This window comes from Lysinibacillus sp. KU-BSD001, from assembly GCF_042920265.1.
GTDB lineage: Bacteria > Bacillota > Bacilli > Bacillales_A > Planococcaceae > Lysinibacillus_B.
Map to the genome: position 1 here is coordinate 1 of NZ_JBDQZI010000006.1, position 210,515 is coordinate 210,515.

184 protein-coding genes, 17 tRNA genes, 1 rRNA gene, 1 other RNA gene, 2 pseudogenes, 1 riboswitch and 1 other annotated feature are annotated in these 210,515 nt (G+C 37.4%); of the genes and pseudogenes, 59 read left to right on the plus strand and 146 right to left on the minus strand.

Going from position 1 to position 210,515, the window contains the following annotated elements; all coding sequences use genetic code 11:
• Nucleotides 1-1,321: 1,321 nt before the first annotated feature.
• Complete coding sequence (locus AAGS61_RS10480; protein ID WP_391371169.1) at nt 1,322-3,298, minus strand: methyl-accepting chemotaxis protein; 1,977 nt, start codon at nt 3,296-3,298, stop codon at nt 1,322-1,324.
• Nucleotides 3,299-3,615: 317 nt separating this feature from the next.
• Here AAGS61_RS10480 and AAGS61_RS10485 point away from each other — a divergent pair, with 317 nt between their 5' ends.
• Nucleotides 3,616-4,359, plus strand: coding sequence for a hypothetical protein (locus AAGS61_RS10485; protein WP_391371172.1), 744 nt, complete (start codon nt 3,616-3,618; stop codon nt 4,357-4,359).
• 292 nt (nt 4,360-4,651) lie between these two features.
• On the opposite strand, the gene AAGS61_RS10490 is transcribed toward AAGS61_RS10485, so the two are convergent.
• Nucleotides 4,652-6,151 (minus strand): MASE3 domain-containing protein, encoded by a 1,500-nt coding sequence (locus AAGS61_RS10490; RefSeq protein WP_391371175.1) that lies wholly within the window; start codon nt 6,149-6,151, stop codon nt 4,652-4,654.
• Nucleotides 6,152-6,165: 14 nt separating this feature from the next.
• Nucleotides 6,166-6,810, minus strand: a complete 645-nt coding sequence (locus AAGS61_RS10495) for a response regulator (RefSeq protein ID WP_391371178.1) — start codon at nt 6,808-6,810, stop codon at nt 6,166-6,168.
• A gap of 731 nt (nt 6,811-7,541) precedes the next feature.
• Here AAGS61_RS10495 and AAGS61_RS10500 point away from each other — a divergent pair.
• Nucleotides 7,542-8,072, plus strand: coding sequence for a GAF domain-containing protein (locus AAGS61_RS10500; RefSeq protein ID WP_391371180.1), 531 nt, complete (start codon nt 7,542-7,544; stop codon nt 8,070-8,072).
• Between the two features lie 174 nt (nt 8,073-8,246).
• Nucleotides 8,247-8,438: pseudogene (locus tag AAGS61_RS10505) on the plus strand (IS4 family transposase); the annotation flags it as partial.
• A 164-nt stretch (nt 8,439-8,602) separates the two neighbouring features.
• Here the strand turns inward: AAGS61_RS10505 and AAGS61_RS10510 are convergent.
• Entirely contained in the window at nt 8,603-9,172 is a 570-nt protein-coding gene (locus tag AAGS61_RS10510; protein ID WP_391371183.1) for a TetR family transcriptional regulator, read from the minus strand.
• A gap of 212 nt (nt 9,173-9,384) precedes the next feature.
• On the opposite strand from AAGS61_RS10510, the gene AAGS61_RS10515 reads away from it, so the two are divergent.
• Together AAGS61_RS10515 and AAGS61_RS10520 are read left to right on the plus strand one after the other, a co-directional pair.
• Nucleotides 9,385-10,503 carry a class II histone deacetylase gene (locus AAGS61_RS10515; protein ID WP_391371186.1) on the plus strand — a complete coding sequence of 373 codons (1,119 nt, stop codon included), beginning with the start codon at nt 9,385-9,387 and terminating at the stop codon, nt 10,501-10,503.
• Nucleotides 10,504-10,607: 104 nt separating this feature from the next.
• Nucleotides 10,608-11,987, plus strand: coding sequence for a purine-cytosine permease family protein (locus AAGS61_RS10520; protein WP_391371188.1), 1,380 nt, complete (start codon nt 10,608-10,610; stop codon nt 11,985-11,987).
• Nucleotides 11,988-12,097: 110 nt separating this feature from the next.
• Here the strand turns inward: AAGS61_RS10520 and AAGS61_RS10525 are convergent, their stop codons facing one another.
• From AAGS61_RS10525 to AAGS61_RS10545, 5 genes are all read right to left on the minus strand, one after another.
• Entirely contained in the window at nt 12,098-12,445 is a 348-nt protein-coding gene (locus AAGS61_RS10525; protein WP_391371191.1) for a hypothetical protein, read from the minus strand.
• A gap of 413 nt (nt 12,446-12,858) precedes the next feature.
• Nucleotides 12,859-15,141, minus strand: coding sequence for an SEC-C metal-binding domain-containing protein (locus AAGS61_RS10530; protein ID WP_391371194.1), 2,283 nt, complete (start codon nt 15,139-15,141; stop codon nt 12,859-12,861).
• A gap of 28 nt (nt 15,142-15,169) precedes the next feature.
• The gene (locus AAGS61_RS10535; RefSeq protein ID WP_391371197.1) at nt 15,170-16,567 is read right to left on the minus strand and encodes a reverse transcriptase domain-containing protein; all 1,398 of its coding nucleotides are present in this window, start codon (nt 16,565-16,567) and stop codon (nt 15,170-15,172) included.
• Nucleotides 16,568-16,901: 334 nt separating this feature from the next.
• Complete coding sequence (locus AAGS61_RS10540) at nt 16,902-19,475, minus strand: helicase-related protein (RefSeq protein ID WP_391371200.1); 2,574 nt, start codon at nt 19,473-19,475, stop codon at nt 16,902-16,904.
• 30 nt (nt 19,476-19,505) lie between these two features.
• The gene (locus AAGS61_RS10545; protein WP_391371203.1) at nt 19,506-21,485 is read right to left on the minus strand and encodes a DEAD/DEAH box helicase; all 1,980 of its coding nucleotides are present in this window, start codon (nt 21,483-21,485) and stop codon (nt 19,506-19,508) included.
• Nucleotides 21,486-21,727: 242 nt separating this feature from the next.
• Between AAGS61_RS10545 and AAGS61_RS10550 the strand changes: the two genes are divergently transcribed.
• The 3 genes from AAGS61_RS10550 (at nt 21,728) to AAGS61_RS10560 (ending at nt 26,842) form a co-directional block, all read left to right on the plus strand.
• The gene (locus tag AAGS61_RS10550) at nt 21,728-23,371 is read left to right on the plus strand and encodes a competence protein CoiA (protein ID WP_391371206.1); all 1,644 of its coding nucleotides are present in this window, start codon (nt 21,728-21,730) and stop codon (nt 23,369-23,371) included.
• Nucleotides 23,372-24,111: 740 nt separating this feature from the next.
• Nucleotides 24,112-26,355, plus strand: coding sequence for a hypothetical protein (locus tag AAGS61_RS10555; protein ID WP_391371209.1), 2,244 nt, complete (start codon nt 24,112-24,114; stop codon nt 26,353-26,355).
• A 301-nt stretch (nt 26,356-26,656) separates the two neighbouring features.
• Nucleotides 26,657-26,842, plus strand: a complete 186-nt coding sequence (locus AAGS61_RS10560; RefSeq protein WP_391371212.1) for a hypothetical protein — start codon at nt 26,657-26,659, stop codon at nt 26,840-26,842.
• Between the two features lie 90 nt (nt 26,843-26,932).
• On the opposite strand, the gene AAGS61_RS10565 is transcribed toward AAGS61_RS10560, so the two are convergent.
• Nucleotides 26,933-27,463, minus strand: a complete 531-nt coding sequence (locus tag AAGS61_RS10565) for a hypothetical protein (RefSeq protein ID WP_391371215.1) — start codon at nt 27,461-27,463, stop codon at nt 26,933-26,935.
• Nucleotides 27,464-27,704: 241 nt separating this feature from the next.
• Entirely contained in the window at nt 27,705-27,980 is a 276-nt protein-coding gene (locus tag AAGS61_RS10570) for a hypothetical protein (RefSeq protein ID WP_391371217.1), read from the minus strand.
• A gap of 518 nt (nt 27,981-28,498) precedes the next feature.
• Between AAGS61_RS10570 and AAGS61_RS10575 the strand changes: the two genes are divergently transcribed.
• The 4 genes from AAGS61_RS10575 (at nt 28,499) to AAGS61_RS10590 (ending at nt 32,916) form a co-directional block, all read left to right on the plus strand.
• Complete coding sequence (locus AAGS61_RS10575; protein ID WP_391371220.1) at nt 28,499-30,142, plus strand: competence protein CoiA; 1,644 nt, start codon at nt 28,499-28,501, stop codon at nt 30,140-30,142.
• A gap of 291 nt (nt 30,143-30,433) precedes the next feature.
• The gene (locus AAGS61_RS10580) at nt 30,434-31,051 is read left to right on the plus strand and encodes a hypothetical protein (protein ID WP_391371223.1); all 618 of its coding nucleotides are present in this window, start codon (nt 30,434-30,436) and stop codon (nt 31,049-31,051) included.
• Nucleotides 31,052-31,066: 15 nt separating this feature from the next.
• A complete protein-coding gene (locus AAGS61_RS10585; RefSeq protein ID WP_391371226.1) occupies nt 31,067-31,996 on the plus strand; it encodes a ParB/RepB/Spo0J family partition protein in 930 nt (309 codons plus the stop codon).
• Nucleotides 31,996-32,916, plus strand: a complete 921-nt coding sequence (locus AAGS61_RS10590; RefSeq protein WP_391371228.1) for a ParB/RepB/Spo0J family partition protein — start codon at nt 31,996-31,998, stop codon at nt 32,914-32,916. The genes AAGS61_RS10585 and AAGS61_RS10590 overlap by 1 nt, the downstream gene beginning before the upstream one ends.
• 268 nt (nt 32,917-33,184) lie before the next feature.
• Here the strand turns inward: AAGS61_RS10590 and AAGS61_RS10595 are convergent, their stop codons facing one another.
• From AAGS61_RS10595 to AAGS61_RS10625, 7 genes are all read right to left on the minus strand, one after another.
• Entirely contained in the window at nt 33,185-33,331 is a 147-nt protein-coding gene (locus AAGS61_RS10595; RefSeq protein WP_391371231.1) for a hypothetical protein, read from the minus strand.
• A gap of 385 nt (nt 33,332-33,716) precedes the next feature.
• Nucleotides 33,717-34,034 carry a hypothetical protein gene (locus AAGS61_RS10600; protein ID WP_391371234.1) on the minus strand — a complete coding sequence of 106 codons (318 nt, stop codon included), beginning with the start codon at nt 34,032-34,034 and terminating at the stop codon, nt 33,717-33,719.
• Nucleotides 34,027-34,473, minus strand: coding sequence for a hypothetical protein (locus AAGS61_RS10605; protein ID WP_391371236.1), 447 nt, complete (start codon nt 34,471-34,473; stop codon nt 34,027-34,029). The genes AAGS61_RS10600 and AAGS61_RS10605 overlap by 8 nt, the downstream gene beginning before the upstream one ends.
• The gene (locus AAGS61_RS10610; RefSeq protein ID WP_391371239.1) at nt 34,470-36,275 is read right to left on the minus strand and encodes a dynamin family protein; all 1,806 of its coding nucleotides are present in this window, start codon (nt 36,273-36,275) and stop codon (nt 34,470-34,472) included. Before AAGS61_RS10610 ends, AAGS61_RS10605 begins: the two co-directional genes overlap by 4 nt.
• Entirely contained in the window at nt 36,262-38,040 is a 1,779-nt protein-coding gene (locus AAGS61_RS10615) for a dynamin family protein (protein ID WP_391371241.1), read from the minus strand. Before AAGS61_RS10615 ends, AAGS61_RS10610 begins: the two co-directional genes overlap by 14 nt.
• Nucleotides 38,040-39,107, minus strand: coding sequence for a hypothetical protein (locus tag AAGS61_RS10620; RefSeq protein WP_391371243.1), 1,068 nt, complete (start codon nt 39,105-39,107; stop codon nt 38,040-38,042). The genes AAGS61_RS10615 and AAGS61_RS10620 overlap by 1 nt, the downstream gene beginning before the upstream one ends.
• Before the next feature lies 1 nt (nt 39,108).
• Nucleotides 39,109-41,640 carry a dynamin family protein gene (locus AAGS61_RS10625; RefSeq protein ID WP_391371246.1) on the minus strand — a complete coding sequence of 844 codons (2,532 nt, stop codon included), beginning with the start codon at nt 41,638-41,640 and terminating at the stop codon, nt 39,109-39,111.
• 385 nt (nt 41,641-42,025) lie between these two features.
• Here AAGS61_RS10625 and AAGS61_RS10630 point away from each other — a divergent pair, with 385 nt between their 5' ends.
• Nucleotides 42,026-42,649: a hypothetical protein gene (locus AAGS61_RS10630; protein WP_391371247.1), complete on the plus strand. Its 624-nt coding sequence runs from the start codon at nt 42,026-42,028 to the stop codon at nt 42,647-42,649.
• 183 nt (nt 42,650-42,832) lie between these two features.
• Here the strand turns inward: AAGS61_RS10630 and AAGS61_RS10635 are convergent, their stop codons facing one another.
• A complete protein-coding gene (locus AAGS61_RS10635; protein ID WP_391371250.1) occupies nt 42,833-43,078 on the minus strand; it encodes a hypothetical protein in 246 nt (81 codons plus the stop codon).
• A gap of 340 nt (nt 43,079-43,418) precedes the next feature.
• On the opposite strand from AAGS61_RS10635, the gene AAGS61_RS10640 reads away from it, so the two are divergent.
• Nucleotides 43,419-44,105, plus strand: a complete 687-nt coding sequence (locus AAGS61_RS10640) for a hypothetical protein (protein ID WP_391371252.1) — start codon at nt 43,419-43,421, stop codon at nt 44,103-44,105.
• A 229-nt stretch (nt 44,106-44,334) separates the two neighbouring features.
• Nucleotides 44,335-44,670 carry a hypothetical protein gene (locus tag AAGS61_RS10645; protein WP_391371255.1) on the plus strand — a complete coding sequence of 112 codons (336 nt, stop codon included), beginning with the start codon at nt 44,335-44,337 and terminating at the stop codon, nt 44,668-44,670.
• A gap of 1,059 nt (nt 44,671-45,729) precedes the next feature.
• Here the strand turns inward: AAGS61_RS10645 and AAGS61_RS10650 are convergent.
• The 9 genes from AAGS61_RS10650 to AAGS61_RS10690 all read right to left on the minus strand — a co-directional run bounded on the left by AAGS61_RS10650 (nt 45,730) and on the right by AAGS61_RS10690 (nt 63,218).
• A complete protein-coding gene (locus AAGS61_RS10650) occupies nt 45,730-47,343 on the minus strand; it encodes a hypothetical protein (protein ID WP_391371257.1) in 1,614 nt (537 codons plus the stop codon).
• A 727-nt stretch (nt 47,344-48,070) separates the two neighbouring features.
• Entirely contained in the window at nt 48,071-48,649 is a 579-nt protein-coding gene (locus AAGS61_RS10655; RefSeq protein ID WP_391371260.1) for a hypothetical protein, read from the minus strand.
• 196 nt (nt 48,650-48,845) lie between these two features.
• Nucleotides 48,846-49,061, minus strand: coding sequence for a YdbC family protein (locus AAGS61_RS10660; protein ID WP_391371647.1), 216 nt, complete (start codon nt 49,059-49,061; stop codon nt 48,846-48,848).
• A 2-nt stretch (nt 49,062-49,063) separates the two neighbouring features.
• Complete coding sequence (locus tag AAGS61_RS10665) at nt 49,064-52,237, minus strand: helicase-related protein (protein ID WP_391371262.1); 3,174 nt, start codon at nt 52,235-52,237, stop codon at nt 49,064-49,066.
• A 137-nt stretch (nt 52,238-52,374) separates the two neighbouring features.
• A complete protein-coding gene (gene pglZ / locus AAGS61_RS10670) occupies nt 52,375-54,873 on the minus strand; it encodes a BREX-1 system phosphatase PglZ type A (protein WP_391371265.1) in 2,499 nt (832 codons plus the stop codon).
• A 116-nt stretch (nt 54,874-54,989) separates the two neighbouring features.
• Nucleotides 54,990-58,418 carry a BREX-1 system adenine-specific DNA-methyltransferase PglX gene (pglX, locus tag AAGS61_RS10675; protein ID WP_391371268.1) on the minus strand — a complete coding sequence of 1,143 codons (3,429 nt, stop codon included), beginning with the start codon at nt 58,416-58,418 and terminating at the stop codon, nt 54,990-54,992.
• Between the two features lie 51 nt (nt 58,419-58,469).
• Nucleotides 58,470-62,066: a BREX system P-loop protein BrxC gene (gene brxC, locus AAGS61_RS10680; RefSeq protein WP_391371271.1), complete on the minus strand. Its 3,597-nt coding sequence runs from the start codon at nt 62,064-62,066 to the stop codon at nt 58,470-58,472.
• An 11-nt stretch (nt 62,067-62,077) separates the two neighbouring features.
• On the minus strand, nt 62,078-62,617 hold the full coding sequence (locus tag AAGS61_RS10685) for a BREX protein BrxB domain-containing protein (protein WP_391371273.1): 540 nt from the start codon (nt 62,615-62,617) through the stop codon (nt 62,078-62,080).
• Nucleotides 62,607-63,218: a BrxA family protein gene (locus AAGS61_RS10690; RefSeq protein WP_391371277.1), complete on the minus strand. Its 612-nt coding sequence runs from the start codon at nt 63,216-63,218 to the stop codon at nt 62,607-62,609. The genes AAGS61_RS10685 and AAGS61_RS10690 overlap by 11 nt, the downstream gene beginning before the upstream one ends.
• 265 nt (nt 63,219-63,483) lie before the next feature.
• Here AAGS61_RS10690 and AAGS61_RS10695 point away from each other — a divergent pair, with 265 nt between their 5' ends.
• The 3 genes from AAGS61_RS10695 to AAGS61_RS10705 all read left to right on the plus strand — a co-directional run bounded on the left by AAGS61_RS10695 (nt 63,484) and on the right by AAGS61_RS10705 (nt 66,274).
• Nucleotides 63,484-63,690, plus strand: coding sequence for a hypothetical protein (locus AAGS61_RS10695; protein ID WP_391371280.1), 207 nt, complete (start codon nt 63,484-63,486; stop codon nt 63,688-63,690).
• 48 nt (nt 63,691-63,738) lie between these two features.
• A complete protein-coding gene (locus tag AAGS61_RS10700; RefSeq protein ID WP_391371283.1) occupies nt 63,739-64,920 on the plus strand; it encodes a tyrosine-type recombinase/integrase in 1,182 nt (393 codons plus the stop codon).
• A gap of 169 nt (nt 64,921-65,089) precedes the next feature.
• Entirely contained in the window at nt 65,090-66,274 is a 1,185-nt protein-coding gene (locus tag AAGS61_RS10705; protein WP_391371286.1) for a tyrosine-type recombinase/integrase, read from the plus strand.
• A gap of 127 nt (nt 66,275-66,401) precedes the next feature.
• Here the strand turns inward: AAGS61_RS10705 and ssrA are convergent.
• From ssrA to AAGS61_RS10780, 15 genes are all read right to left on the minus strand, one after another.
• Nucleotides 66,402-66,757: a transfer-messenger RNA gene (ssrA, locus tag AAGS61_RS10710) on the minus strand.
• 915 nt (nt 66,758-67,672) lie between these two features.
• Nucleotides 67,673-69,106 carry a hypothetical protein gene (locus tag AAGS61_RS10715; RefSeq protein WP_391371289.1) on the minus strand — a complete coding sequence of 478 codons (1,434 nt, stop codon included), beginning with the start codon at nt 69,104-69,106 and terminating at the stop codon, nt 67,673-67,675.
• An 87-nt stretch (nt 69,107-69,193) separates the two neighbouring features.
• Nucleotides 69,194-70,246 carry a YkvI family membrane protein gene (locus AAGS61_RS10720; RefSeq protein ID WP_391371292.1) on the minus strand — a complete coding sequence of 351 codons (1,053 nt, stop codon included), beginning with the start codon at nt 70,244-70,246 and terminating at the stop codon, nt 69,194-69,196.
• A gap of 151 nt (nt 70,247-70,397) precedes the next feature.
• Nucleotides 70,398-71,453 carry a YkvI family membrane protein gene (locus AAGS61_RS10725; RefSeq protein WP_391371295.1) on the minus strand — a complete coding sequence of 352 codons (1,056 nt, stop codon included), beginning with the start codon at nt 71,451-71,453 and terminating at the stop codon, nt 70,398-70,400.
• 292 nt (nt 71,454-71,745) lie between these two features.
• The gene (gene menC / locus AAGS61_RS10730) at nt 71,746-72,852 is read right to left on the minus strand and encodes an o-succinylbenzoate synthase (RefSeq protein ID WP_391371297.1); all 1,107 of its coding nucleotides are present in this window, start codon (nt 72,850-72,852) and stop codon (nt 71,746-71,748) included.
• Between the two features lies 1 nt (nt 72,853).
• Complete coding sequence (locus tag AAGS61_RS10735; RefSeq protein ID WP_391371300.1) at nt 72,854-73,666, minus strand: GNAT family N-acetyltransferase; 813 nt, start codon at nt 73,664-73,666, stop codon at nt 72,854-72,856.
• Nucleotides 73,663-74,796, minus strand: a complete 1,134-nt coding sequence (locus AAGS61_RS10740) for an amidohydrolase (RefSeq protein WP_391371303.1) — start codon at nt 74,794-74,796, stop codon at nt 73,663-73,665. The genes AAGS61_RS10735 and AAGS61_RS10740 overlap by 4 nt, the downstream gene beginning before the upstream one ends.
• A 5-nt stretch (nt 74,797-74,801) precedes the next feature.
• Nucleotides 74,802-75,662 carry a MurR/RpiR family transcriptional regulator gene (locus AAGS61_RS10745; protein WP_391371650.1) on the minus strand — a complete coding sequence of 287 codons (861 nt, stop codon included), beginning with the start codon at nt 75,660-75,662 and terminating at the stop codon, nt 74,802-74,804.
• Nucleotides 75,663-76,233: 571 nt separating this feature from the next.
• Nucleotides 76,234-76,698 carry an SsrA-binding protein SmpB gene (gene smpB, locus AAGS61_RS10750; RefSeq protein WP_391371305.1) on the minus strand — a complete coding sequence of 155 codons (465 nt, stop codon included), beginning with the start codon at nt 76,696-76,698 and terminating at the stop codon, nt 76,234-76,236.
• 95 nt (nt 76,699-76,793) lie between these two features.
• On the minus strand, nt 76,794-79,187 hold the full coding sequence (rnr, locus tag AAGS61_RS10755) for a ribonuclease R (protein ID WP_391371308.1): 2,394 nt from the start codon (nt 79,185-79,187) through the stop codon (nt 76,794-76,796).
• 40 nt (nt 79,188-79,227) lie between these two features.
• Nucleotides 79,228-79,974: an alpha/beta hydrolase gene (locus AAGS61_RS10760; protein ID WP_391371311.1), complete on the minus strand. Its 747-nt coding sequence runs from the start codon at nt 79,972-79,974 to the stop codon at nt 79,228-79,230.
• 422 nt (nt 79,975-80,396) lie between these two features.
• Nucleotides 80,397-80,624 (minus strand): preprotein translocase subunit SecG, encoded by a 228-nt coding sequence (gene secG, locus AAGS61_RS10765; protein WP_391371314.1) that lies wholly within the window; start codon nt 80,622-80,624, stop codon nt 80,397-80,399.
• A gap of 115 nt (nt 80,625-80,739) precedes the next feature.
• Nucleotides 80,740-80,904, minus strand: coding sequence for a hypothetical protein (locus tag AAGS61_RS10770; protein ID WP_391371317.1), 165 nt, complete (start codon nt 80,902-80,904; stop codon nt 80,740-80,742).
• A gap of 130 nt (nt 80,905-81,034) precedes the next feature.
• A complete protein-coding gene (locus tag AAGS61_RS10775; RefSeq protein WP_391371320.1) occupies nt 81,035-82,357 on the minus strand; it encodes a hemolysin family protein in 1,323 nt (440 codons plus the stop codon).
• 323 nt (nt 82,358-82,680) lie between these two features.
• Nucleotides 82,681-84,063 carry a DHA2 family efflux MFS transporter permease subunit gene (locus AAGS61_RS10780; RefSeq protein ID WP_391371323.1) on the minus strand — a complete coding sequence of 461 codons (1,383 nt, stop codon included), beginning with the start codon at nt 84,061-84,063 and terminating at the stop codon, nt 82,681-82,683.
• A 137-nt stretch (nt 84,064-84,200) separates the two neighbouring features.
• Between AAGS61_RS10780 and AAGS61_RS10785 the strand changes: the two genes are divergently transcribed.
• The 7 genes from AAGS61_RS10785 (at nt 84,201) to AAGS61_RS10815 (ending at nt 90,416) form a co-directional block, all read left to right on the plus strand.
• The gene (locus AAGS61_RS10785) at nt 84,201-84,881 is read left to right on the plus strand and encodes a response regulator transcription factor (protein WP_391371325.1); all 681 of its coding nucleotides are present in this window, start codon (nt 84,201-84,203) and stop codon (nt 84,879-84,881) included.
• 1 nt (nt 84,882) lies between these two features.
• Nucleotides 84,883-86,238, plus strand: a complete 1,356-nt coding sequence (locus AAGS61_RS10790; protein WP_391371328.1) for a HAMP domain-containing sensor histidine kinase — start codon at nt 84,883-84,885, stop codon at nt 86,236-86,238.
• Nucleotides 86,228-86,830, plus strand: a complete 603-nt coding sequence (locus AAGS61_RS10795) for a PepSY domain-containing protein (RefSeq protein ID WP_391371331.1) — start codon at nt 86,228-86,230, stop codon at nt 86,828-86,830. The genes AAGS61_RS10790 and AAGS61_RS10795 overlap by 11 nt, the downstream gene beginning before the upstream one ends.
• Before the next feature lie 90 nt (nt 86,831-86,920).
• Nucleotides 86,921-87,745 (plus strand): PepSY domain-containing protein, encoded by an 825-nt coding sequence (locus AAGS61_RS10800; RefSeq protein ID WP_391371334.1) that lies wholly within the window; start codon nt 86,921-86,923, stop codon nt 87,743-87,745.
• A 304-nt stretch (nt 87,746-88,049) separates the two neighbouring features.
• Complete coding sequence (locus AAGS61_RS10805; RefSeq protein ID WP_391371337.1) at nt 88,050-88,226, plus strand: hypothetical protein; 177 nt, start codon at nt 88,050-88,052, stop codon at nt 88,224-88,226.
• Between the two features lie 178 nt (nt 88,227-88,404).
• A complete protein-coding gene (locus tag AAGS61_RS10810) occupies nt 88,405-88,707 on the plus strand; it encodes a DUF4212 domain-containing protein (protein ID WP_391371340.1) in 303 nt (100 codons plus the stop codon).
• A gap of 44 nt (nt 88,708-88,751) precedes the next feature.
• Nucleotides 88,752-90,416: a sodium:solute symporter family protein gene (locus AAGS61_RS10815; protein WP_391371342.1), complete on the plus strand. Its 1,665-nt coding sequence runs from the start codon at nt 88,752-88,754 to the stop codon at nt 90,414-90,416.
• A 60-nt stretch (nt 90,417-90,476) separates the two neighbouring features.
• Here AAGS61_RS10815 and AAGS61_RS10820 read toward each other — a convergent pair whose 3' ends face one another.
• Nucleotides 90,477-91,658, minus strand: a complete 1,182-nt coding sequence (locus AAGS61_RS10820) for a GTP-binding protein (RefSeq protein ID WP_391371344.1) — start codon at nt 91,656-91,658, stop codon at nt 90,477-90,479.
• A gap of 142 nt (nt 91,659-91,800) precedes the next feature.
• Between AAGS61_RS10820 and AAGS61_RS10825 the strand changes: the two genes are divergently transcribed.
• Nucleotides 91,801-92,757 (plus strand): nuclease-related domain-containing protein, encoded by a 957-nt coding sequence (locus AAGS61_RS10825; protein ID WP_391371347.1) that lies wholly within the window; start codon nt 91,801-91,803, stop codon nt 92,755-92,757.
• Between the two features lie 133 nt (nt 92,758-92,890).
• On the opposite strand, the gene eno is transcribed toward AAGS61_RS10825, so the two are convergent.
• The 9 genes from eno to AAGS61_RS10870 all read right to left on the minus strand — a co-directional run bounded on the left by eno (nt 92,891) and on the right by AAGS61_RS10870 (nt 102,097).
• Entirely contained in the window at nt 92,891-94,183 is a 1,293-nt protein-coding gene (gene eno, locus AAGS61_RS10830; RefSeq protein WP_391371350.1) for a phosphopyruvate hydratase, read from the minus strand.
• Between the two features lie 76 nt (nt 94,184-94,259).
• Nucleotides 94,260-95,792, minus strand: a complete 1,533-nt coding sequence (gene gpmI / locus AAGS61_RS10835; protein ID WP_391371353.1) for a 2,3-bisphosphoglycerate-independent phosphoglycerate mutase — start codon at nt 95,790-95,792, stop codon at nt 94,260-94,262.
• On the minus strand, nt 95,785-96,546 hold the full coding sequence (gene tpiA / locus AAGS61_RS10840; protein ID WP_391371356.1) for a triose-phosphate isomerase: 762 nt from the start codon (nt 96,544-96,546) through the stop codon (nt 95,785-95,787). The genes gpmI and tpiA overlap by 8 nt, the downstream gene beginning before the upstream one ends.
• Before the next feature lie 12 nt (nt 96,547-96,558).
• Entirely contained in the window at nt 96,559-97,746 is a 1,188-nt protein-coding gene (locus AAGS61_RS10845; RefSeq protein ID WP_391371357.1) for a phosphoglycerate kinase, read from the minus strand.
• Nucleotides 97,747-98,062: 316 nt separating this feature from the next.
• A complete protein-coding gene (gene gap / locus AAGS61_RS10850; RefSeq protein ID WP_391371360.1) occupies nt 98,063-99,073 on the minus strand; it encodes a type I glyceraldehyde-3-phosphate dehydrogenase in 1,011 nt (336 codons plus the stop codon).
• Nucleotides 99,074-99,123: 50 nt separating this feature from the next.
• Nucleotides 99,124-100,143, minus strand: coding sequence for a sugar-binding transcriptional regulator (locus AAGS61_RS10855; protein ID WP_391371363.1), 1,020 nt, complete (start codon nt 100,141-100,143; stop codon nt 99,124-99,126).
• Between the two features lie 170 nt (nt 100,144-100,313).
• Nucleotides 100,314-100,562 (minus strand): glutaredoxin family protein, encoded by a 249-nt coding sequence (locus tag AAGS61_RS10860; RefSeq protein ID WP_391371365.1) that lies wholly within the window; start codon nt 100,560-100,562, stop codon nt 100,314-100,316.
• Between the two features lie 72 nt (nt 100,563-100,634).
• The gene (locus tag AAGS61_RS10865; protein ID WP_391371368.1) at nt 100,635-101,507 is read right to left on the minus strand and encodes a TPM domain-containing protein; all 873 of its coding nucleotides are present in this window, start codon (nt 101,505-101,507) and stop codon (nt 100,635-100,637) included.
• Complete coding sequence (locus AAGS61_RS10870; RefSeq protein WP_391371371.1) at nt 101,504-102,097, minus strand: LemA family protein; 594 nt, start codon at nt 102,095-102,097, stop codon at nt 101,504-101,506. Before AAGS61_RS10870 ends, AAGS61_RS10865 begins: the two co-directional genes overlap by 4 nt.
• A 110-nt stretch (nt 102,098-102,207) precedes the next feature.
• On the opposite strand from AAGS61_RS10870, the gene AAGS61_RS10875 reads away from it, so the two are divergent.
• Nucleotides 102,208-102,819: a spore coat protein gene (locus AAGS61_RS10875; RefSeq protein WP_391371373.1), complete on the plus strand. Its 612-nt coding sequence runs from the start codon at nt 102,208-102,210 to the stop codon at nt 102,817-102,819.
• A 201-nt stretch (nt 102,820-103,020) separates the two neighbouring features.
• Here the strand turns inward: AAGS61_RS10875 and AAGS61_RS10880 are convergent, their stop codons facing one another.
• The 4 genes from AAGS61_RS10880 to AAGS61_RS10895 all read right to left on the minus strand — a co-directional run bounded on the left by AAGS61_RS10880 (nt 103,021) and on the right by AAGS61_RS10895 (nt 106,078).
• Nucleotides 103,021-103,746, minus strand: coding sequence for an amino acid ABC transporter ATP-binding protein (locus AAGS61_RS10880; protein ID WP_391371375.1), 726 nt, complete (start codon nt 103,744-103,746; stop codon nt 103,021-103,023).
• The gene (locus AAGS61_RS10885) at nt 103,743-104,450 is read right to left on the minus strand and encodes an amino acid ABC transporter permease (RefSeq protein WP_391371378.1); all 708 of its coding nucleotides are present in this window, start codon (nt 104,448-104,450) and stop codon (nt 103,743-103,745) included. Before AAGS61_RS10885 ends, AAGS61_RS10880 begins: the two co-directional genes overlap by 4 nt.
• Before the next feature lie 22 nt (nt 104,451-104,472).
• On the minus strand, nt 104,473-105,252 hold the full coding sequence (locus AAGS61_RS10890; protein ID WP_391371380.1) for a basic amino acid ABC transporter substrate-binding protein: 780 nt from the start codon (nt 105,250-105,252) through the stop codon (nt 104,473-104,475).
• A gap of 751 nt (nt 105,253-106,003) precedes the next feature.
• Nucleotides 106,004-106,078, minus strand: a tRNA-Arg gene (locus AAGS61_RS10895).
• 784 nt (nt 106,079-106,862) lie between these two features.
• Between AAGS61_RS10895 and clpP the strand changes: the two genes are divergently transcribed.
• Nucleotides 106,863-107,444, plus strand: coding sequence for an ATP-dependent Clp endopeptidase proteolytic subunit ClpP (clpP, locus tag AAGS61_RS10900; protein WP_391371382.1), 582 nt, complete (start codon nt 106,863-106,865; stop codon nt 107,442-107,444).
• 98 nt (nt 107,445-107,542) lie between these two features.
• Here clpP and AAGS61_RS10905 read toward each other — a convergent pair whose 3' ends face one another.
• The 31 genes from AAGS61_RS10905 to AAGS61_RS11055 all read right to left on the minus strand — a co-directional run bounded on the left by AAGS61_RS10905 (nt 107,543) and on the right by AAGS61_RS11055 (nt 139,661).
• Entirely contained in the window at nt 107,543-107,800 is a 258-nt protein-coding gene (locus AAGS61_RS10905) for an HPr family phosphocarrier protein (RefSeq protein ID WP_391371385.1), read from the minus strand.
• A 398-nt stretch (nt 107,801-108,198) separates the two neighbouring features.
• Nucleotides 108,199-109,146 (minus strand): DNA-binding protein WhiA, encoded by a 948-nt coding sequence (gene whiA / locus AAGS61_RS10910; RefSeq protein WP_391371387.1) that lies wholly within the window; start codon nt 109,144-109,146, stop codon nt 108,199-108,201.
• A gap of 66 nt (nt 109,147-109,212) precedes the next feature.
• On the minus strand, nt 109,213-110,181 hold the full coding sequence (locus AAGS61_RS10915; protein WP_391371390.1) for a gluconeogenesis factor YvcK family protein: 969 nt from the start codon (nt 110,179-110,181) through the stop codon (nt 109,213-109,215).
• A 33-nt stretch (nt 110,182-110,214) separates the two neighbouring features.
• Nucleotides 110,215-111,105 carry an RNase adapter RapZ gene (gene rapZ, locus AAGS61_RS10920; protein WP_391371393.1) on the minus strand — a complete coding sequence of 297 codons (891 nt, stop codon included), beginning with the start codon at nt 111,103-111,105 and terminating at the stop codon, nt 110,215-110,217.
• Between the two features lie 21 nt (nt 111,106-111,126).
• Nucleotides 111,127-111,591 (minus strand): NUDIX domain-containing protein, encoded by a 465-nt coding sequence (locus tag AAGS61_RS10925; protein ID WP_391371396.1) that lies wholly within the window; start codon nt 111,589-111,591, stop codon nt 111,127-111,129.
• A 492-nt stretch (nt 111,592-112,083) separates the two neighbouring features.
• Entirely contained in the window at nt 112,084-113,028 is a 945-nt protein-coding gene (gene trxB, locus AAGS61_RS10930) for a thioredoxin-disulfide reductase (RefSeq protein WP_391371399.1), read from the minus strand.
• Between the two features lie 609 nt (nt 113,029-113,637).
• The gene (locus AAGS61_RS10935; protein ID WP_391371402.1) at nt 113,638-115,155 is read right to left on the minus strand and encodes a tetratricopeptide repeat protein; all 1,518 of its coding nucleotides are present in this window, start codon (nt 115,153-115,155) and stop codon (nt 113,638-113,640) included.
• Nucleotides 115,156-115,435: 280 nt separating this feature from the next.
• Entirely contained in the window at nt 115,436-116,050 is a 615-nt protein-coding gene (gene hisIE / locus AAGS61_RS10940; RefSeq protein ID WP_391371405.1) for a bifunctional phosphoribosyl-AMP cyclohydrolase/phosphoribosyl-ATP diphosphatase HisIE, read from the minus strand.
• Nucleotides 116,047-116,805: an imidazole glycerol phosphate synthase subunit HisF gene (gene hisF, locus AAGS61_RS10945; protein ID WP_391371408.1), complete on the minus strand. Its 759-nt coding sequence runs from the start codon at nt 116,803-116,805 to the stop codon at nt 116,047-116,049. Before hisF ends, hisIE begins: the two co-directional genes overlap by 4 nt.
• A complete protein-coding gene (gene hisH, locus AAGS61_RS10950) occupies nt 116,799-117,419 on the minus strand; it encodes an imidazole glycerol phosphate synthase subunit HisH (RefSeq protein WP_391371411.1) in 621 nt (206 codons plus the stop codon). Before hisH ends, hisF begins: the two co-directional genes overlap by 7 nt.
• 1 nt (nt 117,420) lies before the next feature.
• Nucleotides 117,421-118,017 (minus strand): imidazoleglycerol-phosphate dehydratase HisB, encoded by a 597-nt coding sequence (gene hisB, locus AAGS61_RS10955; protein WP_391371413.1) that lies wholly within the window; start codon nt 118,015-118,017, stop codon nt 117,421-117,423.
• Nucleotides 118,018-118,019: 2 nt separating this feature from the next.
• The gene (gene hisD / locus AAGS61_RS10960) at nt 118,020-119,300 is read right to left on the minus strand and encodes a histidinol dehydrogenase (protein WP_391371416.1); all 1,281 of its coding nucleotides are present in this window, start codon (nt 119,298-119,300) and stop codon (nt 118,020-118,022) included.
• A gap of 14 nt (nt 119,301-119,314) precedes the next feature.
• Complete coding sequence (gene hisG, locus AAGS61_RS10965; RefSeq protein WP_391371419.1) at nt 119,315-119,938, minus strand: ATP phosphoribosyltransferase; 624 nt, start codon at nt 119,936-119,938, stop codon at nt 119,315-119,317.
• Complete coding sequence (locus AAGS61_RS10970; RefSeq protein WP_391371422.1) at nt 119,935-121,101, minus strand: ATP phosphoribosyltransferase regulatory subunit; 1,167 nt, start codon at nt 121,099-121,101, stop codon at nt 119,935-119,937. The genes hisG and AAGS61_RS10970 overlap by 4 nt, the downstream gene beginning before the upstream one ends.
• Nucleotides 121,102-121,382: 281 nt before the next feature.
• Nucleotides 121,383-121,916 (minus strand): acyltransferase, encoded by a 534-nt coding sequence (locus AAGS61_RS10975; RefSeq protein ID WP_391371425.1) that lies wholly within the window; start codon nt 121,914-121,916, stop codon nt 121,383-121,385.
• A gap of 3 nt (nt 121,917-121,919) precedes the next feature.
• The gene (gene ppaX / locus AAGS61_RS10980) at nt 121,920-122,558 is read right to left on the minus strand and encodes a pyrophosphatase PpaX (RefSeq protein WP_391371428.1); all 639 of its coding nucleotides are present in this window, start codon (nt 122,556-122,558) and stop codon (nt 121,920-121,922) included.
• Entirely contained in the window at nt 122,555-123,496 is a 942-nt protein-coding gene (locus AAGS61_RS10985) for a nucleoside recognition domain-containing protein (protein WP_391371430.1), read from the minus strand. The genes ppaX and AAGS61_RS10985 overlap by 4 nt, the downstream gene beginning before the upstream one ends.
• 13 nt (nt 123,497-123,509) lie before the next feature.
• Nucleotides 123,510-124,334, minus strand: coding sequence for a prolipoprotein diacylglyceryl transferase (lgt, locus tag AAGS61_RS10990; protein WP_391371433.1), 825 nt, complete (start codon nt 124,332-124,334; stop codon nt 123,510-123,512).
• An 18-nt stretch (nt 124,335-124,352) separates the two neighbouring features.
• Nucleotides 124,353-125,291 carry an HPr(Ser) kinase/phosphatase gene (gene hprK, locus AAGS61_RS10995; RefSeq protein WP_391371436.1) on the minus strand — a complete coding sequence of 313 codons (939 nt, stop codon included), beginning with the start codon at nt 125,289-125,291 and terminating at the stop codon, nt 124,353-124,355.
• A 220-nt stretch (nt 125,292-125,511) separates the two neighbouring features.
• Nucleotides 125,512-125,868, minus strand: coding sequence for a cytochrome c551 (gene cccB, locus AAGS61_RS11000; RefSeq protein ID WP_391371439.1), 357 nt, complete (start codon nt 125,866-125,868; stop codon nt 125,512-125,514).
• A 54-nt stretch (nt 125,869-125,922) separates the two neighbouring features.
• On the minus strand, nt 125,923-126,738 hold the full coding sequence (locus AAGS61_RS11005) for a YitT family protein (protein WP_391371653.1): 816 nt from the start codon (nt 126,736-126,738) through the stop codon (nt 125,923-125,925).
• Between the two features lie 344 nt (nt 126,739-127,082).
• Complete coding sequence (locus AAGS61_RS11010) at nt 127,083-128,321, minus strand: EAL and HDOD domain-containing protein (RefSeq protein ID WP_391371442.1); 1,239 nt, start codon at nt 128,319-128,321, stop codon at nt 127,083-127,085.
• Between the two features lie 155 nt (nt 128,322-128,476).
• Nucleotides 128,477-130,447, minus strand: a complete 1,971-nt coding sequence (locus AAGS61_RS11015) for a S9 family peptidase (protein ID WP_391371445.1) — start codon at nt 130,445-130,447, stop codon at nt 128,477-128,479.
• Between the two features lie 723 nt (nt 130,448-131,170).
• Nucleotides 131,171-131,431: a (4Fe-4S)-binding protein gene (locus AAGS61_RS11020; protein WP_391371446.1), complete on the minus strand. Its 261-nt coding sequence runs from the start codon at nt 131,429-131,431 to the stop codon at nt 131,171-131,173.
• 264 nt (nt 131,432-131,695) lie between these two features.
• Nucleotides 131,696-133,249, minus strand: coding sequence for a fatty acid--CoA ligase family protein (locus AAGS61_RS11025; RefSeq protein ID WP_391371449.1), 1,554 nt, complete (start codon nt 133,247-133,249; stop codon nt 131,696-131,698).
• 149 nt (nt 133,250-133,398) lie between these two features.
• Nucleotides 133,399-135,327: an FtsX-like permease family protein gene (locus AAGS61_RS11030; RefSeq protein ID WP_391371450.1), complete on the minus strand. Its 1,929-nt coding sequence runs from the start codon at nt 135,325-135,327 to the stop codon at nt 133,399-133,401.
• A complete protein-coding gene (locus AAGS61_RS11035) occupies nt 135,299-136,072 on the minus strand; it encodes an ABC transporter ATP-binding protein (RefSeq protein ID WP_391371453.1) in 774 nt (257 codons plus the stop codon). Before AAGS61_RS11035 ends, AAGS61_RS11030 begins: the two co-directional genes overlap by 29 nt.
• A gap of 9 nt (nt 136,073-136,081) precedes the next feature.
• On the minus strand, nt 136,082-136,510 hold the full coding sequence (locus AAGS61_RS11040; protein WP_391371456.1) for a hypothetical protein: 429 nt from the start codon (nt 136,508-136,510) through the stop codon (nt 136,082-136,084).
• 10 nt (nt 136,511-136,520) lie between these two features.
• Complete coding sequence (locus AAGS61_RS11045; protein WP_391371459.1) at nt 136,521-137,507, minus strand: sensor histidine kinase; 987 nt, start codon at nt 137,505-137,507, stop codon at nt 136,521-136,523.
• Nucleotides 137,507-138,211: a response regulator transcription factor gene (locus tag AAGS61_RS11050; RefSeq protein ID WP_391371462.1), complete on the minus strand. Its 705-nt coding sequence runs from the start codon at nt 138,209-138,211 to the stop codon at nt 137,507-137,509. The genes AAGS61_RS11045 and AAGS61_RS11050 overlap by 1 nt, the downstream gene beginning before the upstream one ends.
• Before the next feature lie 457 nt (nt 138,212-138,668).
• Entirely contained in the window at nt 138,669-139,661 is a 993-nt protein-coding gene (locus tag AAGS61_RS11055; protein WP_391371465.1) for a lipoate--protein ligase, read from the minus strand.
• 141 nt (nt 139,662-139,802) lie between these two features.
• On the opposite strand from AAGS61_RS11055, the gene yhfH reads away from it, so the two are divergent.
• On the plus strand, nt 139,803-139,928 hold the full coding sequence (gene yhfH, locus AAGS61_RS11060; protein ID WP_081978034.1) for a protein YhfH: 126 nt from the start codon (nt 139,803-139,805) through the stop codon (nt 139,926-139,928).
• A gap of 192 nt (nt 139,929-140,120) precedes the next feature.
• Here yhfH and AAGS61_RS11065 read toward each other — a convergent pair whose 3' ends face one another.
• From AAGS61_RS11065 to hemE, 7 genes are all read right to left on the minus strand, one after another.
• Nucleotides 140,121-140,642 carry a FixH family protein gene (locus AAGS61_RS11065; protein ID WP_391371469.1) on the minus strand — a complete coding sequence of 174 codons (522 nt, stop codon included), beginning with the start codon at nt 140,640-140,642 and terminating at the stop codon, nt 140,121-140,123.
• Between the two features lie 3 nt (nt 140,643-140,645).
• Entirely contained in the window at nt 140,646-142,031 is a 1,386-nt protein-coding gene (locus tag AAGS61_RS11070) for a sensor histidine kinase (RefSeq protein WP_391371472.1), read from the minus strand.
• The gene (locus AAGS61_RS11075) at nt 142,028-142,720 is read right to left on the minus strand and encodes a response regulator transcription factor (protein WP_391371475.1); all 693 of its coding nucleotides are present in this window, start codon (nt 142,718-142,720) and stop codon (nt 142,028-142,030) included. Before AAGS61_RS11075 ends, AAGS61_RS11070 begins: the two co-directional genes overlap by 4 nt.
• On the minus strand, nt 142,717-143,673 hold the full coding sequence (locus AAGS61_RS11080) for a YncE family protein (RefSeq protein ID WP_391371478.1): 957 nt from the start codon (nt 143,671-143,673) through the stop codon (nt 142,717-142,719). Before AAGS61_RS11080 ends, AAGS61_RS11075 begins: the two co-directional genes overlap by 4 nt.
• A gap of 864 nt (nt 143,674-144,537) precedes the next feature.
• Nucleotides 144,538-145,974, minus strand: a complete 1,437-nt coding sequence (hemY, locus tag AAGS61_RS11085; protein WP_391371656.1) for a protoporphyrinogen oxidase — start codon at nt 145,972-145,974, stop codon at nt 144,538-144,540.
• Nucleotides 145,975-145,988: 14 nt separating this feature from the next.
• Nucleotides 145,989-146,921, minus strand: a complete 933-nt coding sequence (gene hemH / locus AAGS61_RS11090; protein WP_391371481.1) for a ferrochelatase — start codon at nt 146,919-146,921, stop codon at nt 145,989-145,991.
• Nucleotides 146,922-147,072: 151 nt separating this feature from the next.
• On the minus strand, nt 147,073-148,122 hold the full coding sequence (hemE, locus tag AAGS61_RS11095; protein WP_391371484.1) for a uroporphyrinogen decarboxylase: 1,050 nt from the start codon (nt 148,120-148,122) through the stop codon (nt 147,073-147,075).
• Between the two features lie 205 nt (nt 148,123-148,327).
• Between hemE and AAGS61_RS11100 the strand changes: the two genes are divergently transcribed.
• Entirely contained in the window at nt 148,328-148,837 is a 510-nt protein-coding gene (locus tag AAGS61_RS11100; RefSeq protein ID WP_391371487.1) for an antibiotic biosynthesis monooxygenase family protein, read from the plus strand.
• A 63-nt stretch (nt 148,838-148,900) separates the two neighbouring features.
• On the opposite strand, the gene AAGS61_RS11105 is transcribed toward AAGS61_RS11100, so the two are convergent.
• A complete protein-coding gene (locus AAGS61_RS11105) occupies nt 148,901-150,103 on the minus strand; it encodes an ABC transporter permease (protein ID WP_391371490.1) in 1,203 nt (400 codons plus the stop codon).
• Nucleotides 150,096-150,836 carry an ABC transporter ATP-binding protein gene (locus AAGS61_RS11110; RefSeq protein WP_391371492.1) on the minus strand — a complete coding sequence of 247 codons (741 nt, stop codon included), beginning with the start codon at nt 150,834-150,836 and terminating at the stop codon, nt 150,096-150,098. The genes AAGS61_RS11105 and AAGS61_RS11110 overlap by 8 nt, the downstream gene beginning before the upstream one ends.
• A 659-nt stretch (nt 150,837-151,495) precedes the next feature.
• Here AAGS61_RS11110 and AAGS61_RS11115 point away from each other — a divergent pair.
• The 6 genes from AAGS61_RS11115 (at nt 151,496) to AAGS61_RS11140 (ending at nt 154,956) form a co-directional block, all read left to right on the plus strand.
• Nucleotides 151,496-151,909 carry an HIT family protein gene (locus tag AAGS61_RS11115; RefSeq protein ID WP_391371494.1) on the plus strand — a complete coding sequence of 138 codons (414 nt, stop codon included), beginning with the start codon at nt 151,496-151,498 and terminating at the stop codon, nt 151,907-151,909.
• A 233-nt stretch (nt 151,910-152,142) separates the two neighbouring features.
• Nucleotides 152,143-152,676, plus strand: a complete 534-nt coding sequence (locus tag AAGS61_RS11120; RefSeq protein WP_391371497.1) for a tryptophan transporter — start codon at nt 152,143-152,145, stop codon at nt 152,674-152,676.
• A 304-nt stretch (nt 152,677-152,980) separates the two neighbouring features.
• Nucleotides 152,981-153,343: a YtxH domain-containing protein gene (locus AAGS61_RS11125; RefSeq protein ID WP_391371499.1), complete on the plus strand. Its 363-nt coding sequence runs from the start codon at nt 152,981-152,983 to the stop codon at nt 153,341-153,343.
• A 190-nt stretch (nt 153,344-153,533) separates the two neighbouring features.
• The gene (locus AAGS61_RS11130) at nt 153,534-154,094 is read left to right on the plus strand and encodes an HTH-type transcriptional regulator Hpr (RefSeq protein WP_391371659.1); all 561 of its coding nucleotides are present in this window, start codon (nt 153,534-153,536) and stop codon (nt 154,092-154,094) included.
• Nucleotides 154,095-154,315: 221 nt separating this feature from the next.
• On the plus strand, nt 154,316-154,723 hold the full coding sequence (locus AAGS61_RS11135; protein ID WP_391371662.1) for a DUF3267 domain-containing protein: 408 nt from the start codon (nt 154,316-154,318) through the stop codon (nt 154,721-154,723).
• Between the two features lie 47 nt (nt 154,724-154,770).
• Nucleotides 154,771-154,956, plus strand: coding sequence for a hypothetical protein (locus AAGS61_RS11140; protein ID WP_391371501.1), 186 nt, complete (start codon nt 154,771-154,773; stop codon nt 154,954-154,956).
• Nucleotides 154,957-154,995: 39 nt separating this feature from the next.
• Here AAGS61_RS11140 and AAGS61_RS11145 read toward each other — a convergent pair whose 3' ends face one another.
• A complete protein-coding gene (locus AAGS61_RS11145; RefSeq protein ID WP_391371504.1) occupies nt 154,996-155,103 on the minus strand; it encodes a YjcZ family sporulation protein in 108 nt (35 codons plus the stop codon).
• A gap of 146 nt (nt 155,104-155,249) precedes the next feature.
• On the opposite strand from AAGS61_RS11145, the gene AAGS61_RS11150 reads away from it, so the two are divergent.
• A complete protein-coding gene (locus AAGS61_RS11150) occupies nt 155,250-156,092 on the plus strand; it encodes a peptidylprolyl isomerase (protein WP_391371506.1) in 843 nt (280 codons plus the stop codon).
• Nucleotides 156,093-156,259: 167 nt separating this feature from the next.
• Here AAGS61_RS11150 and AAGS61_RS11155 read toward each other — a convergent pair whose 3' ends face one another.
• From AAGS61_RS11155 to AAGS61_RS11165, 3 genes are all read right to left on the minus strand, one after another.
• On the minus strand, nt 156,260-156,598 hold the full coding sequence (locus AAGS61_RS11155; RefSeq protein WP_391371509.1) for a zinc ribbon domain-containing protein YjdM: 339 nt from the start codon (nt 156,596-156,598) through the stop codon (nt 156,260-156,262).
• A gap of 692 nt (nt 156,599-157,290) precedes the next feature.
• The gene (locus AAGS61_RS11160; RefSeq protein ID WP_391371512.1) at nt 157,291-157,866 is read right to left on the minus strand and encodes a TetR/AcrR family transcriptional regulator; all 576 of its coding nucleotides are present in this window, start codon (nt 157,864-157,866) and stop codon (nt 157,291-157,293) included.
• A gap of 81 nt (nt 157,867-157,947) precedes the next feature.
• Entirely contained in the window at nt 157,948-158,712 is a 765-nt protein-coding gene (locus AAGS61_RS11165) for a formate/nitrite transporter family protein (RefSeq protein ID WP_391371515.1), read from the minus strand.
• Between the two features lie 261 nt (nt 158,713-158,973).
• On the opposite strand from AAGS61_RS11165, the gene serC reads away from it, so the two are divergent.
• Nucleotides 158,974-160,071 (plus strand): 3-phosphoserine/phosphohydroxythreonine transaminase, encoded by a 1,098-nt coding sequence (gene serC, locus AAGS61_RS11170; protein ID WP_391371518.1) that lies wholly within the window; start codon nt 158,974-158,976, stop codon nt 160,069-160,071.
• A gap of 118 nt (nt 160,072-160,189) precedes the next feature.
• On the opposite strand, the gene yhaM is transcribed toward serC, so the two are convergent.
• Entirely contained in the window at nt 160,190-161,125 is a 936-nt protein-coding gene (gene yhaM, locus AAGS61_RS11175) for a 3'-5' exoribonuclease YhaM (protein WP_391371521.1), read from the minus strand.
• A 268-nt stretch (nt 161,126-161,393) separates the two neighbouring features.
• On the opposite strand from yhaM, the gene AAGS61_RS11180 reads away from it, so the two are divergent.
• The gene (locus AAGS61_RS11180) at nt 161,394-161,579 is read left to right on the plus strand and encodes a YhzD family protein (protein ID WP_391371523.1); all 186 of its coding nucleotides are present in this window, start codon (nt 161,394-161,396) and stop codon (nt 161,577-161,579) included.
• A 214-nt stretch (nt 161,580-161,793) separates the two neighbouring features.
• On the opposite strand, the gene AAGS61_RS11185 is transcribed toward AAGS61_RS11180, so the two are convergent.
• Nucleotides 161,794-162,576: an enoyl-CoA hydratase gene (locus tag AAGS61_RS11185; protein WP_391371525.1), complete on the minus strand. Its 783-nt coding sequence runs from the start codon at nt 162,574-162,576 to the stop codon at nt 161,794-161,796.
• Nucleotides 162,577-163,274: 698 nt separating this feature from the next.
• Nucleotides 163,275-163,521 (plus strand) — a binding site (T-box leader).
• Nucleotides 163,522-163,581: 60 nt separating this feature from the next.
• Between AAGS61_RS11185 and serA the strand changes: the two genes are divergently transcribed.
• A complete protein-coding gene (gene serA / locus AAGS61_RS11190; protein WP_391371528.1) occupies nt 163,582-165,204 on the plus strand; it encodes a phosphoglycerate dehydrogenase in 1,623 nt (540 codons plus the stop codon).
• Between the two features lie 128 nt (nt 165,205-165,332).
• Here the strand turns inward: serA and AAGS61_RS11195 are convergent, their stop codons facing one another.
• The 5 genes from AAGS61_RS11195 to AAGS61_RS11215 all read right to left on the minus strand — a co-directional run bounded on the left by AAGS61_RS11195 (nt 165,333) and on the right by AAGS61_RS11215 (nt 170,257).
• A complete protein-coding gene (locus tag AAGS61_RS11195; RefSeq protein WP_391371531.1) occupies nt 165,333-165,665 on the minus strand; it encodes a hypothetical protein in 333 nt (110 codons plus the stop codon).
• A gap of 155 nt (nt 165,666-165,820) precedes the next feature.
• Nucleotides 165,821-166,609: an HAD family hydrolase gene (locus tag AAGS61_RS11200; protein WP_391371533.1), complete on the minus strand. Its 789-nt coding sequence runs from the start codon at nt 166,607-166,609 to the stop codon at nt 165,821-165,823.
• 433 nt (nt 166,610-167,042) lie between these two features.
• Nucleotides 167,043-167,285, minus strand: coding sequence for a DUF3006 domain-containing protein (locus tag AAGS61_RS11205; RefSeq protein WP_391371536.1), 243 nt, complete (start codon nt 167,283-167,285; stop codon nt 167,043-167,045).
• On the minus strand, nt 167,272-168,459 hold the full coding sequence (locus AAGS61_RS11210; protein WP_391371539.1) for an MBL fold metallo-hydrolase: 1,188 nt from the start codon (nt 168,457-168,459) through the stop codon (nt 167,272-167,274). The genes AAGS61_RS11205 and AAGS61_RS11210 overlap by 14 nt, the downstream gene beginning before the upstream one ends.
• 295 nt (nt 168,460-168,754) lie before the next feature.
• Nucleotides 168,755-170,257 carry a coproporphyrinogen III oxidase gene (locus tag AAGS61_RS11215; protein ID WP_391371541.1) on the minus strand — a complete coding sequence of 501 codons (1,503 nt, stop codon included), beginning with the start codon at nt 170,255-170,257 and terminating at the stop codon, nt 168,755-168,757.
• A gap of 559 nt (nt 170,258-170,816) precedes the next feature.
• On the opposite strand from AAGS61_RS11215, the gene AAGS61_RS11220 reads away from it, so the two are divergent.
• Nucleotides 170,817-171,191 (plus strand): hypothetical protein, encoded by a 375-nt coding sequence (locus AAGS61_RS11220; RefSeq protein WP_391371544.1) that lies wholly within the window; start codon nt 170,817-170,819, stop codon nt 171,189-171,191.
• 35 nt (nt 171,192-171,226) lie between these two features.
• Here AAGS61_RS11220 and AAGS61_RS11225 read toward each other — a convergent pair whose 3' ends face one another.
• A complete protein-coding gene (locus AAGS61_RS11225) occupies nt 171,227-171,568 on the minus strand; it encodes a YlbF family regulator (RefSeq protein WP_391371546.1) in 342 nt (113 codons plus the stop codon).
• A 24-nt stretch (nt 171,569-171,592) separates the two neighbouring features.
• The gene (locus AAGS61_RS11230) at nt 171,593-172,738 is read right to left on the minus strand and encodes a DUF445 domain-containing protein (RefSeq protein ID WP_391371549.1); all 1,146 of its coding nucleotides are present in this window, start codon (nt 172,736-172,738) and stop codon (nt 171,593-171,595) included.
• A 127-nt stretch (nt 172,739-172,865) separates the two neighbouring features.
• Between AAGS61_RS11230 and AAGS61_RS11235 the strand changes: the two genes are divergently transcribed.
• The 6 genes from AAGS61_RS11235 to AAGS61_RS11260 all read left to right on the plus strand — a co-directional run bounded on the left by AAGS61_RS11235 (nt 172,866) and on the right by AAGS61_RS11260 (nt 179,182).
• The gene (locus tag AAGS61_RS11235; protein ID WP_391371552.1) at nt 172,866-173,075 is read left to right on the plus strand and encodes a YheE family protein; all 210 of its coding nucleotides are present in this window, start codon (nt 172,866-172,868) and stop codon (nt 173,073-173,075) included.
• Nucleotides 173,076-173,235: 160 nt separating this feature from the next.
• Nucleotides 173,236-173,607, plus strand: coding sequence for a MerR family transcriptional regulator (locus AAGS61_RS11240; protein WP_391371555.1), 372 nt, complete (start codon nt 173,236-173,238; stop codon nt 173,605-173,607).
• 37 nt (nt 173,608-173,644) lie between these two features.
• A complete protein-coding gene (locus tag AAGS61_RS11245) occupies nt 173,645-174,970 on the plus strand; it encodes a hemolysin family protein (RefSeq protein ID WP_391371557.1) in 1,326 nt (441 codons plus the stop codon).
• A 90-nt stretch (nt 174,971-175,060) separates the two neighbouring features.
• On the plus strand, nt 175,061-175,870 hold the full coding sequence (locus tag AAGS61_RS11250; protein WP_391371560.1) for an undecaprenyl-diphosphate phosphatase: 810 nt from the start codon (nt 175,061-175,063) through the stop codon (nt 175,868-175,870).
• Nucleotides 175,871-176,858: 988 nt separating this feature from the next.
• Nucleotides 176,859-178,205 carry a hemolysin family protein gene (locus AAGS61_RS11255; protein WP_391371563.1) on the plus strand — a complete coding sequence of 449 codons (1,347 nt, stop codon included), beginning with the start codon at nt 176,859-176,861 and terminating at the stop codon, nt 178,203-178,205.
• Nucleotides 178,206-178,282: 77 nt separating this feature from the next.
• On the plus strand, nt 178,283-179,182 hold the full coding sequence (locus tag AAGS61_RS11260) for a cation diffusion facilitator family transporter (RefSeq protein ID WP_391371566.1): 900 nt from the start codon (nt 178,283-178,285) through the stop codon (nt 179,180-179,182).
• A gap of 41 nt (nt 179,183-179,223) precedes the next feature.
• Here AAGS61_RS11260 and AAGS61_RS11265 read toward each other — a convergent pair whose 3' ends face one another.
• From AAGS61_RS11265 to AAGS61_RS11305, 9 genes are all read right to left on the minus strand, one after another.
• Complete coding sequence (locus AAGS61_RS11265) at nt 179,224-179,439, minus strand: hypothetical protein (RefSeq protein WP_391371569.1); 216 nt, start codon at nt 179,437-179,439, stop codon at nt 179,224-179,226.
• 40 nt (nt 179,440-179,479) lie between these two features.
• Entirely contained in the window at nt 179,480-180,415 is a 936-nt protein-coding gene (locus tag AAGS61_RS11270; protein WP_391371571.1) for an ABC transporter permease, read from the minus strand.
• Nucleotides 180,402-181,310: an ABC transporter ATP-binding protein gene (locus AAGS61_RS11275; RefSeq protein WP_391371574.1), complete on the minus strand. Its 909-nt coding sequence runs from the start codon at nt 181,308-181,310 to the stop codon at nt 180,402-180,404. The genes AAGS61_RS11270 and AAGS61_RS11275 overlap by 14 nt, the downstream gene beginning before the upstream one ends.
• Nucleotides 181,311-182,009, minus strand: coding sequence for an ATP-binding cassette domain-containing protein (locus tag AAGS61_RS11280; RefSeq protein WP_391371577.1), 699 nt, complete (start codon nt 182,007-182,009; stop codon nt 181,311-181,313).
• Nucleotides 182,010-182,015: 6 nt separating this feature from the next.
• Nucleotides 182,016-182,372 (minus strand): GntR family transcriptional regulator, encoded by a 357-nt coding sequence (locus tag AAGS61_RS11285; RefSeq protein ID WP_391371580.1) that lies wholly within the window; start codon nt 182,370-182,372, stop codon nt 182,016-182,018.
• Nucleotides 182,369-183,139, minus strand: a complete 771-nt coding sequence (locus tag AAGS61_RS11290) for a hypothetical protein (RefSeq protein ID WP_391371583.1) — start codon at nt 183,137-183,139, stop codon at nt 182,369-182,371. The genes AAGS61_RS11285 and AAGS61_RS11290 overlap by 4 nt, the downstream gene beginning before the upstream one ends.
• Before the next feature lie 156 nt (nt 183,140-183,295).
• Complete coding sequence (locus tag AAGS61_RS11295; protein WP_391371585.1) at nt 183,296-183,946, minus strand: response regulator; 651 nt, start codon at nt 183,944-183,946, stop codon at nt 183,296-183,298.
• Nucleotides 183,947-183,959: 13 nt separating this feature from the next.
• On the minus strand, nt 183,960-185,069 hold the full coding sequence (locus AAGS61_RS11300) for a GAF domain-containing sensor histidine kinase (protein WP_391371588.1): 1,110 nt from the start codon (nt 185,067-185,069) through the stop codon (nt 183,960-183,962).
• Between the two features lie 292 nt (nt 185,070-185,361).
• Nucleotides 185,362-186,906 carry a GNAT family N-acetyltransferase gene (locus AAGS61_RS11305; protein WP_391371590.1) on the minus strand — a complete coding sequence of 515 codons (1,545 nt, stop codon included), beginning with the start codon at nt 186,904-186,906 and terminating at the stop codon, nt 185,362-185,364.
• A 167-nt stretch (nt 186,907-187,073) separates the two neighbouring features.
• Between AAGS61_RS11305 and AAGS61_RS11310 the strand changes: the two genes are divergently transcribed.
• From AAGS61_RS11310 to AAGS61_RS11320, 3 genes are read left to right on the plus strand one after another with little or no spacing between them, the layout of a single operon-like run.
• On the plus strand, nt 187,074-187,499 hold the full coding sequence (locus AAGS61_RS11310; RefSeq protein WP_391371593.1) for a disulfide oxidoreductase: 426 nt from the start codon (nt 187,074-187,076) through the stop codon (nt 187,497-187,499).
• A 1-nt stretch (nt 187,500) separates the two neighbouring features.
• Nucleotides 187,501-187,971, plus strand: coding sequence for a thioredoxin family protein (locus tag AAGS61_RS11315; RefSeq protein WP_391371596.1), 471 nt, complete (start codon nt 187,501-187,503; stop codon nt 187,969-187,971).
• A 57-nt stretch (nt 187,972-188,028) separates the two neighbouring features.
• Nucleotides 188,029-188,862 (plus strand): RluA family pseudouridine synthase, encoded by an 834-nt coding sequence (locus tag AAGS61_RS11320; RefSeq protein WP_391371599.1) that lies wholly within the window; start codon nt 188,029-188,031, stop codon nt 188,860-188,862.
• Nucleotides 188,863-188,920: 58 nt separating this feature from the next.
• Here AAGS61_RS11320 and AAGS61_RS11325 read toward each other — a convergent pair whose 3' ends face one another.
• The gene (locus tag AAGS61_RS11325; RefSeq protein WP_391371602.1) at nt 188,921-189,751 is read right to left on the minus strand and encodes an aldo/keto reductase; all 831 of its coding nucleotides are present in this window, start codon (nt 189,749-189,751) and stop codon (nt 188,921-188,923) included.
• 146 nt (nt 189,752-189,897) lie between these two features.
• On the opposite strand from AAGS61_RS11325, the gene AAGS61_RS11330 reads away from it, so the two are divergent.
• Nucleotides 189,898-191,199, plus strand: coding sequence for an NCS2 family permease (locus AAGS61_RS11330; RefSeq protein WP_391371604.1), 1,302 nt, complete (start codon nt 189,898-189,900; stop codon nt 191,197-191,199).
• Nucleotides 191,200-191,343: 144 nt separating this feature from the next.
• Entirely contained in the window at nt 191,344-192,954 is a 1,611-nt protein-coding gene (locus tag AAGS61_RS11335; RefSeq protein WP_391371607.1) for a long-chain fatty acid--CoA ligase, read from the plus strand.
• A 338-nt stretch (nt 192,955-193,292) separates the two neighbouring features.
• Here the strand turns inward: AAGS61_RS11335 and AAGS61_RS11340 are convergent, their stop codons facing one another.
• The gene (locus AAGS61_RS11340; protein WP_391371609.1) at nt 193,293-193,448 is read right to left on the minus strand and encodes a multidrug ABC transporter ATPase; all 156 of its coding nucleotides are present in this window, start codon (nt 193,446-193,448) and stop codon (nt 193,293-193,295) included.
• A 463-nt stretch (nt 193,449-193,911) separates the two neighbouring features.
• Between AAGS61_RS11340 and AAGS61_RS11345 the strand changes: the two genes are divergently transcribed.
• Nucleotides 193,912-194,799 (plus strand): VOC family protein, encoded by an 888-nt coding sequence (locus AAGS61_RS11345; RefSeq protein ID WP_391371612.1) that lies wholly within the window; start codon nt 193,912-193,914, stop codon nt 194,797-194,799.
• 64 nt (nt 194,800-194,863) lie between these two features.
• A complete protein-coding gene (locus AAGS61_RS11350) occupies nt 194,864-195,025 on the plus strand; it encodes a hypothetical protein (protein ID WP_391371615.1) in 162 nt (53 codons plus the stop codon).
• 181 nt (nt 195,026-195,206) lie between these two features.
• Here AAGS61_RS11350 and trmL read toward each other — a convergent pair whose 3' ends face one another.
• Together trmL and queG are read right to left on the minus strand one after the other, a co-directional pair.
• The gene (gene trmL, locus AAGS61_RS11355; RefSeq protein WP_391371617.1) at nt 195,207-195,680 is read right to left on the minus strand and encodes a tRNA (uridine(34)/cytosine(34)/5-carboxymethylaminomethyluridine(34)-2'-O)-methyltransferase TrmL; all 474 of its coding nucleotides are present in this window, start codon (nt 195,678-195,680) and stop codon (nt 195,207-195,209) included.
• Between the two features lie 16 nt (nt 195,681-195,696).
• Nucleotides 195,697-196,824 carry a tRNA epoxyqueuosine(34) reductase QueG gene (gene queG / locus AAGS61_RS11360; RefSeq protein WP_391371619.1) on the minus strand — a complete coding sequence of 376 codons (1,128 nt, stop codon included), beginning with the start codon at nt 196,822-196,824 and terminating at the stop codon, nt 195,697-195,699.
• Nucleotides 196,825-196,874: 50 nt separating this feature from the next.
• Between queG and AAGS61_RS11365 the strand changes: the two genes are divergently transcribed.
• The 4 genes and pseudogenes from AAGS61_RS11365 to AAGS61_RS11380 form a co-directional block, all read left to right on the plus strand.
• Nucleotides 196,875-197,564, plus strand: coding sequence for a B3/B4 domain-containing protein (locus AAGS61_RS11365; RefSeq protein WP_391371622.1), 690 nt, complete (start codon nt 196,875-196,877; stop codon nt 197,562-197,564).
• 11 nt (nt 197,565-197,575) lie between these two features.
• Nucleotides 197,576-198,082 (plus strand): hypothetical protein, encoded by a 507-nt coding sequence (locus AAGS61_RS11370; RefSeq protein ID WP_391371625.1) that lies wholly within the window; start codon nt 197,576-197,578, stop codon nt 198,080-198,082.
• 332 nt (nt 198,083-198,414) lie between these two features.
• The gene (locus AAGS61_RS11375) at nt 198,415-199,254 is read left to right on the plus strand and encodes an MBL fold metallo-hydrolase (RefSeq protein WP_391371628.1); all 840 of its coding nucleotides are present in this window, start codon (nt 198,415-198,417) and stop codon (nt 199,252-199,254) included.
• A gap of 38 nt (nt 199,255-199,292) precedes the next feature.
• Nucleotides 199,293-199,442: pseudogene (locus tag AAGS61_RS11380) on the plus strand (tyrosine-type recombinase/integrase); the annotation flags it as partial.
• Between the two features lie 340 nt (nt 199,443-199,782).
• Here AAGS61_RS11380 and AAGS61_RS11385 read toward each other — a convergent pair.
• Nucleotides 199,783-200,694, minus strand: a complete 912-nt coding sequence (locus tag AAGS61_RS11385; protein ID WP_391371631.1) for a S66 peptidase family protein — start codon at nt 200,692-200,694, stop codon at nt 199,783-199,785.
• A 124-nt stretch (nt 200,695-200,818) separates the two neighbouring features.
• Here AAGS61_RS11385 and AAGS61_RS11390 point away from each other — a divergent pair, with 124 nt between their 5' ends.
• Nucleotides 200,819-201,697 (plus strand): DMT family transporter, encoded by an 879-nt coding sequence (locus AAGS61_RS11390; RefSeq protein ID WP_391371633.1) that lies wholly within the window; start codon nt 200,819-200,821, stop codon nt 201,695-201,697.
• A 35-nt stretch (nt 201,698-201,732) separates the two neighbouring features.
• On the opposite strand, the gene nagB is transcribed toward AAGS61_RS11390, so the two are convergent.
• From nagB to rrf, 22 genes are all read right to left on the minus strand, one after another.
• Nucleotides 201,733-202,446, minus strand: a complete 714-nt coding sequence (gene nagB / locus AAGS61_RS11395; RefSeq protein ID WP_391371665.1) for a glucosamine-6-phosphate deaminase — start codon at nt 202,444-202,446, stop codon at nt 201,733-201,735.
• Nucleotides 202,447-202,682: 236 nt separating this feature from the next.
• Nucleotides 202,683-204,551: a DL-endopeptidase inhibitor IseA family protein gene (locus AAGS61_RS11400; RefSeq protein WP_391371636.1), complete on the minus strand. Its 1,869-nt coding sequence runs from the start codon at nt 204,549-204,551 to the stop codon at nt 202,683-202,685.
• A 393-nt stretch (nt 204,552-204,944) separates the two neighbouring features.
• The gene (locus AAGS61_RS11405) at nt 204,945-206,042 is read right to left on the minus strand and encodes a methyl-accepting chemotaxis protein (RefSeq protein ID WP_391371639.1); all 1,098 of its coding nucleotides are present in this window, start codon (nt 206,040-206,042) and stop codon (nt 204,945-204,947) included.
• A 44-nt stretch (nt 206,043-206,086) separates the two neighbouring features.
• Nucleotides 206,087-206,800: a hypothetical protein gene (locus tag AAGS61_RS11410; protein WP_391371642.1), complete on the minus strand. Its 714-nt coding sequence runs from the start codon at nt 206,798-206,800 to the stop codon at nt 206,087-206,089.
• A gap of 42 nt (nt 206,801-206,842) precedes the next feature.
• Complete coding sequence (locus AAGS61_RS11415; RefSeq protein WP_391371645.1) at nt 206,843-207,217, minus strand: hypothetical protein; 375 nt, start codon at nt 207,215-207,217, stop codon at nt 206,843-206,845.
• Nucleotides 207,218-207,415: 198 nt separating this feature from the next.
• A riboswitch (cyclic di-GMP riboswitch) is annotated at nt 207,416-207,502 on the minus strand.
• A gap of 1,187 nt (nt 207,503-208,689) precedes the next feature.
• Nucleotides 208,690-208,771, minus strand: a tRNA-Leu gene (locus AAGS61_RS11420).
• A gap of 62 nt (nt 208,772-208,833) precedes the next feature.
• A tRNA-Cys gene (locus tag AAGS61_RS11425) sits at nt 208,834-208,907 on the minus strand.
• Nucleotides 208,908-208,916: 9 nt separating this feature from the next.
• Nucleotides 208,917-208,991 (minus strand) — tRNA-Gly (locus AAGS61_RS11430).
• Between the two features lie 3 nt (nt 208,992-208,994).
• Nucleotides 208,995-209,069, minus strand: a tRNA-Gln gene (locus AAGS61_RS11435).
• Nucleotides 209,070-209,099: 30 nt separating this feature from the next.
• Nucleotides 209,100-209,175 (minus strand) — tRNA-His (locus AAGS61_RS11440).
• Between the two features lie 24 nt (nt 209,176-209,199).
• A tRNA-His gene (locus AAGS61_RS11445) sits at nt 209,200-209,275 on the minus strand.
• Between the two features lie 33 nt (nt 209,276-209,308).
• Nucleotides 209,309-209,382, minus strand: a tRNA-Trp gene (locus AAGS61_RS11450).
• A gap of 3 nt (nt 209,383-209,385) precedes the next feature.
• A tRNA-Tyr gene (locus AAGS61_RS11455) sits at nt 209,386-209,469 on the minus strand.
• A gap of 4 nt (nt 209,470-209,473) precedes the next feature.
• A tRNA-Thr gene (locus AAGS61_RS11460) sits at nt 209,474-209,549 on the minus strand.
• Nucleotides 209,550-209,561: 12 nt separating this feature from the next.
• Nucleotides 209,562-209,637, minus strand: a tRNA-Phe gene (locus AAGS61_RS11465).
• Between the two features lie 23 nt (nt 209,638-209,660).
• A tRNA-Asp gene (locus tag AAGS61_RS11470) sits at nt 209,661-209,736 on the minus strand.
• 3 nt (nt 209,737-209,739) lie between these two features.
• Nucleotides 209,740-209,816 (minus strand) — tRNA-Met (locus AAGS61_RS11475).
• 20 nt (nt 209,817-209,836) lie between these two features.
• A tRNA-Val gene (locus AAGS61_RS11480) sits at nt 209,837-209,912 on the minus strand.
• Nucleotides 209,913-209,929: 17 nt separating this feature from the next.
• A tRNA-Glu gene (locus AAGS61_RS11485) sits at nt 209,930-210,004 on the minus strand.
• Between the two features lie 19 nt (nt 210,005-210,023).
• A tRNA-Ser gene (locus AAGS61_RS11490) sits at nt 210,024-210,115 on the minus strand.
• An 8-nt stretch (nt 210,116-210,123) separates the two neighbouring features.
• Nucleotides 210,124-210,198 (minus strand) — tRNA-Asn (locus tag AAGS61_RS11495).
• Between the two features lie 16 nt (nt 210,199-210,214).
• Nucleotides 210,215-210,330: ribosomal RNA gene (rrf, locus tag AAGS61_RS11500) — 5S ribosomal RNA — on the minus strand.
• Nucleotides 210,331-210,515 lie beyond the last annotated feature (185 nt).

A 210,515-nucleotide genomic window follows, 5' to 3' on the forward strand; every position in this document is an offset into this window, starting at 1 on the left:
GTACGATTATGAGTCCGCACTACCAGCTCAGAAATCGTAATCAAAGTAATTTAACTATAGCACATTGACCTTTCGAAAAAAATAAAAATCGTGAGGTCTATTTGGCGTGCGTAATTTTTTTGGAGGGTGGGGGTACCCCCACCCTCCAAAAAAAATCTTTTCAACACATAATTATTTTCTTAAAAGCTATTGACTGAAGGTAAGAAATCGGTTGTCTAAAAATAATGAAAGATTCACATTCATTACAGTAGATACTGGGAAATTATACGTGCAAATGGAAAGAAAATGATTTCTTTTAGAAAAGAAAACTATTTTTCTAGCAGATTGAGAAGTATTCACTTTTGCCGTAGCGCGCCATAGCCACAGGAGCCAAGATTCTCTTTGCGACGAAAGCGTAGCGTCAGGAGCAGGAACAGGAGATCCAAACAGGCCGTGCCTGTTTTAGCTCCTGTGCAGGCTGTGGCAAAGCGCGGAGGCTATGATACATACCTTTCACTATTTGACTGGTGTTTTTAGGATGTATTTTTGCTCATTATGAGATACTAAGTTTTAAATTCGATTGATGTAGACTTTTCCCTCTTTTTACCTTTCTGCTTCCAAATTACATTATATTCCTATCACTTCGCTTTATGCTCATATGCACACGTTTTTGAACATTAGAATATGGTTGTTAGAAAGTTTTTGGGGAATAAACACCGAATGAAACGATACAAAAGCGCGAAAAGTTCACTTTCCATTGGGGGAGGACGTGCATGAAAAAATAATCTTAGTATTAACAGGAATGCTCGGACTGACCTAATAAAATGTGACAAATAAAAACACCTTTCGTTGAAGAATCGGGTATCAGATGATTACCCAATACTTATTAACGAAGGTGTTTTTCATTGAAGACTTAGGATTACGGTCTTTTTTAAATCTGTTGATTCCTATGTCTGGGGACAGCGGATATTGTACCAATAAAAACTATAAAGCTTATAATCTTTCATTAACAACACCCCTTAAACCTCTCAATATCCGCCTTTGAGTTCCTTTCTATAGACCTTTTTTGATAATTGATAACCATTATTCACCTCTTCGCAACCCCCAAACCCGCTTTTGCTCGGATATGGCAAGGGTTTGCTCGCACCGATGTGTTTTGCTCGGATACGGTAAGGTTTTGCTTGCACTGGTTTGTTTTGCCCGAATGCAGCGACTTTTTGCTCGGATACCGTAGCTTTTTGACCGTTTACCGCGCGCTTTTGCTCGGATACGGCAAGGTTTTGCTCGCACGGGTTTGTTTTGACCGTTCAATATCGACAGTTTTAAGATGATTTATATATGACTAATATCTGAATTTGGCAATAGAACAATTTAGATTTTCCGCCATAGAGGAAAGGCCGTTTGCTGATTGAGATATTTCTTCCATAGCGGCTAGCTGTTCTTCTGCAGATGCTGCTACTTCTTCTGATTTTACTGCGTTTCCTTGTGCTGCAATGACTACATCATGTGCAATAGCCATGATTTCCTGGATTGCAGCTGACATTTCTTGAACAGTTGCTGAAACATCCTCCATCTGCGGAGTGATTTCCTTTGTTCCCTGAATAATCTGGTTGAATTTTTCAATTGCTTTATTGGAAACTTCTACTCCAGCATGCACATCATTTGTCACACGAACCATCGTTTGTACCGTACTTTCTGTATCTTTTTGGATTCTACTTACAATGTTATGAATTTCTTGTGCAGAGGTTTGAGATTGTTCGGCAAGTTTCCGTACCTCATCCGCCACAACTGCAAATCCTTTGCCGTGTTCACCAGCTCTAGCTGCCTCGATTGCAGCATTTAATGCAAGCAGATTCGTTTGATCGGCTATACCCGTGATGACATTCAGTATTGAACTCACTTCTTTAGAACTTTCATACAAAGATTGTATTGTTGTGTTTGATTCCATTACAGACTGATTGATGGACTGCATTTGGTTCACTGTGTCCCTAACAGCTGTACCGCCTTCTTCTGCTTGTACTATCGTATGGCGAGATAATTCTGAAACTACCGTTGAATTATTCGCAATTCTCATTGCACCCTCTGAAACTTCTTCTAACGCTTTAGCTGTATTATCTACCCCTGTCTTTTGCTTATCAGCATTACTTGCCACTTCTTGAATGGAAACTGCTACTTGCCCAGTGGCAGCGCTAGTTTCTTCAGCACTTGCTGATAATTCTTCTGCTGAGGATGCTACTTGTTCTGCACTTTCTGCAACCTTGTAAACTAATTCTCGAAGGCTTTCCTGCATATCATTGAATGCATGCCCTAATTGACCGATTTCATCATTTGATCTCACCTGAATCTGCTCGGTTAAATCTCCTTGACTAATGGTAACCGCTTTTTCCTTCAATTCGTTTATAGGTATAATGATGGATCTGATAACAAAGAAAATCACTACCGCTCCTACGATTATTGCAATCCCAATAACTAATAATGCATTTTTAAGAATTGGTGCTGCCGCATCTTTCACCTCATCTGTAATAACGGTACCTGCTATTTTCCACCCTGTTAATTCATTCGTTGCAAAGGCAAGTATTCGATCTTCACCATTAAATACAACATCCATGCTTCCTTTTTCTTTTTCATAGATGATGTCGTGGAAAGCGCCTTGAGCTTTGCTTCCTGCTGCATTGACTGGATGAGAGATGTAATTTCTACTTTCATCTAAAAGAAAGGCATACCCTTTGTCACCTATCTTCACTTGATTCACAAGTTCTTGTATATAACTTAATTTAATATTAACAGCTATTACGCCAGACCCATCTTTCGTTGTTCGAGAAACAGATACAACGAGTTCATCTGTACCTGCAGTTGTAAAAGGTTCTGATACAATTGTTTCTCCTTTGTTTTCCATTGCTGCTTTATACCATTCTCTTTCCCTTGGATCAAAATTCGGATCTGTAACAACTCTCGGTTCTTGAATAAGTATGCCAGTGTTAGTTCCTACAAAAATACTTTGTCCCTCTGGATGTAGTTTTATATATGTATCAAATTGTTTACGGATTTCGGGACTACGGTCTCCTTCATATAATGTTGATGTAATGATTTCAGAAAATACATCTAAATCGTGTATTTTGGGCTGAATCGTTTTATCAATATTTGCGTTTAATAGATGAATCGTTCCCCCAAAGCCATCTAGCATTGCATGTTCTACCGAGTCTTTGGCCGTAAAATATCCTAGCGATCCAATAACGATCGTCGGAATGATTAATATGGCCGAAAAGGTAATAATTAATTTCATTTTTAAGTTTCTGAATTTCCTAAGCACCTTTTCCATAAAACAGACCTCTTTTCAAATGTTTTTGATTTTTCTATATTTTCAAAATGTTATAATCTTACACTTATTATTTCAGATATAATGATTCTTACTATCAGGAAATACCCTTCAATTACTCATAAAAACTCCCTAGTCTTTACTAGTAATTTTTACAAAACAAGATAAATACGAGGGAAAAGATTTTACACCTGAAAGTTCATCTCCCATTTAAATAGAAATTCAAAAATATAGGGAAAAACCCTATAGATTATTGTTATGTAATTGCGAGATAATGTTAACGTGAAATGAAAATAATATGATGGGTGTGAGTGTACATAGTGATGAACCGTATTGGTGACATTCAACCACTTATTCAAGATTATCGATCCAAAATTAGCGACAATGAATCTGAATTAGCGATTAAGATTTTAGATGACTATGAAGAACTCCTCCAGTTATTCAAACAAAAAAACGAGATGATTAATCAAATTTGGGATTTTCATGAAAATGAAAAGTATCAATTAGCTCATGAAACATTGGATCCACTTGAACAAATTTTATATAGCTCTTTATTAGGAATCCGTACGTTAGACGAGGAAGCACAATCAGACTCTGCAAAAGATTATTTAGCTTCACTTAAGAAAGAAATTGAAAGACAATTACATCAGTTGAAAGAAGCTTCCATTAGTGTATATCCAATATGTATGCAGGATTTGGGGCCTTACGGGGCGATTAAATCTTACTATGAGCTACTTAAAGAAGGAAAGAACATAACGATTGACATTGACTTTAAAGGAACACTTAAAAGGCAGCCCCTTAAAATAGAGAATAATATATTTCGATTCATTCAACATTTGATTCAAATTATTGACAACCTTAATACTGTTGACTCATTAAGTGTCACTATGAATGAAAAGGATGGTCGAATCGTTATTACATTTGAGGGAAAGGCATTAGCAGAAAGACTAAACCACTCTTCTAAATATCAACTATTTAAAGAATTAGTAGACAGTATTGAAGATGTTGAGATTGTAGAGAAAAATGAATGTACATTTAATCTCGTTCTACAAACAAACAATTAGACAACTGTAACAAAAAATCGATGGGTACCTATAGAACGCCGTTCCGTCCTATCCACTAAATACAAAAAAACTCCTTTGTAGAAGACTTAGAACGATGTCTTCTACAAAAGAGTAATGTTTTAACTTGCTTCAGCAAATTGTTATTGTACTGAAAGCGAAGTGACAGGTACAGAAATCCTCCACTTCTATAGGGGGATGAATTTCAAATATGCCCTAAATTCAGTGGGGGTTTAAACCCTAGGTGAATCAAGTTAAAGTCCCTAGCGTATGGGAATAGGGAATAATCAATCTTTTAATCTACATTTCTCGGGACAACAATTTCAATCGTCGTTCCCTCATTTACTTTAGAATGAAACTGTGCAGAACCACCTACCCCTTCTGCTCGCTCCTTTATACTATATAAACCAATACCTCTTCGCTGTGCGTTTTTTAAATAATCCTCTACGCAAAATCCTATGCCATTATCTTTAATTGTCAAATTTACTACATCTTCATCCGTATTGAGCGATACATAGACTTCGGTTGCTTTCGCGTATTTCGCTGTATTATTTAGCGCTTCTTGACAGATTCGATAGAGAGCTGTTTCAGCTTCTGGCTTTAACCTCCCTACTCCCCTTTGTATTTCAAAGTGAACTGAGCTATTATGAATTTGTTTGTATGAATCGAGATAGGACCTCATAGCTGGAATAAACCCTAAATCATCTAATGTACTCGGCCTTAATGAACGTGCAATTTCTTTTACTTCCTTCATAGCCTCTTGTGTCATCGTCTTTATCATTTCTAGGCTCTCTTCATTCTTTTCTACGGATTGATCTTTATTGACCGTATTTAAAGTAACTAAAATACTAAATAGGGATTGGCCGATACTATCATGTAACTCTCTAGATACACGTTTTCTTTCCTCTTCATGTGCTTCAAACACTTGTCTGGATAAGTTTTTTTCAGCCTCATATAGCTTCAGCTCTGCTTCTAACTTTTGCTTTTCCGCATTTTCTTTGTCAGTTAAAATCTGCTGAATCTCAGGGAAATAGATCGCACGATAAATATAAATGTAGGCAATAAATTTGAAACAGTGCCCTAATAGATTTTCAATCGCATACACATGCGTATAAAGGGTAAAAAAGAGCTCCCCCACCATCATAATAAATAAGGCAAAAATCATGCGAAGCGAATCGATAGTTGGTCGTGACTCTTTTATATATCTCGTTAATAACGTAATAAATGTAATAAAAATAGTTATACTTATTACATACTCAAGCGAAACTTTAAGACTTGTAACCCCTTGTTCATTAAGTAGTACCGGAAGTCGTTCTGGTATTGTAAGAATAATCGTTGTACAAATGCTCACAAATAGGATGGCTACACTTAGACCCGAACGACGTTTAATAAATAGCAATTGGTTTGGTCTAAAGACAAACAGAGCAACGCCAAAACTTTCTACTAATCGTGCTACAATCCAAAACCATGTGGCACGGGTAGCAGAAAACTCATCGTTCATAAAGGGCATTCCCTTATAAGTGAATGTATGCACTAAATCAAAACAACCTACTGCTAGAAACACTAGTCCAATAAAATATTGCGATTTAAGTCGATGGGTAGAGTAAGTTGTCCACGCCTGTACAAATATAGAAAAAGAAACAAATATACTAAATAACTCAAGTAATGTATGTAGTAATAAAAAATGATCATCTACCTCAGCAGATATGTGTGCCGTTTGAAAGCGAAACAGTAAAAGTAATGCAAAAATTGAAAAAATTATAAATTTAATTTCCTCTTTCTTTAAAGCTGACATCCTCTTGTACTCCCTTAATCAAAATCTAAATAGCCGTTTTTCACTGCAAATTCCACTAAATCTGGACGTGTTTTCAGTTGTAATTTTTCCATAATTTTCGATCTATGGGATTCTATCGTCTTGACTGAAAGAAATAACATCTCTCCTATTTCCCGATTCGTATAACCCTTAGCCAAATAAGATAATATCTCTTGTTCGCGACCCGTTAATTTTTGCAAATTACTCTCATTGGCAACTGACTTTTTCATATATTCTTCTAATAAAAGTTTTGTAGCATTAGGATATAAGTAAGCTTCTCCGCGGTAAACTGTCCGAATAGCTTCTAATAAATCATTTTCATGATAACTTTTTAATAAGTAGCTAGAAGCCCCCGCCTGCAATGCGTGGAATAAATATTCCTTCCCTTCGTGCATCGTTAAAACGATGATCTTCACCTTATTATTTGCTTCATTAATTTGTTTTGTTGCGACAAGACCGCTCTTCTTTGGCATATTTAAATCCATGATGATTACATCTGGTTTTTTTTCTAATGCTTTATGGACGGCTTCTTCTCCGTTCTCCGCTTCATCTATTACCTTCATGTCTGTTTGACTATTAATCATATGTTTAATGCCCGAGCGTACAATGGCATGATCGTCTGCAAGTAATACTGAAATCATACTTGCACCTCCTAAATTAGAATCTCTGAAAATACTATACCATATATATCACAAATTTTGGTTATATGTAGGGATTTTTCATTAAAATGGTTCATTTCCATAAGTCGGGATTGCTATAGATATACTACACTCCGAGCGGTCGCTTTCCGCGGGCGAAGCGCTGAGCCTCCTCGTCGCAAGCTCCTGCGGGGTCTCATCACTCCGCTTTCCCGCAGGAGTCGCCGCTCTCTGTTCCGTGTGCTAAAAATCGCAAAAATAATTCTGGATAAACTATTTTAATAAATTAATCCTCATTAATTACCTATTAAGAACTATTGCTCCTGCGGTGGTCGCATCATCATGTTAGCATCCACGTCGCAAAGGTTGCGTCTCAAAATGTCTTTTCAGACGGTTACTTTGTTGATTGGAGTGGAGCCAGCGTGACTCCTTGGGGATTAGCGTCACAGATGAGACCCCGCAACGTAGTGAGGAGGCTCATCGGACGCCCCCAGGAAAGCACGCTGGCGCAACGGAAATCACCCCAAAATGACCGTGAAGAGTGAGAGTGAGCCATTAAACTTACCGAACAGGGGGGAATAACCCACGTAATATAGAGAATGCACTAGTAAAGTATAGGGATTTTTATAAATAACGCTTAGGGGTTTCCCTTATGGTGATAGTTAATATTAGTTGTAATAATAGTAAATAAGGATACACCTACAATTCATAACTTTTTGAAAAGAGGGAAAATGATGATTACAGTTCAGAAATCCTTATTTGAAAATCAAACTACTATTATCCAGATGATTTCATCCGGTACGCCATTAAAAAAAATACTACATTTTATTGTGAATAGCATTGAAAATTCTTGCGATCCTTTTAGTCTGTATGGGTCCATCATGTTGTACAATCCTAAACTAAATCAATTAGGAGAAACGGTGAGTTCCTCTCTCCCTACAAACTTTATTCAATCTATGGAGCCAGTAGAAGTCAGTCCTTATGGCGGTTCATGTGGAGCTGCTGCCTTTTTAAAACAACCGGTTATCGTTTCAGATATTGAAAATAATCCTATTTTGGAAAAGTATCGGAATGCTGCAATTGTCCATGGATTTCGTGCTTGTTTTTCATTCCCCCTTCTCTCTTCAAAAAATGAATTATTAGGAACAATCGCATTTTATAGTCGAGAGTTAGGCAATCCAGATGAAAAAACGTTAAATGCAGTCGATTATTATAGCGAACTAGCCTCTTTGGCCATAGAGAATTCAAAGAGTACTACGAAGTAATGTGGGGTCTTCTTTTGTTTAATACAGTAGCAACATTCTTTTAGAGCATAGTAATTTATAAAAAGCCTCGATTCATTTGTGAATCGAGGCTTGACTTATTTTTGGAGATAGCGGCACTAGCCCGCACAACTCCCTGAATTACTCTCGAAAAAACCAAAATTCTTCTACTGACTAATGAACATTAAGAAATTTTATGGATATAGTGAACAAGCCGTGCATAATCAAGTGTAGATTACGATGATTGTTTATTGCCTGAATATACTCGCACAGCTGAATACTCAAAGTGAACGAACAGATTTACAAATCAGTCGTTATTTAAAAGCTGCTTTATGGAAATCAGCATATACTTGGATTCGAACAATCTAGAAACTAACGTGCCATACAGCTTTTTGAATCAATATTGTACCCGTCTTAGGCTATAGTTGAAAAATGGACGTTTACTCCCTTTGTTTAAGTGTTTTTATTTTTCTTCTAAAATCGAAAATGAATGAACTTCATTCATTTTAAGTTAAAAAGAAAAGCGAGAAATATTATCTCGCCATTACCTTGTTTATAAAACATAATACATCCTGCTTATCTTGTACAATTAATTCTTCATTTTTTTCATCGAAAAGATATGCTCTTTCTGCTGCCGATTCAATGAGACCGTATAAAATTTTGGATGTTTGCATTGTTTCTATAGGTAAGTCAATTTCATTATTTTGAATGGCCAACTCTAATTGTTTTGTCAGCCAATCGTAGTAAGGTATGTATGCGTTTACCCAATCAGCTAAATAATCAGATGCCGATAACCCCGTATAGATTATTTTAACTAACTGTTTCTGGTCTTTCGTAACAGCAAAAACCGTATCTACTAGTATTTCTAATTTTTTATCGATAGGAGCGGTTTCAGGCACATTTTGAGTAATAGCTTGCATCATATCTTGTATCATGACGTTCGTTATTGCTGGCATTAAGGCAAGTTTGGATGGGAAATATAAATAGTATGTTCCAAGTGCAATGTGTGCTTCTTTTGTAATATCAGATATTTTAGTACCTTCAATCCCCTTATCTTTAAATAATTTTATAGCTGCATTTATAATTCTCTGCTGCTTATCCAACATATCACCCACTTTCAACTTTTACCATAAATACTAGCTCAATTTTAAATATTAAACAATATTCAAGTGAAATTTATAAAAAACAAGTTATTGACAAATGAATCTGATTCATTTACGATTCAATATAACGAATGAACGAGATTCATTTGTGAGGGTTTTTATGTATTTTCGCAGTTATTTTGGAATTTAAAACAAAATCGGAGGGGTTTGGCGTGAAAACGGGGTATGTATTTGATGAAAGTTTTTTCTGGCATGATAATGGGACGGGAACTTTATATTTGCCTTCTGGTGGTTATTTAGAGCCTGATGTTTTTGTAGAACATCCTGCTACTAAGAGAAGAGTAAATAACTTACTTTATAAATCTGGTTTAATGGATCAGCTACAAATCCTAAAACCTGAGAGAGCGACGAAAGAAAGAATTGAAACGGTACACAAACAAAATTATGTAGATTATGTAAAACAATTAAGTGATACAACAGGTGGGGATGCTGGTGATCATGCGATAGTGGGGAAAGGGTCGTATGAAATAGCGTTACTTTCTACAGGAGCAGCTATGAAAGCAGTGGATGCCGTTATGAATAACGAAGTAAAAAATGCGTATTCGTTATCAAGACCACCTGGGCACCATGCAGAACCAGAAATGGGAATAGGCTTTTGCATTTTTAATAATATTGCCATTGCGGCGAAATACGCTCAAGAAAAATACGGATTAAAACGCGTATTTATTTTAGATTGGGATGTTCACCATGGCAATGGGACTGAAAAAATATTTTATGAAGATGATACGGTGACTTTTGTGTCAATTCATCAGCACTTGAGTTTTCCAAATAATACAGGGTATGCAGATCATGTAGGCAGTGGAAAGGGAGAAGGCTATAACATTAATATTCCCCTACCAGCAGGAACAGGCGATGCGGGATATATTGCAGCTTTTGAATCGATTATTGCCCCAATCGTGCGCGATTTTAAACCGGAACTTATTTTAATATCAGCAGGACAAGACCCAGGCATGTTCGATCCTTTAGGAAGAATGAATATGACTGCGAAAGGTTTTGGCGAGATCACAAAAATCATGCTACAACTTGCTGATGAAGTTTGCGATAGTCGAATAGTGTTTGTACATGAAGGCGGATATAGCAATGCCTACGTTCCATTTTGTACATTGCGTATTATTGAGGAAATGTCAGGCATTTACACAGATGTGGAAGATCCATTCACTGGCTCTCAAGCACCAGATGTATTAAATATTGTCCAAAAAGAGGCAATCGATCAAGTAATTAAAATTCAATCTAAGCATTGGTCGTGTTTTAATGAACCATCATTAAAATAAAAGGATGCTGAGGATCACAGTCAATTTTATTTTAAACGATGAAGCTTCTATTCTAGTAATGGTTATAGATGAATGAAACATCATTAAAATTGGGAGGATTAATTATGGCTAAAATTGAAAATGTAAGTCACGAATTTATTCCTATTGAAAGTCGTAACAACAGTGCTAGAGAAATGTTCTTCACATGGTTTTCGGCTAATACAGTTTCAACAACACTAGTAACAGGTGCATTAGCCATTATTATAGGATTAGATTTCTTTTGGTCCTGCATCGCTATCATTGTAGGTCACGGCTTAGGTGCTATTATTATGGCCCTTCATGCTGCACTTGGTCCGAAATCGGGATTGCCTCAAGTAGTACAAAGCCGTGCGCAATTTGGCTATTACGGTGCCATTTTACCAATGATTATTATATTTATCATGTATATTGGATATGGTTCTACTAACATTGTAGTCGTTGGCCAAGGATTAAAGGAAACGTTAAATTGGAATTTACATTTAACCGTTATTTTCAGTCTGATTCCGATGGTTATAATTGCTATTTACGGTCAATCGATCTTGCAAAAATCCATGAAGGTCATTACGTATGTCTATATAGTCACTTTCATTGCATTAACATTTTTATTAGTGACAAATTTAGAAGGTGCTATTTTAAAAACAGGAAATTTTAATTTATCTGCTTTCATTTTAATGACATCGATTTGTGTGACATGGCAAATTACATATGGACCTTATGTGGCAGACCATACACGTTTTATTTCACCGAAAGAAAGTGTAAATACGTTCAAATACACTTATGCAGGAACGTTTTTAAGTTCCGCATGGTTAATGGTTTTAGGTGCTTTAAGTGCGACAATGGTTACAGATGGCAATGTGATGGGCCAAATTAAAAGCATGGGTACAACGGGGTGGATCATTACACTACTTTTAACAGTTGGCGTACTAGTTATCAACTCTTTGAATATATACGGCGCAGGGATCATACTGTTGTCCATTATTAGTAATTTTATTTCCTTTAAAACGACCGCACGCTTACGTATTTTTGCTACGATGTTTATAGGAATGATCATGGCGGTCATTGCAACTTTTGGTGCAGGGAATTTTATGGCTAATTTTCAAATGTATTTAGTTTTTGTCCTTTTCTTCATTATTCCATGGAGTTCGATCACGTTAATCGATTTCTTTGTTTTAAAAAGAAATACCTATCATCATTCCGAGTACGAGAAAAAAGACGGAATTTTCCGACCATTTAATAAAGTGACATTAAGTATATATTTAGTGACAATTGTTATTCAAATTCCATTTTTAAATACGGATTTGTATGTCGGAACGATGGCTACAATGTTGAATGGTGTTGATATTGCATGGGTTGTTGGACTAATTTTTTCAAGTGTTGTTTATTATACAATCACTAAAATGAATGCAATCAACATCCCAAGTGAAAGTAACGCTACAATTAATGAATTGGACACGTCTATTGATTAACTAATTTTCACCATCAAAACTTACTAAAAAAGAGAAGGTTGGCTCAAACTGCCTCCTTCTCTTCACCTTCAAAGTAATGCTCCCTCGATTGTAGCGATTAAACGATCCAATTATTTCGCGGATTCAATCGCTTCAATTAGATTTGTAAAGATAGATGGATCTTCAACATCTTCGTCTGTTACTTCATTGACAATCTCAAAATCATCAGCGTCCACAAGTAAAATACTGATGCCGTCTTTAATGAACTCTTCTGCTTCGACTTCACCTTCATAATATTGATACGTTGCTACTACAACATGAGTCCCAGCCTCTTCATCTAAAAACATATAAAGCGTATCCGAATTTCCGTACACTTCCTCTAAAACGGAACGCAACTGAGGTGTACCCTCGCTCCATTTCACTTCTTTATTTACTGTTGCTGCAACTAATGATTCTACAAATTCTTCTACTGTATTCATTCCAATACCCTCCATTCCACAAAACATTCTGCGGTAATCTAGCTACTGTATCATACAATGACCCATTAGGTAAAATTACCACCTTTCGCAAATACAAATGCAATCTACTTATTTAGGATATGAATGTAGTGGCATCTTATTCATGTGTTTTTACGTTATAAGGTGAAATCGGTGACGTTCAAACAGTCATGGATGTTTATGCTCATGTCATGGAAAAGGATAAAGTAGAGACGGTATACATCAAGGGTTTTCACCTTTTTGAAATCGTTTGATTCCTATTAATGGAGACGGCGGGTATTCAGTCTACAAAACAGACAAACCTTATTATATCAACGTTTGAAGGGCATTTTTGAGGCTCAAAAATAGCTCTTACAAAGGAATTAATAAGGTTTGATGAAATATGCTTACGGAGACTAGTATTTCTTTATTTCACAACATTTCTTATATTTTTTATTTCTTCCACAGGGACAATTATCATTCCTCCCAATTTTACCATTAACTTCTCTATATTTTTCTATTCTTTGCTTTGAAATAAATTCAACCACTTTTTCAACGTCTTGTATTTGATCAAGGTCTTGAAGGTTGCTCAGTTTTAGTGAACAAATCTTTATATCTCTTAATCGATCCTGTCTATCATAGTAAAAGTCATATACTAAGCATTCTCCATTACCAATAATATTTAAATTTGCATAAATATAATTAGCCTTATCATTATCTGTAAGTGTTTTCAAATCAGGAGCATAAACAAATATAGCATATGGCATTTCGCCTGGTGCAAACGTTTGAATCATATAACCAATTTGTTTTTGCCTTAATAAAATTGACTCTAATTGATTTACGAAATTATCTCTGGATTCAAAATCAAAATCTAATAAGAAATTAGAAAACCCAATTTTTTCTACACTCCCTATTTTACTTAACAAATCTAGAATTTCTTTAAACTGAGGTGCCATATTTTGTGTCGGCTTATTAACCTCTATATTATGATGCAACAACGAAAAGTAATTATCTAGTTCCTGTCTGTAACCTATCCCGCTTAGTCTAGTCCCACTCTCTACTTCTTTAGCATCCCAAGTATATAAGTTTCGCTCTAAATACATTCCCAAATGATCTAACTCGTCATTCAAAGCTAAACTCTCACATTCAATAGCATTTCTACGTTCTTTTAAGTAATGTAGAAATTGTAACGGATTATCGAATATATCTCGATATATTCTTAAATCATCTATCGATAATGATATTGAATTACTCTTCAATTTTATAAAATTGATTTTTTCTGCTTTGGCCGTGAAGGTATTAAAATTATCTACCGTCACACAAAGGCAATAAATTTCAGAATAATTTCGCATGTCTAATTCCACTTTCAAATCTTTTTCCTTCGTATAAATTTTTGAAAGTGTATTTTTCTCTATATATTCCTTGGTTCTATCACATTGATGATCTGCCTTTTCAATCAATGCTTTAAAAGAATTTATATGTCCTTTATAATCCGTTAAAGCAGAAGTATAAATAAATGATCCTGCTTTAACTTCTACTATTAACATGACATCATTAAAAGTTATGAGTAAATCATTTTCAGCACAATCTTTCAATGATTTTTTTCTAGGGTAATAATTGTCTCTAAACGTATTACAGCCGGGAAGTATTTTTTTAAATAAATTTTCCACCATTTTTTCAGTCGTTTCTTGCTGGATAATTGCCCATGTTTCTTTATAACTTGGACATGCAATTATTAAATTTTTTTGAATAGCTCTATATAGATTATCGAAAATAGAGTAATAGTCGAAACCGTATGCAATATTATTAATTTTAATAAATGGTCTTTTTTGGATAGGTAAGTCTAAATTCGGCCATCCGGAATAATAAGTTTCATCATTAAAGAAAGCTCGATATTCATTAATTCCATAACTTAATATATCAATAAATTCATCAGACCACCCTGTTATCTCTTTAATCCCATGTAACTTAATTATATCTAATTTTTGAATTTCTTCAGATAAACTTAATAATTCTTTAAATTTTTGATTGATATCAGTAACATTATCAACTTGAATCTCTTGGCTGAAAAATTCATTTAAACCATCAGCCATTTTCTTCATTTCATCCAGTCTTCCTTGAGTAAGAATATATTCTAAATTTTCTAATCCTTTGATAAAATTTTCTACATTAAGTTTAAAAGTTTCTTCAAATATTTGGTTATGTGGAGAAAGTATTTCTCTAAAATGTTCAATTTGATAACACTGATATCTATCTCCACGTACAACTCTTGAAAATTCAGATTCAATTATATACGCAAGATTTTCTCTATTAACGCTTGGATCGTCTTTTAATTTTTTTTCAGTCCAATAGAAATAATAATCATTTAAAGAATAGTACAAATTGATAACATCCATTAAAATATCTTCATAGTCATCAAATTCACTCTCTTGTCCACCATCCATATAAGAATTTTCTTGAGAAACTAAAATTGACTGAATATATTCAATAGCTCTTTGAGAATAAATTTCCTCTAGGCTACTTTCAATCTCTGAAGTTAAATTAATGAAATTTACTATATTCCTTTCAAATAAATAATTTAAAAGTTCAAGCGGATTAGATTTTTTAACTTTTTCTTTTATATTATTTATTAACTTATCTATATCATTTTTATGTTTTTCATAATCATTCTCTAACAATATTAACTTACTATCCGCCATTAATATCCTCCTTAGATTTTCAATTAAGTCATAATTTTTTATGGATTCTTCTCCAATGCCTCTTAACCTGCTTCTTAATAAGACATTTAACAGGCAACTTATTCATTTTGTTATGCGCTTTATAAGCATACGTAACAAAATTTCCACGTTCTTTATAATTAAAGCCTAAATGAGTATATAAGTCATAAAGGGAACGTTTCGGACCTGGCCTTTTTGTGAAACGTTCAATCCCTTTCACAGTCTTAACCTTGCGATAAGCTCTCGTATAATAATTAAACAAGCTCTTTTCTCTCAATTGAATCATTTGTCCATCCGTTACAAATCCCAAATAATCGATTTTTGAGGGATTTAATTGTTCATCAAGTATTTCATTACCATTCCATAACCTTATTTCAGTTTTTTCTGGCTGCACAATTAATCCATCGGGTTCGTATTTTTTTATGATTGAAAATAATTCATTGCGAATTACACTGAACTCATCGGAACCTTCGCCTTCAATTGGTATAACAACAATCAAATCATCGCAGTACCTTCTATACATAGCATTTGCATTCTTTTGTTTACACCATTCACTTATTTCTTTATCAAAATCTATTAAGTGTACATTAGAACATACTGCACTCATACTTGAACCTTGAGGTATACCAAAAGGACCCAGATTAGGGTTTCTCTTTAAATAAAATTTCTTGAATTCCCTAAATTCAGCTGGCTCCATGATTCTACTAATTTGATGCATTTTAATTTTTTTGTCTAATTTCCTTCCATGCTTTTCTTCTAAAAAGTTATAAATATCTTCTCTATTCACGTATGTAAATTTCGTCAAATTTTTAAATACTTGATACCAGTCTTTCTCTAAAGTACTTACTCCTAGAACTCTTTTCATGTTTTCCTTCAATGTATGATGCGAAATATTATCGAAATACTTCGAAAAATCACTAGCTATTACAACCGCCTTCTCAAATTTAAATAAATGCTCGAACACCTGAAACGCAAAATCGATATTATTTTCACCAAACTTGTTATTCCGATATGCAATAACATTTTCATCAATTTCATTATCAGTAGCATAATTGTTATAAGCATTATTTAGTAAATCACCATAATATTTATATATAAAGCTGTCTTTATGAGCAGCATAAAAAATTTGACGAGTCTTTGGTTTCCCAGGTTCTTTTCTTTTAATGACATTGCCTAGTTCATCAATTTCTTTAACCGTCACAAACCTCTTAAAGTTCATTTCAAAATGTAGAAATGGTAAAAAAGCATATGAAGCTACGAAATCCTTATTTAAAAGATCCGCTTTCATATGCCCAATTTGTATTCGTTCATCAAAATGTAGATAACCTTTTGTTCTATACTTCTCCCAATTAATGTTAGAAGAGCTAGAGAGGTTATGTAATTGATGTGGTCCATTACCCTGGTTCATAACCGAAAAACCTCCTAGCCTAATTTGGTGTCATCTATCAAAGATAGATGCTCTGCTGACCACGCGCTCCGTATAAAACGGCTTTGTTACTCTTAAAACACTACACTATACTTACCCTATGGAGGTAATTACAATGTTGCTAAGTTTGTCTAGCTATTCAGAAGTCCAGCTCGTGCTGTTCTTAACAGAAATCACTAGGTTGCTTGTTGAGGTTCTAAATATTTATAACCTTGACAAGCGTGAAACTTAACACTCCTACAACTAATTTCACAGGACAGTTATATTATAACATTTTTACTAAATTATAGTTAAAATAGCAGTAATTTTTAAAAATTCAATTAAAACTTTGATTTCTTACAACTTTTAGAATCGATTTCGTCCAATAATCATTACTCCAAACATAATTAGCATTAGGAACATCATCTATAAATCCTTTTTTAACCCAACTTCTCCAATCACCAGAATTAGTTCTAACTATATAATCAAAAAGACCTTTAACGATTTCTTCATTATTAGGAGTATACTTTACTTTTTCAACATCTACTATTCTTTTCAAACAAGGCTGTCCAGCATAATATAAACGTTTATTAATTATACATAAAATAGATTGTTCCCTAGAAATCGTGTAAATTAGTTTTAACCAATTACTAGCTTCACCTACATATTCTATTTTTCCATTGTTATCATTTTCCGTGAATTCTACTTTAAAGAAAGCTTTGAATTCATCTTTATAAACATAATAATTTTTACCAATTACCTGACCAAAATATTTCTTATAGAAGTCTTCTGATAACCCAAAATCTATTTTTGCTAACCTTCCCATTGCAGTTGCAAAGTAATGAACATCACCACTATATTTTTCCCTAGTATATCCTTGTTCAGTATGACTTAATTTTATCAATTCTTTTTTTAATTGATTACACATTTTAAAAAATGGTAGGGTACGTATTAATTCTTCTAAGTTTTCATATAGCAAAGGACTTGTTGTTTTAAAGCCTTGGAATTGATCGCCATAAGTGCCTCCACTAAAACTAGGAAAAATCTGATTAAACTTATTATTTTTAAATAGATTTTCAAAATATAAATTAAAACCTTCTCTATATTTTTCAAACTCTAATGGTAACTTAATAGACTCGTTAAAATCTTTCAAATAATCACTATAACCATCTAAATTTTTTATAAAAATTGCACATTCTTTAATTGGATCTACTGTGCCGATATCTAAATTTTGCGATGAGATACCTTTAATATAGAAAATTTTATCCCATATACCTTTATCTTTTTTTAATAATTGTGATACTTTTTCTTTGTCTTCACTTGTTTGCACAAACTGTCGTTTTATTAAAGCTAGTTCATTTTTAATATCTTTTATTAAAATTTCAATCGCCGCTTCTTGAGACATTTCTAAATCACTAACCCCTATGATTGAATATTCATCACAGAAATCAAATAATTCCTTCAATTCCTCGTCATCTATCGAAGCTACTTCATTCATATCTTGCTCATCATATTCTGCTTCGACTTCTGAATATAGCAACAATTTTTTGTATAAATCTAGCATTAATTGATTATCTTCCAATAAAGTTCTTATTTTCTCTATATAATCATCAATAAATTTTTTTCGATTAATGAATTCTGTTAAGATTCTTGGGGATAAAATAGTATTACGTGAAGGTAAATAATTTAGTAATGAATATAAACTAGTTTGAATAGCTGTTAAAAAATTAAAAGTATTAGTATCTAAATAAGCATCGTTTATTAAATAGCAATTATAAATTTCTGCACTTACACTGTCTATACGATCAATTCTTCCATATCTTTGTTCAAGAGCTGATGGATATGAAGAAATATGATAATTCACAATATGATTAAATCCTGGCAAATTTACTCCTTGTTCTGCAATTTGATAGGTTAAGATTAATACGTTTGGTAAATTATCTAACTTCGAAAAATAGCCTAGCTCTTGTGGATTACTGCCTGTCACAATATAATAAGTTGGGATATTTTCAATTTGTTCATTCGAATTAATGAAGCCACGACTTTTTAAATATTCTCCTATCTTCTCAGCTTCTTTTTTAACATACCTAGTGAATACAACAAATCTATTTTCTTCTGATTTATTATATAGTTCTATAATCCTATTTGCTAAAACTTCATTTTTAGAATCCAGTGAATTGTAATTCCAAGTTAACGTTTCATATCGTCTAGCAGTATGCTTAAAACTATTTTCTTTATCAAGTGCCTTTATCGTATCTTTAAAATATCTTGAAACAGGTAATTTTAAATCAAACAGGCTACAAATTAACTGATTAGGGGCTTTATTAAATGTATCTAAGTTATCTATCCAATCTCGGCTTACTTTTTTACCTAAAATTTTTGAAGCAATCTTGGTATAGGTAACTAAATCTTCTTTCCCCGTTTTTATAGGTGTTGCTGTTAAAAATACAACTTTATCTGCTTTTATATTCTCAACAAGATTTAAATATCTTTCTGTATCTTCATTTAAAAATAAATGAGCTTCATCAATTATTAATAACCCCACGGAAATAGGGGTTTTAAATTTTGAATAATGATTATTAACAACTGTAATTTTCGAAGAGTAATCCTTATAACCAAACGGCAATTTTTGGAACCAGTCTTTTAAAAATTGTCCATAGGAGTTGGCTTCGTTTTTTCTAGCTAAGCTATTAGTTGTAATTACCATCACGTTTTTATTATTTCTTTCAAGATAGTCTAACGCCATTATTCCACTACTAATAGTTTTACCACTACCTACCTCGTCAAAAATATAAACTACATCATTTCCGTATTTATTAAGTCTATCACTATGCGCAAATTGAATAGGATAAAGATCTATATCATTTGGATTTAATAATTTCAACCATTGTCTTTCTACAATCGTACTCATGTTATGTTAGCCTCCTTTATATACTAGATTTTACAAATCAAAATCTTTGAGATAAAAATTCATTTTTTCAACTACAATTTCCTTCGCAGCACCATAATCATTCGTAGTAAACTCACCAATATTTTTCTTTAATACCTGGTACACTGATTGATGAGTATTCTTCATTAACCATCCAATATTGTCGATATCACTATCTAACTGAAAGTCATAGCGAACAGGCAGCTCTGTTCCTTTTTTCTCTAACTTACTTTGAACAAAGAATTCTTCAATTTTCAAATTCAACCAAGTAATGTACTCTTTACGTAAACTTTGAGCTTTTAAGTAATCTGCCCCTTCTGAAGCATTAGATTTCAATGACTCATTCGCCTGATTTTCTTTTAACTCCCTCAATGCCTGAGCTTCTACTTCAGATACTAATCCGGCTTCCTTCATTTGATTAATACGATCAATTTCTACTTTTAATTGATTAGCTACAGCATCATTCGTTGCTTTTTTAGCTGCTAAATATCTATCAAAGCCATCTGGTGAAAATGAATCTTCGTTACCTATACCTTTAGAAGAATATTTAGTTACACTCCCTAATTGCTGTGGGACTATAACTAATACATCTTCTTCAACTTGAGGTTTAGACTTCTTTTTGCTAGGCCTTGATTCAACAAAGCCTAGTTCTTCAAGCAGGTTAAGTTGTTCACTTATATTTTCTCTTTGTGATTTAATAACTTCTGAAAATGTCTTCTGTTGTTTATAGTACTCCCACAATTTTTCTAGCCCTAGTTCCTTGTGATAAATAACATTACAAAAATTATCAAGTTCTGAATTGGCATTAGGGATTTTTCTTAGCCCTCTTCCAATCCCCTGGGCATATGGTGTTAATGACTTAAATGGTCTAAATATCGAGATAATTGAAATATCAGGGTTATTGTATCCTTCACCTAACATTTGAATACTAACCATTACATCGTATTTACCTTGAGCAAAGTCACTTAATCGAATTTCATTTTCTCTTTCATTATTTGAGTTTGTACTAACATATGTAGCACTCAGTCCTGCATCGTTAAACCATTTACATATAGATTGAGCATGTTCATCATTGCATGTAATCGCCAACACCCGATGATTTGGATAGCTCTTTCTTTTGTCTAATAAAACTTGCTTTGTTTGCTCTATAATTTGCTTTGAACATACTTCAGAAAGAGCAACAGATTTATTTATCCAATCATTATTTAATTTTTGTTTAGCTTCCTCTAAAGTTAGCCTTTGTCCCGTTTCGTTATGGATAAACTCCAATTCGCCCGGTATTTCTACTTCTTTAATAACATCCTTTAACAAACCATCTTTTATCGCTTCACCTAATGTATATTCATAAATTGGATCTAAAGGGTTATTAGTTATTTCAAGCTTATCTGCTCTAAATGGAGTTGCTGTTAATTTAATTACTTTGGAAGCTTTAAAATAATTTAAGGACTCTTGCCACATAGGTGCTGCAACATGATGTGCTTCATCTATAATAATCATGTCAAAAAAATCTTGTCCCACTAGATTCATTAAATTCACTTCTTCACTACTACTATTAATTCGATGAATATTAGTAATAACAATGTCCGCTTCATTCAATTTACTTAGTGCAATAGCTTTTTCTTGCTCACTATCCTTTTTAAATCCTTGATATAACAATGTCTTTGGTAAGTCCCCAGCTTTCAATATCACATTATGCTTATATAAAAACGATTTTTGAGGATTAAACATTGTATCGAATTCTTCAAATACAGTTCTTCTAACAACCTTACCTGGAGTTATTAATAGTACTTTGCCTTTACAATTAGCAAAAGGAAGTATCGACATTAAACCCGTTTTACCAGACCCTGTTGGCATAACGACTAACACTTCTCTTTTTTCGAATTCAGGGAACTGCTCATAATATGTTGTCACCGCGTTGTAAGCATCTACTTGAGCTTGATATAACTTACTATTACCAAATATATTTGCACTTGCTGATTCAAAAATTACCATAATATTCCTCCTCTATAAATCTATAATAACATACCCCTCTATATTAATCGTACTATTTCAAATTTTTAAATTACAAAACAAACATTTTATCTTTAATAAATAATTTAAAGAAAACTAATGAAGTTATTGCTTTTAAAGTACTACTGCTTTTCTTATAATAAATATACAAAATTTAACAAATTTATATTTAATCACTTTTTCTTTTAAAGTTATCTACTTTTCTTAATAATTGAGGTGAGAAAATGTTCGTAGCAATCAATCAAAACGGCGAAAAACAATTTGCCTTTCATGAGGATAAGGAACACTTATATTCTTTAGCCCAAGCAAAAGAACTGTATTGTCCGCACTGTCAAAAGCATGTTTTCTTTCGCGGAGGGCCTAAGCGGATTCATCACTTTTATCATGAACGTCATGTTGAATGTAGTTTTGTTGGAGAACGTGAAACACAGGAACATCTTGGTGGTAAATTAGCGATTTATAATTGGTTAAAGAAGCAATACCCGAATGCTTATGTTGCATTGGAAGAACGTATTACTAAGACCAATCAAATTGCAGATGTGTATGCGGATTTTGGGAATGGTCATAAGTTTGCATTTGAAATACAATGTGCAGAACAAACAGCAGAAAAATGGCTGGAACGTCGTAAGCTTTATTCATTAGCGGGTATAAAAGATATCTGGCTTTTTGGGGCTAATTATTATAAAGAAATACTCGTTGAAGATATTGAGGATGATGAAATTGTGCTACGTTTAAAATTCGCACAGCAAACTGTTAATGAAAAAGACCGTAGTGTTTATTTCATTGACGTGAAAAATAATCTCGTAAAACATATTGGAAAGTTCTTCGGTATTTCCTACCGTACCGAAACAAGAGCTGTTGTAAAGATGCAAGAACTCCCTATTAATGAAATGGAAATTTTTAAAATCCCCTCACCATGTAAATATGTCTTAGGAAATAAACTTTCATATGAAAAGCTTCAACAATATTTTATAGCTAGAAATGTAAAAGCAGCTGAACTATGGCAGAAACGCAAGAAACAAAATGCTATACGCATACAAAGAATTTTGCAAAAGCAAGGGCAACAAAAAAGATTCCAACAGTATAAAAAATATTTGAATAACTTCAATATAGAAAAAGTAGTGCAGCGTATGTCACACAGAGAGCAGGTTTTATTTAGGCGACTAGTAAAGGAATATGGTTTAACCGATATAAATTTCCCTGGCATATTTAATATCCAAATGGAAAATTATAAATGCATTCATACACCATACCCTTTATGGCAATTACTCGTATTTCACAAAGCGATTAAGCATAATTATAGTAAGAAACAATTAATCTTCTCTAAATACTTATTTCAAGATATAAAGGACCAAATTCGATATGATGTTAGGGACAGTAAAGAATTTGCTACTTTAATTCATAGTTATTTAGTTCTCCTAGAGAAGTGTGGTTTCTTGGACAAAAAAACACTTTATCGTAAGTATACACACCCATTCACAATTGAAAATAATATATTGCCCATCGTTAATAATAAAGAACTTAATGCAAATGTCGCCTTGTATTTTTCTGAATTCAATTTACTCCAAATTGGATGGGGTGACTATTATGATACTGAAGTATTTATTGAGGGTGAAGAACAAGAAGTTTTAGAAAAAGCTGTAGACTATTATCAAAATCTCGTAATTAATAGAATGGATTCACCTCTATATATTGAAGAAGGTCTAATTGAATGGTTCCAACAAGCTGTTTTGGAACAATCAGTTGAATTAGAAGCACATGAAAAAGACTTTATAGACCACTTAAAAAATTTAGTGCTTAACGAGGAATTCATATCACAAGGATTACATGACACTTTTATAGCGTTAATTGAGGAAAAATTCAATTAGAATATACAGGTAACTAAACCTAATAAAAATAGTTAGCTAGCTATTTTACATATGTGGTCTATATCTGTGTGGTTCAAAGCGAATGATTATGAAAAAAGTTGCGATTGTTGCTGCAACAGTATATTCGATAGCTTTGTCCTCAACTTCACTATGTACTGATAAAATCAATGTCGTTTGCTTTAACTGTTGGTAAGCCCGTAATCAAACAACGCATATAAAACACCTGGCACCTTTGGTACGATGAACTATTAATGGTGCCTATTAGATATTCAAGCATTTTAACCAACCTTAAAATTGCTCTAAACGTAGTAGTATCAAAAGATTGTAATGGTTACTAATAATAATAGTTCCGAATGGTAGATACTAATACCTTGTACATACACATGAAAAGCTGGACAAATACTCCAATACCAACACTTCGATATGATTTACAATATTAGCAAATATGCTTAATAGCTCAATTTCAGCTCAATAAATACAAAGCTAAAAAAACTCAAATATCGGTTTGGAAATGTTATGATTAACTAAAATGTAATTAATTCCAAACAAATTAATACTTGAAATGGGGAATAATTATGATTTGTACGGTTTGCCAAACTAATTATCATTTTCAGAGTAATAGTTAAAGCTTTGACGGTACTACTCCATACATAAATATCCCTTATTCTTCACATATGTTCCTGCTGAGCATGACGAAGTATCGATATGTCATGCTCAATAATAGAAAGGATGGATGAACAATGGAATTAGCAGTAGTGAAATGGTTTGGAGGTAAACGTCGTGATGGAATAGAAAATAATTTTGGTTTTGTCGTGATTGATAATGTAGATATACATATCCATAAAAGCGTTTTGAATAAAGAGCTGTTGGAAACGATCAAGGAAGATATGCTCATTTGGGTAACACTTAATCAAAAGGGGAAAATTGTAAAGGCACAACCACTTCATCTCGAAAATCAAGAAGAAATTTTAACCGCTTTACGCATGAATATTTCCTCTGCGCAGCAAAAAATATTAATGAAGACACTACAATTACACCAGCTTGATATCGATGCACTAGAGGAACAATTAACATTAGAAAATAGTAAAGAGCTGATGAAACAGCTACTGCTTGCTTATTGGTCAAAAGCAACAGCTAATCAGTGCCTAACTTCTATCATTGACCACTCAATAACTGAGTTGTCATTAGATATGGTACAGGCACTTGCAAATCAGCCACTTGATTATAATGAACAGCTTGCACAGCTATTAGAACAGACATTAAAAACAGCAGTTATTTATAAAAAAAGCCAGGCGCACGCAGTATTTATCAAAAATTACATAAATTTATTCGAATTTTTCGAAATAGAGGATACGCTAATCGAGCAATTATTAGAGGACGAAACTTCTGCGCAAATAATTGCTGAAAAAGTAGCTAACGATATACCAACTGTAAAAAGTGGTGAAGTGCTACGATATCGAGATTTTAATCGCTATAAGTCAATTCCAATCGCTTTTTGGTTTAAATATAAGATACTACATAAGCTTATTATACGTAAAAAAATCTATCCCTACTTTATTCGTAGCTATGTAAATACAAGCGTAGGTACAAAAGATATCCAAACTGCAATGAACTATTTTACTAAATACTTTTTTGGCAAAGTGGCGCGAACAATGCCAAAAAACTATTGGGAAGATTACGACAAGCAGACATTATGCTATTTCCCTAGTCTTTCAATGTTATCACTTGAGCAGCAATTCATTTATTGGAACGAAAGTACAAATACAAATGTTGAAAAAATGTTAGACGTAATTACACAGATTGCAGACGACGAACGTGGACATTTTATCGAACGCTTGTCTCAAACTTATAGACAGCATTCAAGTTTTTTTACGTTTTTACCAGTATTAGAGCGAGTTGAATTAATTTATAAGCGATTACAGAATAATGAGATGCTTTGGTTAGAACAAGAACCTCTCGTAAAAAATTACTTAATTTACAAAATAACAGAACAAATTATACAAGATAAAAAGCCACAATGGTTAACAAATGAATTAATCTCACAATTTGGAGAAAACGAACAACATCCACTCATTAAAGTATGTTTGCGCTTGCTTTATATTGGCTTAAACAAACAAAAGCCTAATGTAGAAGAAGCTGTACTTCAAACAATTGATGAAGTGATTTTACAGCAAGCAAATGCACGGCAAGGTTTTGACTTGCTTGCCTTATTACCTCGTTGTAACATTAATCATTCGCTTGTAAAGCATTGCGAAGGCCGCCATATTATTTATCGTAATACTTTTCCAGATGACACCGCTGAAATTGATGAGGTATATTATTGCCCTCGCTTACGTAAGTCATGTGAGAAAGCCGTATGTACACGAATTAGCGACACGGTCTATATGCATGAAGGTTCACGTATCGGTCCAAATTTTCAATTACCATATAGCTATTGGTCGCTACAGGAAATGCTAACATTCGCTAATTTAGAACCAATGGCTGAAACATTAAAAAGACCTGATTCCACAGATTATTACACAAATAAAATTGCTGGCTGGGTCAATCGCTTAGAAAAATTAATCCAACGTATGAAATGCTCAACATGTTCAGAGCCATTTAGAGTGGATTTTAAGTTCTCTAAACGTTACGATGCAGCATATAACACAACTGTTTTCAGTTGCTGTCAAAATGAAAGAAATGAAAATCCAGAGCATGATTTCCGCATCTATTTAAATCATTGCAACCATTGTAAGCAATTAATTGATAGTAGAGAAAGCAAATACCAAATTTATAACAACAATGGTTATTATATCTGCTATCACTGTGCAGGTGCAGAACCAAATATTTATTACAATCCACCATGGGATTCAACACCGAACCGCAAATATGAGCAAGGAGATATTTGCCCCAAATGTAATTATCGCGACAAGCCGATGATTGTAACAAAGCAAAAATGGAAAAAATGTACATCATGTAATCATGAAATTAAGCTTACAAAATAATCTATATCCATAAGGCGTCCAACGTAAGCCCGAAATATAAAAAATAAGCGCACCTTTTCGGTACGCACGACAAATGGCCAACTATCTTAGGTTTTTTCGGATAGTTGGCTATTTTGCACACTCGTAAAATCATGCTTCATCGACTGTTCAGCTCCTTCATAATGGTTTGGATAATGCGCTCTTCTACGCCATTGAAGAGGGTAATTTCGGCTGTAGCTGTTTTAATCACACAGCTTGCTCCAGAGCGGGATACTTTGGAGAATGATTAGAAGGAGTTTCATTCGTTAGAGGATCTAATTTGATGGGAACAATGGTTAATTTATTTGTTGGCATAAGACAGGCACCTCCTTTAGTTGATACGTTCATCGTATCGAAGGTGCCTGGTGTTTTATATGCGTTGTTTGATTACGGGTTTACAACTGTTGCAACTAAACTTAAAGCGATTGTTAGATTAGGGGCTTACAATGTTCCTATGCAAAGCATATAGAACCTACAACTTATTATTAGCTATCAAAACCCACTTGCACTCTAACGTAATACAATAGAAATCAAATCTGGACTATATATTTTCATACAATCAATCCATCACCTGTTCCAATTCAAAACTAAAATCAACACTATCATACACAGACTTCAAATATTCATCATGTAGTGATTTGTCGAATTCCATGAACTTCTCTAAAACCATACAATTTTCATCAAGATAATATTCTATTTCACGTAATTTTTCTTCACGTGACAATTCATTAAAGTCTTCTAACTCTTCTTCAGTTTCTAATTGAAGTAATTCCGTTGCCTTATTTAACACGCTTTCTTCAAATTTCTTTGCTTGTTCAGGAGTTAAAAAGTTAATTACATCTCCATAGTCAACAATGTATGTTTCACACTCAAAAGTATATAGTACATGTAGCACATCTGTTGTAAAATGATACGACTGAGGATGATAAATCGTTTTCAATTTAAAATTTGTTGTTAAGACAACACTAATAGCTTCCTGCTCACTAATTCCTGATTCGCAAACAGAGAAACTTTCTTCAGCTGCCTCTTGTAATACTTCACGAATTAATTCTACATTTTGATCTAAATAACTTACAATAGTTTTCTCCATCTGTAAGTACCTCTCATTTCTTTTTATTTATAGAACTTATAAAAATTTCAATTTCCATAGGAATACAACACATACTTGAACATAATGTGTAACCACATTAAATTCATATGACGTTCTATAAGTATAGATGCCCTAAATTATTCAATTAAATATAAAGTAAAACGTTTTATGTAAAAGAAACACCAAAAACAAACGTACGTTCCGTATATTTAAAATACTATATTTGTTTTTTTAAGTAAAGTTAAACACCCTTACTTTTTAAAGAATGAACATCTTTTAACCTTTCAGGATTGTCTATCAATTTAGCTAACTTAGGACCGATCCCTCTAGAAGATACAAAGTAATAATTTTTAGGGACCGTAAACTCCCCTATAAATGTGTAATAACAAAGTTTTCCTACTTCTAACAAAGCAACTTGTGGTGTTAAAGCTTTATCATAATGTTTACATTGATAATTATCCCATTCGGCTTCATCATTTTGTGAATACTTCAAGTACCCAATAACATCTCTTCCCATATCGCCAGCGCCACTACTTCGCCTAACCTTTTCATATTTGCGGGATAGGTAATCTGAAGCCCATTCCCTTAATAAGTCTTCAAAATCACTTTCTGATATAATTTCTAATTTTTTTATTGGCTCTATTGCTTTTCAATAGAGTAAATCAAGATTCGTTAACTTCTTATCTATTTTAGGAAGACTAATCTCTATTAAGTCTTCCGTTGATTTTAATTCCATATATATCAACCTTTCTAAGACTTAATTGCATTTAAACATAAAAAAATTTGAATCTTCACCCAATGCCGCTTCACTTACTTCTTTATAAAGCTTTTATCAGACAATCTGCTCATCTTTCTATATTCATAGTCAATAAGCTCTCCTTCAAATGATATTGCTATACATCAATTCCCTTTTAATCTTTTTTTATGAGATAATAAAATCGTCCTATTAAATATAATAAATGTAAATAAATAGAAGTTAATTCGATGTTTTTTATATTCAATCTATACTTTTTCAAACTAATTAGGAGTGAGAAAATGTTCGTAGCAATCCATCAAAACGGTAAAAGACAACTTGCCTTTCATGAGGATAAAGAACGCCTATATTCATTAGCCCAAGCAAAAGAACTATATTGTCCTCATTGTCATAAGCATGTTTTCTTTCGCGGAGGGGCTAAGCGGATTCATCACTTTTATCATGAACGTCATGTTGAAGGTAGTTTTGTTGGGGAACCCGAAACACAGGAACATCTTGGTGGTAAGTTAGCAATCTATAATTGGTTAAAGGAACAATACCCGAATGCTTATGTCGCATTGGAAGAACGGATTACTAAGACAAATCAAATTGCAGATGTGTATGCGGATTTTGGGAATGGTCATAAGTTTGCATTTGAAATACAATGCGCGGAACAAACAGCAGAAAAATGGCTGGAACGCCGGAAGCTGTATGCAATAGCAGGTATAAAAGATATTTGGCTTTTCGGTACAAATTTTTATAAAGAAATACATACAGAAGATACCGAGGATGACGAAGTAGTCCTACGTTTAAAATTCGCGCAACAAATTGTGAATGAAAAAGAGCGTAGTGTTTATTTTATTGACGTAAAAAATAATCTGGTAAAACATATCGGAAAGTTCTTTGGTATTTACTTCCGAAACGAAACAAGAGCTATTGTAAAGCTGCAAGAAATCGTCATTGATGAAATGAAACTAATTAAAATACAATCACCATGCAAATATGCTTTATGTAATAAATCCTCGTATGAAAAGCTTCAACAATACTTTATAGCTACAACTAAAAAAGCAGCTGAATTATGGCATAAACGAAAGAAGGAAAATGCTATACGCATTCAAAGAATTCACCAAAAGCAAACGCAACAAAAAAGATTCCAACAATATAAAAGGTATTTGAGTAATTTCAATATAGATAAAGTATTGCAACGTATGTCGCATCGAGAACAAGTATTATTTAGACGATTAGTAAAAGAATGCGGATTTACGGATACTAACTTCCCTGGCATCTTTAATATTCAAATGGAGAACTATAGATGTATTCATACTCCATATCCTTTATGGCAATTACTCGTATTCCATAAAGCAATTAAACATAATTACAGTAAGAAACAACCGATTTATTCGAAGTATTTATTTAAGGATATAAAGAACCAAATCCGATACGATTTTAAAGACGGTAAAGAAGTTGCTACGTTAATTCATAGTTACTTAGTTCTCTTAGAAAAATGCGGCTTCTTGGACAAAAAAACATGGTATCGCAAATACACACATCCATTTGAGATTGAAAACAATGTATTACCAATCGTAAATAATAAAGAACTTAATGCAAATGTCGCCTTATACTTTTCTGAATTCAATTTACTTGCGATTGGCTGGGGTAATTATTATGATACTGAAGTATTTTTTGATGATGACGAACAAGATGTATTAGAAAAAGCTACAAACTATTATCAAAATGTCGTATTAAACAAAATGGAATCACCTTTACAAATTGAAGAGGGTCTACTTGAATGGTTCCAACAAGTTGTTTTAGAACAATCAGTTGAATTAGAAACACATAAAAAAGATTTTATTGATCGTTTAACCTATTTAGTTTTGGAAAAAGAATTTATATCACAAGGCTTCTATGACACTTTTATTGCATTAATAAAAGAGAAATTCAATTAAAAGTATTTATCAACTCTTGAATACGTAATTAAATACATATTCCCTTTAAAGTAGAAACAGCAATGTTTCTACTTTTTTGATTAAATTCATATCTGATTGGGAAAAGTATAAATATTATGCTAAATTCAAAAATCAACAAAACAATAAAAATTCTACTTTAAACTCATTTTCCCTATATATAATCGTATTTATTAACATTTTTAAATTTCGTACAGTTTCAATATAGAACAGAAAATCCAAAAAGATTATCTTATTAATTGCTACTCATAAATAAAAGGTGGTGTTTCAAAAATGAATAGAGATAGTTATATTTTCCCTTATTTTCTAAAAACAGACTTCAATGATATAGAACAAATAATAGAATTGGTTAATATCATTCCAAGCGCAAACGAACCTTTTTCAGCAGATGTATTATACGAATTACTATATAAAACATTACCGTCAGAAAAACAAAAGGAATATTCCATAACTTCTACGCCTCAAAATTTAAGAAAAATTATGCTAGAACAAAAGAACGTTTTAAAAAAAATTACACATGAAGTTAACGAAATAATTAAGAAATATAATGCTTCCCTCAATAATGTTATAGAACTCGGTAATCTTAATGCTAGGATTGAAAAAGAAATTAAGAATGCTGATATTAAAATTGCTAATAATATTCAACGAGTTAGGCAATATTCGTTTTTCAACTTAAAAGCAAATAATATACGCGAATATTTTTACATTAATCTTGTTTTTTGTATGGATCCAAAAGAAGAATTTTATATATGTACTTATTGTGATAGATGGGTTTATAAACCTAAACAAAAACAGATATCCACCTTTAACAAAACAGGAACAATATTACATCCAGAATGCAGAGAAAATCGTAAAAAGCAAAAGTATTTAGAACGCCGGAATAGAAAATAATAGGAGTGATATATATTGAATTCGTTAAATTTAATTTGGGTTAAAACAAGGTCTGTTATACCAAATCCAAAAAACCCCAGACAAGATGTCACTTATAAATCAAGCGAAATAATAAGGATCTTGGAAACTAAGGGATTCGAGGAAGCTATTGTTGCATATCGAAAAGGAAAGTTCTATGTCATCATTAGTGGTCATCGTCGCTGGAATGCTGCAATCGAAATGAGGTTGGAAGAAATACCCATCTACTTAGTTACTGAACCAAAGAACACTCTTGAAGAACTTGAACGGTTAGGTGCCATTCAAGGCAATCAAAGTGATTGGAATGAATTAGAGTGGCTAATTCATACACTTAATTTATCTGAAATGAATCCTAATTATACACTTGAACAATTAGCTCAAAAATTAAATGCTTCTGTTCCAACAGTAAAAAAGAGAATATTTGTAGGCAAATTCTTTTCTACAGAAGAACTTGAAGCTAAGCTTCTAAACAATAATTTCTCCGTTAATATGTTAGATACCATTCGATTATGGTGTCTAAGAATTAAAAAACTTCAGCCTACAGTTTACGAAGACTTAGGTGAACAATATATTAAGGAAATTATGCTACAAAAATTGGAAAACAGACTTTTAAATAGTGAAATTTTAAAGGGGGATTACCTTAACAAAGCTAGTTCTGATGATGTTATTCGATTTTTAACAACACCGAACATGAAAATTAATGATTTTATTAGAGAAATTTCACTAGCTGATAAATCTTTAGTTAGTTATGATGTTAAAACTAACATTTCCACGATAAAAAAAGCTTCCGAAAATATTAAATCTCTTAAATATATCAAAAAAGAAGAAGCAAGCTTAATCTACGATGAACTTTTACAATTAGAAAAGGTTTTAGAACAATTAGATACTAGGATTCAAAATAATATTGCTAAACAGGAGGAAAAGTGATGGAAAGATTAAATTTAGAGCATGTTCCTTTGGATAAGATTCAGCCGAATCCATTAAATCCTCGGCGGAATCTATCTCAAGATATAGACAGACTAATAACTGTTATTAAAAAAAATGGTTGGGAAACTGCTATTACTTGCTATAAGAAAGATGGAAATTATATTATCTTATCGGGTCATAGACGGTTTGAAGCTGCATGTCAAATGGATTTAAAAGCAATTCCAGTCTATGTTGTAGCTCCCCCTGAATCTATTGAAGAAGAACTAGATCGTCTTTCTTCTGTCCAAGGCGGGAAACGGGACTGGACTACCTACGAATGGGGAAAATATTTATTTAACCTATCGAATAATAATTACGAAAACTGGTCCATGAAAGAACTTTCTTACAAAACTGGAAAAGGTCTCAAAGTAGTAAGAGAAGCTTTAAAAGTGTTCAACTATTTTCCACATCAAGAAATTGAAGATAGATTAGCTAACGATAAGCTAACAATTACTTTATTAGCTAGAATTGTTGATTTCATTAATGACTTGAAGATACAGCATCCTACGCTAGTTGCTGAACTTACTGAAGACTTGATTCGTGATAGTTTGCTTTATAAAGCAGAAAACAAAAAGATTTCAACCACTCAATTAAAATCTGATATCCTTCTTGAGTCTGCTGATTTAGTAATTTTAAAACAATTTTTCAGAACACCAAAGATGAAATATTCTGAAGCTATTAAATTAATTGGAGTAGATGATGTTTATGTGGATTCTAAGCTAAAACGTTCATTAAAAACAATTCAATCAAGAACTACTGAAATCGCTCAAATTGACTTTAATAATTTTGAGGATTCACTATTACTAGCAAAAGATTTACAAACACTTCAGATTAACATCCAACTAAAAAAACAAGAGATAGAAGAGTTTTTGCAAAAATAATTGTAATTAATCTTTCTAAAACAACGAATTAAATTTGATATTTAGTTCTTTATTTTATTTAGTTACAACTCCATTTACACGTTGAAATCGAGATTTTTTAAATGTAGCAAGCTGGAAGCAGAAAATTAATTAATCTATAACAATCAAAAAAAGACCGAATCCTTCAAAATAAAGGTTTCGGTCTTTTAAAAAAAATTATTTGTTTTCTAAAAAATCGTTATTTTTCAACTTTGAAATCAGCTCTAACTACAATGAAAATAAAGCGAAACTACACATTATCTACAGCAGAGCTAATATCAGCACTTTCATAAACAGATTTCAAATATGCATCATGCAATGACTTATCAAATTCCTCAAGCAGCTCTAAAATCAAGTAATTTTCATAAAGATAGTTTTTCTTCACGTGACAATTCATTAAAATCTTCTAATTCTTCACTATCTAATTGAAGTAATTCTATTGCTTGTTTCAACAAACTTTCTTCAAATTTGTCTGCTTGCTCAAAGGTTAAAAACTGTCTTACATCTTCATAATCAACATAATATGTTTCACATTCAAAAGAGTATAAAACATGTAATACATCTGTTGTGAAGTGATATGTTGCGGGATGTCGAAGTGTTTCTAACTTTCTTCAGCTGCGTATTCTAATATTTCCCGAATTAATTCTGTATTTTGTTCTAAATAACTAAAAATAGCTTCCCTCATTTACAATAAACTCCATATATATTTTTCAAAGTTCAATTTTCATCACCTCCATAACGACCATGCAATCATTTGAACAGCTTATTACACGATTTTTCTATTACATTTTCGCCATTTCACGTTTTTGCTTTGCCAAAGATTTTCTTTCATCTTCAAGTAATTTTACGTAGCTCTTCAGTTCCATAATTATACCGTCTGGACAAAATTGCTGTAAGTGGGCTTGACGTAGTTTATAAAGCATGAGTTCTTTATCGATTGCAGCCATCATTTTCACAATTTCAGCAATTTCCTTACGAACACCCCTCACTTTTGATTGCATCAACTCGTGCTTCTTTTCTTTAATAAGTAAGTTTGCTCTATCGATTTCATTTGCTTCCACACACTGCAAAATAACACGAATGACTTCTAGCTTATTCATACTTACTAATCGCTTTCTCAATTGAACGCTCAAATGTTTCAATTAAAGTTTTTTGAATTTCAGGTGTTAGCTGCTGATTGGCTAAAAGAGGTGGTAGCTTTCCTAAAATTTCTGCTACGACCTGCCCTCTCGATTCAATTGTTTTACGATTTTGGCGAAGTAATTCTACTTCTCTCTGAGTTGCTTGCTCTAATTCGCGAATATGTGCATCGATTTCATTAATTTTCGCTTTACTATTTTCGCGGATCGCTACAATGCTTACTATTTGCTTACCAATTTCAATAAAGTCCATTGCGGCATCCATTTTACGCATATCAAGGAGGTGGTTATTTTCCTGTTCTTGTTTTTGAAGTTCAGCAGACTTTTTCTCCGGAATAATAACTTCTCCTTCAAATACTTGCTCATCTACAACTTTTAAACTATTTCGTCGGCCCGTCATACATTTACTCCTTCTTTCATTAATTTATTTTTCACAGCTGCAATTTCACTTAAATTTTCGCGTATAGTTGTCAATTCATCTTCACTTAATAAATCTTCATCGCTGTCTAATACAGTTAAAAATTCATCGAAATATTCATTGATTGATTGCAAATTCACTTCCTGTAGTTCTTTTACATCAACTAAAACATCACTTAAAGTGTCTTCCTCCCATTTTTTTAAGCTTTTATTTACATCTTTTAATAGACGGTCTTTCCAACGATGGACTTCAATTACATAGAAGATGGCATCAATAAATAATGAAGCCGCAATCGATAGGTTACGCGTTGATGTGGCACCAATACGTTTTAAAAAACTGGCTAACGCATTATGTTGCTCGCGTGTGAACGTTTTACCAAACCATTTACCGACCGTTTTTAATGATTTTTTTGCTAAGTTTGCAACGCCAGCACCAGCACCACCACGGCCACCATAGCGTGCTAAAAATGTTCTTACTAAATTATCGGTAGTACGGGATGCGATTTTACGTGAAATGCCTTCGACAACTGGTTCAAAATGATTTGATATGATTTCTATTTTTTTCGTGAAGTTAACAATTGCCGCATTGACTAGTTCCTCAAGCTTTTCATTTAAAATCATTAACTCTTGCCCAAGGTAATCGGTAATTTTCTTTCTTTCCAATTTTTCATAACGTGGAATCAAATGTGCCTTTACATAACCTGTACATTCTTCAGTGGAATTCCATTTATTAGCATCTCTTATTTCCAATTCGATTTGAGTTGCCATATTAATTTTTGCTTTTTCAAATAGACTCGGCAATTGCTTCGTCATTTTTTCAAATGTATCGTAGATTAGTTTTTGTGCTTCTATCTTTTTCACTTTTAAATTATCGATTTCTCTTTGGATTAATGCCTTTTCTTCGTCAGACGATTCATAAATTGAAACTTGTTTTTGCCATTGCAGTTCTGCTTCTTCTAACAATTGTAACTGGTAGTTAAATAATGCTTCATTAACACGTTGCTGTCTTGCTGGCGATTGCACTTCTTGGCGAACTGCTTCCCATAATGCATCTGATTGTGGAAGCTTAATACCGTCACCTGGAAGCCCTTCAATAATGAAATAAGAGATGTCTTCGTGTAAAAGATCCTTTGCATATTTCACAATTTCCGTGATACGAACATTGTCTTGTGCAATATTTGCTGGTGCGCGATTAATTACTAAAAAAAATTTCACATCATCTTGTAAATAGTTAGCTATAAATTGTAAAAATTCAGCATCCGCCTCTCCAATGCTAACGCGATAATTTACAACATAAATTAGAACATCGCTATTTGGAATAAATTCTTTTAGCACTTCTTCATGCTTTTCGTGAATCGAACCATACCCTGGCGTATCGAACAATCGCATTCCTTGTAGTTGATGTGGCATTTTTGGCACATTGAGACGAAGGCGTAGTACATCATCAGATGGTTCTAAACATTGCGTGTAAAATTCATTTTCTGATAATTTTCGTAATGTCGCATTTTTCATTATGGCGTAGGGTGTAATTGTTGAATCCACATCATATTCGTACAGTTCAATGACAGTACCTGTAGTAGGCTGAGCAGCCGTATAAATAATTTGCTCACCAAGTAAACCATTTATAATAGATGATTTCCCCGAGCTAGTTTCACCTAGCATTGTAACGAAACTTTCCGGATAGTCTATACGTTCTTCTAGCAACGTAAACATCGTCATTAATGACTCATTTTCTGTTTTTTCAAGTACTGGTTTTATTAAATCCATATTGTCAATGAGTTGCATGTAACCCCTCCAATGAACAAATATATTGTAAATCGTCTTTTAGCTTTTGCTGCTTCTCTTTATAGTCGTTAATTTCAGCGAAGCGAATTTCACGTACCTCTTCATATGCCTTTTCTAACATTGCTTCTTGCTCATTGTGAATTTGTGTAAATGTTTGCTCCACATGCTGAATAAATCCTGCTAAGTCTGCCTTTAATGTTTCAGCTAAATTATCAGCAAATAGTGAAATTGGGTGTTCCAACTCTTGCATCGTTGTATTTTGACGACTTTTTTGTATTAAATTTTTCGATTTTTTCCCAATAAATGACCCTATCATTCCTACTATAGCTGTTGCACCAAGTGCTGCCCAGCCAAACGGGTTTGAGACAAGTAAAATTACCCCAATCCCCCCCGCTAAACCTCCGAGTGTTGGGAGTGTTTTTTCAAATTTAGTTGAAGATTTTTTATTAAATTGCTCGAATTTCTTAAATTCACCTGTTGATGTACGAATATTTAAATTATTATACGTCTCCTGTACTTTTAATTTAATATCCGTAACGTGTTCAAGATATTCAGCAAGTACTTCATTTGAATAATCTTTTTGTAAATCATCAAAGGCGGTCGCTAAACGATTGCCGTCTACGACATTTGATTTTACGATTCTTTGAATTTCCACTCGCAAGTTTTCTTTTACAATTGCAACATTATCTTCAATCCAACTTTTTAATACACGCTCGTCCTTTAAAATATCCAACTTTAGTTGATTAAGAATACGGTTATTTTCATCGATATTTTGTTGTAATAAATCTTCTTGCTCTCTCAAATATTCATAATGAACTTCTGGCTCTTTATCGTATAATTCTATTTTATGTTCTAAAGCTTGTATTACATCTTTAATTGCCTGCTGTTGCTGTTTGTTGACTTCATCTCGAATAATGTTCAGCCAATTAGATGTAATCGAATTAATGAATTGTTCAAATTCCGGTATGCCTGATGCGTTAACCATGGTATCATTTCTTGTTAAACGCCCCGTTAATGCTGCATACACATTTAAGACACGAATATCTATTTTACTTTCCATTTTATACATTTTCCCTATTTTCTCTAAAATGTATTTATTATGTTGAAGACCGTCCTCAACTTCACCACTTGATTCATCATGCCATTGATTTTGAACAAACCACGCTTTTGAAAGTTTCGGCCATACCATTTTCAAAAAATTTGCTTCTTCTGCTGTAATCGGTGGAACTGTACGTAGCATAAATATTGCTGCTGATAGCTTTTCAATGTAATCCATCGTAGTTTTCGCATTCGTTTTCGTAATACTACCTACTCCAGGTAAATCGACGAATACAACTCCATTTTTCAATAAATCATGCTTCTTAAATAATTGAATCATTTTCACTTTTTTTTCATTGGCAGGGTTGTGTGCATTATGCACATATTGTTCAATTTCCTTTGCAAAAGATAAATTAATCGGTGCCTTATCTTCAAAATGAACAACAATTTCTTTTTCATTGGCATAACGTATTTCTACTGGTACACAAGTTGTTTCATCTGCATCTACTGGTAGTACAAAATCATCCATTAATAATGCGTTTAAAAAGCTACTTTTTCCTGTTCCTTGCATACCTAAGACAGGAATAAAAAATTCTTCAGTATGACTATTTTTTTGCTTATGTCGTAGACTTTCAACGTATGTGAAACCCGTTAAAGGATCTTTATCTGGTAGTACTTCTTCAATGATTGATAATAATCTTGCATCGTTTAATAGTTCACTTGCCATTAGAAATCCTCCCTTTTCATAAACCATTTTTTGTAAAACGGCAAACGTGCATATGCTAAGTCCTTTTCAATGACTGCAAGCTTATCCACTAAAGCTTGCTCTTTAATTGTAGTCGTTAACGTCATTTCAAGGTTTGATAATTTTTCTTGTATTGCATCGAAGCCTTTATTATTCACGATTTCATGTGAAATTTGCTGTTCCATCGACTTTACAGATGCCACTACATCGCTATTAAGTCGCTGAATCGATTGCTCATTTAACGAAATGAAGCGAACAGTAACTTCTTCTAGTGCTATTACTTGCTGCTTCACATCATTTATTAACTGCTCAGTTTGTTTTTCGTGCTGTTTCGTTAACGCAGTTATATGCTCTTCAAAGCTTTTCTGTAAGGAAACACAAAAATCGTTTAATCGTTGTGTCGAAGCTTCTGTCATTTGCTCGAATTGCATTTTTTGTTCAGCAATTAATGTTTGAAATATATCTATTTCTTGCTGTAGCTTTTGTTCATTTATTGCTAATTGTTCATTTAATGAAATAAAGTTATCATTTTGCTGTACTAAATTCGATTGTGTATTCTCAGCTACTTGTACAAAGTTTTGCTGCAATTCCTTCAAATTAGATATGAAGGCTGATGTGACTTCTCCCGTTTTCATGTCAAACGACTGAACGCTTTTCGCTAATTCCAATTCCTGTATTTGTGCCAGCTCTTGAAGCATGTCCGTCATAAGCAGCTTAATAGAATCGATTTGCTGTTGTCCGATATTTGTTAACTGCTGTGTTTGTTCCTTTTGCAACTTTTCTACACCCATTAATATTTTCATCGACTGCTCTACATCGTGTGCCATTCGCGTAATCGGCTTTTTCGTTGACTCAATATTTGTACTGATCGTTAAAAGCTGCCCCTGTAAAATTTCTTCAATTTCTTTAATACTTCGTTCCTGTCTCTGCATAACAGACTGTAAAATGTTCGAAATTCCTGATTCTATATTTTTAGTTAAACCATCTTGTAACTCTGTCATAATATCTTTTGTTGCTTCATCTATTTCAATCATTAAAGATTTGTTCATGTCACTTCACTCCTATACGTTTTGTTAATGCATGTAAGTATTGTTGGTACGCGCGAGCTATATGTCCTGAACTAATTAAATACGACATATTTGATTGAATGTAATGTGTCATTTCTGCTGCATCATGGACGATTGTTTTGGAGTCATCCAGTTGGAGATGTATTAATGAGAATAAAGGACTGACATCGTTAATAAGACGTTGCCCTTCTTTAAAGACGTCCATCCGTTTAACATCATTAAACATTTCAACCGCTTCTTCATACGCACCACTTTCAAGAAATTCTGTAAACGATTGCATCACTAAATTGCAAACTGATTTTTGTTGCTTCAGCTGGCGAACAATTTCACTTTTACTAATTTGTGATTTAGCTTGTCCAACTTGTGACACATCGGCAAGAATATAGGCATTCGTCGTGCTTGATACTAGCCAATTTAATACGGTACCACGTTCCTTAGCTAGTTTATTTTCATAAACAATATATATTTGACCAATTTTTAGCAAACCATTTGTATAGAGTGACTTTTGTTGCTGCTCCGTTATTTGTAATGAAAAATAGCGTTGCACAAAATGAATAAGACTATCTTCATCCCAGCCGAGGACAATTGTTTGCTTAAATGAAATTTCCCCTTTATTTAATTGCTCTACTCGTTCAATACATTTTTTATAAAACATGCGTACCATTTGATGGCTCATCATATACATTTGGTAACTAATCTTTGTTACTTCCATCTGTACCATTTTCCCCGAATAAACAATGACCTTTTCATTTTTGATTTTTTTAGCATATTGTTGAATTGTTTTTTCGTTTTTTGTTAAGTCCTTTTGAATTTCCACTAAAAGAGATTGAACTTTATATATCGTCTGCTCAAGGCTTGTTAGTTGATCACGGGCCGCAACTTTTTCATCTAAAGCTTTCTTTTGTTTTTCCTGCATTTCTACTAATTTTCGAATAGCGGATTCTAATTGATTCGACCATTCGTCTATTTTTTGCTGTAGCGTTTTATTGAAAACCGTGCCGTATTGAGTTAAATTTTGTTGAATAACTTGTTTATCAACCACTTCGATTTCATCATAAACCGTAATATATCCCCAATCTTTGTTTACTAAACTTCCAAAAAGACGTTTAGCGCCTCCTACAAGACCTCTTTGTTTTTCTTGACGTTCAATTGTTTCTGAACGTGATTGGACTTTTAAAAACTGCTGAGATTGCTGACTATTTGTCGATGTAACAAGCGACCTTAATAATTCCCCTAAATCCGCACCAAATTCATTCATTAACTTTGAAACGTCTGAATGCTTCTTTTTCATTTCACTAATGAACTTATCCTCAATTTCCCTTGCGCTATTTTTTACACTTGATAAAATTTCTCTTGCACCAATTAAATCGCTATTAGTTAGTCTACTTATTTTTGTTTTACATTTTGTAAGCTCATTATTATACGTATTAAGTATCTTATTTAGCTCAGCTTTCATTTTATTAAGCTCATAAAAAGCGTTATCCATAGCAGCGATTTGCTTTTCAAGATCCTTTTGAATACGCTCAATTTCCTTTTCAAACGTTTCTTTATCGCCACTTAATTTACTTTCTTCTTCAACTAAATTATTCATCAGGTGAACTAAGCTACGACCACGTGTACGGAATAGCTGAGGACCAATTTTTTGTTCATATGATTGAATCATATTTAGTAGTAGCTCTAGTTGTGATTCTTTAAATTTTTGCTTATCTTTTTGTTGTCGCGCATCAATCGCACGCTTCGCTGATAGCTGGACGATTTGTACGATTTCATGTAAAGATGAATCAATCGCATCTAAAATTCTTTTAGTACGATTGAAATGCTCTTTCGCTACCTCTTCACGGCTTTTTTCGACAATGCCATTAACACCTATTTTCGGCACAACAGAATCCAGCATATTTTGAACGATAATCATCGGCTTATGCTGCTCATTAATTTGATGTAAAATGCGATGTGTTGTTGCATCTGAATTTGTTTTTAACGTTACTACATATAAACATAAGTCGATTGTGGGTAATAGTGTTGATAACGTTAATTCTTCATGACGTTCTAAACCAAAAGCATCTAAACCCGGACTATCAATAATTTGAATATTATTTGGCAATAAGAAATTTTTTGACTGTAAATGAATTTCTTTTACTTTGAATTTATTTTCTACATTATTTGCCTCATCACCGTATTTTTTTAACGCCTTTGCAACGTCTTTTTCTGCAACTTTAATCGTTTTTCCATCTTCAAAAACAATTTGGGCATTCGTCATATTTCCTTTTGAACAGATAATAATAGACCCTGAACTTGGACGTACAGCTGTCGGCAAAATCGGCTCACCTAACAATGCATTTAGTAGCGTTGATTTACCACTGCTCGTTACACCAACTAGTCCGATTCGAATCGTTTCATCCTTCCAACGCTCCATTCTTTCTTCTAGGTCTAAGCGTTGAACCTTAAAGTAATTAGCAAGCGTATTATTTTCAGATAAAAGTTGTAATAACTTATTTCCATATATAATTTCGTTCATATTTTTCTAATATTCCCCTTCGAATGTACTTCTAAGACTTCTTTATTTGATAATCTATTTTGAAAAAGAATAACTAGTATAAGTTACATATTTTGAAGTACCTAGATTCAAAAATTGTTTATCTAATTATACATCTAGTATAATCAATTTGGTTTCCCATTGTAATAAATTGGTTAAACCTTAATGTATGTTATCTTTTAAGTTCCACTTTATATAATCATAGTTAAAAAACCTTAATATTAGGAGGAATTTAATTTACAACCACGAACAAACGTTTTATAATTCAGTTAAATCAATAATTAACAAGGGAACCCCCCAGCTCATAAAGTGGCTTTGCTGTCGCTTTATTTGAGTTTGGGGTTTTTTCGTTTAGGAGGAAAAGATTATGCAAAATGAAAAATTAATTAATCAAACTAAAAATGTTATCACAACAAAAGAAATGACGCTGAAGTTAAAATTGCCTAAACCTTTTGAAGCTCTTATCATTGCACTGTGCGAAAATAATTTTATTCAAGCGCAATATATTAATGACGAATGGTTAGTATTCGAAAATCAAAAGCTTCCTTGCCTAAAACTATTAGCTGTTGATGATTACACTAGCGCAATGAATCAAGACGATTTAAATATTCTAAACGAATCTTATGAAATCGAGAGTTCACGAGAGTTAGCGTATTGGCCATATACTCTTTACAATGATGATGAAATCGTTGGCTTTGAACATATCATCATCGCAAAAGATGTCCATAAAAATCCTGATGGAAATCTTCACTCTAAATATGTTCTTTATATTGAAACTTTTCCTACTGTTGCTAAATGGAACGACCCTTTAGAAAAAGTTTTAAAAGCTGTTGAAGAAATTAACATTTATCCTTCAGACGTCTATCCTTGCGCCGTTTTCGATACGGAGTTTGAAGCATTTCAGTACGCTGAATTAGTGTACCCCGAATACCCACTGGTTAATGTGATTGTTCTTGAGCATGTATTAATTAATGGCTTTTCTGAAGATTAATTTATCTGGCTATACCGGGTTTTGAAATATTCGACCGGCTCCATTTATTCGCTATGTCTAGGACAAAACTTCCTAAAGACAGAATTTCGATTAGAAAAAGCGTAAAGGTTTATGTACCTCTACGCTTTTTATGATGCTTTTTTAATCACTCAATTAGTTTACTCTTTAGCACCCTTTTAAAGATTAAAATTTGTAATACATGTTCATATTGCCGCTTGTATTTACTACTCGCCCTTCTGCATCGAATACAATATCGCCCGCTAGTTCAATTACTAGCCAAGCATCATCCGTTTTCATCGATTGCTTTTCTTTAGCATATTGTCGATTTGCAACCGCCTCTGCTTTTTCAAATGACTCCGCATCGACTGTACCGATAAATTCTTCCTTTTCTTCCGTTCGCTTAACAATAGCGTATTTTTTCTTTAGCATTTTACTCTCTCCTTTGATTATTTTATATAAAAAAACATCTGCTCAATATGCAAAACGATTACTTCTCGTCACGCATCCGAACAGATGATTTTTCCAAAACGATCCCTCGAAAGGGTATAAAATTGTTGTTGTATGAATTATAAGTGAAATAAATATTCTTATTACTAGTATAGCTACAGGAGGCTCTGTTTTTAATAGCTACTTAAAAATTTATTTAAGTATTATCTGATCGCCTTTCCATTACTTTTTTAATCTTCCTATGCTATAACTAGCAGAAAAAAAGTAGGTAGCTAAGTGAAATTCAAAGACATCCAGATTGATCAATATGAGGCTTCATACCTTGTGCCTAAGGGATTTTAAACTACATATTATTTTCGATATCGATATTTTCAGTTTAGAGTTGTATCGAAAATTAGCGATTGATTATAACATGCACAATTTATATAAAATTGTACCTATCCCTGTCCTAAAACGCATTTTTGGGGATTTCACTTATCTAGATGACAAATACAAATATGGTATGAAAGGTCATCTAGCTCTAACGTCCAAAGATGAAGATTTCTTCGAAAAATGCCAAGCATTAGAAAAAGAAATTTTAGTTGGAATGCAAAAATTAGGATACTACAATGAAATAGATTTTGAAATTAATATTATTTCATGGCGTGAGTGGGACCCTATAAAATCTTTAACAAATGCTTGTTCATATATAGCAGCGGATACAACCTATAATTTATATCATCCAAAATTTATCCAGCTTTATGATTTAGATAACCAATTCAAATTATTTAAGTATAGCGATTCAATCTACTATGAAGATGATCCTCAGGATGCAAAAAAAATTGTTGAGTTAATCAATAAAGGCGAATTGAAAATAAATTACGTTAATAGTGATTTATTGCCCATTTTAAAAACAGAGCCGGCAGCACAAACTGATTTATGCTGTCAAATCGAAAAAAATGATACAAAAATTTCAATCTATAATAATGCGGAAAAGAATGTACTTGAACAAATTTTGAATAGTTTCTAAATCATCATATTCATATCATTTCAAATCTGATATAGAAAAAGGTCGCTACAGTAGTCATTACTACTTAATAGCGGCCTTTTTTCATGCTAATCACATGCAGTCAATAAAACATCATATAAAGATAATGTCATTAAAACAATTATACATTTCAACTTTATTTTTTCAAGTTTTGTTTAACTAACGATTTTTCACCGCCTACAATCATAGATTAATAAATCCAGATGATATTATGCAACATGTTACATTAGCCGAGGCTAATATTGATTGGCATTCCGATGAACAATACAACTTAGAAACTGAGGATATTCAAAATTTGGCAAACAAACAAGAGCAACTTTATTTAAAAGCTGGACAAGCACTTGATTACACAGTTGAAGATGGTTATTTCAATGAAGACTGTGTAACTGTTTATGTATTGAAAAATGAAGAAAAACAAGAATTACCGATTGTTGGAATCCAATCTTTCAAATTACCCGATGAAATAGGTGAATATGTTATTGTCTTCAACTTAAAGACAGATCAAGGCGATGATGCTCAATATGTTGGTAAAATCATTATTCAATGACTTTGACTAAAAATCATTCGCTAACGCGCAGATTATTTTTAAACACACGAAGTTTAATAAAAGTAGCCAATTTTCAAGGGTGAAGATTGGCTTTATTTGTGTATTTGACAAGCGAATAAGTTTTAAACTAGTACCCCTAATATACTATTCCTTTTAAAACATTTACGGTTCAAAAATAATACTGATTTCGAACATGGTTACTACGTATAGAACTTATTATAGTTACTATATCGAGTTTAGTTGTTACTACACGTTTGGAGAGGAATCTTGTTCATATTAAAAGTTGCAAACTTCAATGCGTTTACAACACATAGTTACTATGTATAATGCCTATGTGATTTTTCTACTTTTGACATCTGCCCTACTTACTTTTATTCGAGAAGATTAAGAAAATCATCTTGTCTCACACTCCGACCTCGCAACCTGGCCCCCAGCCAAAACGTTGCGTCAGCCCCGGCCAATTGTTATTTAATAATTGGGGGTTAGTAACAAGTTGAAATAGAGTGCTGTTTATACAGTTTTAATAAGAATTCCTAAAAATTTTTAAGTTTATTATGAGGAAGCAACCATCTATTACAAATTCTATACCAGAGTAGATTTCATACTTCATTACAAACCCCATTACAAAAACCATTAGGAATTTCTATAATCAAACGAATCTGCTTATAAACACCTACTTATCAACGGTTTAGAGAAATCTAATTTTATACTGCTAGCTAAAAAAGAAAACGCTAATGTTTTTAAATCCCTCTATAAAAACTTTTCGGCAGCGATAATATTTTATGGATTAACTATAAAATTAAAAAGGTTGTTATAAACTAATTATGCTCAATATAAATAAATCAATAAGGTAATAATTGGTGTTTTTAGGTATTAAAAAAGACCAATAAGCAAACTCATCTTATCGGTCTATTATGCTAAAGTGATTTTAAAAATTTTAAGGCACGACAAATAAGCTGTATGAACCCTATTTTAAAAAATAGGACATTAACAGCTTGTGATATAAAAATCATTTTAAATTTTCAAATAACAATTGTGCTTACAAATTTAATTCATATTTTAAAATTTATACTTGATCGGTTCGTTCGTTATTTTTAATGCTTGTTCTAACAGTCTTTCTTTTTTCTCTTCAATTGATTCTTTTGATTTTAAATCATCCTTAATTGATTTTGTGTTGATGTTAATATCGTTCATAGCATCTTTAAATTGCTGTTTTGGTAAAAATACTACTTTTGATTTTAATGTTTTAACTACAGCATTTAATAAATGCTTCTGTGTAAATAAACCTTCTTTCGCCCATTGACGTACAAGACGTTTTTGGAATTCTGTAGATAATAAAGATTGTTTATAATTTACCGTTTTATAAATTTTCAATGTTTTAGCTTGTAATAGGAACCAACTATTTTCAGTTGGATTTAACGTTGGTACTGTTTTTACAAGGTCACTTAACAGTACATTTACTTCTTCTAATGCTTCATCTAGTAAAATTAAATGATTGTCAGAAGCTTTTTCATTGAAATAATCAACAAGGGCTAATAAATTCTCTTTATTTTTAAAATACATTACTATTTCATCTTTTGATGGTACAGAAGACGCTGCTGCCGCAATCACTTTGATGATAGATGGTAATAAGAAAAAATCAACCATCGTATTAATCGCTTTCGAACTGTTTTCATCAGCATATAGGTCGTGATAGATTACGTTATCACCTTCTGTTGAAAAGTAAGTGACTAAGGCTTGACGATACATTTCTACGCCTACCATGCCGAATCTATCAAATAGCTGGTCCTGTACGTTTTTAATGAAAATCGGAATTGTTTCTGGACGCATTTGCGTGTGGAAAAATCCATTTTGATCGGCATAATATTCGATTTCGCGACGAGCAGCTTCGCTAGGTCGAATGTTTTCTTTTTGACTTAAAACTGGATTGATTCGAAAACCAATTACATGCTTTTTAATTTTAGACATACGCTTTTTACGAGCCTTTTCTTGATAGCCGCAATATGCGTGTAAAGTCGGCATAAATGCAGCTACGTTCGATTTCTTGAAAACTTGTCCTTCAATAAATACTTCAATTAAGTCATTAGAAATCAATACATTTAAAGCGCTCGCCAAAGAAAAGTAACTATCAATATAGTTTACCCCTTTGTGTGTGACATTGCTGTATAACGATTCAACTGTTGATTTCTTCACTACGCCGTTGATAATGCCTCGCGTAGCAATATATAAAAATAAGCGTAGCTCGTTTTTATTCAAATTTAAAACAGCTGGCGATGTATAAGCCTTTAAATTTCGTACATATGATTCCTCTGCTTTTTCTTTCCCAACTACCACGTGGAATTTTGAATATAAAAATTCATTTTTTTGAGTTAGTAAATTTAATTCTTTTAATTCAGTGATTACACGTACTAAAGTTTTATTTTGAAAATTTAGCGCATGTTTAATTTCTTCTAACGTGCTATAAATTCGGCCATCCTTTGCAACAAAATTAATTGTATATAACATAAATTGCAATGCGCTCTTAGAAATATCTACTGAGCCATTCGCTAACTGAAACATAATTTTTTGACTTAGTTTTGCTGTTTTTGAATTACCGACGTTATTTGAGCGATCAAACTCGTATTTAATTTGCTCATATTCATTAATTTCGTTTTTATACGCTAACATTGTCATTCTCATTGCACTCCTTTTTAGTAATGAAAAAAGAGAACCCCGAAGCTAGCAGACACAATCATAGTGTCTGCTTATACTTTGGGGTTCTCCCTTGTTTCTATATTAAATTTCGTTACGTTTATCTTCTATATTTAAAATATATCATCAAACTTTTACTTACGCAAAGAAAGAGTCTATAACCTGAACTGCAATCTTTTTAAGAAAAGTTTCACCTTTTTATCATAGAAATTTCGGAAGCAAATATTCGTTAAAAGCAGCGACACCTGAGTATTACCTCTGAATTAACTGCTACAATGATCGATGTAATTGCTGAAATTATGCAGATTTAATTACTACTTAACTTTTAACAAGATGCGGACTAATGCTTGCTGTTTTGCTGCAAGCTTTCCGTATTGAAGATGATAATTTTAAATTTACTAGTTGTCTTATATTAAAATGTTACCTCGAAAAAATCGACTTTGGAACAGTTTTGTTAATCTTAATTTTTTAATAGAGAACGCTTTAAATGTTCCCCATTGTCTATGTCTGTCGAATATGCTAACCTTACTTCTCATTGAGTCAGTATTGTCAATGGTTTGATGCCTTTAGTGACATAGAAAAAGGCGGACTATATACCGTATTAATAGTCCAAGTCCAATTGATTTTTTAAGCGATGCTTTTTTTACCTTCATAAAAAATTTAAAAAGTAATATCGATTTAAACTAAAATAGCACGAGGAATCCCCGTGCTATTTCAGTTTATAGTACTCTAACCCTTTATCTACTAGTGCGCTTACTAAACCTCCCATTTTCAGATCACGCACTTCTTTTATTTCCTTTACTTTATAAAATATTTGCTCATCAAAGTACACAGACTTCTTTATAGTTTTATCCTGAAATTCTCTTGTTTTTTTATACAGTTCAAATTCCAACTCTTTGATATCTTTTGTTTCTGCTGAATCTTTTACTTTAACAGTATTGGCATCAACAATCAGTCGGTCATATTCTTTAATCGTAATTTTCGAATACACATTTCGGGCTAATGATGCTACGTTATTACCTCCGCTATACACCCAGTTTTGCTCATCGTCTTGGACAATTGCTGCATTCGTTAATTTATTTTTTAAAGTCCTCGTATCCATGTCCAACTGTTTAGCAACTACTTCAATCGATTTACTTTTATTTAGTATCGCCATCACTTCCTCAAGTGAAACATGCATCGTTGCTGACTTGCTTTTTTTACGAGCTGTTGTCTTTTCTTCCTTTACTTCAGACTCATTTCCTACTTCATTCCTGTTCATATGCTCTTTTTCTAGCATTGAAATCATCTCCCTTTCCTTCTGTATATAAATATTCTAGCGACCGTTGTCTGCTATTCGAATACCTTCTAAAAGAAAAAAAACAACTAAATTTCATCTTCAAATCCGCCTGCTGCCAGAATACAATATAAAAGTTAAAAGTAAGAAATCATACTTTATGAAAAGAAAAAGCGTACCAAAGTAAACACTTGATACGCTTCCATTCTTATAATTGTTGGATTAATGCTTTTAATGCTTCAAACTCTTCTGCCGATAAAGTAACACCCTTTCCCATCTTTTCACGATTAGGCGCCCATTCACGGATGTCATACTTCGGTGCATTACCGTTCCAACTAATGTGGTTTAGCTCTTTCTTCCAGCCTTTTGCGGATTCAGATAATACACCAATATGCTCGACAACTTCATATTTAATTTCTGCGATGCTTACACCCCCACTAATTGTTCCATTTGTATTTCTTCTATAATGTGTCCATTCACTAATTCATAAATATAAACTGAGCCATTTAATTCTTTATAATCTTCTATAATCATTTGCTCATCCAATGCTTTTAAAGATGGTGTTACTAGAATGAAACGCGTATTACCCTCAGCTTCTTCGCTTGTGAAATCTACTAATCCATATGCCTTCTTTTCTCGAATATTTAAACGACCATTAGCATATTCATACTGTTTAATCACCTCAGCATAGTCCGTAGGGATAATCCGCGCGGGACTGCTAATGGGCTGCACATTCAGTTGTGTAAGTGATTTAATTGATTGCAGTTGTATACTTCGTTCGCGCTCAATGTCTTCTAAACGCTCCTTACTGCGCTCTTCTAAATCTTCAATTTGTGTATACGTTTGATTGATTAAAGCACTATTTTTATTATTTGGATTATCATCTAAATAATTCGTTAAACGTTCTTGTAATACTTGCATTTGCTCATTAAATGAACGACGTAAATATGTGCTTTTTCGATTTAAATAGTCGTCACGTTTCATTTGAACAGATTGCAGTACCTTTTTCGCTTGAATAATCGATTGACGTTTAAATGACTTGTCTTCTTCCTCGCCTATATTTTCAAATTGAAACGGTTGTTGGAATACGAAGTACGGATCGATTTGAATAAATTCACCTGAAGCTCTTTTAGCCAGTAGCATCAATTCCTGCTCCAACTCTCGACTATTCCCATCCACGACACTAACTCTACTTAATTCAATGGTTAATGGCTCACTTACATATGCCTTCACGTTACAAATCGGCAATGCCACTTGTTGCAATTCCTGACTTGCTAATTCCATTGCTAATTTTTGTATTGGATGGTCATTTGCTATCAATGAAACATCTTCTGTTTGCTTGGATACACTTAATGCGAAACGTAAAGATTCATTTGTACGTAAAACATATTTCTTACGTTTAATCAGCTCACGAATATTTTTAGGGAAACGATCAATTCGTACTATTTTATTGTCTTGCGAGAAGTTCAACTTAATACGTGATGTTTCAAACTGTTTCACTGCAAATTCGCCATAAACTCGCGGTGGCATACTACTAATAGAAATTTCTTGATACGCTCTTCTTGCACCAGGTAGATCAAAGCTTGAGTCATCTAAACGTTCTTGTTTGGCAAGCTCTAGCAAACGCTTATGTTCATCTGATAACGTTTTTTCCATCGTTGCAATGAGTTCATCTAAATTTTCACGTCCACTAATAGCACGTTCCATTAAATTCGCTAAATCAATATTGTTCTCTTCAAGTACCTCACCAATAAAGTCATATACTTGGTCTTGTCCTAAATCTTCACGCATTTGATCCATCTTACTTAACAAGCGAATCAACACATCTCCTTCACGCGTATTGCTTGCAACGAGATTAAATATAAATACTTCATTCTTTTGTCCAATACGGTGAATACGTCCCATCCGTTGCTCTAAACGGTTCGGATTCCATGGGATGTCATAGTTTATCATCTGATCACAGAACTGAAGGTTAATTGACTCTCCACCGGCATCTGTAGCCAGCATGATTTGTACATCATTACGGAATTTTTCAACTTGTTCACGACGTTGATCCATTGAGAAATTGCCGACAATCTTTGTAATTTCAGGTACATGATTTAATAATTTTCGTTCTAAGTAATACAACGTATCTTTTGATTCCGTGAAAATTAAAATTTTCTCACCCTTAGAAAGCAGGCCATCTTCTCCAAATAATGTACCCTCTAATTCAGCATACTTAACCTCTACGTCTTGATAAACAAGACGTTCTGCTTTTTGAACTAAATCCGTCAAAATAGCAATTTCCACTCGGAGTTCCTCAATATCAATGACATCTATTTCACCTTCGAGTTGCGCTTCTACTTCCTCTTGCTCATCAATCGAAAGTTCATCATATTCAAATGGTTCAATTGATTTAACAGCCGTTAATTCTGATTCAAGTAACTCTTCTAATTTTTCTTTACGACGCTTCAACGACAAATAAACGGCATCTACAGATGAACTTAAACGACGTTGTAAAATCATCATGGCAAAAGCTACATTTGGCTTATTATTTTGCTTTGCTCTGTTAAAATGCTCCCGCGCATAAGCCGTTACTTCTTCATAAAGTTCCTGTTCCTCATAACTTAAATCAAACGCAATTGTTTTCGTTGTGCGTTTCGGGAAAAGCGGCGTTCCATCGAAATTTTTCATCGTTTCTTTTAAACGACGAATAACAAACGGATTACTCTTTTCATAAATTGAATCGCCCGTGTTCATACGTGAGAAAATATCATGGTCAACTAAACTCATTAAATGGCGGAAATTTTCTTTATCGCCTTTGTGCGGTGTTGCCGTAAGCAGTAAACAATGCTCTGTGTGACGCAGTAAGCCTTCCCCCATTTGATAAATTTTCGTGCGGCTAATTTTTCGCTTCTTTACACCATGCGTATAGGCAGCCATTTTATGTGCCTCATCAACAATGATCAAATCAAAACTAGCCTTTATTATGTACGCTTTAATTTCTTCTCTTGCCGCCCAATAAAGTGAGGCAATAATTTTGTCATGTGCTTCGAAAGGATTCACTTCACTTGAACTATTTAACAAACTACGGTTTACAATCGTAAAGTCTTCACCAAACTTTTCTTTCAGTTCCTCCTGCCATTGCTTTAATACGAGTGGCGGCACTAAAATCAAAACACGTTCAGCAACTTGTCTCCCCATTAATTCACGAATGAGCATTCCTGACATAATCGTCTTCCCAGCCCCTGGATCATCAGCAAGTAAATAACGCACTTGCGGCGATTGCAGCATACGGCTATAAACAGCTTCAATTTGGTGAGGCAGTGGCATAATTTTTTTATTGCCACGTGCGCGGGATTGTGAATATTTATCTTCCGTTTTCAGCACATAATATTGAAGGTAATGCTGTAAGCGCTCTGCATTAAACGTACTTTCCTCTTCTTGAATATTCTCTAACTGACTTAGCTGTGCTTTATCTAAATACTGTTCGTAATATTTATTCGTTTTGCGCCCAATAGATTCGACTAAAAACAAATCATCATCAATTTCTTCAAAATGCTTAATAACTACGATTTCTGGCCAAAATGGTCCTTTAATTATTGATCCGATTCTAAGCATACATATACCTCACAATATCTATGGTTTCTTACGTAAAAGTATATACTATATCCCTAATTATTGTTAATTTATTCCTGAACAGAAAGGCACCTTTTCACAAAATGAAGAGGTGCCATGAATGTAGTCTATAATTTTATTTAATACAACGCATTATACATATGAATCGTAAACTCTGCTTCACTATAAAATACTGCTTTATTACCTTCTATTGTCGCCATTTTTAACATACATGTTTGTCCTGTTTTGTAATGTTTCTCGGTTAAGTCAAATACAAGCTTTTCCGTACGTTCATGGCTTTGACCTTGCATATTAAATGTATGTTCGACTTCGTTTGAGATACGTTCACCATTTAAATAGAATGCTAGACGAACTGTGTGTGCCATAAATTCAGTTGAAATACTTTGCTCCTGATATAGCGGTACTTCAACACGGAAGTTTTTAATAACACGCGATGGCATTGCTACACTAATATCTACTAGAGCTGCTTGTGTCGTCCGACGATAGTCAATCAATGGTGTAATAGCTTCTTGAGGTGTTGCGCCACCGTGAACGAATTGTAAGCCACCACCACCGATGAAGCGGTTATTGCCTTTAGCAATAGCCTTCTGCGCACCTTGTAACGTCGTAAAGCTCTCAGGGACTTCAATTGCACCATCACCAATCGATAAATTATTGCCGATGATGAAACGGCGATTGCTATCAAGCTTTTCACCTTCTACGCTCGCTACTTTCCCTGCATTTTCGACCTTTGAATTTTGGTATAAGAAACCGTGATCAGCTGTAATAAAAATGCGCTTTGCCTGCCATCTTGAAAGTAAATCAACAAGCTTACTTACATCTTGCATCGCGCGCTCTACAGCTGCATACGTTTCACGCTCTGATTTCACCGTATCGCCCGTTGCATCAATAACATCATGATACACATAGACTAAACGTTTCCCTCTTAGCTGCTCATCTGCAGTTGCACGTGACCAAGAGGCAATGTCATCATAGCGAAATGCAACCGCTTCTGACTCTAATTTTTGTAAAATCTTGATGCGGTTTTCTAAGCCTTTCGTTGATTCACCATCTGCTAATACCGTACCATTCTGTGCAATTGTCAATGATTTATGTGGCAACAATGAAGCCATACCAAGCTGCGTATATGTCGGCATATTGGCTACAAGCGGACTAATTGTTGCACTGCCGTTTGCGCGTGCGTCTAGTCGCTTCGCTAGCTCTGCACCTGCTTCAAATCGCAATGCATCGGAAATAATAACAAATACACGTGTTGATTCTTTCTCCATAATTGGCCCAATATACTCTCGGTAAAAAGCAGCTTGTTTTGGTAGCTTCCCTGCTTCCGCTTGCGCTAAAGTATAGTTTGTTTCCTCAGCTACTTTTGTTAAATACTTATTCTCGTACCAGTTCGTCAGCTTCTCAGCTAATTCATCTAACAGCTCTCGGTGATCAAGCTGCATATAGTCCATCATAAAACGACGATACGATTGATCGATGACATATAATTTATCTGCATACTGTACATATAACGGAATACGCGTATCATACTGCTTAATTAATGTTTTATGCATTGTGAAATCAACTGCATGTACTAACACTTCTAGCAGCCCTCGAATACGCTCATTTTGATTTGCCCAGTGCATTTTCAAACGATTTCGTAATACGTTTTTCCACGTTTCTAAATTAGATGTTTGGTGTAGTAACTCTGTCGTTAACTTTTCAATCAGTAACACATCAATGACAGGGAATGTTGAAATGTCTGCATATTGCTCGATTGGACGCTGTTGTAACAATGATGTAATGGATAATGTTTCTTCCACCTCGCGCATATATTGCTCTAACACGTGGTTACCTTTTGTTTGTAACCAATCGTCTACAAATAAAGCACTTGCATTCGCACGTGTCGTTTCATACTTTTGCTGTAGCGTCGCATCCTCAAACTGCGCATAGCGTTGGAAATGCGCATATAAAATATGCTCCATTAAATGCTGTAGCGTGTATTGTTCGATATGAACACCGAAGTACTGCCCTAATAAAATAAATAATTGCTCCTTACTAAAGCGCTTTACAATCGACTTATACAGTTCGTTGTCGTCTTCTTGTAAACCTGCCATTAGTAAGTTTTGCGCAATTTTATCCATTTCTGCAATCGGCGCACCTGTTAATACGGCAAGCATCGCATATTCAAAATCTCGCTCACTTGCTTGTAGCTTTAATACTTTTTTAAGCTTCTCTTTACGCTCAGCACTTTTGAAAAACTCTGGATACTTGCTCATCATGTCACGAAGTAATGTATCACTCACCTGTAGCTGCTCTGCAAATAACGCTGTCGTATCCGCTTTAAACTCGGTACCGTACAGCTCCATATCGAGCAAATAATTCTTTTCCTTCTCTGGCTTCGGAAAATTCGCATACAGTAAAAATGATTCGTCCTTTTTCTCCACTTCGATTTCAATTTTGAGTGAGAAAAAATTATTTCGTGTTAATTCACAAACTTGAATTGGCTGGTCTGCTAATGCCTCCCTTAACGTACCTACTGTATATTCGCCTTGTTCGTCATACCAAAATACAACAGTACGTGGCTTGTTATGTAACTCGCTCGTAATACGTTCTTTTAATAATTCCAAAATATTCAATGGTGTTACTCCTTTCTTATAACGGTCAAACATAGTACGTCTATTAAACCTATAAAATTTAACCTTTTAAAAAACACAGTACTTCAAAAGAGTACTGTGTTTTATTTTTATATGCATTACTTAATTTTCGCTAATACACCTTTTCCACCACGATAAAACTTCTCGTAGTTCACCTTCACACCATCATCTAAATCAATTTCAATTTCCTCTGCTGCAATTTCCGCTAAACGCTTATCAAACTCACGAAGCTCGTCAATTTTCTTCTCAAACGATACTTTCTCTGCATTTAGCTTCTTCTTATCTGCTGCACTTAAATTTGGATTCACTAAACGATTGTCTAAGTCCACAATTTCTTGCTGGTACTTTGCCTGCATTTCCTGTAAATGCTCGAAGCGAATTGTTGCCATTGTGCTTGGTGTGTAACGGTGCATGTAAATTAACGTACGAAGACCTTTTTGCTTACCTGAATCTACTAGCCAGTAAATCGGGCGTTTTTGATACATTTTGCAATGATCTGTGAAAAATTCGTCCATGAAGTATCGGCGAATGCGTGATTCGGCATCTTCTCCACTTTTCATTTCAAGCGCTTCTGCAATCCAGTATAAATTTTTATCAGTATCTACTGGAGAAAAAATGCTATTTAGAAACTTTCGGAAAAGGGTAATAATATCATTTTCAAGATAACCTTTTTCTGAAAAATTGATATAGTCTTTGCCTTCAAAATTTATTTTTTCGTGATAGTAACGCCCAAATAAACATCCAATAAAATAAGACATTATGGATTTTACTTCAGTTAATAAATCTCTTTCCAAGAATTCCAAATCATACTTTGGAGTAATTGGTGATATTTCCTCACTAGAAATACCATACGTTTGATTAATAATTCTATTAATAATATTACTATTTTCATTTAACATGTTTTTCTTTATAGCAATCTCAGATAAATAATTTTCATAGACAACAGCTAAATTTGATTCGTTAGATACACAACATATTGGATTTCCAACAAAATCTAACGAGGTCTCTTTATAATCCCAATCTTCTTTTGTTATCTGTATATTTTCAAGCACTTTTTCTTCTATAATTTGTCTATTTATAATAGAAAAATTAGCTATCGGCATATTTCTAACATCTTTAACTTGTAAACTTATAGTTGGATTAAGAACAGCAGCAATATATTGGTATAAATTACTGTTTAGAATCCCTAAATATAATTTCAAATCATTGTCATCTTTCAGGAAAATTGATGATCCGGTTACATCAAATGTCGCTATTTCAGGAAGAACTCTAAAACTTGGAGCATTGGTTGTTATAAGCCCCCATGTTATCCCCTTTTTATACCATAAATACTCAGGGATAATCCTACTAATTTTATCTTTTTTATAATGTTCTCTAGCTTCTTTTGACCAATTTACTATATGTTCTAAGTTTCCGTACCATTTACGGTAACCCCCACCTTTTGCATAAGGTAGCCACTTTTTATCTTTACCAATTGTATTTTTATCAACTTCCCAAAAATAACGCATATATTTATCATTATTTCCAGTTTTATTTTGTCCATCTGATATTGTATATTCCTCTAACAAAGTATTTCTAAATATTTTCCGAATGCTTTCTGGAACCCAATAAACTATTGGATTATCCGGAATTTGTTTAAATTTATTTTGACTAAACAAATAATAGTTACTATTTTTACCTACTAAAAAATCTTTCTCTTTATCCTTGGGATTTTTACTCTCAACTAATTTGTAATATTTCCCCTTAACCTCATTTATAAAATAGTTTCTTAAAATAAATGTTGTTGTTTGTACAATTTCACCATTTACTTCCTCAAATGCGCGTGCGCCTAAATGTAACATAGAATCAATAAAATATTTTTCTAAAACTTTCTTTCTTATATTAGAAAAAGTTGAAAGGAACATCCATGAGTGTTGATTAATAGACGCGTGTATTCCATTACTTTTTCTGTAATGTTCAACTTCCAAAAATGCTGCAAATAAATCTATTTTAGAAAGAGGATATTCTTTACTTAAATAATTTGATAAAGACTCCGACATCTTCCTTAGACCCATATAAGGAGGATTCATGACCACAACATCATACTCATTCCTCATAATTTTCGTTTGATGAATCAATGCTGGCAACACTTGCTTCACGATTTCATGCTGTTCTCCATAAAACAAATCATGAACAGGATTATTGGCAATTTGCTCAAGTCTTTCTTCAATAAACGTGATTTCACGCTCTTTAATATTGATTAACGAACCGTATGTTTTCGCATTATAATATTGCTCAAAGAAAGCTTTTACTTGGTTATAGCGTTCACCCACATCTTCTTGTGCAATATAGGCAATGACCTCCTCCGAAATATGATTCGTTTCTTGAATCGATGCTAAGTTCAATTTAATGCCTTCACGTTCGATGCTACGTAAGAAACGTTTTGAATAAGAAGTTGCTTTCATCACAACAGCAAATGCAGCAAGCTGATACGCGCGATCATCGATGTCTAAGCCGTATAAGTTATTCTCTAAAATTAATCGTGGAATGTCGCGCTCTGGATAGCCACATTTTCCGTAAATTTCATGGAACACTTCAAAGGCATAAACTAAAATATGTCCACTTCCCATTGCTGGATCGAGTAGTTTAATGTCCTCTACTTTTAATTCTTTATTCACATACGGCGAAATTTTTTCATGGAAATCTTCTTCCTCATGCTTAATGAAGTATTCCCAATTGTTAATTAAATCCTCGTCTTCTCGATGTGCCTCTGTCCAGTAACGTCCGAGCGAATTTTGTACCATGTATTGGACAATCCACTTTGGTGTAAATAACTGTGTCGCAAATGGAATTTCTTCTTTTTTATACTTCGACTTTTGTGCAAATACGCGGTCTTTTTCTTCAGCAATATAATATTGGTATAGCCAACCGATTACTTCAATCTCTGAAAAGCTTTCTGTTAACTCTTCATTTTGTACAAGTGTTTTAATAATCGATTCCGCATCTAATAAAAAGTCTGGCAGTAGTAACTCTGTATAATCTTGAATTCTTTCAAACATAAACGGCAAAATAGTGTTTAACTCATTGCATTGTGCAACAAACAAGTGTCGGAACGCCGCTTCTGTATCACCAGTATTAATTAACTCACGTATTTTCGTCTCATCAACCTCTAAATCCATCGTATCGTATTCAAATAAAATATCAGGATCTACTCGTCCAACAGTACTTGATAATACATTAACCTTCTCCGGTAAAAAATCATGTACTTCCATATAGCGAATCGCAATAATTCGGTTAAACCATGTATAAGCAATTTCCTCTACTAATTGCTTGTAACCTTTTTGCTCTAACTGCTTTTGTAATGCCGTAAATGCCGACTTCATCGATAACGGGTATGTTTGTTCATTAATCAATAATTGTCCAAACTGCTCTTTGATATGTAACCCATTCTTTTCATCAATGCCATATGCATATGCTTTTGTTTGAACTTGCTCAATTAACTTTCGACGAGACCATGTTGCAAAGTTTTTCAGTGCTGTTTTATTCATACATTTATTCACCTCTTCTAAGGAAAGGAAGGGAAAATCCCTTCCTCCCTTTTATAATTCAAATTTTAACGCATTATCTTTTAATTCTTTTAATAGCTGCTGCTTTAATTGTGCTAACACATCATCTAACTCTGATTGTGTTTGAATTTCCGTTTTACTTAACATGTTGTGTAATGCGTGTGACGAAATTACTTTTGTTCCCTTTTCTCGTACAACTGGTGGTGGCGTTGCAGCTTCAGATGGTGGTAGCTCTCCGCTCGGTGGCTGTACAGAGCGAATTAACTCATCCTCTTTTTCTTTTGCGGCTTGTTGAATACTTGCTGTCACATCACGAAGCTCGTTTAATTTCATTTTAATAAGCATCAAACTGTCCGCTGCTAGTAGCTGCTGTTGCGTGTGTGTAAAGCGTGACATTTTTTCTGAAATAAATGTGCTAACTGTATCATTATTTGAATAGAACTCTTGCAGCTCCTGTAATTTTTGCTCAAGCTGAACAATTTGTGTCGCCACAATGTTTTTATACGCCGTTACTTCATCTTCAATTGCTTGCTGTAGCTTTTCCATTTTTTCAGGGATTTTATGAATATCCTTATATGGCTGTGGCTTCACTAAAATGTCTGTTAATTCTTTCTTTAGTGATTTCACTTTATCTGATTCAGTATGCGTTAAATCCGTTTGAATTGAACTTAAATATTGAACAGCTTCATCAAACCGTTTAATTAGTGAACCTAAATAGAAATCTGTTAAATCCTCTAATTGTTCTTGCGCATCAATTAAATCATCCTCTGCATCAATGAACGAGTTCACAAGCTGCTCAGGATCGCGAATTTGCATCAGTCGTTTTATGTCATTTGAAATAGCAATCACTTTTGCATATTCTGGATACGGATAACTTGGTGAATTGTGTTGCTGATAGTGCAACGTTATTTTTTCAAGCGGCTCATTAAAGTGTTTCTCCATTGCAGTTGTTAATGCATTTGCAAATTCTTGATACGAGTCACCCCCATCAAGACGGCCAAATAACTTTTTATATAACAACATAAAATCTTTTCGTACTTTCGGATCCACTTCTACTTCTGGTACGACACGAATTGTATCGCGATCTGTTACGCGATTTAATTTCGTATAAAAATCTGCGGCATTTGCCGGGCTAAACAGCTCATCTGTAATTGTAAATTTCACTTTGTTATCGTGCATTAATGCTAGTAAAATACCGATCGTGTCATGCTCCGTCCAGCCATATGGCACTTGACTATACTTTTCTAATACGTCTTTTAATGACGGCTTTTGATGTGAACGAATCAATTCCTCTAAGTAACGTAATACCGCATCGTAAGCACGTTTATTACCTATTGTATCTAAGAGGCCCTGTTGAATTCCTTGCTCATATATACGCTTCCATTCCGAGATTACATTTTTCATTGGAATTGGCTCATCAATATATTCTAAATATTTATATGTGTTTTGCACGAGCATTTCAAATGCGTCATTGACTTGCTTTTCAAAGTTGCCTCTGAAAGTACGCTCCTGCATTTGAATATAGAAAGTCGCTGTTTCACATGCTTTTGATAATAGTTCTTTCGCTTTTAGATCGTAATCATCGACACTTGCTAATTTCGCGTCATAAATGCGGTGCTGTGCCTGTGTCGTACTCGGATTGCGCTTAGCTGATACGTAACGACGAATTTGCTCTGATAAACGAATCGCTTCTTCTGCCTCTGCAATCAGGTTCTCATTTAAATGAATAACCATTTGTCCTTCATTTGCTTGTAGTGCGGCTTCTGTTGGCGAAATACCACTCGTAATAATTTGCATTGTCAGTGGATATTTCATATTCGATTTTGAATAATTGTCAAAGCGCTTATTATACTCAAAAACAAAACCGTTGCTATTTGTAAATTTCGTTTTTTTGTAGTTTTCAGTGAAAAACGTATCCGCTAAATTTTCTTTAATCGTCGTCATATTGACGTCAACGTTTTGAATTTCACTATTAATTTCTTGCTCTTCATCAGAAAGGAAAGAATATGTGCCATCTGCATGCTTTTCAATAAACAACGCTCGCTCTAAACGATTAAGTGATTCTTTAATTGCGATCTCATTTTGCTCCGCATCAATTTTTGTTAATAATAATGCGGCAATGTTACTTGGTATAGCTTGAATATGGTCGATTCCTTTAATTAAATACAGCACCTTTAGAATGTCCACATCAGCTTCTAACAGCCCTTCGTTATTCGCTGCTCGATTTTCTGCCTTTGAAATCGTTTGCACAATTGTGGACTCTAAGTGTTGACGAATTGTTGGATAAAATTCTGCCATCGTTACAAGCGTCCCTAGCTCATCATCATTATGTTTAATCCCGGCTTCTTGGAATGACTTCAGTAATGAACGTTCCCCGCGCGATGCATACGAACTACCTTCACCATGAACACCGATTTTTTCAAGAACAGCTTGTAACAATTCAACTTGGTACGGCACAAATGGATACATTGCCACAAACTCTTCTGTCGAACGATACGCTGAACGATATTGTGTTTTCTCTTTATCAAACGATAAACGGTTACGAATAAGCTGTGCATTTGGCTCATAGATCGCCTCTAAAGTTTTTACAGCTGTATCATTCTTTTCTAATAAACGACGCTTTAACACTTCATCTGTATCTGAGCTTGATAAATTAATACGTGTTTTAAAGCGCCCTTGAATTTTTGAAAAGCTTGTTGTATCAACGATATTTGCAACCGATTTAATGCTTTCTTGTGATGTAATAGCAATCCATGCTTGCCCATTTGTTGCAGCACCAATTTCTTCAACCGAATTTTGTAAATCGAGCATTAAGCTATTGTCTGTACCGATATATTGCCCAACTTCATCGATTAAAAAGACAAGACGATAATCTGCACCTTTTGACTGGCAATACTCTGCAATGAGTTTTCCTAGCTCTTTTGCTGAAATACTAAACTCTTTTTGTGCGTTACGTACCATAAAGTCTGCAGACACTTCGTCATAGCCAATTTCAGTCAATCCTGCGATTATTTTTCCAAAACGCACACGGAATTTTTTACGGTACTCTTTCCAAGTTTCGCCATACAACTCTTCAATTTTACTCGTAAAAGCAAGATACTTCCCTTCATGTTCTAATTGACGCTCAAAATCAGCCACCCAAAGTGTTCGTGAATAACCTATATGCTCATTAAAAATGCGTAAAATAATTTCAATGATACTTTCCTTACTACTACGTGTTGCATTCGTACTTGCTTCAGAACCAACGTTGAACAGGATCGCATCGGACGGTTTCGTACCAATTTGACGCATTAGTGTTAATAACGTTTCATCCTTAATTTTATCCGCAAAGTATTCAAACGGCGCTCGTCCTTTTATTTCTTCGTTATCTAATAAATACGAGAGGATTTTTAAGAAGTGTGATTTACCTGATCCGAAGAATCCCGAAATCCATACGCCGACATCCTTTGTTGGCACTTTATAAACTGCTTCATAGTTTTTATAGAATTCTTTTAAGCTATTTAAAATTTCATCTGTTACGACGTATTCTCTTAGCTCTGTATAAATCGTCTCTTCATCAATTTGTCCAGCTTGTACGACTCCATTAATTGGACGATTAATATCTTCTTTAAAAATTTGTTTAATAATCATTCGACACACTCCTATGAAATTCGTGTAATTTGATATTCATCTTCATGACGGAATTGATTGTATAATCGCAAATCAAGCCCTGTAAAATGCCCTGGATAAAATAAAATAAGTGGCGTTCTATATGCATGATTCGATAGCTTTTTTAACAAATGACTTGAACGAATAAATGGATGTACAGTGCCAACACCTGTGATAAAGATTAGCTCTGCATCATCAGCTTGCTCAATAAAACTGTCTACAAGCAATGTACGATCTTCAAGTACCGTTTGAATGGCCTGTGATAATTCTTCATATCCTTCTTCATCGGCCAGTTCAATTAATTCCTCTAAGTCTTCTTCAAACATCGTAAGTAAAAATTGAAAAAGGTTAATTTCTTTAATATTTAATGGCGAACGCTTTAATAGTCCTTCTATGTATGTACGGACAATTAGTTCATCTTCTGCTGGATAATCCAACACGAAATGTGGAATCTCACTCCCAATACCAGTTGGTTTCGTGAAGCCATCTTGATGAATGCGCGTTTCTAATTGCTCTAATCTTTTATAAATCATCAATTTCTACACCTGCCTGTAATGTAATCATTGCATGTAATAAGCTGTCTTGTTTTGCAGCGTAATCTTTTAATTGTTTACTGACGTATAATGGTGTAATGACGTAAACACCCTCATTTAGTTCAATTATACCACCATCACTGTAAAATAATAAAAGTGCATTATTCACTTTCTTCTTTGAAATGTGGCTCCATTTCAACACTTTTTCAGATTGTTGCTCTTTTTCTTCCATAAATGATTGAAGATGTCCTAAAACAAATTGCTTATTTTTTTGCTGATAGCGGTAAATAATCAACTCGTAAAAGTTTTCATATGCATAACGATATGTCTTCAAAATTGTATATAAAATCAATGCTTTTTTATCGTACTTTGTGCCGTTCAAATACAGATTTCTCAATTCGGGTGTTAAACTGCTCGCTCGCTTGAACACGATTTGAAATCGTTTCTGTAAAGCAGCTTGCGTCTTTACAAAAAACGGATTTTCATTTAACACACTTTCCCTGATTTCATCGCGCGTTAACCCTTGATCTAATAAATTTAATACATATTCAATATCTTGCTGATACCAACGTTCTCCGCCTAGTCCTGAAGAATATTCCATAGTATGACCTCCAGTTTTGTTCTTCTTTCTATTATAGCTATTTATCCAAGAAATAAAAAATTGATATTAAAGTCAAACTATTAAGTTGCTAAACATTACTCGCTTAATTCTGTAAGTGCCTCGTAGACTAAAGCATTTCAAAAAATTTTTTTCAAAAACTGAAAAAAAATCTACTTTCTCCTATTCGAATATAACAAGCCCTCTGTTATTATATTTCAAATTCAATTAGCTGCACCTCAATGCAGTGGAAAGGAGTATTTTTCAAATGAAAGAACATATGGAAATGATAGAGCAACAAGTCGACTTCCCTATTGAATGGATGGATTTGAAAACAGCGGCGAAATATGTAGGCGTTTCTTATAAGACACTACTAAGCTTTCGAGTTATGGGATTAGAGATCACTGAAATAGGGCGTATTCGTCGTGTCTCTAAAACAACTCTCGACAATTTTATGCGTGAACATAGTTTCTAAAACACGCTCATGATGAAATCAATATTATTTATGGAGGAAATTTTAAATATGAAGCAAGTATCAAAAAAATATACACAAATCAAAGAATACAAATTAAAAAATGGAGAAACAAAATATGGATTTACACTTTATTTAGGTGTCAATCCAGACACTGGTAATGATAAATCGGTAACACGTTCATCATTCAATACGGTAAAACAAGCAGAATTAGCAATTGATAAACTGAAGTATGAGTTCCGACTAGGAAGAAATCCTGAAAGCAACTTAAAAAAATTTAAAGAAGTATATGCTGAATGGGATGCACAATATAAAGCATCCGGCGTAAAAATGAGTACGTACTCGAAAACGGAAGGTTATTTCAAAAATCACATTTTACCGTTCTTTGGTGAAATGAAAGTTTCAAAAATTACTGTACGACATTGTGAAGAATTCTCTTTAATGTTATCTAAGAAGCTAAAACACTTCCATCACGTAATCAATTATACAAAAGACGTCTTAGAAACTGCTGTACGATATAGTTATATTCATACAAATCCATTCTATAAGATGCATAAATACCCTCGTGAAAAGAAACATATTAAACAAGATAAGTATTTAGAAACACATGAATTAAAGCTAGTTTTGGAATTTGCAGCACAAAAAGACTTTGAAACATACGCGATGTTACGCTTATTAAACTTTAGTGGTATTCGTAAAGGAGAACTGCGTATTTTAACATGGTCAGACATTAATTTTGAACAAAAAACACTTTCTATTTATGGTAGCTATTCTTATTCAAAACATAATAATGGCGATAATATTAGCACAACTAAAACCGCTGAAGATCGTCGTCTATATTTAGATGATAAAACATTAGAAGTATTAAAAGAATGGAAGCAAAAGCAAGTAGAACATTTAGCAATACTAGGCGTACCTTGCAAAGCCGATTCAAACCAGTTAGTTTTTGCGAATACGAAAAATAATATTGTGAAGGATTACTATCCAAATAAACTTTTCAACGCTGTTCTTGCTGAACTAAAATTACGTCAAATTGTCATTCATGGTCTTCGCCATACACACGCTACACATTTAGCTGAATCTGGCGCACCATTTTATGGCATTCAACAACGTTTAGGACATTCTTCAAATCAAAATACGACTGTAGGATTTTATATTCATCCTACTGAACAAATCAAACAGCTCACACTATCCACATATATGGATTATCTGAATTCTAAAGGAATCTATTAATACAAAAAAACGCTTAGATTATAGCTCTAAGCGTTTTTTACTCTTTTGAATTTTTTAGGAATAAAACTCACAAGTGCAATTTGCTAAATACAACTTCTTTTTATAAAATTAAATTGTAGTATTTCACTACACCTTCAGTCTCCGTAAGCACGAGATGGAGGATATAATAATGAAAATTCATTTGTATAAATTACAAAATGGTGAGACTAGATATAAGTTTCATATTTACGTTGGCGTCGATCCGTTAACTGGTAAAGAAAAAGCAACGACTCGAAGTGGTTTTAAGACAAAAAAGGATGCGAAGGACACGTATTTAGCATTGCAGCAAGAAATTCAAAATGGCACGTATGGCAAAGTCGCAAAAGATACGTATGGACAAGTGTATGACCTTTGGGTAGAACATTATGAAAATACTGTTGAAGATAGCACATTTTTAAAAACGAAACGCATCTTCAAAAATCATATTCTCCCAGCGTTTGGTGATTACCGCATTGCCAATATCGATACAGCCATTTGCCAAAAGCATGTGAATCATTGGGCGAAAAAGTTGACACGCTTCCGTATGGTAAAAAATTATGCATCGCTTATTATGAAGTATGCAATGAAGCATGGCATTATTGAAAAGAATCCGTTTGAGTTAGTGGATATGCCTATTATGAAAAAGAAAATTAATTTAGATGATGAGGAAGAAGAGTTCGAAAACTTTTATACGCGTGAGCAACTTATACAGTTTCTTGAATGCTTAGAATCTGATTCTAACCAACGACGCATTGCTATTTTTTATCTTATTGCTTTCTCAGGTATGCGTCGAGGCGAAGTATTCGCACTTCGTTGGGCAGATATTAATTTTGAGACGCAAGAAATACGGATTAATAAGGCAGTTAAGCGCGGTGAAAATGGCTTATATTTAGGACCAACCAAAAATGGAGATCCTCGTACAATCAAAATTGATGAAAAGACGTTAACGCATTTAGCTCGTTGGAAGGAAGTTCAAGTAAAGTTATTTAAAACACAAGGCATTAATACAAATACGAAAAAGCAGCTTGTGTTCTCTAATACGAAAAACAATATTCAAGATCCGCATAAAACGACTCAACTGCTCAAAACATTTTTAAAGAAGCATCAATTAGCCACAATCACAACACATGGCTTACGTCATACACATTGCTCATTGCTGTTTGAAGCGGGTGCATCAATTAAAGAGGTACAATTTCGACTTGGTCATCGTGACGTAAAGACGACGCTCGATATTTATACACATGTAACAAAGAAAACAAAGTCTGAAACGATTAATAAGTTCACAAACTTCTTGAGTGACACGGCTTCAAACGACAAAGGAGCAACAAAGGATTAACAAAGGTTAATAAGGAATTTAATAAGGTTTCAGTCCAATTCAGCAAAACTCAAAGACATAAAAAAAGTGCCACAAACGTTGATATATCAACATTTATGACACTCAGTGAAATTCAGTACATTTCACAGTATGGAGACGGCGGGAGTCGAACCCGCGTCCAGAAGCTCCAATACGCCGGCTTCTACGCGTGTAGTTTGTCTACTTGCGATTCGCGAGTCCTTATGCCGACAAACAGGCGTCCAGATCGCTAACCTGGAAATCTCTTGCTACTGACTCAGGTGGCACCAGTAACCGTATCCCACTAAAGTTGGGCCCGACGTACTGCACATGGGCGATGCAGAGGCCGAGCGCTTACGAGCTTACGCTGCGAAAGCTAAATTTTGTTGTTTGCCAGTTATTATATAACTTCCGTTGATGACGGAGCCGAGACCTCCGACGCGCGACCAGAGCTTGAACCACCCCTGTCGAATCCGTAACGTCCCCGTATAATATCGGTAGCGTATAAAACGCACCTTATTTCCGGGTTAAGAGCTAAGTCGTGTACGGGAAGAACAAGTCAATCTTGTTCTATAATGAGTATCGTATGAGTAGATACCCACTGGCAACTTACATAACACATTATAAATCAAGCAACATCAAACTTCAAGAGAATCCCACGCCATTTTCCCTATCGATTGCTGGTGCGAATGCCAAATAATTCACGCACAACCATTCCTACAATAAAATCAGCCTTACACTTTACTAAAAAAACATGCATTTTAGCTAAAAAATGAACGTTTTTATGCAAAAAAGAGCCCCGTACGAATAGCTACTATGATAAAAAAGAGAGAAATTTACTAAAAAAGTTACTAGCATAGAGAGCGAAAACAGCGCCCTTTTAGATGAAAAAATGAAAATAATTAAGCTTTTTTTGAAAAATACACCCTGTTTTAAGAGGCTTGATACAAATATTGATGCTGTAGTGATTTATAAATAACTATTTATTTTAATCAAAAATAATAATAACGCATAATTTTTTACTAAAAAAAAAATGAACCCCTCTCTGCAAAATCGTCAAAATCTAAAGTTGTCGATTTTCATATACAACTTAATTAAGAATAAGTGCCATTTAGGTGAATAGTCACGATTTGACACTTATTTAAAATTAAGTTGTATCTCGATTTTGCAATCTGGCATAATCGAGGCATCAAAAATGATGGATTTTAATTCAACATAAGTCAAAATAGTTGCGCTTGTTTTCAAGCAACGGAAATTTTAGGCTGATATTTGCAAACAATGGGCTGATATCCTGAAATTTTAGGCTGATATATTCAAAAAAGAGGCTGATATCTCGAAAATTCTAGCTGATATATTTAACGTGCTTGCTTCTTGGCTAATGGCAGGCGACTTGCTTGCTCGTTAAAAACTTTTTAGTTCTGCTTCTGTTAAATTGCGGTAGCCCATGTAGTGTAACTGCATCGTGCCGTTTACAAATTTGACTACTGCGTAGCTTGGGATGCCTGTTTTCAGGAAGGCTTTCGTTTTTTCTGGCCATTCTGAGAGAGGTTTGTTTTTATATTTATTTAAGTCGAATGTAGCATCTTCCGTCGCATCGTAGTACTCCATCGCATTAAAAAAAGTATCTCGAAATGTTACGAAGTACGTTTGATTCGCTATTTTTTTAGCTGCTGTGACATCGCGCACGACATGATCGCCGTAATGGTCGGTTGGTGGCATATAGAAGACACCTTTTTCATAGTGTAGTAATTCGATTTGGCTCGGCTTCTTTGGTGATGGTAGCCCCAGTGTCGCACCATCTAACTCGATATCATGTAGCTGCTTCATTTTTTTCGCTACTTGTGTCTCGGTGTAGCCCATGAAGTAATCTAACTTCCCGCCATCTTGCTTCACTTTTCCTCTCCAAATGAGGTCAATAATTACACGTGGATACGTTGTCACGTCTCGTTTATCCATCGTCTGATAAAATCTATAGTCTTTCATCCTTGTTTGTATTTTCTTAAAATCCTTACTAGAAGCATCTTCACCGTCTAGTAAAACGGTATTAAACCCTTCTGTTAACGTGGAAAAAACATGCCCAATTTGTCCAGAAATGTCCGCCGTATCAAATGCGAACGCTTTTTTTCCAGCATTACTTTTTACAACAAAGGTTTCTTCCCCTTCATATGCTTTCATTGTTTTTTGGAATGTTTTTAAATCGACTACTTTCGTGCCTAATCGTTGTTTATTTATTTTCCCGTAGCTTTGATACGCTTGTAGCACACGGACAAAGCGCCCATTCTGATATGCATAATACTTAGATTCATCGTAATTTGTACCACCCTGCGTTCGGAAGTAGTTTCTCTTTACATATGTTTCTCCGCTAGTTGATTGGATAAACGAAATGCTTACATCTGAGGTAGCCGAAGAATCCAGATTGATGGCTTCATGGAATAATAACTCCGCTTCATCTGCCTGCTCATTCCCTGCCCAAATTTCAAAAATATAGCGGTCTTGATTGCGGTGGGTAAGTTCTGCATTGGCATAAGGCGATCCTTTCAATAAGACGTACATTTCATTTTGCCCGTCTTGATTTACATCCGTTAAGCCCGCATGTACAAGTCCCAATCCATTATGATAATACGTTGCGTTATTTGGCATTGTACCGAAATGTTGTGCAATTTGTTCAAGGACCTTGCCTAATTGTTGTTGTCGTGTGATTTGTGTTTCTGAGAGAGTCGATCGTTCCTGATGTTGCGCGACTTCCTCGGCGTTAACATGTAATACGCCCATTGCTTCGTTTTCTACACAACCAGCTAAACAAAGCATACCGGCTACTAATAATAGTTTTTTCACAATAAAACCTCCTCACGTCAATTACATATCATTTTACCAATATATACCTAAAAAAGGAAAACACATGCCGGCAAATGACATGTGCTTTTATGAAGCTATTTTATGATTCCGAAGCCAAGTAATGACCACTGCTAGTATTAATACAAAACCGAGGTACCCCATCGTTGAATAAAGTTTCCCCACCAATGTTGTAAATCCGACTAAGCTCACAGCAAAGCCCACTAATCCAATGAGCATCACGGTTGGCTTGAACAATTTGCGATGCGGTGACATGAATCTAACAGTAAATATATACAGCATTCCTACGGCTGTATTGTACATCATACCTAACAAGATGATGGACATACATAGCCCGACTACTGGATGAATTTGCTTGGCCAGCTCTAATGTAGGCATATCGGTACCGGCTACTACATCCATTTTCACAAATAATGCCGTATTAATTAATACAATTAAAGCACCTAGCATGATGCCGCCGAGAATACCGCCCCGCCCTGCGATTTTTCGGTCTTTTTCCGTACTCCCCATCACGATGAGCATCGCCGCACCTGCTGCAATATTATAGGACACATATAAAACCGCCCCCATCAGCCAATTGGAAGTAGCGGCTGTTTGATTTTGTGCCATTACATCTAACTCACTAATCGAGTAATCCATTGTGAAAAAAGAGTACATTAAAATAATAAAAATAATGCCCATTAAATACGGAGTTAACATGGCTACGATTTTCATAATATTTTCAGCGTTTAATAGAAGCGTTAAAATCGTTGCCGTTACCATGATGATACTGCCTACCCCTGGATGTATCCCGTACATTTGCTGAAATGTAGAGCCTGAACCCGCAAACATAACAACCCCTATGCCAAATAAAACAAGCGTAACCAAGATGTCTAGCACAGGACCCATATAGCGCCCTCCGATATAGTATATGCCTTCCTTATGTGAGGTTGTTTGTAAATCTGAGCCTAATTGCGCCAATGTCATCCCTAAGAAAGCAAATATAACGGTCGCCACAATGGCACCCATCATCCCCATCAAACCAAAGCTCGTAAAATACTGCATGATTTCTTGTCCCGACGCAAAGCCAGCACCGACAATCAGCCCAACAAAGGCACCGCCAATTTGAAAGCTTTTTTTCATCGTACACCTACTTCTTTTTTCTTTACAGCACGATAAACATTGTCCTATTGTATGCCTAATATTTGTTGGACATGAGTCTGTGTTTTTACGACATTGATAACATAAAAAGCATTCGGAGTACTAGGACTCCAAATGCCTTCTATTTTCCCTATTAAGCTATTTCTCTTTTATCTTTACGAATCCATGCAATAACGACCACGATAATTAACGCAAAGCCAAGGTAGCCCATTGTTGAATATACTTTGCCAACTAATGTCGTAAAGCCGGCTAAGCTTGCAACAAATCCAGCTAATCCAACAACAACAATCGTCGGCTTAAATACTTTATGGTCTGGTGCGACAAAGCGTACCGTGAACGCATAGAACATCCCTACTGCTGTGTTGTACATCATCCCAAGAAGTGCGATTGCCATTAGCACACCGACTGCTGGGTGAATTTGTTTCGCTAATTCAAGCGTTGGCATATCGACACCTGCCACAACGTCCATTTTCACAAACATCGTAAGATTAATTAAAATGATTAATAAACCTAACATAATCCCACCTAAAATACCACCAACGCCTGCTACTTTACGATCTTTTACAGTACCACCCATTACGATTAAAATAGCGGCACCTGCAGCAATGTTGTACGACACATAAAGCAATGCACCAATCAACCAATTCGAAGTAGCCGCGCTTTGTGCTTGTGCCAGTTCATTTGCCTCTGAGATGGAGATATCCATCGTAAATAAAGAATAGATTAAAATAATGAAAATAATGCCCATTAAATACGGTGTAATAACCGCAATTAAATTAATAATATTTTTTATATTTAATAGTAGCGTGAAAATCGTTGCGGCTACCATAATAATGCTACCAACCATTGGAGGAATGCCGAACATTTGATTAAATGTAGAGCCTGCCCCAGCAAACATAACGACTGCTACGCCGAATAAGAAGAACGTAATTAGGAAGTCTAGCACAAGTCCAATATAACGACCCCCAATATAGTAAATGACCCCTTTATGTGATGTTGTTTGTAGCTGTGAGCCAAGCTGTGCTAATGTCATCCCTAAAAAAGCGAATGCGGCTGTTGCGACTAATGCGCCGACAATCCCCATTAAGCCAAAACTCGTAAAGTACTGCATAATTTCTTGACCAGAGGCAAAGCCCGCACCGACAATTAGTCCGACAAAGGCTCCCCCAATTTGTAAACTTTTCTTCATATATTCACCTACTATTTTATTTAACTATCTTTGACCGTTCACTGTAGAATTTTGACTGGGATACGGTAGTGTTTTGCTCGCGCCGGGTTGTTTTGACCGGATACCGTAGCTTTTTGACCGTTCACCACGCACTTTTGCTCGGATACGGCAAGGTTTTGCTCGCACCCGATGTTTTTGTCCGTTTTCTGCGGAAATTTGTATAATAAAAACACACATAAATATTTAAAAATTCTGACAATAATTCCCTAAATATATCCTTAAGCACCGCTTATTCGATGCTTAAGGATTGGGATTATTTATATGTTTTCTTTTCCACTGTGTAAGATTCTACTGTTTCTACATTGACGTTGTAGCCGATGCCTGCTGTTTGAGGTACTTGGATATAGCCGTTTTCTGCCACTACTTCCGGATCAATAATATCTTTTTCCCAATAGCGATTAGAGCTTGCTGTATCACCAGGTAAAATGAAATTTGATAATGTTGTTAACGCCACATTATGTGCTCGTCCAATGCCTGACTCTAGCATGCCGCCGCACCATACAGGTACACCGACAGATTCGCAGTAGTCATGAATTCGCTTCGCCTCTGTTAAGCCGCCCACACGACCGATTTTAATATTAATGATTTTTGTTGCGCCTAGCTCCACTGCTTTACGTGCGTCTTCAAGTGAATGAATGCTCTCGTCTAGACAAATTGGTGTGTCTAACTGTTTTTGTAGTGTCGCATGATCGATAATGTCATCGGATGCTAATGGTTGCTCGATCATCGTTAAGTTGAACTCGTCTAATTGTTTCAGTAGTTCTGCATCGGATAAGCGGTAGGCTGAGTTTGCATCTGCCATAATCGCCACATCTGGGAACTTTTCGCGTAATGTACGCATTACGTCAACATCCCAGCCTGGCTTGATTTTTACTTTAATGCGTTTGTAGCCTTCTTTTACGTATTCGTCTACTAATGCGACTAATTCATCAATCGAATTTTGAATGCCGATACTAATGCCAACTTCAATTTGCTCTTTATTCCCGCCAAGCGCAGCGGCTAATGATTGATTTGTTTGCTGTGCATAAATATCCCAAATCGCGCCTTCAATTGTGGATTTCGCCATATTATTTTTGCGGATTGGCTCAAAAATGTCGCTCACTTCATCTGGATGCGCAATTTCTTTATTTAAAATAAGCGGAATTAAGAAATCCTCTAGCATATGCCAGTTTGTTTTTAATGTTTCTTCATTGTACCAAGGGGAGTGGAAAGCAACGGATTCTCCCCAACCAATTGTGCCGTCCTCATCTTTTGCTTCTAATAGTAAAAAGTCTTTATTTGTAAACGTACCGAAGCTTGTTGTAAACGGGGCTTTTAGTTTCATTTGTAAATGACGAACTGTAATTTCAGTAATTTTCATATCAGTTTCCTCCAAGTGCTAATGTTTCTTTCTTGACGAAAATATAGTCGTTCCATTGCTCATTTTTTTGAATGCGGACAGCGGCATAATTGGCAGCAAACATCGTTTCAAATACGTTGCGTGTTGCAAGACGCCAGTGCATCGCATGTTCTTGACTTGTTGCCTTTAACGTTTGAAAATCTTTCGGTACAGGCAACGAATAAGCAGGCGCTGTTATATGTTCAAGTGTGGCGATGTGCAATTTCGGCAACCCTTGCTCGTCCATCACAATTTCACCAAGTGCTTGTAGTTGTTCAATTTGTGGCTCTTGCTGCTCTGTTACGTAATCACTCGTTAAATACCAATGCACTTCAAAGCGGTCCGATGGGAGACCTTTATTAAACCCGTCCTGCATTTCACCGTAACAATTTTCGATATACGTATCGCAAATGCCGTTTAGCTTTGTTAAGTTTAAGTACCCGTTACGCGTTTCTAGTGGATCATACGTCCAGATCATCAAGTCGTAACCTTTGGCAATCGCCATTTCACGCTGAGCAAACTTTAATCGCTCACCAATTTGTTGCGAACGATATGTTTCATCAATCCCTAACATATGTGAGCATAAATAGCTTTTGCCGTCCTTGACTCCTGCAAAGCCGTAGCTAAATCCAATTAATCGCTCATCGTCATAGGCACCTACAATGATGCCACCATTTTTGATAGCCGTTAATGTTTGATGTGTGGGAATCGGCTGAATCCCCCAAACGCGTTGTTCCAATTGTTGAACTTGCTCCATTTCTTCAATTGTTTTTAGCTCTTTTATGGAAATCATCATGTATCGCTTCTTTCTACTTGCTGTAGTGCTAACAATAAAGCCCTACTTATAATTTGAGCGCCTATCGGTAGACGTTGTTCGTTAAATGTCATGTGTGGATGGTGAAGCCCTGGTGCAACACCACATCCTAAACCAAGCATCGTTGTTTTCAGCTGTGGTCTTGTGTATGCATAAAAGTGAAAATCTTCGCCGCCTGGTGTCACAACATCTGGTGCACAATATGCTTCACCGACTACTTCAATAATCGCTTGCTTCATGAGTGCTTTTGCTCCATCATCGACCTGTGCGGCAGCGATATGCGCCCCTACATTTGTTGTAATCGTCGCACCATATAACGTACTAACGGCTGCAACGGCATTTTCAAACCCTGCTGTTAACACATCCATTGTGGCATTCGTTTGGGCACGTGCATCAATGCTAAATGTGGCTGTCCCCGGAATAATATTGGTCGATGAACCCCCAGCTTGTAGCTGCGTCATTTTAATCGATGCAGACTCTGTCGGGCTAATCCAAATTCGTTTTAGGGCATCGACTAAAGCGGCTGCCACTTCAATGACATTGACCCCTTGTTCAGGTCGAGCGCCATGTGCTTCAACACCTGTAATCGTTCCTGTCAAAAGCTTCGCCGCGCCGTGATATAACGCGGGTGCATGCACACCATCTGGAAGCTCGACTAACGGGCGGACATGTGTACCAAATAAATACTGTAGTGAATCGACGACACCTTTTTCGACTAATGCTTTTGCTCCTTGCGCCTTTTCTTCAGCTGGCTGGAAAATGAGTCGAACAGCTCCAGGTAACGTTTCTTTTTGTTCATTTAATAGAAATGCCACCCCGATCGCCATTGTCATATGCCCATCATGACCACATGAGTGATTGGCTTTAAACTCGCCGTCCACTTCTTGCCATAGCGCATCGATATCTGTGCGGAATCCTACTTTTGGTATCCCTTTCCCAATATCCACATAGAGACCAGTCATATCGTCAAACGTATGTGGCGTCAGTCCCATTTCTTCTAGTAGCGATACTATATAGGCAGTTGTATTGACTTCTTGCCAGCTTATTTCTGGATTGGCATGCAAATGGGCAAATACGTTTTGCATACGCTCCGCTAATTGTTGTTCTGTCATCTCGTTCAACTCCATCGGTTTGCAATAAAGCTATTTTGAAAATCATCGTATTTTACGCGTTGCTGATTATAGTACGCGGCATCATGTGACATCATCCCGACGACGAGGGTATTTAAAAACGCCATAAGCGCCGGCATCATATCGATTGTCGATAGCTCGGCTTGCTGTAACACAAATGCTTCATTTGCAAAGGCATGAATAGGTGCGACATTTGTATCGGTAATGGCAATCGCATACACACCGCGTTTTCTAAATTCCTCTGTAATATGAATCGGCTCTTTATAATAGCGGTGTAATGAAATCACGATTGCCAGTGCTGTTTCATCGACTTCTTGCACTGTTCGAATGAGTGCATTCGTTTCTGTTGGTACAAGCTTGACATTCGGCCGCAGCATGTTGAGCGTAAATTGAAGCCATTGTGCCGCAAAGCTGGATGCCCCTGCGCCAATTAAATAAATGGCTTTTGCTTCATGCATTTTTTTCGTCGTCTCTTGAAATTGTTCTGGTTTTATTTGTTCCGCAATTCTGATAATTTGATAGCTAGTTTGCCTCATCACCTTTTCGCAAAGCTGTTGCTCTTTAAATAGCTCTTCTTTGGATGAAACGTAATTGCCTAATGTGCTGTTTGTATTGTGTTCAAATAAATACATCGTCAGTTCTTTTTGTAGTTGCGCATAGCCATTTAACCCAATGGCATAGCAAAAGCGAATGACCGTCGTTTCACTTGTACTCGCTCGCTCTCCTACTTCCGCAGCAGAATGAACCCCAATGTATGTCGGATTATTTAATATAAAATTTGCTACTTTTTGCTGCGACTTCGATAACGAATTAAAATGTTGCTCGATTCTTTCTTTAATCGTTCCCATTTCAGCCAAATGAAGCCACTCCTTTATTTTGTACCAATATGAAGTTCATACTTCAAAATCTATTTAGTAATTTAACATGAATAAAAAAGGGATGCAATAAGTTTTCTGAAATTTCATAGTTATTTGTTTTATCTCTTTTTTTGGAAAATTAGCGCGAAAGCATTTTAAAATACAAAAAAGCATGAACAAGCTAGCAATTTAGCTCATTCATGCTTTGAAGATAGGTTAGAAATTTTATGGTTCTTCACCATAGACCGCACATTCCGTTACGGGCGGACGCTTTCCGCGGGCTTGGCTTCAGTCTCCTCGACTCGCAAAGCTCGTCTGCGGGGTCTCGGGCCAACATGATGTTGGTCACAAAGGCGTTGTCACAGGACGTGACGGTTTTAGCCTTTGTTCTTCTATCGCTTTTCCCGCTGGAGTCGCCGCCCTTCACTCCATGTGCTTTTATATCAATTTTTAATCAAGAACGGATTTGAATATTAAACCCATTTTAGATAAAATTTACAAAAAAACAGTAGCTTCCATGTTTATTGCTAAAAGTAGCGGCGTAAAAATTCAAAGACCGCAACTAACGATTGCGGTCTTTGAATGCTCTTTCCATTTCGCGTTTTGCTTCTTTTTTACGCATGTCGTCGCGTTTGTCGTAGTCTTTTTTCCCTTTGGCAATGCCGATTAATAGCTTGGCATAGCCGTCTTTAATATACATTTTCAGCGGGACAATCGTATAGCCATCACGTTTTACAGCACCGACCAATTCACCGATTTGCTTTTTATGTAATAATAGCTTGCGGTCACGTAATGGTTCATGGTTAAAGCGATTGCCTTGGTCGAACGGCGAAATATGCATATTGCAAATCCACGCTTCCCCATTACGAACACGTACATATGAATCCTTTAGCTGTACTTTGCTGGCACGTACAGACTTGATTTCCGTTCCTGTTAGCACCATGCCGGCTTCAATTGTTTCCTCAATAAAATAATCATGACTTGCTTTTTTATTTTGAGCTAATACTTTCCCTTGTCCTTTAGCCATCTTTCACAACTCCTCATTGCAAGATTTTCCTTGCTCGTTACTCCCATTATAACGTAAAAAGTGGCTAGAGACACGTGCGCCCCTAGCCTCTCTTGCTATTTCTTTTTCTTCTTTTTCTTTTTCGCAACGCCTTCATAAAACTTCGGCTTGTCTTTGCCATCTTTGCGTCGACCGCGTGGATCACGGTCACTGGAAGAAGAACGTTTACCACGACGCTCTTTTTCACCGCGTCCTTCTTTACCGCCTCGTTTATCGCGACGTTCTGAACGCTCTCCGCTTTTCTTTTCATGACGACCAGCCGTAATGACTTTCGGCGTGACTTTACGCGGGCGACTGCCGTGCGATTCCACCATGCCAACAATTTCAAAATCAACTGAAGATTCTTCAATGATTACATTGGCCACACGGATTTTCACTTCATCACCAATACGGAATTGACGACCTGTACGCTCGCCAATCATGACCATCATACGATCTTCAAAGCGGTAGTAGTCATCTGTCATATTGCTGATGTGCACTAAGCCTTCGACTGTATTTGGCAGCTCCACGAAAATACCGAAGTTGGTAATCGATGACACCATCCCAACAAACTCTTCACCGATTTTATCAGACATAAATTGTGCCTTTTTCAGCGCGTCTACATCACGTTCTGCATCGACAGCACGACGTTCACGTTCAGATGTATGGTCGGCGATTTCATCCATGACCGAATTCCAATAGACGACCGTCTCTTTCGATGTATCCCCATTTACTAAATACGTACGAATTAAGCGGTGTACGATTAAGTCTGGATAACGACGAATTGGCGATGTGAAGTGTGTATAATAATCCGTCGATAAACCGAAGTGACCAAGTGATTCCGGATAATATTTTGCTTGTTGCAATGAACGAAGCAACATCGTCGAAATAACTGGCTCTTCTGGTAGTCCTTCAATGGATTTAATAATTTCTTGTAACGCTTTCGGATGAACAGAGTTACCTGTTCCTTTAATGACTAAGCCGAAATTTGTCACAAACTCGAAGAAACGCTGTAGCTTCTCTGGCTTGGGATCTTCGTGAATACGGTAAATAAACGGCAATTCCATCCAATGGAAGTGCTCCGCTATCGTTTCATTCGCTGCTAGCATGAACTCCTCGATTAAACGCTCTGCCACTGTACGCTCACGTAGCACAATATCAGTTGGCCAGCCTTCTTCATTGACCAGTACTTTCGATTCTTTAAAGTCAAAGTCAATCGCACCGCGGCTCATCCGCTTATTACGTAAAATGTCCGCAAGCTCTGCCATGTCTCTAAACATAGGCACAAGCTCTTTATAGCGTTCCATCAACTCTGGATTTTCATCTGGCTGTTCTAAAATTTTATACACATCCGAGTACGTCATACGCTCTTTTGTTTTAATGACACTTTGGAAAATCTCATGCTTGATGACTTGCCCTGCACCATCAATGATCATTTCACACGAAAGTGTTAAACGGTCTACTTGTGGGTTAAGTGAACAAATCCCATTAGATAGACGGTGTGGAATCATCGGAATAACACGGTCTGTTAAATAAACAGACGTTGCACGATCATAGGCTTCTTTATCGATGACCGAATCTTGTGTGACATAATAACTCACGTCTGCAATGTGTACGCCGAGCTTATATGTACCGTCTGTATTTTTCGTTACCGTAACAGCATCATCTAAGTCTTTTGCGTCTGCACCGTCAATCGTCACAATGACCTCGTTGCGCAAATCACGACGGCCAATTAAATCTTGTTCTGTAATTTCGTCTGGCACTTTTGTTGCGGCTTCCACTACTTCTGCAGGGAATTCAGGCGGAATGTCATGTTTGTAAATAATCGATAAAATATCGACACCTGGATCATTTGTATGGCCGAGTATTTTTGTCACAATCCCCGTAGCCGATTTAATATGATCCGGCCAATTTGTTACTTCCACAACGACTTTATGACCATCGACAGCCCCAAGCGTATCTTCTTTGGCCACGAAAATATCCATGTTCATTTTTTTATCATCTGTTATTACAAAGCCGAAACCACGGTTTGCTTGGAATGTGCCAACAAAGGATGTTTTACCGCGCTCGACAATTTTTGTCACGGTTCCTTCACGACGATCACCCGATGTTTCATTCAACACACGAATTAATACCGTGTCCCCATTTAATGCACCATTAATTTCATGTGGTGGAATAAAAATATCATCCATACCCTCTTCATCTGGTGCCACGAAGCCAAAGCCTTTTGCATGTCCGATAAATCGACCGCGTAATAAATTCATACGCTCTGGTAAACCATATCGATTAGAACGAGAACGCACAATCAATCCTTGCGCTTCCATTTTTACAAGTGTTTTTACTAATACTTTAAATTCTTCTGCATCTGATAACTCAAAGGCATCCTCGATTTCAGCCACCGTCATCGGCTTATACTGTTCATCCTTCATAAATGTGAGGATGCGTTGCTGTAAATCATCTTTTTGTACCATACTTGTCCCTCCTTCAACGGGCATTCTATATTATCAACCATTAGACATGCCAATCGAGCTTTTCTAAAAACTGATAAATGTCTTCGTGTAGTTGATCTTTTTCTTTATCCAATGTAATGACATGACCAGATTCATCGTACCATTTTATTTGTTTTATATTAGATTGCGCTTCTTCGTATATATAATGCGCAGATTTCGGGTCAATGATGTTATCATTTGTTGCTTGTACAACAAAAATTGGCGCATATACTAAATCGACTTCCGCGCGCACGCTGGCGACAAGCTGTTGTAAGTTCGGTAACGAAGGCATTCCTTGCTGGCGAATTGCCTCTACCTCTGCTTCGATTTCGATTTCGCTTTTTCCTTCTGACTTTTTATACTGCTTAGCATATAGCAGTACACCGTTAAACATAGTATCTAGTGCGCGCATCGTCATCGGTGCACACATCGTAATAATGCCTTTTACTGGTTTATTGAGTCCCAATTTTAATGAAAAAACGCCACCGAGCGATAATCCCGCAACGGCAATTTCTTCGTAACCTGCTTGCTGTAATTCATTGTAGCCATTTAGGACATCTTGCCACCACTCATCAGGGTGTGACTGAATGAGCTCTTCAGGTGGTACGCCATGTCCCTTATAATGTGGCGCTAAAGAAGTATAACCGCGTTTTTCTAAAAAGCGCCCGAGCATTCGGACATCCGCCGAACTGCCTGTAAACCCATGCAGCAACAACACCGCACGCGGTCCTGCCTCAAAGAAGAACGGCGTATTTTGTGCCTTTCGCATAACGCTCCTCCATTCTCTCATATTTACTAAATTTTATCATTATAAACAATTCGATATAATCTCTTATATTGTATGCTTTTATCACGATACAACTCGCCCCAAATAGAGCGAGGTGATAGTTTATGTATGATGTTGCAAGCTGATCGTCTCCTTCGCTTGCATTTCGGCTAAAAATAAATATCTTTTAACGATTCACTGTAGGAATTTGCTCATGCCGAGTGGTTTTGACCAGATACAGCGTCTTTTTGCTCGGATACCTTAGCTTTTTGACCGTTTACCTCGGACTTTTGCTCGAATACGGTAGGGTTTTGACCGTTCAGCGTCGACAGTTTTAAGATGATTTATATAGTAGATATAAAATCAAATAAGGGGGTGTCCGGAAAAATTTCACTTTCCGGACACCCCCATTTACTATGCGTCTATTAAAATTTCGTAATAGCTAGCGTTAAAATAAAGAATAGTACTGATAACACAATTGTCACACGGTGTAACACTAAGTCCATACCGCGCGCTTTTTGTTTACCAAAAAGTTGTTCTGCTCCACCAGAGATGGCCCCCGATAAACCAGCGCTTTTACTTGATTGTAATAATACTACTGTAATTAAAGCTAAAGATACGATGATTAATAAAACAGTAATTAACGTATGCAAAACGTCCACCTCTTTCACTTGAAAACATTACAACAAATAACAGTATAACAAAAAGAGCGAAAGGTGACAACTTGCATTCCTTTATTTTACGAAAACTTCCAAATGAATAACAGCATTAATCGTCATCGTCATCATCATTGTCCGTATCGTTATCGCGGTCATTGTCGTCTAAAATGTCCTCTTCTTCATCGCGATCGTCACTGTTATCACTGCATGCCGTTAAACTAAATGACAATGCTAAAATAATGATTATAATCCATGATGTCCAAAGTTTTTTCATCGTGCTTCCTCCTCTAGTTAAGTGATTTATTTTACTCAAAACTAGTGAAAAAAACACATCATTACTTTGAAAAATTGTTATACTGACATTCGCTCATTTCCCGCTTTGCTGCTAATGCTAGTGGAATTGGTTAACGTGCTTCTTCGTTTTCCATTAATTTTTTCACTTCTATATAATAAAGCTGCATGCCGTCTTTTTCATGAATGTTAAAGCGGTAGCCGCTATAATCGATAAAGCCCTCTTCATCCAGCTCCATATCATTCGTGAAATACCAGCCACCAATCGTCTCGACATCTGGGTATTCTTCATCTAATGTTAAATCGAGCAACTGATCGATTTCATACAATAAAATTTTTGAATCAATAATGTAATGCCCCTCTGAAAGCTTTCGAACAGGTGGCTCCTCATCTTCATCAAATTCATCACGAATTTCACCGACAAGCTCTTCTAAAATATCTTCAACGGTTACGAGCCCACTTGTTCCACCGTATTCATCAAGTAAAATCGCCATATGGCTACGCTCTTTTTGCATTCTTTGTAGCAGTTTATGAATCGGTGTTGACTCAACGGTTTTAATTACAGGATTTAAAAAGTTCATCGCCGTAAAGGTTTCTGCTAAAATTTGATCACTCATGCCTTGTGTTAAAAAATCTTTAATATTTAAAAAACCAATAATATTGTCGCGGTCCCCTTCATAAATCGGATAGCGAGTATAGCGCTCTTCCGAAATTTGGGTTAATACCTCTTCAAAAGTGGCATTCACCTCGAAGCCTACAATTTCTGTACGGGGTACCATAATTTCGCGTGCAATCTTATCATCAAAATCAAACACATTATTAACAAAATTCAGCTCATTCCCATTGATTTCACCTGATTTATAGCTTTCTGTCAGCAGTAATCGCAGTTCCTCTTCTGTATGGGATAACTCATGTTCACTTGCTGGCTTAATGCCAAATAATCTTAATAAAACGCGCGCCGAGCCATTCAGTAACCAAATAAACGGGTACATCATTTTATAGAAAACTTGAATGGGTTTTGAAAAGGCTAATGTGACAGCCTCTGCCTTTTGAATAGCAATCGTTTTTGGCGCAAGCTCCCCAACAACAACATGCAAAAATGTGGCAATCGCAAATGCAGCAGCAATTGTAAACCAATGCACGTAACTTGTACTTAACCCGAGCCATGCAAAAAATGGGTGTAACATGAATTCGAACGTCGATTCACCGACCATTCCAATCCCTAAAGCGGTTACCGTAATTCCGAGCTGACATGCCGATAAATATTCATCGAGATGCATTGTCACACGCTTTGCTACAAGTGCATTCCCTTGCCCTTCTGCAATGAGCTGGTCAATCCGCGACTGCCTTACCTTGACAATCGCAAATTCAGTTGCCACAAAAAAGGCAGTTAGTGCTAATAAACCTGTAAAAACTGTTAATTTCAGTATGGTCAACCAGTCGTCTTACTTATAAAAGTAAGACTTCACCTCCTAAAATAGGATATTATATATTTTTAATTTTGCTTCCTATTTACACTATGATATTTGATATTATTCAAATAAATTGTAACATACATACTACAAAGAAAGCGATTTCATCTTATTTGTATGCAAAATTTTCAAAAAGGTTTTGACATATAGAACAGTTGGGTGCATCTCTGTTGCTGATGAGCAATGCATTCACACATTTAACCTTTCGTACATTCTTAAGATTAACAAAACCTCTTTTAAGTAGGAAAGAAGCCTACGATTCGCATCATATCGTAGGCTTCTCTTCGTTATTGTTCACGAACATTTTTTATAAAGAATGATAGTATAAGGGCAATCACGGCAATGACTAAACCGAATGTAATGGAATTTTGCAATCCATCACTCATCCCTTGCACCGGGTCTGCTGCACCACTGGCTGTAATCGACAAAATCGTGACGGCTACCGCTGTACCAACAGCACCAGATACTTGCTGTAACGTATTCATAATCGCTGTGCCATCTGGATAAAGTTCACGTGGTAGCTCGTTTAATCCATTTGTTTGCGCTGGCATCATCACAAGCGAAATCCCAATAAACATGGCGATATGTAACGCCACAATGAACATTGGCGATGTTGTAGCGTCAATACCGCGTAAGAAAAACAAGCTAATCATTACAATGACTAATCCACTCGGTACCATTTTAGTCGGTCCAAATTTATCAAATAGATTGCCTGCCACAACAGACATAAATGCATTAATAATACCACCTGGTAGTAAAACGAGCCCTGCCAAAACAGGTGCTAGCAACAATACATTTTGTAAATAAATTGGTAAAATAACCATTGTCGATAAAATGGCCATCATACAAACCATTAAAATAATTAATGCAATGACGTACATCGGATATTTGAATACACGTAAATTTAACATAGGTCGTTCCATTTTCAATTGACGGACGCCAAATAAAATGAGTGCCACTACACCGACACCAATGCTAATCATTACTTCTGGCATTAAAAATGTCCCAAGCTCTCCTGAAATACTAAAGCCATACACAACGCCGCCAAATCCAATCGTCGATAAAATAAACGACCATACGTCTAGCTTCCCTGGTTGCACTTCACTCACATTCCGTACAAAGCGCAGACCGACTAGTAACGCTAACACTAAAAACGGTAGTGCTATCCAAAAAATCCAATGCCATGTTAAACGATCTAACACAACGCCTGCAATTGTCGGACCGATCGCTGGGGCAAAAATAATGACAAGACCAATTTTCCCCATCGCAGCACCACGTTTATTAATTGGGTATACGAGTAAAATCACATTCATCATAAGCGGTAAAATGATGGCTGCACCAATCGCTTGCACGATACGTCCCATTAAAAGGATAGTAAATGCTGGTGCAATAGCTGAAATAAGCGTGCCACTAATGGAGAAAATAAGCGAGGCTGCAAATAGTTGGCGCGTCGTAAAACGCTGCATTAAAAACGCCGATACAGGCACTAAAATACCAAGTGTTAATAAATAACCCGTTGTTAACCACTGAATCGTAGAGGTTTCTTCACCAAAATCTTTCCCAAGTTGGACAAACGCCATATTTAATGCCGTTTCATTGAATAATCCAATAAATGCGGCAATTAAAAATGCCGATATAATTTTATTCCTTTGTTCGTATAGCTCTTCCATTGTACTTCCTTTCTTCCTTACAAATTCTATTACTCAACTTAACAAACTTTGTGACATTTGCATAGTTTTTTTACGTGACTTGCCAAAAGCAAAACAATTATTCTACGATGATAGAAAAGCTTTGGATGGTGAGTGTATTGAAACAGCGTATTTTAATTATAGAAGATGAGCCTCAAATCGCACGTGTACTGCAATTAGAGCTGGAATTTGAAGGCTATGAAACGAAAATGGCACATACAGGCACCGAGGGGTTAATCGCTTATCGGGAAGAATCCTGGGATTTAGTCTTATTGGACATTATGCTCCCCGAAATGAACGGACTGGATGTGTTAAAACGGATTCGAAAAGATCCGCGTATGACACCTGTTATTTTATTAACCGCTAAAAACGATGTGAAAGATAAAGTCGAAGGACTTGATCTCGGGGCAAATGATTATGTAACGAAACCTTTTGAATTTGATGAATTACTTGCACGCATTCGTGTAGCACTTCGATTTTCACAGATGGCTGCACCAAGTTCAAATGAATTGAAATATGCAGACCTTATTGTCGATGAAGCGACACGCGAAGTCAAACGTGCTGATAGTAATATAGACTTAACACCACGTGAATATGATCTACTCCTGCACTTTATGCGCCACCCAAGAAGCGTGCAGTCGCGCGAACAGTTGCTAAATGCAGTATGGGGCTTTGATTATTACGGTGATACTAATGTCGTAGACGTCTATATTCGGTACCTCCGTCAAAAAATCGATTCACTTGGCACCCCTCTTTTTCATACTGTACGCGGTGTTGGGTATGTCATGAAGGAGTCATAAAATGAAACTGAATACAAAGGTAAATATTTTATCGACGCTGTTAACGTTAATTATTTTAATTAGTAGCTATACAGGCATTTATTTTTTATTTAAAAATTTGGCGTACGATACAGAATATGCACAACTACAAAATCGGGCAGATGAACTCGTTGCAGCTGTGAGCATTCTGGAATCAGTCGAAAATATCGACTCATTACTTCAAGCATATATCCCGCCAAATGGCTCGTTACGTGTAGTGAATGAGCAAGATAAACCGCTATTTTATATGCACACACTAGCTAGCCCTGAACGAATTCCATATACAATTGAGAAGAATACCCATTTTACTGTTTCTCTGTGGAATCAAACGCCTGTCATGGCCATGGCATACCCGCTCATTTGGCCTGACCATACCGTTGTGACAGTAGAGCTCGTTCAGCCGCTCCATGATATTGCGAAAAATATGGAACTGTTAAAGTGGATTTTAATCTTAATGACGCTTGCTGCGATGGTACCTATTTATTTAGCGAGTGTTGTCCTTGTGCGCATCATCGTTCGTCCTATTCAAAGTCTGACGACAACGATGCAAAAAAACATTGAAACGTCTCGCTACGAACAAATTACATTACAAAATCATAATCGGGACGAAATCGCGGAAATGACACAAACCTACAACAAATTCATGCAGCAAGTGGAAACTAACTATACGAAGCAACAGCAATTTATCGGGAATGCATCCCATGAGCTAAAAACACCCTTAACGGTCATTGAAAGCTATGCAAAACTGTTGGAGCGTCGTGGATTTTCCAATGAAGCCGTAAACAAGGAGGCACTGGCAGCCATTTTAAAAGAAACGAGTAATATGAAGCAGCTGATGGAACAAATGCTTCAGCTTGCAAAAGCGAGCGAACAACCAAAAGTGGAATGGGCAACGGTTGACATTCAATCACTTCTTACAGATATTTCCCAAAGTATGAAGCAAGCATATGGCACGGACATCATCATTTCTGGCGAAAACATCACGGTGGCATCTGATGAAGCTAAATTAAAACAGCTATTATTTATTTTTCTAGACAATGCAAGAAAGTATAGTGAAAAAACAATTGATGTACACATAGTAAGTGGGGATTTAGTAAAAATTTGTGTTACCGACTACGGTGTCGGTATTCCTGAAGAAGACATCCCCCATCTATTTGATCGGTTTTATCGTGTCGATAAAGCGCGAAATAGGAAAACAGGCGGCACTGGTCTCGGTTTAGCCATTGCTAAACAACTTGCTGATTTGCTAAAAATCGACATGGCGTTTACTAGTAAGGTCGGAGTGGGCACAACAGTGACATTATCGTTTACGAAACGAGGCACAAGTGATGAAAAATAAGTTAAACATTCTCCTGATTAGCTGTGGGGCCGTGTTACTTGGACTATTACTCATCAATGCCCTCCATCATTTGACAGAAGACACTACGCTATCTGAAAAGCAAATTGTTTCGCGAGTAGAAGCGCTATACGGCGGGGAGATTGAGCATGTCATCAAAAAAGGACCGCAATATATGATTACTTTCTCTACAGAAAAAGGGACTTATGAAGTCGCAGTGGATGAAGTAAACGGGCGTTTTTCAAATTTAACATTCATTTATGAAAAACCAACTATAGTAGAAAATGAAACATCGTCACATGTATCGGATGAAGAAACTCCTGTGGATAAACCAACCGAGACCGATGTGCAAACAAGTCCACCAGTGGAGCAGCCAAGTTCACCTCCACCGCAGGAAAATCCCATTTTATTAACGGAGCAACAAGCGATCGCCATCGTGCAAAAACAATTTTCTGGTGAAATTGAAGATGTAGATTATGAAAAGACAGCAGACGGGGGCTATTACGCAATTGAAGTTGATACGGAAACAGAGGAAATAAAAATAAGAATACATGCCATTACCGGAAAAATTATATCTGTTTTATTCGACGATTAATTTTCTCATGAAATTCTAATCTTTCTCACAGACTGTTTTCATGTTCACTTCTTACAATAACCTTAACAATAAATGAAGGAGTGACAAAATATGAAAAAGGCAATTATTATCCCAACCGTATTTTTAGGCATTCTAGGTGGCTATGCTCTTGCCCAAACAGAAATTTTCAGCTCAGCAGAAAACGTAACAAAGATTACGGCCGCACAAGCAAAAGAATTAGCATTAAAAGAGTTTAATGGAAAAATTATCGAATTTGAATATGACCATGATGATTTAGTACCACACTATGATTTTGAAATTGTGGGGACAACAGAAAAGGTCGATGTAGAAGTCGATGCCATGACCGGAACTGCTACTATTACAGAGCGTGAAACAATCAAAAAAGCAAGTCCATCACAAGCACCGAAGATTACGGCAACACAAGCAAAAGAATTAGCGTTAAAAAAGTTTAATGGAAAAATTATTGAATTTGAATACGACGATGATGATGCAGTACCACATTATGATTTTGAAATTGCTAGTACAACAGAAAAGGTGGATGTAGAAGTCGATGCTATGACTGGAACTGCTGCTATTACAAATCGTAAAACCATCAAAAAAGGAAATTCATCACAAGCAACGCAGGCACCTAACAACCAAACGACTCAGTCACAACAAATAGCGCAAACGACGCCAAATAAAACAACGACTGCTCCACAAGCGAGCAATACCATTACAAAAGCACAAGCGATTGCGATTGCTCAGCAAAGAGTAGCGGGTACAGTCACAAAAGTCGAATTTGATGATGATGATTTTGAATATGAAATCGAAATTAAAAATGGACAAATAGAATATAAATTCAAAATTCATGCGAAAACAGGCGCTATTTTATCTTATGAAGAAGATCACGATGATGATGATGATTTAGATGACTAATTTTTTCCAACGATGAAGGATTTTTTACCTTCATCGTTTTTTTATTTTTAGTCATTAATACATAGATTCCCTAAAAAAGAGGAAAGTATTGTAAAAATTTTTGTTTTATTAGAAAAACAATACTCAAACTTTACACCCCTTATTTATCAGACTATTCTGTAAAAAAACTTCCCCTTTATACTATTCTTAAATATTTTCTGCAATAAATGCGTTTTATTCTACTTTACAACGTTATTTTCTTATTTTATATTATAGAAAGAAAATTTAATTAATTCCAAATTATTCATAAATAGGGGTGAGGATGATGCTTTACTTTTTTATGTTATTAACAATTGCCTGTTTAACATACGCACTTGTAAAAAAGAGATTCATATTTTTGACAGTTCCAGTAGCAGCCATGATGCTCTATATGGTCATTAAAGTTGTTATGGTTCCTCTTCCATTAGGGGAAACATTAAAGTTTATTTTTGGTTTACGTTAATGGCCAAAATTGTAGTGTTATTCTTTTTCTCAATAATTTTCTTTGTTCACGCAAAGATGATTATATAATCCACGTATTGAAGGGAGGATCGTTTTTTTAAAGTAATATTCTAGTTATCTTGCAATTTTTAAAGGGGTAAATGTTTAATCAGGGGAAATATTCAAAAGGGGTGATTTTCATGAGAAAGATTGAAAAACGTAAGGCTGATGCTTACTTCCGCGAAAAAAATACGTATATGGTTATTTTCTTTATCATTTGGTTCGTTGTATCGTTTGGTACGGCTGCATTTGCAGACTCCCTCACAGATATTCGAATCATCGGGTTCCCGTTCCATTACTTCATGGGGGCAATTGGTGCACTAGCAACCTTCATTATCTTACTATTTGCAAATGCCATTGTTGGAGATATGATCGACAAAAAATACGGCATTGATGACAAGCGAAATGAAGAAATTAGTGCTGGAAAAGTGCTAGATCACTAATAACACTCATTTTATGAATACGAACTATAAGGAGGGGAAATAGTATGGATAGCCAATTTTTAGTATCATTAGTTATTATTTTAATTACATTTGCTATTTATATTGGAATCGCTGTTGCAAATACAGCAAAACAAACTTCGGACTTTTACGTTGCAGGTCGTGGGATACCACCAATCTTTAATGGGATGGCCATTGGTGCTGACTGGATGAGTGCTGCATCCTTTATCGGTATGGCCGGTACAATCATGTTATTAGGTTATGATGGGTTAGGCTATATCATGGGTTGGACAGGTGGTTACTTATTCTTAGCCATCTTACTTGCTCCACAATTACGTAAATTCGGTCGCTTTACAGTACCAGAGTTCATCGGTGACCGTTTTAACAGTAAAACAGCATTAGTCATTGCGGCTATCTGTACAATTATTATTAGTTTTACTTACTCAATTGGACAATTATCTGGTTCAGGGGTAGTAATTGGGCGTTTATTCGAAATTGATGCACGAATTGGCACAATGATTGGGGTAGTATTAATTGCACTTTATTCTGCATTTGGTGGAATGAAAGGGATTACATGGACACAAGTAGCGCAATACGTAATTTTAATTATCGCTTACTTAGTACCAGTAATCTTCATGTCTTTCCAATTAACAGGAAACCCAATTCCTTGGATTTCATATGGCGAAATCGTTACAAAAATGGGTGAATTAGATCGCGAGCTTGGTATATCTGAATACTTTGCACCATTTACAAACGCTTCTAAATGGCAATTCTTAGCACTTATGTTTACATTAATGTGTGGTACTGCAGGTCTTCCTCACGTTATCGTACGTTTCTACACAGTATCAACGATGAAAGCTGCTCGTTGGTCAGGTGCTTGGGCATTAATCTTTATCGGATTATTATACTTCAGTGCACCAGCATACGCTGCATTTGCTCGCTTCATCCTTATGACAGAAGTTGCTGGTAGCCAAATTTCAAACTTACCTACTTGGACACAGTCTTGGGTAGACACAGGGAAATTACAAGTTGCTGATAACAGCGGTGATGGTATTTTACAATGGAACGAGCTTGTCATCGCAAATGATATCGTCGTAATGGCAACGCCTGAAATTGCAAACTTAGGTATGCTTGTAATCGGTTTAGTAGCAGCTGGTGCGATGGCTGCCGCTCTTTCTACAGCTGGTGGTTTAATGATTTCGATTTCTTCATCATTCGCACATGACATTTACTACCGTGTATTAAATCCACAAGCGAGTGAGCGTAAACGTTTATTCGTTGGTCGTATGTCGATTGTCGTTGCAACACTTTTAGCTGGTATTATTGCACTTAACCCACCTGGGGCAATTACACAAATCGTAGCATGGGCGTTCGCGATTGCTACAGGTACGTTCTTCCCAGCATTAGTATTAGGTGTATGGTGGAAACGTGCCAACGCACAAGGGGTTATTGCTGGTATTTTAGTCGGTTTAGGTGTAACACTTGCGTACATCTTTGCTGCTAAATATGGTGGATTCACAATTTTAGGTATTATCGATACGGGGGCAGGTGTATTCGGTGCTACTGCTGCATTCCTTACAAATATCATCGTATCGCTAGCAACACCAGCTCCATCAAAAGAGCTACAAGACGAAGTTATCAACCTTCGTTACCCAGAACAAATGGTTTACAAAGATGGAGAAGTATACTTGAATGACGGTTCAACGAAATAAGCTATAAGTAAAAAGAGGGATATTTAGAAAGCTAATGCTTTCCAAATATCCCTCTTCTTTTTAAGATGCTACAACAAATTTCGGAAGCGGATCATTAAATGTTTTCCAGTCTTGTTTCATTTCCTCATCTGTTAATAAACATGCGTCAAGTTCACGCTCGATATCTTCACGTACCATATCCATCCCAATTAGTACAAGCTCCGTCATGCGATCGCCGAACTGTTCATCCCATTTTTCTTGCATCGCTGGATCTTCTCGTAAAATCTGCTCCCGCTCATGTACGGGTAAATCAGCTACCCAATGACCTGCTGCTTGAAATTGCAGCGATACCCCCGCTTGTGATAATAATCCGACAAAATCACGCCCTGCTAACCAGAAAAAGCCTTTCGCGCGAACAATTTCTTCTGGAAATTGTTCCAACCATTCATACCACCGTTCTGGATGGAATGGGCGACGTCTTCGATAAACGAATGAAGAAATACCATATTCCTCCGTCTCAGGTGTATGCTCTTCATTCAATTCTTTTATCCATCCTGCCCCTTGGCTCGCTTTTTCAAAATCGAAAAGCTTGCGGTCTAGCAATATAGCAAGTGGGATTTCCCCTTTTTCTGCCGTATGAATTTCTGCACTTGGATTTAATTGGTGAAGAATCGCTTTAAATGCTTCCAAATATTCCGTTGTGACAAGGTCTGGCTTCGTAATGACTAAAATATCCGCAAATTCAATTTGTTCAATTAATAAATCCGATACGTCACGTTGATCGTAAATATCATCTGTTTGCTGGCGTTCTAGTAATGTTTCGCCACTTTCGTAATCTTGCCAAAAGCGCGCTGCATCCACAACGGTAATCATCGCATCTAGTGTGCAATGTTTTGTTAAATCGATGCCCAGCTCTTCATCGATATATGTAAAGGTTTGCGCTACGGGAATTGGTTCCGCAATACCTGTAGATTCAATCACGAGCCCGTCAATATTCCCTTGTGCGACAAGCTTTTCTACTTCAATCATTAAATCCTCACGTAACGTACAACAAATACAGCCATTCGTTAATTCCACTAATTTTTCTTCTGTTCGTGAAAATCCACCATCTTGAATCAGCTGTGAATCAATATTGACTTCACTCATATCATTGACGATGACAGCTAACCGTCTACCTTCTCTATTTGCTAATAGTTGGTTTAAAATGGTTGTTTTCCCTGCACCTAAATAGCCGCTTAACACGGTTACTGGAATTTTATTCACTTGTTACCCTCTCCTTAATAGTAATTATTACTATTTATATAATTTATCATCCCAAAAGAAGAAAGTAAAGAGTAATCATTACTACTCATAAGTATATTGAATTTTCTGTATTTTGTTGTATGATAAATTCGGGAGGTGATTTATGCTCATTCTCGAACGACAGAAATCTTCACAGCTATTGTATTATCAAGCATTGCTCCGCCGGATATACGAGCATGATGTGGAATACGAAGATTTCCATAAACAATTGCTATCTCTTGAAGCAGGTCATAGTGGGGAACAACGTACAGATCGCGAATTCATTGATATTGCACTGACTCACCCTCATACCCTTCTATACAATCTTGAACTATTAAATGCTCAAGGTACTTCACATCAGATTGATTCCATCCTTGTCACGCCTAATTTTTTACTGATTCTTGAAATTAAAAATATGAATGGCACTCTGTTTTATAATGCTACTCACCATGAGTTTGGTCGCATCCGTCACAATGGACAAGTAGATATTTTTTCAGATCCATTTGCTCAAAGTCATCGACATCAAACCGTACTAGAGCGATTACTTCATCACTGGGGATTCATGCTTCCCGTTATGTACGTGGTCGTTGTGGCCAATTCGAATGTACGCTTCGATCAATCATTACAGCACTACCCTATTTTGCAGTTGAGTGGGCTTCGATTATATATCGAGCGATTATTTGAGAAGTATTCTATCGAATATGTAAATACGACAGAGCTCGAAAAACTTTCTACGTACTTGTTAAGCACATTACATCGTCCCGCCGTCAAACGTTTTGTAGCACCTGAACGCCTTCAAAAAGGGGTCCTTTGTGCAAAATGCCAATTTACAGAGGTCATGGTTTACGTAAATCGCACATGGTACTGTCCAAAATGCGGAGAACGAAATAAAAAAGCAGTCCACCAAGCATTACATGATTATCGATTATTAATAAGTGACCGAATTACGAATAAGGAATTTCGGGATTTTGTAGGTATTGAGTCCATGCAAGTTGCTTCAAAAATTTTGTCTCGCTTAGGATATGAAAAAATCGGAGATAAAAGAGGAAGAGTTTATATCATTTCGGAAGATTGTCTATAAACGGGGGTGATTTGGCTATTATCGGAGTGGGTTTGGCTATTAACCAGGTTAGTTTGGCTATTATCACAGCAGGTTTGTCTATTAACCCATATAAAAACCGGGTACCCGCACAAAACGGGTACCCGATCAAATATTATTTAATGTTATAGAACGATTGTAAGCCTAAGTATTGAGCTGTTGCACCTAGTTGGTCTTCAATACGTAGTAATTGGTTGTATTTTGCAACGCGGTCTGTACGAGATGGTGCACCTGTTTTGATTTGACCAGCGTTTGTTGCTACTGCGATATCAGCGATTGTGTTATCTTCTGATTCACCAGAACGGTGAGAGATTACTGCTGTGTAGCCAGCGCGTTTTGCCATTTCGATTGCTTCGAATGTTTCAGTAAGCGTACCGATTTGGTTTACTTTTACTAGGATCGAGTTGCCAACACCTTGCTCGATACCATCCGCAAGTTTTTTCGTGTTTGTTACGAATAAATCGTCACCTACTAATTGTACGCGGTTACCGATGCGCTCAGTCAGTAATTTATGACCAGCCCAGTCGTTTTCGTCTAAGCCGTCTTCGATAGAGATGATTGGGTACTTAGATGTTAACTCTTCGTACCAAGCAACCATTTCTTCAGATGTACGAACTACGCCTTCACCTGATAAGTGGTATTTGCCATCTTCTTTGTTGAATAACTCAGAAGACGCTACGTCCATTGCTAATTTTACTTCTTCGCCTGGTTTGTAGCCAGCTTTTTCGATTGCTTCAAGGATTACAGTGATCGCTTCTTCGTTTGAACCAAGGTTTGGCGCGAAACCACCTTCGTCACCTACAGCTGTGTTGTAGCCTTTATCCTTTAATACTGCTTTTAAGTGGTGGAAAATTTCAGCACCCATACGTAAAGCGTGACGGAAGTTTTCAGCACCTACTGGCATAATCATGAACTCTTGTACGTCCACGTTGTTGTCAGCATGCTCCCCACCATTGATGATGTTCATCATTGGTACTGGTAATTGCTTCGCATTGAAGCCACCAAGGTATTGGTATAAAGGTACATCTAAGTAGTCAGCTGCTGCATGTGCTACTGCCATTGATACCCCAAGAATTGCGTTTGCACCTAATTTACCTTTGTTTTCTGTACCGTCAAGCTCGATTAACGCTTTGTCGATCACAACTTGGTCAAGTACTGAGTAGTTACCTTCTAATTCCTCAGCAATAATTGTGTTTACGTTTTCTACAGCGTTTAAAACACCTTTACCTAAATAACGACCTTTGTCGCCATCGCGTAATTCTACTGCTTCGTATTCACCAGTTGATGCACCAGATGGCACGATAGCGCGACCGAATGCACCTGATTCTGTAAATACTTCAACTTCTACTGTTGGGTTACCGCGAGAGTCTAATACTTCGCGAGCGTATACTTGTGTAATAAATGGCATTGTTTTTCAATCTCCTCTTTTTTAGGTTTATCTCTTAAGGTAAAGATACTCAATATATTCCACTACAAATGGTAGCTTATTCACTAATCAATGTTTTTCCTGTCATGTCAGCAGGTTGTGCTACATTTAATAACGATAACACCGTTGGGGCAAGATCGGCTAAAATACCGTCTTCACGTAAATGAACGTCTTGTTTCGTGACGATGACTGGTACTGGGTTTGTTGTATGGGCTGTCATTGGTAAATCCTCTAGTGTAATAACCTCATCTGAGTTACCATGGTCAGCTGTAATAATCGCCGCGCCACCTTTTGCAATGATGGCATCCACGACTTTCCCTAAGCACGCATCTACGACTTCGATGGCCTTAATCGTTGGCTCTAGCATACCGCTATGCCCTACCATATCAGGGTTAGCAAAGTTTAAGATGATCGCATCAAATTTATCGGCTTCAATTTCTGCTAATAGCGCATCTGTTACTTCATAAGCACTCATTTCAGGCTTTAAGTCATATGTCGCTACTTTCGGCGAAGGAATTAAAATGCGCTCCTCCCCAGCAAATGTTTCCTCACGACCACCACTCATAAAGAATGTCACGTGCGGATATTTTTCTGTTTCGGCAATACGAAGCTGTGTTAAGCCGTTTTCAGCAAGCACTTCACCTAACGTATTCGTTAAGTTATCATTTTCAAAGGCAACGAGTGCATTTACATCCTCACTATAGTGCGTGAACGAGACGAAGGATAAATTTGTCGGATGCTTTTCTGAACGCTCAAAGCCTGCAAACGTTTCATTTGTAAACACTGTTGATAATTGAATCGCACGGTCTGGACGGAAGTTGAAAAATACGACCGCATCATTCGTATCAATCGTTGCAACAGGCTGCCCTTCTTGTGTAATGACAAACGGAATGACGAATTCGTCCACCACTTCGCGTACATAGCTTGATTGTACACCGGCTTTTGCTGTAGCTGCCGTATGCCCTACACCATCTACAAGTGCATCGTACGATAGCTTCACACGTTCCCAACGTTTGTCGCGGTCCATTGCATAATAACGACCGTGAATCGATGCAAATTTCCCTATACCAATCTCCGTCATTTGCTTTTCTGCTTCTTCGATATATTCAAGCGCTGTTGTTGGACCTACATCACGCCCATCTAGGAAACCATGTACATATACTTCTTCTAAACCGTTTGCTTTTGCTAATTTAAGTAGTGCAAATAAATGCTCATAATGACTATGTACACCGCCATCAGAGAGTAAACCCATTAAATGAAGTTTAGAACCATTTGCTTTCGCGTGTTCCACTGCCGCAAGGAATCGTTCATTGCGGAAGAAGTCGCCTTCACGGATCGACTTATGAATGCGCGTTAAGCTTTGATATACGATACGACCTGCACCGATATTTAAGTGTCCTACTTCAGAGTTCCCCATTTGGCCATCGGGTAAACCAACCGCCTCACCGCATGCAGTAAGTGTTGCATGCGGATAAGCGTTCCAAAAACGATCAAAATTTGGTTTGTTTGCTTGTGCTACGGCATTGCCCTTCAATTCATTGCGAAGAGCAAAGCCATCTAAAATAATTAATGCTACTGGCTGTTTAGGCATTTGCGCCGGCCTCCAATAATTTTAAATAAGAATCTACTTGTAAACTCGCACCGCCAACTAAGGCACCATCAATATGTTCCTTCGATAACAGCTCGACAATATTTTCTGGTTTGACAGAGCCGCCGTACTGAATACGAATCGCTTCAGCTGTTGCGGACCCGTACATGTCCGCTACCACTTTACGAATGGCGCCACATGTTTCATTGGCATCATCCGCTGTTGCTGTTTTACCTGTACCGATTGCCCAAATTGGTTCATATGCAAGGACCATATGCGACACTTCGTCTGCTGTGAACCCTTCGAGTGCTGCGCGAATTTGGCCAGACACTTTCGCTTCTGTTTGGCCTTCTTCACGCTCTTCTAACGTTTCCCCACAACAAATGATTGGTACAATGCCGTGTGCAAGTGCTGCTTTTACTTTTTTATTGACTGCTTCGTCTGTTTCGTTAAACATTTCACGACGCTCTGAGTGTCCTAAAATCACATAATCTACATGGATCGCTGCTAATTGTGCTGGACTAACCTCACCTGTAAATGCACCTTCCTGCTCAAAGTGCATGTTTTGCGCGCCGATTGCTAAATCCGTTTCTGTAGCGATATCGACTAAAGTTGGTAAGTAAATCGCAGGGGCGCAAATGACTGCATCTACTTTTTCCTCTGAAGGAATAGACTCTCGTACTGCTTCGACAAACTCTACTGCTTCGTCAAATGACTTATACATTTTCCAGTTGCCTGCAAGTATTGGTTTACGCATAAATTCCCTCCGTTACTTATCGTTTAGTGCGACAATGCCTGGAAGTGCTTTACCTTCCATTAACTCTAATGAGGCACCACCGCCTGTTGAAATATGACTCATCTTGTCAGCTACTTCAAACTTTTCTACAGCTGCTGCAGAGTCACCACCGCCGATTACTGTGTAGCCTTCTGTTTCAGCCATTGCATTTGCTACTGTTTTTGTACCATTCGCAAATTTATCCATTTCAAACACACCCATAGGTCCATTCCAAATAATAAGCTTCGAATTTTTGATAACGTCCGCATATGCGTTTGCTGTTTTTGGTCCGATATCAAGCCCCATCCAATCAGCAGGAATGGCATCAATGTCTACTGTTTGTGTTTCTGCATCTTTTGAAAATTCATTTGCTACTACCGCATCGATTGGCATATGCAGCTTTACGCCTTTTTCTTTTGCTTTTTCGATAAACGACTTTGCTAACTCGATTTTGTCTTCTTCTAATAAAGAATTACCAATCGAATAGCCTTGTGCTTTTATGAATGTAAATGAAAGGCCACCACCGATGATTAAGTGGTCTACTTGATCCAGTAAGTTTTCGATTACGCCGATTTTATCTTTTACTTTCGCACCACCAATAATTGCTGTGAATGGGCGATCTGGGTTTGACAATGCTTTTCCTAGCACGTCTAATTCTTTTTGCATTAAGTAACCACATACCGCTGTGTCAACGAATTTCGCAATCCCTTCTGTTGAAGCATGTGCACGGTGAGCTGCGCCAAACGCATCATTAACATAAACATCCGCTAATTTAGCGAAAGCTTTTGACAGCTCTTCATCATTTTTCTCTTCGCCTTTATGGAAGCGAACGTTTTCAAGTAAAACAATGTCGCCCTCTTGCATGCTAGCAACTGCTGCTTCTACTGCTTCACCGATGGATTCGTCTAGCTTTTTCACTGGTTGACCCATTAATTCAGCTAATCGCTCGCCCACAGCTGTTAAGCGCATATCTTCCTTCACTTCGCCTTTTGGACGCCCTAAGTGAGAAGCTAAAATCACTTTCGCACCTTTTTCTGCTAAAGCTTGAATTGTTGGAATGGCTGCACGAATACGTGTTTCATCCGTTATTTTGCCTTCCGCCATTGGTACGTTAAAATCTACGCGTACAAAAACGCGTTTCCCTTTTACATTTACATCATCCATCGTCTTCTTTAAAAACATGAAGAAAACCCTCCTTCAATTTTAGAAAAAGGCACTAACCTTTTTATAGTAGACTTTCGCTCTAATAGTAACAAAAGTCGATATGTATGTCTCTTGTAAGCACGAAGCGACTCCCTCGTTTGTTACAAATTAATTATGCCCGAAGGCTATATCTTCATTCAAATGAAGAAAAAGGACGAGTCGGTAAACCGCTCATCCTTTTACCTTTATACATTATAATAGTTCAATCTCATAAAGGCTATACTTTTCATCTACATTTTATCGTATTGTGACACACTTTTTCTTCGATTCGGCAAAAGTATGTCACAATTATTTTTTAGTTTAACCCACGCTTTACTAAATACAGCGCTAAGTCCATTAAGCGCGCTGAATAACCGATTTCATTATCGTACCAAGCGACTACTTTGATCATGCGCTTTTCCATGACCATTGTCGATAAACCATCCACCGTTGAAGAGGCTGGGTTGCCGTTATAGTCAATCGAAACAAGCGGTAATTCGTTGTAGCCTAAAATGCCTTGTAATTGCCCTTCTGAAGCCTCTTTTAATACGGCATTCACGTCTTCGACCGTCACATCTTTATCAACTTCTACAACTAAGTCAATACATGATACGTTCGGTGTTGGCACACGCATCGAGAAACCATCTAATTTCCCTTTTAGTTGCGGCAATACTTTCGATACAGCGACCGCTGCACCTGTTGTTGTTGGAATCATAGACACTGCACCAGCACGGGCACGACGCGGGTCAGCATGCGGGAAATCCAGAATACGTTGGTCATTCGTATACGAGTGAATTGTCGTCATCATCCCACGCTTAATGCCAAAATGTTCATCTAACACTTTAGCAACTGGTGCTAAACAGTTTGTTGTACAGGATGCATTGGAGATTACATCCATCGTTTCTGGATCGTAGTATTCTTCGTTTACCCCCATTACAAATGTTGGCATTTCACCTTTTGCTGGTGCGGAGAGAATGGCTTTTTTCGCGCCTGCTTGCACATGCTTTGATACATCTTCCATTGAGCGGAATTTCCCTGTACACTCTAACACAACGTCAACGCCTAATTCACCCCATGGCAAATTTAATGGGTCTTTTTCTGAAAACACACGAATACGTTTACCATTTACGATAAAAGCATCCTCTTCCGCTGTGACATCTGCTTCGTAAACACCATGAACTGAGTCATACTTTAATAAGTGTGCTAACTGACCTGCATCTGTTAAGTCGTTTACTGCCACTACTTCAAACTCATCGTGTTTCAACGCCTCGCGGAATACTAATCGACCGATACGACCAAAACCATTAATTGCTAGTTGTAATGCCATGTTCATTCCTCCAAATAAAGTATTTTATAATAATAGCGTGAAGCTAGTTATCACAACATTTCATTTGCAGCAGCTTCATCTGTCATAAAAATTGTTTGCTGTGCCGCACGTTTAAAGTATGCCTTGATGGCTTTTGCTTTTTGAGCGCCCCCCGCAATCGCAATGACGTGGTGACTATTTTTTACATGTTCAGGTTGGATACAAATCGTGCGAATTTGATGCACAATTTCACCTTGTTCATCAAAATAATAACCAAATGCCTCACCGACTGCCCCTTTTTCACGAAGCAGTCTTTTCTCTGCCTCGGTGCTACCTCGCTTTTCGGCCATTTCTTCTGCCGTGCCGATCCCGTGCACAACAATATGGACCTGTTCATATAAATGAATCATTTCTTGTACACTTGGCTCCGCTTTCATCGCAACATACGCTTGCTCACTTAAGAACTCAGGTAAGAAAAGCGTTTTATACGAGGCATGACACGCTTGTGCAAACTGCGCGACAAGCACATTTGCTTGCAAGCTCATCTCTTCGCCTATTCCACCTCGTGCTGCGATAAACTGCGCACTTGGTAACTGCTCATTGGGCTGTAAATACGGTGCAATACAGGCAACCGAACTACCGCCAGTGACCGCAATTTTGCTATTTGCTTGTGCCAGATTCGTTAGTAATTGACTCGCTTCCTTGCCAAGCAATGTACGTGATGCTTCATCTTGAAAGCTCTCGGGAATGATGATGACTTTTTCAATTCCTAATACTTTGGCAAGCTGTTGCTCTTTTTGCGTAAAACCGGCGAGTTCATGATACAGCGTTTTTAACTTCTCAAGTACTTCATACCCTACTTCTGTACAAATCATACCTTTTTGGCCAATATCAATTAATTGTTGTTCATGCAAAAGCGACGTTTCATTTCGAATTTCACGCTCCGTTGCATGTAAAAGTTCTGCTAATGTCCGTCTACCAATCGGACCTGCAATATGAATCGCCTGTAAAATCCGAAATCGTTTTTTCAAAAGTAAATCGATTTCGGGTATTAATTTACGTCCTACTCCATACAATGAAGATTCGTCCATATACTCACCTACTATCTGTATGGTCTTTTTTTGTCCCACCAGAAACATTTTTGTCCCATAGGTAGTAAAAAAATATTTCTGTACCTTTATTGTAGTATGAATCGCTTTCTTATGCAATTTATTTCCTCTTTATTTACACAAACGATACAAAGTGTAAATGAAGTCTCACATTATGAGATTTCATCTACACTAAGCGCTTCGTATAGTGTTACATAATCAAGCTGACCGTATTGAATCATCCTACCGTCTTTTTCAACAACAGGAATCATCAGCATATACTTTTCGTGTAACGTGTCATCTTCTTCAATATTCAATACTTCAATTTTAAACAGCAGTTCTTCTTGGACAAGCTTTAAGGTTAAGATCCCTTCTTCACAAAGCGAACAATGTGGGCGGGAATAAAAAATCACTTTTTGCATGCAATACACTCCTTCTCGCCCCATTATACTGCGGGTTCAGGCTTCCTACCAGCAAATGCAAAAAGACCTTTTTTAAAAGTTACGGTCCGAGCCACCGCCACCTGAATCACCACCACCGCCTGAATAACTATCACTACTCCCATAGTCATAGTTCGAGTCACTAGACAACCTAGTCTCGCGCTCAGCTTCCCACGCAGCTGCTTCTGCTGCTTTGGCTGCTAAATACGCTTTATAGCCTTCCGAGCGGATATCTTGGCCTGTCAGCTTTTGATAAAACCAATAAAATGTCCCTTGTATTTTCCGGAACATCCATTTCATGATTCCCCACCCTATCCAACCTATCACGGATAAAATCGCTAAAAAGATACCACCGAAAAAAACAGCCCCAATTACTTCGTAAATCCAGTGAACTTCCTCCACAAATACGTCTGATTGTTGCCAAGTATGCTCGATATTTTCTTCTGCTCGAATGGCCTCTACCACTTGCGCAAACGCTTTTGTATAATCCCCTTCTTTTAATGCTGGCACCATATACGTATCCAGCATTTCACCTGTTTTACCGTCCGGATAATCCCCCTCTAGCCCGTAACCTGTCGCAATACGGACTTTATTATTGCCTTCGCCTTGAGAGGTTGTCACAAAAATCAGCATGCCATTATCTTTTGCCGCATCGCCAATTCCCCATTCACGGAATACTTCTACTCCATACTCATAAGCCTCTAAATCACCAATCGTCGGCACTGTTAAAATAAACAGTTCCATAATCCCTTGTGTTTGTAATTCTTTTGCAAAATCATTAATCTCTTTTTCAACTTCATCATCAATCACATTTTCATAATCAAATACAAACCCAGCTGTTGTTGGTCGAGGAGGAATTTCTGCCCATGTACTCAGCGGGAGAACAAAGATAAACAATGCAATAAGTAACAATACCCTCTGCTTCATTCATTCTCTCCCCCGAAATCAATGGTAGGTGTTTCTGTGACGCCTTCATTTACCTCAAAATAAGCTTTTTTCTCAAAGCCAAACATGCCTGCAATCATATTCCCAGGGAACGTGCGAACATGACTATTAAAATCTTGTACGGTTTCATTGTAATCTTTCCGCGCGACAGCCAACCGATTCTCCGTGCCAGCTAACTCATCCATTAATCGCGTAAACTGCGTATTTGCTTTTAAGTCCGGATACGCCTCTACAATGACCATTAACTTTTCTAACGCCGTCGTTAATTCATCATTTGCCGCGGCGGCTTCTTCTGTCGTGGAAGCAGTACCGTAGTTTGTACGCGCCTCTGCAATTTGCGTAAAAATAGCTTCCTCATGTGCTGCATAACCTTTTACTGTTTCTACCAAATTCGGAATTAAGTCAAATCTTCGTTGGAGTTGATTTTCAATTTGTGCCCAACCTGCATCAATTTGCTCCTCACCATTCACAAGACTATTATATTTCAATACAACAGTGAACAGAGCAATACCGATGATTACCATGATAACAATTACAGCAACTTTGGCGCTCCCTCTATTATCCTGTATCATCCAACAACCCCTTTTATTTGAATTTATTACTTATTATTAAGTATGCATAATAACATCAATAAAAGCCACAATATATTGCGTACCAACTAAAGAAATGGAGGACTTACTTTATGTTTACACAACCGTCTGAATCTCAAGGTAATCAACAGCCAATTTCGATGAACCATGGGGCGCATGAAGTAATGGATGTACATGAAGTGTTAAGTGCTGCTATTGGCGCATTAAACCAATGTGTACTCATGCGAGACCAAATTCAAGATCCAGAATTACTCGGCATTTTAGATCGCCAATATGCTTTCATGCTTGATGAATACAACATTACAGCAGAAGCGTATAAAACAGGACATGATCCAAAACACCCAACAAAAACGTACAACATGCAAATGGGTAACGATGTCAAATACGGATTAAGCGCTGGCGAACCGAAAAAACCAATTCAATCTCCTAATGAAATTGATGACGCCATTATCGCTGGGGCGCTCCTTTCTATGCATAAAACAGGCGCTGTTGGAAAAACACAAGCTGCGCTTGAATCAACAAACCCTGTTGTCCGTCGCGTATTGCAAGACTCGGTGCCAAACTGCGTAGAAATGGCCTATGAAGTTTCACTTTATTTAAATAAACGCGGTATGTATCAAGTGCCACAACTTGCACAACCAGATATGAATATTATGCTCAATGCATACGGTCAGGCTGGAAAAGCCAAAAATATGCCGAACTAAACTCCCTTTATTAACCCCCTCACCATAAATGGACACATCTTAACCCCTTAAGTTGATGTTCTTTATTATACGATGATCTATGTAAGCCTATACTGTACTCTCCGACAAAAAATCCATTCAAGTCGCCCGTCTTGAATGGATTTTCTTAGTTCATAAAAAAACATCAGCTTGCAATAAAATCTCGCAAGCTGATGTTTTTCATTATTTTAGCACTTTCCCTAAAAATGCTTTTGTACGCTCATGTTGTGGATTGCCAAATACATCGTCAGGATGCCCTTCTTCAATGATGTAACCACCGTCCATAAAGAGCACACGGTCACCCATTTCACGTGCGAAGCCCATTTCGTGCGTGACGACGACCATCGTCATGCCCTCTTTGGCTAAGTCTTTCATGACATCTAACACCTCATTTACCATTTCTGGGTCAAGTGCTGATGTCGGCTCATCAAACAAGATGACTTTCGGCTTCATCGCAAGTGCACGGGCGATGGCGACACGTTGCTGTTGTCCACCTGACAGTTGCTGTGGGAAATTATCTGCCTTTGCACGCAATCCTACTTTATCTAGCAATTCTAATGCTAGTTTTTCAGCCGCTGCTTTGCTCATTTTCCGAATTTGCATCGGGGCCATTGTGATATTATCTAATACCGTCATATGCGGGAATAAATTAAATTGCTGGAATACCATGCCTACTTCCGTACGAATATCATTAATATTCGTTTTTGGATCATTAATTTTTACGCCCTCAATATAAATGGCTCCGTCTGTTACTTCCTCTAATAAGTTTAAGCAACGAAGGAATGTACTTTTACCTGAACCAGATGGTCCGATTACACAAACAACTTCTTTTTCGTGTATTTCATAATCGATACCTTTTAACACTTCAAGCTTACCGAAATATTTGTGTAGGTTTTCTACTTTAATCATGTCTCGGCACGCCCTTTCTTTTTACGTGGCGTGTACTCAATACTCACACGCTTTTCTACAAATGCAATTAGTTTCGTTACCGCATATGTTAAGACAAGATATAGGAACGCTGCAAATAAATACGGCTCCCAGAAACGCTGATACGTTCCTGCTACGACTTTACTTACATATAAGATTTCTGCCCCTGCGATGACTGTCACAAGCGATGAATCTTTTAATAATGCAATAAACTCATTGCCAAGTGGCGGAATCATACGGCGGAATGCTTGCGGTAAAATTACCTTACGCATCGCTTGTGTATGCGTTAATCCAAGTGAACGGGCCGCTTCCATTTGTCCTTTATCGATCGATTGGATCCCTGCGCGGAAAATTTCTGCATTGTATGCTGCACTATTTAACACTAATCCTACAATACCCGATACCCACCAACTCATCGCATGACCGAAGATCGTTGGAATTACCGCTAAGTGAATTAATAATAATTGTACAAGCATCGGTGTGCCACGGAATATATCGACATAAATTTTACATGGCCAGTAAATCAGTTTATTTTTTGACATTTGTCCAAGTCCGAGGAATAGACCGAGGAATACCCCTCCGACATAACCACTTAATGTTAATAGAATTGTTGCCCAAATACCTTTAAGATATAGCTCACGGTAGTTCCAGATTATGTCCCAACGGAAAAAATCAAACAACTCCATCTGAAACACCTCCATTTATAGTTTACTCGATTTCAGTACCTGTAATTTCTGCTAATTTACCGTTATCTTTAATTTTTTGTAATCCTTCGTTTAATAAATCAAGTAATTCTTTGTTCCCTTTTTTCACCATGAAACCGAAGTAATCTACTTCAAATGAATCATCTTCGATTGCTTTTAATCCTGAATCTGGATTGTTTTTAATGTATTCTAAAATTACAGCATTATCCCCAATTGCTGCTTCTGAAGAACCGTTTAATACTTCCGTTAATGCTACTGAGAAGTTTTCATACGCTAAAATGTTAGAGCTTGCAACTCCTTGTAATTCTTGCGCTGCGATATGACCTGTTGTATTGATTTGTACAGATACTTTTTTGTCTTTTAAATCTTCAAATGACTCAATCTTCGAATCTTCTTTCGTCACGATTAATAAAGACGCTTCGTAATATGGCTCTGTAAAGTCATACGTTTCTAAACGTTCATCTGTAATCGTGATGGCAGCCGCTCCCATATCAATTTCTCCTGTTGTTACTTGGCTCATCATGGAGTCCCAACCAACATTTTTGATTTCTGTTTCAACGCCCATTTCTTCACCAATCGCCGCTAAAATTTGAGCGTCTAAGCCGACTACATTCCCTTTATCATCTAAATATTCAAATGGCGCATATGTTGCTTCTGTCCCTGCCACAATTTTTGTGATTTCTCCACCTTCAGAGTTTTTTGCCTCATCTCCAGAACAAGCAGCTAATAACATCGATGCCGCTGCCAATGGTGCTACGATTTTAAATAACGGTTTTTTAAACATATACAATTCCTCCCCATTCAATTGTCAGTTAATTGTTGTCTATTTTTGATATTACTCATTATAGTAAGTTCTGAATTTATATACAACAGGAAATTTTATAAAAAATGATTATTTTTTCACATCGATGAATTTTTATAACGAATTTACCGAGAAAAATTGATAAAATCAAATAATTATTCGTTAATCCATACAATTGGAAATCATTTACCTTTCATTTTTATGCAACAAAAAAGCCGCCACTTCTCGTGACGACTATTATGAAAACCCAATTTATTATTTCATCAAATCCAGCTTTGAATTATTTTGTTAGAAATAGTTTAAGAAGAATGAATTTAGGATAAAATGGAATCGGTACAGTGATCTTCATTTTATCCTACTCATTCCCCTGCACATTCATAGGCTGCTAAACTATGAATGTAGAATCAGGTGTTGCTATAACATATATATAATTGAAACAGTAAAATGGTGCCCGAATATGGGCATGATAGTATATGCGACTATAGCTACAATTCAACCTAGAAAAATTATGTCATATTTCATGAAAGCATGCTGAATTTACGTATCTACTCGCAATTAAGTACAACATTTAATAATTTACTAATAATCTTTTGATTTTTCAAGTAGTTAATGTAGAATAAAGTATTTCTTTATCGAATTTTGTCTTTTTTTTGAACAGTTGCTAAAGAGAAGGTATAAAAGAAGCAGACAAATAAAAAAACCTTGTATACAAAACAAGGTTGACATGTTATAGTGGCGCCCTCGGAGGGAATCGAACCCCCAGTTCAAGAACCGGAATCTTGCGTTTTATCCATTAAACCACGAGGGCAAAGTAGCTATGACTTATTCATTATACAAATGACAGGTGAACATTTCAACTATTAAACTTGGTAAATGAAGGTTAATACTCGCAATGAGCAAAAATACATCCTAAAAATATAAGTAGGGTAATTAAACTAAAGTGGTGTCGTAGCCTCCGCGCTTTGCCACAGCCTACACAGGAGCTAAAACAGGCGTGGCCTCTGTTTGGATCTCCTGCTCCTGACGCTACGCTTTCGTCGCAAAGAAAATCTTGGCTCCTGTGGCTATGGCGCGCTACGGCAAAAGGTGAATAATTCTCAATATGCTAAAAAGTATTCTCCATCTCTAAAAGAAATCATTTTCTTTCTAGTTGTACGTATAATCTACCTAGTCTTTTCTGTAATCAATGAGAATCTTTCATTATTTTCGAGCAACCGATTATTGTATTGAACGATAGTTGCTTGTAGCGGAGGCACGAGAGTGTAGCTGACGGCATGCGCCTTTCGCTACAGAGCAAAGCTTCCTACGGGAAAAGCGAGACAATCAAGACCCCGCAGGAGCGAAGGATGAGCGACGAGGAGGCTTGATCTCGCCCGTGGAAAGCGAGTGCCGCAGCGGAAAGCAACGGTTACCCAAATGTTAATATATGTTTAGGGATTTCCTCATTATGAGCTAAAAGTTATTAAAAGAAGTCAGAGTTTATATTTGACCTTCCTTGACTATTATGTGTATGATAATGGTACAGCTGATGGGTTCTTCCCTTATCAGCATTGAGCATTCGAATTTACCTTTTTAAAAGGAGGATATTTTGTATGAATTTAATCCCTACAGTTATTGAACAAACAAGTCGTGGAGAGCGTGCGTATGATATTTATTCACGCCTACTAAAAGACCGTATTATTTTATTAGGAAGCGCGATCGATGATAATGTGGCAAACTCAATCGTTGCACAATTATTATTCCTTGAAGCGGAAGACTCAGATAAAGATATTACGCTTTACATTAACTCACCAGGTGGCTCTATCACAGCTGGTATGGCGATTTACGATACGATGAACTACATTAAACCAAAAGTATCTACAATTTGTATCGGTATGGCAGCATCTATGGGTGCCTTCTTACTTGCAGCAGGTGAACCAGGTAAGCGTTTTGCATTACCGAACGCAGAAGTAATGATTCACCAGCCACTTGGCGGTGCACAAGGGCAAGCAACGGAAATCGAAATCGCTGCTAAACGTATTTTATTCTTACGCGAAAAATTAAATACAATCCTGTCTGAAAAAACAGGTCAATCGCTAGATATCATCGCTCGCGATACAGATCGTGATAACTTCATGACTGCAGAACGTGCTAAAGAATACGGCTTAATTGATCATATTATCGAACGTAAATAAAATTAGACCTACTAAACGCCTGGCTGTGCCAGGCGTTTTTATATTTTTTAACGTGTATAGAAAAAAAGCGCAGAAAGTAAAAACTTTCCGCCCCCTTTTTAATCTTCTTGTTGAATGAGTGCTGTCAGTGCCTGAATGGCCATCTCAGCATCATCGCCATCTGCCATCAATGTCACCATCGTACCTTTTGCGATCGCTAGGCTCATAATGCCCATAATAGACTTCGCATTTACTTTTTTCTCATCTTTTTGTAAATATACCTCAGACTTATAACGATTCGCTTCTTGCACGAAAAGTGCTGCTTGTCGTGCTTGTAAGCCTGATTTTAATTTTACTTGTACTTGGTTTTCAACCATTAGCAAAACTCCCTTTCACAACCGTGCATCCATTTATTTCTATCTTAGCGAAAACACTGAAAAAGAACAACGCTTCCTGATGAAATCGTTATCATTTTCTTTTAGAGCTATACATCTTGAACTAAAATTAAGTTGAGATGAAGTCCTAAATTTAATTAGGCTCTTTACCAAAATGTGTACTTGACCGCACATTCCGTTACGGACGGACGCTTTCCGCGGGCTTGGCTTCAGCCTCCTCGACTCGCAAATGCTCGTCTGCGGGGTCTTCAGCTCAAGCTATTCCCGCAGGAGTCGCCGCCCTTCACTGCATGTGCTTTTAGATCAATATCAAGAACAGATTCTAGTATTGAACCATTTAATTATTTATAAAAAACATCAGAGTGCCTATATGTAACTCTTTAATTTTCCACTTGTTCTCCTCGACGTAACGCAGCGGCAATTTCGTCAATTTTTCGCAGGCGATGATTCACGCCCGATTTGCTTACAACACCGGTAGACACCATTTCGCCTAGTTCCTTCAATGTGACGTCTTGGTATTCTACTCGAAGCCGCGCAATTTCACGCAATTTTTCTGGTAATTGGTCTAATCCAATTGTATTTTCGATAAAACGTATATTTTCTACTTGACGGAGTGCTGCACCAATCGTTTTGTTTAAATTAGCGGTTTCACAATTGACAATACGATTTACACTGTTACGCATATCACGTACAATACGCACATCTTCAAATTTTAACATCGCTTGATGGGCTCCCACTAAACTAAGAAAATCAGAAATTTTTTCTGCTTCTTTTAAATACGTGACAAAGCCTTTTTTACGTTCAATTGTTTTTGCATTCAAATGATATTCATTCATTAAGTCTGCTAGTGCCTCACCGTGCTCTTTGTACAGTGAGTAGACTTCTAAATGATAGGCAGATGTTTCTGGATTATTGACAGATCCACCTGCTAAAAAGGCCCCACGTAAGTAGGCACGCTTTTGATTATTTTTTGGAACAAGTTTCTTTTCAATCGTATGATGAAATTGAAAATCATCCGAAATGATGTATAAATCGGTTAGCAATTCTTTTGCCCCTTCACGAACACGGCAAATATATACATTATTTTTCTTCAGACGCATTTTTTTTCGTACTAGTAGCTCTACATTATACGTATACAATTTTTTAACAATCGTATATAATCGTCTCGCAATCGCTGCATTCTCCGTTTGCACATCTAAGCTAAGTTGACGATTCGCAAAGCTAAGCGAGCCATTCATTCGAATGAGGGCGGATAGTTCTGCCTTCAAGCTGAGATCATCTGCATCCACTTGTGTTAATTCTTTTTTTGTTTCTGAAGCAAATGACATGTGATTATCCCCCTTTCTTACACAATATGTATGCACTATCATACCATATGTTTGCGATAATCTTGCTTATTCTCGCTCCATTTGTTCTACATAATTACATAACCAGCTCGCAACATTTACTGCATGATGACGAACAGCGCCGTTTTCAATCATGGCAATTTCTTCTTTAAAGACTTCAAGGCCTAATGCCTGTAAACGTTCAATATCAAACTGTACAGGCACTGCATTTTCTTCTTTATAACTTTCCATTACACTTTGTGGTAATGCATCTTTGTTAATTAAAATGACTTCCATAAACGCTGTCCCCACATGCTGGTGAATAGCCTCAATATGTCGGGACGCTGTATAACCTGTTGTTTCACCACGTTGCGTCATTAAATTGCAAATGTAAATTTTCTTCGCCTTTGCTTTGACGACCGCTTCGCCAATCGCTTTTACTAGCAAATTAGGAATAATACTCGTATAAAGACTACCAGGACCAATTAATATGACATCTGCCTTATTGATTGCATGAATCGCTGCTGGTAATGGCTGCACATCTTCTGGTGTTAAAAATACCCGTTTAATGGGGACGGTTGCTCCTGGAATGCGCGACTCCCCTTGGATGCAAGTACTGTCTTCCAACTCTGCATGCAATGTTACTTTTTTATTCGCTGCTGGAATCACTTTACCGTGCACGTTTAATACTTTGCTCATTTCAGCAATCGCATAACTAAAATCACCCGTAATATCTGTTAAAGCCGTCAGCATTAAATTACCTAGCGAATGTCCCCCTAAATCATTCGAGTTAGTAAATCGATATTGAAACATTTGCTCCACTAATGGCTCTACATCAGATAAAGCTGCAATGACATTGCGTACATCTCCTGGTGGTGGAATGTCATAATCATCGCGCAGTCGACCAGAGGAGCCACCGTCATCCGCTACAGTAACAATGGCCGTAATATCAAATTGATGTGTTTTTAAACCGCGTAGCACCGTTGAAAGCCCTGTTCCTCCACCGATTACGACAATACGCTTCTTCTTTTTTCGCATTACATCACCCTTTCATCTTAATAGTTTATTCAGTTATTCCTTTTTATAACTATGTTGAATATCTCGGTGTGTAATCACTGTCTGTTCTGTATGCCCTAGTAATTTCCCAAAGTATTCTGCTAATGTAACAGAGCGATGTTGACCACCCGTACAACCAAATGCAATGACTAACTGGGACTTTCCTTCCGCTTTATAATGCGGAATCATAAATTGAAATAAATCTGTTAGCTTTGCAATGAGTGCTTGTGTTTCATCTGTCGCCAAAACATAGGAAGATACTTCCGTCTGTAAACCTGTTTTATGACGAAGCTCTTCCACATAGTAAGGATTTTTTAAAAAGCGCACATCAAAAACAAGGTCCGCATCGATTGGCATGCCGTGTTTAAAGCCGAATGACATCACATTCACTGAAAACATGGGCGTGCTTGTATGAGAAAACTCCAAAGCAATGCGCTCCCGAAGTTCACGTGGTTTCATTTTAGAAGTATTAAAGACTGTTTTAGCTCGTCCCTTTACTTCCCCTAGCATGTCACGCTCTTGGTTAATTCCTGTAAGCGGTAAACCAATCGGCGCTAATGGATGCGAACGACGAGACTCTTTATAACGACGTACTAGTGTTTCATCATCCGCATCTAAAAACAGAATATGTGGGGTAATATCTTCTTCTCTTTCCAGTGCATCGAGCGCATCTACCATAGAGTCAAAAAACTCACGACCGCGTAAATCCATCACAACCGCAATGCGTGAAATCTTTTTATCTGAATTTCTCATTAATGCTAAAAACGTCGTTAATAATTCAGGAGGTAAATTATCTACACAGTAGTAACCTAAATCTTCAAAACTTTGTACCGCAACCGTTTTCCCCGCTCCAGACATCCCTGTAATAATAACTAATTCATGTGTATAGTGCTGATGATTGCTCACGTTTTCTTCTCTCCTCTTTTACTATTCCATTGACGACTGAATCTTTTCACTAATTAGCTCAAAATCCTCTGTATACTCAAACGTACCATATTGGATTCCTTTTTGATAAGCCGCAAATAATAAATTCGTTCGATCTCCTTGTGCCATCGGAAACGTTTCTAAGCTTTCGATTGAGTGCCATGCAAGTTTGCCTTCACGTGTTTCTTTAAAGATTGTTCCTTCTACCTTTTTCGCTATAAATGTGTACAGCATCCACTCATCCACAACGCGTTCATTGTTTTTAATGACCATTGTATAGACGCCTTTTAAATGCACATCATGAGGCGTTACATTTGTTTCCTCTTGAAACTCACGAATAGCCGCTTCATAAATCGATTCTCCGCTCTCCATTTTGCCACCAGGGGCCACATACCAACCACGTCTCGGCTTTTGTAACAATAAAACTTCATTCCCTTGTATAGCTAATAAATTTGCGATTCTTTGCATTGGCTAACACCTCTAATCTTCTTAATCTTTTCTCCATTATAACGTGCCTTTAATGTACACACAAAAAAGAGGTTGTTTTTCGGGCTCTTGCCGTTCAAACAACCTAAAAAGATATAAAAGGGGAATAAAACAATTATGAAAAACAACTGTGGTAAGCAGTTTTTACATTTTCTATTATATCCCTTATTTGTTTCGTAAAAGTTACAATACTATTAAGGTATCGTTAATTTATAGAATCTTCACCAAAACGTGTACTTGACCGCACATTCCGTTACGGGCGGACGCTTTCCGCGGGCGAGGTCGAGCCTCCTCGTCGCTCATTCTTCGGTGCTCCTGTCGCTCCGCTTTCGCGCAGATAAATTGTCACAGGACGTGACGATTTTAGCCTTTGTTCTTCTACCGCTTTTCCCGCTGGAGTCACCGCCCTTCACTTCATGTGCTTTTAGAATCCTACATTTTTTAATCAAGAACATATTTTGGTATTGAACCAATTTATCCGTTCAACTTCTCTTTTAACTCTTCTACATAGAGCTGAGCTGCTTGGGCTGCAATACTGCCATCGCCTGTAGCAGTTACGATTTGACGTAACATTTTATCACGAACATCTCCTGCGGCAAAGATGCCTGGCACGGCTGTTTCCATTTTTTCATTCGTTACGATATAGCCATTTTCATTTAAAATATTTAAATTCGCAAATGAGCCTGTTAATGGTATCAGACCGATGTAAACGAATACGCCGTCTGTTTTAAATTCAGATTCGGAACCATCGACCGTAGATACAAGTGTCACGCCACCTACCTTGCCATCTACTTCGTGAATTTCTTTTACGGTTGCATTCCAAATGAAGTCAATTTTTTCATTCGCAAATGCGCGGTCTTGTAAGATTTTTTGTGCACGTAGCTTATCGCGTCGGTGAACAATCGTTACTTTTTCCGCAAAGCGTGTTAAGTACACACCTTCTTCTACCGCTGAGTCGCCACCACCTACTACGACTAATTCTTTTCCTTTAAAGAATGCACCGTCACATACGGCACAATAGCTTACGCCTCGGCCACCAAGCTCTTTTTCACCTGGAACACCCATCTTTTTATATTCTGCACCTGTTGAAATAATAATGGCGCGTGCTTTGTATTGTTTTTTACCAACAATAAGTGTTTTATATTCTTCACCATCAATAATTTCCGATACATCACCATAAGCATACTCAGCACCAAATTTTTTCGCGTGTTCAAACATTTTTGTTGAAAGCTCTGGTCCTAAAATCGTATCGAAACCAGGATAGTTTTCTACTTCCTCTGTGTTGGCCATTTGACCACCTGGAATGCCGCGCTCTAACATTAGTGTAGAAAGATTTGCACGCGATGTATACACCGCCGCTGTTAATCCTGCAGGACCTGCACCAATAATTACTATGTCATAAATTTTTTCTTCTGCCATTTTAAAAGACCTCCTCTACCACTTCTCACATTTATATCGTATGCGATATTTTTAATCGTTTCAATAAATATGCTTATACGCTTAATGAGTAAAAATACCAGTATGAAAATAAAAGATATTAAACTAAAGCGTAATCGTAGCCTCCGCGCTTTGCCACAGCCTACACAGGAGCTAAAACAGGCTTGTGGCCTGTTTGGATCTCCTGCTCCTGCTCCTGACGCTTGCGCTTTCGTCGCAAAGAAAATCTTGGCTCCTGTGGCTATGGCGCACTACGGCAAAAAGTGAATACTTCTCGATATGCTAGAAAAACATTTCTCTTCTCTAAAAGAAATCCATTTCTTTCTATTTACAAGTATAATTGCCCAGCCTCTACTTTCATCAATGAAAATTTTTCATTAATTTTGAGCAACTAATTATTGTATTGAACAATAGTTGCTTGTAGCGAAGGCACGAGACTCCTACGGGAAAAGCGAGACAATCAAGACCCCGCAGGAGCGAAGCATGAGTGACGAGGAGGCTTGATGCTCGCCCGTGGAAAGCGAGTGCCGTAGCGGAAAGCAACGGTTACTCAAATGATAATATATGTTTAGGAATTTACTGGTTATAAGCTTATACGCTAGTTGGGACAAAATCCATTAGTTCATCACAGTATTTTGTCAATGTTGCGACAGTAGTCTCATACTTCTCAGCAAATTGTTTTTTTGTTACTTTTTCATCCATCGCTGAATGGAACATATACTCGACTGCAGCGGCTAATGCTTTCACATTTCTAAACGGATAGTTCGCTTCAATGGCTAGTTCAAATAAGGCAAACCATAGCTGTAAAACATGTATTGCTTCAAAATGAATAGCGCCATATTTTTGTGTAATGAGTTCCGCTACTTCCATCGCCCGTAAAATAGGGAGCTCCCCTTTTCTTTTGGCGCTGAACGCATGACCAAGCGCATAGGCTAAACATAGCTTTTCTACTTCATTATAATTTGCAACATCAATCCATTTCGGGTGCGCAATAATTTCTTGTTTATGGGCAGAGCGCTTTAGCAAGAAAAAGCCAAATAAGCGTTCAGATGTAAAGTTGCTATTCACTTTATCAATAATAATCTCACGGCTATTTTCAAGTGAATTCCCTTTACTCTCATCATGTATCCACGGTTCAAACCCTTCCTTCGTAGGATCTAGTTTGAGTAGTTGCTTCCACGCTTGCTTGGCCACATCCTCCTGGCCGGAGAAATAAGCAGATTGTGCTAGCCAAAAATAAAAACCAGGATCTCCTTCATAGCCGCGTTTATTCATAGAACGTAACCATTTGTACGCTACCTCATATTGCCCAATTAATGCTAATGTTGCACCAAGTTTATAGCGATTATCCCATTCATATGGCTGAATCTTCGTTAAAATTTGTAACAGGTCATTTAGCTCTTGTTCATTTTTTTGATAGTACGCAAATACAGCTAAATTACATAACGCGTGTAAATTCCCATGATTTTCTCTTAATACATGATTTAATAAGGCATGCGCCTCTTCCGCTTCACCAATATAGAAATAAGCCAGTGATAAATTGTTATACGCTGGCCAAGCATCTGGGAACTGCTCAATTAATTCCTCTAACACTTCAATAGCTTGAGCAAAATCGCCTTTTTCCATTAGTCTTCTTGCTTTTTCTTGTCCAACCATTTTTTCAGCATCATGTTCTTCTAAGTGTTCGAGCGTTTCTGTTTCTAGTTCCACAAAGTCTAAAATTTCATTCGCTTCCATAGCGTACATACCTTGTGGTTCCATATCTAAATACATCAATGCATATTTTTTAGCATCATGAACCATCCCTATACAGCCGGATACTTCCGCGAGCATAAAAACAATTTCCGGCTCATTTGGATCTAGATGATACGCAGTATGAATTAATTCATGCGCATGTTCAAAATTTTGCAATTCCATTTCAAGCATGCCGTATTGCATTAATATAAGCCCGTCATCCGGACTAAGTTCTGCAGCCCGTTGAATATATTTATACGCCTTATCTAATTGATCACGTTCTAAGGCTGTTAGTGCTTTTTGATAATAATAGTCACCGTTTGGAATAAACGATACGACATTACTTTTTTTACTGATTTCACGTTTATTTTCCAACAATATTTCCTCCGAAACATAAAATAAGGAACGTCTGACACGTTCCTCATAGTTGTTCTCTATTATAGCACAAACAGTTTAAAAAGCGGCTACTTCTGCCTTTATGTTCTAATTTTTTATATTGTAACGACTAACACCTTTTGACGTAGAGAAAAAACGTTACCTGCTTTTATTTTTTCCCCTCATGGCGTTTTTGAAGGACTTCTAATACTTCGTATACATCTACCTTTTGCGTCTGACGGCTGTCGCCTTTCGACGCAGAAAAAAGCGTTATCTGCTTTTATTTTTTACCTTCATGGCGTTTTTGAAGGACTTCTAATACTTCGTATACATCTACCTTTTGCTCTTGTAGGAGGACGAGTAGGTGGTAAAGAAGATCGGCTGCTTCCCATTTTACTTCTTCTGTATCACGATTTTTAGCCCCGATGACAACCTCTGTTGCTTCTTCACCGACTTTTTTACAAATTTTATCGATCCCTTTTTCGAATAAATATGTAGTGTACGCACCTTCTGGCATATCGATTTCACGTTGTTTAATGACTTCTACCAGTTGTGGTAAAATCGCTACTGAACCTGGACGTTCGTTTTCTACAATCGCCTCAGTAAAGCAAGAAGTTGTACCATTGTGGCATGCTGGACCAGCAGGAAGGACTTCCACTACTAATGCATCTTGATCACAGTCTGCTTTAATTGAGACAACCTTTTGTGTGTTGCCACTTGTTGCACCTTTATGCCAAAGCTCTTGACGCGAACGAGAGTAAAACCACGTTTCGCCTGTTTCGATTGTTTTTTGTAAAGACTCTTCATTCATATAGGCAACTGTTAGCACTTCTTTTGATTGTGCGTCTTGCACAACCGCTGGGATTAACCCTTGTTCGTCAAATTTAACGTTCATCGCACGTGTACTCCTTTTTCTTTTAAGTAGCTTTTTACTTCTGCTACACTCGTTTCTTTATAATGGAAAATTGATGCCGCAAGTGCTGCGTCTGTATCCACATCTTGCAGTACTTCACGGAAATGTTCTGCATTTCCAGCACCACCACTTGCAATGACTGGCACAGTAACAGCGTCTCGCACTGCTTTTGTTAAGCCTAAATCAAAGCCGGATTTCTCACCATCTTGATTCATGCTCGTGAGTAAAATTTCCCCAGCCCCTAAACGTACTGCTTCTTTCGCCCAGTCTACAGCTTTCCACTCTGTTTTATTACGTCCACCATGTGTATATACCATCCATGTACCATCTTCTTCAGAGTAACGCGCATCAATTGCACAAACAATACATTGTGCACCAAAATAGTCAGAACCTTCTTTAATGAGTGCTGGACGCTCTAAAGCAGAAGTATTTACCGATACTTTATCTGCCCCTGCACGTAAAATACGTTTCATATCGTCCAGTGTACGAATACCGCCACCTACTGTGAATGGAATCGCTAAAGCACTCGCTGTTTGGCGTACGACATCGACCATCGTTTCACGGCCTTCGTGAGATGCTGAAATATCTAAAAATACGAGCTCATCTGCACCTTGCTCATCATAGAATTTCGCGAGTTCTACTGGGTCACCTGCATCACGTAGCTCGACAAACTGTACCCCTTTGACAACACGACCTTCTTTTACATCAAGACACGGAATAATTCGTTTCGTTAACATACTGTCGCCCCCACTTCTCGTAACCATTCACGTAGTAAAAACACTCCGAACGGACCTGATTTTTCAGGGTGGAATTGCATACCTGTGAAATTACCACTTGCAACGATTCCTGGTACTTGTACCCCTTCATAATCTGCTGAAGCGACAAGCTCTTCTTGTGCCATATTAGTAGCATAAAATGAGTGCACAAAATAAACGTGGCGCTCACTCGGTAACGTTTTTCCTGTAAGCCACTCCGGCGTTTGAGCTAATACAAGCTCATTCCAGCCCATATGCGGAATACGCGATACATTCGTAAAACGTTTTATACTCCCTTTAAAGATGCCTAGACCTTTTGTTGGCGATACTTCTTCACTTTCCTCAAACATTAACTGCATCCCTAAACAAATTCCTAAAAGTGGTTGCTTTGTTTCTTTAATGAAATGAATTAACCCTGTTTCTTCAAGGCGTTTCATCGCATCTGGAAAGGCACCGACACCTGGGAGTACAAGCGCATCTGCTGCACGTAGTGTTTCCATATCACTCGTTACAATGACCTCTGCATTTAAACGTTTTAATGCTTGTTCAACGCTAAATAAATTGCCCATTCCATAATCAATTACACCAATTTTCACGTTACGTTAACAGTCCTTTCGTTGACGGTACACCTTTCACACGTGGATCAATTTGTACGGCCTCATCTAGTGCGCGTGCTAATGCCTTAAAGATAGCTTCAATAATATGATGTGTATTATGACCATAAGGAACGTTAACATGTAGATTAATACGTGCCTCTAGCGCAAACTTCCATAAAAATTCATAGACTAATTCTGTATCAAATGTACCTACTTTAGCATTCAATGGTGGGACGACACGATATTCTAAATGCGGACGATTAGAGCAGTCGACTACAACATGTGCTAATGCATCGTCCATCGGAACGAACATATTTCCGTAACGCTTAATGCCTTTTTTATCGCCTAGGGCCTCTCGGAATACTTGGCCAAGTACAATGCCAATATCTTCTGTTGTGTGATGATCATCAATCCAAGTATCACCATTCGCAATAATTTTCCCATCAAATAAGCCATGCTTAATAAATAAATCAAGCATATGGTCCATAAAGCCGACACCTGTTTGAATTTCCGCCTGACCTGAACCGTCTAAATTCAGCTCTACCTCGATTTTCGTTTCATTCGTATTACGAGCGATTTTTGCAAAACGTGCTCCCATTTTTATTCTTCTCCTTTATCCCAGCCGCGCGACTCAACTGCTCGTGCGTGACCTTCTAATCCTTCTAGACGCGCTAGACGGGCAATTTTTGGTGCATTTTGTGCCCATGTTTTTTCACTATAATAAACAACGCTCGTGCGTTTAATAAAATCATCTACATTTAATCCACTCGCAAAACGTGCTGTACTATTTGTTGGCAGAACGTGATTTGTCCCTGCAAAATAGTCGCCCACTGGTTCTGAGCTATAGCGGCCGATAAAAATAGCACCTGCATGTGTAATGCGTTCTGCCACTTCCACTGCCTTATCTGTCACAACCTCTAAATGCTCTGGTGCTAAAGAATTGACGGCACGAATCGCTTCCTCTAGTGATTCTGCTACATAAATTTGCCCGAACTTTTCAATGGATTGACGAGCAATCGCCTCACGCGGCAGTGACTTCAGTTGCTTTTCTACTTCCTCTGCTACTGCCTCTGCTAACGCATCACTTGTTGTAATTAACACGGCACACGCTAATGCATCATGCTCTGCTTGTGATAATAAATCAGCCGCAATTTCATCGGCATAGGCTGTCTCATCTGCTAATACACAAATTTCGGATGGCCCTGCAATCATATCAATTGCCACTTCACCAAACACTTCTCGTTTGGCTAGCGCAACAAAAATATTGCCTGGTCCTGTAATTTTATCAACCGGTGTAATCGTCTCTGTGCCATATGCAAGTGCGGCAATCGCTTGTGCACCGCCTACTTTATACATTTCTGTCACACCTAAAATATGTGCTGCGACAAGCACCGCTGCTGGCAGCTTTCCGTCACGTCCAGCAGGGGATGTAATGACAATGCGCTTTACGCCCGCTACTTGTGCTGGAATGACATTCATTAAAACAGACGATGGATAGGCCGCTGAACCGCCTGGGACATATAACCCAACTGCATCAAGTGGTGTAATCCGCTGGCCAAGCCAAGAACCATCCGCTAATGGTAGTTCATAGCCCGTACGTTTTTGGGCGCTATGATAGAGGCGAATATTGGCTGCCGCTTCAGCAAGATCATTGTAAAGCTGTTCGTCAAATCCTTTTACCGCTTCTTCGATTTCCTCTGCTGTGACGCGTAAATTTTTCGGTGCAAAACCATCCCATTTTTCGCTATACATGCGAATGGCCGCATCACCATGTTCACGTACATCCGCAATGACTTGACGTACCGTTTTCAATTGCTCCTCGTTGCCACTTTCAAGCTGACGTTTTAACGAAATATCACTTGTTAACGTTGTAATATTCATATGATCCCCTCCCCCTAATTCACACATTTTTTTAAGCGCGACACGAGGTCTTGAATACGCTCACTTTTCATGCGGTAACTAACCGGATTGGCAATTAAACGAGAGGAGACATCCGTAATGTGCTCGTACTCGACTAACCCGTTCTCTTTTAACGTACGCCCTGTCGATACAATATCGACAATGCGATCTGCTAAGCCGATCATCGGCGCAAGCTCAATTGAACCATTTAACTCAATAATTTCTACTTGCTCCCCGATCCCTTTATAGTATTTCGTGGCGATATTTGGATACTTTGTTGCAATACGTGGTGCAATTTCATTCATCGTCGTATTTGGTAAACCTGCTGAGGCAATATAGCACTCACTAATTTTCAAATCTAATAGCTCATGCACTGTACGACGTTGCTCTAACAACACGTCCTTACCTGCGATTCCAATATCTGCTACGCCATGCTCTACATAAACGGGTACATCCATTGGTTTTGCTAAAATGAAGCGAATTTTTTCTTCCGGAATTTCAATCATCAACTTCCGTGACATCTCTACTTCCTCTGGTAAATTAAAGCCTGCTTCTAATAGCATTTCATATGCTTCTTCGAAAATGCGCCCCTTAGGCATTGCGATTGTTAATTCACTCATATTTGTTCCTCCTGCCCAGAGAAGTACACAACTTCTTGGAACTGCTCTTTAAATGCTTCTACATTTTCTAGACCGACTGTTGATTGTAGCGTCACACGGCGATATTGCTCGCGTAATCGTGCTGCTTGAGCTAATGCTTGTTTAAATGCTATCGGTTCAAATAATACAAGCGCTGTCACGTTTTCAATCTCCTGACGTGGCATGGCTTCGAGTAAACGATCGACACGTAAACCAAAGCCTGTTGCTCCTACAGTCGAACCAAAATGCGCAAGCAATCCGTCATAGCGACCACCATTCCCTAATGGGAAGCCACTACCAGAAGCAAATACTTCAAATAACATCCCCGTGTAATAATTCATATGACTTGATAATGTAAAATCGTACGCAATATATTGTTCAACGCCAGCTAAAGCGAGTAATTCCCATAACTTTTGCATATATTCTAATGCGTCATTTTTACGCACATATTTTTCAATATCTTCAATAGAAGATAGGCTTAATGCTTCCTCAATAAAATCGAGTAGTGCATCTGATTTTGTTTTTGGTAAATCAAATGTGAGTACGGCTTCTTCAAAGCCTACATAATTCCGTTGTACAAGCAGTTCATTTAATTTCTCCGCTTGCTCTACGCTTTCTGTATAATCTTTTAAAATACAGCTTAGTACACCCGCATGACCAATCGTAATTTTGAACGATTCAATGCCGTATGCTTTTACTAATTCGATCACTGTCATAATCACTTCTGCATCCGCAAAAACGGAGTTGTCCCCAATTAATTCAATCCCCATTTGCTCGAACTCTGCAGGTCGACCACCTTCTAGCTGCTGTGCACGGAAAACATTTTCGAAATAAGCTAAACGTTGTGGGATTTTTTCTTTTAATAATTTTGAGGTTACTACACGTGCAATCGGTGTTGTCATATCTGGTCGTAACACTAATGTACTTCCTTGACTATCCACCAATTTAAATAATGTTGCATCATGAATCGCAGACGCCTTACCGACCGTATCGTAATACTCGACAGTTGGCGTTTTAATAAATTCATAGCCGCGACTGCGCAATAATTCGCGCCCTGTCTCACGTACTTGCTCTAATTTTTCATAAATTTGTGGGAATGTATCGCGCATCCCAAGTGGTTTTTCGAACATTTTAATCGATGACATTTTGACACATCCTAAACATTTTACTTTAACGTACTAGAGTGGTAAATTACTAATGTATGAAAGTATTTTACTGCTATTAGAGTATTTAGTCAATAAATTCACAAAAACTTAACTATACCCAATTTTCTGATATATATTTTCCTATTATACACTATTAGAAAGACATCATCTCGACCTATTTTGGTCAAGATGATGTCTTATCTTGGTTGATATCCGTCAAACTTATATGTTCCTATCTACTAAAAAAATCAGCTAAATCCAAAATATTGGATTTAGCCGATTCATTCATTCTCCCACTTCGGGTTATCTAATTTTTTTCGTTCTGCCATTTGTTCAGCAGTATAAATGATGCGCATCGGATTTCCGCCTGCCATACAACCTGGTGGCACATCGCGATGAACAAGCGTGGCAGCCGACACGATGGCACCATCCCCAATTTCAACACCTGGCAAAATAGTCGAATTGGCACCAACCATTACATGATGACCAATGACAACATCCCCAAGTCGATACTCTTCAATTAAATATTCATGGGCCAAAATCGTCGTATTAAAACCGATAACCGTATTATTACCAATTGAAATCCGTTCAGGATACATCGTATCAGGCATCACCATCAAGGCAAGCGATGTTTTGTCGCCAATCTTCATCCCTAAAAATGTACGATACAGCCAGTTTTTTAAACGAAGAAATGGTGTGAATCGTCCAATGGTTATAATGGTAAAACATTTCGCTACTTTCCAAAACGATACAGTGTCATACATATGCCATAATGAGTTTGCCCCTTTAACACGATAACGCTCCGTTCTCCTCATCCACTATGCTTCCTTTACAATTGAAATTAAATCAGACATATGCTCTAACATATAATCTGGCTTGAACTGTTGTAAAAAGGCTCGTCCTTTAAATGCCCAAGACACGCCTGCTGTACATACGCCTGCATTTTTACCGCCTTCGATATCATGCGAGTTATCTCCAATCATGATAACTTCATCTTTTTCTAACCCAAGTTTTTCAAGGGCAAGTAAAATCGGTTCAGGATGAGGCTTTACATGGGTTACATCTTCCAAACCAATAACAAACTCAAATAAGTGACTTGCCCCTAAAATATTTAATCCGCGCGCAATGCTATCACGACGTTTTGTCGATACAATGACTAAACGCATCCCCATTTCCTTTAACTTCTCTAATGTTTCGACAACCCCGTCATATTCTTTTACAAGGTCATCATGATGCATCAAATTCCACTCGCGGTACTTTGTAATCATCATGTCCGTTTCGCCTGGTGTCAGGATATCAAACGTTTCCTTTAAAGACGGACCGATAAATGGTAAACAATCCTCCGCCTTATATTGCCCAGGAAATCTCTCGTTTAACACATGTAAAAACGTTTCAATGATTAACTCATTTGTATCTAGTAATGTGCCATCAAAATCAAATAGCAATGCCTTTATCATGACTCTAAAACTCCTCTAGCTTCCTTTTGTTCTGTTCGTCGCCATACATAGGCCACCACAATCGTTAAAATAAACGCGGTAACGACACGAATCGCCAATAACGGCAATACCGGAATGCCGAGTGGTACGAAAATGAGTGTATCCTCCACTACTGCGTGACAAGCTACTAAGAAAATAAATGCAAGTGTTGCATCCTTTTTCGATACGCCATCTTCTTCAACTGCTTGAATCATCACACCTGCACCGTACGCTAACCCAATTACTAGCCCTGTTACAAGTGTCATGGAAGCATTCGGTTTTACGCCTATCACCTTTGTGAACGGTGCTAGTCTAGTTGAAAATTTCGTCATATAACCATAATCACGTAAAAACTGCACGATGATCATTAATGGTAGGACAATGATGATTAACTGAAGAATCCCGTAACTGGCTTTTTCCAAGCCAAGTAGCAGTATCGCTCCCCAGCCATCTGGATTAGCCGTCATTTCTGGCATCATACCGTATTTAGCAATCTCACTTCCTCCATCCCAAAACAAATTAATCGTAATGGCGGAGAGGAAAGCAAGCCCAAATCGAACGACGAGTACAACCCACAATTTCACCCCTACACGAAGGGCAACGGCAGTCTCAATAAACATACTATGCGCAAACGATAACATAACAGCTAATGTAAATACTTCTTTTACTGTTAACTCCAGTGATAATATCCCTGCAATGCCCGAATATAAATTTAGCGTTGTTCCAAGAACTAACGGAATAGCCGCTTCACCTGGCAAACCAAAAATACGCATGAATGGTGCGATCATATCGACAATCCACGGAAGTACCGGTGTAAATTGCAAAAGCGTTACGATAAACGTAATTGGAAAAATAAATTTACTTAATTTCCATGCTGTTTGTAAACCTGCGAGCATTCCCTTTTTTAACGTCTCTCCCATTTCGCAAGCTCCCCTACTTTTTATCTAAATAACGTACAACCGGCTTCACCTTCATGCGGCGATAGACAATAGCAATAATACCGACGACAATCCCAATAATCGATACGACTTGTGCTGAACGCAGTAAATCGTCAATTAAATACAAGCTATCTGTACGTAAACCTTCAATATAGAAACGACCGATTGAATACCAAATTAAATAAAAGAAGAACATTTCCCCTCGTCGCCAATTAAACTTACGGGCAACTAGTAAAATGATAAGCCCAATCACGTTCCATAGAGACTCATATAAAAATGTCGGATGTACATATGTACCTTGTTCTTCAATATACATCTGTTCAATAATCCAATTTGGTAGCAGTAAATTTTCTAAAAAATCACGTGTTACAGGTCCACCGTAAGCTTCTTGGTTCATAAAGTTACCCCAGCGACCAATAATTTGCCCTACTAAAATACTTGGTGCGGCAATATCAGCGACACGTAAAAAGCTAACACCACGTTTTTTCGTAAAAACATACGCGGTAATAAAGGCACCGATTAATGCGCCGTGAATAGCAATGCCACCATTCCATATTTCAATTATTTTCCCCGGATACTGACTATAGTAATCCCATTTCATCGATACATAGTAAATCCGAGCTGATAATATTGAAATGGGTACTGCCCAAATTAACATATCCCCAATAAAATCTTCATGTAATCCTAATCGAACAGCCTCACGCTGCGCTAAAAAATACGCCAGTACAATTCCTGTAGCAATTAAAATCCCATACCACCTTACGGGAATTGGACCTAAATGAAAGGCGACTGGATCAATAGCTAATAATGTGACACTCATAACAATCTCCTTTCGACTTTAGAAATCATCCATTTCATCATTCGATGCAATCATCTCATCTAAACGACGGGAAAATTCTTCTGCTGCATTAACCCCCATCTTTTTCAAGCGATAGTTCATAGCCGCTACTTCAATAATGACGGAGACGTTACGTCCTGGTTGAACAGGCACCGTTAATTTCGTTACATCTGTATCGATAATACGGACTTTCTCCTCGTCTAAGCCGAGACGATCATACGATTTATCCGGATCCCAATTTTCAAGCTCAATAATCAGAGTAATTCGCTTATAAGGACGAACGGCACTCGCACCGAATAATGTCATAATATCAATAATACCAATACCTCGAATTTCAAGTAAATGCTCAAGTAGTGGAGGTGGACTGCCAATTAGGAAGTTTTCCGATTCTTGACGGATTTCAACACAGTCATCTGCTACAAGACGATGCCCTTTTTTCACTAATTCTAAAGCTGTTTCACTTTTCCCTACGCCGCTTTTTCCGATTAAAAGTACACCAATGCCATGCACATCAATAAGCACACCATGAATCGCGGTTGTTGGTGCCAACTTGCTTTCTAAAAAATTCGTCAGCCGACTAGAAAAACGCGTTGTCGTCAACCTTGTTTTAAGAACCGGCACATGATTTTTATCGGCTGCATCAATTAACTCCTGTGGTACCTCGAGCTCTCGTGAAATAATAATAGCGGGTGTATTTTGCGAGCAAAGACGCATCATACGATCTTCACGGTCACTAGCTGGAAGCATTTCAAAAAAGGAAAGCTCTGTCTTCCCCAATAATTGTACGCGATTTGCTGGGTAATGGGTAAAGTACCCTGCCATTTCAAGTCCTGGTCTTGAAATATCACTCGTCGTAATATAACGACCAATTCCTTCGCCGCCACTTACTAACTCTAAATCAAACTTCTCCATTACATCTCTCGTTGTTACTTGAATCATCTTAAACTCTCCAATCATACAACTCACATATTGTTTTATTTTAACATGCCTATCCCATATTTCTAATATTTCGTATCAGAAATAAACATCTTAACCAAAATCATTCAAGATGATATCTTGGAAGTAAAAGCCCATAGATGTTTTTTATGGGCCTAATACTGATCTATCCGCAAAAAAGCCGACGAATATTCGCCGGCTTGTTTTCACCCTATATTTTCCATTATTTCTTTGCAGCTAACCAAGCAGCTAAAGCTTCTGCTTCTTCACCTTGCACTAAACCGCCAGGCATACCGCCCTCTTGACCATTTACAATGATGTTTAAAATTTCTTCTTCAGATAAGCGAGAACCTACGTCATTTAACGCTGGTGTCGTCCCCATACCTTGTAAGTTACCACCGTGACATGTTGCACAGCGTTGTTGTGCTACTTCTTCACTTGCATCAGCTGTTGCATTTTCTGCTGGTGGATTTGTTGTACCTTCGTTTGGTTCTTCGTCTGTAGCTTTCTCACCGCCACCACATGCACCAAGCATTAGAGCAGAACCTAGCATGAATGTTGCTAACCATTTCTTTTTCATACGTTATATCCCTCCAAAGTATGATTTTACTAACATGTCCCTAGTATAGCACTTTTATGCACGTTTGAAACCTTCCCCCAGTACCTCATAAGCATCTGAAACGATGACAAACGCTGATGGGTCAATGCTTTTAACGATTTGTTTCAGCTTTGTGAATTCTGTCTGATACACTACTACCATAAGCACAGGCTTCTCATGTCCTGTATAACCACCAAATGCCGGAATTTTCGTGACACCTCGGTCAATCTCTTGAAAAATTCGGTCTCTTATTTCATCTTGTTTGTTTGTAATAATATACACCATTTTTGATTGACTGAAGCCTAATTGAATAATATCAATTGTTTTTGTTGTCACATATAGCCCAATCAATGCGTATAAACCCTTTTCGATATCAAATACTATTGCTGCACTCGTTGCAATCACTCCGTCAATGAGCAACACACTTGTCCCTAATGTCATTCCTGTATATTTCGTAATAATTTGTGCTAATAAATCCGTCCCACCTGTCGATGCTTTCCCTTTAAATACAAGACCAATTCCAAAACCAACAACAATACCACCGAAAATTGCACCGAGTAGTGGATTATACGTCCAAGCATCCCAACTTTCTGTTAAAATCACGAAGAATGGTAGTGCCAGTGTACCAACTAAGGACTTGGCACCGAAATTCTTGCCTAAAATGAAAACACCCGCAATAAATAAAGGAATATTAAATGCATATTGTATAATCCCTGCATTCCAACCAAATAAACCATGCAAAATGGTACTGATCCCACTTACGCCACCTGAAGCGATTTGGTTAGGAAATAAAAATGCATTAAAACCGATTGCCACAACAGCCGCTCCTGCAATGACATAAAGGTATTCCATAATTGTATCTTTTACAAAATGATTTTCGTTATTCACACTTTTACCTGCCTTTTTTCATTTCTCCAAACAATTCAGCCATGATTATAGCAAATGTTTTATTAAATCGGAACTTCACTTTAATGAAGTTTCTGACGATTGATAATAACACCAAAGAAAAGCGCAAGCGCCCTCTCTAGCCCCGACATGCGTTGGAGATAGGCTCACAGTGTGCTTGCACACGAAGAGACTTTCGAAACGTCACGAGGGGCTGGGTGCTGGAGCTAGACACGCTTTCAATTTGAAAAAGTTTATACTTTCTTAACCAAAAAGAAAATCCTATAGTAAATTTACTATAGGACTTAGTATTAGTAATACTTATACGTTTCATCTACCCATTCATCCGCTTCACGCTGAATTTGCATAATCGTCTCTTTGGATAACTCTAGTTTTGCGCCCAGTTTTTCTACGTTTACCCAGTCAGCTTTACTTAAGGCAATACTAAACTGCAAGTATGGCGACATTTCTGTTTCGCCCCCACTAATCGTTTCAACAATTTCTTCGGGAAACGGTAACTGCTGTAAAATCATATTCATTGGGCGTCGTAGCAAGGCGTCAATTAATGAAAAGAGGCCAATTAAAAAGTATTCCGAGAAATTTTGCTTATAATTTAATTTCGCTACTTTTTCACAGACCTTGGCACGAAATAGCGAGCTACGCATTAATTCATTAAATACATCTGATCTATCTTTATTTCCTACTTCACGCATAGCAAGTAAATAAATCCACTTTCTTAATTCTGATAAGCCAAGCATTAATATCGCCTGTTTAATGGAACGAATTTTCGATTTAGAGCGCTTCATCGATTTATTAATCAATTGCAATAATTTAAACGATACGGAAATATCACGTTCAATATTTTCCGCTAATTCATTAATATTCGGTTCCTCATCACGTAATAAAGAAATGATATAGAAATATTGAATTGTATTGTGAGGAATATCCGTTGCTTTAATCACTTGTGGTTGTTCAAAAAAATAGCCTTGAAATAACGTATATCCTGAATGCTTCGCTACCTCGAATTGATGGTGCGTCTCTACCTTCTCAGCTAACAGCTTAATATGTGGACATTTTATTTTTACTTTGTTTTCGATTTTCATCCGTTCGAGTAACGAAGATAATAAGAAATCTACCTTGATATAATCTATATAAGGAAATAACTCGTCATAAATTTGTACGCTTTCATCCAATACAAAATCATCTAATGCTATTTGAAAACCTTTGCTTTTTAAATTTTGAATACGTTCAATTAGCTCTGTTGTAATCGGCACATCTTCTAAAATTTCAATTACAACTTTTGTTGGATCTAAATAATCTGTGAGCGGCCCCATTAATAAATTTTCAGTGAAGTTTACAAAACACGGCCGCCCTTTAGTCACTTCATCAATCCCTATGTTCACAAAAGAGTTTACGAGCACATCTACTGTCGCCGCATCTGAATCAACCATAGGAAAAGAATTATTTTCTTTATTGCGGTATAATAGCTCGTATGCAACAACTTGTTCATGAAGATTGAATATAGGTTGTCTGCCGATAAAAACTTCCACACCAATTGCCTCACTTTACAGTTTTCTTTCTTGTATTATAACATGTTTTGACTGTTTTAATATTATAATAGAACACTGTTATTTGTATATATTTCCATTTATATCACAACAGTATAAAAAGGATAAGAAGAAAGCCCCTCTTATCCCCCTAACTTTTATACATATTTTTTAAACCATTCAATTATTTGCGTCAGACGTTCTTCGCGTAAGTTCGGAAGTCCTGTACGGGATAAGTTATGATCGCTCTCTGGGAATCGAACGAAGCCTACTTCTTTTCCTAATGTTTTTAACGTAATATACAACTGTTCAGCTTGTTCAATTGGACATCTAAAATCCTTTTCACTGTGTAAAATAAGCAGCGGCGTGTCTATATTTTCTGCATATTTTAAAGGTGAAAACGCCCATAGTTTGTCTACTGATTTCATATTGGCAAAGTGTTGCCATTCGCTAAAGTAGTACCCAATGTCAGATACACCAAAGAAACTAATCCAATTTGAAATGGAACGCTGTGTAACAGCTGCTTTAAAGCGATTTGTCTGCGCAACAATCCAGTTTGTCATAAAGCCACCGTAACTACCACCTGTCACACCTAGACGATTACAATCAATCCAATGGTAGTTTGCTAGAGCGTGATCAAGACCTGCCATAATATCCTCATAGTCACCACCACCATAATCGCCACGTACACCATCGACAAATGCCTGACTATAACTATGACTGCCACGTGGATTCACATATAACACACCATACCCTTGTGCTGCTAGTAACTGCATTTCATGGAAGAACGTATTCGCATACATTGTATGAGGTCCACCATGTACTTCCACAATTAATGGATACTGCTTGCCTTCCTCGTAATTTGTTGGTTGCATGATCCAACCATGCACATCCCCAATCGATGTTGTGTACACAATCGCTTCAGGCGTTGACAGTGGGACTTCCTTTAAAAATACCTCGTTAAAATTCGTTAATTGGCGGCGTTCACCTGTTGTAATATCAAAGTAGAATAACTCACCTGGGAAGGTTGGATTTGAAACGGTTAAAAGAGCCCAGTTTCCGCTACGTGCTACATCATAACTATAGATATGCTCCCCCTCAGGACTTGCTGGGAAAATACAGCCTTCTAAATCGGCATAATACAGACGTACATCTCCCATCGTTGATAATTGGAAATACAACGCATTCGTTTCTGTCCATATAATAGCTGGTGCATCTACACCTTGCTGCACGTCAGCAACGGCTAAATCGCCAACAGGTGCATCTAACATTTCCGTTATATTTTGTGTGAGCTTTGTTTCTGTATCATATACATATACTTGCCCATGCGTAGCGTTTTTATAAGAGGTATCGCTACCAACGTACGCAATATAGCGATTATCAAATGAAAATGTCGCTCCACTGTAATGACCATCTGCGTCTACTAATATCGCCTCTGCTTTCGTTACTACATCCACAATATAAAGAGGTGTACGGAACTCATAATCTAAATTTTCCGCTCGGTTAACACCTACAATCATTTGTTGTCCATCACGTGAAATACCTACTAAACTATGGTGATAATCCCCAGATGTAAACTGCTCAAGCGATTCATCTGCAAGATGTAAGACAGCGATTTGTGTAAATTGATTTTGTGGACGTAAACCTTCCCCACCAATACCGTCCATCTTATATTTCATACCGTTCACGATATATGCTTGTGGCAGTGTATTTTCCTCTTGTTCTAGCTGATCAATTATTGTTTTTCCTTGTTTCACACGACTAGCAAGCCATATTTTTTCACCGCAAGGACTCCATAAAAATGCACTAACCCCGTTCGGTAAATCCGTTAGTTTTTTTGCTTCTCCACCGCGCACTTGTAAAATGTACAATTGATTTTTCTCATCTCGATTCGATAAAAAAGCAAGCTGTTTGCCGTCTGGTGACCATTGCGGGCTACTGATTCGCTCCTTTCCAAACGTCCATTGCATCACGTCTCCTGATTTGATATGCACATGAAATAAGTGTGAATAATACTTATTATCTTCCTTATTCATTTGCGTACGAATAAATACCGCTTCTTCATTCGAAGGCGACAATACTGGATTTGTGACCGATTGCAAAGTATATAAATGATCCGTTGTTAACATCTTTATTCCTCATTCCACTAATATTTCGATTTCCGTAACAATAGTATATCACTCAGTAGCTCTTTTTCAAAAGACACTATTGTATAATTTTATTTTTATATAAATGTAAAGGTCGCCCTCCAAACTAAGTGAAGACGACCTTACTTCTTAACTTATAATGAGCAAAAATTCATCCTAAAAATACCATTTAAATAGCAAAAGGTATGTATCATAGCCTCCGCGCTTTGCCACAGCCTACACAGGAGCTAAAACAGACGTGGCCTATTTGGATCTCCTGTTCCTGCTCCTGACGCTACGCTTTCATCGCAAAGAGAATCTTGGCTCCTGTGGCTATGGCGCGCTACGGCAAAAAGTGAATATTTCTCGATATGCTAGAAAAACAGTTCTCTTCTTTAAAAGAAATTAATTTCTTTCTATTTGAAAGTGTAATTACCCAGCCTTTACCATAATAGATGAGCATCTTTCTTTATTTTTAGCAACCGATTATTGTATTGAACACTAGTTGCTTGTAGCGGAGGCACGAGACTCCTACGGGAAAAGCGAGACAATCAAGACCCCGCAGGAGTGAGGTACGAACGACGAGGAGGCTTGATCTCGCCCGTGGAAAGCGAGTGTCGGAGCGGAAAGCAATGGTTACAGAAATGGTAATATATGTTTTAGCGTTTACTCGTTATTACTTCTTAAGTTTCTGTACTTGCTTTTGGTAAAAGGTATATTAGCCCTTTATCCCCCATGCACATTTTCTCTCGACTCTCTTACAATATAATGTAGCGCACCGACTCGACATGTATTTACAACACGCATTACTTCTTCCACTTTGTCTGCATCAGGCAATATCCATGGACGTCGTTCTACATTAAATATATATGGATTACCATTTAAACAGCTCATTGAATGTGTACATAAACCTTTTTTAAAGAAAACATCAATCTCTTTACCGTAATATTTTCGATAACCAGCTTCTAGCAATTGTTGCTCATCCATTCAATCAACTCCTCTTTTTGACTATTTCCTTGTTCACATCAAGCTATTCAACTAAAAAACACTATTACTAATTTTAGTAATAGCGTAAAAATATTAAGCGTGTTGATTTACCTTTTATTGTTAACAGAATCATGTGAAACGTTGATTTCCGCTCCATTCGGCTTCAATCAACTGGCAAGTCATTTTTGATCACGTTTTTCTAAAAAAACACGCTTCTATACAGGAAATTTTTTGATAATCAACACACTTGGCAAAATATTAATATTAACTTATAGTTGATATTTCTTTTAATGAGCGACGTAAAATTTTACCTGTTGAATTTTTTGGTAATTCCTCTAAAATCTCAATCACTTTTGGCACTTTATATTTGACGATACGCTCTGCACAATAGCTTTGAAGTTGCGCTGGTGTGATGGACTTATCTTTTAATACAACATATGCATGTACGGCTTCTCCAAAATCTCGATCAGGTAACCCTACTACCGCTGCTTCAATGACATTTGGATGTGCAAATAGCACTTCCTCTACTTCGCGTGGATATACATTGTATCCACCTACGATAATCATATCTTTCTTGCGATCTACAATATAGAAGTAACCTTCCTCATCTTTTTTCGCTAAATCCCCTGTATATAACCACCCATCACGAATCGCTACTGCGGTTTCCTCAGGTTGCTTATAGTAACCTTTCATCACATTTGGTCCACGTACAATGAGCTCACCCACTTCACCAACAGGTACTTCATTTCCTAATGCGTCCACCACTTTATTGTCGACATTGACGATGGATTGTCCAATCGATCCTGCTTTCCGCTCACGGTCTAACGGATTAAAGCATGTCACTGGAGACGCTTCCGATAAACCATATCCTTCTGAAACACGTACGTTAAATTTCTCCTCAAAGTGATGAAGAAGCGATACGGGCAGAGATGCGCCACCTGAGACAGCTAGGCGTAAGTGTTCAAACGCTTTCGGATCCCCTTCCTCAAATTGATACAGGAAGTTAAACATCGTCGGTACCCCTGCAAATACAGTTGCTTTATACGTCTCTGCTAACTCAAAAATCTCGGCTGGGCTAAAGCGCGGTGCTATAAGAAGTGTCGCACCTTTCATTAAAGGGGCATTCACGACCACTGTTAATGCAAACACATGGAATACTGGTAATGTTGTAATGATACGGTCATCACCTGTCATTTGTAAGTATTCACCTACATCACGTGCATTGGAATACAAATTGCCATGTGTTAACATAGCGCCTTTTGGTTGCCCTGTCGTACCCGATGTATACAAAATAACCGCTGTATCCTCTTGCTTAACTGCAACAGGATCCACTGTAGTCGTTGTATTGGCTAATACATGTGTAAATAGCTTTGTCTTTGTTTTCGCCTCATCACTAAGCGCCGCAAATTTCTCCCCCACGTTCGGCGTCGTTTCACAAATGATGTAACCCTGCACTTGTGGGAAGGCTTTTACACCTGTCTCTACAAGTGGTAATAGCATGTCGAGTGCAACGACCACCTTTACATCCCCATTTTGAATAATGTACGAAATTTCATCCGCTGTATAAATCGGATTAATCGGAATAGCTGTTGCACCAATTCGCATTGTTGCATACAACGAGATTAAAAAGTGCGGTGTATTGCCAAGTAACAATCCGACATGATCCCCTTTTTCAAGTCCTAAGTCTTGTAAAGCTTTCGCAAAACGTCCTACTGTCTGTTCAAACTCCCCGTAACTTGTCCCTTGTCCCATAAAATAATACGCTGTCTTTTCTGGTTGTTCGAAAGCCTGTTGTCTTACTTGTTCAACTAAATTCAATACACCCATCCCCCTTGTCGCGTAAATGAACTGAATATTCATTTTATTGCTATTATAAAATAGGTATATTAGTAAAACAATAGGTAGTTTGTATTTTATTCCGTTTTTCTGTCAGAAACAAACTCTTTTTTCTGCTTTATTCAATCACCCTAGCCATTCACATGAGCAATATAGCGCCAACGAATCATATAAAAATAAACAACTTGCACACAAACAAATAGAAAGAAGGCGACAATAATTTCTTTGACAATAATGAGGTTAATCACATCTTTCAATACAGATTGAAGTGCGATAAATGCAAACGTACTATGCAGAAGTGCCATACCCCACGGCAAGAAAAATTGCGGTGCTAAATGCCTTGTAATCAATCGTTTTTGTTCTGCATCTGTTAATCCCATTCTCTTTAAAACTGCAAATTGTTGACGTTCACGTTCGAGGTTTGCATACAACTTAAAATAAATAAAACTCCCCGCGGCCATTAAAAACACAATAACCACTAATACACCTGACACAGTAAATAAAGAATACATCGCTAATATATAAGAATAATTTAAACCTGTATTTTCAAAATAAAAAGGCAATGAATAGACAGTATTTTTCACATATTCTTGTGATACTAATTGTTGAATAGATAAGCCAATATCCTTCGCCTCTATCCAGTGAGGAATATCAAATGCATATAAATGATAGCTCGGTACCTCTTCAGGAATAGCTAAAGGTTTAGTTAATAGCTTATAATCCTCATCGCTAATAATGATGGAATTTCGGCTAATAATGGATGTCGGAAAAATGATTTTAGGATATACCCGGTCGATTGTAATCGGCACATTATTTTCTGTCAGCACCGTCTCTACTGTCATCTCTTCCAGCATTTTAATGGACTCATCTGAATACGGTATAAACATCCCTTCCCCTAAATTCAGTCTAACGAGCGGCAGACCGTATGAAAATAACATCCGGTTAATGTCCGTTTCGCGGAATACCTCTACCTCATTTGATGTGGCAAGCGATGTTTGTTTAATCACTTGAAAGCGTGTCACATGATAGGAAAAGCCTTGCTCCTCTAGCTCATTGATAATACTGGATACATGTTCCTTTTCGTAAGGATTATCGAAATGTCCCTTGTACACAATGCCGAGTGGATTGAGCTTATCATACTGGGCCGTATAAGAAGAAAGCGCAGCAAGCAGTACAACGCATAAAAAGGCTAGCATGGACACCATGGTGACAACAAAAAACATTTTGGCATTTTGACGCATTGTATAGATTTGCTCAGCAACCGATAACATACATGCCTTATGCCAATACATATCTTTTCGCTTTTTCAATAAATCAAAAATAAAAAAAACAGTGTCTGTAAAAAAATAAAATGTTCCAAATGTCACAACAATCGGAATCAATAGCGTAAAGGTAAAGAGTGTCGTTTTCGTCGTAATCACCGCAAACATATAACCAATACCAATTAAAACAAGTCCTAAAATAGCACGTCCCTTTGAATAACGATCCGATACATCTACAGCACGCGCTTTTAATAAATGCGTCAATTTATGCTCAGGTGTGTACATTACACTGCCAATCGAAATAATAATAAAAGCACCCATAAATACAGCAAATGTTAATAAAAACGGACCCCATGATATATATAATGGCAAATCCTCTAAACTTAACATTTCACGGATAATCATAAAAAAGAATTTGGAAAAGGCAAATCCAAACAATATGCCACTAATACTTGAAAGAGCGCCAATTAGCATCGTTTCCAAAAACACAAGCCGCCCCAGTTGCTGCCTCTCCATACCAAGATGAAGTAAAATCGCAAACTCTTTAGAGCGAGCTTGTAAAAAAGCCTTCATCGAATAAAAAATGAAAAACCATGAAAACAACACTAAAATAACTTCTGCAAAAACCATGCCAATAATTGATGCTTCCCCTAAAAAGCCATTTTCCATATCCGGATGAAACATCAGCATAGAATATAAAAAGAACACAAATACAGAAAAAAAACTGGCCATAAAAAAGGCTGCATAATTACGGAAATTCCGAAAGACATTACGGTAAGCGAATTGTTGAAAAGTCACCTACTTGTCCTCCTAACAAACTGAGCACATTTAAAATTCGTTGGAAAAATGTTTGTCTACGCTCATCTTTATAAATTTCATTAAAAAATTCACCATCTTTTATGAAAAGCACCCGATCACAATAACTTGCTGCAATCGGATCATGTGTCACCATAATGATGGTCGCTTGTTTTTCTTTATTCATGTCCGAAAGCAACTCTAATACCTCGCGTGCTGCATTCGAATCAAGATTGCCTGTCGGTTCATCTGCTAAAACAAGCGACGGCTCATGGATAAGCGCTCGTGCAATCGCTGTTCGCTGTGCTTGTCCCCCTGAAATTTCATTTGGACGCTTCGCTAAAATAGCACATAAATCGAGTTTATCGACTAACCCATTTAATCGTTCTTCCATAAATGCAATGGGCTTTTCATCTAATGTTAATGGCAAAATAATATTTTCCTCCACCGTTAACATGGGCAATAAATTAAAATCCTGAAAAACGAAACCGAGCTCACGTCTCCTAAAATACGCTAACTCGGTACTATTTAAACTTTGCGGGCGCATACCATTAAAAATAATCTCTCCACTCGTCGGTGTATCAATCATGGAAATTAAATTTAAGAGCGTCGTTTTACCACTGCCAGATGGGCCCATCACTGCTACGAACTCACCTTTTTCTACTTCAAAGCTCAACTGATTTAATGCCCGCGTCGTTACTTTTCCTTCATACACTTTCGTTACTTCATTAATCGTTAAAATGGACATATTCTCTCCTTATTCAACATGTATTGGTATATCAAGTATCCACGGAAGAATTACTTCAAAACTAATTTCTAAAATATCGCCTGACATTTCTTGTGGAATTGCATCATATTCCTGTGTTAATGAAAAACAATGCCCCTCAATTACTAAGTCCCATCCGTCCATTTCCCCCTCTACTAACTCCCCACAAAGATGATAACTTCCTGTATACATCATCATTGTGCCCTCTTCTACAGGGTAGTAAGATAGTTGGCTTGGCTTCAAAATATCGATTCCTAACCGCTCAAAAAATGCCAGAACTTTCGGGTCCTTAATGCTACATACTTCCATGTAGTTTAACCACTCTACAACATCGTTTTTATAGTTAATTTTCTTATATACTTCTTTTGTTTTTGGAATATCAATTACTAATGTCCACTCTTCTACTTGAATTGGTTCCACATCATCACCCCTAGTGTTGAAAAATGAGTTTAACGGTTGTTCCTCTAGTTACTTCTGATTCGATCAGTAGTTCATGTCCGAGCTTTGTGCAAATTTCTTGTGCAATATATAACCCCATTCCCGTTGACTCGCCTGTTTTACGTCCATTTTCACCTGTGAAAAATGGCTTCGTCACACGTGATAAGTCTGACTTGGGAATACCGATTCCTTCATCCGTTACACAAAGCGTTACACGTTCTCCCTGCTTTGTCGCTTCAATACTCATTTTCTTATGCTCTTCAAACGTATATTTAACTGCGTTTGTAATAAATTGAGTTATAACAAACTTAAGCCATTTGGAATCACTCATCACAACGATTTCTTCGTCTATTTTCATTTCTGGAAATACCTTATTGGCAATAAACAAACGTTTATTTTCATTAATTGTAGACGTGACAAGTTGCTTTAAGTTCACTTGTTCTACTTGTAAATCTTCTTGAAAATTTTCAAGTCGTGCATTCATTAATACCATTTCAAGGCCACGCTTTAAACGATCTACCTCTTCTTGAACACTTCGTTTATCGAGTGATTCTTCTTGCAGTAGTAATTCTAAAACCGCTACCGGTGTTTTCATTTGATGAATCCACTGATTAGTAAATTTATATTGACGTGTTTGTTTCGTATAGAGCGCCTGCACTTCCTGCTGATACAACTTGTACAACTCATGCATATAGCTTTCCGTTTGATAGTACTCCAGCGTTTTGGCATTTTTCTGTAAAGCATCATCCATCTGTGTTGGTAAATGAACAATTTTTTTTAAATAACGCCGACGCAACATATAACGAATCGTTAAAAAAGACCCAATTAAAATAACGCTCATCACGATGGAATACATCGCTGTTGCGAAGTTTCGAAATCCTTCCAACCAGTACAGCATTAAAGTAAACAGTACGATCAATAGTTGGAAAATAAGGTATGACAGATGTTCTTTCATAAATAGCTTTAATCCTGCCCCCATTACATTTCCTCCGCACTTAAAATAAACCGGTATCCTGCTCCGCGCATCGTTTCAATGCTCGATGTAACACCGTAATCCGCTAATTTTTTTCGAACACGTGTCATATTTACATTTAATGTATTTTCGTCAACAAACACTTGATCATCCCATAAATGCTCAAGCAGCTGATCACGCGACACTACTTTTGGTGCATTGCCCATTAATAAATCTAAAATGGTGCACTCCTTTTTCTGTAGTGGAATAATCGTCTCTTTTACATGCAACTCCATTCTTTCTAAATATAACGTCAGCTGCCCTTGTTTAATCGTACGCTCCTCTTGTTTTGGTGCGTATTCTCCGTATGTTCGACGTAAATGGCTACGAATTTTTGCCAGTACAATTTCGTAGTTGAACGGCTTCGTAATAAAGTCATCGCCACCATTTTCAAGCGCAAAAATTTGATCCATCTCACCTGACCGTGCAGAAATAAATAAAATCGGACACGTTGTATATTGACGTAACTGACGACACCAGTAATAACCGTCATATGTAGGCAAATTAATGTCGAGCAACACAAGATGCGGATTAAAACGTTTACATTCTTCAATAATCGTTTCAAAATTTTCAACAATAGCTACATCATATTGGTATTTCCGCAGCGTTTCTGCGAGCAACGAAGCAATTTTTATATCATCCTCGACTATATAAATCCGGTGCTTTTCCATCCTATCACCCCTTTAGTTCATTAAAGTAGTACTTCCATATATAGTAATTCCCTATTTTCCAACTCATCATAAGCTTGTTGATTTACCTTTTATCGTTAATGCAATATTGTGAAACGTTGATTTCCGCTCCATTCGGCTCGCTTTCCACGGGCATGGCCTCAGCCTCCTCGTCGCTCGTACCTCGCTCCTGCGGGGTCTTCAGCTCATGCTGTTCCCGTAGGAGTCTCGCCGATTCCGCTTCAATCAACGGGCAAGTCATTTTGAATCATGTTTTTCTAAAAAACATACTTCTATAAAGGAAATATTTTTATAATCAAAACACCTGACCTTGCGAGCTCCTTTTTATTTTACAATAAAAAAGAGACGTACTCAAAAACTCTGAAAGTACGTCCTCGACCGTTACAAGCTGTATCTTCATTTAGTCGGTGTTTTGACAACCGCTGAATAAAGTTAAAACTTAATAAATTAACTGTAAAAACTCTTCTTTTGTAATGCCACCAAAGTACTTTGGAATATCGATATCCCCCAGCTTTTCAGCAATCGCATTCCGATCATAACGCGTACCGACTAATAATGCCTCGACTTCCGCTACATCACCAACACCAAAGAAGTCACCAAAGATCGTTACTTCTTCAACGGTACCGCGATTTACTTCTAGGCGAATATCAATGCTACCAGATGGGAAACGATGTTGCTTTTGAATATTGAAGCGTGGTGATTTGCCGTAATTCCAATCCCATTGTTGATAACGCTCTTTTGATAGCTGATAAATGTTCGCCCAGTCTTGCTCTGTTAACTCGTAATATTGAATGTTTTCTTCGCCACCAAAAATCGATTTTAATATTTCCATGCGGAATTGTTCTACCGTCATCGGCTCTGTTAAAAACTCTGAAATATTGGCTACACGTGAACGAACGGATTTAATGCCTTTTGATTCAATCTTGTCCTTTTTCACTTTCAAAGCTGATACAACTGCATCAATTTCTGTATCAAACAGTAATGTACCATGTGAAAACATACGGCCTTTTGTCGCGAATTGAGCATTCCCAGATACTTTACGCCCTTCCGCCAAAATATCATTACGACCTGATAACTCTGCATTCACCCCCATCTTCGCTAAAGCATCTACTACAGGTTGCGTGAATTTTTTGTAGTTGTGGAAGCTATTCCCGTCATCTTTTGTTAAGAAGCTAAAGTTTAAGTTGCCTAAGTCATGGTATACAGCACCACCACCAGATAGACGACGTACGACAATTACACCGTTCTCTTCTACATAATCTGTATTGATTTCTTCAATCGTATTTTGATTTTTACCAATAATGATGGATGGCTGATTTATGTAAAAAAGTAGGAAATCATCTTTTTCGATATCCATATTTTTCAACACATATTCTTCGATCGCTAAGTTCACCCGTGGATCTGTAATTCCCTTATTATCGATGAAATACATTCACTTCACTCCTTCACAAAATGTACATAATTATTTTACCCTAAAATGCACATTTTGTGTTGACGAAACATAAACTGTTATAGTACAATTTGAAATAACAAGACAGTAATATAACAGTTTGATTAAAGGGGGCTATCCACAATGTTAGAAAACGTAGTTGAGTTTTTCAAAAACTTACCAGATAAAGTATGTGTTCAATGCGGTGACAAAATCGAAGAACAAAGCGAGTGCTACAGCAACAATTGTGAGAAATGCAACACTCTTTAATTCACAACTTATTGCTACTTGACGCTTCATCCTTATGATTTAGTAACACTATATCGCTTACACAATTCAATCCTCGAGTGCGCTCAATGCTCGGGGGTTTTTTCTTTTTTACTTAAAAAAGTGTATTAGTACAGCTCTGTACTAATACACTTTTCTTTATCATTTCAACTACTTTGGCATAACAATATCCCATTAATGATTATGTTCTTCCTCAGATTCTTCGCCATGTTCAGCATGACCCTCTTGCTCGGTAGATTCTCCGTGCTCCATATGTTCCATCGAATTTGAACTGTTATCTTCTAACACTTGACTCATATCTGGATTCCCAACAACCATTTCGTGTTTCGGCATCACGTGCATACCACGTGCTGTTGTATGAGCGTACATATAATAGACACCATCATGGTCAAATGTATATTCTGCTACGTACACACCGTCTTTTGTTAATTCGCCTTCAAGCATTGTTCCTTCGTCTTTATGACCTGATTCCCATACTTCAAACTCTACACTGTCGGCATTATCTACTACTTCGCCCCCTTGTGTCACCTTCACTTCAAGAGTTACCGCTTCATTTGGTTGTAATTCCGTCGGTGTTAATACGTCTACAATCACTTCAACTGGCATTTCACCGCTATCTATTGTATCTACTTTTTCTTGCCCACACCCAGCTGCTAATACAGCTGTTGCTGCTAACGTTAAAAATAATTTCTTCATTCCTTATTCCTCCATTAACGGTATTTGGACTGTGACCACCGTTCCTTCTCCAACTTTACTTTCGATGTGTAATGTCCCTTGATGTTGTTTTACAAGTTTATCAACAATGGATAGGCCTAGTCCACTGCCCCCATCCGCTCTACTACGTGCTTTATTAACACGGTAAAAACGCTCTGTAATTTTCGGTAAATCCTCTTGCGGTATACCGATTCCTTTATCGATCACCTTCATAACGGCCATCTTTTCATGGGCCCTCGCTTCCACTCGTACTGTCTTCTTTTCATCAGAATAGCGAATAGCATTTTCTAATAAGTTAATTAAAATTTGTTTGAGCTTTTCTTCATCTGCTTCTACAATTAATTCTTCATCTGCTTCTAGCATAATGTCAATTTGCTTTTCTTTCGCCTTTACGTGAATAATTTGAATGGCATCCCGTAATGTTTCAGCCAATACAATCGGGTACATTTCAACTGCCTGCTCCTCCTCGACATGAACTAATTGCATCAGTTCATTCGTTAAGCGTTCCATTCGATTTGCTTCCCGAGCGATAAGGCGAATGGCCTCTTCTTTTTGTTCCCCTTCAATAAATCCATTTTGAATGGATTCACTGTACCCTTTTACATAACTAATCGGTGTACGAAGCTCATGTGAAACGGTAGCTAAAAACGTCTTTTTCTCTTCATCTTCCTGCTGAATGGCCTGTGCCATATCGTTAAACGCCTTTGATAACTGGCCAATTTCATCTTTAGACGTTACGGAAACTCGGGCTGTATAATCACCTGTTGACATTTGCTGCACTGCTTGCTGTAACTCATGCAGAGGGCGCATAATATGACGCAGTGCCTTAAAAACAAAATACCCAATGACAACAGCAAAGACGACAACACAAGCAATTAAAAAGAATACTTCCTCTTTGGCTAACTCACTAATTTTCGCTAACGGATAGTATAAATATAAAATACCTTCTAATCGATTTTCATCTGTAAATGGAAAAATAACAGAAATAATTTGGCGTTCAAATCGTTCTTCGTAACCAATTTTTATAATCGCTTGTCCTGCTAGCAGTTGCTGACGCTCATCTGGCCCGATGAGTGTTTCGTAATCGATATCAAAGGGGACACAGGCACTTAGTTCACGTGGATTACGTACAGCAAAGACGCTAAAATTCCCATAGCTATTATGCTCCTCAATTTCAGCAATTAGCTCATCTGTTACTTGACCACCTTTATATTTGGTCACTAGCCGTTCGCCATATTCAATCATAGAAGCCTCTGTATCTTCTACGTAGAGCTGTTCATATAAAAAATCGGTTAACAAATACATAAACGCGATGGTGATGACTAAAAAAACAACAATCAATACCCATATTTTTCGTGCAAATGTGATCATTTACGTTTTTCAAAGCGATAACCGATACCCCAAACCGTTTGGATGTATTCGCTTGCTTCCTTCGATTGTTTACCCAGTTTTAAACGTAACGTTTTAATATGTGTGTCCACCGTCCGTGTTCCCCCACCGTAATCGATATCCCAAATTCGTTCAAGCAGTTGTTCTCTTGAATACACATTATCAGGATTTTGCATAAACAAATACAATAACTCGTACTCCTTGAGTGTTAAAGGGACATGCACATCATTTACCATAACTTTACGCGATATTTCATCTAACTTAATACAGCCACGTGTTACTATTTTCTGCTCCACCTCATACATTAATCGCCCTGTACGACGCAGGACAGCATGAAGACGGGCTACTAATTCACTTGCTGTAAACGGCTTAATAATGTAGTCATCACCGCCAATTGTTAATCCTTTTACTTTATCTTCATTGGCATCACGTGCCGTTAAAAAAATAATGGGTACGTCTGAAGTAAAGCGAATCTTTGTACATACTTGGAAGCCATCTTCTTCCGGCATCATCACGTCTAACAATACAATATCGACTTCTTCTCTTGTTAAAATTTCATAAGCATCTGCCCCGTTAGCTGCGGTTAATGTACGGAAATTTGATTTTAATAGCATTACTTCGATTAAATTACGCATATCTAGTTCATCGTCTACAATAAGTATAGTCGTCACGTTGTACCCTCCCTTACTAACAATTGAAATGGCCCCTTGTTCGTTTGTACTTTTTGAATAACTTGTTCGTCTTCTAAAAAATAAATGGTTTGATCGTCATAACCTGCTACGACAATAAAATCCATAAAATGTTGCACAGCAAAGGGATTGGCCCCCACTTTTTGTTGCCATAAAATTTCACCGTCTATATCAGCTACATATAACATGCTCTCGCCGTGACTAATAACAGCGACTTCATCCCCTTTTTTAGCAATTCCAACCGGCATGAGCGGCATACTAATGGGCGTCTGTTTTTCTCCTGTCGTTAAATCATAGACATCAATCGTTTCATTTGGTTTACTGCCTTCACCGTGTCCGCCAATCCAAAGCTTGTTTTGTTGTTCGAGAACAGCAATGCCGTGCGAGGATTTAGCAATTTCCCATTCATCTACAACAGTAAACGCTTCAATATCCAACACGGATAAAACAGTATCCTTGTAATTGACTACATATAAATAGCCGTTACTAGCCACCATCGACATCGGATAGTTATATAATTTTTGTTCATGTAATTTTTTCCCCTGCGAGTCATAACTTATAACCGCATTTGTTTTACTGTTTGTCATAAAAAATTGCTCTGACTGGTTGTCATAATAAGCATTAGTTGTGCCCATTCCACATTCGATTGTCGCCACTTGTTTACCTGTTGAAATTTCATACAAATGGGCTTCCGTTAGTTCATGCCCATACATGAGCACTCGGTCATGTTGAATGAGCACGCCTCCGGTATAAGCAGATTCAAATTCCCACGTTGTAATCGGATCTCCTTTTTGATCAAAAAACGTTAATGAGGGTTGCAAAATATTGACCGATGCAACGAAAGGCTGATGCGGGTTAATCGGTGTAAATCGCTGCTCACTACACCCAGTTAACAGCAATAGGCACATTAATAAGGCAATCATTGACTTATTCATATTCATTCACTCCCATTCAATCGTACTTTACAAATGTGAAATATCAATGAAGTATGTACGGTAAAATTGTGAACTTCAATAATCTAAACTTTATCCTAATAAATATCCATAATGAGTAAAAAAAAAACACCCTAAAAATACTAATTAAATAGTAAGAGATATAGTGGTATCGTGGCCTCCGCGCTTCGCCACAGCCTACACAGGAGCTAAAACAGGCGCGGCCTGTTTGGATCTCCTGTTACGGCTCCTGTGGCTATGGCACGCTACGGCAAAAGTGAATACTTCTCAATATACTAGAAAAACATTTCTCTTCTTTAATAGAAATCATTTTCTTTCTATTTACACATATCGTGGCCTAGCCCCCCTGTAATCTATGAGGATATTTATTGTTTTTAGCAACCCATTTTTATTGAACAATAGTTGCTTGTAGCGGAGGCATGAGAGTGTAGTTGACGGCATGCGCCTTTCGCTACAGAGCAAAGCTTCCTACGGGAAAGCGAGTGTTGCAGTGGAAAGCCACAGTTACAAAAATGGTAATATATATTTACAGATGTGTTGATTATCAAAACATCCCCAGTACAGAAGCATGTTTTTTAGCAAAACGTAATCAAAAATGACTTGCCAGTTGATTGAAGCGGAATCGACGAGACTCCTACGGGAATAGCATGAGCTGAAGACCCCGCAGGAGCGAGATACGAGCGACGAGGAGGCTGAGGCCATGCCCGTGGAAAGCGAGCCGAATGGAGCGGAAATCAACATTTCACAAGATTAAATTAACAATAAAAGGTAAATCAACAAGTTTGATATATTTATAAACTTACTCGTCATAAGGAGATAAAAAAACTGCACAATAGATACGTGTATCTACTGTACAGTTTGTCGTTCAAATAGTGTATTGAGCATTTCTTGTGCGGTTTGTCGACCTTGTTCGATACAATCAGGCACACTAATGCCTTCATAGGAACTCCCCACCAATTTCACTTGTGGAAACTGATTATACAATTCAGCTTTTAATTGCTTGAGACGCTCATCATGCCCCACTGTATATTGAGGCATTGCCTGCTTCCAGCGTGTCACCATTGTAAATAGTGGCGTTCCTTGTAGATCGATTGCTTTCCGTAAATCAGCTAACACAATCCGTTCAATTTCACTATCTGACAACTCGACAATCGTTTCGTCACCGACACGCCCAATATAAACACGCAACAAATCGTAGCCTTCTGGTGCAACATTATCCCACTTTCGGTTACTCCACGTACAAGACGTAATGGCTAAATCACTATTGCGTGATACGAAAAAGTTTAACGCTTTTTTATATTTGTTCAGTTCTTCTTGCTTAAATGCCATCGTCACTGTAGCAATCGTCGCATAATTCATATTCGGTAAATGTTGCATTACATTATGCTTCTTAAATACGGATTTAGCTATATTAAATGGTGTCGTCATAATGACAGCATCCGCCTGTATCGGCGAAATATTATTGAGCTCAATTTTCAACTGCCCATCTTGAATAGAATCAATCGCCTCTACTTTGACACCTTTTAAAATGGTACTAGTAGGTGCTAGCTTTTCCTCTAACTTTTCGATTAACGTTTCCAGCCCTCGTTCAAATGTGCCATAGTGGTTATATTGCTCCTCAAAATGCTTGATAGCCAAATGACTTACTTTTTGCTTTTTCAATCCAAGCAATAAACTCCGATGTTCTTTCTCTAATTGATAAAATTGCGGGAACATGGATTGAATGCTCAAATGATCAATATCACCAGCAAACGTTCCCGCCAATAGCGGCTCTACTAAATTTTCTACAACTTCTTTCCCAAAGCGTCGTCTAAAGAAATGACCAATGGGCTCATCTGTCTCTTGAGAAGGTTTCGGAATAAATAAATCACCTGCTGCACGAATTTTACCACTTACAGAAATTAAACCGGTCGTAATGAGTGAGGAGACGTTTGGCGATCCATCAAACAATAAACTGCTCGGTATCGGGTACAAATCTTTGCCCACAGCGACATATGTTTGCCCGTTCTTATTATGCACAAGCTGATCAGCAATCCCCAGTTCCCGTGCTAATTGATGAACACTACCTTGCTCATCGATAAATGACTCTGGCCCGCGCTCTACTATGAACCCATCCTTGCGTATCGTTTGAATCTTTCCACCAAGGCGAAGAGAAGATTCGACAATAACGACATCAAGCGGATATTGATTTTCTTTTGCGATTTGTTGTAAATAAAACGCTGCTGTTAACCCTGTTATCCCGCCGCCTATGACGACTATCTTCCTTCTCCTCGTCACCCTCATCATCACTTTCTATCTTATTTCGCTAATTTATCGTGAATTGCATCTACCATAGCATTGATGAATAGTGGGTTCGTATTTGGCATTGTTGGACGGTAATAACTTGCGCCAATTTCATCACATACCACTTTACATTCAATATCGTTATCGTACAGTACTTCTAAATGCTCTGTTACGAAACCTACTGGTGTATAAATAAATGCTTTATAACCTTTTTGTTCGAATAGTTCTTTTGTTAAATCTTGTACGTCTGGCCCTAACCAAGGCTCTGGTGTTTGACCAGCCGATTGCCAACCTACTTCTACATTTTCAATATCAGAAGCCTCTTCAATTAGACGCGCCGTTTCAATTAATTGCTCTTCGTATGGGTCACCAGCTAATTTAATTTTCTCTGGTAATGAGTGGTTCGATACGATTAAGCAACAGTTTGCACGTTCTTCTTCCGACATTTTCGCTAATTCACCGTTCACGGCATTTTTCCAGAACTCAATGAATTTTGGTTGTTTGTACCAAGATTCAACAGACGTTAATGTTAAATCGGCACCCAGTTTTTCGATGTGTGCCTGTGCACGGCCGTTATACGATTTAATCGAGAATGTAGAGAAGTGTGGTGCTAACACAATCGATACAGCCTCTTTAATGCCTTCATTCACCATTGCTTCGATTGCATCTTCTACGAATGGTTCAATATGTTTTAAACCGATAAATACTTTGTACTCTACTTCATCCTGTACTTCATTTAAACGTGCACCAAGTGCTTCTGCTTGCGCAACTGTCATTTTAGCAAGCGGTGAAATCCCACCAATCGCACGGTAACGTTCTGTTAAGTCATCGATATGCTCTTGAGATGGCTTACGACCACGACGAATATGTGTATAATAACGCTCGATATCTTCTTCTTTGTATGGCGTTCCGTATGCCATTACTAATAAACCGCGTACTGGTTTCATGAAAGAATCACCTCTGGAATTTTATAAATGTCTTATGTAATCGCACAGTTACACAAGCCCGCCGCATTCGGAAGACATGGTAGCCTAGACTTATGTTAATGTCCTGCGAAAACTTAATCACTAGTATTATTACCTAGTACTTAAATTTACCTTATTTCTTTGCCTTCGCTTCACGACTGTATTCATGAATGAATGTTGTTAAACGTTTCAATACAGCTGGATCCACCTCTGGGAAAACGCCGTGTCCTAGGTTAAAGATGTGACCACCCTCGTGCGCAATACCTTGGTCAATAATATCTTTTGCACGTGCTTCTATGACGTTCCAATCTGCTAATAATAACGTTGGATCTAAGTTCCCCTGCACTGCCTTCGTTACACCGCGTGCCTCTGCCTCGCGGATTGGTAAACGCCAATCAAGACCTACTACATCAATCGGTAGCTCATGCCATTCATTCACTAAATGAGAAGCACCTACACCAAATTGAATTAATGGCACATTTAATTGTCGTAGCTCGCCAAAAATACGTGTCATGACCGGTTTAATAAATACACGGTAATCTTCTACATTCAATGCACCAACCCAAGAATCAAAAATCTGAATCGCTTTTGCCCCAGCTGCTACTTGCGCTGTAATATCTGCAATAATCATGTCCCCAAGCTTGTCCATTAATGCAAACCAAGCTTGCGGTTGTGAAACCATAAATGATTTTGTTTTTGCATAGTTACGAGAAGGTCCGCCTTCGATCATATACGACGCTAATGTAAATGGTGCACCACCAAAACCGATTAACGGTACGTTTAACTGCTCTTCCGTTAATATTTTAATCGTCTCTAATACATATGGTGTATGCTCTTTTGCATTGAATTCTCCCAATTTTTCAACATCTGCTGCTGAACGAATGGGATTAGAAATAACAGGACCTACGCCTGCTTTAATCTTCACATCGATACCCATACCTGGTAACGGCGTCACGATGTCTTTATAAAGAATTGCTGCATCTACATCATATTGCTCAACTGGAAGACGTGTTACATATGCACATAGTTCTGGTTGCATTGTAATTTCTTCTAGTGAATATTTTTCTTTAATTTCACGATATTCGGGTTGTGAACGACCTGCCTGACGCATGTACCATACAGGCGTATAGTCTGTTTTCTCGCCACGTGCTGCACGTAACAATGTATCGTTAATTGTTCTCATGAAACGAATACCTTCCCCTCAAATAGTTATTATTTTTTATCTGTAACACTCTTAATATCCGTTATCAATATAAACTGTTCCTTAGCTATTGTATAGTTTTATGCCCTAAATGTCATAAAATTGTTCTTTAATCGATGCTCGACTTTGACAAATACGTTTCAATCGCTTTTTAATGGAAATAACTATTGATTAAAGGGGGATGAACATGAATTTTTATTTAACATCGGGGACGCCGGAGTTTATGGAACGTTTACTCACAAAATATGCAAAGGAAAAGATGATTTTATTACACGGACAAGGCAACTCTGTCGTCATGCACGAATCCGAAAAAAAATCCGTTTTCGCAACACCACGCCGTTTTGAAGTAATCGACGGAGCAGGTCACTTTGAGCAACGCGGCTTTGTCGCCATGCAAAATGTACCTGTCATGGAGGAATCGCGCCCACTTTTTGAAGAACGCATCATCAAGGCCATCGCTCACCTAAAACAAGATACATCGTGCATCGCCTACCGCGTATTACGTCCTATCAAAGCAGAAACCTATGTTGTTGTCACACAATGGGCAGGGCCTGCGTCATTTGAAGTATGGACAAAATCCAACGTCTTTCATGCGGAACTAGCACAGCTACTCGATTCATCCAGCTCGCCCACCCAAACTTTCTTTACTTCTAAAACGTATACGACAACCTTTACTGCACCGCAACTTGAACAATAAGGGGCTATCCAATTATGGATAGCCCTCAGACAATCACTTTCATCCCGTAGCAAAGAGCGCGTCTTAAAGGGCATTTTCAGACGCGCCCTTCGTTAATCGTAACGTTAATTCACTTACCACGAGAATAATAAGTGGGATAAAGAGAAATAGTGGCTGCGTCATGCCACAAATCGTTACAATGATTGCTTGAATAACCATAAAGAAGCGTAGTAATGTTTCAACCGCATAGCCACGTTGCTTGAACGGTACAGGATATAACATATCCATTCGAAACTCCCCTGATGATAACAGGGCATATTTTAATTGAAGTGTTGTGGCAAACGATAAAGCCCCTACTACAATCCAAGTCACAACAGGAATATCGACAAATACTACGATGACCGCTGAAATAACAGTTAAACGTAACCATAAATAAAAATAATCATCCGTTCGAACGAATGTACGGAATACTAAATAATGTTGTGTTTTTTCCTTCTTAAATGGAATCCATGCGTACACAAAATCCAGCCATGCTCGGCGGCGAATCGAGCCTCGTAAATGTGGTACATCCGTAAAGTAATTGGCAAAGCGATAAAAGCGCATCATGCGATTTTGTTCTAACTTTACAAAGTGTTCATAAGGTACAGGTTCATCGGCTACACGTTTTATTAAAAATACATGATAGGTAGTGACGATAACCAAAAGAATGACACCTAGCACCAATCCACTTGTTAAGATGCTATGAATGATTAAAATCGACATGATCATACGTGCAATGCGGTCAATCCATATCAATTGTCCACGATTACTATAGCGATAATTAAATTCCATTTGCACATTCAAATATTTCAACAGGATAATGACAAAAAGACCTATCCAAATTTGACTTACTGGTAGCGCTGTCACCGTATTTAATAGTGGAATCGCTACAATATAAGTCGCTATAGAAAGCAACAATTGCGATATAAATGTCCAGTTTAGCGCTTTTTTAAAATAAATTGGCATTTTCGTCTCAAGTGGCAATAAATACACTTGATCCGGCTCACGAATAAGAGTTGTCGGGGCACTAAACGCTAAAATGACACCTACAAGAACGGCGACAAGCCATTCAGCTGGAAAATCATTTGGTGCTACTTTTAACCATTCACTATATTGATAACCACCTGCTCCGACGACAAATACAAGGACAATCGCTATATGTCCCGTAAAAACGAAGCGCATATATTTTTGTACTTCACCTATATAATGGAGAAATCGCTTTGACCAAATATTTTGCATGCTATTCACCCGCTTGTTCCTTCGTCATCGCAATGTACAAATCATCGAGTGTTGCATGTGGCATACGAAACGCACGGCGCAGGTCATCCATCGTTCCTTGTGCACGCACACGCCCTTCATGTAGCAAAATAATGCGATCACAATACCTTTCTGCTGTCGATAAAATATGCGTTGACATTAAAATGGAAGCACCTTCTCGTTTTTTCATATCCATTTGTTCTAACAATGATTGGATGCCCAGTGGATCAAGTCCAACAAATGGTTCGTCGATAATATACAAACTTGGATTCACTAAAAATGCACTCATAATCATTACTTTTTGACGCATTCCTTTAGAGAAATGTGATGGGAACCAATTCAGGCGTTTTTCCATTCGGAACTCTTTTAATAGTTTGTCAGACCGTTCTGCTAATGTTTTTTCATCAATCCCATAAGCCATCGCAGTTAAAGCTAAATGTTCTTTTAATGTTAACTCTTCATATAAAACAGGCGTCTCTGGAATGTATGAAAAGCTAGAACGGTATGTGTCCATATTTTCCTTTAACGTCACGCCATTTAAACGAATTTCGCCTTCACGCGGTAGCAGCGTGCCAATAATATGCTTAATCGTCGTACTTTTGCCAGCACCGTTTAACCCGATTAGCCCAACAAGCTCGCCTTTTTCAATCGTAAATGATAAATCTTTAATGACAGGCTTTCTCGTATAGCCACCTGACACATTAGATACTTGTAAAATCGTCATAATGTCACTCCTATTCTTGTCCTCATAACGAGCAAATCCCCAAACATATATTACCAGCTGAGTAACCGTTGCTTTCCGCTCCATTCGGCTCGCTTTCCACGGGCATGGCTTCAGCCTCCTCGTCGCTCGTACCTCGCTCCTGCGGGGTCTTCAGCTCATGCTATTCCCGTAGGAGTCTCGCCGATTCCGCTTCAATCAACTGGCAAGTCATTTTTGATCACGTTTTTGCTAAAAAAACACGCTGCTATACAGGAAATACTTTAATAATCAACACACCTGGAATATAATAATTGGTTGCTAAAAATAAAGAAAGATTCTCATTCATTACGGTAGAGGCTAGGCAATTATACTTGCAAATAGAAAGAAATTGATTTCTTTTAAAGAAGAAAAATGTTTTTCTAGCATATCGAGAAGTATTTACTGTTGCCATAGCCACAGGAGCCGGAACAGGAGATCCAAACAGGCCGCGCCTGTTTTAGCTCCTGTGTAGGCTGTGGCAAAGCGCGGAGGCTATGATACATGTCTTTTACTATTTAACTGGTATTTTTAGGATGTATTTTTACTCATTTAGAGCTTGTCCTTAGTTTATCAAAAAGTTGGAAAACATTCAGTGTACATATGTTAAAATAGATGAAAATAGATGGAAAGGATGTTTTGAAATGAGCGATTGCCTATTTTGTAAAATTATCAATGGAGACATTCCAAGTTCGAAAGTATACGAGGACGAGCACGTATACGCATTTATGGACATTATGCCTTTAACGAAGGGCCATACGCTACTTATTCCAAAAACACATTGCCAAGACTTGTTTGAAATGCCACAAGACGTGGCCGCTAACCTTTACAAAGCAGCACCAAAAGTAGCCAATGCCATCAAGCAAGCATTCAATCCAGTTGGACTAAATACAGTCAATAATAACGGTGCCGCAGCTGGTCAAACTGTATTCCACTACCATTTACACTTAATCCCTCGTTACGACGAAACAGATGGATTACACTTACAATGGCATACAAAAAAATTCGAAATAAACGAATTAGCAAACTTTGCACAAGCTATTCAAGCAAATCTTTAAGCGAACACTACACGTAGATTACAGGAAAAATAAAGTGGATCTACGTGTTTTCACTACAAATTTTACCGAAGTAGTTAAGTTAAGCCTATTATTTTAGCTATTTTCAGAAAAAATAGCTAGAGTCATTGATTTTTCAGCAATTCAGACGTAAAATTCAGTATAAGTTTTCGCTAATGGCAATGAGTGCACATTAGGAGAACAAAAGATTAGAAAGTTTAGAGGAGACGAGAAAAATGAATACGAAGAACTTAGTTTTAATGGCGCTTTTAGTCGGTGTAGGTGCAGCACTTTATGTTATAACACCTGGATTAGTACAAGGGATGAAGCCTGACTTCATGTTAACGATGATGTTTATTGGCATTTTACTATTCCCCTCTGTAAAAGAAACATTCTTATTATCTATAACGACTGGTGTTTTATCAGGATTGTTTACAACATTCCCTGGTGGCTTTATTCCGAACATAGTTGATAAAGCGATTACGGGCTTTGCATTTTTAATTGTGTTATTAATTATTAAAAAGTTAGCAAGCAGTATGTTTGTATCAGCTATTTTAGTTGGACTAGGAACGGTATTATCAGGAGTAGTTTTCTTATCGGTAGCATTATTTGTTATCGGCTCAGATGTAGGTGCTACATTCGCTGTATTATTTGCTGGGGTTGTATTACCTGCTATCGCATTTAACGTAGTAGCTTTCCTGATTATTTATCCTATCGTAACAAATCTAGTAAAGCGCTCACGATTCAAAACTTCAGTATCTCAAGCTTAAGCTGAAAAAGGAGCTGCGAATTTCGTAGCTTCTTTTTATTTAAAGATAAGAAAATATAAACTTTTTTTAATTGGAAGCGTGTCTAGCTCCAGCGCCCAGCCCCTCGTGACGTTTCGAAAGTCTCTTCGTGTGCAAGCACACTGTGAGCCTATCTCCAACGCATGTCGGGGCTAGAGTGGACGCTTGCGCTTTTCTTATGTTATTTTTTGTTTCATGTTTTAATTAAGAATACGAGTGGGAAATCTACTTGTATGTGTATAAAATCTTCTATCATTATCTATGTTATGTTAAAGGGGTTGGCAAAATGAAGGCAAAAACATTTTTCACAGGATTAGGCGTCGGACTTGTTACAGGTATGGTAGCAACAATTATAACAGCTCCTCAGGCTGGTAAACAATTACGCTCTACTATTATACGTAATGCTACAACATTCAAAGATCAACTGATTGATGTAAAAAATGAAACAAGTAATGTAAAACAATCTATCATTACTTTTACAGAAGAAACGAAAAATAATATGCCTAAAATAATAAATGATTTAAAAGAGACGATTGTAACGTTTAAAAACGAGATCGAACCTGAAACAGAAAAGCTAAAACAAGAAATCGAAAATTTACAGAATTCCATTAACGAAATCGAGAAAAATATTCCTCAACCTAGAAAATAAAGAATAATATACACTACGACACGAATATATCAAAAGTCCTATAAAAAGGGCTCGCTTTTTGTGTTTTTCACTAGTTTTTATCCAAAAACTTGTAATTTTAAATCACATTTCAATTATTTAATTTTTCCAACTTTAAACTTTTTTCTTTTACTGCTATAATATTTTCAAAACGCTATGAAAGAAGAAGGTGATTGCAATGTCTGAAGGATCATACACAATGAAAGAGGCTATGTTATATAGTCAACGCATTGCTCAGCTATCTAAAGCTCTTTGGAAAGCTGTCGAAAAAGACTGGCAAACTTGGATTAAACCTTACGACTTAAACATTAATGAACATCATATTTTATGGATTTCATTCCATTTAAAAGGTGCTTCTATTTCCGATGTTGCAAAGTTTGGTGTAATGCATGTATCAACAGCGTTTAACTTCTCTAAAAAATTAGAAGAACGCGGACTATTAAAGTTTTCAAAACGTGATGATGATAAACGAAACACGTATGTAGAACTAACAGGAGCAGGTAATTCATTAATCCTTCGAATGTATGAGCATTATCATGATACACAACATGCGATTATCGATGGCTCATTGCCACTAAAAGAATTATACGGACGCTTCCCTGAGTTTTTAGATGTTATGGCGGTCATTCGTAATATTTACGGCGAAGACTTCATTGATATTTTTGAGCGTTCATTTGATGACTTTAAAGAAAGTTTAGATCACGCACAGGCGCAAGCTTCCATTACACAATAACCAAGAAAAAGGGTGTATAAGCTACGTACACTCTTTTTAATTTTTATTAATGAGGTACATTTATGAACTGTATTAAAACCATTAACATCGAATATGAATATGGAACAACACGGCTTTTTTTATTGACTAGCTTAACGTTTGTCATCGTTTTTTGCCTATCTTATGCGCTAACAAGCTTTCGATATAGTAGTCCCCATTCAGATGCCTATTTCTTGCGTTTTATGTTCGCCTTCATTCTGCTGTATCCAATGCACAAACTTATTCATTATTTTTCGCTGTTTAATTATCGAAAATCGCTGTCATATGGCTTAAAGATTAAATATACATTTATCCCTATTTTGCATATGCGCATAACAGGAACGATCCCAAAAAATCGTTATCTCTTTACATTAGTTACGCCATTTTTTGTCTTAAATACTTTTTTTATTTTAGGCGCAATCAAATGGCCTCATTTTTCACATTATTTTTGCTTATCATTAGCATTTCATTGTAGTATTTGTTTACTTGATTTATTGTTTGTAAAAGATATATGGCGAGCACCTAAAAATGCTATAATCGAGGAAACACCTAAGGGGTATGAAATCTTAATTCCAACATATACGGACGATAGCTCACACTTGTCTCACTAATAGGTCATTTGATATTCTGAAAGAAGTGATAGAGGGGAGGAATAGAATTGCTACTCTTAATCGTAGTGCTATTCTCGGTATTTTATTTATTCCAAATTAATCGCATGACATACGCACTATGTGTACGTCGCGAAATTCCCGAAGAACGACACCCCAAAATTTTCCGCACGATTAATGTGCTCATTACCATTTTATTAGTATCGTTTTATGTGGAAGTGTTATTTTCAGTATAAAAAGCGAAATCCGTTAGACGGATTTCGCTTTTTTATTGATTAATAAAGAAACGCAGCTCCTACAATAATCAATAAGATAAATAGAACCACGATTAAAGCAAAGCCTGAGCCATAACCGCCACCGTTGCCGTAGCCTCCACCGCTCATATGTTGCCACCTCCCTTACTACCCTTTATGCTATGCTGAGACGAACAGTACGAATAGGCAATCGACAGGTGGAACCGTTTAGTTTTTTTTTCGTTTATGTTATAGTAACTAATGCATTGTAAAAAATAGTTAGGAGAGTTTCGTTTATGAAAAAGACAGTTTTTGCTTTGACGCTAGCCGCTTCAATCGGCTTAGCTGCATGTAGTAATCCTGGTGATGAAGTAGTTGTATCTACAGCATCAGGTGACATTACACAAGATGAATTTTATGCTGAAATCAAAAAATTAGCTGGGGCTCCATTACTTGAACAAGTGGTCGTCAATAAAATTTTAAATGACAAATACAAAGTGACAGATGAAGAGATTCAAGCTGAATATGATGCAATTAAAGAACAGTACGGTGACCAATTCCAAATGGCTTTAGCATCGAGCGGTTTAACAGAAGAAACGTTCAAGCAAAATATACGTTTCCAATTATTACAGGAAAAAGCAACAGAGGACGTAAAGGTAACGGACGAAGACATTCAGGCTTACTATGATCAAGCCAAATATGAATTAAACGCTCGTCATATTTTAGTCGAAACTGAAGAAGAAGCAAAGGCGATTGTCGAAGAATTAAAAAATGGGGCGGACTTCGCTGAAGTGGCAAAAGAAAAGTCGAAAGACGGTTCTGCTGCAGAAGGTGGCAATTTAGGTTGGTTCACAGTTGGGAAAATGGTGCCTGAATTTAACGACGCTGCTTATGCACTGGAGTTAAATACGGTATCTGAACCCGTAAAATCACAGTTCGGTTACCATATTATCGAAGTAACGGACAAGCGTGAAGTAGAAGGCTACGGTACGTTAGAAGAGAAAAAAGAAGAAATTACTGAAGCTTTAAAAGCAACAAAAGCTGACTGGAACACAATCGAAGCGCAGTTAATCGAAGAAGCAAAAATAGAAGTAAAAGATGCTGACTTAAAAGACGCATTCCAATCTAAAGAGCAATAATATAAACAAAAAATGGGGGTGTCCAGAAAGTAAAAACTTTCTGGACACCCCTTTACTTCTTAATAATGATCCATTAAGAAATATTGCTCCTGCGGTGGTCACATCAAAATGCCACCATCCTCGTCGCAAGATGCCGTCTCAAAATGTCTTTTCAGACGGCCCTTTTTTTAGATTTTCTTTACAAACTCAGACTTTAACTTCATCGCACCGAAGCCATCGATTTTGCAGTCAATATTGTGGTCGCCTTCTACTAAACGGATACCTTTTACTTTCGTACCTTGTTTTAGATTCTGCGAGCTACCTTTCACCTTTAAATCTTTGATCACTGTAACGGTGTCGCCATCTTGAAGTAAGTTGCCGTTTGCATCACGTACAACTAAGCCCTCTTCTGTAACTTCTTCTGCTGTCATAGGCCATTCATGAGCACATTCAGGGCATACGTAATTCACGCCATCCTCGTATGTGTATTCAGAATTACATTTTGGACAGTTTGGTAAATTAGCCATACTTTTTGAGTTCCTCCTTGTCGCTTGTCCCCTCTATACTGACATAACTTCAGCATTATCACAAGATAGAAAAAATAGTCCCTCATTTACTATATAAACTTATAACGAGCAAATTCACAAACATATATTACCAGTTAAGTAACCGTTGATTTCCGCTCCATTCGGCTCGCTTTCCACGGGCATGGCTTCAGCCTCCTCGTCGCTCGTACCTCGCTCCTGCGGGGTCTTCAGCTCATGCTATTCCCGTAGGAGTCTCGCCGATTCCGCTTCAATTAACTGGCAAGTCATTTTTGATCACGTTTTTCTAAAAAAATGCTTCTATAAAGGAAATATTTTTTTATCAATACACTTGGTTGAGTACAATGATCAGTTGTTAAAAATAAAGAGAGATTCTCATCCATTTCGGTAGAGGCTGGGCAATTATACATGCAAACGGAAAGAAAATGATTTCTTTTAAAGAAGAGAAGTATTCACTTTTGCCGTAGCGCGCCGTAGCCACAGGAGCCAAGATTTTCTTTGCGACGAAAGCGCAAGCGTCAGGAGCAGGAACAGGAGATCTAAACAGGCCACGCCTGTTTTAGCTCCTGTGTAGGCTGTGGCAAAGCGCGGAGGCTATGATACATGTCTTTTACTATTCAACTGGTATTTTTAGGATGTATTTTTGCTCATTCAGAGTATAAAACAAATTTCCATTAAGCCCCTTTATAAATCCCCGTTTTGACAAGTTTTTTTAATGCCGGTAAAAACACTTCATCTGGGACATTCATATAGTTCGGTAAATCGATACTTTGAAAAACAAACGCAATGATAAGTGCATTCGGGATTGTGTCGTCTACTACGCCTTCTTCTTTTCCTTTGTTGACCATCGCTTGCAGTGGTGCATACATATCCTGATGTAGCCTACTTAAATGCTCCATCTTGTCCACGATTTCTTGTTTTCCTTTTGGTTCAATGACATGTGCCATTGAAAAGATACGATGTAAATCCTTTGAAGCTAAAATAATATCAAGTACTTCATCGAGTTGATGCTCAAAAGCTTGCTCGTGATCGACAGCAGCAAATTGTTGAATCATTTGTTGAATATGCTCCAGCATAAAATCCACGACTAGCTCTTCTTTATTTGTATAATATTTATAAATGGCTGCCCGTGAAACGTTTAACGCTTCTGCCAACAAGCTAATATTATACCCTTCATAACCGACCGTTAATAATAGTCGCTCTGTTTCTCGGAAGATTTCTGTTGTTGAAAATTTTCTTTCTCTAGCCAAAGCATTCACCTCAATAAGCGTTCTCTAAATGCCTTGATTATAACATTATTCATTACAATTATTACAATTGATACAAGACCGTCACTTTCGCACTTGACTGTACCAAAATGCAAAGCCGATGAAAACAGCTCCACCAATCGCATTTCCAATAGATACAGGTATTAAATTATGTATAAGCCCACTAAGCGATACAAGCTCTCCATGTGGAATCATCAACGCCAGAGAAAACAATGTCATATTTGCTACACTGTGCTCAAAGCCTGCTGTAATAAACGGATAAATACAACAGAAAATCAACAAAATTTTCGCTGCCTCATTTTTCACTTTATAACAGCTCCAAACCGCCATACAAACAAGAATATTACATAAAATACCTCGAAACAGAAGTTCAGTAAAAGGAATATTCATCTTAATCCCTGCAATTTTTTCGATATAGGCACCTGTTTCGCCACTTGCTAAACCTGCCATAAAAAAGAGCCATGCGACAACAAACGAACCAATAAAGTTCCCTATCCAGCTAACCACCCATACTTTCCCTAAATCGCCCCAGGTCGTTTGTTTTTCAAGCGCCCCTACTGTCATGACTAAATTATTACCTGTATACAAATCCGCTCCACCAAGCATGACCATACTGAGTGCTACACCAAATGAAATTCCCTGTATGATTTTCATGCTTGGTGCCCCTACTGGATCAAGCAAGCCCCCAATCGTGACTAACAAAATCATCCCGAAACCAACAAATATCCCACCAAGCATTGTCAAAAATAAATACCCTAGTTTATTCTGCTCCCACGTCATCTTTTTCATCTTCGCTGCGGCACTAAGCGCTTCAAATGTTTCTTTCATCTTCTCACTTCCCGCACTTTTTTTATAATGATTGCACTACTTATTCGTTAATTATAACAATTAAGTGAACAATCGCATTTGTTTTTGTAAATAAATCGTAATATTTCACCCTAAAAACGAACATTAATAACTAAGCAAGCGCTATTAGTACGGTTTTTTCTTTATTTTTTGCTTTTCACACAAAATTATTATCAATTTTGCCATTTATTTTTGAAAACAGTATATTATAATGGAGAAATAAACTTTTAAGGAGTGTTCCACATGAATACAACGACTAAACGCGCTTACAATTTCAACGCTGGTCCATCTGCTTTACCACTAGAAGTATTAGAAGTTGCACAAAAAGAATTACTAGATTTCCAAAACACAGGTATGTCATTAATGGAGATGAGTCACCGCAGTGCGACATTCGAAGAAGTACATAACGGTGCAATCGAGCGTCTACGCAAAATTTATAACATCCCTGAAAACTATGAAGTGCTATTCTTACAAGGTGGTGCTAGCCTTCAATTCACAATGATTCCGATGAACTTCTTACAGCAAGATCAAACGGCTAGCTATGTATTAACAGGTTCTTGGTCTGAAAAAGCAGTGAAAGAAGCTAAATTATTTGGTAAACCAGTAGAAGCTGCTTCTACAAAAGAAAACAAATACAAAAACATCCCTACTGTAGAAGATATCAACTTTAACGCTGACGATGCTTATGTACACATTACATCAAACAACACAATTTACGGTACACAGTGGAAAGTATTCCCTGAGACTGGTAATGTACCTTTAGTAGCGGATATGTCTTCTGATATCCTTTCTAAACCAGTAGATGTTTCTAAGTTCGGTATCATCTATGCGGGCGCTCAGAAAAACTTAGGTCCATCTGGCGTAACAGTTGTGATTATCCGTAAAGACTTATTAGAAAAAGCGAATACGAATATTCCGACAATGTTAAAATACACAACACATGCGGATAACAACTCTTTATACAATACACCACCAACATTCGGCATTTATATGTTAGGCGAAGTATTAAAATGGGTTGAAAATCAAGGCGGCTTAGAAAAAATCGCACAAAACAACGAAGAAAAAGCGGCATTAATTTATGACGTAATCGACAACTCAAACGGCTTCTACTACGGTCATGCAGAAGAAGGCTCTCGTTCATTAATGAACATTACATTCCGTGTAGCTGACGAAGAATTAGAGAAAAAATTCTTAGCAGAAGCAAAAGCGGCTGGCTTTGTTGGCTTAAACGGTCACCGTTCTGTAGGTGGTTGCCGTGCGTCTACGTACAACGCTGTACCACGAGAAGCTTGCCAAGCGCTTGCTGACTTCATGGTAAAATTCCAACAAGATAATCAATAATGTATGTTAAACCTCAAAGGCAATGCCTTTGGGGTTTATTTTTTATGATGCTGCACGATGTATATTCTTTTCTTATGCAAAAAAATGACTGAGGGGTCTATCATGCCCCTCAGCCATTTTAAATAGTTGGCTTATAAAATGAGCGGTTATCTAGCGGGAATAGTCGCTCTGTAAATTCGCCTGGCTTCGTCTTTTCAAGTGCTCGTGTTAACATATTCATTTTTGCATCAATATTATCGATATAATGAATGATTTCCGCCTCTTGAATCATTGGCTTTTTCGGACTACCCCATTCTTCTTTTCCATGATGCGATAATACGATATGTTGCAATAGCATGACTTCTTCGCCTTCAATATTTAATTCCTTTGCCGTTTGACCGATTTCATCGACCATGATGGTAATATGCCCAAGCAGATTCCCTTCCACTGTATACGCTGTGCCAACAGGTCCTGTTAATTCAATCACCTTACCGATATCATGTAAAATGATGCCTGCATACATTAAATCGCGGTTTAACGTTGGGTATAAATCACAAATCGCTTGACTTAAACGAAGCATCGATACCACATGATCTAATAAACCTGATGCATAATCATGATGGTTTTTAGATGCTGCTGGGAAAATTAATAAACTCTCTTGATGCTTTTTCATGATATGGCGTGTGATACGTGAAATATTGGGGTTTTTAATTTCAAAGAAAAATTGCGTTAAGTCTTCAAACATCTGCTCTTTTGGAATCGCAGCTGTCGGCAATAAATCGCTAATTTGTATCCCTTCATCTGGACGTGCCACACGAATTTGTTTAATGCGTAGTTGGTTTTTCCCACGGTAATCATGGATTTCCCCACCTACTCGTACAATGGCTTGTGCACAGTACATTTGCTCATGCTCTTCATTTGTATCCCAAAGTTTCGCTTCTATGTCGCCACTGCGATCTTGTAAAATAAGCGACATAAACGGTTTCCCTACCGTTGTCACACCTTTTTTCGCTTCTTTAATTAATAAATATTGATCTACTTGCTCCCCTACTTGGAGTTTCGTAATCCCATTCACGAACAATCGCTCCTTTACTAACTGTCCTATTCTATCCCTTTTTATTGTATCACGCTTAGATCAGCATTTTCGATTGAAAAGGGTTATTTGCACAAATTTGAAATTTGCTCTGGTGGATTACAAGTAAAAAGGATTTAACATGATAATGCATATTCGTCATAGACATGTAATATTTTAGAAAATCTTAAAAGCTATGTAATCGGTTTCGTGAATTATCAAACTATTTCATGTATAATAGAGTTATATTTCATAATAAAGGGTGGTTAAAATGGAGAATTATCGCTTCACTGCATTCGAAAAAACTGGAGAAACATTGTTCGATGAAGTATGGAATTTTGATAGTGATGAAACGGCTAAAATCGAAGGACAAAAGAAAATCGAAGAAAAAGGTGTTGCTGAAAAAACACACCGCCTAGTAAATACAACTGGAAAATTAATTTTGTTCCATGTGTAAAGCTATAAATGCAATCTGTTAATGCGTGGTAAAACGTACTAAAAGGCAAAATATTTAACACAAAATGCGATTACACATAGGTGGACATCCATGAAACTTATACTTTCCTATCTGCCAAAAAAGGGCATCTCCCATACATGAGAGATGCCCTTATACTATTTATAAAAGCTTTCAAGACAGTACGTCGTTTTTACGTTTCACAAAAATAAAGTCGTTACTTCCCGGTAAATTCCGGTGTACGTTTTTCGACAAATGCCTGAATACCTTCAAGATGATCTTTTGTTTGGCGCATCGCTGTTTGCCCCTTTGTTTCTCCTGCTAAAATGGCTTCAAGTTCTGGCAATTTAGTATCGTGTAAAATCTTCTTCGTTTCAATCATCGCAGCAATTGGTGATGCGAGTAATTTACCTACAATTTGATCCACCGTCGCAGCTGCCGTTCCTGGTGGTACATTGTAATCAATTAACCCAAGTGCTAATGCTTCTTGGCCGTTTAACACTTTACCTTCCCAAATCATTTGCTTCGCCTTCGGTGTACCGACGCGCTCTTTCATAAAGAAGTGCCCGCCTCCATCTGGTATTAATCCAATACCAATAAAGTTCATTGCTAACTTACTCGATTCCTCAGCAACAACAATATCACTGCCTAAAGCTATACTAAAGCCAAGCCCCGCTGAAGCACCATGGATTTGTGCAATGGTAATCATCGGCAATGTATAGTATGCACGTACTAGTCGCGAAACGTCGTCCATAATTCCACCAAAATCAGCGAAATCTGTGGAAGAGACCATCATTTTTACATCACCGCCCGCTGAAAATACTTTGCCTTCGCCTTTAATGACAAGTACTTGTACGCCCTTTTCATTATGTAGCGCTTCAAAGCAATCCGCTAGCTCACGCATCATTCTCGAATCCATCGCATTCATCGCATTCGGACGATTTAATGTTAGTACTGCTTTACGCTCTAAAATTTCTAATTTAATTGTTTCATAATCCATCTTTAACACCCCTTTTTTAAAAATGAACTTTCATTCATTAAATTCGACATTTGCTCGAAAAAACCTTTATTTACTTAAATATTTTCCAACCTGTAATCCTTTAAATTTGTTTGCAAACCTTTTAACGTTTTACACATTACAATCGTAAGACGGGCTACCATTAACTATCTTTAGTACCAAGACGTCGCTGTTCTTGTGAATCAACTAAAAACATTCCCCACAATGACCAAATTCCTTGCCCTCATCCAGTTCATAGGTTCTTAATCAACCTTCTTCGCTTCAATGAACTCACACGTTGTAGGAAGTCTCGCTAATCCCGCTCCATTCACAATCACGTCGTATTTGATACAAACAGCGCCCTTTGTATTTTGTTCATTGTTACATTCAGGCTCTATTAATATTTCCCCTTCTAATCTTGTCAAAACTGTGTCAAAATAAAAATGTTCGTCTTACTATTAAACGATCAACAAAAATGTATTTTTAAATTTTCTGCTAATTCAATGGTATCAATGTTTTCATATATCGATAACGCTTACATGAAAACACACCAAACACGAACATTAATGGACTTTATAATGATTTTCATTCGTATTTTGTTCATATTTAGACATTATCCAATACTTTTTCTTTATTTTTTTTCGAAAAATTGTTGACAAAAGTGAACAATCGGGATTATGATGTTTACAAAATTAATCACGCAAAATATTAGGACGGAGACACGCTCATCGTAATTCTTTCTTTAGAGAGCTGATGGTTGGTGCAAATCAGTGTAAGGTTCGAATCGAGTTCAACTCCCGAATAGATAGGCGGAAATTGAGTATGCCTATACGTCACATGCACGTTACGCATTTGGTAAAGGTTGTATATAACATTTTTTAATGTTCCTTACAACGAAAAAGGGTGGTACCGCGTAAGCTTGTTTATTAACAGCCTTTCGCCCCTTACACAATGTTGTAAGGGACGAAAGGCTTTTTATTTTACATTTTAAGGGAGCGAAACATTCAAATGGCAACAGAAACGATTGAAAAAGCAACAAAAACAATTAACGTATTTATCGCAGATCCACTTAGTGAAGATGGTATCCAACCACTTCGCCAAGAAACAGGTTTAGACTTAAACATCATTATTGATACTGGTTTAGCACCAGAGCAATTAAAAGCTAAAATTGCTGATGTACATGTGTTATTAGTACGTTCTCAAACAACTGTAACACGTGAAATTATCGAAGCTGCTAAAAACTTAAAATTAATCGGACGTGCTGGTGTAGGTGTAGATAACATCGACCTGACTGCTGCAACTGAACACGGTATTATCGTTGTTAACGCGCCAGATGGGAACACAAACTCAGCTGCTGAGCATACAATTGCAATGATGACATCTTTAGCACGTCACATTCCACAAGCATTCAACACACTAAAAAACGGAAAATGGGATCGTAAATCTTACGTAGGTGTGGAACTTAAAAACAAAACTTTAGGCGTTGTTGGCTTTGGTCGTATCGGTGTTGAAGTAGCATACCGCGCAAAGGGCTCTCGTATGAACGTAATGGCTTATGACCCATTCTTATCTGAAGAGCGCGCACAAGAGCTAGGTGTAACAAAAGCAACTGTTGAAGAAATTTGCCAAGCTGCTGACTTCATTACAGTACACACACCACTATTACCAGAAACACGTAACTTAATTAACAAAGAAAAATTCGCGATGATGAAAGACGGCGTACGCATTATCAACTGTGCACGTGGTGGTATCATTAACGAGGACGATTTATACGATGCAATCGTAGAAGGTAAAGTAGCAGGTGCTGCACTTGACGTATTCGTGGAAGAGCCAGCAACTGATCACAAATTACTTACTTTACCACAAGTAATCGCAACACCTCACTTAGGTGCATCTACTATCGAAGCACAAGAGTCTGTAGCGGTTGACGTATCTAACGACATTATCAAGTTCTTTAAAACGGGTACGGTTACAAACCCAGTAAACATGCCTTCTATTCCAAAAGAAAAGCTTGCTGAAGTTGAACCATTCTTCGCATTAGCTGAAAAACTTGGTAAATTCCTAATCCAAGTATCTGAAGGTACTGTAAAAGAATTAAACATCTCTTATGCTGGCGAAGTAGCAAACTACGATGTTCGCCCATTAACAGCAAACGCTATTAAAGGGTTATTATCAACAAACCACGGTACACATGTAAACGATGTAAATGCTCGTTACCTTGCTGAACGTGTTGGCATCAAAATTAACGAACATAAAACAACAACTGCTAAAGGTTTCACAAACTTAGTAACAGTTGAAGTCAAAACAGAAAAAGAAACACACTCTGTAGCAGGTACTTTACTAAACGGCTTAGGTGCTCGTATCGTAAAAGTAGAAGGCTTTGTAGTAGACGTAGTACCAACTGGTAACTTCTTATACATCAAAAATACTGACAAACCAGGGGCAATTGGCCGCGTAGCTACGAAATTAGCTGAGAGCCAAGTGAACATCGCAACGATGCAAGTAGGTCGTGACGAGGTTGGCGGTTCTGCAGTTATGATGCTTGGTATTGACAACGCTGTAACACCACAAGATTTAGCAGCAGTTGCTACACTTGAAAACATCGATGAAGTAAAAGCAATTACACTTTAATCAATAGAAAAGAGACGTTCTAGAATGAATTCTAGAACGTCTCTTTACACCAATTATAAGCAGTAAGGGATGTTTGGAAAGCTTAGCTTTTCAAACATCCCTTTTGATATTGAACTATATTGACGTTATTATTGTAATTGTTTTAAGTGCACAAACGATAAGTATTCAGTTTGTTCAGCTGCTGCAAAAATATGTACTTGATCTGCTATACCCCAGCCTAAAATAGCAAGCATAGCAACTGAACCAATCGCAATGAGGCTCGATAGCAATTGATGTTGCTTTTTCATTTGTGCATTTGATTGCTTTGCTGTTTTCGAACGCACCATCTGGCAAAAGCGTTCTTTATTTTGCGCAAATACATATGCACATGTTACACAAAGTTGTGCTACATGTCCTTCCATTCGGAACGTCTCCATCTCTAAATTTATACGACCACAATTTTCACATGTACACGTCTTCATACGCAAAATCCTTTCAATACTATTGTCTACTTGTAGTTTAACAAAAATAATTAGATAATTCATTTATTTCAGAAAAAAAGTGACGAAACGGTGAAAAAGCATCCGTGCTATGGACACGAATGCTTTTTACATGGAATATTATTTACGTATTTATTTTAAAGCTTTTGTACAAGCTCTAACAACTCTGTTAACGACGTTACTTCATATGTTGGTGTTACATCTGGATTTTGCGGTTTGTTTTCACGGTTAATCCATACGTTACGCATCCCAACACGTGATGAGCCTAAAATATCTGTCATTAAGTTGTCACCAACCATAATGCCATCCTCTGCTGTCACGCCTGCTTTTTCCATCACATACTCGAAAATCGATGCATCTGGCTTGCCTTTCCCAAAGTCACCTGAAATAATGATATGGTCAAAATAAGGGGCAATTTCTGGCGTAATTTCAAGCTTTAAGTTTTGTAAGCTTGGTGCACCATTCGTTAATAATACTAACTGGTATTTGCCTTTTAACTCGTCTAATACCGCAAATGTATCCTCGTATAGGAATGGCGCTTTTTTACGTTCTTCCACAAAGCGCTCCCCTAATTCTTTACCAAACTCCACATCGTCAATGCCTAATGCCTTTAAGCCATTTGTCCATGCATCTGCACGGTAGCCTGGCACAAGGCCCTTCATCGTTTGGAAAGAATCTGTCGGGTCATCAAATGTTCCCCATAAGCCTTCAAACGGGTTAATCCCAATCATCACTGTATAATCGTATGTTTCATACGCTTCATATAACTCACGAGCAGCCGCACGAACTGCCTCTTCTAATTTTTCACACGCTACTTCATATTTTGTCGCCGCATATTCACACGTTTTTTCAAACGCTGTTTTTACTGATTTTTGGTCCCATAAAAGTGTATCATCTAGATCAAAAATGATTGTTTTAATTGTCATTCTTTTCGCTCCTAAATCAAAATATGTACGTTTTTATTTTAGCATATTATGTGTTCTCTAATGCCACTCTTTATGACAAGTTCTCGTACTTTTCTAAAAAGTTTTAGTAGCTATTTTTTTTGATAACAACATGCTTGTAAATTTATTGTTAACGAATGTATTGGAATACATTGATTGCCGCAAGCACGGCTTCAACTAGTTTATTTCGGCTAGTGCTTTTCCTGCTGAAGTCGAGTCGCCTCCTCTCCAATCAACGAGCAAGCCCCTTTTATCAACCATTCCACTGAAAATCATAATGATTATCTACCAATATTTTTATAATCAATACTTCGAGGCTGACCATTAATTATGAAATAAAGAATAAATTCAACTGATTTATTTCAAAAGTACAGTAACTAAAATAGGCTCAGAAGCGCGCTTCTGAGCCTATTTCCTACTTTTTCTTTAACTTTTCCATTAATGCTTTTATCCGATTTTCTGCTTGCTGTTTTTCTTCATGGAGTACGTAAAAATGATAGCCTTCGCCTGTATCTGTAATTTCCACAATAGCTCCTTGTTCTAGCTCCACATCTATATCAAAGCGATGAATGAGCAATTGTTCTACCTCATCTGGGCGCTTAAGAAAAATCGCATAGTCCCCTTCAAAACGATCCAGTGTATACTTATTCAAACTCACTAACAACGTCTCCTTTCGCATTCATTAGCTTCGCCGCATCGCCAGAATTTAGCCAAATCTGTTTATTTGTCCACTTCAGTACTGTACTCGATTCTTTTGCATCGGGTCCACTAGATACGGTAATCGTTTTACTCGGTGGCAACGTAATATTCGGGAAGGTAAATAGTTGATTACCTTCGACGGATAGTAATTGCCAACCATTTAGATTTACTGCTTCGCTGCCGTTATTTTTTATTTTAACTAACTCTGCTTCTACATCTTTACTAATGATTTCCACTTTACCTGTCGATTGTACCGGTACAGCACTTGTTGACCCAACGCCCATCCATTCAGGTGTATTTGCTGAATAGACTTTGCCGTCTGTTGTCACAACTATATGTCCCCCTTCTGCTGTACTATAAATTTGACTATGTACTGTTTGCAGGCTTTCAATAACTTCAATATGAGGATGACCATATTTATTATCTTGCCCGTAACTTAAAATCGTCGCTTCTGGCTGTACTGCTTGAATAAAGGCGAGCGAACTACTCGTATTGGAACCGTGGTGGCCTGCTTTTAAAATGGTTGCCTGTACATTTTGTGTAGCCATCATCTCTTTTTCCATCTCAACGCCTGCATCCCCTGTTAATAAAAATGATACTTCTCCATATGTCACCTTTAACACAATGGATGCTTCGTTATTATCTGCAGCATGTTCATCCGCGCTGACTACGATAATATCAAGTTCCTCATCTAAATTTACTGTTTCTCCTGTTTTCGGTACGGTATACGGAATCCCTTTATCACCAACGAGTGTAATCATTTGCTCATATGTTTGAGACGTATGTACTTTTCCGGAATCAATAAAGTTTTTAACGGAGATGGAGTTCAATACCGAAATAAGTCCGCCAATATGATCTGCATCAGGATGTGTCGCCACAACATAATCCAACTGCTTCACGCCTTGCGCCCGTAAATAAGCAACAATATTATTCCCTTCTCCTTTTACCCCACCATCAATTAGCATCGTTTTTCCGTTCGGTGATTGAATAAAAATTGAATCCCCTTGCCCCACATTTATAAAATGGACACGCATCTCTTTACCAGTTGGCACAGTGACCGTTTCAGTAGGTTGTACCGCTTCTGTGCAACCAACTAAAAAGAGCATCATTAATATGATTAATAATTTTTTCATCTTCAAAAATCCTTTTCTTTTTATGGCTCTTCACCAAAACGTAAACGTGTACTTGACCGCACATTCCGTTACGGGCGGACGCTTTCCGCGGGCGAGGTCGAGCCTCCTCGTCGCTCATTCTTCACTCCTGCGGGGTCTCGACTTTCTCGCTTTTCCCGCTGGAGTCACCGCCCTTCACTCCATGTGCTTTTAAAATTCTACATTTTTTAATCAAGAACATATTTTGGTATTAAACCTTTCTTTTTATTGTACAAAAATAAAAGAGAAATAGCATACACTATCCCCCTTTCAAAACTTAACGATATAACTCATTTAAAATATTGATTTTCTTTTGAATGGCTTCTTCAAATGTCATGATATAGGCAGCAGGGTCTTTTGGATTGTGGAATTGCGTAATTTTGCCCGTTTCTGGGTGCACAAATTTCGAGGAAGCGCCACAGCCAATCCCTAAAATCGTTTGTACTTCTTCCATAATCACGATATTGTAAATGGACTCCTCACCCGGTTTACAGTATCCGACATTTTCTAGATTACCTAAAATATTTTTTTGACGGTATAAATAGTACGGTACGTAACCATTCTCTTTCGTCCAATCGCTTGCCATTTGCATCATGTGTGAAACGGTATCACGGTCGGCTACTTTATATTTATCTTTATTGCGCGTCATTTCTGAGGCACGCTTAAAGCTCAGCGTGTGCACTGTTAAGCTTTCGGGCTGCATCTTGGCTGATTCCTCTAACGAATGCTGGAATTCTTCAATTCCTTCATTTGGTAAGCCGATAATTAAGTCCATGTTAATATTATTCATGCCCATATTGCGCGATAGCCAAAACTTATCAATCGTTTCTTGTACCGTATGATGACGACCAATTGCTTTTAATGTTTCTTGCGTGTACGATTGCGGATTGACAGAAATACGATCGATGCCCCATTTTTTTAGCACTTCAATTTTTTCAGGTGTAATCGTATCTGGACGACCTGCCTCTACTGTAATCTCACGAATAGAATCTGTGTTTGGGAACGATTCGAACATCGTTTGATATAATGCATCCATTTCATGTGCTTCAATCGAAGTAGGCGTTCCTCCGCCCCAGTAAATCGATGTAATGCGCATATTTTTTTCTGTTAACCATTTCCCCATTTCACGCAACTCAATATGAAGTCCATCTATAAACTTCTCCACACGCCCTGCTTTTCGATTACTTTGGATTGCATAGGCTGGGAATGTACAATAGGCACACATCGTTGGACAAAATGGCACACCGATATAAATGGAAATTTCACGCCCGAGCTCGTCTAAATCTGGGATGACTTGTAATTGGCACGCAACAATTTCTTTTAATAAACTAATCTTCGCATCAGATAGACGGAAATCAGCTTTGAGCTTTGCAAAAATTTGTTCTTCCGTTAAGCCTTCTTTGCGGAATTTATGATAAAGTTTTGTCGGGCGTACCCCTGTTAAAATCCCCCACTGCTGTGTCATCCCCGTGTATTGCTCTAATACATCTAACATGACATGAGATAGCGCACGCTTCATCCGAATGCTTTGCTCTTTTTCCGTTCCTTCCGTTGTATAACCAATTGCATACGTACTGTTATATTCCTGCCCATCTACTACAAGTGTAGCAGCAGTTGTAATTGTGTAGCTATCATCTATTGCATGCTCAAATGAAATGGACATATCGGATCCGTCTTGTGTAAATTGAATGACCGAGTCCTCATAAAATAAATTTGCAATATGATTTAATACACGGTTCCAGTCTTCTTTAAATTGTTCGTTAATGTGTATCGTTTTCATCTTTATTCTCTACCTTCACTAAATTCATCTATATTCAATAATTCATTGCCTTTCAAAACATCTTTTCTATTGTATCAAAAAAATGCTCAAATCATAGCGATGAATACTCGTGAAAAAATTTACAATTACTTCAAATCCATTTTATGATGTATTAATAGTAGAGGTATATAGTATGAGGTATATAAGTTCACTTTAATGTTCAAGTGTAACGATTGACTTTAAAAATCAACCTACACCTTGCGAGCTGTTGTTCGGATACAACGGCTTTTTGCTCGGATACGGTAGCTTTTTGACCGTTTCCCCTGGGCTTTTGCTCGGATACGGCAAGGTTTTGCTCATACCAGGTAGTTTTAATCAAATACATTGATTTTCACTATAGCTGACTTAGCTCCTATCAACGAGCAAGGGCCTTTTATCAACCATTACACTAAAAAATCACGCGTATCATCTGCTAATTTTTTATTATCAATACATCTCATATAACAGATATTTGTTATTATATTTTTTCGCTATATAGAGTATAATTTATTTAAATATTCTGAAAATGGAGGTTTTTATAATGACATTAACGATACAAAAAGTGCCTTTTACAGAGATTTTAAAGCATATTGACTTGAGATTTTTTGAATTTAATATGAATCGTTGTGATGAACGTACGCTCTATGTATCAATTTCTATTTCTTCCAAGCAAGGCAATGCAATTTGCGACTTAATTTATTTAATTGATAAAAATGATTTATATGGGGCCATTTCGTTAAATGAAAAATATGATACTGTACGAAATTTCTTTAAAACGCATTTTAACTACGACCTTTTATATTCAGACGAACAAATCATCGCGAAAATGATTTGTCAAACAAAGGAATTCAAACACTGCCTTGAACGATTCGCGAAACTTTATCCAAAACATGTACAATCGAAGTTTTTCCATTAAAAAAGGACCACATACATTGTGATCCTTGACAATACTTAAAGTCCTTCATAAAGGGATTGAATTGGTTCAACTAACATACGGTTGACTTCTTCAATCATTGTACTCATCGCCATTTCTGCTTCAAGCATTGCTAAAATTTTCATATTTTGCTGTGCAAGCTGTGCTGCTTTTTGTAAGTAGACATATTCATCTTCTAGAAGCTCTTCGCCAGCCATTTGTTTTTGCTGTAGCTTTTTTTGAATATCACGGAAGTTTGTAAATAATGTACGAGCTTCATCATCTTTTTTCACTTCTTGCACTGTCTCTTGTAACGCCTTAAATTCCTTTGTATCACGGAACACCGCTTCTAACTTTGCAATCTCATTATAAATTGTCATGTAATATGCCTACTCTCTTTTAATTTAGTTCGTTACAAACACGATAACGGCTTGCACAACTCCCACTATACCGCCGATTATACCACCAAGCCATGTAATCATTCGAAGCTCACGGCTAATAATACCTAAGACAAGTTCTTCTAGCTTCGCAATCGGGAACGAGTCTACTTGCTCACGCACGACTTCAGCTAAATTTAAACGTTTTAATACGTCTTCTATTTTGCTTTCTGCTTCCTTGAATACTTTATTCATTAAAGCCGGCAATAATTCATCTTTTGCCCAGTCATTTCCTTGTGGCCAATAGTCTTGTATCGTTTTATTTAATCGATCATCGATTGCCAACTCGTGTTTCGCATAGCTTTGAATATTTGCCACAATCGTATCGAAGTTGATATCATGCATAAAATCCATTGCCGGTCGATCTTTTATTTTTTCCCACTCTGCTGTGAAAATTCGATTTAGCAGTGCGCTTGTCCCTGGTGCTTGCAAAAACTTCACAAGCTCTCGTTGCACCTTTTCTACAAGTGATGCTGAATCGCCAACGAACATTTGAATCATACCACCAATTGACCCTTTTGACGATAAAAAGTCATCCAGCATATTTTTTATCGTCAACGACCCCTCTGGCGATAAAAAATAATCTTCCCCTTTTTTCAAAATCTGCTCGACTGCTTCAGGAACTTTTTGATCCACTACTGCTTCTAAATCCTTCGGCAATAACTCTCGAATTTTTTTCGTTGATAATGTATGCTTCATATTTTCAAACTGGTTGAAAATAATGACATCGATTTTTCCTTCAACTGTTTTTGGTAAATGACTGAACCCCGCTACCTTAAGCCAATCCTTTAACGTTTTCTCGTTTAAAAAGATTTCCTGCTCTACTTTTGATTGCGCAAACTGTAAGACGCTATTTCGCACATCGTCAGATAAGAATTTCTTTTTAATTGTATCGGGCGTCAATAAATAATCCGATACCGTTTTACCTAATTGCACCGCAAGCACATCACGGCGTTTTGGGATTAAACCGGGTGTCAACGGTAGACGCCACTTCATAAAATAAATCGGCTTGTACGGGCGGAATAACATTTTAATGGCCATATAGTTCGTTGCTGCACCAACAAGCGCACCAACACCTGCTAAAAATAATATTAGGACGAATAAATTATCCATTGTACCCTCTCATTTCTTTTCCTTTTTCTCATTTACTCATTATACCACTATTATGGAAATGATAGACTCTTTGATGATTGCATTTCACATGCTCTATCAAGTACGATTACAGAAAGGGGGAAGATTCATGATTCAGCATTTTAATTTTAAACCTTTGTACGAAAATGCACAGCTTCCAGGATGGGCACTCACATTTTTCTATAAACAACAGCGTTACAGTGCAGAATATAAAAAAGATGGTGGCATTACATTCATTGGAGAAGCACCATCACCAAATGATTTAGCAAACGTGGAAAAAATGATTCACGAGTTAATGCTATTTCATGTATACGATTAATATCTCTACATACTTAAATGCGAGCTAAGAAAATACTTAGCTCGTATTTTTTATGTAAAACAAATGATTCGACAAATTCATTTTAACACGTTATACTTTAAACTATAACGTTACGGTTTGGAGGTGATAGTTTGGGAACGAGAAATTAAAAATTGGTGAGTTGGCTGCACAAACTGGCGTAACAAAGCGAACAATCGATTATTATACGAATCTTGGCTTATTACAAGTCGAGCGTTCCGCATCGAATTATCGCTATTACGACCGTGCAATGGTTGAACGGATTCATTGGATTGAGGAACAGAAGAAATCAGGGAAATGCCTTGATGAAATTCGTACACTGTTAACGATTGATGCGCCAATTGAAGAAGAGATTGATATTCAAGAAATTCGCCTACAGATGCGAAAACTTGAACATGATGTGGCGAAATTAATGGAGCAGATGGACGAAACAGAAAAACAAAAATTACGCAAAAAAGTGTCACCAGAAAGTGTGGCACTCATGCAATCACTATTATTAATTTTAAACAACTAGGAGGTGAACGTTCTACTTTAGTGAGTAGAACGACTAATTGTCCACGGCAATTAATTTAACAATCTTTGCGATTTTAATCGCTTTAACAGCATTCTTCGTAGCGACTGAGTTCGCTATCGTAAAGGTACGTCAATCGCGTATCGATCAGCTTGTAGCAGAAGGTAAGGCAGGCTCTATTGCGGCTAAACAAGTAACGACTCATTTAGATGAATATTTATCTGCCTGTCAGCTTGGTATTACAGTAACAGCGCTCGGTATTGGTATGGTCGGTGAATCAACATTTGAGTTTATTTTACACCCATTGTTCGAAACAATCGGTATTCCAACAGATTATATTCACTGGTTTACCATCGCAGCTGCATTTGCCATCGCCACATTTTTACACGTAGTTGTTGGTGAATTAGCACCAAAAACAATTGCTATTCAAAAAGCAGAAGCGGTCACACTTGCATTTGCAAAACCAATCAAATTTTTCTATAAAGTGATGTATCCATTTATTTGGTTATTAAATGGATCCGCTCGTTTATTACTAAAATTAGTTGGCATGAAGCCAGCAAGTGAACATGAGCTTTCCCATACAGAGGAAGAATTACGCTTACTATTATCTGAGAGTTATAAATCAGGTGAAATTAACGTCAATGAATTAAAATACGTTAATAATGTGTTTGAATTTGACGATAAAATCGCACGAGAAATTATGGTACCACGTACAGATATCGTTGGTTTCGAAGTAAATGCGACATTTGAAGAAGTATTAACCCAAATATCTGAAGAACGTTATACACGTTACCCTGTTTTCGAAGGAGACCGTGATACGATTTTAGGGTTTCTGAATATTAAAGATTTCTTAACTTTAGGGATGAAAAATCGTATTCAACCGGACACATTTAAACTATCAGCATTTATCAACCCAGTCATACGTACAATTGAAACAACGCCTATTCACGACTTGCTACAAAAAATGCAAAAAGAACGTACACATATTGCGATTTTACTAGACGAGTACGGCGGTACAAGTGGGATGGTAACCGTTGAAGATATTTTAGAAGAACTTGTTGGAGAAATTCGTGACGAGTTCGATGATGATGAAATTCCTGAAGTTCGTCGTGTTGGCGAAGGTCATTATTTAATCCACTCGAAAGTACTGCTCGATGATGTAGCAAAACTGTTATATATTGAATTAGAGCAACCAGAAATTGATACAATTGGTGGTTGGTACTTTACAAATGACATGGATTTAGACACATCAAAGTCCATTTACTATGAAGGCTACCAGTTCTCTATCAAAGAAAAAGAAGGTCACCAAATTCACTATCTTGAAGTGAAAAAAGGCGAGGCACCTGAAGAGCTAGTAACAGATTAATAAACAAGCACCACTTGCCTCAAGCTAGAGTGGATGCATAAAGAGGCGGGCAAAATTGCTCGCCTTTTCATTTTATCAAAGGAGGTTCATATGGAAGATTTGATTTTACTCATTAAGCATTTGATTATTGGGCTTGTACAAGGTGTTACAGAGCCCATTCCCGTATCTTCGAGCGGACATGTTATGATTGCCTCTGAAATTTTAGGCCTTGGGGAACAAGGCTTTACGTTCGCTATTTTAACAAATACCGCCTCTCTACTTGCTGTACTGTTTATGTACAGAGAAGATGTGATGCGTTTAGCTACGAATTCATTGCGCTATATACGCACTAAAAACCGGAAGTATGCGGCAGATTTTAGATTTGTGATTTTAATCATCATCGGTTCCATTCCTGCTGGTGTTCTCGGTGTGCTTTTAAGTGATGTCATCGCTGAGAATGTAAGCATGACTATTATTGCAATCATGCTATTTGTAACAGGAACTGCCTTATGGATAATTCGCAATATGCGTGGTAAAAAGGGCGATGCCGATTTGACAGCAAAAGATGCTTTTCTAGTTGGTCTTGGGCAAGCAGTTGCTTTGACTCCAGGGATTAGTCGCTCAGGGGCAACGATTATTTCAGCCATTGCTGTTGGCATGAAGCAAGATACAGCACTCCGCTTTTCGTTTATGCTGTACATCCCTGTTAGCCTTGGTGGTGTAGTACTTGGTTTCTCAGACTTTATTCATGAGCCAAATAAAGCAGCGCTTGCTTTACCGTATACAGTCACATTTATCGCCACACTGTTTATGACATACTTTGCACTGAAATGGTTTATGGGCATTATGAAACACGGTAAACTTATCTACTTTACTTACTATTGCTTTATCGTCGGTACACTTCTATTAATCTTTTACTAAGAAAAAGACTTCGCTCATGAGTGAAGTCTTTTTGTTTTTATATAACGTCGACCAAAGACGATGTAAAAGTACGTAGAAGCGATTAAATATAAGCACCCTGTAATCGAAAATGCAGAGGCATATCCCTAGCAAGCGCCTTTTCAACCTACACTAAGTTTTTTGACGATTAGAAAAACACAACGCGCGTCAAAATAACGCGAGTTGATGTCTTTTATTATGTGGATTTTCTTTATTCCACACAAAAAACACCTACCCTTTTAGAATAAGTGCCTAAAGAGTACAGGTAGCCCTTACCTGTACTCCTCTATTATGCGCGCTTTTAAGCAAATAACAAAAGAAATGTTATCAGGTTCGGTTGGTGATATTGAACTGCTGGCGATTGTAAATTCATGTTCATCATGATCCGTTCTCTCTATTTCCTTTAAATTATTTAGCGTGCCTTAACTTTAGCATACAGAAAATTAAATTGTAAATTTTTTTATAAAATACCAGATGTGTTGATTATACAAATACTAGTAGATCATAAGCGTGCTTTTTAATGAAATGATTAATAAAAAGGCGCTTGCTCGTTGATTGTAGCGGAGGCGACTCGACTCCTGCAGGAGAAAGATCAAAGGCTAAAGTCGCCACGTCACGAGCGCAACGCCTTTGTGAGCAACATCATGTTGCCCCGAGTTGAAAATCCATTTATTTCGGCATTAGCCGAAATAAATTAGTTGAAGCCGTGCCTGCGGAAAGCGAGTCAGCCGTAGCGGAAATCAACGTATTTCAATGTTCTCTTTAACAATAAGAGGTAAATCAACACGCGTGATAAAATACATGATTATAAAAATTCCCCGAAAAACATAAGCGTTATTTGCACTCGATATAAAGACAAGATTTGTTTTTTTCTTTGAAATATTTTATGATTATGTCATTAACATTTTTTCTCATAGGAGGTGTACTCTTTACTTATCTCGCCCATTCGCGCCATAAGTAAAGGACATATTTGGACGTAGACATAGTTGAGCTAACCATAAGGTTTGGAGCATTCGCTCTATTAATTGCCGCTACGGCATTTTTCGTTGCAACTGAGTTTGCAATAGTTAAAGTAAGAACGACTCGTATTGACCAGCTTGTAGCTGAAGGAAACAAAAAAGCTATAAAAGCCAAAAAAGTGATTTCAAACTTAGATGAATACTTATCTGCCTGCCAGTTAGGTATTACTATTACTGCTTTAGGTCTCGGTTGGTTAGGTGAGCCAACATTTGAGCTAATTCTTCATCCATTATTTGAAATACTTGGATTAGAAGGTCGTGTTACGTCACTTCTTTCATTCATTATTGCATTTGCACTCGTAACGTTTTTACACGTTGTCGTAGGGGAATTATCACCGAAAACTCTCGCAATTCAAAAGGCAGAGGCTGTTACTTTAAGCTTAGCAGGACCGCTTATTTTATTCCATAACATCATGTATCCGTTTATCCGCACGTTAAATGGATCAGCACGTGCTTTAACAGGCTTGTTTGGGTTAAAAATGGTAGGGGAATCAGAAGAAGCCCATTCTGAGGAAGAGCTTCGTATGATTTTATCGGACAGCTTAAAGGGTGGCGAAATTAACCACTCCGAATACGAATACGTAAACAGTATTTTCGAATTCTCTGACCGTATTGCGAAAGAAATTATGGTACCTCGAACTGAAATTATTAGTATCGAAAAAGATTTAACATTACGTCAAGTATTCGAGGTCATGGGTGTGGAGCAGTATACACGTTACCCAATTATCGATGGCGATAAAGACCATGTAATCGGTCTTGTGAACATGAAACATTTACTCACTGCTTATATAAAAGACCCAACAAATGGGGATAAATTAATTACGGACTATATGCAGCCTATTATTCGCGTCATTGAAACGATTCCAATTAGTGATTTACTATTAAAAATCCAACAAGAACGTATTCATATGGCCATTTTAATGGATGAATATGGTGGTACGTCAGGGTTAGTCACAATCGAAGATATTATCGAAGAAATCGTAGGGGATATTCAAGATGAGTTCGATGAAGACGAAATTCCTGAAGTACAAGAAATCGCAGAAGGAAAACACTACATTGTAGATGCAAAAATGCTACTGCAAGAAGTAAATGATCTTCTAGGTACAACTATTGAAGACGAAGATATTGATACAATTGGCGGCTGGTTCATGACACAGCATTTCGATGCGGTAGAGGGAGATAGTATCCAAGCTCATGGTTATGAATTTAAAATTAAAGAGCTTGACGGACACCACATCCTTTACCTTGAAGTGACAAAGATTCCTGAAACAGCGACCGAAAAAGACATCTTAGAATAATTTTGCATACGTTTAAACGGCTCTCGCATTAGAGAGTCGTTTTCGTGTCTTTAGAACTTTTTCAAGGGGGAAACATTTTGGAGCTATATACAAACTTACGTGCTGGGGAAAAAGGTGCTTGGCTATCCATTGGTACATACATCTTTTTAAGTGCGATGAAATTAATTGTCGGCTACATTGGCATGAGTGCTGCCTTAAAAGCGGACGGGCTAAATAATACGACTGATATTATTGCCTCCATCGCAGTGCTGATTGGCTTACGTATTTCACAAAAACCACCTGATGTAAATCATCAATACGGACACCTGCGTGCAGAAACGATTGCTTCTCTCATCGCTTCATTTATTATGATGGTGGTCGGTTTACAAGTACTATCCACATCCATTCGTGGATTATTTCAACCGATTGAAGAATCACCTTCTATGCTAACGGCTATCGTAGCCTTATTTAGTGCACTCATTATGTATGTGGTCTATCGGTATAATTTAGCACTTGCCAACAAAATTAAAAGCTCCGCTGTTCGCGCAGCCGCTTATGATAATCGTTCCGATGCACTTGTAAGTATCGGTACAGCCATCGGTATTTTCGGAGCAATCTTTGGTTTCCCTATTATCGATACGATTACAGCGTTAATTGTCGGGCTCATTATTATCAAAACAGCGATTGAGATTTTCTGGGAAGCGGTGGTGACACTGACAGATGGTTTTGACGCGGAAGAAACAGAAACACTCAAAAAATTAATTGCCAATGTTGATGGTGTCATTGATTTACTGGATTTAAAAGGGCGCTCACATGGCAATATGAGCTTTGTCGATGTGACGGTCACAGTAAATCCAAACTTAAATGTCATTGAAAGCCATACAATTAGCGATACAATTGAAGCGACAGTACAACGCTTTAATCCACATTGTATTGTGCTTGTGCATATTGAACCCCATTACATTCCAACCGCTGTCGAAGAGGATTATCATTTTTAATAAAAAATGCGAAATGAGTTTTTATGCCCATTTCGCATTTTTTATTTTCGGTTCTGTTTTCGACGCTTTTCTTGTTCGCGCTCCATTTTCATGCCTTTCCAGCGTACGATCATTCCAATAATGACAAACACCCAACCAATTGCGATAAAAGCATATTGGAGTGGTTTGTTTTCAGGTGGAATCACCCCAAAAATAGCTGCTGCAATCACAGTCATCCCGGACACCGATATGAGCAATCCTGCCATAACAATATTCATAGTAGCACCTCTATTAACTTCATAGGTACATTATACATGATTAGGCTGTGACGTCACGCTTCATAAAGAACGTAAAGGTAATGACTAAAAACAGTACCGCATAAATTACATTCATCGTTAAAGAGAATGATAATGTTAAGCCTTCAATAATTGGCGAAGAGCCTGTTGCATACTGCGTTAAATCTGTATGCGTAATCCAAATGTATTTCGCGATTTCATATTTACTTAACAACATCACTACTGTCGCACCCATAAACGAAATAAATAATGTTAACCCAACAGCAAGTGAGCTTGAGCTAAAGACAGAGCCAATCATAAACGCAAGGAAAATCGACATGAAGAAATCACTAAAAGATAACGCGAGCATTTCAAAGTAGTTCCCCCAGACATTCACTTCTTTCACGACACCGTCCACTACTTCAAGTGGTGTTGAAGCTGTCGTCCCCCACAAAATGACACCGACAAGTGCTGAAAAGGCAAGTGTCACACCATAAATGAATAACCCATAGAAAATGGTTGTCACAAGTTTGGATAATAAAATTTTCCATCTCGCGACTGGACGTGTTAATAACATTTTAATTGTCCCTGTTGAGAATTCACTCGAAACAATCCCCGCTGCTACCACAACGGCAAAGATTGTAATAAACATTCTTGATAAACTTAATTCAAAATTCATAAAACTATCGATTGTCGTCGCCATTTGAGGTGGAATATTCTGTTCCATACGATATTCATTCATTAATAATAACTCTTGGAAATAGACTTTATCTTGTGCTGTTAGCGTCTCATCTTGTAGCATATTTTGATATTCTGCATTTTCTTGCTGTAATGTTTCTTTCCAGTTATCATTAACCGGCTCATCATAGTATTTCATCATGGCTGCTGGCCCAACAACAAGCAGTAGCATAATAATAAGCATCACCCATGAGCTTTTCTTTGCCCATAATTTCATCCATTCATTTTTAACGTATTTCATCAATCGCACCTCCACCTGTCATTTCAAGGAATTGATCTTCTAATGTTTTTTGTGTTGGTTGTAATGCATAAATATCTAATCCTGCTACAGTTAGCTCTTTTACTAAGGCAGGCACTTGCTCTTTATTTATCTCTACAGCAAACCCATCTCCTTGCTCTTCCACTGTGTAAGATGCAAGCATTTGTGCAAGCTGCTCTTTCGGTGTTGCCTCGATATAATACATGCTCGTTTCTACACCGTTCATTTCGCGAATATCAATTAATGTCCCGTTTTGAATGACAGCAATACGATCACACATCAGTTCAATCTCAGATAATAAGTGACTCGACACCATGACAGATACGCCTTCTGTTTGCGCAATTTGACGAAGGTACATACGAAACTCTCGGATACCGGCTGGGTCCAGGCCATTTGTTGGCTCATCCAAAATTAAAAACTTCGGACGATGTAATAATGCCTGTGCAAGCCCTAGCCGTTGACGCATCCCAAGGGAATATGTACTGACCTTTTCATGAATGCGTTTTTCAAGTCCAACCTGACGAACTACTTCGTCAATCCGCTCCTTTGTTACCCCGTTATGCATACGTGCAAAATGCACTAAGTTTTTATAGCCTGTCATAAACTTATACATTTCAGGATTTTCAACGATTACGCCTACTTTACTGATGGCTTCTTCATAATTGGACGCAAGCGATACCCCATCGATGATTACTTCTCCTTCTGTTGGATACATCAGCCCCGTCATCATACGAATAGTCGTCGTCTTCCCTGCACCATTTGGGCCAAGAAAACCTGTAATTTGTCCCGGATAAAACGCCAAGTCGAGGGATTTAATAATTGGCTTCCCTTTAATGGTTTTTGATAATCTTTTTAACTCTACAACTGGTTTTGTCATTTAATCCACCTGCTTTTCATAAAGTGATTTCATCCACTGCACTGCATCTTCTCCGCGCTCATCACGAATAAGCTCCAACTCTTCCATCGCACGTACTTGCCCATTTTGCAATAAAATCAATTGATCAAGTACTGGCTCGACCTCATTGACTTCATGTGTAGATAAAATAATCGATTGTGTTTCTAAATCGACAAAGCGAATGAGTCCTTTAATGAGCGCCTCTCTTGCTAACGGGTCAAGCCCCGCAAAAGGTTCATCTAATATATAAAGAGGTGTCTCCCTCCCTAAAGTGGCCGCCATTTTCACACGACCACGATTTCCTTTGGATAGCTTTTTTAGTTTTTCTGTTGTCGGCACTTGTAAATGCGATGCAATCACATGTGCCTTATCAATCGAAAAATCGTCAAATTGCTCGGCATAAAATTGAAATACTTGCTCACCTGTATAATTTTCATAAAACAAATCAATGTCTGGCTGGTAGGCAATTTTATTGGCTAAACGGCGTGTTACCTGTTCACCTTCTAGTGTAATGGTGCCTGTCGTTGGTACAAGTAAGCCCGCCATTAACTTTAATAGCGTAGACTTGCCGCTCCCGTTCTCCCCTATAATCCCTACCATTTGCCCACTTGGAATAGAGAGCGTCACATTATTTAATATGTCTGCACTTTTATAACGAAACGATACATCCTGTAATTGCATAAAGCTTTACCCCTTTTTCTTTAACACTTCAAGCATTTCCTCCGTCGAAAAACCGAGTGATTGAATGGCTGTAATGAATTGAGTAGCCACTTGCTCCTTCATCTCTTCTCGCAAATGCTTAATGCGCTCTTCATTTGTTGTAATAAATGTACCCTGTCCCCGCCTTGTTTCGGTCATTTCCAACATTTCCAACTCCTTATATACCCGTTGTACTGTGTTCACATTAACCCCAGATTCAATAGCATACTCTCGCACAGAAGGTAATTTATCCCCTGGCTTTAACTCGCCTCTTAGTACTTCGCCGCAAATTCGCTCTACTAGCTGCAAATAAATGGGTTTATCCTTTGCAAAATCTTGCGTCATCGTGTAATCACCCTCTCAATCCACTTACTCGCCACGATAAAGCAACCTACTAATAAAACGATTGAAAATAATTCTTCCATCACATATACATGACCTACAACGAAAGTTCCGCTTCTATACATAGACGGGAAAAATTTCTCTAAGGGGGCTAAAGAGACTTCCCCAACATACATTATTTTTCCATATCCTTCTGATTCTACCCATTTAACAAAAATATAAATATATAGGAAAAAGGAAATGCCTGTTACAACAATACTCGCTAAACCAATATAGCGTTTTAATTGTAAATAAATTGCGTAAAACATTAATGCCGTCACTGTAAATAAGATGACAAAGAGAAAAGCAAATAACACATACATCATGTGAAAAAAGATTAATTGGTGCATCTCCCCCTGTAATGCATCACCTACGAAATAGCTTGCTAGACCGTAAATAAAGCTTAAAGCTGTTGCCCACATAACCGAAAAACATAATTTTGCTCCAATTAATGTCGTAATCTTTCTCGTACTATGCAGCCAGATTTCCTTCGTTTTTATGTCTCGACGAATACTCAAGATAAATTGAATCGTTGCAACAAAATATAACACCGTCATCCCCATAAAGATGGCTGTTAAACGCACATCACTTGGTGACAGCACTAAATTTAATAAACGATCTGCAAATGTTGGGAATACGCCGATAAAGAAGGCACCTGCAAAAATGAGTAAAATCAACCATAATTTATAATCGTGCCACTCTTTCTTGACTAAACTCACAAATTTTTTCATCCTGTAAACTCCTCTGTTCTAGTGTACTATTTAAATAGTACACTAGAACATTTATCGAAATCAAGTTTTTTACATATAAAAGGAAAAAGCGAAGCGGGCACTATGCCGCTTCGCTTTTATTTGCTTCATTTCAGGATTTACTTGCCTACTCAACCATTATTGTAGCCCGCTGCCTTCCGTTAACCCATGCTTCACTGCATACAATGCCGCTTGTGTACGATCCTGTACTTCTAGTTTTGTAAAAATATTAGATATATGTGTTTTTACCGTTTTTTCTGTCACGAATAATGAAGAAGCAATTTCACGATTGCTTTTTCCTTTCGTCAGCTCCGCCAATACATCCTGTTCACGTGGTGTTAATGGATTTAGCACATGTGGTAAGTTTTCCTCTGCACGTAAGCCTTCCTCAAGCTGTGTCGTCGCTTCAGGATGGATTGTGTTTTCACCACGCATAATCGTGCGAATCGATTCGACAAGTTCATCTGGCTCAATATCTTTTAACTGATAGCCCGATGCCCCTGCTTCTAACGCTGGCAATACATGGTCCTTATCTGAAAAGCTTGTTAGCATTAAGATTTGAACGTGAGGCCACTTCGTTTTTATTTTTTTCGTTGCTTGAATCCCGTCCATCTCTGGCATAACTAAATCCATTAATACGATATCTGGCTTTAATGCCTCAACCATTCCCACTGCTTCAAGACCATTTTTGGCCTCTCCCACCACTTCAATATCTTTTTGTGTTTTGAGGAAGAATAATAACCCTCGACGCACAACGTGATGATCATCCGCAATTAATACGCGAATCATCGAATCCCCCCTTCTAGTATGGCAAACGAATTAATAGTTCTGTTCCTTTTCCGAGTTCGCTTACCCAGTCTGCTGTACCACCAATTGCTTTTGCCCGGTCTCGAATAGATTGCAAACCAATTGATAAGAGCGCTACATTCGAATCAATCACAAATCCCCTGCCCTCATCTTTAATGACGAGTAGTACATCTGTTGGTGTAACCGTCATAAAAATGTCCACTTCTTTCACCCCGGCATGCCGGCGTACATTATTTAATGCTTCCTGTGTCATACGAAACAGTGCTTCTTCTACACGAGACGGAAATTGAAGTACACCTGAAACACTGACATTTAACTTTAAACCTAACATCTCTGCGTAGCTTTTAATGGCCTCGATTAAACCACTTTCTAACCCGCGTGGACGCAATTGCCAAATGAGTGCCCGCATTTCATTTAATGCTTCCTGCGTTAAATTTTGAATTTCTTTAAATGTTTCTTTTATATGTGCGTCATCCGTCATTTCAACGCCTGCCCTTGATGTTAACGTCACGGAAAACAGCAATTGGTTGACCGAATCATGCAAATCACGTGCTAAACGATTTCGTTCTTGGACAAGTGCAATTTCTTGTTGCTCATTCACAAGTAAAATCCGTTTAATCGCTGAACCTAGCTGAAAGGCGACAGATTCTAAGAGCTCTAAATCTTCATCTGAAAAACGTATCGTATTTTTCGATGCAACATTTAAAATACCGAACCTTTCCTGACCTGATTGTAGCGGTACAGTCGCATGATGCGTAATACCCTGTGGATCTCCAACTTCCGCTTCAATCGCTGCTTCAATCCGCTGACATTCAATAATATTGGATGCACGCTTTAACTCATCTTTTCGGTACTTTGACACACACCAGCAGCCGCCTTTACGTAAATACTCACAGCCGTTAAATGCCAGCGCTTCTGGCAGGTGTTCATGTACGACAAGCTCTGGCTTTCCTTTTTCATTAATAAAGAAAATCCAGCCTGTATCAAATTTCGTACCCGTTAAAAATTTATGTAATGCCCCTTTTAGCATCGGAATCATTTCAGTTTCTTCATTAAGCAATTCTGCAATTTCTTTTAAAATCGTAATATTCGAATGGTCGTTCATCGATTCCACCCTTTCTATTTTTTATCATATCATAAACAAATTGTGGGACGAATTTGAAAGGTTCTCATTTTCGGCTATGAAAAATTTATTTGGGTGATACGTTTTTTATTTTGCTCGGATAGCTACATGTTTTGACCGTTTACGTATGCTTTTTGCTCGCATAGCTATCCATTTTGACCGGATAGCTCCACATTTTGCTCGTTCTATATATTTATGAAAATTTACTCACGTGCCATTCACATAAACAGATCCAAAAAATTGCCCTATAAGCTTTCACCTATAGGACAATCCTTCATTCGTCTTTTAAATAATCTATTCTATATACATCATGACGGCGGTCTTTTAAATGTTTTACGGTGCCGCCTTGACGTTGACGTCGTAAGATTTCCAAATCGACATCGCCAATGAGTACCATTTCTACATTGGGGTTTGTCTCGCCTACAATCCCGTCTCTTGCAAATTCAAAGTCACTCGGTGCGAAAATTGCCGACTGTGCATATTGAATATCCATATTTTCTGTTTCTGGCAGATTGCCGACAGTTCCAGAAATGACCGTATAAATTTGATTTTCTACTGCACGCGCTTGCGCACAATACTTCACACGTAAGTAACCATGTCGATCTTCTGTACAAAACGGCGTGAAAATAATATTAGCCCCCATATCTGTGGCAATACGAGCAAGCTCAGGAAACTCAATATCATAACAAATTTGAATCGCAATCTTCCCGCAATCCGTGTCAAATACTTCTACGATATCACCACTGGAGATACCCCACCATTTTCGTTCATTCGGTGTAATATGAATTTTATACTGTTTTTCAATCGTGCCATCTCGCCGAAACAGATACGCAATATTATAAATTTCTTCGTCCTCTTCTACTACAAAATGTGAACCGCCAATAATATTGACATTATAGCGTACCGCCAAATTTGTAAATAATTCAATATACTGGGGGGTAAATTCCGTTAGCTTTCGTATCGCTTGTGATGGAGATTTTTCATGTAAGAACGACATGAGCTGTGTCGTGAAAATTTCTGGAAATACAACAAAATCAGCTGCCGCATCGGAGCCCACATCCACAAAGTACTCACACTGCTGCGCAAAATCATCAAAGCTGCTAATTTTTCGCATCATATATTGTACAACGCAAATACGTACTGGATAGCTCGTTTTAAAATGACGCTTTGACTGCGGTTTATAATCAACATTATTCCATTCCATTAATGTTGCATACTTCCCTGACGCTGTATCATCGGATAAGTAATTCGGGTTAATACGCATCAATATAAAGCCATTCATCATTTGGAATGTTAATACTGGGTCATATACTTTATGGCGGCTCACAGCATCGACATACTCACGTGGACTCATTTCATCTGCATGAAGATGATAATTCGGGATTCGCCCACCGATAATAATGGATTTCAAATTCAATGACCTGGCTAAATCTTTTCTTGCTTCATAAAGCCGTTGCCCCACCTTCATCCGTCGGAAATTCGGATGCACCATCACTTCAATGCCATATAAATTGTAACCATCTGGATCATGATTGGTAATAAATCCATTATCGGTAATATCGTTCCATGTATGACGGTCATCATATTCATCAAAGTTAATTCGCAGACTGGAGCAAGAGCCAATAACTTTCCCCTCAAATTCTGCCACCATTTGTCCTTCTGGAAAAATCGTTAAATGGCTATATAAATGGGCTCTTTCCCAAGGGACCATCCCTGGAAATGATAAGCTTTGAATTTCTAAAATAGCCTCAATATCATCAAACTCCATATGGCGAATCATCATCTTTTTTTCAAATTGTGACATATTTAGTTCACTCATTTTTCACACTCCTTCTATCTATTTACCTAAATGAAATATCTTTAAATCGAAAGAATTTACATCTCAAGCATGACCCTCTATAATCAAGAAAGAATTAACAAGATACAACTCAGCCAAATTAAGTAAGGCTGCGTTATAGATTATAAAAAATAACAGAGGTCTTCTTTATGAACAAGAAAATGGAAAATAGTTTGTTAGCAATTTTTTCTGTGTCGCTCGTCGCTACGTTAGGGTCATTGTATTTTTCAGAAGTACGTGGCTATATCCCGTGTGAAATGTGCTGGTATCAACGTATTTTAATGTATCCGATTGTCATTATTTCAGCTGTAGCGTACATACAAAAAAATGCGCGTATCGCTTTAACGACAGCCGTATTTGCTTGTATAGGTGGTAGTATTTCACTTTATCATTATGGCATTCAAAAAATTACGTTTTTACAGGAAAGTGCACCTTCTTGTGGACAAGTTTCCTGTACAGGAGCATACATTAATTGGCTCGGCTTTATTACAATCCCGTTCCTTGCACTTACTGCATTTATCATCATCGCGGGTATTAGCTTTTATATGTTAAAGGGTTTAAAGGAGGAAAAATAAATTGAAAAAATTAGGTATTATTGGCGCAGTCGTCGTATTATTATTTGGAGCTATGCTCGTATTACAAAGCCAATCCAATTCGAGTAAGCTAAAAAACAATCCATACGGCACAGAGGAGTTACAGCAATCAACTATTGATTTATTAGATGATGAAAACTATCAAAACATTATTTTACCGGAAGATTTACAGAAAAAAATCGACTCAGGTAAAGGGGTTTTCGCTTACTTATTCAGCCCATTATGTGGGTATTGTAAACAATTCACGCCAACGTTAATGCCTGTCGCTAAAGACGAGGGCATTCAAATTGACCAATTAAACGTGTTAGAGTTTGAAAATGCTTGGACAACGTATAAGTTAGAGGGAACACCAACATTAATTTACTTCGAGAACGGTAAAGAGGTTACACGTTTATATGGCGGCAATCATAGCGCAGATGATGTTCGACAATTTTTCGAAAGTGTAGGAAAATAATCAATGTAGGGTACCCTTCATAGTAAGGGTACTTTCTTTTTTGGAGGGAATATAAAGATGTTTCAATATGAAATCGTACGCGACGGTGAAACGGTAGAAGAGCTACTTCGTAACGAGTGGCGACTAGGTAAAAAACAAGTACATGAATTACGTATGGCAAAGGCGATTACGAAAGACGGTGAACCAGTAAACTGGAAGGAGGCACTGCCAAAGGGGATAAAGTTAGCATTCACCTTTGATATGCCTGCTTCCAATTACAAACCAACACAGAGCTGTCATCTTACTATTCGTTATGAAGATCAACACTGTTTAATTGTATCGAAGCCAAAAGGAATGGCGACACATCCGAATGATGCATCTGATGTAAATACTTGTATGAATCATGTAATGGCACATATTCAAGCAAATGGTGGCACATATGCCGAGCATGTTCACCGTCTTGACCAAGGAACAAAAGGCTTACTCCTTGTGGCAAAGCATCCGATTGCGAAGTCTGTTTTTGACCGAATGATTGAAGAAAAATCCATTATTCGCACATATGAAGCAGAAGTACAAGGCAATATTCGATCAGACAGCGGTACAATCAATGCCCCTATCGGCAAAGACCGCCATCACAATACACGCCGCGTTGTATCACCATCAGGTCAACACGCGATCACCCATTATGAAGTCATCAAACGCTTCAAAGGAACATGTGTCGTTCACTTAGTGCTAGAGACAGGTCGAACACATCAAATTCGTGTTCATCTAGCACATCTCGGACACCCAATTGTCGGCGATACCATGTACAATGCACGCCAAACAGCAACTGGTGATTATGAGCTACATGCCATTCAATTACAATTTACACATCCATTTCTGAATCAAATTATTACGGTGAAAGATCAATAACCAACTCCTTCTCATGTATAAAAAAGAAGCGCTAAACATTTGTAGCGCTTCTTTTTCATTAAAAATCAAAGTGAAAGTTATCTGGATTTTTACCAAAACGTTGGTTACGGTTTAAATGATTGATTTTTACGATGTCTTCATTGGAAAGTTCAAAATCAAAAATAGTGGCGTTTTCTTCAATACGAGCTGGTGTGACCGATTTTGGAATGACAAGAATGTCATTTTGGATGTGCCAACGTAGTACAACTTGTGCCGCTGATTTACCATACTTTTCACCGATGTTCACAATCGTTTCATCTTGTAAAACGCCACCTCGTCCAAGCGGTGACCAAGCCGTGAAAGCAATTCCTTGTTCAGCACAAAATGCACGCAAAGGCTCTTGTGATAAATATGGATGTGCTTCGATTTGATTGACCATTGGCGGGATTTGGGCCACTTTCATCACTTCTTGCAAATGCGCCTCATGATGGTTCGATACACCGGGCACACGAATTAATTTCTCCTCGTATAAACGCTCAATCGCACGGTACGTATCAGGATATTTTCCCTCTACTGGCCAATGCGTTAAGTATAGGTCTACATAGTCCATGCCTAGCTTTTTCAATGATACTTCAAATGCACGTAATGTATTGTCATAGCCTTGGTCAGCATTCCACACTTTCGTTGTGACAAAAATATCTTCACGTCGTACACCCGAATGGCGAATCGCCTCGCCTACTTGCTCTTCGTTATAGTAAAGAGCAGCTGTATCAATCGCTCGATATCCAACGTCTAATGCCTTTGTAATCGCTTCAACTGTTTCTTGTGGATCTGTCATTTTATATACACCAAGACCTAAAATGGGCATGTCCACACCGTTTGCTAATGTCTTTGTCGATTGTAAATTCAAGCTTCTCACTCCTTTTTCTCACTATTTCTATTATAACAATTTTAGGCAACACACAAAAATTTAATAAAAACAGTTGCATTTACTCTAAAAAACGAATATTATATAAAATGTTTTTAATATCGTTCGTGTTTAGGGAGGTTCCTTACATGTTTAAACTAAAAGAAAATAACACAACTGTCCAAACAGAACTGTTAGCAGGTTTAACAACATTTTTAACAATGGTTTATATCGTTGTCGTCAATCCGATTATATTAGCTGATGCGGGTGTACCGATTGATCAAGTATTTATAGCAACGATTATTTCAGCAATTATCGGTACTTTGTGGATGGCCTTCATGGCGAATTATCCAATTGCGATTGCGCCTGGTATGGGCTTGAATGCCTACTTCACTTATGCTGTCGTGTTAGGCTCCAATGGTACGATTGATTACATGACAGCCTTTGCTGCTGTCTTTGTAGCGGGTTTAATTTTTATCGGCTTAAGTTTAACTTCTTTCCGTGAAAAATTAATTACAGCGATTCCAGCAAATTTAAAGCTGGCGATTACAGCGGGAATCGGTCTTTTCATCGCATTCATCGGTTTACGTATGTCAGGCATTGTCGTAGCAAACGAAGCAAACTTAGTTGGACTTGGAGATTTGTCTAGCTCTGCTGTTCTACTAACGCTATTTGGATTAGCCATTACAGTTGTTTTAATGGCCCTAAATGTGCACGGTGCTCTATTTTTAGGAATGGTTGCGACATCTATCGTCGCTAGTATGACAGGTCATCTAAAAATAGACGAAATTATAGCACGCCCTCACTTACCAGAAGGAATTTTAGTATGGAACCCGATTGCTGCAATCGGGGATGTCATTTCTTACGGTTTATACGGCGTTGTCTTTTCCTTTATTTTAGTTACACTATTTGATACGACAGGGACGATGATTGGCGTAGCAAAGCAAGCTGGTTTAATGAAAGGTGATACATTACCGAAAGCACGCCATGCACTTCTTGCGGATTCTGTCGCAACAACAGTCGGATCGATGTTCGGTACAAGCCCGACGAGTGCCTATATCGAATCTTCTGCTGGTGTTGCTGCTGGAGGACGTACTGGTTTAACGACGTTAACAGTCGCTATACTGTTTATGATTGCATCCTTCTTCGGACCGCTCGTTGCCTCACTATCTGGCGTGGCAGCCATTACATCACCAGCGCTTATTATCGTTGGTAGCTTAATGATTGGCGCAGTGAAAAATATTGAATGGGACAAATTCGATGAAGCCTTCCCTGCATTCCTTGTCATCTTAACGATGCCGTTAACATCAAGTATTGCGACTGGTATTGCATTAGGATTCATTTCATACCCATTAATGAAGGTCGTTAAAGGACGGGCACGTGAAGTACATCCACTGCTTTATTTATTCGCTGTCCTATTTGTTATCCAACTTGTCTTTTTACCGCATTAATCAAAGTGTCTCGGGATTCCCGGGACACTTTCTTTTTGTTTCAAACAATTATTTGAAAATCACCCGTGTTTATGAAGGAATATTCTTAATAAAGTAGAATATTTATCCTTTGTACGTATTTTTTCTAAAAGGGGATGGTTAGAAATGATGGATACACAATTAGTATTAACAGGATTCTTAAAACGGGCAGAGAGATATTTCCCGAACAAAACAATCGTTTCTCGTACAAGTGACACAATGACGCATCGTATCACATATGCAGAGTATGCTAAGCGTACACGTCGCCTAGCCGACGCTTTAACAAAACTCGGGATGACACGTGGCACTAAGGTTGGTACGTTTGCATGGAATCACCACCGCCATCTTGAGACTTATTTTGCTGTTCCTTGTGCGGGTGCTATCCTTCATACGATTAATATTCGCCTAGCACCAGAGCACATTATTTATATTATTAATCATGCGGAAGATGAAATTTTATTAATTGATGGCGATTTGTTCCCACTAGTAGAGCCAGCCCTTCCACATTTAAAAACGGTGAAGCATATTATTGTCATGCGCGATGATACAGTCGTTCCTGAATCTAGCTTTGAAAATGTCTATTCTTATGAAGCTTTACTCGCTGAAGCAGATGAAAATTATGCATTCCCTGATGACCTAGACGAAAATTTGCCAGCTGGTATGTGCTATACATCCGCTACAACTGGTATGCCAAAAGGGGTCGTTTATAATCACCGTAGTATTGTGCTACATAGTCTGGCACTTGGGTTAGCCGAATCGTTTGGGGTATGTGAACGTGATGTCAGCATGCCGATTGTACCCATGTTCCATGTCAATGCTTGGGGGCTCCCATTTGCAGCAGTGAACTACGGTATGACTCTTGTACTACCAGGGCCAATGTTTACACCGCCATTACTGCTTGATTTAATGGAACGGGAAAAAGTAACGGTAACAGCAGGGGTGCCGACCATTTGGTTAGGCGTACTAGCTGAGCAGGAAAAGAATCCGCGTGACCTATCCTCTTTACGTCTAGTCATCTCAGGCGGCTCTGCATCACCGAAAGGGCTCATTCAAGCATACGAAGAAAAATTAGGTGTACCTTTCGTTGTCGGTTACGGTATGACAGAAACGTCGCCACTTGTTTCTATCTCAAACTACACGACAGAAATGGATGACTATAACAAAGACGAGCGACTCGATATTCGTGCTACACAAGGGCTAACGGTTTCCCTAATTGAAACAGAAATAGTCAATGAAAACGGTCCGGTCCCTCAAGATGGTAAAACAATGGGCGAGCTACGTATTCGAGGACCATGGATTGCATCGGAATATTATAAAGACGAGCGCTCGTCTGAAGCATTCCGCGATGGTTGGCTGTATACGGGCGATATTGCTGTTTTGACAAAAGAAGGCTATATCAAAATTACAGACCGCACAAAAGATTTAATTAAATCTGGTGGCGAATGGATTTCTTCAGTTGATTTAGAAAATGCGTTAATGTCACACCCTGCTGTCTTTGAAGCGGCAGTGATTGCGGTACCGCATGAAAAATGGCAAGAGCGACCACTCGCATGTGTCGTATTACATGAAGGCGCTACAGCAACAAAAGAAGAATTACTTCAATCGCTTGAAGGGCAATTTGCAAATTGGTGGATTCCAGACGATGTTTTATTCTTAAAAGAAATCCCAAAAACATCAGTAGGAAAATTCTTAAAGGCAAAACTACGTGAAGAGTTAAGCGAATACTCTCGTAGCTAATCATTCTTTTAACAGAAAAAACCACGAAGAGCTCAAATGCTTCGTGGTTTTTATTGTTCCTTATCCGTTTCTTTAGGCTCTGACTTTCGATTAATTCCTCGTTGCTGTTCCTTAATATGTTCCATTTGTTTCCCCAATGCTTTTAACTCTTTCATTGTACTGGCCATATAGCCATTTACGATAGACTCCTTATCCGTATAGACCCCCTCCTGTTATATGATATTCCTGTACACCTTAATTTGTGTCCATTTTTTCACAATATATGAAATAAAATATCAATTATAGCAGGATATCTACTCGGAGGGGCCCTATCGTATCATGGTGTTATGTTGCCATCCTTATTCTTCATCGAATTGTTGTGGATCTGGATTCCGCCCATCTTCCTCTAGCTGCTTGCCATCCCGTAAATCCTCCATTTGCTTCCCTAAATAGATAAGTTCTTCCATGTTGTTTGCCATATAACCATTTAAAATTTTCTCATTTTCTTTTGTCATCATCATTCCTCCTTTTTGTTATGATTCCCCATCTCCGCTATTTGAACCATTTTCGCCATAAAATATTAATGGTCAAGCCTTACTAGATAGGATATACTTAATATTGAGAAATTTTTCATTCCATGAGGAGGGTACTTCCATGAGATTATTATTAGTTCTTGGTGTGTGTGCTGCATTCTTAACTGCAATCTTCACAGCTGGGTATGAAGGTAAACCGTTTTCAAAAGAAAACTAATCCTTAACCTACACCGATTAGAAAAACACAACTCGCTTTATCGTACAGTGCGTGGATGTGTTTTCTTCGGCGGAGGATATCCATGAAACTTATACTTTCCTATCCGCCTAAAAAGACGATCGTTTAAACGATCGTCTTTTTTCTTGACTTTTTTTATTAACATGCATATATTTAGTTACATAAAGTAAGTAACTATCAAAAAATAAACGAAGAGAGGTTTTCTATCCGATGACTACACACTTTCATGAAAAACCAAATTTATATACATCACATGTTCAATTAAAAGTATCTGACTTAAAGCGTTCCATTGAATACTATACAACGACTATTGGCTTTCAAGTCCTAAAACAAACAGAAAACACAGCCTATTTAACATTTGATCATCAAACAAGCTTGCTTTCTTTAGTAGAAGTAAAAGAAGCTATTTCGCCACAAGGCTTTACAGGACTGTATCACTTTGCCTTATTATTACCAACTCGGAAAGACTTAGGCAATATCGTGCAACATTTTATTCAACATAATGTGCGTTTAGGTGCGGCAGATCATGATGTGAGTGAGGCACTCTATTTAAACGATCCAGATGGCAACGGAATTGAGATTTATGTAGATCGTCCTGAAAACGAGTGGACTTGGAATGGGGAAGGTTACGTGCATATGGTCACTGAACAATTAAACTTCCAATCCATTTTAGCTGAAGCAGATGGCAACTGGCATGGTCTTCCTAAAGGAACAGTGATGGGACATATTCACTTATCAGTAAGTGATCTTCACAAAACGGAGGAATTTTATACGAATGTATTAGATTATAATGTGGTCTGTCGTTACGGCGGGCAAGCTCTATTTATTTCCACTGGCAACTATCACCACCATATTGGCTTAAACACTTGGCATAGCGCTGGTCGTCCTGCATTACCTGAAAACGCGGTCGGGTTAAAATCCTATACCGTCGTATTAAAAGATGAACGATATGCACAGGCCGTCAAAGCGAATTTAGAAGCAGCGGGTGTAACGGTGGAACAATACGATGAGGCACCAGCATACGGTGGCAAGCAACTATTTTCAACAGTGGACCCAAACGGTATTCGTATTATTTTCACTGTTGAAGATGAAGTCTAGTTTTCAAAAGTATAGCCTTCTTTAAAAAAGTTCATAATATTTTTTAAAGAAAGGGTGTGACATCTTGGAAAACAATACATTTGCTCAGCTTAGCAATGATAAGTTAGAAGAAATCACAGCGCTTGAAAATAAGCTCGGCGTCATTCTCATTGCTTATGATACTGCAACGGCAACAAATCAAATGCACAAAAGCAGCCAATCTATAAGTGAGATTAATCCTTCATAACATAATTTTAAAGGTCCCGTCTGAAAAGAAATTTTGAGACGGGACCTTTGCGACGAGGATGGTGGCATGTGGATGCGACCACCGCAGGAGCAATATTTCTGAATGAATCATGATTAAGAAGTGAAGGGGGTGTTCTGAAAGTTTTTACTTTCTGGACACCTCCGCTTTTTATTTTATGAAATTATTTTAATCCCGGATAGTTTTGTTGTCTTAATGCTTCGTAAATAACAATGGCTGCTGTGTTTGATAAGTTTAATGAACGGATATGATCGCTTTGCGGAATACGTAAGCACATATCGCGGCGCTCGTAGGCAAAGTCTTTCGGCAAGCCCGTTGTCTCTTTCCCAAACATAAAATAAATATCACGTGCTGTATCGCTAAAATCATGTGTCGTAAATGGCTCATCGCTATATGTTTCAATTAAATACACATCGCCATCCTTTGCATACTCCACAAAGTCTTCAAGCGAATCATGGTACACCACATTGACGTGCTCCCAATAATCAAGCCCTGCACGCTTTAGCATTTTATCGTCAGTCGAAAAACCAAGTGGACGAATTAAATGCAAGCTTGTATTTGTTCCCGCGCACGTACGTGCAATATTTCCTGTATTTGCAGGGATTTCTGGTTGATATAAAACAACATGTAACGGCAAAGTAAAGACCTCTTTCTTATAATAATGCTAATCCTTTTTGAATTTCTTCTAATACTTCTGTATCGGTTTCACGTGTCATCGCACGTTGCAATGCTTGTTCGGCTTCAGGGCCACCAATTTTCCCAAGTGCCCATGCCGCAGTGCCACGAATGACGGGGCGTTCATCTTTTTGTAGCACGTCAATTAGCGCTGGCACTGCCGCCTCTTCTTTAAAATGAGCTAACGCTAAAATAGCATTTCGCTGAATCGGCTTTTTCCCACGCCATGAGCCGGATACATGGCCAAATTTAGCTTTAAATTCTTTATTTGAAATCGACAAAAGCGGTGTTAATAACGGTTTCGCAATTTCAGGATCAGGGGTAAATTCCGCATGAATCCAGTTGGCTTTTCCTTTATTTTTTGGACAAACCGTCTGACACGTGTCACAGCCATATAAACGATTTCCGATTTTCCCCCGAAACTCGTCTGGTAAAAAGCCTTTCGTTTGTGTTAAGTACGCGATACAGCGTTGTGCATTTAATTGTCCTGCCTCTACAATGGCACCCGTCGGACACACATCTATACAAAGCCTACAATCTCCACACTCATCCTCAATCGGCGTATCTGGTACAAACGGAATATTTGTAATGAGCTCACCTAAATACACGTATGAGCCAAACTCAGGTGTAATAATAGAACAATTCTTCCCGTTCCAACCGATGCCCGCACGCTCCGCTACCGCCCTATCTACTAGCTCACCTGTATCAACCATCGACTTTATACGCACATTGGGTACACGCTCTAGTAGCCACTGTTCTATTTTCGCCAGACGTTCTCGAACAGCAACATGATAGTCCACTCCCCAGGAAGCACGACAAAAAATACCGCGGCGCTCCCCTTTCTTCCCAACTGGCGCGTCCTTCATTTTAGATGGATACGCAATCGCAATCGCGATGATACTTTCTGCGCTATCGAGTAGCTGCAGTGGCTCTGTTCGCAAGTCTACATCGGACTCTTCAAAACCTGATTGAAATCCAAGCTCTTGCTGACGGCGCAATCTATTTTTTAATTCATGAAATGGCGAGGCCGTTGTGAAACCGATTTTATCTACACCGATGGATTTTGCATATGCAATCAGCTCTTGTTGCAGTTCTGCAATACGCATTTCCTCACCTTCCTTATGATACAATTAACAAAAAACGTTGGAGTGATTACATGAATATCTCACTTGATGCATCACTGATTGAAAAACATAGCCAATTTAAAATCGGCATTATTCATTATACCAAAATTACGGTCTCACACTCGCCTCAAATGATTAAAGGACGCATGCAACTTTATCAGGAAAATTTATTTTTGGAGATGCAAGAACAACCTGTAACGGAACGTGCTGGTATTCAAGAATGGCGTACATTATGGAAAACCCTTGGTGCTGATCCCAATCGTTATCGCCATTCTGCGGAAAGCTTAATGCGAAGAATTGCAAAACAAAATTACCTGACACCTGTTCATGCAGCCGTGGACTTAAATAATTTCTTTTCATTGCAATATGAAATGCCTATTGGGATTTATGATAGCGCAAAGCTAGAAGGAGATATTGTCATTGCCTTAGGTGATGAGGAAACAGGTTATGAAGGATTGAATGGTCGTTATAACATATTAAAAAACATCCCGTATTCGCGAGACAAGCTAGGGGCATTTGGTAGTCCGTTTGTCGATTCACTTCGTACTGCAACATCAGAAGAAACGACACAAGCTCTTCACATTTTCTACCTACCACCCTCGATGGATGAGGCGAAAGCAAGACAACTCCTTACATCTTCTGGTAATATGTTTACGCAAGTGAATGGTGGCGACTACATAATCGATGTACTTTCTGCCGAGTCACAACATACTTCTTTATAAGGAGCGATTCCATGATTTCATTAGCAGAAGCCGTTAAACTAAAATCGATTTTAAATAAGAAGAAACAAGAGCTAATTTCAGAGATTCATAGTGTGTCACATACGATTGTAGAAAAAGGGGAAGAGCCAAAAATACCTGAACGTACTTTACAAGTGATTGATGCTGAATTACAAGAAATACGCAATGATTCACGTACTTTGGACCGTTTAATTTACGAAGCGAATATTCAAAATACGATTATGTTTGAAAATGAAGCATATACACTTGTTGAGGCGATTGAGTTAGCGATTCAACTTCGTTCGCAAGCATCGTTATATAAAGACCTTGGTTCATCTGAGAAAGAGTCATTCTTCCACGGTTCAGGCGATACGATCTTTTACCGTGTCGCATTATATGAGCCAAATGAATACCGCGTCAACGCAAACGAACTTGAAAAATCCGCGCATCGCCTATCCAACGCGATCAATGCGAAAAACTATCAAGTACAAATCGACTTTGACGATTCGAAATATTTCTAAGCTCGGGGCGGTGAGACTCGTAACACCCTTCGATAAAAACGCTGATACACCAATAGATACAAGGCTTTTTCAAAGGTATTCCAAACTAACTGAATGCCATTTTGAATGCCATTTATCAAAAATAGCGTTGTCGGGGGCAAGTTTTTAAATATAAGATTGGGGCTTATTGCTTCAATCTTTTTTTTAAGATGTTTTCAAAAAATATTGTTGCTATTCAATTAACGGAGCAGTTTAGTTCAATATGTATGAATTTTATTGTTCTAGAAAAGTTTAACCATATAGAACACACCTCACTTTACTTAGTTATAATTAATAAAAAAGGAAGATGTTATATGAAATTAACCGTTTTGGTAGATAATAATACTTTAATTGATCGCTATTTTTTAGGGGAACCTGCGCTATCTTTTTTTATTGAGGAAGATAATAAACGTATCCTTTTTGATACTGGATATTCAGATGCCTTTATAAAGAATGCAGATAAAATGAGAATTGATTTAAGAAATCTCGACTATGTTGTCTTATCACATGGACATGTGGATCATACATGGGGACTGACACATTTAATTAGACTACATATGGAAGCTAAAAATGAAGAAATAAACCACAATACTCCCAATATTATTGGGCATCCATTGGTTTTTAACACGAAACTAATTGATCCTGTAGGAGAGATAGGGAGTATTTTATCACATGAAAAGCTAAGTAGACACTTTCCAGTCCAATTAACTAAAGAACCATTATGGTTAACAGATAGATTAGTGTTTTTAGGGGAAATTAAAAGAATATTTGATTTTGAAGGCAAAGATTCGATAGGTCAAGTTGTTACAAATCAGGGGAGTATTGACGACTTTGTTGAGGATGACACAGCAATTGTTTATAAATCTTCAAAAGGGTTAATTATTATCGTAGGATGTGCACATGCTGGAATATGTAACATTATTGAATATGCTAAAGAGGTATGTCAGGAAGAGAGAGTCGTTGATATTATCGGAGGATTTCACCTATTGAATCCAACTAAAGAGCAGTTAGATAATACAGTTCATTATATAAAAGCTCTTAAACCTACTAAGCTTCATGCTTGTCATTGTACAGATTTACACTCGAAAATAGCTCTTTCGACAGTTGCTGATTTAGGAGAAGTTGGAGTAGGATTAAAACTTTCCTATCTATAGTCTTTGACTTAGTTAGCTAATAAAAGCCCTAACCATATTTATTATTTGAAGCTGGGGCCTCACTGAACGAAGTACAAGATAGATTAGGCCATAGCGATATAAAAACTACAATGAACATTTACACTCATATCACGAACAAAGCGAAAGAAGAAGTTGCCAAAAAGTTAGAGCAGTACATGAATTTTTGAATACGGTTTTGACTACGTCTGAATACGGTTGTATGAAATCTCCTGAATTATACAAGATGAAAAAAGCTTGATACAATAGGCTTTTCACACCGTATGAAATAGTTTAAACTATATTTATGGAGTCGCGGTGAGACTCCAAACCGAGTTTGTTACGGGTGTTTTTCGCTTTTTGTATAGTTCACAACTTAACTGGCTATATGCAAACCGATGACCAATCACCTGTTACTTTTATTACCTTTAACAAATAACCAACTATTGCTAAAGGTTACTTCGGTAATTTTGATTATTTTCACACCCGTAACAAAGTGAGCGTGACCGCCTTCGTGCAGTCACGCTCTACTTATTCCACCCCAGGTAAAATACGTAATACTTTTTCATTTGCATCTAAAATGGCGTCCACGCCTAGAGGAATACCGATATTCGGTGTACAATGGCCAATCATAAACCCTGAAACAACCGGCTTTTGAAGCGAGGCTAAATAGTTTCGCATAATCTCAACTACTTGCTCATGCGTCTCCCCTTCCCCTAAATTCGTAAAGCTTCCAATGACAAAACCTGCCGCTTGCTCTAATTTACGTGCTAAACGTAACTGATTCATCATCCCATCAATTCGTTCAAGCGATTCCCCAATATCTTCTAACAGAACAATTTTGCCGCGTGCATCAAACTCAAACTTCGTACCAAGTGTGCTGACTAAACGATTTAAATTGCCACCTGTTAGCTCTCCGCGAACGATGCCATCTGATAACGTCTCTAGTGGACTAATCATTTCATCATATTGCATTTCGATTGGTGTGAATAATTGTTGAAACATTTTGGCGGATAGCGCGTCAAGTGGCTCTAGTCCATTTGATAACATCGGTCCATGAAATGTCACGACATCCGCAAACTCATTGACAGCCGTATGTAAATACGTAATATCTGAAAAGCCCCAAATAATTTTTGGATTTTCCTCGATTAATTGATAATCGATTTTGTCTGCCAGCCGTCCTGCCCCATAACCACCGCACACACAGAAAATGGCTTTTATCTCTGGGTCTTGCACCATCGCATGTAAATCTTCCACTCGTTCTTCATCTGTCCCAGCAAGCATTCCTCGCGACATCCCAATAGTTTGTCCTAGCTTATAATGAAGTCCCAATGATTCAATAAAATCGATTTTCGCTTGTAGTTGCTCCATTTTTAATGGACTACTTAGTGCTACGAGCCCTACTGTATCTCCGCTTTTTATTCTTTTTGGGCGTATTTTCATTGCCTCATTCCCCCTTTTTGTTGATGTTGTTATTTTAACATATGAAGTGCATTGCATTATGTAATGTTCTATTCCTATAATTGTATTTGAGTTTTCGAAATAATTTTAAAAAGGAGTTTTTAGTATGAAATTCCCACCACAGCTTTTGCTCGTCCTTGCCACATTGCTTTGGGGTGGTAACTTTGTTATTGGACGAGCTGTAACGGGTGATATCCCGCCTGTTACACTCGCTTTCTTACGGTGGTGTGTCGCTTTTATGATCTTTTTACCGATTGCTTATAGCCGTACAAAACAAGAATGGTCTATGATCAAAGCACATTGGCCTGCTGTCATTATGATGGCCATGACAGGTGTTGCTTGCTTTAATACACTTGTCTATATCGGGCTCCATTCTACAACGTCGATTAATGCCTCTTTAATGAATTCATCGACACCGATTATTATTTACATATTATCCTTTATCTTTTTGAAAGAACGTTTATCGAAATTCCAGTTGTTCGGCACAGCGCTATCATTAACAGGTGTTGCCTTTATTATTTCCGGTGGCTCACTTGAAAGTTTACTTGCCTTCTCCTTTAATAAAGGTGACTTAATTGTCCTTGTAGCTGTCGTTTGTTGGGGTGTGTACTCCCTTCTCGTCAAACAATATGCTGGGCGCTTACCAGGCTACTCTACGTTTCTCGTAACAATCGCATTAGGTGCACTCATGCTACTACCGTTTACGATTTATGAATTAACGACAACATCAGCTGAGATTGTATGGTCATTCAGTACAATCAGCGCTATTTTATATGTAGGGATTGCCGCATCCATTGTAGCATTTTTAAGTTGGAACACGGGCGTCATAGCACTCGGGGCAAATAAGGCGAGTATTTATCTGAATTTTATCCCGCTTTTCGCTACTATTTTTGCCGTGTTATTTATCGGTGAAGATTTACGCATCGCACAAGTCATCGGTGGTCTTGCTGTTATTTGCGGTGTTATATTATCGAACAAAAAATAGAACAAGCAGGCTCGCTAGCGGCCTGCTTATTTTCACTATTTCACACCTGTATAAATAACCGTTACATTTGGATGATTGTGCAGTGCACTTGCTGGGAAGTCTTCTGTTACTTCGCCCGAACGTAAACGATCATATGCTTCCTGTTTTGAAGCACCTGAAATTAATAACACAATTTTACGCGATTGCATAATCGTTTTAATACCCATTGTAATCGCATGTGTCGGTACATCTTCTGGCTTATCGAAGTAAATTTTATTCGCCTCACGTGTTGACTCTGTTAGCTCAACAATATTTGTACCTACTTCGAAGGAAGAACCTGGTTCATTAAAGCCAATATGTCCATTCACACCAATTCCTAAAAGCTGCATATCAATGCCACCTGCCGCTTCGATTGCCGCATCATAATCAGTAGCCGCTTTTTCAACGTCCGCTACATTACCAGTTGGTACATGAATGTTTTCACGTTTCATATCAATATGATTAAATAAATGAGCATCCATATAATAGTGATAGCTCACTTTATTTTCAGGTGCTACACCAATATACTCATCTAAGTTAAACGATATGGCCTCAGCAAACGAAATTTCACCAGCTTGATAGCTCGCGACTAACTCCTGATAGAAACCTTCTGGTGTGCCTCCTGTAGCCATACCAAATACACTTTGTTTATGTTCTTTTAATTGCGCTTTAAACAAATCTGCCGCTAGCTTACTCATTTCCTCATAGCTAGCTGCTTCAATCCATTTCATATTTGTTTTTGCATTCATTTTGTTTACCCTACTTTCATTCGTTCTCATGTTATACTCATAATCGTAAAATAACATTTGTAAACCCTTGTTACAATAGGCTTTCTTATCGTTTATCAATATGACATGTATGTGTTAATTTTAAATGAAATGCCCTTAATAATCTATGTAAAAGATATGGCTATTTTAAAGATATAAAGAATGAATAGGGCTTAGATGACATTTCTAAGCCCTTTATTTTATTTCCCCTCTAGCTTATGCACACGCCAGCCTAACCCTTCAATATAATGTAGCTCACCAACATACTTCGCAAACTCATTTGAATCACCGATTGGCACCGTCATCTCGAAACTTTTTACATTCCCTGTACTTGAAAGTTCTTTAATCGTTGTCCTACCCCAATCTAATAAACTTCCCCCATCCGCATCTGGTTGTATTAACACGCCTTTATATTCAATAATCCCTAACGTTTCAATTAAATGATTTGCTTGTTCCTCTGTGTATACTGCCCCTAAATATGCTTTTAATTTCTCCGCCGTATTTAATGTTTCTGCCATGTAACGGTAATATTGATCGTTATAAGTAAATATAGTGCTATCTCGCTTCCCTTCACCACCACTTACGACATACCAATAACTCGTTTGTGATCGATGAAACAGTGCTAATGCCTCTTCAGATGTTAATGTAACTGGCTCATGATTTGCTTTTGTTTCAAGACGATGCACGCGCCAGCCCTTTCCTTTTACAAAGTGGAGTTCCCCTAGGAGTGTCTCGTATTCTCCCTCTTCTCCAATTGGGACTATCATTTCATAGCTTCTCATACTTGCTGTTCGTACGGTTTCTTTAGTTGTTGCCTTACGCCAGTTTAATAAGCTACCTCCATCTGCATTCGGCTGTGCTAAAAAGCCGCTATGTTCAATAATCCCTAATGTTTTGATTAATCCTTCTATTTGTTCACCTGTATATACCGTTCCTAAATACGCCTGTAACTTTTCCATCGTATTGAGCGTTTCAGCCATGTAGCGGTAATCTACCCCTTTATAAGTAAAGGTTGCTTCATTTCGTTTTCCTTCGCCCCCCATCACTACATACCAATAGCCTTGTTGTGCTTCTTCAAACAATGACTGTGCATTGTCTGTTGTAAATTGGATACCATCATCCCCATGTAAATGCGGGTTCTTACTTATAGAGACGATCTTATAATCCATATAACCGTTACGTGTAATTAACATATATAATTGGTTTTCCCCTTCATTTAGGAATCCACTCGTTTCGAGATGGACCAATTCCGCTTTCACTGTAACGGCAAATTCTACTTCCCCGTTTAACCTTGCTACTTCTTTTACTTCCACTAACTCCAGATTTTTTAGTTGTTTTGCTAACAGAGCTACATCAAATTTGTGATCAACAAATAGATTTTGTGCTTCGCTAGGATTGGTTAAAGCGTTGCTAAATAATAGCACAGCCGGGTTTACGTTAAACGGAATATTATATTGTGTTGGCAAGAAGTCTGTACTCAATGCACGCGCGATAAAAGCTGAAAACTGTGCTCTCGTTACTTTTTCATTTGGCTTAAATGTGCCATCTGAATACCCTTTTGCAATATCATGCTCCGCTAAACTGGCTATTGCTTGATAGCCTTTCGCTGTTTTGGGCACATCTTTAAATTCAAATTGCCCTATACTTTCTAGTTGAAAAGCGTTTGCCATTGCTTCTGCAACAGCTTCCCTTGTTAACTGCTCATTTGGATTAAAATTTCCCCCTGCTGGAAAAATTCCTGCTGCCACTGCTGCCGCAATTTCTTGATAAGCGGTGTGCTGTTTGGATACATCTAAAAAATGCGGATCTGGATTATTCGTCGTCTGTAACTGTAACGCTCTCACTAGCATTGTCGCAGCTTGTGCTTTCGTAATCGTTTGCTCTGGTTGGAATGTGCCATCTTTATAGCCTTTAATGATGCTTTGCTCGACTAAGAAGGTAATCTCCTCTTTTGCCCAATACTGATGCTGTACATCTTGAAACGTTGCAGCTGATGCATTAATTCCGCCAAAAAGAAGGCACCCTGTTAGTATTGCTACTGCCGTTCCCCTTTTAACATTTCTCCACATGTTAGCTCCCCCTAATGAATATTATCGTATTGCAAGTCAATCTGGCGTATACATGACAACTAATTTACCGTGCATTATGTTATTATTTAGTATTATTTGTTTGTAAAATTAATCCTTCTCATTTAATGAAATAACCCCATTAGTTTAATTTTACTCAACATTATATACAATATGAAGGTATACTCAATAAGATTACACAAATATCATATTTTATTTTTAATTAAATTGAACATTAAATGTAAATTTATGCCCCTCTGCCCTGAAGTTCATAATGGTTCAGCTACAAACAACAAAAAAGAGTTCTCAAATGAATGAGAACTCTCCATCTATCTGTAAAGTGGCATGTATGTATCAACAAAGTTGAGCGTTTCTTTATACAGCCTTTTTAGCCTCTTAAACTGTCTTTACTTGATCCGTTTCAGCACCTTGATTTAATGCCAAAAGTAATTTTTCTGCATCATCTTGTAAATCGACAAGACTCTGTGCCTCTTGAACTAGTTTTTGCATTGTACTTAATTCATCATCGCTAATTTCAACTAACTCTTCAAACATTTCAACGGATTCCCTGGAAATGAACGAAATGTCTCTCATAGCAGACATAATTTGCTGAGAGCTTGACGATAATTCTTCCGTACTTGCAGATGAATTCGCATTATTATCAGCAATAATTTTTATAGTTTCTACAATTTTTTCGAACATCGTGCCAATTTCTAAAATGGTTGTATTCGTTTGTGCAAACTCTTCTGTTCCTTGATTCATTGATGTGACGACTTTGTCCGTCTCTTCTTGAATATTTTTTACAATATTCGATACTTCAGCAGCTGACTGACGTGATTGTTCAGCTAATTTACGCACTTCATCAGCAACTACAGCAAACCCTTTGCCGTGCTCACCTGCACGAGCTGCTTCGATCGCTGCGTTCAATGCTAATAAATTAATTTGCTCTGAAATCCCTGTAATAACTTTTACAATCATACCAATTTCATGCGATTTTTCCCCAAGTATATTGATTGCATCAAATGTTGTATTAATCGTTTGATTAAATTGCTCCATTTTTACCATCGAATCTTTTAACTTTTCGTTACCTTCTTGCGTCAATTCTAACGTTGTATTGGATTGCTCTGAAATTTGGTTTGATCTGATAGATAGTTCTTCGATCGCTTCTGTCATATCTTCGATCGAAGTAGAGCTCTCTTCAGTAGCAACTAATTGCTTTTTCAATCCTTTCCCTACCTCATCGATTGCAGCCCTTACAATATCAGCCTTCTCAGCTGCATATTCCCCATGTTCCGTAAGGTTCTCACCTTTTTCATTCACATTTTTTGCGAATGAATAAAATTGCGCTGTTACTTGATCTACTGATAATTCCCCCATTCCGTTTATAACCTCATGCGTTATATCGGAATGACGTTTAAGCGAAAAATATTGGTAACCAAAATACAACGATGTACATAATAAAACTACAATAATCCCCAGCATAATCGCTTCCATGAAAAAAAAATCTCCTATTCTACTAATGTATTAACGATGAAATTTTAAAGTTCTTTTACAATGATGTAAATGCCATCTGCTACAGTCGATGGAATATGACTTAACCGCTCATTGTTTTCGTATTTATGAACAATATAGTTTCCTTCTACGTCTACATATTTTGTCATGCCATGATACTTCTCCATCAAACGCATGGACTTCGGATTTGTTGCTTCTCCTAACACAAGTCGTAAGCCTTCTTTTGTTGCTCTTTCTATTAATATATCGCTTAAACTTTGTACAATGTCATGACGATTATGCTCCGCAATGACACCTAATAAAAATAAATGCAGTATTTCTCCATCTTCCATATCTTTCCCATAGCGCTTTTTATAATCTTCTAGGAAACGAATATCGATATCCTCTAATACACGCATTACTACATTCATATCAGCAAACGTGCCGTCAAAAATATCCCCTTCAATAATTTCAAGGGCATTTGTATCCCCAACCAGTGCACCTACCACATTTTTCTCTTCATCTAGTGCAACAGCACAGTAGCCTTGGTGAGCATTTGTCTCGATATATTCCTTTGTAAATTGATAAAAATCTTCGTAAGGTAATTCTAGGGCGTACCCAATGATTGGTTCTTGCACCCATTTGCCAGCAACATCTACTCCAATAAATGTGCTTGCGATACACGCTGCTGCTTTTTCAATTAAATCAGACTGGTCCTTTGTAAGGATTTCATATGTATATAAAGCTTCAATCGTTTGCATGGTAAAATTCCTCTCTAAGATGTCATTATAGTTCATTCAAGACTAACGCATTGCTAATTGCGAAACATTATCCACTACTGTTCCTGGGAAGTTAACTCCCTCTAAAGCATTTCGCACTTGCACATATGCAATTTTAGAGCGTGGATTAACAATCACAATATCTTTGAAACCTAGTGATGCATAAAACATGAGTGTTTGCCCTAGCTCTGCCGAAATCTTTGAAGGAACAGGTGATTGATAAGTGCCATCCGCTACAAATGTATACGCATGTTTCGGTACTTTTGCCAATGTCTCTTGCAAATCGTTTAAATATTCCTCTACAACTTCCGCTTTCAGAAACCCTTGTATTTGAACGTGTAATTCTTTTTTTGCTTCATAAATCGCCATTTTATATTTCGGTTTATCAACGACTATCATCTCTAATCTCCTTTTTATCGTTAGCTATCCTTCCATTGATAGCGTTTGCATGTTTTTATGTGAATGCTACTCAAACAACTACACCAAGATAGCATTCCACCTGTGACTATGACTGATTGCACCTATTGCCTAACGTTTTCTAAACAAAAAAAAACTATCCCTTATAATAATTAGGATAGCCAACCAATCACTTATGATCTTGGCAACCCGACTATCATTATCCAGAAGGATGTTAGACTCGTAGCTTTGCGTCCTTATCTTTCGACAAGTTTGCCTTTTTCAATTTAAAGAAAAATCATAATAATACCACATTAATATGTTAATAGTATAAATTATTTGTAATTTTTTTTCTATACTAGTACTTTTTCTAAAGAATATTAGACTCATTCGAGTATTTTTTTGATAATAATTAGAAATAAGTAAATAATAAGGTAGCATTAGAAGATTATATAAAGAGGTAGTTTCTACTCCTTCTCTGGTGGCAAGGAGAGTAAGAAAGGAGGTAGTGTGGAATTATTTTACCACTACTTATATCCTATATTTACCATATTATGAGAAGAACAATAACAATCATTGTTATAAATAAAAAATAATCATCTACGGAGGAGTAAATTATCACCAAAGAAATTTATGAAAGGAGCTAATGCGCCAAAATAAACAGTCGAACACAATTATTGACGTTACTATATCTACGTGTGAAGAGATATTTTACAATAAGTGAAAACACCTCAAATGGATTGGTAGTCTATCGTGCTAAATCAAAGTACAAGGTAATTAGTAACTCAAATGAAAAGAAACTACAGTTTAGGCACAATCCGCTCTTTATACGTTTTTTGTCTCTTATATAGAGTTTACATTCATTCCTTATACCTTGAACACAAACTCCTGCTAATTCGCTCCTACACATACCTGTTTCGAGCAATAACAGCATAAACATATAATTCCTTACACCCACAAAAGAATGTAAATGCGGCTGCTGTAAAAGCACTTATAATTGTTCATACTTAAAGGGCTCAACTACTTTTATTCCGTCTTATAGTGTGCCGTTTACGATACAAAAATTTAAAGATGCTCTAATGGCTTTTAAACGTGTGTTAATTGTTACTGTTGATATTCCTTTTTTCTTGCAGATGCAGGATTAAACTCTTTTTCTCTAAGCATTTTGTAAAAAAACAATAATTCATTTCTGGAATACTAGATTGTTTGAGATCTTAAACTTCTGATTAGACAATCATTAACAAATAAAAAGCCGTTTGAAAATCAATCTCTTTGATCACTTTTGTTATGTTATTAATTTATAATTTCTGGGTAGATTATTTGTTTTTACGCCTTACCATAATAATCCTTCCTTGTTTATGACAGGATACGCATATGATTTTATGTAAGAATCTTATTTAAGATAAATAAAAAACGCTCCTTACAACAATGTGTAAGAAACGTTGATTTCACTGCATTCGCAAGCAGTCTCATGATACCGGTAGTCGGGGTCGAACCGACACTCCAGAAGGAACACGATTTTGAGTCGTGCGCGTCTGCCAATTCCGCCATACCGGCATAATTTTATTAGAGTAAAATTAAGATAAAAAAAAACCGGATACCCGATTTCAATAAAATTCTGGAGGCGGCTACCGGATTTGAACCGGTGATAAGGGTGTTGCAGACCCGTGCCTTACCACTTGGCTAAGCCGCCAGAGAATATTGGAGCGGAAGACGGGGTTCGAACCCGCGACCCCCACCTTGGCAAGGTGGTGTTCTACCACTGAACTACTTCCGCGAATGGCTGGGGTACTAGGATTCGAACCTAGGCATGACGGAATCAAAATCCGTTGCCTTACCGCTTGGCTATACCCCAACAATATTTTATAATTATTATTTTATAGAATGGGGCGACTGAAGGGAATCGAACCCTCGAATGTCGGAACCACAATCCGATGCGTTAACCACTTCGCCACAATCGCCACTATATCAATGAAGATAAAGGATGGGGCGGATGAAGGGAATCGAACCCTCGAATGTCGGAACCACAATCCGATGCGTTAACCACTTCGCCACAACCGCCATTGTTCTTCTTAATTATTTGAGATAAAAAATTGGCAGGGGCAGTAGGAATCGAACCCACACCAAAGGTTTTGGAGACCTCTATTCTACCGTTGAACTATGCCCCTAAATGGTGGAGGGGGACGGATTCGAACCGCCGAACCCGAAGGAGCGGATTTACAGTCCGCCGCGTTTAGCCACTTCGCTACCCCTCCAAAATGGTGCCGGCGATAGGAGTCGAACCCACGACCTACTGATTACAAGTCAGTTGCTCTACCAACTGAGCTACACCGGCAATTTGGAAATATGGTGGGTCAGGACGGAATCGAACCGCCGACACTTAGAGCTTCAATCTAATGCTCTACCAACTGAGCTACTGACCCATATAAATATAATTTAAAATAAATGGCGGTCCCGACCGGGATCGAACCGGCGATCTCCTGCGTGACAGGCAGGCATGTTAACCGCTACACCACGGGACCTTTTGGTTGCGGGGACAGGATTTGAACCTGTGACCTTCGGGTTATGAGCCCGACGAGCTACCGAACTGCTCCACCCCGCGATAATACTATTAAAATGATATGGTGGAGGATGACGGGCTCGAACCGCCGACCCCCTGCTTGTAAGGCAGGTGCTCTCCCAGCTGAGCTAATCCTCCATCTGGGTTTATTTAAATGGTGACCCGTACGGGATTCGAACCCGTGTTACCGCCGTGAAAGGGCGGTGTCTTAACCACTTGACCAACGGGCCAATAATGTAATATTTAGGCTGGCGGAGAGTAAGGGATTTGAACCCTTGAGACAGTGTTAACCGCCTACACGATTTCCAATCGTGCTCCTTCGACCTCTCGGACAACTCTCCAAGAAGAATGGCTCCGAAGGTAGGACTCGAACCTACGACCAACCGGTTAACAGCCGGTTGCTCTACCACTGAGCTACTTCGGAATATTTTTATTAGTAAGCCTAGCGATGTCCTACTCTCACAGGGGGAAGCCCCCAACTACCATCGGCGCTAAAGAGCTTAACTTCCGTGTTCGGTATGGGAACGGGTGTGACCTCTTTGCCATCATCACTAGACTTTTGAAAGACATTTTAAATTATATCATACTGTAAATTAGTATTCAAGTATTTTAATTTTTTGTTCTTTCAAAACTGGATAAACGGTGCATTGTGCACAACACAAAATGTGGTTAAGTCCTCGACCGATTAGTATTCGTCAGCTCCATGTGTCGCCACACTTCCACCTCGAACCTATCTACCTG

Coding starts and splice junctions, on each gene's coding strand:
- AAGS61_RS10480 (WP_391371169.1), bottom strand. CDS start 3,298: ATGGAAAAGGTGCTTAGGAAATTCAGAAACTTAAAAATGAAATTAATT.
- AAGS61_RS10490 (WP_391371175.1), bottom strand. CDS start 6,151: ATGTCAGCTTTAAAGAAAGAGGAAATTAAATTTATAATTTTTTCAATT.
- AAGS61_RS10495 (WP_391371178.1), bottom strand. CDS start 6,810: ATGATTTCAGTATTACTTGCAGACGATCATGCCATTGTACGCTCGGGC.
- AAGS61_RS10500 (WP_391371180.1), top strand. CDS start 7,542: ATGATTACAGTTCAGAAATCCTTATTTGAAAATCAAACTACTATTATC.
- AAGS61_RS10520 (WP_391371188.1), top strand. CDS start 10,608: ATGGCTAAAATTGAAAATGTAAGTCACGAATTTATTCCTATTGAAAGT.
- AAGS61_RS10525 (WP_391371191.1), bottom strand. CDS start 12,445: ATGAATACAGTAGAAGAATTTGTAGAATCATTAGTTGCAGCAACAGTA.
- AAGS61_RS10530 (WP_391371194.1), bottom strand. CDS start 15,141: ATGGCGGATAGTAAGTTAATATTGTTAGAGAATGATTATGAAAAACAT.
- AAGS61_RS10535 (WP_391371197.1), bottom strand. CDS start 16,567: ATGAACCAGGGTAATGGACCACATCAATTACATAACCTCTCTAGCTCT.
- AAGS61_RS10540 (WP_391371200.1), bottom strand. CDS start 19,475: ATGAGTACGATTGTAGAAAGACAATGGTTGAAATTATTAAATCCAAAT.
- AAGS61_RS10545 (WP_391371203.1), bottom strand. CDS start 21,485: ATGGTAATTTTTGAATCAGCAAGTGCAAATATATTTGGTAATAGTAAG.
- AAGS61_RS10550 (WP_391371206.1), top strand. CDS start 21,728: ATGTTCGTAGCAATCAATCAAAACGGCGAAAAACAATTTGCCTTTCAT.
- AAGS61_RS10555 (WP_391371209.1), top strand. CDS start 24,112: ATGGAATTAGCAGTAGTGAAATGGTTTGGAGGTAAACGTCGTGATGGA.
- AAGS61_RS10560 (WP_391371212.1), top strand. CDS start 26,657: ATGGGAACAATGGTTAATTTATTTGTTGGCATAAGACAGGCACCTCCT.
- AAGS61_RS10565 (WP_391371215.1), bottom strand. CDS start 27,463: ATGGAGAAAACTATTGTAAGTTATTTAGATCAAAATGTAGAATTAATT.
- AAGS61_RS10570 (WP_391371217.1), bottom strand. CDS start 27,980: ATGGGAAGAGATGTTATTGGGTACTTGAAGTATTCACAAAATGATGAA.
- AAGS61_RS10575 (WP_391371220.1), top strand. CDS start 28,499: ATGTTCGTAGCAATCCATCAAAACGGTAAAAGACAACTTGCCTTTCAT.
- AAGS61_RS10580 (WP_391371223.1), top strand. CDS start 30,434: ATGAATAGAGATAGTTATATTTTCCCTTATTTTCTAAAAACAGACTTC.
- AAGS61_RS10590 (WP_391371228.1), top strand. CDS start 31,996: ATGGAAAGATTAAATTTAGAGCATGTTCCTTTGGATAAGATTCAGCCG.
- AAGS61_RS10595 (WP_391371231.1), bottom strand. CDS start 33,331: ATGAATTGTCACGTGAAGAAAAACTATCTTTATGAAAATTACTTGATT.
- AAGS61_RS10600 (WP_391371234.1), bottom strand. CDS start 34,034: ATGAATAAGCTAGAAGTCATTCGTGTTATTTTGCAGTGTGTGGAAGCA.
- AAGS61_RS10605 (WP_391371236.1), bottom strand. CDS start 34,473: ATGACGGGCCGACGAAATAGTTTAAAAGTTGTAGATGAGCAAGTATTT.
- AAGS61_RS10610 (WP_391371239.1), bottom strand. CDS start 36,275: ATGCAACTCATTGACAATATGGATTTAATAAAACCAGTACTTGAAAAA.
- AAGS61_RS10615 (WP_391371241.1), bottom strand. CDS start 38,040: ATGGCAAGTGAACTATTAAACGATGCAAGATTATTATCAATCATTGAA.
- AAGS61_RS10620 (WP_391371243.1), bottom strand. CDS start 39,107: ATGAACAAATCTTTAATGATTGAAATAGATGAAGCAACAAAAGATATT.
- AAGS61_RS10625 (WP_391371246.1), bottom strand. CDS start 41,640: ATGAACGAAATTATATATGGAAATAAGTTATTACAACTTTTATCTGAA.
- AAGS61_RS10630 (WP_391371247.1), top strand. CDS start 42,026: ATGCAAAATGAAAAATTAATTAATCAAACTAAAAATGTTATCACAACA.
- AAGS61_RS10635 (WP_391371250.1), bottom strand. CDS start 43,078: ATGCTAAAGAAAAAATACGCTATTGTTAAGCGAACGGAAGAAAAGGAA.
- AAGS61_RS10645 (WP_391371255.1), top strand. CDS start 44,335: ATGCAACATGTTACATTAGCCGAGGCTAATATTGATTGGCATTCCGAT.
- AAGS61_RS10650 (WP_391371257.1), bottom strand. CDS start 47,343: ATGACAATGTTAGCGTATAAAAACGAAATTAATGAATATGAGCAAATT.
- AAGS61_RS10655 (WP_391371260.1), bottom strand. CDS start 48,649: ATGATTTCAATGCTAGAAAAAGAGCATATGAACAGGAATGAAGTAGGA.
- AAGS61_RS10665 (WP_391371262.1), bottom strand. CDS start 52,237: ATGCTTAGAATCGGATCAATAATTAAAGGACCATTTTGGCCAGAAATC.
- pglX (WP_391371268.1), bottom strand. CDS start 58,418: ATGAATAAAACAGCACTGAAAAACTTTGCAACATGGTCTCGTCGAAAG.
- brxC (WP_391371271.1), bottom strand. CDS start 62,066: ATGATTATTAAACAAATTTTTAAAGAAGATATTAATCGTCCAATTAAT.
- AAGS61_RS10685 (WP_391371273.1), bottom strand. CDS start 62,617: ATGATTTATAAAAGATTAGAGCAATTAGAAACGCGCATTCATCAAGAT.
- AAGS61_RS10690 (WP_391371277.1), bottom strand. CDS start 63,218: ATGGAATATTCTTCAGGACTAGGCGGAGAACGTTGGTATCAGCAAGAT.
- AAGS61_RS10695 (WP_391371280.1), top strand. CDS start 63,484: ATGAAAGAACATATGGAAATGATAGAGCAACAAGTCGACTTCCCTATT.
- AAGS61_RS10700 (WP_391371283.1), top strand. CDS start 63,739: ATGAAGCAAGTATCAAAAAAATATACACAAATCAAAGAATACAAATTA.
- AAGS61_RS10705 (WP_391371286.1), top strand. CDS start 65,090: ATGAAAATTCATTTGTATAAATTACAAAATGGTGAGACTAGATATAAG.
- AAGS61_RS10720 (WP_391371292.1), bottom strand. CDS start 70,246: ATGAAAAAAAGCTTTCAAATTGGCGGTGCCTTTGTTGGGCTGATTGTC.
- AAGS61_RS10725 (WP_391371295.1), bottom strand. CDS start 71,453: ATGAAGAAAAGTTTACAAATTGGGGGAGCCTTTGTCGGACTAATTGTC.
- menC (WP_391371297.1), bottom strand. CDS start 72,852: ATGAAAATTACTGAAATTACAGTTCGTCATTTACAAATGAAACTAAAA.
- AAGS61_RS10735 (WP_391371300.1), bottom strand. CDS start 73,666: ATGATGATTTCCATAAAAGAGCTAAAAACAATTGAAGAAATGGAGCAA.
- AAGS61_RS10740 (WP_391371303.1), bottom strand. CDS start 74,796: ATGACAGAACAACAATTAGCGGAGCGTATGCAAAACGTATTTGCCCAT.
- AAGS61_RS10745 (WP_391371650.1), bottom strand. CDS start 75,662: ATGGGAACGATTAAAGAAAGAATCGAGCAACATTTTAATTCGTTATCG.
- smpB (WP_391371305.1), bottom strand. CDS start 76,698: ATGGCTAAAGGACAAGGGAAAGTATTAGCTCAAAATAAAAAAGCAAGT.
- rnr (WP_391371308.1), bottom strand. CDS start 79,187: ATGGTACAAAAAGATGATTTACAGCAACGCATCCTCACATTTATGAAG.
- AAGS61_RS10760 (WP_391371311.1), bottom strand. CDS start 79,974: ATGCGAAAGGCACAAAATACGCCGTTCTTCTTTGAGGCAGGACCGCGT.
- AAGS61_RS10770 (WP_391371317.1), bottom strand. CDS start 80,904: ATGAAAAAACTTTGGACATCATGGATTATAATCATTATTTTAGCATTG.
- AAGS61_RS10780 (WP_391371323.1), bottom strand. CDS start 84,063: ATGGAAGAGCTATACGAACAAAGGAATAAAATTATATCGGCATTTTTA.
- AAGS61_RS10790 (WP_391371328.1), top strand. CDS start 84,883: ATGAAACTGAATACAAAGGTAAATATTTTATCGACGCTGTTAACGTTA.
- AAGS61_RS10795 (WP_391371331.1), top strand. CDS start 86,228: ATGAAAAATAAGTTAAACATTCTCCTGATTAGCTGTGGGGCCGTGTTA.
- AAGS61_RS10800 (WP_391371334.1), top strand. CDS start 86,921: ATGAAAAAGGCAATTATTATCCCAACCGTATTTTTAGGCATTCTAGGT.
- AAGS61_RS10805 (WP_391371337.1), top strand. CDS start 88,050: ATGCTTTACTTTTTTATGTTATTAACAATTGCCTGTTTAACATACGCA.
- AAGS61_RS10810 (WP_391371340.1), top strand. CDS start 88,405: ATGAGAAAGATTGAAAAACGTAAGGCTGATGCTTACTTCCGCGAAAAA.
- AAGS61_RS10815 (WP_391371342.1), top strand. CDS start 88,752: ATGGATAGCCAATTTTTAGTATCATTAGTTATTATTTTAATTACATTT.
- AAGS61_RS10825 (WP_391371347.1), top strand. CDS start 91,801: ATGCTCATTCTCGAACGACAGAAATCTTCACAGCTATTGTATTATCAA.
- eno (WP_391371350.1), bottom strand. CDS start 94,183: ATGCCATTTATTACACAAGTATACGCTCGCGAAGTATTAGACTCTCGC.
- gpmI (WP_391371353.1), bottom strand. CDS start 95,792: ATGCCTAAACAGCCAGTAGCATTAATTATTTTAGATGGCTTTGCTCTT.
- tpiA (WP_391371356.1), bottom strand. CDS start 96,546: ATGCGTAAACCAATACTTGCAGGCAACTGGAAAATGTATAAGTCATTT.
- AAGS61_RS10845 (WP_391371357.1), bottom strand. CDS start 97,746: ATGTTTTTAAAGAAGACGATGGATGATGTAAATGTAAAAGGGAAACGC.
- gap (WP_391371360.1), bottom strand. CDS start 99,073: ATGGCATTACAACTAGCAATTAATGGTTTTGGTCGTATCGGTCGATTA.
- AAGS61_RS10855 (WP_391371363.1), bottom strand. CDS start 100,143: ATGGACGAATCTTCATTGTATGGAGTAGGACGTAAATTAATACCCGAA.
- AAGS61_RS10860 (WP_391371365.1), bottom strand. CDS start 100,562: ATGCAAAAAGTGATTTTTTATTCCCGCCCACATTGTTCGCTTTGTGAA.
- AAGS61_RS10865 (WP_391371368.1), bottom strand. CDS start 101,507: ATGAAGCAGAGGGTATTGTTACTTATTGCATTGTTTATCTTTGTTCTC.
- AAGS61_RS10870 (WP_391371371.1), bottom strand. CDS start 102,097: ATGATACAGGATAATAGAGGGAGCGCCAAAGTTGCTGTAATTGTTATC.
- AAGS61_RS10875 (WP_391371373.1), top strand. CDS start 102,208: ATGTTTACACAACCGTCTGAATCTCAAGGTAATCAACAGCCAATTTCG.
- AAGS61_RS10880 (WP_391371375.1), bottom strand. CDS start 103,746: ATGATTAAAGTAGAAAACCTACACAAATATTTCGGTAAGCTTGAAGTG.
- AAGS61_RS10885 (WP_391371378.1), bottom strand. CDS start 104,450: ATGGAGTTGTTTGATTTTTTCCGTTGGGACATAATCTGGAACTACCGT.
- AAGS61_RS10890 (WP_391371380.1), bottom strand. CDS start 105,252: ATGTTTAAAAAACCGTTATTTAAAATCGTAGCACCATTGGCAGCGGCA.
- clpP (WP_391371382.1), top strand. CDS start 106,863: ATGAATTTAATCCCTACAGTTATTGAACAAACAAGTCGTGGAGAGCGT.
- AAGS61_RS10905 (WP_391371385.1), bottom strand. CDS start 107,800: ATGGTTGAAAACCAAGTACAAGTAAAATTAAAATCAGGCTTACAAGCA.
- whiA (WP_391371387.1), bottom strand. CDS start 109,146: ATGTCATTTGCTTCAGAAACAAAAAAAGAATTAACACAAGTGGATGCA.
- AAGS61_RS10915 (WP_391371390.1), bottom strand. CDS start 110,181: ATGCGAAAAAAGAAGAAGCGTATTGTCGTAATCGGTGGAGGAACAGGG.
- AAGS61_RS10925 (WP_391371396.1), bottom strand. CDS start 111,591: ATGCAAAGAATCGCAAATTTATTAGCTATACAAGGGAATGAAGTTTTA.
- trxB (WP_391371399.1), bottom strand. CDS start 113,028: ATGGCAGAAGAAAAAATTTATGACATAGTAATTATTGGTGCAGGTCCT.
- hisIE (WP_391371405.1), bottom strand. CDS start 116,050: ATGAACGTTAAATTTGACGAACAAGGGTTAATCCCAGCGGTTGTGCAA.
- hisF (WP_391371408.1), bottom strand. CDS start 116,805: ATGTTAACGAAACGAATTATTCCGTGTCTTGATGTAAAAGAAGGTCGT.
- hisB (WP_391371413.1), bottom strand. CDS start 118,017: ATGGGAGCACGTTTTGCAAAAATCGCTCGTAATACGAATGAAACGAAA.
- hisD (WP_391371416.1), bottom strand. CDS start 119,300: ATGAATATTACAACGTTAACAAGTGATATTTCGTTAAAACGTCAGCTT.
- hisG (WP_391371419.1), bottom strand. CDS start 119,938: ATGAGTGAATTAACAATCGCAATGCCTAAGGGGCGCATTTTCGAAGAA.
- AAGS61_RS10970 (WP_391371422.1), bottom strand. CDS start 121,101: ATGTCATCGATTAAAATGTTCGAAAAACCACTTGGGATGCGCGATACA.
- AAGS61_RS10975 (WP_391371425.1), bottom strand. CDS start 121,916: ATGAGGAGAACGGAGCGTTATCGTGTTAAAGGGGCAAACTCATTATGG.
- ppaX (WP_391371428.1), bottom strand. CDS start 122,558: ATGATAAAGGCATTGCTATTTGATTTTGATGGCACATTACTAGATACA.
- AAGS61_RS10985 (WP_391371430.1), bottom strand. CDS start 123,496: ATGGGAGAGACGTTAAAAAAGGGAATGCTCGCAGGTTTACAAACAGCA.
- lgt (WP_391371433.1), bottom strand. CDS start 124,334: ATGAGTGTCACATTATTAGCTATTGATCCAGTCGCCTTTCATTTAGGT.
- hprK (WP_391371436.1), bottom strand. CDS start 125,291: ATGATTCAAGTAACAACGAGAGATGTAATGGAGAAGTTTGATTTAGAG.
- cccB (WP_391371439.1), bottom strand. CDS start 125,868: ATGAAAAAGAAATGGTTAGCAACATTCATGCTAGGTTCTGCTCTAATG.
- AAGS61_RS11005 (WP_391371653.1), bottom strand. CDS start 126,738: ATGGAATACCTTTATGTCATTGCAGGAGCGGCTGTTGTGGCAATCGGT.
- AAGS61_RS11015 (WP_391371445.1), bottom strand. CDS start 130,447: ATGTTAACAACGGATCATTTATATACTTTGCAATCGGTCACAAATCCA.
- AAGS61_RS11020 (WP_391371446.1), bottom strand. CDS start 131,431: ATGGATGAGCAACAATTGCTAGAAGCTGGTTATCGAAAATATTACGGT.
- AAGS61_RS11035 (WP_391371453.1), bottom strand. CDS start 136,072: ATGTCCATTTTAACGATTAATGAAGTAACGAAAGTGTATGAAGGAAAA.
- AAGS61_RS11045 (WP_391371459.1), bottom strand. CDS start 137,507: ATGGGGGCAGGATTAAAGCTATTTATGAAAGAACATCTGTCATACCTT.
- AAGS61_RS11050 (WP_391371462.1), bottom strand. CDS start 138,211: ATGGAAAAGCACCGGATTTATATAGTCGAGGATGATATAAAAATTGCT.
- AAGS61_RS11055 (WP_391371465.1), bottom strand. CDS start 139,661: ATGTATTTCATCGATAATAAGGGAATTACAGATCCACGGGTGAACTTA.
- yhfH (WP_081978034.1), top strand. CDS start 139,803: ATGTTAGAAAACGTAGTTGAGTTTTTCAAAAACTTACCAGATAAAGTA.
- AAGS61_RS11065 (WP_391371469.1), bottom strand. CDS start 140,642: ATGAAGAAATTATTTTTAACGTTAGCAGCAACAGCTGTATTAGCAGCT.
- AAGS61_RS11070 (WP_391371472.1), bottom strand. CDS start 142,031: ATGATCACATTTGCACGAAAAATATGGGTATTGATTGTTGTTTTTTTA.
- AAGS61_RS11080 (WP_391371478.1), bottom strand. CDS start 143,673: ATGAATAAGTCAATGATTGCCTTATTAATGTGCCTATTGCTGTTAACT.
- hemY (WP_391371656.1), bottom strand. CDS start 145,974: ATGAGGGTGACGAGGAGAAGGAAGATAGTCGTCATAGGCGGCGGGATA.
- hemH (WP_391371481.1), bottom strand. CDS start 146,921: ATGAAACCAGTACGCGGTTTATTAGTAATGGCATACGGAACGCCATAC.
- hemE (WP_391371484.1), bottom strand. CDS start 148,122: ATGAGAACAATTAACGATACATTGTTACGTGCAGCACGTGGCGAGAAA.
- AAGS61_RS11100 (WP_391371487.1), top strand. CDS start 148,328: ATGAATTTTTATTTAACATCGGGGACGCCGGAGTTTATGGAACGTTTA.
- AAGS61_RS11110 (WP_391371492.1), bottom strand. CDS start 150,836: ATGACGATTTTACAAGTATCTAATGTGTCAGGTGGCTATACGAGAAAG.
- AAGS61_RS11115 (WP_391371494.1), top strand. CDS start 151,496: ATGAGCGATTGCCTATTTTGTAAAATTATCAATGGAGACATTCCAAGT.
- AAGS61_RS11120 (WP_391371497.1), top strand. CDS start 152,143: ATGAATACGAAGAACTTAGTTTTAATGGCGCTTTTAGTCGGTGTAGGT.
- AAGS61_RS11125 (WP_391371499.1), top strand. CDS start 152,981: ATGAAGGCAAAAACATTTTTCACAGGATTAGGCGTCGGACTTGTTACA.
- AAGS61_RS11135 (WP_391371662.1), top strand. CDS start 154,316: ATGTTCGCCTTCATTCTGCTGTATCCAATGCACAAACTTATTCATTAT.
- AAGS61_RS11145 (WP_391371504.1), bottom strand. CDS start 155,103: ATGAGCGGTGGAGGCTACGGCAACGGTGGCGGTTATGGCTCAGGCTTT.
- AAGS61_RS11150 (WP_391371506.1), top strand. CDS start 155,250: ATGAAAAAGACAGTTTTTGCTTTGACGCTAGCCGCTTCAATCGGCTTA.
- AAGS61_RS11155 (WP_391371509.1), bottom strand. CDS start 156,598: ATGGCTAATTTACCAAACTGTCCAAAATGTAATTCTGAATACACATAC.
- AAGS61_RS11165 (WP_391371515.1), bottom strand. CDS start 158,712: ATGAAAGAAACATTTGAAGCGCTTAGTGCCGCAGCGAAGATGAAAAAG.
- serC (WP_391371518.1), top strand. CDS start 158,974: ATGAATACAACGACTAAACGCGCTTACAATTTCAACGCTGGTCCATCT.
- AAGS61_RS11180 (WP_391371523.1), top strand. CDS start 161,394: ATGGAGAATTATCGCTTCACTGCATTCGAAAAAACTGGAGAAACATTG.
- AAGS61_RS11185 (WP_391371525.1), bottom strand. CDS start 162,576: ATGGATTATGAAACAATTAAATTAGAAATTTTAGAGCGTAAAGCAGTA.
- serA (WP_391371528.1), top strand. CDS start 163,582: ATGGCAACAGAAACGATTGAAAAAGCAACAAAAACAATTAACGTATTT.
- AAGS61_RS11195 (WP_391371531.1), bottom strand. CDS start 165,665: ATGAAGACGTGTACATGTGAAAATTGTGGTCGTATAAATTTAGAGATG.
- AAGS61_RS11200 (WP_391371533.1), bottom strand. CDS start 166,609: ATGACAATTAAAACAATCATTTTTGATCTAGATGATACACTTTTATGG.
- AAGS61_RS11210 (WP_391371539.1), bottom strand. CDS start 168,459: ATGAAAAAATTATTAATCATATTAATGATGCTCTTTTTAGTTGGTTGC.
- AAGS61_RS11215 (WP_391371541.1), bottom strand. CDS start 170,257: ATGAAAACGATACACATTAACGAACAATTTAAAGAAGACTGGAACCGT.
- AAGS61_RS11220 (WP_391371544.1), top strand. CDS start 170,817: ATGACATTAACGATACAAAAAGTGCCTTTTACAGAGATTTTAAAGCAT.
- AAGS61_RS11225 (WP_391371546.1), bottom strand. CDS start 171,568: ATGACAATTTATAATGAGATTGCAAAGTTAGAAGCGGTGTTCCGTGAT.
- AAGS61_RS11230 (WP_391371549.1), bottom strand. CDS start 172,738: ATGGATAATTTATTCGTCCTAATATTATTTTTAGCAGGTGTTGGTGCG.
- AAGS61_RS11235 (WP_391371552.1), top strand. CDS start 172,866: ATGATTCAGCATTTTAATTTTAAACCTTTGTACGAAAATGCACAGCTT.
- AAGS61_RS11250 (WP_391371560.1), top strand. CDS start 175,061: ATGGAAGATTTGATTTTACTCATTAAGCATTTGATTATTGGGCTTGTA.
- AAGS61_RS11265 (WP_391371569.1), bottom strand. CDS start 179,439: ATGAATATTGTTATGGCAGGATTGCTCATATCGGTGTCCGGGATGACT.
- AAGS61_RS11270 (WP_391371571.1), bottom strand. CDS start 180,415: ATGAAATACGTTAAAAATGAATGGATGAAATTATGGGCAAAGAAAAGC.
- AAGS61_RS11275 (WP_391371574.1), bottom strand. CDS start 181,310: ATGACAAAACCAGTTGTAGAGTTAAAAAGATTATCAAAAACCATTAAA.
- AAGS61_RS11280 (WP_391371577.1), bottom strand. CDS start 182,009: ATGCAATTACAGGATGTATCGTTTCGTTATAAAAGTGCAGACATATTA.
- AAGS61_RS11285 (WP_391371580.1), bottom strand. CDS start 182,372: ATGACGCAAGATTTTGCAAAGGATAAACCCATTTATTTGCAGCTAGTA.
- AAGS61_RS11290 (WP_391371583.1), bottom strand. CDS start 183,139: ATGAAAAAATTTGTGAGTTTAGTCAAGAAAGAGTGGCACGATTATAAA.
- AAGS61_RS11295 (WP_391371585.1), bottom strand. CDS start 183,946: ATGATTCGCGTATTAATTGCGGATGATCATCACGTTGTGCGTCGAGGG.
- AAGS61_RS11300 (WP_391371588.1), bottom strand. CDS start 185,069: ATGAACGACCATTCGAATATTACGATTTTAAAAGAAATTGCAGAATTG.
- AAGS61_RS11305 (WP_391371590.1), bottom strand. CDS start 186,906: ATGAGTGAACTAAATATGTCACAATTTGAAAAAAAGATGATGATTCGC.
- AAGS61_RS11310 (WP_391371593.1), top strand. CDS start 187,074: ATGAACAAGAAAATGGAAAATAGTTTGTTAGCAATTTTTTCTGTGTCG.
- AAGS61_RS11320 (WP_391371599.1), top strand. CDS start 188,029: ATGTTTCAATATGAAATCGTACGCGACGGTGAAACGGTAGAAGAGCTA.
- AAGS61_RS11330 (WP_391371604.1), top strand. CDS start 189,898: ATGTTTAAACTAAAAGAAAATAACACAACTGTCCAAACAGAACTGTTA.
- AAGS61_RS11335 (WP_391371607.1), top strand. CDS start 191,344: ATGATGGATACACAATTAGTATTAACAGGATTCTTAAAACGGGCAGAG.
- AAGS61_RS11340 (WP_391371609.1), bottom strand. CDS start 193,448: ATGACAAAAGAAAATGAGAAAATTTTAAATGGTTATATGGCAAACAAC.
- AAGS61_RS11345 (WP_391371612.1), top strand. CDS start 193,912: ATGACTACACACTTTCATGAAAAACCAAATTTATATACATCACATGTT.
- queG (WP_391371619.1), bottom strand. CDS start 196,824: ATGCGTATTGCAGAACTGCAACAAGAGCTGATTGCATATGCAAAATCC.
- AAGS61_RS11365 (WP_391371622.1), top strand. CDS start 196,875: ATGAATATCTCACTTGATGCATCACTGATTGAAAAACATAGCCAATTT.
- AAGS61_RS11370 (WP_391371625.1), top strand. CDS start 197,576: ATGATTTCATTAGCAGAAGCCGTTAAACTAAAATCGATTTTAAATAAG.
- AAGS61_RS11375 (WP_391371628.1), top strand. CDS start 198,415: ATGAAATTAACCGTTTTGGTAGATAATAATACTTTAATTGATCGCTAT.
- AAGS61_RS11385 (WP_391371631.1), bottom strand. CDS start 200,694: ATGAAAATACGCCCAAAAAGAATAAAAAGCGGAGATACAGTAGGGCTC.
- AAGS61_RS11390 (WP_391371633.1), top strand. CDS start 200,819: ATGAAATTCCCACCACAGCTTTTGCTCGTCCTTGCCACATTGCTTTGG.
- nagB (WP_391371665.1), bottom strand. CDS start 202,446: ATGAAATGGATTGAAGCAGCTAGCTATGAGGAAATGAGTAAGCTAGCG.
- AAGS61_RS11400 (WP_391371636.1), bottom strand. CDS start 204,551: ATGTGGAGAAATGTTAAAAGGGGAACGGCAGTAGCAATACTAACAGGG.
- AAGS61_RS11405 (WP_391371639.1), bottom strand. CDS start 206,042: ATGGAAGCGATTATGCTGGGGATTATTGTAGTTTTATTATGTACATCG.
- AAGS61_RS11410 (WP_391371642.1), bottom strand. CDS start 206,800: ATGCAAACGATTGAAGCTTTATATACATATGAAATCCTTACAAAGGAC.
- AAGS61_RS11415 (WP_391371645.1), bottom strand. CDS start 207,217: ATGATAGTCGTTGATAAACCGAAATATAAAATGGCGATTTATGAAGCA.